Annotated in this window: 200 protein-coding genes, 1 tRNA gene, 3 rRNA genes, 1 pseudogene, 3 riboswitches and 1 other annotated feature (2 of these 209 cut by a window edge); of the genes and pseudogenes, 38 read left to right on the top strand and 167 right to left on the bottom strand. The window is 31.6% G+C overall.

Features of this window, described 5'->3' with window-relative positions; all coding sequences use genetic code 11:
• Both DY249_RS09085 and DY249_RS09080 read right to left on the bottom strand, forming a co-directional pair.
• On the bottom strand, positions 1-764 hold the 5' portion of the coding sequence (locus tag DY249_RS09085) for a PTS sugar transporter subunit IIB (RefSeq protein WP_115595951.1). The gene continues 259 nt to the left of window position 1, outside the view; only the first 764 of its 1,023 coding nucleotides appear in the window; it begins with the start codon at positions 762-764; its stop codon lies beyond the left edge, outside the window.
• A gap of 77 nt (positions 765-841) precedes the next feature.
• Positions 842-1,834, bottom strand: coding sequence for a Gfo/Idh/MocA family protein (locus DY249_RS09080; RefSeq protein ID WP_115595950.1), 993 nt, complete (start codon positions 1,832-1,834; stop codon positions 842-844).
• Between the two features lie 85 nt (positions 1,835-1,919).
• Here DY249_RS09080 and DY249_RS09075 point away from each other — a divergent pair, with 85 nt between their 5' ends.
• The 7 genes from DY249_RS09075 to DY249_RS09045 all read left to right on the top strand — a co-directional run bounded on the left by DY249_RS09075 (position 1,920) and on the right by DY249_RS09045 (position 11,146).
• Positions 1,920-4,769: an insulinase family protein gene (locus DY249_RS09075; protein WP_172540091.1), complete on the top strand. Its 2,850-nt coding sequence runs from the start codon at positions 1,920-1,922 to the stop codon at positions 4,767-4,769.
• Positions 4,770-4,842: 73 nt separating this feature from the next.
• Positions 4,843-5,934, top strand: coding sequence for a 5-bromo-4-chloroindolyl phosphate hydrolysis family protein (locus tag DY249_RS09070; RefSeq protein ID WP_115595948.1), 1,092 nt, complete (start codon positions 4,843-4,845; stop codon positions 5,932-5,934).
• Entirely contained in the window at positions 5,931-7,049 is a 1,119-nt protein-coding gene (locus tag DY249_RS09065; RefSeq protein ID WP_115595947.1) for a toxic anion resistance protein, read from the top strand. Before DY249_RS09070 ends, DY249_RS09065 begins: the two co-directional genes overlap by 4 nt.
• Positions 7,050-7,058: 9 nt before the next feature.
• On the top strand, positions 7,059-7,319 hold the full coding sequence (locus DY249_RS09060; protein WP_115595946.1) for a kinase to dihydroxyacetone kinase: 261 nt from the start codon (positions 7,059-7,061) through the stop codon (positions 7,317-7,319).
• 102 nt (positions 7,320-7,421) lie between these two features.
• Positions 7,422-8,846, top strand: coding sequence for a hypothetical protein (locus DY249_RS09055; protein ID WP_115595945.1), 1,425 nt, complete (start codon positions 7,422-7,424; stop codon positions 8,844-8,846).
• Positions 8,847-8,930: 84 nt separating this feature from the next.
• Entirely contained in the window at positions 8,931-10,694 is a 1,764-nt protein-coding gene (locus DY249_RS09050) for a hypothetical protein (RefSeq protein WP_115595944.1), read from the top strand.
• Positions 10,695-10,861: 167 nt separating this feature from the next.
• Positions 10,862-11,146 carry a hypothetical protein gene (locus tag DY249_RS09045; protein ID WP_115595943.1) on the top strand — a complete coding sequence of 95 codons (285 nt, stop codon included), beginning with the start codon at positions 10,862-10,864 and terminating at the stop codon, positions 11,144-11,146.
• A 91-nt stretch (positions 11,147-11,237) separates the two neighbouring features.
• On the opposite strand, the gene DY249_RS09040 is transcribed toward DY249_RS09045, so the two are convergent.
• The 24 genes from DY249_RS09040 to pbp4b form a co-directional block, all read right to left on the bottom strand.
• Entirely contained in the window at positions 11,238-12,641 is a 1,404-nt protein-coding gene (locus DY249_RS09040) for a S41 family peptidase (RefSeq protein WP_115595942.1), read from the bottom strand.
• A complete protein-coding gene (locus tag DY249_RS09035; RefSeq protein ID WP_115595941.1) occupies positions 12,631-12,984 on the bottom strand; it encodes a hypothetical protein in 354 nt (117 codons plus the stop codon). Before DY249_RS09035 ends, DY249_RS09040 begins: the two co-directional genes overlap by 11 nt.
• Positions 12,985-12,999: 15 nt before the next feature.
• Positions 13,000-14,010, bottom strand: a complete 1,011-nt coding sequence (tsaD, locus tag DY249_RS09030) for a tRNA (adenosine(37)-N6)-threonylcarbamoyltransferase complex transferase subunit TsaD (RefSeq protein WP_115595940.1) — start codon at positions 14,008-14,010, stop codon at positions 13,000-13,002.
• Positions 14,010-14,444, bottom strand: a complete 435-nt coding sequence (gene rimI, locus DY249_RS09025) for a ribosomal protein S18-alanine N-acetyltransferase (RefSeq protein WP_101540745.1) — start codon at positions 14,442-14,444, stop codon at positions 14,010-14,012. Before rimI ends, tsaD begins: the two co-directional genes overlap by 1 nt.
• Positions 14,422-15,099 (bottom strand): tRNA (adenosine(37)-N6)-threonylcarbamoyltransferase complex dimerization subunit type 1 TsaB, encoded by a 678-nt coding sequence (gene tsaB, locus DY249_RS09020; RefSeq protein ID WP_115595939.1) that lies wholly within the window; start codon positions 15,097-15,099, stop codon positions 14,422-14,424. The genes rimI and tsaB overlap by 23 nt, the downstream gene beginning before the upstream one ends.
• Positions 15,080-15,526 (bottom strand): tRNA (adenosine(37)-N6)-threonylcarbamoyltransferase complex ATPase subunit type 1 TsaE, encoded by a 447-nt coding sequence (tsaE, locus tag DY249_RS09015; protein ID WP_115595938.1) that lies wholly within the window; start codon positions 15,524-15,526, stop codon positions 15,080-15,082. Before tsaE ends, tsaB begins: the two co-directional genes overlap by 20 nt.
• Positions 15,527-16,242: 716 nt before the next feature.
• On the bottom strand, positions 16,243-16,839 hold the full coding sequence (locus tag DY249_RS09010; protein WP_115595937.1) for an ECF transporter S component: 597 nt from the start codon (positions 16,837-16,839) through the stop codon (positions 16,243-16,245).
• A 131-nt stretch (positions 16,840-16,970) separates the two neighbouring features.
• A riboswitch (FMN riboswitch) is annotated at positions 16,971-17,090 on the bottom strand.
• Between the two features lie 244 nt (positions 17,091-17,334).
• A complete protein-coding gene (locus DY249_RS09005; protein WP_115595936.1) occupies positions 17,335-17,997 on the bottom strand; it encodes a winged helix-turn-helix domain-containing protein in 663 nt (220 codons plus the stop codon).
• 154 nt (positions 17,998-18,151) lie between these two features.
• Positions 18,152-18,841, bottom strand: a complete 690-nt coding sequence (gpmA, locus tag DY249_RS09000; RefSeq protein WP_115595935.1) for a 2,3-diphosphoglycerate-dependent phosphoglycerate mutase — start codon at positions 18,839-18,841, stop codon at positions 18,152-18,154.
• Positions 18,841-19,890 carry a rod shape-determining protein gene (gene mreB, locus DY249_RS08995; protein WP_101540739.1) on the bottom strand — a complete coding sequence of 350 codons (1,050 nt, stop codon included), beginning with the start codon at positions 19,888-19,890 and terminating at the stop codon, positions 18,841-18,843. Before mreB ends, gpmA begins: the two co-directional genes overlap by 1 nt.
• An 8-nt stretch (positions 19,891-19,898) precedes the next feature.
• Positions 19,899-21,068, bottom strand: coding sequence for a methionine adenosyltransferase (gene metK, locus DY249_RS08990; protein ID WP_101540738.1), 1,170 nt, complete (start codon positions 21,066-21,068; stop codon positions 19,899-19,901).
• A complete protein-coding gene (gene ispF, locus DY249_RS08985) occupies positions 21,068-21,541 on the bottom strand; it encodes a 2-C-methyl-D-erythritol 2,4-cyclodiphosphate synthase (protein ID WP_115595934.1) in 474 nt (157 codons plus the stop codon). The genes metK and ispF overlap by 1 nt, the downstream gene beginning before the upstream one ends.
• Complete coding sequence (ispD, locus tag DY249_RS08980) at positions 21,538-22,260, bottom strand: 2-C-methyl-D-erythritol 4-phosphate cytidylyltransferase (RefSeq protein ID WP_115595933.1); 723 nt, start codon at positions 22,258-22,260, stop codon at positions 21,538-21,540. Before ispD ends, ispF begins: the two co-directional genes overlap by 4 nt.
• Positions 22,261-23,373 (bottom strand): PIN/TRAM domain-containing protein, encoded by a 1,113-nt coding sequence (locus tag DY249_RS08975; RefSeq protein WP_115595932.1) that lies wholly within the window; start codon positions 23,371-23,373, stop codon positions 22,261-22,263. It abuts the gene before it with no gap.
• Positions 23,374-23,387: 14 nt separating this feature from the next.
• A complete protein-coding gene (locus DY249_RS08970) occupies positions 23,388-23,867 on the bottom strand; it encodes a CarD family transcriptional regulator (protein ID WP_101540734.1) in 480 nt (159 codons plus the stop codon).
• Positions 23,868-23,946: 79 nt separating this feature from the next.
• Positions 23,947-24,852, bottom strand: a complete 906-nt coding sequence (locus tag DY249_RS08965; RefSeq protein WP_115595931.1) for a diacylglycerol/lipid kinase family protein — start codon at positions 24,850-24,852, stop codon at positions 23,947-23,949.
• A gap of 86 nt (positions 24,853-24,938) precedes the next feature.
• On the bottom strand, positions 24,939-25,727 hold the full coding sequence (locus DY249_RS08960; RefSeq protein ID WP_101540732.1) for a hypothetical protein: 789 nt from the start codon (positions 25,725-25,727) through the stop codon (positions 24,939-24,941).
• The gene (locus tag DY249_RS08955) at positions 25,727-26,410 is read right to left on the bottom strand and encodes an ABC transporter ATP-binding protein (protein WP_101540731.1); all 684 of its coding nucleotides are present in this window, start codon (positions 26,408-26,410) and stop codon (positions 25,727-25,729) included. The genes DY249_RS08960 and DY249_RS08955 overlap by 1 nt, the downstream gene beginning before the upstream one ends.
• A complete protein-coding gene (locus DY249_RS08950; protein WP_115595930.1) occupies positions 26,403-26,768 on the bottom strand; it encodes a GntR family transcriptional regulator in 366 nt (121 codons plus the stop codon). Before DY249_RS08950 ends, DY249_RS08955 begins: the two co-directional genes overlap by 8 nt.
• 159 nt (positions 26,769-26,927) lie before the next feature.
• Positions 26,928-27,488, bottom strand: coding sequence for an energy-coupled thiamine transporter ThiT (gene thiT, locus DY249_RS08945; RefSeq protein WP_101540729.1), 561 nt, complete (start codon positions 27,486-27,488; stop codon positions 26,928-26,930).
• Positions 27,489-27,517: 29 nt separating this feature from the next.
• Positions 27,518-27,604, bottom strand: a riboswitch (TPP riboswitch).
• A 49-nt stretch (positions 27,605-27,653) separates the two neighbouring features.
• Complete coding sequence (locus tag DY249_RS08940; RefSeq protein ID WP_115595929.1) at positions 27,654-27,941, bottom strand: hypothetical protein; 288 nt, start codon at positions 27,939-27,941, stop codon at positions 27,654-27,656.
• A gap of 22 nt (positions 27,942-27,963) precedes the next feature.
• Positions 27,964-28,983 (bottom strand): YveK family protein, encoded by a 1,020-nt coding sequence (locus DY249_RS08935; protein ID WP_115595928.1) that lies wholly within the window; start codon positions 28,981-28,983, stop codon positions 27,964-27,966.
• Positions 28,984-28,991: 8 nt separating this feature from the next.
• Positions 28,992-30,110, bottom strand: a complete 1,119-nt coding sequence (locus tag DY249_RS08930) for an EpsG family protein (protein ID WP_101540726.1) — start codon at positions 30,108-30,110, stop codon at positions 28,992-28,994.
• Between the two features lie 125 nt (positions 30,111-30,235).
• Positions 30,236-32,869 (bottom strand): penicillin binding protein PBP4B, encoded by a 2,634-nt coding sequence (gene pbp4b, locus DY249_RS08925; protein WP_115595927.1) that lies wholly within the window; start codon positions 32,867-32,869, stop codon positions 30,236-30,238.
• A gap of 489 nt (positions 32,870-33,358) precedes the next feature.
• Here pbp4b and DY249_RS08920 point away from each other — a divergent pair, with 489 nt between their 5' ends.
• The gene (locus DY249_RS08920; protein WP_115595926.1) at positions 33,359-33,772 is read left to right on the top strand and encodes a DUF1893 domain-containing protein; all 414 of its coding nucleotides are present in this window, start codon (positions 33,359-33,361) and stop codon (positions 33,770-33,772) included.
• Complete coding sequence (locus DY249_RS08915) at positions 33,772-34,284, top strand: ECF transporter S component (RefSeq protein WP_115595925.1); 513 nt, start codon at positions 33,772-33,774, stop codon at positions 34,282-34,284. Before DY249_RS08920 ends, DY249_RS08915 begins: the two co-directional genes overlap by 1 nt.
• Before the next feature lie 40 nt (positions 34,285-34,324).
• Here DY249_RS08915 and DY249_RS08910 read toward each other — a convergent pair whose 3' ends face one another.
• From DY249_RS08910 to DY249_RS08885, 6 genes are all read right to left on the bottom strand, one after another.
• Entirely contained in the window at positions 34,325-35,386 is a 1,062-nt protein-coding gene (locus DY249_RS08910) for an SHOCT-like domain-containing protein (RefSeq protein ID WP_115595924.1), read from the bottom strand.
• Complete coding sequence (locus DY249_RS08905) at positions 35,379-35,735, bottom strand: DUF2089 domain-containing protein (RefSeq protein ID WP_101540721.1); 357 nt, start codon at positions 35,733-35,735, stop codon at positions 35,379-35,381. The genes DY249_RS08910 and DY249_RS08905 overlap by 8 nt, the downstream gene beginning before the upstream one ends.
• A 308-nt stretch (positions 35,736-36,043) precedes the next feature.
• Positions 36,044-37,606: an IS1182 family transposase gene (locus DY249_RS08900; RefSeq protein ID WP_115594829.1), complete on the bottom strand. Its 1,563-nt coding sequence runs from the start codon at positions 37,604-37,606 to the stop codon at positions 36,044-36,046.
• A 78-nt stretch (positions 37,607-37,684) separates the two neighbouring features.
• Positions 37,685-38,401 (bottom strand): hypothetical protein, encoded by a 717-nt coding sequence (locus DY249_RS08895; protein WP_147291910.1) that lies wholly within the window; start codon positions 38,399-38,401, stop codon positions 37,685-37,687.
• Positions 38,374-39,375, bottom strand: a complete 1,002-nt coding sequence (locus tag DY249_RS08890; RefSeq protein WP_115595922.1) for an LTA glycolipid anchor biosynthesis glycosyltransferase, IagA/BgsA family — start codon at positions 39,373-39,375, stop codon at positions 38,374-38,376. The genes DY249_RS08895 and DY249_RS08890 overlap by 28 nt, the downstream gene beginning before the upstream one ends.
• On the bottom strand, positions 39,344-40,504 hold the full coding sequence (locus DY249_RS08885; RefSeq protein ID WP_101540718.1) for a glycosyltransferase: 1,161 nt from the start codon (positions 40,502-40,504) through the stop codon (positions 39,344-39,346). The genes DY249_RS08890 and DY249_RS08885 overlap by 32 nt, the downstream gene beginning before the upstream one ends.
• A gap of 101 nt (positions 40,505-40,605) precedes the next feature.
• On the opposite strand from DY249_RS08885, the gene DY249_RS08880 reads away from it, so the two are divergent.
• The gene (locus DY249_RS08880) at positions 40,606-40,956 is read left to right on the top strand and encodes an SdpI family protein (RefSeq protein ID WP_101540717.1); all 351 of its coding nucleotides are present in this window, start codon (positions 40,606-40,608) and stop codon (positions 40,954-40,956) included.
• 46 nt (positions 40,957-41,002) lie between these two features.
• On the opposite strand, the gene DY249_RS08875 is transcribed toward DY249_RS08880, so the two are convergent.
• The 3 genes from DY249_RS08875 to DY249_RS08865 all read right to left on the bottom strand — a co-directional run bounded on the left by DY249_RS08875 (position 41,003) and on the right by DY249_RS08865 (position 44,071).
• Positions 41,003-42,601, bottom strand: a complete 1,599-nt coding sequence (locus DY249_RS08875; RefSeq protein ID WP_115595921.1) for a hypothetical protein — start codon at positions 42,599-42,601, stop codon at positions 41,003-41,005.
• Between the two features lies 1 nt (position 42,602).
• Positions 42,603-43,304 (bottom strand): ABC transporter ATP-binding protein, encoded by a 702-nt coding sequence (locus DY249_RS08870; protein WP_115595920.1) that lies wholly within the window; start codon positions 43,302-43,304, stop codon positions 42,603-42,605.
• Positions 43,305-43,420: 116 nt separating this feature from the next.
• Positions 43,421-44,071: an HAD family hydrolase gene (locus DY249_RS08865; protein ID WP_115595919.1), complete on the bottom strand. Its 651-nt coding sequence runs from the start codon at positions 44,069-44,071 to the stop codon at positions 43,421-43,423.
• A 183-nt stretch (positions 44,072-44,254) separates the two neighbouring features.
• Between DY249_RS08865 and DY249_RS08860 the strand changes: the two genes are divergently transcribed.
• Complete coding sequence (locus DY249_RS08860) at positions 44,255-45,700, top strand: nicotinate phosphoribosyltransferase (protein ID WP_101540713.1); 1,446 nt, start codon at positions 44,255-44,257, stop codon at positions 45,698-45,700.
• A 32-nt stretch (positions 45,701-45,732) separates the two neighbouring features.
• On the opposite strand, the gene DY249_RS08855 is transcribed toward DY249_RS08860, so the two are convergent.
• Genes DY249_RS08855 through DY249_RS08840 form a run of 4 tightly spaced genes read right to left on the bottom strand, consistent with a single transcriptional unit; the run spans position 45,733 to position 51,002 of the window.
• Complete coding sequence (locus DY249_RS08855) at positions 45,733-46,602, bottom strand: ROK family protein (RefSeq protein ID WP_115595918.1); 870 nt, start codon at positions 46,600-46,602, stop codon at positions 45,733-45,735.
• 1 nt (position 46,603) lies between these two features.
• A complete protein-coding gene (locus DY249_RS08850) occupies positions 46,604-48,715 on the bottom strand; it encodes a GH92 family glycosyl hydrolase (protein ID WP_115595917.1) in 2,112 nt (703 codons plus the stop codon).
• Positions 48,716-48,730: 15 nt separating this feature from the next.
• A complete protein-coding gene (locus DY249_RS08845) occupies positions 48,731-50,113 on the bottom strand; it encodes a glycoside hydrolase family 1 protein (RefSeq protein ID WP_115595916.1) in 1,383 nt (460 codons plus the stop codon).
• Positions 50,114-50,123: 10 nt separating this feature from the next.
• Positions 50,124-51,002, bottom strand: a complete 879-nt coding sequence (locus DY249_RS08840) for an ROK family protein (protein ID WP_115595915.1) — start codon at positions 51,000-51,002, stop codon at positions 50,124-50,126.
• 44 nt (positions 51,003-51,046) lie between these two features.
• Here DY249_RS08840 and DY249_RS08835 point away from each other — a divergent pair, with 44 nt between their 5' ends.
• Positions 51,047-51,781: a MurR/RpiR family transcriptional regulator gene (locus DY249_RS08835; RefSeq protein WP_101540708.1), complete on the top strand. Its 735-nt coding sequence runs from the start codon at positions 51,047-51,049 to the stop codon at positions 51,779-51,781.
• On the opposite strand, the gene DY249_RS08830 is transcribed toward DY249_RS08835, so the two are convergent.
• From DY249_RS08830 to DY249_RS08760, 15 genes are all read right to left on the bottom strand, one after another.
• Positions 51,778-53,055 (bottom strand): glycoside hydrolase family 125 protein, encoded by a 1,278-nt coding sequence (locus tag DY249_RS08830; RefSeq protein WP_115595914.1) that lies wholly within the window; start codon positions 53,053-53,055, stop codon positions 51,778-51,780. The two genes, DY249_RS08835 and DY249_RS08830, sit on opposite strands and share 4 nt — an antisense overlap.
• 15 nt (positions 53,056-53,070) lie before the next feature.
• Entirely contained in the window at positions 53,071-55,701 is a 2,631-nt protein-coding gene (locus tag DY249_RS08825) for a glycoside hydrolase family 38 N-terminal domain-containing protein (RefSeq protein WP_115595913.1), read from the bottom strand.
• A complete protein-coding gene (locus tag DY249_RS08820) occupies positions 55,698-56,999 on the bottom strand; it encodes a beta-N-acetylglucosaminidase domain-containing protein (protein ID WP_115595912.1) in 1,302 nt (433 codons plus the stop codon). Before DY249_RS08820 ends, DY249_RS08825 begins: the two co-directional genes overlap by 4 nt.
• Positions 57,000-57,120: 121 nt before the next feature.
• Positions 57,121-58,656, bottom strand: coding sequence for an ABC transporter substrate-binding protein (locus DY249_RS08815; RefSeq protein WP_115595911.1), 1,536 nt, complete (start codon positions 58,654-58,656; stop codon positions 57,121-57,123).
• Positions 58,657-58,728: 72 nt separating this feature from the next.
• Positions 58,729-60,225, bottom strand: a complete 1,497-nt coding sequence (locus DY249_RS08810; RefSeq protein ID WP_115595910.1) for an ABC transporter substrate-binding protein — start codon at positions 60,223-60,225, stop codon at positions 58,729-58,731.
• A gap of 22 nt (positions 60,226-60,247) precedes the next feature.
• Positions 60,248-61,174, bottom strand: coding sequence for a carbohydrate ABC transporter permease (locus DY249_RS08805; RefSeq protein WP_115595909.1), 927 nt, complete (start codon positions 61,172-61,174; stop codon positions 60,248-60,250).
• 8 nt (positions 61,175-61,182) lie between these two features.
• Positions 61,183-62,196, bottom strand: a complete 1,014-nt coding sequence (locus DY249_RS08800) for an ABC transporter permease (protein WP_245943564.1) — start codon at positions 62,194-62,196, stop codon at positions 61,183-61,185.
• A gap of 11 nt (positions 62,197-62,207) precedes the next feature.
• Positions 62,208-62,849, bottom strand: coding sequence for a hypothetical protein (locus DY249_RS08795; RefSeq protein ID WP_115595908.1), 642 nt, complete (start codon positions 62,847-62,849; stop codon positions 62,208-62,210).
• A complete protein-coding gene (locus tag DY249_RS08790) occupies positions 62,849-63,970 on the bottom strand; it encodes an ABC transporter ATP-binding protein (RefSeq protein ID WP_115595907.1) in 1,122 nt (373 codons plus the stop codon). Before DY249_RS08790 ends, DY249_RS08795 begins: the two co-directional genes overlap by 1 nt.
• Positions 63,971-64,187: 217 nt before the next feature.
• The gene (locus tag DY249_RS08785) at positions 64,188-65,126 is read right to left on the bottom strand and encodes a type I phosphomannose isomerase catalytic subunit (RefSeq protein WP_115595906.1); all 939 of its coding nucleotides are present in this window, start codon (positions 65,124-65,126) and stop codon (positions 64,188-64,190) included.
• A 9-nt stretch (positions 65,127-65,135) separates the two neighbouring features.
• Positions 65,136-65,996, bottom strand: a complete 861-nt coding sequence (locus DY249_RS08780; protein WP_115595905.1) for a D-alanyl-D-alanine carboxypeptidase family protein — start codon at positions 65,994-65,996, stop codon at positions 65,136-65,138.
• 97 nt (positions 65,997-66,093) lie between these two features.
• On the bottom strand, positions 66,094-66,471 hold the full coding sequence (locus tag DY249_RS08775) for an FMN-binding protein (RefSeq protein WP_115595904.1): 378 nt from the start codon (positions 66,469-66,471) through the stop codon (positions 66,094-66,096).
• A 577-nt stretch (positions 66,472-67,048) separates the two neighbouring features.
• The gene (locus DY249_RS08770; protein ID WP_115595903.1) at positions 67,049-67,489 is read right to left on the bottom strand and encodes a hypothetical protein; all 441 of its coding nucleotides are present in this window, start codon (positions 67,487-67,489) and stop codon (positions 67,049-67,051) included.
• Positions 67,490-67,506: 17 nt separating this feature from the next.
• Positions 67,507-68,871: a DNA repair protein RadA gene (radA, locus tag DY249_RS08765; RefSeq protein WP_115595902.1), complete on the bottom strand. Its 1,365-nt coding sequence runs from the start codon at positions 68,869-68,871 to the stop codon at positions 67,507-67,509.
• Complete coding sequence (locus tag DY249_RS08760) at positions 68,871-70,157, bottom strand: glutamate-cysteine ligase family protein (RefSeq protein ID WP_115595901.1); 1,287 nt, start codon at positions 70,155-70,157, stop codon at positions 68,871-68,873. Before DY249_RS08760 ends, radA begins: the two co-directional genes overlap by 1 nt.
• A gap of 87 nt (positions 70,158-70,244) precedes the next feature.
• Between DY249_RS08760 and DY249_RS08755 the strand changes: the two genes are divergently transcribed.
• Both DY249_RS08755 and DY249_RS08750 read left to right on the top strand, forming a co-directional pair.
• Entirely contained in the window at positions 70,245-70,700 is a 456-nt protein-coding gene (locus DY249_RS08755) for a methylated-DNA--[protein]-cysteine S-methyltransferase (RefSeq protein ID WP_115595900.1), read from the top strand.
• Positions 70,701-70,736: 36 nt separating this feature from the next.
• The gene (locus tag DY249_RS08750) at positions 70,737-71,975 is read left to right on the top strand and encodes an ArgE/DapE family deacylase (protein ID WP_115595899.1); all 1,239 of its coding nucleotides are present in this window, start codon (positions 70,737-70,739) and stop codon (positions 71,973-71,975) included.
• Positions 71,976-72,064: 89 nt separating this feature from the next.
• Here DY249_RS08750 and DY249_RS08745 read toward each other — a convergent pair whose 3' ends face one another.
• From DY249_RS08745 to DY249_RS08710, 8 genes are all read right to left on the bottom strand, one after another.
• A complete protein-coding gene (locus DY249_RS08745) occupies positions 72,065-72,496 on the bottom strand; it encodes a hypothetical protein (RefSeq protein WP_115595898.1) in 432 nt (143 codons plus the stop codon).
• A gap of 101 nt (positions 72,497-72,597) precedes the next feature.
• On the bottom strand, positions 72,598-75,030 hold the full coding sequence (locus DY249_RS08740) for an ATP-dependent Clp protease ATP-binding subunit (protein WP_115595897.1): 2,433 nt from the start codon (positions 75,028-75,030) through the stop codon (positions 72,598-72,600).
• Positions 75,012-75,998 (bottom strand): ATP--guanido phosphotransferase, encoded by a 987-nt coding sequence (locus tag DY249_RS08735; RefSeq protein WP_101540688.1) that lies wholly within the window; start codon positions 75,996-75,998, stop codon positions 75,012-75,014. The genes DY249_RS08740 and DY249_RS08735 overlap by 19 nt, the downstream gene beginning before the upstream one ends.
• On the bottom strand, positions 75,995-76,582 hold the full coding sequence (locus tag DY249_RS08730; protein WP_115595896.1) for a UvrB/UvrC motif-containing protein: 588 nt from the start codon (positions 76,580-76,582) through the stop codon (positions 75,995-75,997). Before DY249_RS08730 ends, DY249_RS08735 begins: the two co-directional genes overlap by 4 nt.
• Before the next feature lie 2 nt (positions 76,583-76,584).
• A complete protein-coding gene (locus tag DY249_RS08725) occupies positions 76,585-77,046 on the bottom strand; it encodes a CtsR family transcriptional regulator (protein ID WP_101540686.1) in 462 nt (153 codons plus the stop codon).
• Positions 77,047-77,788: 742 nt separating this feature from the next.
• Positions 77,789-78,484, bottom strand: a complete 696-nt coding sequence (locus DY249_RS08720; RefSeq protein WP_101540685.1) for a zinc metallopeptidase — start codon at positions 78,482-78,484, stop codon at positions 77,789-77,791.
• 391 nt (positions 78,485-78,875) lie between these two features.
• A complete protein-coding gene (locus tag DY249_RS08715; RefSeq protein WP_115595895.1) occupies positions 78,876-79,529 on the bottom strand; it encodes a potassium channel family protein in 654 nt (217 codons plus the stop codon).
• Positions 79,530-79,537: 8 nt separating this feature from the next.
• Positions 79,538-80,887 carry a TrkH family potassium uptake protein gene (locus DY249_RS08710; RefSeq protein WP_115595991.1) on the bottom strand — a complete coding sequence of 450 codons (1,350 nt, stop codon included), beginning with the start codon at positions 80,885-80,887 and terminating at the stop codon, positions 79,538-79,540.
• Between the two features lie 173 nt (positions 80,888-81,060).
• Here DY249_RS08710 and DY249_RS08705 point away from each other — a divergent pair, with 173 nt between their 5' ends.
• On the top strand, positions 81,061-82,776 hold the full coding sequence (locus DY249_RS08705) for a DUF2207 family protein (protein WP_115595894.1): 1,716 nt from the start codon (positions 81,061-81,063) through the stop codon (positions 82,774-82,776).
• A gap of 49 nt (positions 82,777-82,825) precedes the next feature.
• Here the strand turns inward: DY249_RS08705 and DY249_RS08700 are convergent, their stop codons facing one another.
• Entirely contained in the window at positions 82,826-83,281 is a 456-nt protein-coding gene (locus DY249_RS08700; RefSeq protein WP_115595893.1) for a hypothetical protein, read from the bottom strand.
• Between the two features lie 74 nt (positions 83,282-83,355).
• Between DY249_RS08700 and DY249_RS08695 the strand changes: the two genes are divergently transcribed.
• Both DY249_RS08695 and DY249_RS08690 read left to right on the top strand, forming a co-directional pair.
• Complete coding sequence (locus tag DY249_RS08695; protein WP_115595892.1) at positions 83,356-83,862, top strand: LURP-one-related/scramblase family protein; 507 nt, start codon at positions 83,356-83,358, stop codon at positions 83,860-83,862.
• 19 nt (positions 83,863-83,881) lie between these two features.
• Entirely contained in the window at positions 83,882-84,901 is a 1,020-nt protein-coding gene (locus tag DY249_RS08690; protein WP_115595891.1) for a M42 family metallopeptidase, read from the top strand.
• Positions 84,902-85,232: 331 nt separating this feature from the next.
• Here the strand turns inward: DY249_RS08690 and DY249_RS08680 are convergent, their stop codons facing one another.
• The 5 genes from DY249_RS08680 to DY249_RS08660 all read right to left on the bottom strand — a co-directional run bounded on the left by DY249_RS08680 (position 85,233) and on the right by DY249_RS08660 (position 91,136).
• A complete protein-coding gene (locus DY249_RS08680) occupies positions 85,233-85,529 on the bottom strand; it encodes a GIY-YIG nuclease family protein (RefSeq protein WP_172540089.1) in 297 nt (98 codons plus the stop codon).
• A 681-nt stretch (positions 85,530-86,210) separates the two neighbouring features.
• On the bottom strand, positions 86,211-87,212 hold the full coding sequence (locus tag DY249_RS08675) for an NAD-dependent epimerase/dehydratase family protein (protein ID WP_115595889.1): 1,002 nt from the start codon (positions 87,210-87,212) through the stop codon (positions 86,211-86,213).
• 3 nt (positions 87,213-87,215) lie between these two features.
• Positions 87,216-87,821: a DJ-1 family glyoxalase III gene (locus DY249_RS08670; RefSeq protein ID WP_115595888.1), complete on the bottom strand. Its 606-nt coding sequence runs from the start codon at positions 87,819-87,821 to the stop codon at positions 87,216-87,218.
• 963 nt (positions 87,822-88,784) lie between these two features.
• Complete coding sequence (locus DY249_RS08665; RefSeq protein ID WP_115595887.1) at positions 88,785-90,209, bottom strand: hypothetical protein; 1,425 nt, start codon at positions 90,207-90,209, stop codon at positions 88,785-88,787.
• A gap of 390 nt (positions 90,210-90,599) precedes the next feature.
• The gene (locus DY249_RS08660) at positions 90,600-91,136 is read right to left on the bottom strand and encodes a hypothetical protein (RefSeq protein ID WP_115595886.1); all 537 of its coding nucleotides are present in this window, start codon (positions 91,134-91,136) and stop codon (positions 90,600-90,602) included.
• Between the two features lie 714 nt (positions 91,137-91,850).
• Here DY249_RS08660 and DY249_RS08655 point away from each other — a divergent pair.
• Positions 91,851-92,570 (top strand): hypothetical protein, encoded by a 720-nt coding sequence (locus DY249_RS08655; protein WP_115595885.1) that lies wholly within the window; start codon positions 91,851-91,853, stop codon positions 92,568-92,570.
• Between the two features lie 1,144 nt (positions 92,571-93,714).
• Here the strand turns inward: DY249_RS08655 and DY249_RS08645 are convergent.
• From DY249_RS08645 to DY249_RS08630, 4 genes are all read right to left on the bottom strand, one after another.
• Positions 93,715-94,461: a hypothetical protein gene (locus tag DY249_RS08645; RefSeq protein WP_115595883.1), complete on the bottom strand. Its 747-nt coding sequence runs from the start codon at positions 94,459-94,461 to the stop codon at positions 93,715-93,717.
• Between the two features lie 81 nt (positions 94,462-94,542).
• Positions 94,543-96,354: a coiled-coil domain-containing protein gene (locus DY249_RS08640; RefSeq protein WP_115595882.1), complete on the bottom strand. Its 1,812-nt coding sequence runs from the start codon at positions 96,352-96,354 to the stop codon at positions 94,543-94,545.
• A gap of 160 nt (positions 96,355-96,514) precedes the next feature.
• A complete protein-coding gene (locus DY249_RS08635) occupies positions 96,515-97,198 on the bottom strand; it encodes a peptidoglycan amidohydrolase family protein (RefSeq protein ID WP_101540757.1) in 684 nt (227 codons plus the stop codon).
• 9 nt (positions 97,199-97,207) lie between these two features.
• Positions 97,208-97,336, bottom strand: coding sequence for a YvrJ family protein (locus DY249_RS08630; RefSeq protein WP_172540088.1), 129 nt, complete (start codon positions 97,334-97,336; stop codon positions 97,208-97,210).
• A 1,001-nt stretch (positions 97,337-98,337) separates the two neighbouring features.
• Between DY249_RS08630 and DY249_RS09210 the strand changes: the two genes are divergently transcribed.
• Positions 98,338-98,432, top strand: a tRNA-Sec gene (locus DY249_RS09210).
• On the opposite strand, the gene selB is transcribed toward DY249_RS09210, so the two are convergent.
• The 19 genes from selB to prdC form a co-directional block, all read right to left on the bottom strand.
• The gene (gene selB / locus DY249_RS08625; RefSeq protein ID WP_115595881.1) at positions 98,433-100,292 is read right to left on the bottom strand and encodes a selenocysteine-specific translation elongation factor; all 1,860 of its coding nucleotides are present in this window, start codon (positions 100,290-100,292) and stop codon (positions 98,433-98,435) included.
• Positions 100,282-101,634, bottom strand: coding sequence for an L-seryl-tRNA(Sec) selenium transferase (gene selA, locus DY249_RS08620; RefSeq protein ID WP_101540760.1), 1,353 nt, complete (start codon positions 101,632-101,634; stop codon positions 100,282-100,284). The genes selB and selA overlap by 11 nt, the downstream gene beginning before the upstream one ends.
• Positions 101,635-102,346: 712 nt before the next feature.
• Positions 102,347-103,594 carry a glycine/sarcosine/betaine reductase component B subunit gene (locus tag DY249_RS08615; RefSeq protein WP_115595880.1) on the bottom strand — a complete coding sequence of 416 codons (1,248 nt, stop codon included), beginning with the start codon at positions 103,592-103,594 and terminating at the stop codon, positions 102,347-102,349.
• 111 nt (positions 103,595-103,705) lie between these two features.
• A complete protein-coding gene (locus DY249_RS08610; protein WP_115595879.1) occupies positions 103,706-104,947 on the bottom strand; it encodes a glycine/sarcosine/betaine reductase component B subunit in 1,242 nt (413 codons plus the stop codon).
• Between the two features lie 63 nt (positions 104,948-105,010).
• Complete coding sequence (locus tag DY249_RS08605; protein ID WP_115595878.1) at positions 105,011-106,153, bottom strand: aminotransferase class V-fold PLP-dependent enzyme; 1,143 nt, start codon at positions 106,151-106,153, stop codon at positions 105,011-105,013.
• Complete coding sequence (locus DY249_RS08600; RefSeq protein ID WP_115595877.1) at positions 106,143-106,418, bottom strand: putative Se/S carrier protein; 276 nt, start codon at positions 106,416-106,418, stop codon at positions 106,143-106,145. The genes DY249_RS08605 and DY249_RS08600 overlap by 11 nt, the downstream gene beginning before the upstream one ends.
• Complete coding sequence (gene yedF / locus DY249_RS08595) at positions 106,399-107,007, bottom strand: sulfurtransferase-like selenium metabolism protein YedF (protein ID WP_115595876.1); 609 nt, start codon at positions 107,005-107,007, stop codon at positions 106,399-106,401. Before yedF ends, DY249_RS08600 begins: the two co-directional genes overlap by 20 nt.
• Positions 107,008-107,021: 14 nt before the next feature.
• Positions 107,022-108,035 carry a selenide, water dikinase SelD gene (gene selD / locus DY249_RS08590; protein WP_115595875.1) on the bottom strand — a complete coding sequence of 338 codons (1,014 nt, stop codon included), beginning with the start codon at positions 108,033-108,035 and terminating at the stop codon, positions 107,022-107,024.
• A 13-nt stretch (positions 108,036-108,048) separates the two neighbouring features.
• Entirely contained in the window at positions 108,049-109,200 is a 1,152-nt protein-coding gene (locus DY249_RS08585; protein WP_101540767.1) for a double-cubane-cluster-containing anaerobic reductase, read from the bottom strand.
• Entirely contained in the window at positions 109,197-109,970 is a 774-nt protein-coding gene (locus tag DY249_RS08580; RefSeq protein ID WP_101540768.1) for an acyl-CoA dehydratase activase, read from the bottom strand. Before DY249_RS08580 ends, DY249_RS08585 begins: the two co-directional genes overlap by 4 nt.
• A 233-nt stretch (positions 109,971-110,203) precedes the next feature.
• Positions 110,204-111,148, bottom strand: coding sequence for a sulfite exporter TauE/SafE family protein (locus DY249_RS08575; protein WP_101540769.1), 945 nt, complete (start codon positions 111,146-111,148; stop codon positions 110,204-110,206).
• A 485-nt stretch (positions 111,149-111,633) separates the two neighbouring features.
• Positions 111,634-112,581 carry a sulfite exporter TauE/SafE family protein gene (locus DY249_RS08570; protein WP_101540770.1) on the bottom strand — a complete coding sequence of 316 codons (948 nt, stop codon included), beginning with the start codon at positions 112,579-112,581 and terminating at the stop codon, positions 111,634-111,636.
• Positions 112,582-112,591: 10 nt separating this feature from the next.
• Positions 112,592-113,599: a proline racemase gene (locus DY249_RS08565; protein WP_101540771.1), complete on the bottom strand. Its 1,008-nt coding sequence runs from the start codon at positions 113,597-113,599 to the stop codon at positions 112,592-112,594.
• A 251-nt stretch (positions 113,600-113,850) separates the two neighbouring features.
• Positions 113,851-114,096 carry a hypothetical protein gene (locus tag DY249_RS09555; protein ID WP_218565054.1) on the bottom strand — a complete coding sequence of 82 codons (246 nt, stop codon included), beginning with the start codon at positions 114,094-114,096 and terminating at the stop codon, positions 113,851-113,853.
• Between the two features lie 27 nt (positions 114,097-114,123).
• Positions 114,124-114,567, bottom strand: coding sequence for a glycine/sarcosine/betaine reductase selenoprotein B family protein (locus DY249_RS09550; RefSeq protein ID WP_218565053.1), 444 nt, complete (start codon positions 114,565-114,567; stop codon positions 114,124-114,126).
• Positions 114,567-114,773, bottom strand: coding sequence for a CBO2463/CBO2479 domain-containing protein (locus tag DY249_RS08555; protein ID WP_101540773.1), 207 nt, complete (start codon positions 114,771-114,773; stop codon positions 114,567-114,569). Before DY249_RS08555 ends, DY249_RS09550 begins: the two co-directional genes overlap by 1 nt.
• A gap of 22 nt (positions 114,774-114,795) precedes the next feature.
• Positions 114,796-116,727 carry a D-proline reductase (dithiol) proprotein PrdA gene (gene prdA / locus DY249_RS08550; RefSeq protein WP_115595873.1) on the bottom strand — a complete coding sequence of 644 codons (1,932 nt, stop codon included), beginning with the start codon at positions 116,725-116,727 and terminating at the stop codon, positions 114,796-114,798.
• 132 nt (positions 116,728-116,859) lie between these two features.
• Positions 116,860-117,282 carry a hypothetical protein gene (locus DY249_RS08545; RefSeq protein WP_101540775.1) on the bottom strand — a complete coding sequence of 141 codons (423 nt, stop codon included), beginning with the start codon at positions 117,280-117,282 and terminating at the stop codon, positions 116,860-116,862.
• A gap of 11 nt (positions 117,283-117,293) precedes the next feature.
• A complete protein-coding gene (gene prdC / locus DY249_RS08540) occupies positions 117,294-118,598 on the bottom strand; it encodes a proline reductase-associated electron transfer protein PrdC (protein WP_101540776.1) in 1,305 nt (434 codons plus the stop codon).
• Between the two features lie 457 nt (positions 118,599-119,055).
• Here prdC and DY249_RS08535 point away from each other — a divergent pair, with 457 nt between their 5' ends.
• Complete coding sequence (locus DY249_RS08535; RefSeq protein WP_115595872.1) at positions 119,056-121,728, top strand: cation-translocating P-type ATPase; 2,673 nt, start codon at positions 119,056-119,058, stop codon at positions 121,726-121,728.
• A 44-nt stretch (positions 121,729-121,772) separates the two neighbouring features.
• Here the strand turns inward: DY249_RS08535 and DY249_RS08530 are convergent, their stop codons facing one another.
• Positions 121,773-122,189 (bottom strand): YjdF family protein, encoded by a 417-nt coding sequence (locus DY249_RS08530; RefSeq protein WP_115595871.1) that lies wholly within the window; start codon positions 122,187-122,189, stop codon positions 121,773-121,775.
• Between the two features lie 447 nt (positions 122,190-122,636).
• On the opposite strand from DY249_RS08530, the gene panD reads away from it, so the two are divergent.
• Genes panD through DY249_RS08515 form a run of 3 tightly spaced genes read left to right on the top strand, consistent with a single transcriptional unit; the run spans position 122,637 to position 124,871 of the window.
• Positions 122,637-123,020 (top strand): aspartate 1-decarboxylase, encoded by a 384-nt coding sequence (panD, locus tag DY249_RS08525; RefSeq protein ID WP_101540778.1) that lies wholly within the window; start codon positions 122,637-122,639, stop codon positions 123,018-123,020.
• Between the two features lie 59 nt (positions 123,021-123,079).
• Positions 123,080-123,919, top strand: a complete 840-nt coding sequence (gene panC, locus DY249_RS08520; RefSeq protein WP_115595870.1) for a pantoate--beta-alanine ligase — start codon at positions 123,080-123,082, stop codon at positions 123,917-123,919.
• 1 nt (position 123,920) lies between these two features.
• Positions 123,921-124,871: a bile acid:sodium symporter family protein gene (locus DY249_RS08515; RefSeq protein WP_115595869.1), complete on the top strand. Its 951-nt coding sequence runs from the start codon at positions 123,921-123,923 to the stop codon at positions 124,869-124,871.
• Positions 124,872-125,288: 417 nt separating this feature from the next.
• Here DY249_RS08515 and DY249_RS08510 read toward each other — a convergent pair whose 3' ends face one another.
• The 3 genes from DY249_RS08510 to DY249_RS08500 all read right to left on the bottom strand — a co-directional run bounded on the left by DY249_RS08510 (position 125,289) and on the right by DY249_RS08500 (position 127,459).
• Positions 125,289-126,209, bottom strand: a complete 921-nt coding sequence (locus tag DY249_RS08510; protein WP_115595868.1) for a nucleoside hydrolase — start codon at positions 126,207-126,209, stop codon at positions 125,289-125,291.
• Positions 126,210-126,366: 157 nt separating this feature from the next.
• Positions 126,367-126,927: a chromate transporter gene (locus DY249_RS08505; RefSeq protein ID WP_115595867.1), complete on the bottom strand. Its 561-nt coding sequence runs from the start codon at positions 126,925-126,927 to the stop codon at positions 126,367-126,369.
• Complete coding sequence (locus DY249_RS08500) at positions 126,920-127,459, bottom strand: chromate transporter (RefSeq protein WP_115595866.1); 540 nt, start codon at positions 127,457-127,459, stop codon at positions 126,920-126,922. Before DY249_RS08500 ends, DY249_RS08505 begins: the two co-directional genes overlap by 8 nt.
• A 137-nt stretch (positions 127,460-127,596) precedes the next feature.
• Between DY249_RS08500 and DY249_RS08495 the strand changes: the two genes are divergently transcribed.
• The 3 genes from DY249_RS08495 to DY249_RS08485 are packed head-to-tail and all read left to right on the top strand — an operon-like array spanning position 127,597 to position 129,686.
• Positions 127,597-128,049, top strand: coding sequence for a hypothetical protein (locus DY249_RS08495; protein WP_115595865.1), 453 nt, complete (start codon positions 127,597-127,599; stop codon positions 128,047-128,049).
• Complete coding sequence (locus DY249_RS08490; protein WP_115595864.1) at positions 128,042-129,016, top strand: CehA/McbA family metallohydrolase; 975 nt, start codon at positions 128,042-128,044, stop codon at positions 129,014-129,016. Before DY249_RS08495 ends, DY249_RS08490 begins: the two co-directional genes overlap by 8 nt.
• A gap of 10 nt (positions 129,017-129,026) precedes the next feature.
• Positions 129,027-129,686, top strand: coding sequence for an HAD family hydrolase (locus DY249_RS08485; RefSeq protein WP_115595863.1), 660 nt, complete (start codon positions 129,027-129,029; stop codon positions 129,684-129,686).
• Between the two features lie 274 nt (positions 129,687-129,960).
• On the opposite strand, the gene DY249_RS08480 is transcribed toward DY249_RS08485, so the two are convergent.
• The 12 genes from DY249_RS08480 to DY249_RS08430 all read right to left on the bottom strand — a co-directional run bounded on the left by DY249_RS08480 (position 129,961) and on the right by DY249_RS08430 (position 149,813).
• Positions 129,961-131,322: a class II fumarate hydratase gene (locus tag DY249_RS08480; protein WP_115595862.1), complete on the bottom strand. Its 1,362-nt coding sequence runs from the start codon at positions 131,320-131,322 to the stop codon at positions 129,961-129,963.
• A gap of 9 nt (positions 131,323-131,331) precedes the next feature.
• Entirely contained in the window at positions 131,332-132,744 is a 1,413-nt protein-coding gene (locus DY249_RS08475; RefSeq protein WP_101540788.1) for an aspartate ammonia-lyase, read from the bottom strand.
• A gap of 344 nt (positions 132,745-133,088) precedes the next feature.
• On the bottom strand, positions 133,089-139,832 hold the full coding sequence (locus DY249_RS08470; RefSeq protein WP_172540087.1) for a Cna B-type domain-containing protein: 6,744 nt from the start codon (positions 139,830-139,832) through the stop codon (positions 133,089-133,091).
• A complete protein-coding gene (locus DY249_RS09445) occupies positions 139,786-139,917 on the bottom strand; it encodes a hypothetical protein (RefSeq protein ID WP_281269045.1) in 132 nt (43 codons plus the stop codon). Before DY249_RS09445 ends, DY249_RS08470 begins: the two co-directional genes overlap by 47 nt.
• Before the next feature lie 454 nt (positions 139,918-140,371).
• Entirely contained in the window at positions 140,372-141,019 is a 648-nt protein-coding gene (locus tag DY249_RS08465) for a hypothetical protein (protein WP_115595860.1), read from the bottom strand.
• The gene (locus DY249_RS08460; protein ID WP_115595859.1) at positions 141,006-142,343 is read right to left on the bottom strand and encodes an MATE family efflux transporter; all 1,338 of its coding nucleotides are present in this window, start codon (positions 142,341-142,343) and stop codon (positions 141,006-141,008) included. The genes DY249_RS08465 and DY249_RS08460 overlap by 14 nt, the downstream gene beginning before the upstream one ends.
• Positions 142,330-143,208, bottom strand: a complete 879-nt coding sequence (locus DY249_RS08455; protein WP_101540792.1) for a metallophosphoesterase family protein — start codon at positions 143,206-143,208, stop codon at positions 142,330-142,332. Before DY249_RS08455 ends, DY249_RS08460 begins: the two co-directional genes overlap by 14 nt.
• A gap of 1 nt (position 143,209) precedes the next feature.
• Positions 143,210-144,115, bottom strand: a complete 906-nt coding sequence (locus DY249_RS08450; protein WP_101540793.1) for a carbohydrate ABC transporter permease — start codon at positions 144,113-144,115, stop codon at positions 143,210-143,212.
• A gap of 66 nt (positions 144,116-144,181) precedes the next feature.
• Positions 144,182-145,954: an extracellular solute-binding protein gene (locus DY249_RS08445; RefSeq protein WP_218565052.1), complete on the bottom strand. Its 1,773-nt coding sequence runs from the start codon at positions 145,952-145,954 to the stop codon at positions 144,182-144,184.
• A gap of 11 nt (positions 145,955-145,965) precedes the next feature.
• On the bottom strand, positions 145,966-146,994 hold the full coding sequence (locus DY249_RS08440) for an ABC transporter permease (RefSeq protein ID WP_218565051.1): 1,029 nt from the start codon (positions 146,992-146,994) through the stop codon (positions 145,966-145,968).
• A complete protein-coding gene (locus DY249_RS08435; RefSeq protein WP_115595858.1) occupies positions 146,921-148,144 on the bottom strand; it encodes an ABC transporter ATP-binding protein in 1,224 nt (407 codons plus the stop codon). Before DY249_RS08435 ends, DY249_RS08440 begins: the two co-directional genes overlap by 74 nt.
• Before the next feature lie 331 nt (positions 148,145-148,475).
• Complete coding sequence (locus DY249_RS08430; protein WP_101540795.1) at positions 148,476-149,813, bottom strand: MATE family efflux transporter; 1,338 nt, start codon at positions 149,811-149,813, stop codon at positions 148,476-148,478.
• 48 nt (positions 149,814-149,861) lie between these two features.
• Between DY249_RS08430 and DY249_RS08425 the strand changes: the two are divergent.
• Positions 149,862-150,503: pseudogene (locus DY249_RS08425) on the top strand (sugar O-acetyltransferase); the annotation flags it as partial.
• Positions 150,504-151,098: 595 nt separating this feature from the next.
• On the opposite strand, the gene sdaAA reads toward DY249_RS08425, so the two are convergent.
• The 17 genes from sdaAA to DY249_RS08345 form a co-directional block, all read right to left on the bottom strand.
• A complete protein-coding gene (gene sdaAA, locus DY249_RS08420) occupies positions 151,099-151,977 on the bottom strand; it encodes an L-serine ammonia-lyase, iron-sulfur-dependent, subunit alpha (protein ID WP_101540797.1) in 879 nt (292 codons plus the stop codon).
• Between the two features lie 10 nt (positions 151,978-151,987).
• Positions 151,988-152,650, bottom strand: coding sequence for an L-serine ammonia-lyase, iron-sulfur-dependent subunit beta (gene sdaAB, locus DY249_RS08415; RefSeq protein ID WP_101540798.1), 663 nt, complete (start codon positions 152,648-152,650; stop codon positions 151,988-151,990).
• Positions 152,651-152,724: 74 nt separating this feature from the next.
• Positions 152,725-153,963 carry a dicarboxylate/amino acid:cation symporter gene (locus DY249_RS08410; RefSeq protein WP_115595856.1) on the bottom strand — a complete coding sequence of 413 codons (1,239 nt, stop codon included), beginning with the start codon at positions 153,961-153,963 and terminating at the stop codon, positions 152,725-152,727.
• A gap of 242 nt (positions 153,964-154,205) precedes the next feature.
• Positions 154,206-154,826 carry a superoxide dismutase gene (locus DY249_RS08405; RefSeq protein WP_115595855.1) on the bottom strand — a complete coding sequence of 207 codons (621 nt, stop codon included), beginning with the start codon at positions 154,824-154,826 and terminating at the stop codon, positions 154,206-154,208.
• A 90-nt stretch (positions 154,827-154,916) separates the two neighbouring features.
• A complete protein-coding gene (locus DY249_RS08400; RefSeq protein WP_115595854.1) occupies positions 154,917-155,375 on the bottom strand; it encodes a MaoC/PaaZ C-terminal domain-containing protein in 459 nt (152 codons plus the stop codon).
• Positions 155,376-155,456: 81 nt separating this feature from the next.
• Positions 155,457-156,125, bottom strand: a complete 669-nt coding sequence (locus tag DY249_RS08395; protein WP_115595853.1) for a TlpA family protein disulfide reductase — start codon at positions 156,123-156,125, stop codon at positions 155,457-155,459.
• Entirely contained in the window at positions 156,122-156,976 is an 855-nt protein-coding gene (locus tag DY249_RS08390) for a 4Fe-4S binding protein (RefSeq protein ID WP_115595852.1), read from the bottom strand. The genes DY249_RS08395 and DY249_RS08390 overlap by 4 nt, the downstream gene beginning before the upstream one ends.
• Complete coding sequence (locus DY249_RS09440; protein ID WP_257877108.1) at positions 156,969-157,115, bottom strand: CD1871A family CXXC motif-containing protein; 147 nt, start codon at positions 157,113-157,115, stop codon at positions 156,969-156,971. Before DY249_RS09440 ends, DY249_RS08390 begins: the two co-directional genes overlap by 8 nt.
• Before the next feature lie 36 nt (positions 157,116-157,151).
• Positions 157,152-158,267: a sensor histidine kinase gene (locus tag DY249_RS08385; RefSeq protein ID WP_115595851.1), complete on the bottom strand. Its 1,116-nt coding sequence runs from the start codon at positions 158,265-158,267 to the stop codon at positions 157,152-157,154.
• On the bottom strand, positions 158,257-158,928 hold the full coding sequence (locus tag DY249_RS08380) for a response regulator transcription factor (protein WP_101540803.1): 672 nt from the start codon (positions 158,926-158,928) through the stop codon (positions 158,257-158,259). The genes DY249_RS08385 and DY249_RS08380 overlap by 11 nt, the downstream gene beginning before the upstream one ends.
• A 1,019-nt stretch (positions 158,929-159,947) precedes the next feature.
• Positions 159,948-160,667 carry a TIGR03915 family putative DNA repair protein gene (locus DY249_RS08375; RefSeq protein ID WP_101540804.1) on the bottom strand — a complete coding sequence of 240 codons (720 nt, stop codon included), beginning with the start codon at positions 160,665-160,667 and terminating at the stop codon, positions 159,948-159,950.
• Between the two features lies 1 nt (position 160,668).
• Positions 160,669-161,910, bottom strand: coding sequence for a putative DNA modification/repair radical SAM protein (locus tag DY249_RS08370; protein ID WP_115595850.1), 1,242 nt, complete (start codon positions 161,908-161,910; stop codon positions 160,669-160,671).
• Between the two features lie 159 nt (positions 161,911-162,069).
• On the bottom strand, positions 162,070-162,840 hold the full coding sequence (locus DY249_RS08365; protein WP_101540806.1) for a sugar phosphate isomerase/epimerase family protein: 771 nt from the start codon (positions 162,838-162,840) through the stop codon (positions 162,070-162,072).
• Position 162,841: 1 nt separating this feature from the next.
• Complete coding sequence (locus DY249_RS08360) at positions 162,842-163,924, bottom strand: ABC transporter ATP-binding protein (RefSeq protein WP_115595849.1); 1,083 nt, start codon at positions 163,922-163,924, stop codon at positions 162,842-162,844.
• Between the two features lies 1 nt (position 163,925).
• Positions 163,926-164,744, bottom strand: a complete 819-nt coding sequence (locus tag DY249_RS08355) for a carbohydrate ABC transporter permease (protein ID WP_101540808.1) — start codon at positions 164,742-164,744, stop codon at positions 163,926-163,928.
• On the bottom strand, positions 164,734-165,606 hold the full coding sequence (locus tag DY249_RS08350) for a carbohydrate ABC transporter permease (RefSeq protein WP_115595848.1): 873 nt from the start codon (positions 165,604-165,606) through the stop codon (positions 164,734-164,736). The genes DY249_RS08355 and DY249_RS08350 overlap by 11 nt, the downstream gene beginning before the upstream one ends.
• A gap of 3 nt (positions 165,607-165,609) precedes the next feature.
• Entirely contained in the window at positions 165,610-167,037 is a 1,428-nt protein-coding gene (locus DY249_RS08345) for an ABC transporter substrate-binding protein (RefSeq protein WP_245943563.1), read from the bottom strand.
• Between the two features lie 367 nt (positions 167,038-167,404).
• Here DY249_RS08345 and DY249_RS08340 point away from each other — a divergent pair, with 367 nt between their 5' ends.
• Positions 167,405-168,157, top strand: coding sequence for a hypothetical protein (locus tag DY249_RS08340; protein ID WP_115595847.1), 753 nt, complete (start codon positions 167,405-167,407; stop codon positions 168,155-168,157).
• Positions 168,158-168,352: 195 nt separating this feature from the next.
• On the opposite strand, the gene DY249_RS08335 is transcribed toward DY249_RS08340, so the two are convergent.
• The 19 genes from DY249_RS08335 to DY249_RS08240 all read right to left on the bottom strand — a co-directional run bounded on the left by DY249_RS08335 (position 168,353) and on the right by DY249_RS08240 (position 191,193).
• Complete coding sequence (locus tag DY249_RS08335; protein WP_115595846.1) at positions 168,353-168,811, bottom strand: DDE-type integrase/transposase/recombinase; 459 nt, start codon at positions 168,809-168,811, stop codon at positions 168,353-168,355.
• A 664-nt stretch (positions 168,812-169,475) separates the two neighbouring features.
• A complete protein-coding gene (locus tag DY249_RS08330; protein ID WP_115595845.1) occupies positions 169,476-170,843 on the bottom strand; it encodes a Na+/H+ antiporter NhaC family protein in 1,368 nt (455 codons plus the stop codon).
• An 8-nt stretch (positions 170,844-170,851) separates the two neighbouring features.
• Positions 170,852-171,964, bottom strand: coding sequence for a uroporphyrinogen decarboxylase family protein (locus DY249_RS08325; protein ID WP_101540812.1), 1,113 nt, complete (start codon positions 171,962-171,964; stop codon positions 170,852-170,854).
• Between the two features lie 15 nt (positions 171,965-171,979).
• The gene (locus DY249_RS08320; protein ID WP_245943562.1) at positions 171,980-173,092 is read right to left on the bottom strand and encodes a uroporphyrinogen decarboxylase family protein; all 1,113 of its coding nucleotides are present in this window, start codon (positions 173,090-173,092) and stop codon (positions 171,980-171,982) included.
• A 9-nt stretch (positions 173,093-173,101) separates the two neighbouring features.
• Positions 173,102-173,620, bottom strand: coding sequence for a hypothetical protein (locus DY249_RS08315; RefSeq protein WP_101540813.1), 519 nt, complete (start codon positions 173,618-173,620; stop codon positions 173,102-173,104).
• On the bottom strand, positions 173,621-174,037 hold the full coding sequence (locus tag DY249_RS08310) for a DUF4430 domain-containing protein (RefSeq protein ID WP_115595844.1): 417 nt from the start codon (positions 174,035-174,037) through the stop codon (positions 173,621-173,623).
• A gap of 11 nt (positions 174,038-174,048) precedes the next feature.
• On the bottom strand, positions 174,049-175,623 hold the full coding sequence (locus DY249_RS08305; RefSeq protein WP_115595843.1) for an ASKHA domain-containing protein: 1,575 nt from the start codon (positions 175,621-175,623) through the stop codon (positions 174,049-174,051).
• The gene (locus DY249_RS08300; protein ID WP_115595842.1) at positions 175,614-176,270 is read right to left on the bottom strand and encodes a corrinoid protein; all 657 of its coding nucleotides are present in this window, start codon (positions 176,268-176,270) and stop codon (positions 175,614-175,616) included. The genes DY249_RS08305 and DY249_RS08300 overlap by 10 nt, the downstream gene beginning before the upstream one ends.
• On the bottom strand, positions 176,270-177,052 hold the full coding sequence (locus DY249_RS08295) for a uroporphyrinogen decarboxylase family protein (RefSeq protein WP_115595841.1): 783 nt from the start codon (positions 177,050-177,052) through the stop codon (positions 176,270-176,272). Before DY249_RS08295 ends, DY249_RS08300 begins: the two co-directional genes overlap by 1 nt.
• A 1,193-nt stretch (positions 177,053-178,245) precedes the next feature.
• Positions 178,246-178,362, bottom strand: a 5S ribosomal RNA gene (rrf, locus tag DY249_RS08290).
• A gap of 163 nt (positions 178,363-178,525) precedes the next feature.
• Positions 178,526-181,696, bottom strand: a 23S ribosomal RNA gene (locus DY249_RS08285).
• 267 nt (positions 181,697-181,963) lie between these two features.
• Positions 181,964-183,490, bottom strand: a 16S ribosomal RNA gene (locus tag DY249_RS08280).
• Together the 16S, 23S and 5S rRNA genes form the textbook arrangement of a ribosomal RNA operon.
• Before the next feature lie 596 nt (positions 183,491-184,086).
• A complete protein-coding gene (locus DY249_RS08275; protein ID WP_115595840.1) occupies positions 184,087-185,355 on the bottom strand; it encodes an alkaline phosphatase family protein in 1,269 nt (422 codons plus the stop codon).
• Between the two features lie 8 nt (positions 185,356-185,363).
• Entirely contained in the window at positions 185,364-186,191 is an 828-nt protein-coding gene (locus DY249_RS08270; protein ID WP_115595839.1) for a carbohydrate ABC transporter permease, read from the bottom strand.
• Positions 186,192-186,200: 9 nt separating this feature from the next.
• A complete protein-coding gene (locus tag DY249_RS08265) occupies positions 186,201-187,118 on the bottom strand; it encodes a carbohydrate ABC transporter permease (RefSeq protein ID WP_218565050.1) in 918 nt (305 codons plus the stop codon).
• On the bottom strand, positions 187,063-188,214 hold the full coding sequence (locus DY249_RS08260) for an ABC transporter ATP-binding protein (protein ID WP_115595838.1): 1,152 nt from the start codon (positions 188,212-188,214) through the stop codon (positions 187,063-187,065). Before DY249_RS08260 ends, DY249_RS08265 begins: the two co-directional genes overlap by 56 nt.
• Positions 188,215-188,226: 12 nt before the next feature.
• Positions 188,227-189,615 (bottom strand): ABC transporter substrate-binding protein, encoded by a 1,389-nt coding sequence (locus tag DY249_RS08255; RefSeq protein WP_101539801.1) that lies wholly within the window; start codon positions 189,613-189,615, stop codon positions 188,227-188,229.
• Between the two features lie 217 nt (positions 189,616-189,832).
• Positions 189,833-190,546 (bottom strand): glycerophosphodiester phosphodiesterase, encoded by a 714-nt coding sequence (locus DY249_RS08250; protein WP_115595837.1) that lies wholly within the window; start codon positions 190,544-190,546, stop codon positions 189,833-189,835.
• Between the two features lie 356 nt (positions 190,547-190,902).
• Positions 190,903-191,193 carry a hypothetical protein gene (locus DY249_RS08240; protein WP_218565049.1) on the bottom strand — a complete coding sequence of 97 codons (291 nt, stop codon included), beginning with the start codon at positions 191,191-191,193 and terminating at the stop codon, positions 190,903-190,905.
• A gap of 206 nt (positions 191,194-191,399) precedes the next feature.
• Here DY249_RS08240 and DY249_RS08235 point away from each other — a divergent pair, with 206 nt between their 5' ends.
• Entirely contained in the window at positions 191,400-192,737 is a 1,338-nt protein-coding gene (locus DY249_RS08235) for a sodium-dependent transporter (RefSeq protein ID WP_218565065.1), read from the top strand.
• A gap of 56 nt (positions 192,738-192,793) precedes the next feature.
• Here DY249_RS08235 and pepF read toward each other — a convergent pair whose 3' ends face one another.
• Genes pepF through DY249_RS08215 form a run of 4 tightly spaced genes read right to left on the bottom strand, consistent with a single transcriptional unit; the run spans position 192,794 to position 197,254 of the window.
• Positions 192,794-194,575 (bottom strand): oligoendopeptidase F, encoded by a 1,782-nt coding sequence (gene pepF, locus DY249_RS08230; RefSeq protein ID WP_115595835.1) that lies wholly within the window; start codon positions 194,573-194,575, stop codon positions 192,794-192,796.
• Between the two features lie 9 nt (positions 194,576-194,584).
• Complete coding sequence (locus DY249_RS08225; protein ID WP_115595834.1) at positions 194,585-195,457, bottom strand: hypothetical protein; 873 nt, start codon at positions 195,455-195,457, stop codon at positions 194,585-194,587.
• 3 nt (positions 195,458-195,460) lie between these two features.
• Complete coding sequence (locus tag DY249_RS08220; RefSeq protein ID WP_101539795.1) at positions 195,461-196,135, bottom strand: rhomboid family intramembrane serine protease; 675 nt, start codon at positions 196,133-196,135, stop codon at positions 195,461-195,463.
• 27 nt (positions 196,136-196,162) lie between these two features.
• The gene (locus DY249_RS08215; protein WP_115595833.1) at positions 196,163-197,254 is read right to left on the bottom strand and encodes a glycerate kinase; all 1,092 of its coding nucleotides are present in this window, start codon (positions 197,252-197,254) and stop codon (positions 196,163-196,165) included.
• 234 nt (positions 197,255-197,488) lie between these two features.
• Positions 197,489-197,578: riboswitch (TPP riboswitch) on the top strand.
• 23 nt (positions 197,579-197,601) lie between these two features.
• Here DY249_RS08215 and thiW point away from each other — a divergent pair.
• The 4 genes from thiW (at position 197,602) to DY249_RS09205 (ending at position 199,889) form a co-directional block, all read left to right on the top strand.
• Positions 197,602-198,108 carry an energy coupling factor transporter S component ThiW gene (gene thiW, locus DY249_RS08210; RefSeq protein ID WP_115595832.1) on the top strand — a complete coding sequence of 169 codons (507 nt, stop codon included), beginning with the start codon at positions 197,602-197,604 and terminating at the stop codon, positions 198,106-198,108.
• The gene (gene thiM, locus DY249_RS08205; protein WP_115595831.1) at positions 198,101-198,892 is read left to right on the top strand and encodes a hydroxyethylthiazole kinase; all 792 of its coding nucleotides are present in this window, start codon (positions 198,101-198,103) and stop codon (positions 198,890-198,892) included. Before thiW ends, thiM begins: the two co-directional genes overlap by 8 nt.
• The gene (gene thiE, locus DY249_RS08200; protein WP_115595830.1) at positions 198,879-199,517 is read left to right on the top strand and encodes a thiamine phosphate synthase; all 639 of its coding nucleotides are present in this window, start codon (positions 198,879-198,881) and stop codon (positions 199,515-199,517) included. Before thiM ends, thiE begins: the two co-directional genes overlap by 14 nt.
• Before the next feature lie 198 nt (positions 199,518-199,715).
• Positions 199,716-199,889, top strand: coding sequence for a hypothetical protein (locus tag DY249_RS09205; protein ID WP_172540086.1), 174 nt, complete (start codon positions 199,716-199,718; stop codon positions 199,887-199,889).
• 208 nt (positions 199,890-200,097) lie between these two features.
• Here the strand turns inward: DY249_RS09205 and DY249_RS08195 are convergent, their stop codons facing one another.
• The 4 genes from DY249_RS08195 to DY249_RS08185 all read right to left on the bottom strand — a co-directional run bounded on the left by DY249_RS08195 (position 200,098) and on the right by DY249_RS08185 (position 205,202).
• Positions 200,098-201,675, bottom strand: a complete 1,578-nt coding sequence (locus tag DY249_RS08195) for a hypothetical protein (RefSeq protein ID WP_147291909.1) — start codon at positions 201,673-201,675, stop codon at positions 200,098-200,100.
• Between the two features lie 379 nt (positions 201,676-202,054).
• Complete coding sequence (locus tag DY249_RS09200) at positions 202,055-202,216, bottom strand: hypothetical protein (protein WP_172540085.1); 162 nt, start codon at positions 202,214-202,216, stop codon at positions 202,055-202,057.
• Positions 202,217-202,976: 760 nt separating this feature from the next.
• Positions 202,977-204,659 (bottom strand): hypothetical protein, encoded by a 1,683-nt coding sequence (locus DY249_RS08190; protein ID WP_115595828.1) that lies wholly within the window; start codon positions 204,657-204,659, stop codon positions 202,977-202,979.
• A 9-nt stretch (positions 204,660-204,668) separates the two neighbouring features.
• On the bottom strand, positions 204,669-205,202 hold the full coding sequence (locus DY249_RS08185) for a hypothetical protein (RefSeq protein ID WP_101539788.1): 534 nt from the start codon (positions 205,200-205,202) through the stop codon (positions 204,669-204,671).
• Positions 205,203-205,565: 363 nt separating this feature from the next.
• Here DY249_RS08185 and ahpC point away from each other — a divergent pair, with 363 nt between their 5' ends.
• Entirely contained in the window at positions 205,566-206,135 is a 570-nt protein-coding gene (gene ahpC / locus DY249_RS08180; RefSeq protein WP_101539787.1) for an alkyl hydroperoxide reductase subunit C, read from the top strand.
• A 22-nt stretch (positions 206,136-206,157) separates the two neighbouring features.
• On the top strand, positions 206,158-207,705 hold the full coding sequence (ahpF, locus tag DY249_RS08175) for an alkyl hydroperoxide reductase subunit F (protein ID WP_115595827.1): 1,548 nt from the start codon (positions 206,158-206,160) through the stop codon (positions 207,703-207,705).
• 39 nt (positions 207,706-207,744) lie between these two features.
• Here ahpF and DY249_RS08170 read toward each other — a convergent pair whose 3' ends face one another.
• On the bottom strand, positions 207,745-208,125 hold the full coding sequence (locus DY249_RS08170) for an SdpI family protein (protein ID WP_115595826.1): 381 nt from the start codon (positions 208,123-208,125) through the stop codon (positions 207,745-207,747).
• Between the two features lie 199 nt (positions 208,126-208,324).
• Positions 208,325-208,559 (top strand) — a binding site (T-box leader).
• A 71-nt stretch (positions 208,560-208,630) separates the two neighbouring features.
• On the opposite strand from DY249_RS08170, the gene DY249_RS08165 reads away from it, so the two are divergent.
• Positions 208,631-209,788 (top strand): cobalamin-independent methionine synthase II family protein, encoded by a 1,158-nt coding sequence (locus tag DY249_RS08165; protein WP_115595825.1) that lies wholly within the window; start codon positions 208,631-208,633, stop codon positions 209,786-209,788.
• A gap of 336 nt (positions 209,789-210,124) precedes the next feature.
• On the opposite strand, the gene arsB is transcribed toward DY249_RS08165, so the two are convergent.
• From arsB to DY249_RS08095, 14 genes are all read right to left on the bottom strand, one after another.
• Positions 210,125-211,165, bottom strand: a complete 1,041-nt coding sequence (gene arsB, locus DY249_RS08160) for an ACR3 family arsenite efflux transporter (RefSeq protein WP_115595824.1) — start codon at positions 211,163-211,165, stop codon at positions 210,125-210,127.
• Positions 211,162-211,578: an arsenate reductase ArsC gene (locus DY249_RS08155; RefSeq protein WP_115595823.1), complete on the bottom strand. Its 417-nt coding sequence runs from the start codon at positions 211,576-211,578 to the stop codon at positions 211,162-211,164. Before DY249_RS08155 ends, arsB begins: the two co-directional genes overlap by 4 nt.
• A 6-nt stretch (positions 211,579-211,584) precedes the next feature.
• A complete protein-coding gene (arsA, locus tag DY249_RS08150; RefSeq protein WP_115595822.1) occupies positions 211,585-213,327 on the bottom strand; it encodes an arsenical pump-driving ATPase in 1,743 nt (580 codons plus the stop codon).
• A gap of 30 nt (positions 213,328-213,357) precedes the next feature.
• Complete coding sequence (gene arsD / locus DY249_RS08145; protein WP_115595821.1) at positions 213,358-213,726, bottom strand: arsenite efflux transporter metallochaperone ArsD; 369 nt, start codon at positions 213,724-213,726, stop codon at positions 213,358-213,360.
• Between the two features lie 100 nt (positions 213,727-213,826).
• Positions 213,827-214,129 carry an ArsR/SmtB family transcription factor gene (locus tag DY249_RS08140; protein ID WP_115595820.1) on the bottom strand — a complete coding sequence of 101 codons (303 nt, stop codon included), beginning with the start codon at positions 214,127-214,129 and terminating at the stop codon, positions 213,827-213,829.
• A gap of 103 nt (positions 214,130-214,232) precedes the next feature.
• Complete coding sequence (locus tag DY249_RS08135; RefSeq protein WP_115595819.1) at positions 214,233-214,907, bottom strand: DUF4357 domain-containing protein; 675 nt, start codon at positions 214,905-214,907, stop codon at positions 214,233-214,235.
• A 70-nt stretch (positions 214,908-214,977) separates the two neighbouring features.
• A complete protein-coding gene (locus DY249_RS08130; RefSeq protein WP_115595818.1) occupies positions 214,978-217,986 on the bottom strand; it encodes a type III restriction-modification system endonuclease in 3,009 nt (1,002 codons plus the stop codon).
• Complete coding sequence (locus DY249_RS08125; RefSeq protein WP_115595817.1) at positions 217,987-219,903, bottom strand: site-specific DNA-methyltransferase; 1,917 nt, start codon at positions 219,901-219,903, stop codon at positions 217,987-217,989. It abuts the gene before it with no gap.
• Between the two features lie 287 nt (positions 219,904-220,190).
• Positions 220,191-220,700 carry a helix-turn-helix domain-containing protein gene (locus DY249_RS08120; RefSeq protein ID WP_115595816.1) on the bottom strand — a complete coding sequence of 170 codons (510 nt, stop codon included), beginning with the start codon at positions 220,698-220,700 and terminating at the stop codon, positions 220,191-220,193.
• Positions 220,701-220,928: 228 nt separating this feature from the next.
• Positions 220,929-222,032, bottom strand: coding sequence for a YkvI family membrane protein (locus DY249_RS08115; RefSeq protein ID WP_115595815.1), 1,104 nt, complete (start codon positions 222,030-222,032; stop codon positions 220,929-220,931).
• A gap of 289 nt (positions 222,033-222,321) precedes the next feature.
• The gene (locus tag DY249_RS08110; RefSeq protein WP_115595814.1) at positions 222,322-224,769 is read right to left on the bottom strand and encodes a lamin tail domain-containing protein; all 2,448 of its coding nucleotides are present in this window, start codon (positions 224,767-224,769) and stop codon (positions 222,322-222,324) included.
• Positions 224,770-224,924: 155 nt separating this feature from the next.
• Positions 224,925-225,929, bottom strand: coding sequence for an ornithine carbamoyltransferase (argF, locus tag DY249_RS08105; protein WP_115595813.1), 1,005 nt, complete (start codon positions 225,927-225,929; stop codon positions 224,925-224,927).
• Positions 225,930-226,060: 131 nt separating this feature from the next.
• Entirely contained in the window at positions 226,061-226,996 is a 936-nt protein-coding gene (gene arcC, locus DY249_RS08100; protein ID WP_115595812.1) for a carbamate kinase, read from the bottom strand.
• 44 nt (positions 226,997-227,040) lie between these two features.
• The gene (locus DY249_RS08095; RefSeq protein WP_115595811.1) at positions 227,041-228,582 is read right to left on the bottom strand and encodes an alanine/glycine:cation symporter family protein; all 1,542 of its coding nucleotides are present in this window, start codon (positions 228,580-228,582) and stop codon (positions 227,041-227,043) included.
• A 481-nt stretch (positions 228,583-229,063) separates the two neighbouring features.
• On the opposite strand from DY249_RS08095, the gene DY249_RS08090 reads away from it, so the two are divergent.
• Complete coding sequence (locus DY249_RS08090; protein WP_115595810.1) at positions 229,064-229,429, top strand: hypothetical protein; 366 nt, start codon at positions 229,064-229,066, stop codon at positions 229,427-229,429.
• The gene (locus DY249_RS08085; RefSeq protein ID WP_342767210.1) at positions 229,408-230,094 is read left to right on the top strand and encodes a helix-turn-helix transcriptional regulator; all 687 of its coding nucleotides are present in this window, start codon (positions 229,408-229,410) and stop codon (positions 230,092-230,094) included. Before DY249_RS08090 ends, DY249_RS08085 begins: the two co-directional genes overlap by 22 nt.
• Positions 230,095-230,120: 26 nt before the next feature.
• Here DY249_RS08085 and DY249_RS08080 read toward each other — a convergent pair whose 3' ends face one another.
• Positions 230,121-230,686 carry the 3' portion of a MurR/RpiR family transcriptional regulator gene (locus tag DY249_RS08080; RefSeq protein ID WP_115595808.1) on the bottom strand. It continues 262 nt past the right edge of the window, so the window shows 566 of its 828 coding nt (coding positions 263-828); the start codon falls outside the window, past its right edge; its stop codon occupies positions 230,121-230,123.

Genomic DNA, 230,686 nt, shown 5'->3' with positions numbered 1-230,686 from the left:
AAAAGCATAGCACGAGTTGCACCAAATCTTGAGTCTTCTAAAATCTCTTTCATTTTCCAAACTGGTACTACGTGTGCTTTTACTCCTGGTGGTTCTGCTTCCATTACCATTGATTTACGAAGCTCATCTTTACTTACTGCATCAGATACTACTATGATGCGGTCAGGTTTAGTAGCTTTGGTCCAACTAGTTGCCACTTGACCGTGCAAAAGTCTAGTGTCAATACGAGCTAGGACTATATCGATTTTTCCATCTCCAATTACTGCTCCTTTTGGTATGGAACCATCAGAAGCTTTTTTTGCATCTACTAAAGCTTGGGCATCATCGTCATCGCTTGCTTTAGTTTCAACTTTTTCGCTAGCTTCGTTTAAGTTTTCTGGTTTGATCTTTACTCCTTCTTTAGCTGAGCCTACAATTGCTTTTGCAATATCGTGTGAAGATTCGCTTGTAAATCTTTCTGATAGGGCTTCTATAACCATTGGTAGATTCATGCCAGCAACAATCGCCCATTTATCTTCATGACCTTCAAGTAGGTTTGAAGTTTGGTTAAATGGAGTACCTCCCCAAAGATCAACTAGAAATAAAATCTCATCGCAATCTATTTTTTTGATAGCAGCTTCAAGATCACTTCTTAAGTCATCTGGTCCCATGCTTGGTAAAAGAATTGCTGATTCAAATTTTTCTTGTTCACCAAAAATCATTTGGGCAGATTCTTTGATACCTTCAGCAAAGTGCCCATGACTTGCAAGTATTATTCCTACCATCTTCTCTCCTTTCCTTAAAATAAATATTTCTATAAATTCATATAAGAATGATTTTACATACTTATTATATCATAAATTTAACGAATTTTGTCAGCTGGGTAATATATATTTGCATCATATCTTGCTTTTGTTATAACATCCATATAATTTCTGGTTTTTTCTAACAAACTATGAACTTTATTTTTATCATGAGTTCTTAAAATCTCTTCTATCTCAACAAATTCATAATATAATCTACTTTTACTTTCTTGATTATAATTAAATTCAGAAACTTTATCTTCATGAGTTTTTGTTAATCTAAATTCTCCAAAATTATTTAAAGCACCAGGGATTTCTATAGTTGCATTTTCTCCTTGAATGGTATTTATAATTGGAGCAGCTGAATCTTTTGAACCTATACATGAAACTATAAAGTCCTCATAATCCAAAATAACAATTCCAGATGTATCTATATCTTTACTTATATTTGCAAAATATTTTACATTTTTTGGCAGACCAAATGTATCAACAGCAAAGGCAACATTATATAAATTTAAGTCTATTAATGCCCCACCTGAATTTTCTAGTAAAAACACTGGTTCAATAATATCTTCTTTAAAATTGTCATATCTTGATGAATATTGAGAATAATTAAAGGAAACTATCTTTATTTTTCCCAAGTCTTTAATCATTTTTTTAGCTTCAACAGCATTTGGAATAAACCTGTGGCTTATAGCTTCTATAATCATAACATCTTTTTGCTTTGCTTTTTCTATAATCATTTCTGTTTCATAGGCATTTGATGTAAATGGTTTTTCACAAATTATATTTTTTCCTTTATCTATAGCCTTATTCATAGCTTCAAAATGCAAATTATTTGGCAAAGCTACATAGACAGTATCGATTTGTTTATCATCTAACAAATCATCTACGCTTGTATAATATTTTTTTATAGCAAAGTCTTTAGATAATTTTTGCAATTTTTCTTCATTTCTTGCTGCTATTGCATGTACTTCTATATTTTCTATCTCTTCTAATACTGGCAAAACTTCTTTTACAATTTTACCAGAACCAAGTATTCCTAATTTCATATATCCTCCTATAGTCAGTATACTTAAAATTTTTACCCAAAACACTCTAATAAACTTGGAGTATAGTTAAAAAAACGGAGGGATTATGACTTACACTTTAAAAGAAAAAGAAATTTATGAAAAAATTGGTATTGAAGTTTTTTTGTATGAACATGATAAAACTAAAGCCCAAGTTGTATATGTAAAAAACGATGATAAAAATAAAACTTTTGGCATAGGATTTAAAACTCCACCTACAAATTCTAAGGGCATGTCCCATATTATGGAACACTCAGTTTTAAATGGATCAAAAAAATATAAAACTCGTGAACCTTTTATGGATATGGCATCTAGTTCACTACAAACTTTCTTAAATGCTATGACCTATCCAGACAAGACTGTATATCCAGTTTCTAGTGAAAACGACAAGGATTTTTATAATCTAACCGATGTGTATTTGGATGCAGTTTTTAATCCAGCTGTCCGCCACAAAAGAGAAATATTAGACCAAGAAGGCTGGCATTATGAAATAGAAAATGACAAAATTACAGGTGTTTCAGGTGTAGTTTACAATGAGATGAAAGGCGCTCTTACAGATCCTGATGAACTTGTTTATAATGATTTTGTTTCCTATTTATATAAAAATAGTCCTTATGAATACGAATCCGGCGGAGATCCTTATGAAATTTATAAACTTTCCTATGATGAATTTGTAGACTTTTATGATAACCACTACCACCCATCCAATGCCTATATTTATTTTTATGGTGATTTGGATATTGATTTTTACCTTGATCACCTAGATAAGGAATACTTATCAAAGTATGAATACATGGACTTAGATTTTTCAATAGATGTGCCAGATAACTATTATAAGCAAGTTATTAAATCAAGTTATCCTGCCCTTTTAAAAGAAGTGAATAAGGATTATTTATTATATGGTTTTTTAACTAAGAAAAATCAAGATACAAAATATTATTTGACTCTTCTAATTTTAATAAGCGCCTTATTTCACATGGACTCATCACAAATCAAAAATCAAATATATAAAGAAATTAATCCAGAAGATTTTACTGCTAGATTGGGTTATGGAGTACGAAGCTCTATAATTTTACAAGCTCAAAAAGCTGATGATAAAAAATTAGATAGATATGTAGAAATTATCGAAAATGGTTTTAAAGAAGCTAGCAAAGGAATAAATAAGGAAAGTTTAAAAGCTGCTTTTTCTATTTTTGAATATGCACAAAGGGAACAGCTAATCTCTGTAATGCGTGGTTTAACTTACTTTCTAATGTGGCAATTTGATAAACCAATCTTTGAAACCTTTAAAATAATTGACTATCTAGATGAGCTAAGAGAATTGATAGATACAGATTATTATGAAAATTTTATAAAAGAAAATTTTATAGATAATCCAACAAAATTAATCTACATTGCTAAGCCAAGTAGCACCTACATGGTAGAAAAACAAAAAGAATTAGATGACTATATAGAAAAAATTAATAATAAAGTTAATGACTATGACTTGGTTAATATTAAGGATAATTTAAAAAAATTAGAAAATCATCAAAACAAGGTTGATAGCTCAGAAGAAAAAGCCACTATTCCTGTTTTAAATATAGAAGATGTACCGGTAAGTTTAGAAAAAACTCCTCGTCAAATTCTCAATGATAAGTTTACCTATATCTACCATGATATAGATACTGCAGGATTGATTTATACTTCCTTATATTTTGATATAAGTCATTTGAATTTAGAAGAAATAAGATATCTAAGCTTAATAAATGATTTTATGGGATCTGTTGATACAAAAAATATCCCATATACACAAATAGATGATGTACTTTTCCAATATTTAACAAGCCCAAACTTTTCTAATAGCTTTATAAATATAAATGATGACAAACTTGCGATACTAGAAAAAGCATCATTTACATCAACCATAGATACCGCTCAGGATGGCTTAAACTTGATGGCTGATTTTATGTTTAACTCTATATTTGATGATAAAAAAAGAATTTTAGAATTACTTCATATGAAAAAATCATATTTTGAATCTACGATGTATGACCAAGGACATATACTTGCTATGAATAGAGCAAATAGTCATATAAATAAAGGCATGATGATTAAAGAAGAAACTAGTGGCATTGGATCATATCTATTTTTAAAAACTGTAATTAAAGAAGTAAAAAATGATTTTGATAGTTTTGTAAAAAAATTAAATGACACTTATAAAAAAATATTTACAAGTAGTCTAGAAATAAATATAACAGCTAGTCCTTATGATTTTAATCAAATGAAAGATTTTATAAATAAAAAGTTCGCTAATTTAGCTAGCCAAGCTCCAAAAGCAACCATAGAATTTACTCCAGAGTATTATAAAGAAGCTATCCTTTCAAATGCAAATGTAAATTATATTTCCAAAACAGCTAATATAAAAGAGTTTGATAAAGCTTTTGACGGCAAACTAATGCTTGCTACATCAATACTATCAAATCCTTACCTTTATGAATTAATTCGTGCCAAAGGTGGAGCTTATGGAGCTGGCATCACTGCAAATAGGACAGGACTTTTATCAACATACTCTTATAGAGACCCAAATATTTTAAAAACTATAGACAGTTTTGATAGTATTGGCGAGCTTACAAAAAATATTGACCTTACAGACAGAGATTTTGAAAACCAACAAATCTCATCAATGGGATCTATTTTAAGACCAAAATCTCCTCAAGCTTTGGCAGACGAAGACTTTGGCAGATATAAAAAAGAAAGTCCAAGCGACCCAGAAGAGTTTTTATGGCAAATAAAAAATGCCAAACTTGCTGATATAAAAGCCTATGCAGATTTATTTGAAAAGTCTATGAAAAAAAATAATCTAACTGCTTTTGGAAATAGAGATATGCTAATAGAAGTTAAAGATCATTTTGATAAGATAATCGATTTAGATAAGTAAGTTAATATATATTAAAATCAGTTTTAATTTTATTTATGCTTAGGGTATGATGTTATAAAGATAAGGAGCAGCTATGAGTAATGATAAAAACAATTTTAACCCTTTTGATATAGATTTTTATGAGATTGGCGAAACAATTAAAAATTCAGTTAACAATACCCTAAGAAAGCTTACAGAAGCAAGTGATAAAAACGAAAATCTACCTCAAACTAGAAATAAGGAAGTTTGTGAGCAAAAACCACCAGAACTTAATAAAGCAAAAAGTTATAAGGCAACTTCTATAACATCAGGAGTTATTTTAATTATTGTAACGATCAGTCTTTTCTCTGAATTTATTAATTTTGGAGGATTTGGCGAATTTGTAATAACACTTTTGTTTGCGATTTTAAGTATTGCTATCCCATATATTACTTGGAAGGCATCCAAAGAATATTTTAGACTTACAAATAATTATGTAAGATTTTTAAGAGAGCTAGGTAATAATACAGTAATTTCTATTAAAGATCTAGCAAGTGCAGTTGCTCAAAGCGAAGAAAAAACCGTATCAGACCTTACAAAAATGATGAAACGAGGATATTTTCACCAAGCAAGAATTGTAGAGGATGATTCATTATTTATCCTTGATATACCTACCTTTAGATTATATAAAGATAAGAAAAAAGAAATTCCAGAGGCAAAAGTAAAAACAAGTGATGAAGACGAAGTTTTAGTTGAAGACTTAAGCAGTGAAAGAGCAAAAGAAATCCTAGCTTTGGGTAAAAACTCTATAGAAGAAATAAAGAAAAATCAAGTAAGAATTACTAATCTTGATTTTAGAAATAATGTAGATAAGATTTTAAAAAATTCAAACGATATTTTAAATATTGTAGAAAAATATCCTGACAAATCCTATGCCCTAAATAAGTTTTCTGACTATTATTTACCTACAACTGCAAAACTTGTTGAAACTTATGGTGACTTTGAGATGATGCGTACAGACGATAGTAAAATATTAAATTCAATGAAACAAATCAACAAATCAATTATTACCATAGGTGAAGCCTTTGACAAAATAAAAGTCGAACTATTATCAGATAGAGCCATGGATATAAAAACAGATATTGATACAATAAACTTACTTTTAAACCAAGAAGGTTACACAGAAGATGATTGGAGCAAGGAATGAGTGATATAAAATTAACCCTAGATGGGGCTGATGAAAATGACAGCAAATTAGATAATATAACTAATGAAACTCCTGATTTGGTAGAGAATAATGTAAAATTTTCTCCAGAAGAAGAAAAAATGATAGATGATTTCTCTAAAAAAATAAAACTTGATGATACAAATATTATCTTACAATACGGGTCTGGAGCTCAAAAAAAAATTTCCAATTTTAGCGAAAAAACTCTAGACACAGTTCGTAATAAGGATCTTGGGGAAATCGGTGGATTACTAGATTCTGTGGTTATGGATATTCGTGATATGGAGCGTGAAGAAGCTTCCGGTCCACTTGGATTTTTCAAAAAACAAGCAAACAAGATAGATGATTTAAAAGTACGCTACCAATCAGCAGAAAAAAATATAGATGAAGTAGCAAAAACTTTAGAAAATCATCAAATAACTTTGATGAAAGATATATCTATGCTTGATCAAATGTATGATCTAAATGAAGAATACTACAAAGAAATCACTATGTATATAGAAGCTGGCAATAGAAAACTTCAAGAAACTTACGCTAAAGAAATACCTGCCCTAGAAGCTCAAGCAAAAGAATCTAATCTACCCCTTGATGCTCAAAAAGTAAATGATATGAAAGCTCAAGCAAATAGATTTGAAAAAAAACTTCACGACTTAGACTTAACCCGCATGGTCAGTATTCAAATGGCTCCACAAATTAGGATGGTCCAATCATCTAACTCTATAATGGCAGAAAAAATTCAAACCACAATTGTAAATACCATTCCCCTATGGAAAAACCAAATGGTTTTAGCTCTAGGAATGAACCATACCAACCAAGCTATTGCCACTCAACAAAGAGTAACTGATTTAACCAATGAGCTTTTAAGAAAAAATGCAGATACTCTAAAACAAAATACTATAGAAACAGCAAAGGCTACAGAACGTGGAATTATAGATCTTGATACAATAAAACATACCAACGAGCAACTTATTTCTACAATAGAAGAAGTTAGAAATATCCAAATCGAGGGTAAGAAAAATAGAACCTTGGCCCAAGCAGAAATTGCTAGGCTAGAAGATGAACTTAAAAGAAATTTAACAAAAGGAAATAATAATTAGGAGGAAATTATGGTAGATATAGGAGATTTTAAATTTGATACTCAACTGCTAATAGCAGGAGAGGACCTAGATGAAGATGAAATTTTTGATCATATTACAGAAAACTTTGAAGGCGATAGCCTACTTGCAGTAGGTGATGAAGAATTAATCAAAATCCACTTTCATACAAACAAGCCTTGGGAAATTTTAGAATATGCAGCAAGTCTTGGGGAAATCCATGACATAGTTGTAGAAAATATGCTAAGACAAGCAGAAGGATTAAAGGGATAAATTTTTTAAAAGCTAGAAGACTTACTTCTAGCTTTTTTGATTGAAAAATACTTATTTTTTAATATAATAATAGGAAAGAAATGCATAAAGAAAGAGTTTATTATGAAAATTAAAAAATACAGTAAAATACTAGCTCTCTCCCTTGCTATTGGACTAATTGCACCAACTACAAAATCCTTTGCAAGTGAAAGTGCTAAAAAAATAGAAGAAATAAATACTCTAGAAAATTTTGATAAAGCATCTAAAAGCGAAATAGAAGCCTACCAAAATTTATTAGAAGAAAAAAATAATAATATAAATGAAGATCCTAACCTAGACCAGGGTTTAGGAAATATTGCAAAAAACTTTGGTGAAGAGTATAAGCTTCGCTATGACCTAAAGGTAAATATCGAACTGATTAAAAAACTTGATAAGCAAAACTTTGCAGAAGTTATCAAAGATAGCGAAAAAATTTTAAACAGTGATGACCTAGAAAAAGTCAAAGCACAAAGCGATTATCTACAATTATTAATTAGCCACAAACAAGCTGATAATCAAGTAGCCTTAACCGATCAAGAAATACAAAGTATAGGAGAAGCTACGACTGCTTTTATAGAAGAAGGAAGACTTTTCTTAGATGAAGATAATAACAATAACGAAGACATCGACCAAGCTATAAAGGCTATTCAAAATTCAAAAAACTATTATCTAGCTGATGAAAAGCAACAAGCAAAATACGATAAGCTTTTAAAAGTAGCCAGCGAAAATAAGGAAAATCCAAAAGCTAATGAGCTTTTAAAAGAGTTTTTAGCTAGCCCAGATAAGGAAAATTTTAAAATCCCAGACTCCTTAGACAGTGAAGAAGAAAGCGAAATAGCAAACCAAAACTTCACAGCAGGCAATACTGGTTCATCAGAAGATAAATTAGAAGAAGAAAGTCAAACCATAGAAAATCCTAGCCAAGCAACTGGAAATACAGCTAACCAAAGCGAATCAGCTTTTATAAAAAATGATAAAACAAGTAGTAAATACAAAGAATTATCTGATGCTCAAAAAAGAGAACTTGATGCCATAGATACAAACAAAGATGGTAAATTATCAAACGAAGAGCTAGATGCATCTGCAAACTATACATCCAACCTAGGATCTGACTCATGGCTATATCCATTCACTGAAAAAGCATTAAGTGAGTCAAATACTGATGGTAGTCAAACAGATAACGGGGCAGAAAATACTAATGATGAAGTAAGTAAAGATTCAGAAAATCCAAGACAAGAAAAAGAAGTACCAAAAACCGTAACCATAGATAAAGAAACTAAATCTCCAGAACTTGCTGATGAAGATAAGGCAAAAAAAAATAGCGAAGAAAACAAAGAAGAAAATTTTAACGAAACAGAAGCCAACCAAACAGTAGCTCCAAGAGAAAATACCAATGCAGCAAGCGTTGTAAAAACAGGTATAAAAAGTCTTGGATATGTAGTAGGTATATTAATTATAGCACTAGGCGCTTACTATTTCTTAAGTAAAAATCAAAAAAATAAAAAATAATTTTGATAAGCTAGGTTTAAAACCTAGCTTTTTTAATTGCAAAAAATATATCTTTAAGTTAACATTGAAGCAGAGAGGTAAACTATGAAAAAAATAAATACTTTTGCAAGCGCATTACTTATTTCAATTATATTTACTGGAAATATTTCTTTTGCAACCAATGAGATGAACTCAACTATATATAGCAATCACGAACTAAATTCGTCTCTAAACAAAAAAGAAATATATAACTCCGATGACTTAAAGGCAATTATTCAACAAACTATCGATTCTTCTAATTATCAAAATAGTGACAGTTACTTTAGAGGTTTATATGATATTTCAATAGAAAATGCTAATAAGCATATAAGTTTTAATGAAGAAGATAATCATGCTACAAGCTTCGCTTACAATAACTTTCTAAAGGAAATAGAAAAAATTGAACAACTTAAAAATCAGGACCCTGATATCCTAAAGGATATAAATACCGAGTCTATTTTTTATAATAATCCAAAATATACTATAGCCTATCTTAACCTAGACAAAAGCTTACAAGATGAGCTTGATAATATGAAAATAGATAGTAAAAATAAATTTTTAACTCTATCTGAGCTAGAGGATTCTTTAAAATATTCATTACCAATCTTTTATTATGAATTCCCCTACCAGTTTATGCAAGATAGAGATATAGACGGTATGGTTGGTGAATGGAATAGTGATGTTAATAAACTTTTTAAAACAAAATCACTGAAAGAAGCTTATAGAGAATCTAGCCAGGATCAAAGAAATTATATTAGAACTTTGGATACTAACAAAAATGGCTTTATAGATTTAGTTGAGATTGAAGAAGAAAAGCTCTCATATAATGATGATTCGGCATGGATAGTAGATTTTATACCTGATAAAGATAAGGATAGCTTTAAAAATAAAAATGAGCATACCAATCAAGAAGAATATCAACCAGAAATTAACTATCCAGCTACAAAGTTAATAACAGATACACCAGATATTTCTAACGATAAAGAATTTAGTGATGATGAAAAATTTAGTAACTACAAATATGATTCAATATTTTATATTAAAAATCGAACTAGATCTTATTATGAAAATCTAAGCGAGGAGCAAAGACTAGAACTTGATGTCTTAAATCTAAACGGCGATGAATATTTATCTATTGAAGAATTAGAAGCTAGTGATAAATATAATCTTCCAATCAATAGCGATAATTGGTTATATCCATTTATGCATGATAAAAATAGTGATGGTAAGATAGACGAAGATGATAGAAATCACTATGATTATCCAGAAAAAGAATATATTTTAGACGAAAATAGCAAATCAAATTTAAACGATGATTTGTACCAATCTCCCTTTTATAAAAACACCAAAACTCGCCAAGCTTATTTAGATTTAACTGATGAACAAAGAAATGAACTTGATAATATGAATACTGACGGGAAATATCCCTTAACAGTCGAAGAAGTTATTTCCACAGATAAATTTGATATCCCTATAAAAAAAGATAGAGATTGGATATATCCTTTTATGATTGATAAAAATGGCGACGGTGAGATTGGAGAATCCTATGAATATTATAAGGAGAATGAGCCAGTAGCTAGCAATTATCAAAATACAAGCTACGAAGAAATAAACACTCCAACACAAAATAAAACAGTTACAACAACTACACCAATTGTTGGAGATACTACAGCCACTGTAATTAAGCAGCCAAAATCTTCTTCAAATCAAAGTGAAAAAAGTGTGAAAGCTGCAAATAACGCTAAAACTGGAATATCAGGTTTGAAAACTATTTCTAAAGTGCTTTTAATTGCAGGAATTAGCTTATTTATAATGAAAAAATACAATTGAAACCCGAATCAATTGAGCTAGCTTTTTAAATTGTATAATTTTCAAAATTGAATAGTATATAACGGGAAGTAAGATTATATTAAATATTCGAATAAGTTAAAAGAAAAGAGACTAATGTTATTAAAACCCATTTATATGTTAATTATTTTTTGAGGAGGAACAAACAAATGGATGATGACAAAAAAAGCAAGTCAATGCTATTAAAGTTAATGTGCTTAGACTTTATATTTGGGCTAATAGGGATTATTATAGCTCGTAATATAACTTCAAATAATATTTCAGACCTCATTTTAAGTAGGACCGGAGGGAATGTCTTTACGAAGGATGTAAACTATTATACGTATTTCTTAATTAAGCCACCTTTACTTATATACTCTATTCATAGAATATATACTGGCTTTAAAAAGCTAATAATTTATAGTCCAAATTTAGCTAAGAAATCTGGTAAGTAAATTTTAAATATAAAATTTCTAATAAAAAATATGAGAATTTGATAAATTCTCATATTTTTTTATTTTTCTAATTATAATATTAAATTTATTTTTAAAAATTGCCATCTTCAATTTCTTCAATTGTTTCAATAGAGTTCTTAAACGATTCTGATTCTATATCTGGAACTGTGCGCTTTTCTGCGTTTATCGATCCATCTGGAGCGTAGCCTAAGGTATTTGTATAGGTAAATACTAAGCCAGAATTTGGCATTACATCATTTATTACTCCAAGAGTTATCCCATCTCCTCCAGTTGTTTCTCCAACTAGCTGGGCAGCATCTGAGTGTTTCATAAAACTTGCCATCCCTTCTGCTGCAGAAAATACTGCCTTATCTACCATTAGATAAATATTGCCATCAAAACCATATTCTTTTTCACTTTCATCTGGATTTATTGTTATGGTATCTTTTATATAATAATCAAAGTCTTTTAAATCGCTAGAATGATTTAGTTTTACTCCTGAAATATCTACGTCTTTTAATTTTTGAACATTTAAAGTATCATCAGCTAGGATTAGTTTGGCCCTATCTGAGTTTTTAAAAAATAAATGATTGGTTACGGATTTTGGACTTTTTAATATTTTTGGCAAGAGAAATTTTTGCCAGTAATCCATATTACCTCCATAATTTTGGCGAATATCTATAATAAGGACCTTATAGAGGTGTTTATTTCTTAAAAACTCATTTAAAACATCCTCATCTTCACTAAATTTTTCCGGATCTACCATAGCATTTACCTTTAATAAAGCTATGCCTTCTGCCGGCATTTCTAAGCTTAAATTTGATGCTTTGTTTTTATTTATAAATGGCATAGATCTTTTTTGAACTTTTTCTCCATCAGAAGATGTTTGCTCACCTTGTAAATTATAGCGATTTCTAACAACTTGCTTATTCATTTTTAAAAATTCATAATAAATTGATGGAGTGTTCCAGTTCTTAGAATAATATTTCAATGTATTTTCTACATAGGCAGTATCTGCTATACGAGCGTGATAATTGTTAAGCTCACCCATTATACCAGTCATTTCGTCTATAAATTCTTGGTCAGTTTTTGCACTTTCTATTCTTTTTAGATATTTATCATAAGAGCCTAAAAAGTCTATATTATAGTCTCTTTTTAAAACTTTAAAGAAAGGATAATTTGACTTTAATTCATTAAATACATAGTTAAAGTCCTCTACCATTTCTTTATTAGTTAAGGGTTTTGGACTTTCTGGATTTGGTAGTTGTAATTTGGGTGGGTTTTGTAAGTCTTTATACCACTTTAAATAAGTTTCTACATTGTATTTATCTATATTATCTGGATAAAACACATCATCTGTTCCATTGTATCCACCATCGCTAGCTATTGTTTGTGTACGCCTAGTTTCTAATTGGTCCAATCTTCTTTTTGCACAAGAAGTATTTATAAGCATAAAAACAAGGATTAGACAAAAAATCTTGACTTTATTTTTCATCAAATCCTCCTCTTATGACATAATCTCTTTTGTATAAGTCATAAATCACCGGTATATTTCCTATTGGATTTACTAGTGAAAATACCACAATAGCAAGAACTAAAAAATTGAGCCTTTTCTTTTCCCTTCTTGCAATTGCATTTAGACTTACATTTCTATTTTTTAGAACCGCTATGCCATATATAGTTGTAAGTGCTCCAAAAATAATTTCAAAAATTTCTTTATAATACACTCCAAATGCTAAAATACCAACTCCTGCTAGTATCCAAATAACTGAGCTTGTAGTTTGCATTTTATTAAATTTTCTTAATAAGTCTAAATCTTCACTTCTGCGTTTTCTCATATTTTATATTATATCTTATATTTCTAAGTTTGGGTAAACTTTCATAAATTTATCACTAATTTCGCCATCTTGGTAGTTTAAGTAACCTGCCATAGCTATCATTGCTGCATTATCTGTACAAAGTTCTATTGATGGATAGTAGAATTTTATATTTTCTTTTTTACATTCTTCACGCATTCTATCTTGCAATCTACTATTTGCAGCAACTCCCCCACTTAGGGCGAATTTATCATAACCTGTTTCCTTTAAAAGTCTCATAGACTTTTCTACTAAAACATCAACTACTGCTTCCTGGAAACTTGCAGCAAGATCTGCCTTATTAATCTCATGACACTTTTGTTCTTCTTGGTTTATATAATTTAAAACCGCTGTTTTTAAGCCCGAAAATGAAAAATCGTAAGAATTTTTTTCCAGCCTTACCCTTGGAAAATCTATAGCTTCTTTATTGCCTTCTTTGGCAAGTTTATCAATTTTGGGACCTCCTGGATAGCCAAGTCCCATTTTGCGAGCTACTTTGTCAAAAGATTCTCCTGCTGCATCATCGCGAGTTTTGCCTACAACTTCATAATTTGTATATGAATTTACTTTTACAAGATAAGTATGTCCTCCACTTACAACTAGGGTGACAAACGGCGGTTGTAAATCTTTGTGAGCTATATAATTTGCACAAATATGTCCTTGCATATGGTTTGCACCAATCATGGGAGTATTTGTAGCAAGTGATAAGGCCTTAGCAGCAGAAATCCCTACTAAAAGTGATCCCATAAGACCTGGACCCTTGGTAACTGAAATTAAATCTATATCATCGTAGGTCAAGTTTGCATCATCTAGGGCTTTTTTTATCAAAGGATTTATAGCTTCTAGATGTTTTCTACTGGCAATCTCTGGAACTACTCCACCAAAAAGTGTATGAATATCAATTTGTGAAGATATTAAATTTACTAAAAGTTCTCTATCATTTTTTATAATTGCTACACAGCTATCATCGCAGCTGGTTTCAATTCCCATAGTATAAAAATCTGTCATTACAATTCCTTTTTCATATTGTAGGCATCTTCACCAAGTTTTTGGTAGTAATTTTTTCTAATGCCCATTACTTCAAAACCAAATTTTTTGTATAAATTTATAGCAGGAGTATTTTTTGTAGATACTTCTAACCAGATTTCTTTCATATTATTACTTAGGCTAGTTTCTACTAAATGATTAAGTAAGCTAGTAGCTATACCCATTTTTTTAAAACCATGATCAACCGCTATAGTAAATATCTCTACTTGATCTAGAACATGGCTTGATATATAAAAGCCTACTATCTTGCCATCTATTTCTGCTACATAGTGATTTAAAAATGTATTAGATTTTAAGTCTTTGATAAGATTTTTCTTTGACCAAGGTTCGAAAAAAGCTTGATTTTCTATATCATAAACCTCATTTGCATCACTAATTTCCATTTTTCTGATCATTTCTTAAAAGCTCTCTTTCAGCTTGAGATTTTCTTAAATAATTTGGTACTAGTTGGTATAGGTCATAGTCATTTTTATTTTCTAAAGCTAGTTTTATCAAAGACTTACCTATAGTATTTCTAAAATTAATTGGCAAAACTTTTGCTTTTTCAAATAAATCTTCATATTTTAAAGAAATATCTCCTATAAGTTCATTTTCTTCATCCAAATCATTTACCATTTCTGAAAAGTCTTCTATGGTGTATAAATCTTCTTTTATAATTTCATTGAAATCTTTATCATAAACTGCACCGTAGACCCTATTTCCTCTAGCATCTAGCATAGGGACTTTTAGATTATCGCTTGAAGAATTATTTGCAAGGGCTAAAAGAGTACTAATTGGTATTAATTTTTTATCATTAACTTGGGCTAAAGTTTTTGCAATAGTCATACCTATTCTAAGACCAGTAAAAGAACCAGGACCTTCTGCAATTACAAACTCATCAATATCTTTAAATTCCATTCCTAAAAGTTCTAGCAATGTTTCTATCATAGGTACCAAAGATTCGCTGTGAGTTTTTTGTTGATTTACATTAAAATCTCCCAAAATTTCACTATCGTTGGCAATTGTTACTGTGGAAATCATTGTTGAGGTATCAATTGCTAAAATATTCATCTATCTCTCGCCCCCTTTTTGTATCATCTAGGATTTTTATTTCACGAGTATTTGTACCTAGCTTTGATATTTTAACATTTATCATATCATCTGGCAAAAAGCATCCTCCATTTTCTGCCCATTCTATAAAAGTAATAGCATCTTCTGGATAAAAATAACTTTCATAATCAAGTTCCAAAAGTTCATCTGGATCTTCCAGCCTATATAAATCAAGATGGTAAATAGTATTATCTCCATCATAGATATTTACAATAGCAAAAGTTGGAGATGAACTATCATTTATGCCAAAGTACTCACAAATAAATTTTGTAAGGGTGGTTTTACCAGCACCCATATCTCCTATTAAATTTATAACATCATTTTCTTTTAAAAGGGATGCAAATTTATATGCAAAATCCCTCATTTCATTTAATTCATTAATAATCATAATTCCTCTTTATCTTAAGTATTATACTATTTTTGTAATAAAAAAAAATGAACTAATACAGCTAACTACTTTATGTACTAGTTCATACAATATTTTTAAAATAGTAATAAAATTAGAAATTATCTTATGCTTTAACCAATTGTCTTAATATCTTACTTAATCAGTAAATATACTCTACAAAGTGGTATTTATAAAAAATCTAGAATTAAATTGAAGAGAGTCATATTACATAAGCATGTTAAAATTATATACTTTTTTTCTTTCTCCAATATAGATTTTATAAGTAAGTATGGTGTAATAAAAGCTAAAATTAATATAGAAAGTATCCTCAAATCATTAATCATTAAATCCTCCAAGCTATAATAATAAAAGTTAATAAGACTTACAAATTAAAGTTCTAGTCAAATATACGACTAGAATAACTATATATAATCTTCATCTATCAAGATATGACTTTATTTTTTATACTATCATAATAACTTCTCTAGAAGCCAGTTAAACATTTTATCTAACTAATCTTTCCCTATACACTATTGTCTATTAAATCAGTAATTTTACAATATGGTCATTAAAATTTATATTGTAGAGAATATTGATACCGTATAAGGATAAGCTTGAATCCTTTACCTTTACATTACTCATTGTTACTATTATTTTCTTATCTTATAAAGAATTATAACAAAAAAATCCCTAGAATTTCTAGGGACAAGCTATATTTAAAATTTTAATATAGGTGATATACGCTTATAAATTAGCTGAGTTATTATAGCCTCTATAGCACCTTTTATAAGGTTAAATGGAGCTATTGAAAAAAGCATTAGTGTAAAATAATTTGAAACTAATCCATTACCTGGAATCATCTCAGCAAAGGCTTGAAGATCCATATTCATTACTTTTCCATAAATTGGAAAAACTACAAAAGCATTGGATAAAGTAGCTATAGCACTCATTGCAAAGATTCCTAAAACAAGGGCTAAAATAGAGTTTTTACGAGTTTTTTTATTTTGATAAATTAGAGAAGATACCAAAACAAAGGTAGAACCAACTACAAAATTTGATAATTCTCCAACTCCGCCTGTCATAGTTTTTGATAAGTTCAATACGTTTTTAATAAGCTGAATTAAAACTCCATACCAAGGTCCCATGGCAAAACCACCAATTAAAGCTGGCACATCAGCTAAGTCCACTTTCATAAAAGGTGGAGCTATTGGAATAGGCATTTGCACAAACATCAGTAAATAAGAAATACTAGCAAGTATCCCAACTTTTACCAATCTGTCTAAACTAAAAGATTTGCTTCTACTACGATTCATATAATTACCTCCTAATTTGGGCAATAAAAAATGCCCTACATTGGGGCAAAACATCTAGCTACTAAGGCTAGGGGAGGATTAGCTTTTAAAAGCCAAATACCAGTGATGCCAAAGCATCAAGGATTTTATTTTTTTAATTTCTCCCATCCAGACTATAACTGTCGGTTTTGGAATCTCACCAAATCAGCCAAAAAATGGCTCGCAGACTATGACTGCCGGTTTAGGAATTTCACCTTACCCCGAAAAACAAGCCCGTCCGGCTAAGGGAGGACCCTCCATGGAATGGCCGCAGGGCGGCACGCCCGAGGAATCCTGTCCGGCGTATAGAGGACCCGTGCCCAATAGGCACGGAATTACCGCAGACGCCAAAGGCGTCGAGGACAAAATTTGTTCCCTAAAACTTCGGATAGACGTAATATATTATTTACTTCTTGATAAGATTATATCACAATAAAAATCCATTATCAACTAATATTGAAAACAATTTCACAAATACTACTCTTTTGGCTTACAACTATCTAAAACCCACTTATAACCCTTTCTATTAATAGTTTCTATAGGGTTTAGATCAGCTTTTTTAAATTCTAATCTTATTTTTCTAATATGCTCTCTGACTGATCTTTCTGTAGTTTTTAAGCCTTTTTTATTCATAGCTTCTACTATGTCATCTTTACTTAGTACCTTACCCATATTTGAAATTAAAACTGAGCATATGCTTATTTCAAATTTAGTAAGATCTAAAATATCGTTTCCTATCCTAAAAATACCATTATCTTCTTCCATAGTACAAAAGCCTAGACGTACAATATTGGTATCATTAATTTCTTCTACTTTTTCAAAAACAGAGTTTATAAACTCTTCGCGAGTGTTAGAATGAATTACAAAGTCCTTATCATCCAGTTCCTGCTCATATGGGTTATCCGCATTTCTCTCTGTTAGATAAATAACTGGTGTAGTTGTTGTTTGTTTTATGTATTGTATTACCTGCAGACATTTATTATAGGTCATATCTACCAAAATCAGATCATACTCGCTAAGATCTAGTCCTATAAGATCTTCCATTTGCTCAAATTTATGTATAACTACTTCGTTTTTATCAAATTGGGAGTTCAAGAGAGATGAGACACCATTTTCGTATTCAACTGATGCTATTTTCATTGCCCCTCCTTTTCTTTTCTTAATTATAGCTCTTTACAAAAAAAATGTAAATATATTTTTATATAAATTTTCTATATCGGTATATAAATTACAAATTTAACTGAAATTTGTCAAGAAAAAAGAGCTTGCAGCTAGCAAGCTCAGCAAATATTTTTTACAAATAGTATTTTTTAACCATTTTTAAATCATCATCTAGTTCATATACTAGAGGCTGTCCTGTTGGGATTTCTAAGTCCATTATATCTTCATCAGATATACCTTCGATGTGTTTTGCAAGAGCTCTTAGACTGTTACCGTGAGCTGCTACAAGTACTGTTTCATCTTTTAATAATTGTGGTGCGATATTATCAAAGAAATATGGTAAAGCTCTCTCTAAGGTAATTTTTAAGTTTTCTGCTGTTGGGATTACATCTTTTGGAAGATTTTTAAACTGTCTCATATTTAATTGTTCTTCTTGAGCTTCTTCTGAAAGTGTTGGAGGAAGTGTATCATAAGATCTTCTCCATATATGAACTTGTTCATCACCATATTTTTCTGCTGTTTCTGCTTTATTTAGACCTTGTAAAGCACCGTAGTGACGCTCGTTTAGTCTCCATGTTTTTTCTACTGGTACAAATAATTGTTCAGAATATTCTAGGACATAGTTACAAGTTTTGATTGCTCTTTTTAAAATAGATGTATGAGCATGGTCAAAAACTATGCCTGCTTCTTTTATTTTCTTACCAGCTTCTATCGCTTCTTTTTCACCTTTTTCTGATAAATCTACATCTACCCATCCAGTAAATTTATTTGCTAGATTCCATTCACTTTGTCCATGTCTAACCATTACTAAAGTTTTTGTCATTATCTTCTCCTTAGTTTTTCATTACTTTCTAACTCTTTTTGCTTTGCTTTTACAGATTCTTCTGTACTTTGATCTATTTCATCAAGCCAAGTTAAAGCACGTCCAGTACCTATTATTACACATTGATCTGCATTATCTGCTATATTTACATCTATTTGAAATTTTTCAGATAGTCTTTGGCGTAGACCTATTGTATAGGCACCACCACCTGTTAGTATCATTTGTTTATCATAAATATCTGCAGCTAGCTCTGGAGGTGTTACCTCTAATACTTTTTTTACCCCATCTACAATCAAATCAACATATGGTTTTATTGCAAGTTCTATTTCTCCAATTGGAACGTAAACTTTTTGTGGCATTCCTGTTGATATTTCACGTCCTGTTACTTCTATAGATTCGTTTACTTCAGCATTTCCTGCTGCAATTTTAATCTCTTCCGCCTTGTTATCTCCTAAAAGTAAACCATATCTTTTTCTAATATAGTCTTTAATTGCTGTATCAAAAGTAAGACCAGCAACTGGTACAGATTGACTTGCTATAATTTGTCCCATAGAGATTACAGCTATGTCGGTAGTTCCTCCACCAATATCAATTATAAGTTCTCCACCAGCATCTGTTATATCTATTCCTGCCCCAATGGCAGCTGCTAGTGGTTCTTCTATTAGATATGTCCTGTGGGCTCCAGCATTTTCACTTGCTTGTAAAACTGCCCTTTTTTCTACTTGTGTCGCCCTACTTGGCACGCAAATTAATAAATCTGGTTTTAAAAGGGCCTTGTTTACTGACTTATCTAAAAAATATTTTAGCATACGCTCAGTTGAGGGAAAATCAGCAATGACTCCATCTTTTAAAGGCATAATAGCTTTTACATTTCCTGGAGTTCTACCAACTAGTTTTTTTGCCTCATCTCCAACAGCAAGTATTTCATCTTTTAAGACATCAACGGCAATTACTGATGGTTCGCTTAGGACAACTCCTTTGTTATTTACAAAAACTAAAACTTTGGCTGTACCAAGGTCTATAGCTACACTTCTTCTAACTCTTGCCATTTTTTCTCCTAATATTTTTTAAGCTTATCAAGCTTATCAAGGGCTTCCCAAGTAAATTCCGGATTATTTCTTCCAAAATGTCCATAGCTTGCGGTATTTTTATAAATCGGTCTTAATAAATCCAAATTATCTATAATAGCTTGTGGTCTAAAGTCAAAGTTTTCTTTAACAATTTCAAGTAATCTTTCATCCTCATACTTGCCTGTTCCAAAACTATCGACATATATTGAAAGTGGGTGGGCAACACCTATTGCATAGGAAATACCTATTTCAAGTTTATCACAAAGGCCTGCTGCAACCATATTTTTTGCAGCATATCTTGCCATATATGCTGCTGATCTATCCACTTTTGTAGGGTCTTTTCCAGAAAATGCTCCACCACCTGATTTTGAATATCCACCATAGGTATCTACAATTATTTTTCTACCAGTTAGACCACTATCTCCTTTTGGTCCTCCTACTACAAATTTTCCCGTAGGATTTACATAGATTTTAGTTTCCTCATCGATTAAAGCTGGATCTATTACTTTTTTTATGACTTCATTTATAATGTCTTCCCTAATTTTATCTAGAGAAACATCTTCAGTGTGTTGGGTTGATATTACTATATTATCAATACGCACTAATTTGTCATCGTCATATTCTACAGTTACTTGAGTTTTGCCATCTGGTCTAAGATAGTCTAGAACTTTGTTTTTACGAACTTCTGTAAGCCTATACGCGAGTTTGTGTGCATAATTAATGGAAACTGGTAAATATTCTTCTGTTTCATTATCAGCATAGCCAAAAACTATCCCCTGATCCCCTGCTCCGATTTGATCGTATTTATCGTTGGTTGATTTATATTCTTGGGAGCTATTTACTCCTTGAGCAATGTCTGGTGATTGTTCTATAAGTGATGTTAAAACAGCTACATTTGAATAATCAAAGCCAAGATTTGGGTCATCATAGCCAATTTCTTTTATAGTTTGACGAGCAATTTGCTCTACTGGTGCATAAGCTGTAGTAGATATCTCTCCCACTACTAGGACTAGACCAGTTGATGTTACAGTTTCACAAGCTACTCTACTATTTTTATCTTGTTTTAAACATTCATCTAAAATCGCATCAGAAATCCTATCGCAGACTTTATCTGGATGTCCTTCCGTTACCGATTCGCTTGTTATAAATTTTTTCATTATTTCTCCTCTAATATTACAACAGCACGAGCTTCTATACCTAGACCCTCTCCTGTAAAAGCAAGTCCTTCACTAGTAGAAGCCTTGATAGAAACATTTGTTGGATCAGTTTTTAAATGCTCTGCCAATAAGCTTTTAATTTCATCTCTCCTAGGACTTATTTTTGGCATCTCACAAATAGTTACTGTATCAAGATTTCCTATTCTATAGCCTTTTTCTTCCATAATATTTACCACGTGATCAAGTAATTTTAATGAAGAAATGTCTTTATATTTTGGATCTGTATCAGGAAATAATTTCCCAATGTCATCTAAGGCTAAGGCTCCCAAAATCGCATCCATTATAGCATGGATTAAAACATCTGCATCAGAATGCCCTAAAAGTCCTTTTTCATAATCAAACTTAATTCCACCCAGGATTAAATCTCTACCTTTTACTAGCCTATGGACATCATAGCCTATACCTATTTTCATTTTTTCGCCTCATTTTCTCTTTGACTTTTTATATAAGCTCTTGCGAAAAGAATATCCTCATTTGTAGTTATTTTTATATTAGAATATTCTCCTTCAACAACTTTTACTGGAGTAGTCCTATTGAAAAATTCAAATAATTGACTATCATCAGTTATTTTAAACTCACTTTTTACATATTTTTCGTACATAGAAAAAATTGTTTCTTTATCAAAAGCCTGGGGAGTCTGGACATTATAAACAAAAGCACGATTTGGTGTAAAATCCACAGTCATATTTTCATTTAATATTTTTACTGTATCTTTGGTTTTTGTTGCAGCAATAACTGCCTTATATTTTTTTAACTCCTCTAGAGTTTTATAAAAAAGTTTTTTACTTGCAAAAGGTCTTACCCCATCATGGGTTAAGACCAATTCACAATCTTTATTTAAGGCTTTTAGACCTTCAAATGTCGATAATTCTCGAGTACTACTACCGAAAACATAAGTAACTTTTTTAGAAAATTTAGGATTTTCTAAAATAGCTTTGATTATGTCCTCATCATCTCTTCTAATCACTAGAATGATTTCATCAAATTCTTCTATACTAGTTACTGTATCTAGTGTACGCTCGATTATTTTTTTATTATCGATATTTAAAAACGGTTTATTTATATTGCTATTCATACGTCTGCCCGATCCTGCAGAGGTAATTATAGCTGATAAAAATTTGCCATCAAGCATTTATTCCTCTTCACTTCTTACAAATATCATACGTCCTGCAGAAGTTTGCAAGACGCTAGTTACAATAGCATTTATAGTTTGATCGATATATTTATCTCCATCTTCTACTACTACCATTGTACCATCGTCAAGATAACCTACACCCTGATTTTTGCCCTTTCCTTCTTTTATAACATCAATTCTCATATGTTCACCAGGAATCACGACTGGCTTTAGGGCATTGGCAAGGTCATTGATATTTAAAACCGGGATGCCTTGTACATCTGCAACCTTATTTAAATTATAATCGTTAGTAAAAACTTTTCCGCCCAAATCTAGAGCAAGCTTGAGTAATTTACTATCTACTTCCTTAATATTTGGGTAGTCTTGATCTGTAATTTTTAGGTTTATTTTATCTGATTTTTTTATTTCACTTACTATATCTAGACCACGACGACCTCTTTCGCGTTTTAAATCATCTGGACTATCTGCTATATGTTGGAGTTCTTCTAAAACAAATTCAGATATAATTAACTCGCCTTCAATAAAATCTGTTTGTATAATATCTACTATCCTACCATCAATTATCACTGATGTATCAAGTATTTTAGGACTTGCTGGGTTTTTACTCCTATCAAATTTAAAAGTAGCCTTTAAGTCTTTATTTTCTTTATTATCTTTGTTGTTGGATTTAAACAAGTTTACAAAGTCATCGCTATTTTTAGTTGCTACTCTCCAACCTAAAAAACCTAAACCAATATATAATAAAATAGATAATAGCACAAAAATAAAATTGCCTACAGTTGGTAATTGTAGACTAGTTAAAGGTCTTGAGATCAAAGTTGCAATTAAAATACCAAGTATCGCTCCAATTGTTCCAACAATAAGTTTACTTGCCGGTATTGCACTTATTTTTAATTCTATATTTGAAAAATTTGATATAAGCTTATCCGAAACGAGGGAAGATATCAAATAAAACACTATCCCACCAATTAATCCAGCTAGTATATTTGCAATAATAAATATAATGCCGCTTTTGTCTATTAACAAAGTTGCGGCATTTACTGCATTTAAAATTACTATTCCAAGTGCTAGACCAATAAGTGTGATAAGAATTTGAAAAATTCTTTTCATTTACACTCCTTATTTCATAGTCCGATAGACTCATCTATCATTTGTTCAGCCTTTTCTTTATCTAGAGAACCTGCCATAACTAGTTCACTAGCCATGATTCTTCTTGCTCTGTTTAACAATTTCTTTTCTGTGGTTGATAAACCTTTTTCTTTATCCAAAATTGAAAGATTGCGAACCATCTTTGCAATTTCGAATATGTCTCCTGTTTTTATAATTTCTTGATTTTCTCTATATCTCACATTCCAATTGCTAGGCATTTCTGTAGGATCCTCATCAAGTATTGTAAGTACTTGATCTCCTTCATCTTTGCTTATGACATCTCTAATATTCATCTTGTCAATATTTGATAGTGGAATAGAAATATCCATAGAACCAATTGGCATTTTTAGGATATAATAATCTTTTTCTTCACCCAAAAATTCCTTTTTTTCAATAGAATCAATAGTACCCGCCCCATGGTTTGGATATACGATTTTATCGCCGATTTTAAACATTTATACCTCCTAGGTTCTCATAGTTATTATATCAAATTTGAACCTTTTAGTAAATATAATTAAAATCTCATTTTAATTTCTATATTTTATCCCTCAAGCCAGTTCTGATTTTAATTTTTTCTTTTAAAACTTTAATATCAGCAAGAGTAGTAGTTCCTCCATATTCTCCATCTAATGACCAAGCAACTTTTTGGTCTGTTTTTACTATAAATTCACTTCCTTGGCGAAGAATAAGCATATCATTTTCTTTTCTATTGGTAAGTCCAAATATTATTTTATTGACATCGGCAAGTGATTGGGGGCGCTTAACCATAGTTAATTCAAAAATACCGTCAGATAAACCAACATTTTGTCCGGTTATGCCTACAAAGCCTCCAACCGAAACAGAATTTGTCACCATAAAGTGAATAAATTCTCCAGCTATAGTTTCACCATCTATAGCTACCTCCATTTTATATGTTGGGATGTTAACTAGAGGTAAAGTTTGCTTTAAACCTTCAAAAATATAGGCAGATCTACCAAAAATATTTTTCACATCTTGACCTGTGTTATAGGAAACTTCTGCAATAGTTCCAAAGGCAGCTACATATACAAAGTATTTTCCATCGATATTTCCTATATCAATGTCTTTTTTATAACCACGAGTTGCAACTTTTGTAGCCTTTTCTACATCAGCTGGTATATTTAATGATTTAGAAAAATCATTGGTAGATCCTGTTGGTATATAACCAACTAAGGGGTTTATTTTTACTTTACATACTGCAGATATAACTTCATCTAAAGTTCCATCTCCACCACCAACTATAATTTCATCAAAACGATAGCCTAGATTGCTCACTATTTCTGATGCATCTCTAGGGCTTTGGGTGGCATAAATACTTGTTAAATACTCTCTTTCACTAAGATAATCTACTATCCGAGGCAGGTGTTCGTTTATTATTTTCTGCCCGCTATTAGGATTGTATACAAAAAGGGCATCTTTCATGGTATCTCCTTTATTTCTTTATTTAAGAAAAATATACACTTTATCGGATTTTTGTAAATAAAAAAGATGCCAATTTGGCATCTAATTTACGCTACGGATAGCTTGTCTTTATGGATTTTAAAAGTTGATATATAAAATATTGCTGTGATAATTAGGTTAAATAAACTTGGCAGAATCACTGTTTTCAAATATGGTGCATTTTCTGCTACTTCAACCGTCAGCCTTCCTGAAGTGTCACTTGTCATATAGTCAGATACAATCCATCCTTGGAATTTAGAAAAAGTATAACCCACAATTATAAATATAATTGAAAATACAATTGCTGAAGCAGACTTTGAAGCTCCAAATATTCTAAGATGTCCTGCTGTGTTTGCAAAAGTAATCATAGCTGTAAACGCAAGCCCAATCATAAATAAATTTAGAACGACTCCAAAAAATATTTTGCTATCCATCTGGCTAATAGTAGTTAATATATCTCTAAATATTTGCCAAATGCTAATTGCTTCAGTTGATTGAGTTCTCATCAGCAATATAAAATTTATAAACATAGAAACAATAATTACCAAGCCTAAAAGTATATAATTTATATATCTTGCTCCCGTTACTTGACTAGCATCAAATGGCAATGCTGAGTAAAATGATGCATTATCAGAATAAAATCTCTTGTCATCATTTTTAGTCATAATTACCAGAGCAATAAGTGGTCCCATTACTAAAAGTATCCCAGAAAGTACCAATCCAATACCAACTAATGCCGAGTTATTAAAAATATTGATTAACTGAGAAAAAATCATAACTGCAGCTAAGGGTAAAAATAACCACAAAATTATAGATTTAATATCTTCCTTAAAAATTTGTCCGAGTAATTTTCCCATTACATAACCTCCGTAAAGTAATCTTCTACACCCATTTGATGTTTTAATCTTATATCGTCTACAGTTTCATTTATAATTATTTGTCCATTTTTTACAAAAACAGCCCTATCCAAAATTTTTTCAATTTCAGCAATCAAATGAGTAGATATTAGCAAAATTCCATTATAATCAAAATTTTCAATAATAGTATTTATTACCATCTTCCTTGATTTTGGATCAACACCGCTTATTGGCTCATCTAATAAATAAATTTTTGCTTGTCGGCTAAGTGTTAGGGCAATTTGGATTTTTTCTCGCATACCCTTTGAACATTCCCCAAGTTTTAATTCACTTGAGATATCAAAACCCTTTATCAATTCATAAAATTTGTTGCTATCAAAATCATCATAAAATTTCTCATATATGCTAACCACTTCATCTATTTTTGTTTTTTTATCCAAAGGCAAGTGGTCTGGTTGATAAGAAACTATAGTATTTGTACGACCTCCTGGTTTAGAGCCATTTATTTTGACAGAACCCATATAGTCTCTTTCAAGTCCTGCAAGTATTCTAAGTAAAGTTGTTTTACCAGATCCATTTTCTCCGACAAGACCAATTATTTGCCCATCTTCTAAAGTTAAATTTACATTATCAAGGGCTGCCTTACCGCCATAAACCTTGGTTAAATTTTTTATCTCAATCATTTTTCTCCTCCCAATATATTTTTAATTGGTTAATCGCATCATCTTTTTTTAAATTCAAACTTTCTACTCCACTTATAAAATCATCTGCAATCTTATAAAATGAATTGTCTTCTAATTTTGAAATCAAATTCTCATTATCAGTAACAAATCTTCCTGCTGTTCTCCTAGTTTCTGTAAGCCCTTCTCTTTCTAACTCTGCTAAGGCTTTTTGAACTGTATTTGGATTTACTTCATATTTGCTAGCTAAGTTTCTAACAGAGTCTATTTTTGCTCCAGGTCCCCATTCTCCGGTAGATATCTTTAGCTTAAATTCCTCTAGAAGTTGCAGATAGATAGGTCTAGAATTATCAAAGTCCATCCACCCCTCCTCAATCTGTATTATTAATTTGTATTATTGTATTACTATCTTAGTACAATAATATTATATCATCTAATAAAATAAATTCAAGGATTTTTTTAAATTAATTTTAGCTATGAAAAAAGCAGCCTATAAGAGCTGCTAAATTATCCATCCTATTTACATATTTGGCAAATCATTAGTTAGGAAATTTTTTAGTAAGAATAGTATTACAAGAGCAATTGCATATTCGACAGCTAAATACGAACCATTATAAACTAGTGAGTACGCCAATGCTCCTTGTCCTTCTGGAGCATATGATGAGAAGAATACTACTCCTGATACTACGTGAGTTACAAATCTTGCCAAAATCGCAATAAGCGTTCCTTTTAAAATTGGAGCAAATTGATGTGTTCTTTTAAATTCTTCCGAAAATAAACCTGATAGTCCTATTAATCCATAAGGAAGTGGATAATCAAGGATAGCTTGGATTGGATGAATGATATATCCACCAAACATCATATCTACAATTCCATACAAAGCACCTATTAAAAATCCCTTGCCAGCTCCATATCTTATAGAAAAAATAATTAAAGGAATCATTTGTCCAGGTGTAATCTCTCCACCTTGTGGCATTTTAAAAAATGTAATACGGGCAAGTACAAAGGATAAGGCAATAGCAAGTGCGCCTTCAACTAACATTTTTGTCGTCCAACTTGATTTTGTTTTATTATTTTGCATAAAAAAATACCTCCTTTTGCACATACTTAAAGAGGTTTATACACTTTCCTCCGCAAGCATTACCTTGACCAGGTTAAGGGTATAATCTCAGCCGATTGGCACCCCTAAGTGCATATTTATTATATTATACAAATAAAAAAATGTAAAATAAAAGGGCTATAAGCCCTATATTTCTTTTAAATATTTAGTTTTTATATAAAAACTATCTCCATCTAACTCTACTCTTACAAAACCATTTTCACTTTCACTTTCAATTTTTACAAAACTTCCTTTTTCCAGCTTATCAAAGGCAGTTTCTTCATCCATGTCAGCATAAATATCAGCATCGTCAGTAACTTCATATAGGCCATCTATTTGTAGACTATCATCACTCTTTTCTTCTTTTTGATTTTCATAGATAGTTATCTCTTGTGGCTGATAGTCATCTTCCTTTTGGCAGGAGCTTAGAATCATAAGGCAGATTATTATTAAAATTTTATCTATAATAAATCACCCCTAATAGTCTGATACCAAGTCTATCTAGCTCTTTAATTGCATTTAGCAAAGTGTTTTTTGAAGTATTTTCACCAACTAAAAGTATTTTATAATCCTCATAATCAGCTAAGTTTATGGATATGGGACTATTAAAATTATCCTCCTCTATTAAAATGTAAGGATTGTCCGCTTTTAGTTTGTTAATCTTATTTAAAATATCTTTTTCATTTTTTTCTTTAATCTCTATGCCATTTAATAAATAGGAAAGATCTGTAGCTACATCTATATTTTGAGCATGCTTATTTAAGTGTGAAAGTCCTACAACCGCACTTGGGCTAGTAGTATTTATTTTTCTTTTTATTTTTGAAAGTTCAGTCTCTTTTTCTTTTGTAAGGTCTGCTAAAACTTCATAGTCTAATTCTCGAATATCATCTGCACATTCAATCTTATCTGAAATAATATCTTTAATAATAATAATCAAAATTCCTAGCAAAGCACCCACAATTAGACCTATAACAGCAAAAATTATGCCACGAACCTTAGAAGCCTCGCTTACAGTTACATTTTGCAAGTATTCTATGTTTTCCATATGCAAATAATCTCTTGCATAAGATCTAAATTCCTCAGAAATGAGTTTTAGAGTATCCTCAGCACGTTTTTCATTAGAATCTTTGTAGGTTAGACTAATTACTCCACCCTGAGGATTGACATCATAGTCAAAATTTTTAGAAACCATACTAGACTTCCAGTCAGGATCTATCTTTTCACTTACTGTCTCAAATAAGTCTTCTGATTCCAAAAATTGTGAATAAACACTAGCAAGCTTTTCGTTTAAAACTAATTTATTGTAGGTAATAGGTTCATCATCATTGCTTGTCACTATCAATACAGCCTCAGCTTCATAGTCTCCTGGCAAGATATTTTGGGTAAAATAAGCTAAAAATCCTATTAATAGTGCTGGCAAAATAATTAACCACTTATTATTTTTTATTGAATTTCTAATTTGTTGTGTTGTTAACATAATTTCTCCTATTTTAATGAATGGATTGCATTTAAATTTGTAAAGAAAAAGTCATAGCTTGGTGCCTTGACCATTAGGAATATAGCATAGGGTATCAAATATATCAAAACAGATGCTCCTATTAAAAAACCACCAAGCTTATCAATATTTTTTATTTTTTCTAAAACTAAAGGTATATAGATAATTTCTAGAATAGTAAAAAATGTTGAAAACCTAAAGGCTATGGCTATCGATGATCTAAATACCAAAAGCACTACTAGGCTAAACCAAATAGCCTTTATACTAGATTCTTCCATAGAAAATTTATTATAGTCTTTTTTCTTAAAATACATAAGACTTGTAATAAACAATGCAGCCGCAAAAATAATCCTTGGATCATAAAATTTCATTGCACCTGCAAATTTACCGGTAAATGTATAATTTAAAACTTTTGTAGCCATACGTCCAAGGCCTATTGCCGATAAAATTTTGGACAAGATTCTAAACATCAGTCTAGAAAAAACCGATGCTACTAAAGCAATGCCTGCAGTTAAAATTTTAAAAACCCTGCCCATATCAAATAACATAAAAAACAAAAATGGTAAAAGTATCACACTTGCCCTATGAAAAGTCATTGCAAATATAAAAAACAATAGGCTTTTCAAAAACTTTTTTTCACTAAAATAATTTATACTTATTAGCCCCAAACCAACTGCAGTTGCAGTTCTTGCCGTTTGCATATCAAACTGAATAAATATCGGCAAAAATATAATAGCTGATAAAAAAGGATTCTTACTTTTTTTGATGCTTATGTAGGCTACAGGGATAATAGATAAGGTATTCATAATCACAATAATCCACTGCCTAGATATGCCGATAATATTTATTAGATAAGAAAATAGTCTAAAGGCAAACTCTACTGGATAGGAAAAATTTAAAACTTTAGAAAAATCTCGTCCAATATCTTTTGCAAACCACAAATAATTATAATAATCAGCATCACCAGACCCACGCAAAGCCGCAAATAAAAACATTATAAAAAACATTAGCCCTGCAGCTAGATTTTTCTTGTTTTTATCCTTGAATTTTATGAAATTGTTAATTAAAAATAAGCTTAGCTGGCTAAGCGTAAATAAAGTAAATCCCATACTTTCCCCTTGATACCGATTATTATATCATTTACATGCACTTTTAAAAAGAACTTAATGATAAAAAATGCAATAAAAAACAGGTCAAATAATAATAAATTTATCAGACCTGTCTTTAAATTATTTTATTCTAGGGATTCATTTACCCACTTGTAAAAATCATATGCAATATTTTTCCAGTAATTCCAGTTGTGTTCATTGTCTTTAGAATCTTTTATAAAAATCGTATTGATATTATGAGATTTTAAAGCTTCTACAAATTTATTTACATCATTAAATGGTACGGTTGAGTCTCCTAAGGAAGTTCTTACATAAAAGTCAACATTTAAATTATTTTTTATATAAGTTTCTGGATGCATCTTTTTATAAAAATCATCAGACCATTCCTTGTCTGTTTCTTTAAAGGCGTGATTATTTTTTCTTATATTATTTTCTTCATCAAGATTATACCAAACAGCTGGAGATATCAAAGTCGCTTTTGAAAATTTATCAGGATATTTAAGGGCAAATCTTGCTGCACCATATCCACCCATAGATATACCAGCAATAGCACGAGAGTTTCTAGATTTTCTAGTATTATAAGTTTTATCAATATATGGAATTAGATCTTCCATGATGGCTTTCTCCATTTGCATACCATCGTTTTGATCAATATAAAAACTATTAAATCCATCTGGAAATACTACTATCATATCTTTGCCAGTTTTTTTAATAACTTTATCCAAGATAGTTTTAGAGTCAAATCTCTCCAATAAATTTGTATGATTACCTCCCAAGCCGTGTAACATGTATAAAACTGGATATCCACCAGCTTTCTTAGGATCATAATTCTTTGGTAGGTATACATTGTAATTCCAATCAAGTTTTAAATTTGAAGAATAAAGCGTGCTAGTTACTCTTTGACTTGGTTTTTCTTCTTTTAAAATTTTATCAGCATTTTTAAATTCTTCTAAAATATTATTTACTTCTATTAAAGTCTTATATTTTTCTTTATAATAGTCATTTACATTTTTTAAAGCAATATAGTCATTAATTTGACCAATATTAAAGTAGTCATCACTTTCTCTTATTAATCTTTCCTTGCCTCTAACTAATTCATCTGATAAGGCAATAATTTGTTCTGGGGAAGACTCTTGTAATGATTTATAAAGCAAAGTTGTAATTGCTCCATATCCTGCCGATAAGGATTGGTCTGAATAAAATACATTTGGATTGTTTTCCTTGTTTAAAACTGGAGAGTTTTTCTTATTTGTAAGTAAAGTTATAACCATATTTTCTACTGGATCTATGACCGTTAGTGTACCAGTCCAACCAGTATGCCCATATGTTTTTGAGCTGGCAAGATTTGAAAATGCCCATGCATACTTGCCATTTCCCATAAGCCTCCAACCTAAACCATAAGATGGATCTGTTTGTTTTGGAGAAGTAAATAAATCTTGAGTTTTTTTATCCCAGAAAATAGTATCCTCGTATCTACCATTATTTAACATAATATTAGCAAGTTTTGACAAATCACTGGCATTTGAAAACAAACCCGCATGACCACTTATCCCATTCATAGAGTAATATGCTTTTTCGTCGTGAACTTGACCCCAAATCGTATCTCTTCTAATATTGTTAAAATCAACTTCGCCATCTCTCGTATTTCCATTTAGTTCAGTAGCTGCAGTGTCGTACTTTTCAAATCCGTTTTCCAAAGGATTAAATGTAGTTCTAGTAAGCCCAAGAGGTTTTACAAAACTTTCATTGAAATATTCATCTAATTGCATCCCTGTAACTTTTTCAATAATAAAACCTAAAAGCATATAATCTACATCAGAATATATTGTATCTTTTCCAGGTTCATATTTAAGAGGTGTTTTAAAAATCATATTCAAAGTATTATTTCTATCTTGAGAATACAAGTCATTTTTCCCGTTTTCTATACCATCATCTTTATCATATTTTTCATTGTGGTACTGAGGATCTGCTGGAAAACCTGCTTGGTGCATTAATATATCTCTTATAGTTATGTTATTCTTTCCCTTAATTACATCAGCATCAGAATCTTTGAATTTGTCAAAATATTTATTTACCTTATCATCTAGATTAATTTTGCCTTCATAAGCTAATTTTTGTAGAGAATAATTAGTAACATACATCTTTGTGTTACTAGCCAAATCAAACATGGTTGAATCATCAACTCTATCTCTTTTTTCTATTTTGATTGGTTTTCCATCTTTATAATAATTATTTTTATATCCAAAATTATGATTATAAATTTCTTTGTTATCTTTCATTACAGAGATTTGACCACCAGCAAAATCTTTTTTTACTTCTTCATCCAAAATTTTTTCAAGCAAATCAGTAGTTCCTTTATCCAACGTTTCCCTTTTTGTTTCTAATGCTTTTTCTTCCTTGCTTGCTTTAATACTTACATTAGTATCATCTTTAGAATCTAGAACATCTAAGTAATTTTTACCATCAGCTATATTCCCATCAATTTCTTTTTTATCTGCTACTTTCTTTCCATTTAAATAAACTTCGCTAGCATCAAGATTATCAATTTCCACTTGGCTTTCTCCCTTTTTTGCATTAAAAGCGAAAGAAGTATTTTGTAAAACCGAATCATCATAATCATTAATATCGTATGGAAACGTATAATCATAATAAATAACGTTTTCATTTATGGTGTTTTCATTCACCGCCATATCATCAGAAGCAAAAGAAATACTAGGAAACACTAATGCTATCGATAATAAAAAAGCACTCTTTTTCATAACTACCCCCTTTTTACGAAAAGCTTTTCATAATTATTTTATACTAATTGAAATATTTTTTCAATTAACATTTATAAAAATTAAATAATTTATTCACTATATTACTTATAAATAGCTAAAAAATTTAACATTAACTTTACAATTTTTTTATATACACCAAACATATATCCCTTAACATAAGAATCAAGGAAACAGTTTAAAAATGACTGATTAATTTTCATCGCAAAATGCGTACTCTTCCTTAATAATAAATTTGAGTCAACTGTTTACCTTCACTGTACAAAGGTCTTTAACCCTCAAACTTTTGTGCTTCTCTCACAAAACTAAAACTCTTCTTAGCATAAACTTTGCAAACTTAAGTGAGAGCCTTCAACAGTCAACCCACCCAGTTGACTGTTTATTCATGTTATTAAAATTTTAAAACGCACCTTAGGGTGCTTTTTATTTGCATAATTTTATAATAAACAATTTATGTGTTAATATAAGTATATGGAAAATTTAGAAATCGCAAAAACTACACTTTTAGAGAATGATTACTCTATTGTCCTAGTAAAAGAAAATGAAATAGTTAATACATCTAGAAAAAATGGTCTCTTGCCTATTTTAGATCTATATAATAATGATAAAAGTATTTTAGAAAGTGCTATAGTTGCAGATAAAGTTATAGGAAAGGCAGCTGCCCTTATTTTAAAAGAGGCAAATATAAAAGAACTTTATGCTGAACTTATTTCAGAAAATGCTATAGAACTTCTTGATAAGACAAATATCAAGTATAAATACAATAAAAAGGTAAGAGAAATAAGAAATAGGGATAATACTGCCATATGCCCTATGGAAGAGCTAGCCTTAGAAAGTAATAACGCTGATGAACTTATAGAAAAAATTAAGGAGAAATTTAATTAATGACCACAAAAAAATTAGTATATACAGCTGTATTCTTAGCTTTAGGCATATTATTTCCCATGCTATTTCATCTGCTAGGATTGCCTGGCCAAGTACTTTTACCAATGCATATACCTATTTTTCTAGGAGCTTTAACTTTAGGTCCCATATCCGGATTTATCGTTGGAATATTAACTCCAATCTTATCAAGTTTATTAACTGGTATGCCACCTATGATCCCAATGGTACCAATAATGGTATTTGAACTTGCTGCTTATGGATTTTTCGCAGGTTTTTTATACGAAAAATATCCAAAAAATGTTTTTATTCCATTAATTACAGCTATGATCATAGGAAGAATTGTTGCAGGAATCGCAGCTTGGTCAGTATTTAATATTTTTAATATGGATGAAATTAATATATTAGCCTATATTTCAAGTTCATTTGTTAAGGGTCTGCCTGGTATAATAATGAGTCTTGTTTTAGTGCCTTTATTATATAAACGGATGCCAGTAGAGGTTAAAAATAGTTAAACCCTAAACACAAAAAAAGCACCAAAAGGTGCTTTTTTTATTATCTAAGATTTATTTTACCATATACTGCTGATGCAAATATTTGAACATCTTCTTTTTCTACATTTGTAGAAACTTCATATCCTTTTTCTTTTTGCATTTTATTTTTAAATTTGTCAGATAAATTTAATCCTTGACTATAAACATCTGCTTTTATATCTCCTGCATAGGATTCGCTATCGATAACGATATTTCCAAAACCTGAATTTAGATCCATTTTTTCGCTATCTTTAATATTATACACTCTAATATTTCCAGAATCTGTGTCTGCTAATAATGTTTTAGTATTTAAGCCATCTACTCTGATATTTCCACTAACAGCATCTATTTCCGCTTTATCTCCACTAATATTTGCAAGATAAATAGATCCATTTACATTATCAACTGTCAAATCACCGTTGGTATTTTTTATATCTATTTTCCCATTTGTATTTTGAACTTTGATATTGCCTTGTGAGTTAATTACATTTACTTTTGCATTTATAGAATTAATTGTTGTTTCTGTAAAGTCTACATCTTCTATACCAATGTTGCCATTTACTAAGTTAATATTTAGACTTTCATATAAATTTTTACCTAAACCAAGTTTAATAATTGATGTCGCTTCAAGATTATGATATTTTTCGTTGATGCTGATGTTTAAATCATCTTCAATAATTTCTATATCTAAATAATCTAAAAGTTCACCTTTTTTTGCCCAAGTATCTTGGTTAATTGTAATAGCTGAATCGCTTGCTCTTTCAATTAAAATTTTACCACTTGGTATATCTATATTTATTGAATTAATTTCATCATCAATTCTCATTTCTTTACTTGTATTTACTTGTCCTTTGATAGTGTATTGATTAATATCAATATTGTCTAAGTCTATATTTGAGATTGATTCAAAGGCATCTGTTGTTTTTTTAATAACACTTTCTATAGATTGGTTGATTTTAGCCATAAAGTCATTGTCATTGCGGCTTTTTTTATTTCCAATAGCATTTAATAATTCATTTGCTTCTTCAACAGTAATTTTACCTTCTTTTAGCATTTGTAAAATAAGTTGTTTTTCATCATTCATCTTTTAATTCCTCCAATAATTCACGGGCTTGCTCAGCTGTAATTTCGCCATTATCAAGCATATTAAGGATATCTAGACGGCTTTCTTTTTTATCAACTTTACCACCTAATTTTGCTACTAACTTATCTATTCTATTTCTAACTGTTGGATAGGAAATGCCTATTTCTTCTCCAACATCTTTGATAGATCCTCTTTTTTGTAAAAATAATTCTATAAATTCTTTATCTTCTTTATCTAATCTGGCAAAGTTATCTATTTCAAACTCACCGCTTACTTCTGTATAACAATTGTTGCATCTGTATGATGTAATTATCATTTCATCACCACAGTTTGGACATTTATTAATCATTGCTAGCCTCCCTTTGATTGTAGTATACCATGATTTTAATTTTTGTAAAGTTAATTTTAATAAATTTAATTTTTTTATAGTTTTTTATTAACTTATCTATTTCATTCTACGCTATTAATAACTTTTAGCAAATAAAAAAAGGTGATGTTGCAGAATAGTTAAATCTATCCTGCGCATCATCTTTTTTATTAACTATCTATATTTAGCTAGTTGAGAATACGATTATTTCTTAAACTGTTTTTGTTTTATAAATAGTTTGCTTAAAAGTGGGCTCAATTAATAGAGCTAGCTATTTCGATCTTTTTTTCTTAAGCAGCTTTGTATTTTATGATTTCTAATTGCTTATTTTCTATTTTTGTTGCTAATTTATTTAAGTTTAAAGCCATTGATAAAAGGCAAATCTCACTTATTATATTTTCTTTTCCTCTATGGTGGAATCTATTGTAGTTTAGTCCTGACTTTATTTTTGAAAAAGCTCCTTCAGCTTGGATTGACCTATTTATTCTTTCTTCTATTCCTTGCTCTGATCTTATGTTTTCTAAGGATTCTTTCCTATATTTTTGGAATATTTCTGATATGTAGATTCCTTTGGTCTTTTGTCCATCTTTGTTCCAATCAAAACATCTATAGACTTTTGTAGTAGTTGTGTATCCACTTTTTCTTTCTCTGTACCTATCTGTGCACCTTATGAATTCCTTACCTTCTTCTGATATGTATTTGTCTGATGTTTTATCATATCTAAGGCTCTTTCTGAATTCGTCTTCTTTTTTATACTTTCTAGTTTTTAATTGTTCGTAGTTTGATGGTTTTATATATGATGTTAGCTTGTTTTCTGCAAGGTATACATAGTTTTCTTCACTTTCATATCCTGCATCTGCTACTATTTTGTTTAGTTTGTTTGGATAGTTTTTTAGTAGTTTATTTAGAAATGGTTTTAGGGTGTACATGTCGGATGGATGGTGGGATACATTTTCTCCTATGATGAAGCCTGATGCACTTGCTAGCTGAATGTTGTATGCTGGTTTTAATTGACCATTTCTCATGTGGTCTTCTTTCATTCTCATGAAGGTTGCATCATGGTCTGTTTTTGAGTAGGAGTTTCTATGATATCCCATTGTTTCTAGGTGTTTTTGGTAGCTTTCTAGTTTGCTTTTCCACTCTTTGAGTTTTTCATAGTCTCGTTGGAGTTGGTGTTTTCTTTTGCCTTGGCCAAACAAAAAGTTGATTTTCTTGTCTATGCATTCTTGACTAACTTGATCAAATACTATTTTTACTACTTCTAATACTTGGATCGGAGTTAGGTCTTTGTTTAAATTGAAGTGTTTTATTATTTTTATTCTTAGTTTCTCTTGCCATTTTTCAATGCTTCCTCGCCACACAAAGCTGTATCTATTTGCATATGCTTCTATTTTTGTTCCGTCTATGTATATACTGGATAGGTCTATTTGTTTTTCTTCTATTAGTATTTGCAACATTTGATTTAGTAAATCTGGAGCTAATTCTACTATTTTTTGTCTAAACCTATTGATTGTACTATGGTCTGGAGGGGTCTGTTCATCTAAAAGATATCTTATTCTTAAATCATATGAGCATGATTTTTCTATTGCTCTTGATGAGAATATTCCTTCTGAGTAGCAGAATATTATTATCTGAAGCATTGTTACTGGGTTTACTGTTGGTTTTCTTCCTAATGATGAGTAGACTTTTTTTAGTTCTGTTAGGTCTATCCTTTCGATTATATTTTTTACAAGCCTTAACTTAACATCATCGTAAACGTATATTTCTGTGTTAAAATTCAGTTTTAATTGAACTGTATCATCAACTAGTGTAAAATTAGTTAATGATGATGTATTGTTTTTAACGTTTATCATAAATACATTCTATCAGAAAAAGACGAGGATTTCAGTTTCCTCGTCTTTTTTCTATCTTAGGACTTTTGCAACAGCCCCTTATAAGTAGTCTTTTGCCCAGTAGGATTTTAATGTACGAACTATCCACAATATTGTATTTACCATCACTACAGCTAAAAATAACATACCCAAAAGCATAATCGCTGCCATTGTAGCATCATTTTTAATTATTCTAGCTGGTATAAAATTATATAAAAATGCTGAAGCAAAGAAAAATATGATCCATTTTCCACTTACTTTTAAGTTTTCATTAAAATCCGGAAATATAAATTGCTTTTTACCATAGCGTTTTTCAAAATAGTCTCTTTTTTCCCTTAGCTCATTCCTATAATTTTTATCAGCATTATTTATAAGGGATGAGTAGTAATGTTCAATATCTTCATTTGTAGTTGTATATTTTAATAAATTGCTAGCTTCCTCTTTGCTATAAGCTTGGCTTAGTATTTTACTAGTAATAGCAGCTTTTGACTTATAGGTTTTGCGATCTTTTCGTAGAGTTTTTAATTTTTCTATATCATTTATACCAGCTAGCATATTTTCAGTTTCTTTTTCATATTTTCTTTGGTATTTTAGCAAGCTAGTAAAAATAAATACAAATACTAAGATAACAAGCATTTGTGAGATCAATACTCCCATATCAGAAAAATTTAGTATGGTTGCTAGTCCCATAAAAAGGGCTGGAATTAGTATTGTAATTATTGTTATTGCTAAAAATTTTATAATAGATCTCATAAGTTCATTACCTTTTCGTAACATTCTACTAGACGTTTTCCAGTATTTTTTATAGATTTTTGTAAGGCTTTTTTATAGCCTTCTTCTTTTAGTGAAGGCAATTGTTCATTTAAAATCGCCTTTATTTTTCTTTCAAAATCATCATTTGTAAGACCCTTATAAATATTTTGCCCATCTATATAATCATTTGCAAAAATCTCTATATCACGGATTAAAATGTCTGTTTTTGTAGCCAAGGCTTCTAAAAGTACTATGCCTTCTGTTTCTTCGTGAGTTAAAAACACATATAAATCTGATCCACTATAAGCTTCTCTTAAATCATCACTTGAAATATATCCTGGAAAATGTAAGTTTGTTGGAGCATTATCAATTAATTTTTTTATTTCAGCTGGCATTACAGCTGGACTTAGTTTGCCAAACCATGCAAATTCGTATTCAGGCATTTTTTTTGAAAGATTAATAAAATCATCTATGCCTTTTCTTTTTATAGGTAGACCTACAGATATAACTGATTTTTTATTTTTATCTAGACCATATTTTTCATAAAAATTTGTCCTATCATTTGGTTTTTCTTGCCAAAAATCCAGGTCAATTCCATTTGAAACTACTTCTATTTCGGGTTTTAGCTTGTAGCTTTCAAGGATTTTTTTAGAATAATCTGTCGGTGTTAAGATTAAATCTCCTTTGTTATAACAATGCTCTAGCCATTTTTTAAAGGCTGGAGCCATTTGATTGGAAAATATAAAGGAATTTTTAAAATCTTCTTTGGTGGAATGACCATGGTAGATAACTTTTTTTCCATTTCTCCTTGCTTTATCAGCAAAAGATGCTGATTTTGGAAAAACTGTATTTATATGTACAATATCAAAATCATCTTTCTCATCTAAAGTAAAATCACAACCAACTAAAGACAAGGCTTTGATTTGATGGTCAATAGCCTTGCCCACCCCACTTTCTTTTACTGTATCATAATCTTTTGTATATAAAAGGACTTTCATATGTATACTCGTTTACTGCTTTTTTATATAATTGTTCACATTTGCTACCAAAACTTTCTACAGAAAAGTTTTCTAAGGCATAGCTTCTTGCATTTTTTTCTAATTTTTTTTGGTAATCTGGCTTGTCTAATACTTTATAAATATAGGTCTTAAATTCATCAAAATCATTAAATCTAAAACCATTAAATCCATCTTCTAAAACTCCATCTAGGGAATCATCATCACGGCATATAGCTACTAGACCATTTGAAAGAGCCTCATAATAAGTAAGCCCCTGCGTTTCAGATGTAGAAGATGTGGTAAATATATCTGCTGCTTGATAATATTTATTAACCTGACTAGGATCAACCATGCCTACAAAATGTGCATTAGCATTTTGTTTTTTATTATAAGCTACTAATTTGTCATAATGAGGACCGCCACCCACTATAAAAAATTCAATATTAGAATCATCTAGTCTTTTGTGAAAGTCTATTATCTCTTCAATATTTTTTTCTTCAGCTAATCTGCCTAGGTACAATAATATTTTTTTATCACAGGGAAGATTTATCTCAGATCTTAAATCTTCATTATATAAATCTGGAATATGCACTCCCGTTGGAATAATAGCAATTTTATCTCTAGCTATTTTGTAAGATTCTAAAATATTAGCAGTTTTTTCTGTAGGTGCAATTATATAATCACACATATCAGAAAAATTTTTACTAAAGCTTGCTACAATTTTTACCCCAGCACTTTTATTTCTTATAAAATAATGAGTGTAGTCCTCATAAACTGTGTGGTAGGTATGAACTAGAGGGATATTTAAAACTTTTGCTAAAGTTTTTGCCATTACAAAAGTGGAAAACTCACATTGGCTATGGATAATATCTGGCTCCCACTTTCTAATATTTCTCAAATGAGTTTTTGCCAAAATATTTGTAATACGAGCTTGGGGATAGATTCTTTTTGCAGATAAAGATCCTATGTAGTACACTTGCTTTGTTTTATAACTAGAAATAGTATTTGATAGTGTTAGAACCCTTACCTCATGTCCTTGACTTTCTAAATATTCTTTTAAATTTAATACTGATCGTACCACCCCATTTACAACAGGGTAGTACCAATCGCTTGTTATAAGTATTTTCATATAATTCCTCTAGTAATACTATAGTGGCTAAAAATCATTTTTACAATTTATCTTTAATATTCTATATATTTTAGTATAGTTAAAGAAAAACGAGGTGAAAAATGGGTCCTTTAATAGCAACTGATATTATGCTTTTTGTATTTAGCATTTATATAGGTATATTTTTTAAACATTTTCATAGTAGCTACCCAGAAATGCAAGTGGGTTTTCACTTATGGGAAGTTTGCTACAATAAAGATACTTGGGAATATGGCAATAAATTTGCTGGCAACCTTTCAATTATTCTAGGTATTATTTTATTTGCAATTATTTATCCAATTTGCCTATACCTAGAACTAAAAAGATCCTATATGACAGGTTTAATAATTCTTTTAACTATTCTTTTTCTTTTACTTTTATTTCTTATAGTAAAGATAAGAATGCGTAAAAAATTTAATATTAAGGACGAATGATTACAAAAATCACAGAAGATAATAAATAAGGCAGCAATTTGCTGTCTTATTTTTTTATTTTAAAAGTGTTTTTACCAAGTACTTTTACTAGGATGTGAAATATTATTACTAAAAAAAGTAAGATAATACTTAATATTTCAAGGATAAAGAGCGAATCTTTATCTATCTTTACCATAATTAGGGGAAGTAAAAGTATATTTAAATATCCTAATAATGAAGTCCAAAACTGGTACATGTAACCAACTAGGGCTGCTTCTTGGTTAAAGGGTTGGAATAAATAATATATAGATAGGTTGTAGGCTACATAAAATAAGTAGGTCACTAAAATAAACATCCCACATACAACTAGGCTTTTAATGCCGACACTTTCAAATAAGAAAAATGCTAAGAATAGGTAAATAAGACCTACTAAAAGTCCTAAAATATTTATCTTAAGCAAGGACTTATACCTTAACTTGTAAAGGTCATATACTGCTTCTTTTTCCTTATAAAAGCCATATTGGAGTAATGGCCTATCACAATTTAAAAACAAGGCCCTATTAGTATTTGTGCTATTAAATAAGATGCTAGCAAATATTGGCAAGGTATATATGATAATGTTATTCATGCCAAAGTTACTATCAAAGTCTTTATAGGCAAATCTAATCCCTATTAAAGCTACTAAGACAAGGGCAAATAAAATCCCCGCTTTTTTGTAAAGAGGTTTTATAAGTAGTCTTTTGTGTCTTGCAAAAAATAGTTTATTTAAAAGATCATAGCCATGAGCATTTTTAGTCGCCCTAGTATCCACATCACTATCCTTTAGAGCTAAACTATCATTGGCTATTTGCTCAAAATCCATATTTCTATCTAAATCTTCTGTTCTAGCCACTTCTAATAACTTGCCATAGTCATCAAATCTTAAGAGGTATTTGATTGCAAAAATAGATATGCTAAGACTAAGTACAAAAAATATCAATAAAATATTTGTATCAAAACTCTTAATTCTCATAAGTATAGCAAATAGTACTATAGATAGACCTAGGTTTACCCACCACTTATCTGCATATATTTTTTCTTTTTTTTGTGAAAGCGTGAGTGTTATGGCATTTGAGATAATCCTTACAAAAGCAAAGCCAAGGCTTATTAAGAAACTATTTTTTAGGCCAAAAAATATGGCAAAGGCAACAGCTCTTCCAATCCCTATCCTAAGGGGATTAAACACCGCTTGAATAAGGCCACTTTCCTTAGCTAGCATCCTATATTGCCTATTTAACTCGTGGATTTCCGCCTTACTACCACTAACATCCTTTGCAAGCATTGAAATACTCAAATAAAAACTTAAAAATGCTAAATTTGATCTGCCCAATTCTACAAACTCTGTATACATATTTTCTGGAAACTGCCAGGTCATTTGCACTAGCCATAAAAAGGCACCTGCCCAAAATAAAGCTAAAAAAAATGAAACTATACACTTTAAAATTTGCCCAATAATACTAAATAAAGGTCCTAGGGCAAAAACAAATTTTTTAAAACCATAGGCCTTATACTTATCTCCCGCATATTTGCCCACTAAAGGCAATTTATGAAAAAAGTGGATGATGTGGTTAACATTACTGGCAAGCTTAGTATTCTCTATAATCCTATATTTCTTATAATAATCCATCCTAGGCCTCCGCTTGTAATAGACTTATAATTCTATCTTCAAAGTCTGGATTATTTTTGATTTCCCTATCCACTTCTTCTATCTGACCCTTATGTAATAAAACTATCTCATCTGATATATCTTTTGCTAAGTCCAAAATGTGGGTTGAAAAAATTATAATGTGGTCGTTTTTTATAGATTTTATTAAGTCTTTCATTTCTTTTTGCACTACTACATCAAGAGAATTTAGCGGTTCATCCATTAAAATAACCCTTGGTTTTAAAATAAGAAACATCATCATCTGAATTTTATTTCTCATACCTGTAGAGTAGCCTTGGATTAACCTATCCTTATCTTCTTCATCAAATTTCACTAGGTCAAAGTAATAGTCAGTGTCATGGAGGTCTGCTATTCTCTCCTTATTTACATCTATAAAAAATTTTATAAATTCTCTGGCTGTTAGAAACCTTGGTAGTTCTGGCTCAGCTAGCATAAAAAATACATACTTACTTTCAAGATTTATTTTTTCGCCATTTTCTAGTAAATAAACTTCCCCACTATCTTTTTTAAGTTCTTTTGCAATTAAAGAAAAAAGAGTAGTCTTTCCTGCACCATTTCTTCCCAAAAGGGCGTAGATAATCCCTTGGTCAAATCTGGCATCTAGTTCATTTAAGACACTCTTTTCTTCAAATTTTTTTGATAAACTTTCTATAACTAGTTGCATTTTTCCTTCCAATCCTTAAGTAATTTACAATAAGGATATCAAAGGATTAAAATTTTAACTAGCTTGATTAATATTTTTTAATATTATATAAAATATGTTTAATAAATTCTTATAATCTATATTCTTTTTATGCTTGTTATCTCCCTAGGACTATCAATGATTACATCAGGATTTTCTTTCTCCAGTACTTCTCTTTTTCTAAAGCCCCAAGAGCATCCTACGGTAAAGATACTTGCATTTCTCCCACACTTCATATCTACTTCGCTATCGCCAAAATATAAAATATCTGAAAATGGCACATCAAAATGATTTGCAATTATCATAATCCCCTCTGGAGATGGCTTTCTCTTATAGTCTTCTCTGTAGCCTAGGATATAATCAAAATATTTTTCTCCAAATATAGCCTTTAAAACTCTATTGCTAGTCTCATCAGGTTTGTTGGAAAAAGCTGCAATTATCTCCCCATTTTCTTTTAGTTTATCTAAAGATTCTTTTATGCCCTCAAAAGGTTTTGTTAAATATAAAGGATCATTATCGTAAGCTTCATTATACCTATTATAAATTTCTTCTTTTAATTGATCATCTCCTGTAAATCCTACATAGTCTAAGGTTTTTGTTAGTAAAACTCTAGGCCCATTGCCAACAAATTCCCTTACTTTTTGCTTGGGTATAGCTTTTAATTCATATTTTCTCAATGTTTCATTTAAGTGAAAACTTATAGATTCAATAGTATTTAAAAGCGTCCCATCTATGTCAAATATATACATTTTACCTCCTTTTCTTAATTATCTCCTTAATTAATCTTTACCCTAAAATAAATAATTAATGTAAATTTGCATAAAAATGGAATAAAAGGGCATAATTATTTGTAAGAAGGTATTACAAATGTTTGCAATTTTGTCCCTTTGTATATACAATAGACTAAGAAAATATTTTGAAAAGAGGGTTTTATGAGTAATATTAGAAATTTATCTATGCTCAGTGATTTTTATGAGTTTACTATGGCAAATGGTTACTTTAACCATGGAATGAAAGATACAATAGCAGTCTTTGACGCATTTTATAGGACAAATCCAGATGAGGGGGGTTATTCTATTTTTGCTGGTCTAAATGATGTTATAGATTTTATAGAAAATCTACATTTTACAGATGAAGACATAGCTTACTTAAAAGAAGCAGGTGATTTTTCAGAGGAATTTTTAGATTATCTACGTGATTTCAAATTTACAGGAGATGTATGGGCCTTTCCTGAAGGATCAGTTATGTTTCCAAATGAACCTATTATAACTGTAAGAGCTCCAATTATTGAATGCTCAATTGTAGAAACTTACTTGCTTTTATCAATGAACTTTAATTCATTAATTGCTACAAAAACTAGCAGAATTGTAAAAGCAGCTGGTGATAGACTTGTAATGGAATTTGGAGCTCGCCGTGCTCAAGGTGCAGATGCATCATTAACTGGTGCAAGAGCAGCCTTTATTGCCGGAGCTCCTGTATCAAGCAATACACTTTCTGCAAAAACTTATGGTTTTAATCCATCTGGAACTATGGCTCATGCATGGATCCAAGCTTTTGATAGCGAATATGAAGCCTTTAAAATTTACGCTGAAACTTATCCAGAAAATTGCATACTTTTAATAGATACTTACGATACAATAAATAGTGGTTTGCCAAACGCTATGCGTGTGTTTAAAGAAGTTTTAGAGCCAAAGGGACTTACAGGTGGAGTTAGAATAGATTCTGGAGACCTTGCTTATTTATCTAAAGAAGTAAGAAAAATATTAGATGAAAATGGATATAAAGAAGCAAAAATAGTTGCATCTAACTCACTTGATGAATTTAAAATAAATTCACTAACTGCCCAAGGAGCAAAAATAGATTCTTTCGGTATAGGAGAAAGACTTATAACAAGCAAATCCGATCCAGTATTTGGAGGAGTTTATAAACTTGTAGGAATATACGAAGATGAAGAGCTAAAAGCAAGAATAAAAGTTTCTGAAAACGTAGAAAAAATTACAACTCCAGGTTTTAAAAAAGTTTATAGGTTATATGATAAAGAAACAGGAAAAGCAGAAGCAGATTACATTACCCTTCGCGAAGAAGAAGTTGATGAAAGTAAACCACTTGTAATCTTTGATCCATTATTTACATGGAAGATGAAAAAAATGGATAACTACGAAGCCCGCCTCATGCAAGTACCAATTTTTGAAAATGGAAAACTTGTATACGAACAACCAGATATACACGAAATCCATGATTATTGTAAAAAAGAACTTGATAGCGTTTGGGAAGAAGTAAAAAGATTCGACCAACCACATAATTACTATGTAGACCTATCCCAAGACCTATGGAATTTAAAACAAAATCTAATTTTGGAAGCTAAAAGAGGATTGTAGATAAATATTTTTTATAGAAAAAAGGAGACTAGCTAAAAGTCTCCTTTTTCATATTCTTCTTTAGCGAGTATATAGCCCCCTATAAGTCCTGCTTCATTACCCAAATCTGGAAATACTATATATTCTTCACTACTCGGTAAAATCAAATATTCCCCCTTGATTTTATCAAATTCCTCTCTAATTTTTTCTATCATGCCTTCTTTGTTTGCAACTCCCCCACCTATGATTATTATATGAGGTCTTAAAATTGCAGTATAGGTATATAAAGCTTTGACAATATATCTTGCAGTAATTAAAAATGCAGGATCATCAATATCTAATTCCTCACCTTTGCTACCTGCTCGTTTTTCAATAGCAGGTCCTGAGCAGAGTCCTTCAAAGCAGGAATTGTGATAGTCACAAACACTTTTAAAATTATCATCAATTTCTCTTGATATTTCAATATGTCCCATTTCTGGATGAGAAAAGCCTTCGACTATCTTTCCATCAACTATAAACGATCCACCTATGCCTGTTCCAATTGTTAAATACAAAGAACTCTTCTTATTTTTAGCAGCTCCTAAGAAAAATTCTCCTATACCAGATGCTCCAACATCTGTAGTAAGTTTGATTGGGATATCCAAATTATTCTTTAAAGTTCCTACTAAGTCAAAGTTTCTCCAAAGTTTTTTGGGTGTTGATAAAATGTAACCATAACTTTTAGAATCTTTATCCAAATCAATAGGTCCAAAAGCTCCTACTCCTATAGATTTTATCTTTTCTGTTTTGAAAAAATCACTTATTTTTTCTAAATTTTTATTTGGATCTTCTGTTTTTATCCTTATTTCTTTTATTATTTTTCCATTCTCATCAAATATGGCGCACCTAATTTTTGTACCACCTAATTCTATTGAACCATACATATTATTCTCCTGTTTCTGGCACTAGGCCTAAAGTAAATTTAATTTCACTTGCATTTATAAATTCTCTATGAGACATTTTTCTTTGCTTGTAAACTTTGCCATTAACCTTCATTGTCTTGATAAATTTCTTTTGATGGTAATTCTCTTCTGTAGTTATTTTTAAAATATTTTTATTTGCAAGTTTTACATTTATTTCATCAAAAAATGGCATACCTATTATATATTCTTCTTTTCCTGGTGCAACGGGATATATACCAAGGCTAGATAGGATAAACCAAGAACTAAGTGAGCCGTTATCTTCATCACCTGGATATCCCTTAAAATCATAGGAAAAATAATTTAATAAAAGTTCCTTTACTAAAAGTTGTGTTTTATAAGGCTTATCTACATAATAATATAAATAAGGCAAGTGAAATGAAGGCTGGTTTGATATTGCTATCTGACCAAAGTGTGCAGTTTCTAATTCTTTCATTTCATGGATTACTTCTCCATACGATCCAACTTTGAAATCAGATGTCTCGTTTGTTATTTCATCAAGTTTATTTTCAAAGGCCTTTTTTGATCCAAATAAACTAACAATACCTTCAATGTCATGGTAGGCATTAAAACTATTTTGAAAAGCAGATCCTTCTGTATAAGGCGAGCCCCAACTAAATTTATCAAAGTCTTTAGTAAAGTTACCATTTCTATCCTTGGACCTAAACCATCCTATATCTTTGTCAAAAAGATTTTGATAAGCTTTAGATTTTTTATAGTAAGTATTTGCTAATTCATCTTTAGTTAAGATTTCAGCTACTTTTCCTATAGAAAAGTCTGACAGACTATTATCTAAAGTTTGGTTTACTGATTCGTGTAAATCAGCTGGTACATATCCTAATTCATCCATCAGATTGGCACCAAATCTGCCATACTTACTCTTATTATTTTCTGGATTTGCGGACTTTATCATTGATTCTAGCAGTATTTCTGACTTATCATTTCCTATTTTTTTTGATAAAAGATCAGCTATAGTATTATCAACTAAAGTTCCTGGCATCATTGATCTCTCATCTGGCGATAGCCACTTTGGTAAAAATCCGGTATCTATATAAGTATTTATAATTCCTTCTAAAAGATCTTCTAAAAATTCGGTGTCAATTAAACTAAGAAGGGGAAATAAAGTTTTTTGCCCATCCCAAAAACCTATATTTGTAAACAACATTCCATTTTTTATTGTTTTATTAAAAGTATCATAGTGGATTTCTTTACCATCTTTATCAATTTCAAAAAATCTCATAGGAAATAAGTATGCTCTATATAAGCAGTGGTAGAAAAATTTCCTTTGTTTTTCCTTGCTGTATGGATTGTATTTTTGGTATAAAGCATCTTCTTTTCTTATATTTATTTCAAATCTATCAAAAACTTTTTCCCATTCTTTACTTGTAGAAGCAACTAATTTTTCAAAATCTTTTTCTAATCGTTGATGATTTATAATAGCTTGGTCGATTGAAATAAATGAAGTGCTTATATATAAATTTGTATTTTTACTATCAGTTATTATTTTATAATCAGATTCTGTATTTTTTAAGTCAAAATCATTATCTAAGTCAATTACAATATACATTGTAAAATCTTCATCTTCGCTATCATAGCAATTTTTTACGGTCCCTAAAATTAGCTTATCTTTTTTTTCAAGAAAAAGACCATCTGCATATATTAAAAAATTTGCTTTTGTATTTGCCTTATAGCTAATAATTCCAGAATAAATATCATTAGTAACTTCTGCTATTGATCCATCTCCGTAAATTATTTTATTATAATTAGGTCTAAAAATAGAGCTAATGGTATCATATTTAATATTTTTTTCTAAATCAAAAGGAAGTATTGTAAGATATGAATAATCCCCCATCCAAGGGCTAGGTTGATGGGTTAATCTAAAACCTTTAAAATCATCTTCATTTGGGTTAAACCACCATTCATTTTTATCAACATTACTTTGCACTGCAAAATAATTTGTTCCATGAGGCACACCTACTAATGGTAAGGTATTTCCATTAGAAAATTCTCTTTTAGAGTCTGTTCCAATTCTAGTATCAGTAAATCTAAAATCATTTAAAATTTCTTTTATAGACATATTATTTTTTCCTATTTAAAGTTCAAAACCATTATTTTCACTTAATTTTTTAAACCATTGACCTGACTTCTTTATTTTTCTTTGGCCAGTATTTAAATCTAATTCTACAAGACCATATCTATTTTTATAGGCATTTAGCCAGCTCCAGCAATCTATAAAAGTCCAAAGTTGATAACCCTTACAGTTTGCTCCCTCATTGATAGCCTTACTTAGCCAGTATAGGTGTTCTTTTATAAAATCAATCCTATAATCATCTTTTATCTGCCCATTTTCTCTAAATCTTTCTTCATTTTCAACACCCATACCATTTTCCGAAACTATCCACTCTATATTTTTATAATTGTCACGAATATTTATTGCAATATCATAAAGGGCTTTTGGATATATTTCCCAACCTCTATATGGATTCATACGTTTACCTGGCATATCATAAGTTAAATAATATTTGCTAGGCATAAAAAGTGCATCCTCTTTATATTGATAAGGATTTTCCCTCACTCTTAGGGGCTGATAATAGTTTACTCCTAGAAAATCAATAGTATTTTCTTTTATAATTTCAAGCTCTTCTTGGCTATATTCCGGAGTGAGTTTTTCATTTTTTATTAATTTAATAAGTTTTTCTGGATATTTTCCAAAGACTGAAGGATCTAAAAATGAGGATTTATTGATTAATTCTACCATTTCCGCTGCTTTTAAATCACCATCATTGTTGCTTCTTGGATAAGCTGGTGTTAAATTTAAAATTATTCCGATTTTTTTATTAAATTCCATTTCTTTATAACTTTTAATAGCTAAGGCCGAGGCAAGCTGGGTGTTAAATGCTGCTTGTACTGCTTTTTTAGGATCTATTTCTGCTGGGTAATGATAACCATACAGATATTGACATTCTACTTGGACTATTGGCTCATTAAAGGTAAACCAACCATCTACTAAATCATCAAAAAGTTCAAAGCATTTTCTAGCATAATCCTTATAAGCTTCTACAGTTTTTTTGTTAGTCCAGCCACCTATATCCATAAGGTACATTGGCAAGTCAAAGTGAAATAAGTTTATATAAAGAGTAATATTTTTTTTGCGAATCCTAGAAAAATAATCTCTATAAAAACTAACAGCTTTTTGATTTATCTTTCCATCTATATCTGGTATAAGCCTAGCCCAGTTTATAGATGTCCTATAAACATTTTGCCCAGTTTCTTCTAACAAGTCTACATCAGTTTTATAATTATTATAAATATCTGTCGTTTTACCTGGTCCTACTTGCTTATAAAATTTATACGGATCTATTTTATACCAATAATCCCATATATTCTCAGATTTATTGTCTATATTCCCTGCACCTTCTGACTGAGTGGCTGATGTAGCCGTTCCATATAAAAAACCTTTAGGAAATTTAATCATAACTCCTCCTTTACTTTAATAATCTTTTTTCTTCTATAGATTGTTTTAAATTTGCGTAGGCTCCGTATAAGTTATTATCATTAAAAAATGATACAGAGCTGATATCTATATCTATAGATCTGAAAACCCCTGTATTTAATTTGTTTTTAATCTCTCTTACAAATCTCTCATCACTAGAAATAGCCCCTCCTAAATAAATTTTTTCTGGATTTACAGTATAAAAAATATTGTATATTCCCATGGCTAAGTAAGTAAACATCTGGTCTACTTCTGTAAAATAGGGTTCTTTTTTTTGCATGTATTTATCAAAAATTAAATACGTACTTTCATCTATGCCATATTTTTTTATCATTTTTCGCCTGATATTTGGTAGCGTTGCTAGTTTAGAAAAATTATCAAAATTACCATCTTCATTTTTTAAAAGCATATAGCCAAATTCTCCAGCTTCTAAGCTTTTACCTTTTATAATTTTGCCATTTTTTGTTATAGATCCTCCTATACCAGAGCCTATAATTAAAAAAGCTAGATAATTTTTATCAACTTTCCCATAAAAAATCTCTGCTAATGCAGCACAATTTGCATCATTCTCAATGGCTACTGGGAGATTAAATTTATTTTTTATTTCCAGGGCAAAATTATATTCTGTAATAAACTCAACTGCGGACTTTCCATAAATATTGCCTGTAGAAGAATCAACAGTTCCTGGAGAAGAAAATCCTATGCCATCAATCTTGTGACTTTTAGCAAAAAAATTAATTTTATCTTCAAAAAACTTTAAAAGATCCTCCATATTTTTCTCTTGTTTTGAAGAAAATTTTTCAACTATTTTATCATTTTCTATCAAAGCATATTTATTGCTTGAACCGCCTATATCAAATACTAAATACAATTTTTATCTCCTGTGTTATAATTTACTTGTAGAAAGGAGCTACAATGACTGTTAGTTCTTATGAATTTATCATGGATATCATAAGTTCCAATGATATTAACCTTTCAAAATCTGAAGAAAGCATTTTAAATACCCTAAAAATAAATAACTACGATATTACAAATTTTGATATAGCAGATTTTGCTAAAACTTTTTTTGTTTCAAACGCTACTGTAACTCGCTTTTCTCAAAAGCTTGGTTTTTCTGGATATCAAGAACTAAGATATGCCATTAGTGAATCAAAAGAAGTTTCTATATACAAAAGCCAAGATATATATCTAGATATGGTTAGTTCTTTTGAAGAATTGCCAGAAAGAACTATTAAGCTTATAAAAAATTTAAATAATTTTCCAAAAATAGCTATAATTGGCATAGGTTCATCTGGGCTTTGCTCAAATGAATTTGTCTATAAGCTAAGAGAGCTTGATTTATTTACTTCAGATTATGCCAAAGAACCATATTCGATAAATCTTTTAACCAAAAATTTAAGCTATAATGATCTTTTGATTGCTATCTCCCTAAGTGGGGAAAATCACACAATATTAGAAGGCGTAAATAACGCTATTGATAGAGGAGCCCCAGTTTTTTCCATAACTAGAAACTACGATTCCAGTTTAGGAAAAAAATCCGATTACATAATACGCACTCCTGCCTACCCTAATCATAGTTATGAAATATCAAAAATGGCACCTATTCTCATTACTATGGATATAATTTGTGAGATTTATCAAAACAATTAGTTCTTAATCAATTCTAGACCTAGATAATTTAAAATAGCCTCACAAAACATAGAATTTGACCAAGAAAACCAATCTCTTGTGTATTTATTAGGATCATCTTTGTCAAATCCTTCATGCATAAGATAGGTATTTGCATGTGTATTTTCAAAATATTTTAGTATTTTATTTTTCTCCCCTTCATTTGTACTTGTCATCATTTGTATACTTAAAGCTATATGCCAGATATAATCTTCTGGCGTATGGTCTGATCCTATCCCATCTGTTGCTTTTCCCATAAAATAATTTTTATTTTTATTTGATAAAATGGCTCTTCTAGTATTTTTATAAAGAGAATTATCCCTATCTATATATTGCAAATATGGTAAAGATAATAAAGATGGTACATTTGCATCATCCATAAATAAATAGTTTCCTAATCCATCTACTTCATAAGCAAATATTTCTCCAAAATCTGGATCATTTATTATCCCATAGTCTTTTATTCCTTGATTGATTTCTGTTGCAAGATTTCGCATTTTTTCCGCTAATTGCTTATCTTTTTTTGCATCAATAAGACAATTAGCTAATTTGTTTAAAGTAACTACTGCAAAGGCATTTGCAGGGATCAAATATTGGTAAAGACAGGAATCATCACTTGGTCTAAAAGCTGTCCAGCTCATACCAGTATAAGAGACTTCCGTTCCTCTTTTTCCAGTTCTTAAAGAATCTGTCTCTTTCCATGGATTTGGTCTTTCAAACTCGTAGTTAGATCTGCTATGGTCTTGTTCTAAGGCAATTAAATTTACTATATTTTTTAATATCCTAATAAATTCACCATCAAAAATAGAATCATCCTTAGTTTTTTCATAGTAAAGATAAGCAGTTTGCATTACATAGCATAAGGAATCAAGTTCGTATTTTCTCTCCCAAACCCAATCAGACTCAAAATCTGTTATATCTTCCTTGCTCCAAGAACGTCCATCAGCCTTTATATTAAAAGCATTGGCATAATAGTCCTTATCCACAGAAAAAATTTGCCTTTTTAATACTTTTTTTATTAAATCATCAGCCTCTTTACTATCTATATAAAAAAGTGGTCTGATTTGTCCGCTTGAATCTCTTAACCACATGGCATCAATATCGCCTGTGATTACAAAAGCATCATTTCTATCTGTAAGCTTTATAGTTGTTGTAAAGGTATTTTTTATAGCTTTAGCAAATATTTTTTTTATTTCATCACTTAACTTATCAGAATTATTTACATATTCTATAAGGGGATTTACTATATTTTCCATATATTAGCCTCCTAATTATATATCTAACTTAATGGTTCTAATTTCAAAGGCATCTAGGGTATTTTTATCTACTGTTTTTTCTTCTTTTTTATCGCCCAAAATATTATATATTACACCATCTGCATTTATATTTTTTTCTTTATCGTCTGGATTATAAGCTCTAAAAATTGCTTCTTTCTTATCATTTCTGTAAAGGACTGAATATAGGTTTTCTCCAAGATCTACATTTGGGATTATATTTTCTTTTTGATTTGCAATATTTTTACCTAGCTTAACATCAAAAAATGGCACTCTCTCAGCCAAGGCTCTTTGAATAGATGTATTAGCTTTTTCAGAAAATATATCTACATATAAATCAAATTCCATTTCTCCCTTATCTCCTAAAAGTTGAGCTTCTGGTGTTGGAAAATATCCCCAATCTCCTAATTCCCCAATAGATCTAAATAAGGTTAGATACAAGCCTTCATTTTTTACCTGCTCATATTCAGCTATACCTAAGCTAGAAATAGTAAATCCTTTGTCTTTTTCGTCTTTTACTTGAACATATCTATTTAGATTTTGAGAATAATCAGGATTTACCCATGTTTTTGGTGGATACATATCTCTTTTTACAGTTTCAAAAATAGATTCTGCATGAATAACTGAAGTATCTAAACTATGACCAAAAAGTATCCTCACCCTATGGTCTTTAGCAACATTCTTTAGCTTTATATGGCAAGCAATAGTTCTTTTTTTATCATAAATACTTATAGTTTTTTCAACTATCATATCAACATATTCTTCTGATCTGTTAGACTTTCTGTTAGTGATATCTACAAGGGTTATTTGTTCTTCTTTTAAGCTAGCTGCCGCTGATTTTGGAATGGATATCTTCTCTTTTAATTTTATAGTAAATTTATCTGAACTTTTGTGAATATCTTTACTTATCAGTTTGCCACCTAAGATTCTTTTTTTATCATAAGACTGCCTATAAATATATTCGTTGCCTATATCTCCACTATCTTCTATCATAAAAATATTTTTGTATACATTACCTGTATTTTTATCAGTAATATCTAAAGAAGCATTATCATTTATCTTAATCTCAAAATAATCATTTGCAACTACATCTTTTTTTACTTTTAAATCTTTAAATTTGCCATCTCCTTTTACTAGCCTAAAGATTTTTTTCTCATAAGAATCTATATCTGCTAAAAATGTTACATTTACCTGCCTTGTAAAATATGGTTTTCTAAATGAATCCTCCGGCAGTTCATAGGAAAAATTAGTTCCCATATCTCTTATCTCGGCTGCTATTTCACATCCCTTTTCATCTATCAATTTTAGCTCTGGTAAGCTTATAGCCTTTAATTCATTGACAACTTTTCTAAAGTTTTCTCCAAAATATTCTTTTTTAAAATCCAAATTAACACTAACTAGTCTGCTTCTTTTATAAGGAAGGGTATTTATTATAGCAAAACTTATATCGTCAGAATCATTATAAGTATTATCTGCAATGAATTCCCTTGCCTTATCATCCAAATAGTCTAAGGCCTCACCAGCATCTTTAAATCTTCTTTCGTTTCCATCATGTACTGAATCTATTGAGCAGCCACATATGCTATCGTGAGGATGGTTTGAAATTAATCTTTCATAGATATAATCAAAACTATCATTAGGATATAGTTCCTTATTTACAAAAATTGTATATAAAGGTTGGCTAATTTCTTCAAGTCTCATCTCTAAAGTTTTATTAGCTTTTTTCAAATAGTACCTAGATGATGAAGTGCCTTGTAAGGTATACCAGCCATCGGTAGCTTGAGAACGCAATTCTCCTTTGATTGTAGCAAGTTTATTTGGATCAATTTCTTTTTTTACGGCTTCATAATACTTATCTAAATTCGAGTGTATAAATTCATAGTCATCATATAGGCTATTTGCTTTTTCAATTATTTTTCCTATATTTTTTTGAACTGGCGAATGGTCACAGCCATTCATTAAAAGAAGTTGGTTAGTGGATGCATATTTTTCCATATCTGCTATTTTTTGATCCATATATTTTTTGAGCCTAGCAGTTGCCATTGGTATATCTACTCCATTGCAATACCAATTAGCAAAAAGAATGCCTAAAACTTGCGAGCCATCTGGAGCTTGCCAAAATAATTCCGAATTTTTGGATGTAAAATCTTCTACAACTACATTGTTTAACCCAGTAGCTTTTACTCCCCTGCCAAAATATGCAACATCTATATTTGCTTTATTAAGTATCTGAGCAGCTTGGCCAATATTTCCAAAAGTATCTGGGAAATATCCAATTTGCGCAGGCTTTCCTAATTTTTTAGACTTTTTAAGACCTAGTTGTAAATCTTTTATATTAGACTCAGCAGAAGTCAAAAATGCATCTTGCAAAATATACCAAGGACCTATAATTATTTTTCCATCTTTTATTAGTTTATAGAGGATTTCTTTATTTTCTGGTTTTACTTTTAAATAATCTTCTATGGGTAAGTATTGACCATCAAATTGAAAGTACTTAAAGCTTTCATCTTCACAAGCCTCTATTACATCATCAACAAGATCTACTAATCTCATAGTATGATTTTCTAAAGGCATATACCATTCTCGATCCCAATGAGTATGGGATATTATATGAACTGTTTTTTTCATAAGTCCTCTTTGCTTTCCATTAGTTTTTTATAAATTTCTTCTAAAACGCTAGATGTTTTAACTACTCTATCTTCTATTTCATCTAAGCTAAACTCTTTGTAAATTCTTACCTTACATTCTTTAGATTTATTATAAAAGTCAGCAGCTTTATAATAATCTTTATTTATAGCACATTTAGCAGCTTTTAATAAGTATTTTAAACTTGTGAAAAATGAAATTACTTCATTATAAAGATTTTTGTTGCTATAATTACTTTCATAATTATCAATTGCTTCTAATTTTTGGTCTATCAAGTAAATTATTTTTTCATAATCTCTTGCTTTGAAAGCAGCTGCTATCCTACTATCTTCTAAGTACTTTTTATTTTCTTCTCTATTATAGATATCTGATCCAAAGAAAGAATCTGCTATTAAATATAAATCATCTGCTACATCTTTATCTAAATAGCTAAGTCCTTTTTTAAAGACTTCTATTGCCTTATAATTACTCGGATTTATTAAATATTCATTTATCTGAAAAATGGATAGTTTGGAAAGTTCTGCTTGATTCATAGGATTTATTAAAAATGAATCAAAATTTAATGATCTGCTATCAAAAAATTCAAATACTTCCATAAATATTTGATCTCTTTTATAATCATTTACCGGCCAATTAAACCATATATTTGGTTTTTGGTTAGCAAGTTTTATAAATTCTTCATTTGCATCATATCTTAAAGGAGCTACTACATCATAACCTGTCCACATTATTTTTAAGTTTTTAATATTTTTAAATAAGTCAAAATATGAGCATGCCTTATCATCAATCCAGCTTTGGTTGTACCATGGATGGACAAAGAGTAATTCTCTATTTTCAAAATCAGAGATAAAATTTAATATATTTTTTACTAATTGCAGATGATATTCTCTTTGCTCATAAGCCTTATTTTGATCAACATCATCCATACAAAGGGCAAAAGATTTTATTCCTATATTATGTAATTGTTCATATTTTTTATATATACGCTCTATTTCGTTTTTATAATCAGAAAAATCAATTAAGTTTTGACCTGGATGTATGGCCCAGACAAAGTTTATATTTTTTCTTTGAGCAAGTTTTGCTAATTTTTCTAGTTCATTAAGCTTATTATCTGGATATAAATCTCTCCATTTTACATTGTGGTAAGGGTCATCTTTAGGTGCATATATATATTGGTTCATGTTTATATCCGATAAGAAATTGATCATAGAATATCTTTGTTCAAAAGTCCATGGTATTCCATAAAAACCTTCAATGACACCTTTTTTAATTTCTGTCATAGAAACTCCTTTTAATATTGAAAATATTTTTTAATTATCTTTAATCCTAATTTAAAAATGAAAATAAGTTCATTTTGCTATTTATAATTAAAGACTTACACAAAAGTGTAAGTCTTTAATATTAGTTATTTTCACTGCTGAAAGTGTCAAGTTGATTTTGGATTTCTTCTATTGCTTTATCAATGCCTGCTGTGTCCAGTTGGTCTAAAAACTCTTGATAGTAAGCATCATCAAATGCTCCAGTTTTAAGATTGTTGTAATATCTTTCAATTGTAGCTTGAACATTTTCTAATTCACCTTGGATATTTGTTTTATCGACTCTAAATCCTAGAGTTGGTGAAGCTACTAACTTATCTTCAAATTCTTTTACTTCTTCATCAAATTCAGGATCTCCAATTCCTACACCATCTGCCATAGGAGTTCTATTAAACATTGATAAGTATTGGAAGCTTGCTACATCGTATACTTCATCTTTTGTTCCAAGCTTTTTAACTTTTCCATCTTTTAATTCATAATCTACACCTTCAATACCGTATGATAATAGGTCTTGAAGTTTTTTATCTGTAAACATTCTTTCAACAAAGTCTAAAGCTTGATCTTTATACTCAGATTGGCTATTGATTCCAACTAATTTTCCTGTAGCTTTCTCATTATCTACAATGATAGATTCTCCTATTATAGAAGCTACTTTTGGTTCTTCTTCAGTTGACCAAATAGCCTCTGATCCAGGTTCTCCTTCGTATTCTCCTACAAGGGATGCTTCATAGGCCCCTTTTGCTTCATCGGCTTGGATTTGTGGTGCATCTGGATTTATTAATCCATCGTCATAAAGTTTTTTCATTTGATCAATCTCTGCCTTAAAGTCAGGATCTTTATAAAGGTTGTAGGCTATTAATTTGCCATTTTCTTCTTTTACTCCTATACCTTTTTCAACTTCAAAAGCAGGATTTTCTCTTGCTAGTAAAAAGTCACTTGCAACATTGAATGGGTATTCAACTTGATCTTCATTATCTTTTACTTCTTTTAAATATTCTTCTAGTTGTGTAGTATTTTGTATATCTTGGTATGGTATATCATACTTTTCTACATATTCTTTGTTCCATACAAATTGATTAGCTGCAACTACTCCAGGATATGCTGCTGGTAATGCATATAAAGGTCCATTTATCTTTGTACCTTCAATCATCCTATCATCTATTAATTCTTTAGCGCCTTTAAGTTCATTATCTAAATAGTCAGTCAAGTCTAAAAAAGCGTTTTGGTCTGCTAGAGTTTTATAAGGTCCTGCCCAACTAGATGTAAAAGCTAAATCCCAATCTTCTCCAGAGTTTACAGCTAGTTGTAATTTTTGTTGGTAATCGCCCCAGTCATAAAATACCGTATTTATATGATATCCTGCATCTAAGCTATCTAGGTATTCATTTGTTGCATCTACTACCTCTTGGTGATTAACTGGTTCTTCTCCTATATTAAAATATGTTAATGTAGGTATATCACCACTATCACTTGTTGTTAGATCATCAGCTTTTTCTGAGCTTGTAGTTTCTTTTTCACCGCTATCAGCATTTTTATTCTCAGCGTTATTTCCACAACCTGTAACTCCAAGTGCTAATGCTAAAATCAAAGCAAATTTTCTTTTCAAATCAAATGTTTTCATACTCTTCTCCTTATGAAAATATATTATTTTAATAAGATATAAATATATACCTTAATTAAAATCTAATTAAATTTATTTATCTTCCCACTTATCTAATTGTTCTTGAACATCTTTTACTAATTTATCTATGCCTGCAATGTCAAGTTTTTCTAAAAACTCTTGGTAGTATTCTTCGCTAAAGGCTCCAGTTTTTATATCTCTTTCGTATTGCTCAATGACTTCTTCTACATTTTCTGCTTCTTTTTCATTGCCAGTCTTATCAAAGTTAAATCCTAAAATTGGTGAAGCTTCTACTCTGTCTAAGTATGTATCAAGCATTTGTTTTTTATCTTTTTCATCTGTGTTAGCATCTACAGTTGGTGTCATCATTTCAGATGCTAAAAATGTAAATCCAGGTACTTCGTAGCCGCTATCTTCTATAATATCAACTTTATCATCAACTAAATTATAGTGTCTGCCTTCTATACCATAAACTAAATATCTCATTAGTTCTGGATCACTATACATTCTATTTAAAAAGTCCATAGATTCTTTGGCATGTTCACTTTGAGAATTTATTGCTGCAAGCGATCCAGTTGCTTTTTCATTTGTAACTAAGGCTTTATCTTCTGCAAATGAAGAAACTACTTCAGTATCATAGCTTCTGGACCATATATTATCAGGATTTACTCCACCTTCACCTTTTGCTACAAGAAAAGTATCCCCTGATTGGGCATTGGCAGCTTCTAGCTGTGGAGCTGACGGATCTATATAACCTTTGTCCATATAATCTTTCATAGTAAAGGCTAAGTCTTTTACTTCTTGGTTTGCCCATTTGTTATATGCAATAAGCTTTCCATTTTCATTTTTTACTGCTACACCTGGAGTTGCCTCAGACTGTGGATTCTCTGTTTGGAATATATAGTCGCTAAGTACAACAAATGGATATTCTACATTAGCTTCTTTTTCTTTAACTTCCTTTAAATATGGTTCTAAGTCAGCTTCTGTTTTTATATCATCAATAGGAATATTGTATTTATCCACATACTCTTTATTCCAAATAAAATAATCAGCCGGTACTATATTTTCTGCTGTAGCTGGCACTCCATAAAGTCTGCCATTTATACTAGCTCCTTTTATAACTTCATCAGAAGCAGAATCTAAAATAGCCTTCCCATCTTCCTTTATAAGATCTGTTATGTCTAAAAACGCACCATTTTCTGCCATATTCTTATAAGGTCCTGCCCAACTAGCAGTAAATGCTATATCCCAATCGTCTCCAGCATTGGATGCTAATTGCAATTTTTGCTGATAATCTCCCCAGTCAAAATATTGGAAACTTATATGATATCCTGCATCCTTGTTATCTAAGTATTGATTTATACTTTCTGCTACCTCATCTGTGTCTGCTTGTGGTGGTCCAACATTGTAATAAACTAATGTAGGCACTTCATTTGAATTATTTTCTTGCTGCTTTACTTGATTTTTAGAGTTACTTTCATCATTTTCTGCATGATTACTACAAGCTCCTAATGATACTAACAAGGCTAGCAAGATAGCAACTTTCCCACTTTTTGAAAAAACTCTCATATACCCCTCCTATATATAAAATTTATTCTTTAACAGCCCCTAAAGTTAATCCACTTATAAAATATCTTTGGAAAAATGGATATGCAATAAGGATTGGTGCTGTAGTAATTACTACTATCGCCATCTTTAAAGATTCTTGAGGCAGGGTTTTTCTAATCTCACCTGCTAGTCCTCCCAAGGCATCTTTTCTAAGTGTCAAAAAGTTTGTTGAGTTTTGAATTCTCATAAGCATATATTGAACAGGTATCTTATCTTCACTATCAATATATAACATAGCTTGATACCAGTCATTCCAATAAGCTAAAGTTAAAAATAGTCCAACTGTGGCAATTATCGGTAATGAAAGCGGCAAAATAATCTTAAAGAATATTTGCATCTCATTTGCCCCATCAATTGTTGCAGCTTCTACGAGCGCATGAGGTATGCTTGTTTGAAAATATGTTCTCATTAAAATAATATTATATGAACCAACAAGTCCTGGTAAAATCAAAGCCCACATAGAATCTTTAAGCCCCAAAAACTGGGTCATAATTAAATAATTTGCTACAAGTCCTCCACTAAATAACATAGGAATTGTAGATACTTTGGTAAAAAACCCTTTATATTCATAATCTTCTCTGGATAAGGAATATGCATACATGGTGGTAAGAATTAGGGCAAGTATTACACCTACTACTGTAATAATAATTGAATTTTTGTATGATCTTGCTATTTGCCCACCACTTTTAAATATGAACTTATAAGCTTCTAAGGAAAATTTTTCAGGTATTAAGGAATAACCATTTGATTTTATGGTGGCTTCATCTGTTATAGATATCATTACCACAAATAAAAATGGTAGTATAGCAGATATAGTAAGAAGTATTAATACAATATTTAATACTACATTAGAAGTTTTACTTATTTTTAAAGGATCATATACTTTTTTTTGTGTCTTTTCTTTTTGCATATAAGCTCCTAAAATAATGATCTTTGAGGATCATAACGTTTTACAATTTTATTAGAAAATAGAATTAAAATAGTACCAACAACTGATTGTAGTAGCGAAACTGCTGAAGATAATCCTATATCTCCTGTTTGTAAAAGCGCTCTAAATACATATGTATCAATTACATTTGTGACGTTATATAAAGGACCAGAGTTTCTAGGCACTTGGAAAAACAATCCAAAGTCTGCCCTAAATATATTCGCCAGTGATGTTACAAAAATTATTATAATGACAGGTTTTAAAAGTGGTATGGTGATTTTTTTTGTTTGCTGCCACTTAGTTGCACCATCCATTGCTGCTGCTTCATAATAAGTCCTATCTATACCCGAAAGAGCTGATAAGTAAACTACTGTATTATATCCTAGACCCTTCCACGAATTAATAAGTACTAAAAAAAATGGCCAAAACTTTGTATTGGTATACCAGTTAATCTTATCCCCACCAAGACTAACTAAAAGTCTATTTAATAATCCCTTATCAGGAGATAAAAATGCAAAAACTGCATAGCTTATTACAACCCATGATAAAAAGTGAGGTAAAAACATAGACGTTTGATAAAATTTGGCAGCCTTTTTGTTTAAAATCTCATATAAGGCAATGGCAGTAAACATAGCTAAAACTATATTTAAAATTATAAAAATAAAATTATATCCAATAGTATTTCTAATAATTATCCATGCATCCTTACTTCTAAAGAAAAACTTAAAGTTATCTAGACCTACCCAATCACTTTTGTAGAGATTATAAAAGAAATTTTTAGAAAAAATCTTATATCTTTTAAATGGTATAATCAAGCCAAACATTGGCAAATAGGCAAATATTATGAACCATATAAAAGCCGGCAAGGAAAATACTAAAAGTGGCAAATTTGTTTTAAATCTTTGCTTAAAAGGTTTCTTTTTTGCTTCTCTTTTATTTTCTATTCCAGGTTGGTTAGAAATAGCTGCTTCTTTCATCTGTTCTTTTGGTTGTCTATCTTCCATCACAGCCTCCTCTATAATTTCCTAATAGCATATTCATTGATAGTATTTACCATAGCTGCAAATATTAAGATAAAGATAAGCAGCCAAAAATTATTATTTATTATAAGTCTTTCAAAAAGCTCCCATACAAGATAAACTATTATAGAATAGAAAAAATATCTGTATGTAAGTATGAGAGAATTTTTAATAGTTTGAATAATACCTATATATTTTCTATGAGAGATTTGAAGTATTGTATAAAATATAATCCCCCTATAAAAATACAAAAGTATTATCGTTAGTATTCCAACAAAACCATTTGTGAATGAAATTATTCTTAAAGAAGAATCCGCATAAAAATATAAGGAAAAAAGTAACACATAAAGCAAGTATTTAGAAAGCATATCATCATCAAAAGTTTCTTTAAAGTAAGTTGAGAAAGCTTTTTTGTCATTTACAAAAGTAGCCGTAAAAGAATTTGCCTGTCTTTCTAAAGCAAATCCTAAAAGTCCACTTAGAGGAATAAAAAAAACTAAATACTTGCTAATATTTTCCGTTAAAAATAAATTTAGTAAAAATATGGGCAAAAGTATGATCATACTATAAAACATACTTACAATAGCATATAAAATTACTTCACCCAATTTATACATGCCCTTAGCAAATGATTCCATTAATTTATTCTCTTTTGTGTTTTGCTATCAAATAAGTGGATATCATTAAAGTTTACAAATAATTTTATACTATCACCAACATTTCTATCCTTAAACTTACCAGAAACTTTTACCGCAATCTTATTACTGCCATCTTCTTCAATAGTAACTGAAGATTTTTTATCTTCTGCATAAATAATAGTTTCATCTCCTAGCATTTCTATATTTACAATCTGAGCTTTTATATAATTTTCTCTCCCATCTAAATCATTTAGAGAAAACGCTTCTGGTCGTATACCTACAATTAAATCTTTATCTAGGTCTTTAAAGGTTTTTAGTGCATTTTTATTTTTTTCAGAAAGATCAATACTATCATTGCCAACTATAAGTTTTCCTTGATCTATTTCTCCTTTAAAAAAATTCATAGGAGGTGAGCCTATAAAGTTTGCTACGAATACGTTTTCAGGATAATCATATATTTCTTCTGGGCTGCCTATTTGCTGAATATATCCATCTTTCATAACTACAATTCTGCTAGCCATTGACATAGCTTCAGTTTGATCATGGGTTACGTATATAGTGGTAGTATTTAAGCTATCATGGATTCTAGAAATTTCTGTTCTCATTTGGCTACGAAGTTTGGCATCTAAGTTACTCAATGGCTCATCCATTAAAAATATATCTGCTTGGCGAACAATAGCCCTACCTAAGGCTACCCTTTGCCTTTGACCTCCTGATAAAGCAGCTGGCTTTCTATCTAAATAAGGCAATAATTCTAGCATTTCTGCTGCTCTTTTTACTTTTTCTTCAATCTCTTTTTTATCTTTTTTTTGAATTTGTAATCCAAAGGCCATATTGTCATATACACTCATATGTGGATATAGGGCATAGTTTTGAAAAACCATAGCTATATTTCTATCTTTTGGATTTACATCATTCATCAACTTATCATTTATGTAAAGCTCTCCACTGCTTATCTCTTCAAGACCTGCTATCATTCTTAAAGTAGTCGATTTGCCACATCCAGATGGACCAACAAAAACTATAAATTCCTTATCAGCTATATCTAAATTGAAATCATATACAGCTTGTACACCGTTTGGATATATTTTATCAATATTTCTTAAACTTAATGTTGCCAACTTACCCTCCTCATTATAAAGAAACTTGCTTATTGTCATTTTTATAAGAGTAAGTTAATATTTTTGTCAATTTTTTACTCTTTCTTATATAATTCTAAATTATCACCATATTTTTATCAACGATTTATTAAATATAGATTAAATTTTCATAAATTTTTAAAGTTTAAAAGTTTTATGAAATGATTTTCATAAAAAAAAGAACCTTAAGGCTCTTTTCTTATGCTATATTTGATTCTATTATTGTAAGTTCTCCATCAAGCTCGTAAGTGGAAACTTCATTAGTTAGTATAAAGAAGTCTCCTTTTTTGATATTGTATTCTTCTCCATCTACTCTTAAAACGCCAACTCCGTCTACAACTGATTCTAACAAGTAATCAGCATTTTTATTTATCTCTGTGTGATTATTTATCTCTAATTTTCTTACTTGAAAAAAATCATTGCTGGTAAGAGTTGTTGTTGTCAGATTGCCATTTTTTTCAGATTCTTGTTCGTTTTTTATATCATTTAGCTTTATAGCTTGCATAGATTTTTCTATGTGTAGCTTACGTAAGTTACCTTCTTTATCTGGTCTATCGTAATCGTATAGTCTATATGTCACATCACTCGCTTGTTGGATTTCTAAAATTAGGCAGCCCTTTTTGATTGCATGGACTGTTCCTGCAGGTACAAAGAAAAAATCTCCTTTTTTTGCTGGTACTTCTTTTAAAACTTCATTCCATTTTTTATTTTTGATTTTTTCTACAGCTTCTTCTTTTGAATTAGCATTGAGTCCATAAATAATTGAAGAAGGATTGTCATTTAGTATATACCAGCACTCAGTTTTACCTCTGGAGTTTTCAAGTTTTTTGCCCATTTCATCATCCGGGTGAACTTGGATAGATAAGTCATCTGTCGCATCTATTATTTTTACTAAAAGTGGAAATGTTCCTTGATTATTTCCTCCAAATAATTCTTTGTTATTTTTATAAATATCTTTTAAAGATTGACCAGCTAGCTCTCCATTTATTACAACAGAACTTAACTTATCCATGCCAGATATAGCCCAATATTCTCCAACACTATTAGAATCTATATCATAGTTAAATTCATCTTTTAATCTGGAACCACCCCAAAGTTTGTCTACAAATTTTCCTTGTAAAATCAATACTTTTTGCATACTCACTCCTTAAAGTTTTTTTAAAATCTCTAATGTATCTCTTACTTGCCCATCACCTGGATTATCTATATCATCGTATGGGGCACCTAGGGTTATTATAATATATTCTTTACCATTTTTTACTGAAAGTGTTGCCCAACACAAACCTGCATTATCAGTGGTACCGCTTTTTCCTCCAATTATTTCAAAACCATTTTGTTCATAATCTTTAAGCTTGTCATAAACTGTGCTAGTCATATATAAGCCTTGTGGGTGATTGTCGGTAGAATGACTTACAAAATCTTTTTTTGTAAATATAGCTCTAAAGTTACCATCATCTAGGGCATATTTTAAAAGCATAGCCAAATCTTTGGCTGATGAATAATGCCCTACATCATCCATGCCATCTACATTTTGAAAATGAGTATTTTTTAGACCTAATTCTTCTGCCTTATCATTCATTAATTCTACAAATCTTAATTGTGATCCAGAAATGTTTATAGCTATAGAATCTGCAGCCTCTCCTCCAGATGGAAGCATTGCTCCATAAAATAAATCACGGTATGTAGTCAGCTCCCCACCAAAAAAACCAGCCATTGATGCATTTTCTCCTACTAATTTTTGGTAACTTTCTGTATCAACAGGAGCTATATCTGATAAATTATTTACTTTTTCAAGTCCAACTAAAACAGTCATCATTTTTGTAAGAGAGGCCATGGGTAGTTTTTCATCTTCGTTTTTACTAGTTACTTTTCTATCATCAGTCAAATTGTATACATAAATAGCTTTTGAATTATACTCATATACTTCTTTACTTCGATTTCTTTGAATTATAATTAAAGCAATTATTAAAACAGGAATAGCCAATAAGCCACATGCTTTCTTTTTCATAAAAACCCCTATAATGTTTATTCATAGTTACTATACATCGCTAAATTTTTTTAACAAAAAAAACCATCCAATAAGGATGGTCAAAATTCTGTATTAATTATTTTGCATTTACTATTGCTTCATCAACAGCTGATTTAAATGCTTCTGATGAAACTGTTGCTCCAGATACGTTATCTACACCTTCTGTACCATTTTTTTCTACTATAGCTTCTTTAAGTTCTTCTATAGCTGGTGCTCCAACGTCTTCTGTTTCTGTGTTTTCTGTATCGATTTTTTCGATTACTCCATCTTTACCAAAATGAACTGTTACTTTGATATCTCCGTTGTAACCTGCAACTGTTGCCTCACCAACTTTTGGTGTAGCTTCGTCTGCTGGAACTGTTTCTGTATCTGCTGTTTTGTCGGCATCGTTCCCACAAGCTGAAAATGCAAATGCCATTACTGCTACTAGAGCAAATTTATTTAAGTTTTTCATAAAACTTCTCCTTATAATATGTACGCCAAGATCTGGCAGTATTTTTTTGCAATTTAGATCGCATATGTTATTTATAATATAAATTATAGCATATATTTTGATAAATTCAAGATTAACGATGTTTTTTAGTCAGAATTAATAATATTGATATTTCCTTTTCTATATCCTACAAACTAAAAGCTTAGTATAAAGTGAATATCCTATTGTGATATCGAACGTAGCGAAGTGGAGTGGAGAGATCTACACAAAAGTCAGGCATCCTCAACCGCAGCTATAAAAAAAAATAAAACTAAAGTTCAGCAACTCCATATCTATTAAAAAAATTTCTCCACTGCTTTCTCCGGTCGAAATGACAATAGTGTGAAACATTATTCCGATTAAGCTAAGTCCTACAAAGCAAAAAAGCTACATGATAAATAAGAAAGCCAACTAAAAACAAAGCAACCCACATTGCCATCTCGAGCGTAGCCGAGAGATCTACATAAAAGTCAGGCATCCCAAACCATAGTAATAAAAACATAAAAATAACAATAATTCAGATTCAAACACTTCAGACCGTAGCTATTTTTTTTTAAAATCATTCTATATCTACTTTTGTTTCCTTAACCTGTCCTGTCCTAGCATTAAATAAATATTCTTTATCATCAGCATTTAAAAATGTATAATATATTTCCTTACTAAAAGGATTAAAAGATTTTGTCTGATCAACCGTATAAGTTAGTAAGTATATATCTTTGCCATAATTATTTTCCATAAACTTTTCAGCATAGCTAGTGCTATATTTAGGCATGGAAAACATGTATAAGACAGTGATTAGGATGGTTAGCAAATATTTAGGATATTTAGGAGGACTTTTAAAAGTATATTCAATTAAATCCATTATTAAAATTGGCAGTATAAATAAAATAATATTTATATGCTTATCAAAATAGATCTGATTTACGTAAATTATTAAAAAAATGGCAAGCCAGAAAAAAAGATGATCTCCTGTGAATCTTTTTTTAATATCCTTCCACATGTGCCCTCCTAAATTTTTTATCTAAAACAATCGTCAATTACTTGTCTAATATTTGCTCTTTGTATGACCTTTATACCAGCAAATTCGCTTTCATCAACAGAATTTCTAGCTACAAAACATTTTTTATAGCCAAGCCTTTCGAGTTCCTTGATGCGTTGTTTTATTTGCGGAACTTTTTTTAGTTCTCCAGTAAGGCCTACTTCTGCAATAAAAACCGTCTTATCATCTATTGGTTTTTTAAAAAAAGAAGATGCAATCGACATCATTATGGCAAGGTTCACTGATGGTTCAGATAATCTTAGCCCACCAGTTGTTTTTATAATAACGTTGTATTCAAAAAGATTTAATCCTGCTCGCTCTTGTAAAATTGAAATTAGTGTATTTAAATCATCTTTTCTTAGAGAGTCACCTATTCTTTGCGGATATGGCAAAAATGATTTGCTTACCAAAGATTCGATTTCTACTTCAAGTAGTCTTGATCCTTCCTTGGTTACAGATATGGCTGATCCTTCAATTTCATTTTCACGAGCTGTAATAAAATATTCGCTTGGATTAGAAATTTCGATTAAGCCATCTTCGCTCATAGAAAATAAACCTATTTCTCCAGTACGACCAAATCTATTTTTTGTAGAAGTTAAAACTCTAAGGTCTTCATCACTTTTTCCATCCAAAAGTAAAACTGTATCTACTAAATGCTCTAAAGTGCGCAGTCCTGCCATTTCATTTGCCTTTGTCATATGGCCAATCATGATTATGGCACGCTTTTTGCGCTCCTCTTTGGCAATCTCTACAGCTTTATTTGCTACTTCTATAGTTTGAGTTGGACTTCCTGCCTTATTATCAAATTCAGCTAAGGAAAAAGTTTGAATAGAATCTAAAAATATCACATCCGGATCAATATTTTTAATTTCATTAACAGCTGTATCCATAGAGTTTGTAGAAAGTATCCAGACATTTTCAGGTAAGGATTCCATAATACGATCAGCACGAGACTTGATTTGACTTTCTGATTCCTCTCCAGACACATAAAGTATTTTCAGTCCTTCATCAGCATAGGCTTTGGATAGTTGGAGCAAAAGTGTAGATTTGCCTGCACCTGGACGGGCAGTTAAAATACTTACACTATCTCTAACTAGTCCTCCACCAACAGCTCTATCAAATTCTTCAAAATTTGACTTTATCCTCTCAGATTCGTTTATTTTTATACTGTTTAGTTTTTTTGCGACCTTTTCATCTACTATAACTTTTGCTTTACTTTTATTTTCTTTAACTGTTACTTCAACCAAAGAACCCCACTTGCCACACTCTGGGCATTTGCCAGCCCAAAGTGGCTGAGTATGACCACAATTTGTGCATTCATAGGCTTTTTTTATTTTTGCCACTAGTTTTCCTTTATAAATTTATTTGCAGAATACTGATAAATTGCATTCTTTGAATCTTGCTTATATAAGCTTTCGTAAATATCTTTTGGAGTTTGATCTTTTTTAAGAAGCTCTTCTAAAGGTCTTACATATTTGTAATCCTCTTTAATCATTTCGATAATTTCTAACATCCATTCAGATATTTTCTTATCTTTGTAGATTGTATCTATGCCTTGCATAACAGTTTTTTCTTTTAAAATTTGTAATTTTTCATAGGTCATATCAGCAAATAATTCATATAAAAAGTCTAAAATATCTTCATCATAGAACATATTTTTAATAAGAGCAACTGCAGCAAAATTGTATGGATATGGTACATTATCAGGCATTCTTACTTCTATATATTTTTTAAGTCTAACATCAGGAAATACAATAGAAAGAGCATGATAAATCATATCATCACTACTATCCTCATCAAAAATTTCTTCAAATGGAGTAGGACCTGTATAAATATCTTCACCGTTTTTATGAATAAATATACTATCAGTCGCTAAGATTTTTTCTGCATATTTTTTGTAAGATAAATCTTTATCAAAGGCAAAAGGATATACTCCAGTACGTCCTTTATCACAGTTTTCCCAAATAGTTTGGCGGAGATTATGTTTTGGATAAACTTCACCTTCAAAAATATAAGCATTGTCAAAAATGCTATATAAAAATGCAGAGATAGCATTGGAGACAAAGAATTTTTTCTTAAAATCTCCTTCATCTTTAAAATCTATTGCAACTTGCAAAGACCCAGAGCCTTTCATCATATTAATAGGATGAGTACCTGCATATTCTTTAAAGTATTTTGCCATATATTTGTAACGTTTTTTAGGAATGAATGGCAAATCATCTATTTTTGATTTTGGTTGGTAGCCAACTTCTGCTAATAATTGATTTTTTTTATCAAAAACTGGTACAATTTTACCCATAACTTCTTTATAATTATCAAAAAGTTCATCCATAGTTTTTTTAGCTGCAAAAGCTACTTCAAATTGGGCAGCAGGCTCTATAGATATGGCAAATTCATCTGCTGAAAGCCCCATAATATTTTCCCCTTCATATGAAGCTTCATATCCCATTTCTTCTATTTCCATTAGAGATTGGCGAACTCCATTTTCATCATCATAATGAACTGTTTCCATACTTTCAAAATTTATTATAAAATGCTCAACTTCAAAGCCTACTTTGAAATTATCCACACTTTTTTCTCCAGATTTTATATAATTTACTATTGCATCAATTTTTTTATCGTAGTTCATAACATCCTCGATTCATATTTTCATTCATAATCATTATACATTAAATCCAAAGTTTTTTAATTAATAAATATATATTAAAATATAAATATGAAAACAGCATACTATAAAACAAAAATCGGAATAATAAAGTTAACTTACCAAGAGAAAATATACAAAATCGAATTAGTAGAAGAAGTAAATTCTATTAATGAAAAAACAAGTCAAACAGATAAAGTTATAAAAGAAATAAATCAATACTTATCAAAATATAGAAAAGAGTTTAGCATTTATGATCTTGTAAGATTAGAAGGCACAAGATTTCAAAAAGAAGTTTGGCATGAATTACAAAATATTCCCTATGGTGAAACTAAATCTTATAAAGAAATAGCAAAAAATATAGGAAATGAAAACGCAGTTAGAGCTGTCGCAAGTGCCATAGGCAAAAATCCCTTGATGATAATAATCCCTTGCCATAGAGTAATTGGCAGCGATGGAAAGATGCATGGTTATGCTTATGGGATTAATTTAAAAAAATATTTGCTAGATTTAGAGTCTAAAATCTAATAAAGAGGGTAAACTTACCTATGAAAGGTGGTAATTATGAGTGAATTAACAAATGAAGAAAAAATCAAAATTTTATCTGATATTGTAGCAATTAAAACTGTAAATGACAATGAAATAGAAGTCGCTAAATATTTCCAAGAACTTTTTGACAAATACGATATTGATTCACACTTAGATGAGCTTTCAAAAACTCGCGCCAATTTAATTGCAAGTATAGGTTCTGGAAAACCTGTAATCGGTGTATCAGGACATATGGATGTTGTTGATGAAGGCAATCACAATGACTGGACACATGATCCTTTTACATTAACTGAAGATAATGGCTACCTATATGGACGAGGTGCAGCAGATATGAAATCTGGACTAGCTGCTTTAGCTATTGCTTTAATAGAGATTAAAAAAAGTAATAGTCTAAAAAAGGGAACAATTAAATTTATGGCTACTGTTGGAGAAGAAATAGAACAAGCTGGGTCAAAACAACTTTATGATAAGGCATATACGAAAGATCTGGATGCCTTACTTATTGCAGAGCCATCTTATCCAAGTTTAGTTTATGCTCACAAAGGCTCTATGGATTTTAGAATCACTTCTAGAGGTAAATCAGCACACAGTTCCATACCATTTTTAGGAAAAAACGCTATTACTCCTTTAATTACTTTTATTGATAATATTAATAAAGAATATGAACAATTAAAAGAAACTACAAAAAGTAATTCATTAGACTACAGTAACATGATCGAAGGATTAGAAGATCAATTGCCCGATAATATTAATAAAGAAGATTTTAAAGATGCTATCGAAAGTCTAGTTATTACAAATAGTGTTATTAGCGGTGGCAATCAAGTTAATTCAGTTCCTGAATATGCTATTGCAGAATTTAATGTACGCACTATACCAGAATATAACAATGAAAAAGTTAAAAAATTGTTTGAAAAATATTTAAAAGATGCCAATAAGAATGGTGCAGATTTAAGCCAAGAAATTTACTTGGACTTAGATCCAGTTGTAACTACAGGTCAAAATAACTTAGTTAATCTAGGTGTAAAAAAAGCTAAAGAACATTTTAAATATGAAAAAACTTTTATTACTTCACCCACAGTTGCAGTTACAGATGCTTCAAACTTATTACGTGATAAAGACGAAAGTTTTCCATTTTTGATGTTCGGTCCAGGTGAAGGTCCTCACCAAGTAGACGAACGAGTAAACAAAGAAATTTACTTACAGTTTATAGATTACTATATCGATCTATTAACTTCATACACTAATGAATACTAATTTTTTATAAAACAATAACCAAAAAGATCAGCCTGCTATCATCTTTTAACAGGTTGACTTTTTATATTGCTAAATTTTTTCAAAAAAATCTAAGCTCTTTTATCAGACTCTTTTCGTGTCCTCATTATAATAAGAGCAAATAAGATTACAAATAGTAAAAGCATCAAATTGCTATATATTGTGTGGGGAACAAATGACATCCAAGTCATTGATTGTAAAGAAAAGCATACATAACAATTTATAATTTTATATATTAAACCGAATTCTTTTTGATTAAAGCTATAAATCGTATATATAATTAGCATTACAGGATAAACCATTATAGAGTTTCTATAGGAGTCGATATTTGCTAAATAGCTAGAGTAATCTACTCTATAATAATTTTTTAAGTAATCTTCAAAAGCTTCTTTATTTGAAATAGCACTTGCATGAGCGATTGCAAATATTATAATTAGAACAGAAATTAATAATATGTAAAAGTTCAATTTCTTTTCTTTATCAAGATTTTTAAATTTCTCCATATAATATTATACTTTCTATTATTTTTACTATTAAAACTTACCCTTTTTAACGAAAAAAATCACTCCAAAAGAGTGATTTTTAAGTAGCTATTTCCTCATGATTATTCTGCTGTATCTGTAACTAAGGTTTCCTTCCTTTTCCCTTTTACATTTTCAAATTTTAGTTCATCATCTTTTACTGATAGGTGAATAATTGCATCTCTATTTAGTTTATTATCTAAAATATCTTCGGCAAGTCTATCATCTATCATTTTTGTAATATGTCTTTCGAGTGGTCTTGCTCCATACTCTTCATTAAATCCTTCTTTTGCTAGAACTTTTACAACTTCAGCATCATAAGTGATATCAATATCAATATTATTTAGTCTTTCTCTTGTTTTTTCTAGCATCAATTTTGTGATTTCTTCTATGTTTGCTTCACTTAGTGGATTAAACATAATCACTTCATCAAGTCTATTTAAAAACTCTGGAGCAAAGGCATTTTTTACTTCACGTTCTATGATTTCACGAGTGCGCTCGGCATTTTTTTCTTCCACATTGCCTGTTTCAAAACCTATGGATTGTTTTTCATTTAAGCTTGATACACCAACGTTACTTGTCATTATTATGATTGTATTTTTAAAGTCTACTGTACGTCCTTGACCATCTGTTAGACGTCCATCATCTAGAATTTGTAATAACAAATTGAATATATCCGGATGAGCTTTTTCTATTTCATCAAATAAGATTACAGAATATGGATGATTTCTAACTTGTTCTGTAAGTTGCCCCCCTTCTTCGTATCCTACATATCCTGGAGGGGAACCAACTAAACGTGAGACTGCAAATTTTTCCATATATTCACTCATATCCATGCGGATAAGGTGTTCTTCTGATCCAAATATATTTTCTGCTAGTGATTTTGCAAGATAAGTTTTACCAACTCCTGTTGGACCGACAAATATAAATGATCCTATTGGTTTTGATGGATCTTTTAGCCCTACTCTAGCTCGTTTTATAGCATGAGCTACTGATTTTATAGCTTCTTGTTGACCAATTACTGTTCCTTCTAGGTCGTGATCCAAATTTGCATATTTTTCTTTTTCATCTTCTGTTAATTTTGTAACTGGTACTTTTGACCAAGAAGCTACAATACTTGCTATATCATCAAATCCAATAAATAAATTTGATTTTTCTTTATTTTTCTTTTCAATTTCAGCTTCCATGTCAAATCTAGCTTGGTTAATGCGATCACGAAGTTCTGCAGCTTTTTCAAAGTCCTGATCTTTAACCGCCTGTTCTTTTTCAACTACTAATTCTTGGATTTTTTCTTGTGGGTTAGTGCTAGTCTCTTCTTCTTGGTAGGCTTTTATACGCACCTTACTCATAGCTTCATCTATGACATCTATGGCTTTATCTGGTAAATATCTATCGTTAATGTATCTATCTGTAAGCTCAACTGCAGCATTTATGGCATCATCGGTAATTTCTACTCCATGGTGAGCTTCATATTTATCTTTTATGCCGTAAATTATTTTTCTACTATCTGATAAAGATGGTTCTTCTACTTGGATAGGTTGCATACGGCGAGTTAAGGCACTATCTTTTTCTATATATTTTCTGTACTCTTCTATAGTTGTTGCACCTATTATTTGTATATCACCTTTGGCAAGGATGGGTTTTAGGATATTTGCAGCATCCATTGATCCTTCTGCTGCTCCAGCACCAAGTACCATATGAAATTCATCTATAAATAGTATTATTTCATCATGAGTTGCAAGTTCGTCAAAAAGTTTTTTTAGCCTCTCTTCAAAGTCTCCGCGATATTTGGTTCCTGCAATCATACTTGCTAGATCAAGGCTTAGGATAGTTTTATCTTCAATTATTTTTGGCACTTCGCCTTCAACTATTCTTTGGGCAAGACCTTCTGAAATAGCAGTTTTACCTACACCAGGTTCACCGATTAGGATAGGATTATTTTTTGTCCTACGCATTAATATTTGTATAACACGTTCTATTTCATCATCACGACCGATTACAGGATCAATTTTGCCAGATTCGGCTTCTTCATTTAAATCTCTTGCATAGTTTGATACATTTTCTGAAAGATCTTTGATAGAAGCAACTTCTGGATTTTGGTCTTGTAAAAGTTCCTTTAGATTTCTCTTTACAACTTCTTTTTCGACTCCTGATAGTAAAAACATAATGTTTGTTAGGGAGTCATCATCAGCAAGAATTGCAAATAGTACATCTTCTTCCCCAGCTGAGGAATTGCCAAATTTATTTGCATTTAGTCTTGCTAATTCTAAAATTTGTCTTACTTTTTTACTATATTCTGTTGCAGGACGCATAGCTTGACCCTTGCCAATATTATTTATTACAACTTGGCGAAGCAAATCATAGTTAGCACCTGCTGCTTCAAGTGCTTTTGTTGCAACAGAATCTGTTTTCATTAAAGCAAGGAGCAAATGCTCTGATCCAATGTAATCATGGTTTAGAGAGTAGCTTTCACGCCTTGCTTGTTGGGTTAATTTATTTAATCTGTTAGCTTCCATTGCCTCTCCTTCATATAAGAGTTTAAAAACTCTGATCTTTGTGGGTCTTTTTTGCCCTTGTACTTATTTTTTGTCATATTAAAGATTAAATAATCTAGTTCATTGCTGGTCAAATCAGTATTAAATCCAAGTTTACTATATTTTTTAAGCTTAAAAAGCTCACTTGCTATTGTATTTAAGCTAGTTAATTTGCCAGAATTAAGATTATTTAAACTTATAGCTATCTCTTCAATAATATCATCATCTGTTATATTATTTAGTATCTGATAATCTCTTCTAAATCTTCTTTCATTTCTTACTAAGGAATCAATATTTGCACTCATTTCCAAAATATATTCATCCATATTTTCGCGATAGTTACCGAAATTTTTTACAAGGTAAATATCATTTACATACTTATCATAGTATGCTGGTATATATCTTGTTCCATACATACCATGGCTAAGTAAGCCTTGCTTAAATCCATAATAAGATTCTTCAGCATCTACTAGGGCAAATAAAAACATTTTTAGTCTAATTTCTAGCCCTGCTCCACTATTTCTTGCATCACTAGTCAGATACCCAAATTCTGGACTAAATGCAAAATCTATTTTTTGATCTAGTTCTTTTTCAATTTCATTGACTCTTTTATAAGCTTTTTTGACATCCATTTCAAAATTTCTGTAGTTTATAGCAATATGATCTCTATCATTTACTGTGATTATATAATCATCAGCAAAAATCACTGCTATTTCTGCAAGTTTGCTAGTACAGTCTTCTGATAAAACCATATCATTTATTAGCTTATTTAAAATATTTTCGTCAAGATCACCTAGCAAAATAAAATCGTCTGGATAAATATCTCTAATAATTTCCACAATCTTTTCGCTATCTTCATAGGTCATAGTTGTTGGAAAATCAAAGCCATTTATATTTCTCCTTAAAGAAAGATTTGAATTTAGAATTATATCTTTTGCATAGTCTATCAATTTTTCACCTTCATATTTAAGTCATCTATTTGTTCTTTTAAATCAGCAGCTTGCTCATAATCCTCCGTTGCTATTGATAGATCTAGTTTTTCTTGGAGGTTTTTTATTTCTAAAGCCACTTGTTTAAATTCACGATCTTTTTTAGGAAACTTACCTGTATATTTATCGTAGTTGTTATATGTTTTTAAAACTTTACGACTTAGATTATCACTGAGCTTGTAACATTCTTTACAGCCAAATATTCCATTTCTGATATTTGACTCTAAATTGCCACAATTTGGGCAAGCCTTTTGGTTAAGACCTTCCATATATGAATATGGATGATTATTTTGATTATATTTATATTCATAATATCCATCAATCATATCATCAAGAGATGGTACAAATTTTTGGATTAAACTTTCTAATTTTTTGTTATTTAAATTAATTTTATGAAATCCTTCTTCATTTGGAATGCCATTTTCTTCACTCATATCTGTGTATTTTTTTAAGCAATCATTGCACAAATAAAAGTCATGTTCATATCCATTTACTATAGCTTTGACACTTACTGAGGCGTCCTTGCCGCATCTTTCACATTTCATAATTAACTCCTTGCTAAAACACTTAAAAGAATATTTTTTATAATGTCCGAGCGTACGCTATTACGATTTTTGCTATCTACTGCACATAAAGCTTTGTCACTTGTAGCGTATTTAGCCATTAAAAATTCATTCTTATTAAAGTATTTTTTACTATATAAATCCTTAAACAAGCTATCAGCATTTGCTTCTGTCATTTGCTTATTCAGGTTTTTTATTAAATATGATAAATAATTATCCTCTTCTACTATAGTGATAATCTTTATAAAACCATTACCACCTCGTTTGCTTTCTATAAGGTACCCATTATGTGGAGTAAATCTTGTCGAAAGCACATAATTTATTTGACTGGGAGCACAATCAAATTGCATAGCCAAATCATTGCGTCCGATTTCAAGCATCCCATCAGTTGATTCCTCAAGCATAGCCTTTAAAAATCTTTCTATATCTGATGTAAGACCTGCCATATACTCACCCACTTTCTTAAGTGTCTTTTTATTTTACAACTATATTAGCAAAGGTCAAGAAAAAATTCTGACCTTCTGACCATCTCTGACCTATATTGTTAAAAAATAAGAATCTTGATATTTGATTCTAAATAAATCATACTATTTTACTAATACATTTCAAGAATCATATAGGCTAGCAATAAAATAGTAAGATCTTTAATATTATAATGTTCACATATATATCAGCAAAATATTGAGTTTCACATAATACTTTTAAATAAGTAAGAAAGTAAAACAAAAAATTTGTCAATACATTTATTATCATCTCGAGCGTAGTCGAGAGAGCTACCTAAGATTCAGACTTCCAAAAACCGATAGACATTAGAAGAATATAATCATTACTAAATAATGTAAAACTAAAGTTTGGTAAAGGCATGACTTAAAAAAGATTTCTCCACTCCAGGACTAAAGTCCTTCCGGTCGAAATGACAATATTGGAAAGTTCTTTTGTTTTAAAAAATGGTCTTATAAACTTTTACTAATATTTTGTAAAAAGGAAAGTAAAACAAAAACCTTGTCAATGTATCCATTGTCATCTCGAGCGTAGCCGAGAAATCTACCTAAGAGTCAGATATTCCTAAACTTAGATACTCTCCTAATACAACTACTAACATAAAAACAAGAGCAAAATCTAAAGTTTGTAAAGCGCATAAAGCAAAAAAGACCTAGGATTTGATTTAAATCATAGGTCAATTATTATTTAGTCCCTGTTTCTATTGCCAAATAATAATAATATTCTTAAAAATTGCAAAGCTGTAGCTAGTGTTGCTGCTACATAAGTATAAGCTGCAGCCTTTAGCATATTTGCTGCGTAGGTATTTTCTTCTCCAACTAGCATTCCTGATTCTTCTAAAATATCTAATGCTCGTCTACTAGCATTAAATTCTACTGGTAGAGTAACTATTTGAAAAATAAGGGTCAATGAAAATAAAACCAATCCCACATCTATAAGATTTTGACTGGTTAAGAACATACCTAATAGCAATATAGGAAAGCTAAGTTTTGACCCGAAATTTACAGCTGGTACTAACCAAGATTTTATTTGTAAGGGTTTATAGCCTTCTTTGTATTGGATAACGTGTCCCAATTCGTGAGCAGCTACTGCTACAGATGCAATTGAGGTATCACTTATAGATTCAGGAGATAGTGCCACTTCCTTAGTAGCTGGATTAAAATAATCTCCCATAGCATTATTTATTTTCTTTATTTTTATATCATCATAATTCCTAGTATCTAGGATATAATCGGCAGTTTGCTTACCTGTAATATGTTTTTTGGTTGGAATCTTGCTATACTTTGCAAAGGCCTTTTGTACATTTGCTTGAGCTATCATTGTAATAATTATCCCAATTATTACTAAAATATATGTGCTATCAAATCCATAATAGTAAGGCATAAAAAATCCTCCTCATCTTTTTAATTATTATACCCTCCCTATTTAATCATTTAAAATTTGACTTTAACTTATGAAATCATTCATCTTATAATAATCTTAAATAATTATGATTTGGTTAATTTTAGACTTATTAAAGGAAATATCTAGGATCATTTCAGATAGTATAGATATAAAAAAATAAGCAATAGAAAAAAGGCTAGTAATCTAGCCCTTTTTCCTTTTAGAAAAGAATAAGTTAGTCCTAGTTTTCTATAGGGAAAACTTTTAAGGAATTAATAATGAAAAACCTAGCTATGTAATAGCTATATATATTATAACATAACTTTTTATTTATGCAAACATTTTCTTTAGTTAATTTTTAAACTTGCGCTCTTTCTCTGTATTTAGCCATTTATATTGATTTTTCTATATGCCTAGCGTTTTCTTTTGACCCAATCAATATTAAAATATCGTCTTTTTCTATGGGAGTATCGGAGTTAATGTCCATTAATATTTGCCCATTTCTTAAAAATCCCACGACATTCATTTGGAATTTATTTCTAAAATTAAGCTCACTTAGACTATGGTTTACCCACTTATCTTTTACAGGAATTTCTATAACAGAAATATTATTTGAAAAGTCCAATAGTTCTATGCTGTTTGGATCTGCAATAGACCTTGCTAATCTCGCACCCATATCTTGCTCAGGAAAAACTGTGAAGTCTGCACCAATTTTTTCCAAAATTCTAGCATGGGAACTACTGGTTGCTTTTGCAATTACTTCACCAACTCCACTATCTTTACAAATCAAAGTCGCTTCTATAGATGCTTCTAAATCTGCACCCGTAGCAATAATTGCCACATCATAATTGCTTATGCCAAGAGATTTCATAGCATCTTCTTCTGTAATATCCGCTTGGATAGCAGTAGAGACATAGTTAGCTATTTTTTCTATTTTGCTATAATCAGCATCTACCGCCGTAACATAAGCACCTTTTTCAAATAATTTAGTAGCCACAGCTTGACCAAATCTACCAATTCCTAAAACAATAATATTTCTTTTCATAATTTCTCCTAACCCAAACTTATAAATGTTTCTGGATATTTTATCATCTTATCTTCTGCCTTTAGACCAAAAGCATAAGCCATAGTCATAGGGCCTATTCTACCTAAATACATACAAAATCCTAGTAAAATTTTTGCAATTCTTGACAGATCTGCTGTAATTCCTCTGCTTGCTCCAACAGTAGCTAGTGCTGAAACCGTTTCATATAGTATATCTATAAAGTTAAAATCATCTGTAATAGAGATTGTAAAACTAACCAAAAGTACTATTGTTAGAGATATCATAAATATAGATAAGGCTTTTTTTATACTTTCGTCAGATATACTTCTACCAAAAATCACTGGTTCTTTCTCATTTTTTATTACAGAAATAGTTGATATTAGCAAAACTCCAAATGTAGTTGTTTTTACACCACCAGCAGTCGATCCTGGACAACCACCAATAAACATTAATCCAATAAGCAAAATAGACGTTGAAACCTTTATTTTAGAAAGGTCCACAGAATAAAACCCTGCCGTCCTTGCTACAACCGATTGAAAAAATGATTCTAACATACTAGCTCCAAAGCTTTCAGTATTTAAAACTCCACCGCCAGCGGTTTCTAGTAAATAAAAACCAAACGCTCCTACTAGGATCAAAATACCAGTAATAAGTAAAACTAGTTTGGAATTTGTAGAAATCTTTTTAAAATCTCTTTTATAAAAAATCTCACTGGTAACCATAAAGCCCAATCCGCCTATGATTATAAGTAGCATAATAGTAATATTTACCAAATAATCATCTCGCAAAGGATAAATAGAATCTCCCAAAATATCAAACCCAGCATTACAAAAAGCAGAAATAGAATGGAAAACTCCATACCAAATTCCCTTGCCCAGACCATACATTGGTACAAATCTAAGGCTTAGGAAAAATGCTCCAATTGCTTCAACTGTAACTGTAAAAATCAATACATATTTAAAAAGATTGATCATGCCAGCCATGCTTTCGATATTAAATTGTTCCCTTAAAATTTGCCTAGACTTTAGACCGATTTTTCTTCTTAAAATCAAAGGTATGAGTGATGCTATAGACATAACACCAAGCCCACCTATTTGTATCAAAATAATAATTATTACATGACCTAAAGTATTCCAATAAAGTCCGGTATTTACAGGAGTAAGCCCAGTTACACAAGTAGCACTTGATGCTACAAAAAATGCATTCACTACGCCAGTGCTTTTACCACTTTGGGTTACGAAAGGAGTCGTCAAAAGTAGACCTCCCAAAGTAATTATAATTAAAAATCCAATGGTAAACACACGGGCTGGACTTTCTGTAATACTGTCAAAAGTTTTTTTCACAATATTTGTTTGCATATAATTGCCTTTCTTAATCATTAAAAGCCCGTCAAAATAAGTTTTTTGAGGGCTTAATCTAATGCAATTTTACATTCTAAATATAAAGCTGTCAACATATAAATAATAATTTTTTTAATAATATTAAACGGGTATAAAGATGGTAAAAAGACGTGACTTTGTAAGGAGGTTTAATGAAAAACTTACATAAATTAGGCAAAATATTTTTTCTAAGTTTATTAATATTTCTACCAAAAACTGCTTTTGCAGATGGCTTTGACCATATAAATATCGATGTAGATATCGATAAAAATGGTATAGGAAATATTAGAGAAGAGTGGCAAATTGATGAAAGAGATAATGATTTTACCGAAAGATACAAAAATATCCAGAATCTAAAGGGACTTAAAGTCGAAGATTTTTCCGTATCCATGGACGGCAAAAATTTTAGTCCAAAAGATCAATGGGATATAGATGAAAATTTTGACCAAAAAGCTTACAAATATGGTCGCATAGACTATAGTGATGATGATGTAGATCTTTGCTGGGGCATATCCGAACGTAATGAAAATAACACCTATGAACTAAAATATAAAATTAATCCAATAATAATCGGACTAAATGATAGTGATATGCTATTTTTCGAATTTGTAGGAGCATATCTAGATCCAGAGCCAGATAATTTTACCATAAAAATAAATTCCTATAAGCCTATAGATGAAGCTACAAAAATGTGGGCTTTTGGTTATGAGGGAGATATTAATAACAAAAATGGATCTATTGTTGCAAAATCTACCGGAGACATTAACAAAGGAAGAGTATTACTTAAATTTCCAAAAGGTACTTTTAAAACTAGCTACACAGAAGATAAATCTTTTGATGACTACAAAGATCTAGCCTTTGAAGGAGCAAGTTTTGAAGATAGCGAAGGTACAGCCCAGCTTACAGATGATGATTCGGATTTTCCTGCTTTGTTAGTAGCCATTGTCACTATATTTGGTGTGGGTCTTGGAGCATTTGGTATAAAAAAAGCTGTAGATGCAGCAAATACTTATAAACTTGCCAATATAAAAGAAATACCAGACGTAAAAAATATAAAACAGCATACTTATGATCAAATCCCATATGACGGTAACTTAGAGGATTTATATCTAATAGCTACAAATGCTTATCCAAATAAAACTAATTTTGATAATCTTATAAATGCATTTTTCTTAAAATGGATAAATGAAGGTGCCATTGATTTTATAGAAGATAAAAAAGACCATGGATTGTTTAAAAAATCCTTAGACCAAATAAAAATCAATCATAAACCAGCAAATATGGGAGAAATCGAAGAAGACTTATTCGCATACCTACTGGGCGCTGCAAATGAAAGAAGCAATGGATATATAACAGAATCAGCCTTTGAAAAATATATGAGAAAAAATCATAAATCTTTAGAAAATCTCGCTCAAAGAATAGATAAAGTTAGCCTAAAAAATCTACTATCAAAAGGCTATGTAGAAAAAATAAGTAAGCCAAAAATGAGAGGAAGAACAAAAGAAGAAATCTACCTTACAACAAAAGGCATGGACTTATACAAAAAATTTGTAGGATTCAAAAATTACCTAGATGATTACGAAAGTATAGATACAAGAAAAATAAATGACGTAAGTATCTTAGATAAGTATATGATATATGCAGCACTATTTGGCATTAGTGAAGAAGCCTATGATAGATTTGTAAATGTGTATCCAGATTATGAATATTATGGTTTTTATAACTACTATATGCTCCACCATATAAGTAATTACTCTAACACTACAAGCACTGCAGGAAATAGTTCGTCCTTTACAGGAGCAGGTGGTTCAGCATCCTTTGGTGGAGGAGCTGGAGGATTTGGCGGTGGCGGAGGTGGCGGCCGTTAAAAATAAAATAAAAAAAAGTCTAATAGCAAAAACGCTCTTAGACTTTTATCTATTTATATATAACTTGCACCTTATTATCCTTAAAAGTTTTAAGAATTTCATCCTTTTTTTCGATAGGAAAACGCCAAGTGTCAATAGAATTTGAATTAACTACAAGGGTAAATACAGCTTGATTATTCTCACTAGTAAAGTTGACCTGTTTTAGATCAGAAAATTTGTGTTTTTGATTAATAAAGGAAATATTGCCTTGAAAAATAAAACCATCAGGCAAAAATCCTCTATTAAATCTAGCCGCTAAGAAATATACTGTCATAACCATGCACATAAGAAAAGTTTCACCAGTATTAAATTTTACAAAATAACCAAAGGCAATAAAAATAATCCATACAAATAAAAGAGATAGAATATCCATCTTATTAATAGCAGGTCTAATCACAATATCCTTGCCCTTATAAAAAGTAATACCAGCAAGTATTAGAAAAATAGCAGTAATTAAATAAATCATAAGTCCCCCATATTTGTTAATTTATACAAATATTATATAATAGAAAAAAGCTTAAAGGAAGTAAAGAATAAATTATGAAAAAATTATATTTTAAAGAAAAATTCTTCAAAATAACAGATCACTATCCTATCTTAGATGAAAATGGGAGAGAAGCCTATTATCTAGACCAAGACTTTACCTTTATAGGTTACAGGTCAAAGGTAACAGATAAAGATGGCAGGCAAATTTTTAAAATCGATCGAGAATTAATAGCCTTTTTTCCAAGGTACAATGTATCATTTGAAGATGCTAATAGCATGGTCGTCCAACAAAAATTCGAATTTTTTAGACACAAAGTCCATGTTTATATGAATGATGAAACATTAGAGCTAAAAGGAGATGTTTTCCATTACGATTTTGGTATTAAAAATGGAGAGGGCAAAAATATAGGAACAGTAAATAGAAAAATATTGACCCTAACAGATACCTACGAGCTAGTAATCTTTGATGAAAAATATACAGAAGAACTAATAGCTCTAGTAATCTGCCTAAATAATATGATAGATAGAGAACGTGCTAACGCATCTGCATCTAACGGTTAAAAAATAAAACGGAGAAAATATGACAGAACAAATTTTAAAATATATAAAAGAGCTTTGCAACACTCCATCCCCAACAGGGTATACAAAAAGAGCCGAAAAATATTTGATAGAGGAATTTAGAAAAATGGGATATGAACCTTACCAAACAGTAAAAGGTAATGTAATAGTACCAATCAACCCAGGAACTGAAAACGGACTTTTGATGTCAGCCCACGTTGATACCCTAGGACTTATGGTGCGTTCCATAAAAGCAAACGGCAGACTAAGAGTGACAACCCTTGGAGGATTCCCTTTATCATATGTCGAACAAGAAAATGTAACCATAATTACAAGAAGTGGTAAGGAATATACTGGAGTTATGAGAATAAATAATCCAGCAGTCCACGGATCAAATGACCCAAGAGAAGTAAAACGTGATGATATTAATATGGAAGTAGTTATAGACGAAATCACAAACTCAGCGGAAGAAACAGAAAAACTAGAAATAGCAGCAGGTGATTTTATAGCACTTGATCCTAGATACAGAGTAGACAATGGCTTTGTAAAATCTCGCCACCTAGACGATAAAGCCTCAGCTGGAGTTCTGATGGCACTAGCAAAAGAAATCAAAGAAAAAGATATAAAAATAAATCGCCCACTATACTTCGCCTTCACAATCTATGAGGAAGTAGGACATGGAGCAGCAAGCGGTCATCCACAAGCTATAAAAGATATGATAGCAGTAGATATGGGAGTAGTTTATGATGATCTAAAAACAGATGAAACAAAAGTATCCATCTGTGCAAAAGACTCATCCGGACCATATAACTATGACCTAACAAATGAGCTAATAGAAATAGCAAAAGAAAACGAAATAGACTACGCCATAGACATCTACCCACAATACGGATCAGATGCATCAGCAGCAGTAGCAAGTGCAAATGACTTTAGACACGCCCTAGTAGGAAGTGGAGTAGCAGCCAGCCATGGTTACGAAAGAACACATATAAACGGCCTAAAGGGACTTTATAAACTACTATTAAACTTTATAAAAAGATAAAAAGAAAATCAGGATATATACCTGATTTTTTTGTGGTTTTAAACTTTTTGTTAATGATTTTATTTTCTTAATAACTGTGGTTTGGGATGTTTGACTCTTATGTAGATCTCTCCACTCCGCTTCGCTACGGTCGAGATGACAATTTGTGAATTTACTTTGTTTTAGGATTGCTTTCTTATTTATTTTATCTAGAATTTTTAGTTTGTAGGATTGTGTTTTATAGGAATTATGTTCCCCCACATTGTCATTTCGACCGGAGGAAGCCTTTGCTTCCGCAGTGGAGAAATCTTTCTTATAGATATGTGTTTGTCGGTTTTTTTACATTTATTATCTAATTCTTATTCCATTCAATCATCAAATCTTTCCATTCCGGGTTTTGTGAGTTTACCAATTTGTCTTTTTTAGTCCTGCTCCAACGCTTCAATTGTTTTTCTCTTGCTATTGCAGCATAAATATCTGGAGTACTTTCTACATATACTAGTTTATAAACGTTATAATGGGCAGTAAATCCATTGGTTTTCTTTTTCTTGTGTTCATCTAAGCGACGGTATAAATTATTTGTTACACCGATGTATAAGGTTGAGTTAGTGTAATTTGTAATCATATAAACATAGTATAGTTTTTCCATTATTGCTCCTAGTTTTCTTTTATATACTTATAGCCTTAAATAACATATTTTACACATATATAATATATGATTCTTTGCTTTTATATTAATAAAACTTCTTTTCTTAATAGCTGCGGTTGTGGGATATCTGGACTGTATAAAGATCTCCCGACTTCACTCGAGATGACTATGTGGGTGGTTACTTTGTTTTTTGGTGAGCTTTCTTATATACGGAATATAGATTTCTTGGTTTGGAAGACTATTTTTCTACTTTTGCGATGATTCCCCCTCATTGTCATTTCGACCGGAAGAAGCTTTTGCTTCTGGAGTGGAGAAATCTTTTTTAGAGTTATGTGTTTGTTGAACTTCAGGATTTAATTTTGTTATTTCTTTTATTTTTTATAAACTACGGTTAGAAATGCCTGACTCTTAGGTAGATCTCTCGACTGCGCTCGAGAGGACAATATGGGGTGTTTTTCCTTTATTAAACGTTGCTTTTTTATTTGCAGAATATAATATCAAAAACTTTTATATAATTATTTTTAGTTCCAGAACTGTTTGTTTGTAAGAATTATTTTTAATTTATTCTTGATTCCCGTCATTGTTATTTCGACCGTAGCGAAGAAATCTTTTCCTACTTTGTGTTTTCCCAAACAAAAAAGAGGCTTTTGCCTCCTTTTTCATTTCCTTATAACAAAGTTTCTAATTCCTAGTATTAGATGCCTTTATTGTTTCGTCTATTATTTTTTCTGTATCTTCTTTATTTACTCTTAATCTTTCATATGCATCATCTGTTGGCAATTTTAATTCCATGCTGTTTGCTCTTAGCATATTTACTTGCCTTATACCATGCTCTATGCCTTGGGTATCTGTTAGTTTCTCATCTTCTTTGTATGCCTCTTCTAGTTCATCAAATGTCATCACTTGCAATTTTGTTGTTTCTGTTTGTCCTAGTTCTTTTAAAATTTTTTTGTAGAAGTCTTCATAGCTGATATACCCAGTTGCCGGAGCATATGTTTTTCTGTGTTCCCCATTTTCTAAGGCACTGATTGCAGATTCTCCCACTTGATTTGCTGTTATAGTTGCAAATCCTCCTGTGGTTACCGGCATAAATTCTTGACCTCTTAGCATATCTACATACATACTAGTTGTTGGTACTTTGCCTTGCATGGTACCAAAAATATAAGGAAGTCTTAGAACAGAAACATTCATTGACCCTTCTCCAGCATACATTGCTGCTTTTTCTTGTAGAAGTCTTGTTTCTACATAAGCTTCTTGTTGGTAATTATTTTCTCTTAGATAGTCATTTTCTTCTGCAAATTCTGATGTATAAGATCCAAATAATACAAAATTACGCACTCCTGCTTCCTTAGCTAATCTTGCTATCCTTGCAGTTGCTAATACATTTGTATCGTAGAAAAATTTCCTAGCAGGTTTTTTAGGAACTATCCTATCGTCTACTCCACCCGCATATACAAAACCATCACAACCACGGATTAAATCAACTATTTCCTTATCAGCAAGAGCAAAAAAGTTTTGGACAATAAACTCTACTTTTCCTTCATCATTAAATTTTAAATCATCGGACAAAGCTACTATATCTACTGTTTTGACCGCATAATCACGCTTTATCGCTTCTTTAATAGTATGGTAACCAAAAAATCCTGCTCCACCCAGGATGAAAATCTTATTTATTTCGCTCATATTCTAATTTTCCTCTTTAGATAAATAATCATAGGATATGCCATAGTAATCCTCTACACACTCTAATTGTGTGCCATGTTCTAATTTCTCGATAGCTTCAGGTCCTTTTATAATTTCTACCAAACGCATAGCAAGATATACAGTTACAGCAGCACCACGACTAGTAGTAATATTACCATCAGTTACAAGCATTTGATCATCTATATATTCTTTTACATTATCAATTTGATCTTTTAAATCTGGAAAAGAAGTTGCACGTTTATTAGCAAGTACACCAGCACGATTTAAAACAATAGGACCTGCACAAATAGCAGCTATCAATTTATTCTCATCATTAAATTTCTTGACAATATCAATAACGCGATCATCATCGCGTAAAGCCTCAGCACCCTTAGTGCCACCTGGTATATAAAGACCGTCAAAATCATCAGCATCGATGTCAGTAAGATTTGCATCAGCACTTATAACTACATTTGATTTACTAGTAATATCCTTAGTATTGTGGATAGAAACAGTCGTCACATCAATATCAGCACGGCGAAGATAATCAACAACCGTAAGTGCTTCCACATCTTCACATCCGTTAGCTAAAAAGACTAAAAATTTCATATATTTTCCTTTCTCTTATTTTTTCTAATCATAAATTTAAAAATAATGGTTCTTTTTATGTAATTATACCCATTTACCTAGGAATTGGCGGCTAATAAGATTGTTTTTCTGGTTTAGTAATGATTTCTCATTTACTTTATACGAAGTTTTTGCTTTATAGGATTATGGTTTGTCGGAGTTATGTTTCCCCATATTGTCATTTCGACCGGAGGAAGATTTTGCTTCCGCAGTGGAGAAATCTTTCTTAAAGCTATGTGATTCTTAGAATTTGTTTTTTTAATGGTTTTATTTTTTTTATGGCTACGGTAGGGGATGTCTGACTCTTATGTAGATCTCTCCACTCCGCTTCGCTACGGTCGAGATGACAATTTGTGAATTTACTTTGTTTTAGGATTGCTTTCTTTTTTACTTTATACGAAATTTTTGCTTTATAGGATATGTTTTATCGGAGTTATGTTCCCCTCATTGTCATTTCGACCGGAGGAAGATTTTGCTTCCGCAGTGGAGAAATCTTTCTTAAAGCTATGTGATTCTTAGGATTTGTTTTTTTAATGGTTTTATTTTTTTTATGGCTGCGGTTAGGGATGTCTGACTCTTATGCAGATCTCTCCGCTCCGCTTCGCTACGGTCGTGATGACAATTTGTGAATTTACTTTGTTTTAGGATTGCTTTTTTTTACTTTATACGAAGTTTTTGCTTTATAGGATATGTTTTATCGGAGTTATGTTTCCCTACATTGTCATTTCGACCGGAGGGGCTTTAGACCCGGAGTGGAGAAATCTTTTTTTATTAATTTATATTATTACTACGAATCTATTAATCCACAAAAAAACACTCCCACCTAAGTGGTGGGAGCATTTTCAAGTGAGTACCGCGGTTACTATTATTTAGTTTCGAGTCTTATCGAGTGCACTCTTTTATAGGACTCTAATTATTTGTTGTAAAAATTACTAATATTTAAAATTAGTTATTTTTTTTGCTTGCTGCGTAAGCAACTGAAGCTGCTGCTAATACACCTGCAACGCCAGCTACACCAGCGATACCTGTTTTAGCGTTTGAGCCAGCTGCTTTGTTAGCTGATTTTTCTACAACTGTTGTTTTTTCAACTTTTTTATCTTCTTTTTTATCTTCGTCTTTTTTATCTTCTTTATCAGCTGGTTTTTCTTCGTCTTTTTTATCTTTGTCTTTATCAGCTGGTTTTTCTTCGTCTTCGTCTTTTACTTGTTTATCAAGATTTTCCATTTCTTTGTTGATAGCATCTGTGTTGTCGTCTAATTCTTTGATTAGTGCGTCAACGTCTTCAGAAGTTACTTCTTCTTTAGAATCTTCTTTAGATTCTTCAGCTGCGAAAGCTGTAGAGATTAGAGCAACTTTTTTGTCAGCTCCTTTGATGATAGCTTCTGCTTTAGCGATTGTTGCTTTTTGTTCAGCTACTAATGCATCTAATTTAGCTGTGTTTAATTTAGCTGTGTTTGGAGCGAATTGTTTTAATAAATCAACTGCTTTTAATGTTTCGTTAGCTTTGTCAATTGATTTTTGAAGTTTAGCTAATTGTTCAGCAGAAATTTCTTTATCAGATGGTTTTTGATCTTTATCAACAACTGCGATTCCGTTGTTTGTTGCTTCTACAATAACATTGTAAGCTTGAGCAATTGCATTTAAAGCTTTGAAGCTTGCATCGCTTTTAGCTTTAGCTTTATCTGCTTTAGCTTTAGCTGCATCGTATTGTTGTTGAAGTCTATCTTTTTCATATGATGCTGCTGTATATTCTCTGTATTTTTCAGAATCTGTTGCTGGTTTATCAGCATTTTTTTCAGCTTCTTTTAATTCTTTGTAAGCTTCTCTAGCTCTATCAACAGCTTCGTCAAATTCGCCTGTTGCAAGACCATCTTTTCCATTAACTTCTTTTTCTTTTAAATCTTCAGATTTAGCTGTATTATCTTCAACTATAGATACACTTTTTCCATCATAGTAGAAGTTTTCCTTTTTTAATTCTTCTTTAGCCTTGTTGTTAAGATTTTCTAAAGCAATATCAAAGTTTGTTTGTTTTTCTTTTACAACTTTTTTGCCATCTTCTGTTTTAAGATCTTCAGCTTTATAAGCTTCATAAGCTTTGTTATATCTATCTTTAGCAACTTTTAATGATTCTTCTAAGTTATCAGCTTCTGCTTTAGCTGCTAGGTATTCATTGTAGTCTTTGTTAGCTTGTTTTAAAGCTTCTTGGAATTGAGCTTTTGTATAAGTTTTTCCATCAACAACTACTTTGTCTGTAACTGCTTTTGGAAGTGTTGTTGTAACATATGTTGTATCTTCTGCAGCGTTTGCTACTACTGGAGTAACTAATGCTAGTGCTAATGCACCTGATGCAATTCTTTTGTTTAATTTCATTGTAAAATTCTCCTTGTTAGTTTTTAACTACTATTTTATTTGCGTAATAAATAGTACTCACTTTACACTATCTATATTACACCAGCTCCTACACTTTTGCAACACATTTGGTAAAAATATCAATATTTCTAAAAAATATACTTACAAATATCTCCATATTTACCACAAGTTTACAGTGAATATGTGATTTTTACTGATTGTAATATTGATGAGTGTTTTGATAAGCTTTATTTATGTAGTCAATATTTCTAAATTATTTGCAATTCTAGAAAATATCAACCTACATATTTGCTTATTTTGGTTTATAACTATCGATATTTTGCACTCATGTTTGTGGTTATCACCCATAAAGATATTGATAGTTATATTTATTTTAGCAGATTTTGCTAGTTAGTCAAGTAAACTTTGTCTTACTTCTGTCAGCCTTGGACCAGTTTCTCTCATAACTGTATTTCTAATCTGATCTAGTGTCTCGGCCCAGTCGTAGGAAGCTATAAGCTGCTGGCGGTAGAGCATGGTTTTGGCGTTATTCTTATTAGTATTTAGGGTGTCAAAGGTATTGAGGGTGGCAATGCTCTCGCCAGTAGTTAGGATAATCTCACTATTTTCTATTTTTTCGACAAAGCTAACATTAGCAAAGCCTCTCCTTTCCCTGTCATATACAGCGTTTCTGTATTTGAATCCGAAAAATACGTGGCTGGTATCGATGATGTAGGGCATATTTTTGCTAATTTGTAGGGTATATTTGATGATTTGATCCATCTCTTTTTTGTTTTTTCCTCGTTTTTTATACATTTTGTTGAGGAAAAGGGTGGGCGTTTCTTCTATAAGATGGGTGGTGGTTGGTGTATATACACGCGATCCTATGCCAAATGATTTGATTTCTTCTGGAAGGATGGCTATGATTTGGATATCAGTTGTTGGCATATATTGCTCCTTTCTGTGAGGTGTGGATCTGGGTCTGATTTATTATTTTTATGTGTTTTATTGCTACGGTTTGGGATATCTGACTCTTATGTAGATCTCTCGGCTACGCTCGAGATGACAAGCGTGGTGTTACTTTGTTTTTGGGGTTGGTTTCTTATTTATGGAATGTAGGTTTCTTGTTTGTAAGATTATTCTCCTACTTTTATAATGACTCCCCTATTGTCATTTCGACTGGAGGAAGCTTTTGCTTGCGTAGTGGAGAAATCTTTTTTAAAGCTATGTGATTCTTAGGATTTTTTTTATTAGTGGTTTTATTTTTTTAATGGCTACATTTATGGATATCTCACTCTTATGTAGATCTCTCGGCTACGCTCGAGATGACAATTGGAGAATTGCTTTGTTTTTAGAATTACTTTCTTTTTTACTTTATACGAAGTTTTTAGTTTATAAGATTTAGTCTTATTGGAGTAATGTTTCACCTAATTGTCATTTCCACTATAGCAATTCATTTTCTGCCGCTATTAATTATTTTCAGCAAGTCTTTAATAGTCTTATACGACATTAAGTGTACTGCAATTGTGATTAAATGTCTATGTTTACAAAAATTTATCATAGTGGCATATCTAGACATTTATTGGGTATAAGTTTCATATATATATTAAAGTAGAGCAAGATTTTACTAATATTTTCTAAACTATTTGAGGAGGAAGTGTGATGGCTGATTTAGATAATAAGCAAAAGGGAGCTAGTTCTGTTGACCAAAGCAAAGATATTGATGAACTTGACGAGACTCCTAAGGCAAATGATAGACCTTTAAATGATGCAAAGGATAAAGATCTTGAACGTGGTCAAGAGCTTTATACTGGTTTTGGTTTTGGTGGTGTAGATGATGACGTAGATGTCAAAGAAATTAGAACCAGTGTGCCTACAGCTAAGGTAAGCGAAAGTGAAAAAAGTGCTGTGGTTGAAGAGCATCCTAAAAAAACTGTACCAAGTAAAAAAGCTGTTATAGAAAGTCGCCGTGTTGTACCTGAGGATACAAAGGTGGTTATCAAAGCTGACAATGGAGATGTGGTTTATAAAGAATCTAGCATTGAAAGAACTATTGAAAACCCAGAGTCAATTGTTGAAGAAAGGCAAAAGTTAGTTGATACTGATCATTCTATATTAGAAAGAGATCTAAACAAAGAAAGTAGCGGAGATATAACTACTGATTATCAATTGGATGGTGTATATTATGGAAATGATTTTAGAGATAATAAACTTTATCTAACAAGACCTTATCAAACAGATATTTATAGTATAAAAAGACATTATAAAAATCAAGCGAGAGACAGAAAAAATGCTTTGCCTATCAAAAAAATAGCCTTGGGTATAGCCGCTATCGCTGGTGCAGTGTGGTTGATAAGAGATGATGAAAAGGGATTTTGGTAATATTGAGTTTGGATAATAGATTTAAAACTAGGTTAGTAACCTAGTTTTTTTGTGATTTTTTTATAAGGTTGTTTTCTACTTTTATAATGACTCCCCCATTGTCATTTCGACTGGAGGAAGCTTTTGCTTGCGTAGTGGAGAAATCTTTCTTATAGATATGTGATTGTTAGGATTTATTTTTTTATTAATGGTTTTATTTTTTTTATGGCTACGTTTATGAATATCTGACTCTTATGTAGATCTCTCGGCTACGCTCGAGATGACAAGCGTGGTGTTGCTTTGTTTTTAGTTGGTTTTCTTATTAGCAGAATTTAGAATTAAAATATTTTGTAGTTTCTTTTTTTCTTATATTTCTATTTTTATTTATATACGTTTTACCTACAATATTATTCTCCTACTTTTATAATGACTCCCCCTATTGTCATTTCGACTGGAGGAAGTTTTTGCTTGCGTAGTGGAGAAATCTTTCTTATAGATATGTGATTGTTAGGTTTCTTTTTTTATTAATGGTCTTATTTTTTATGGCTATGTTTATAGATATCTGACTCTTAGGTAGATCTCTCGGCTACGCTCGAGATGGCAAGCGTGGTGTTTGCTTTGTTTTTAGTTGGTTTTCTTATTAGCAGAATGTAGAATTAAAATATTTTGTAGTTTCTTTTTTCTTATTTTTCTATTTTTTATTTATATAAGTTTTACCTACAATATTATTCTCCTACTTTTATAATGATCCCCCTATTGTCATTTCGACTGGAGGAAGCTTTTGCTTGCGTAGTGGAGAAATCTTTTTTAAAGCTATGGGATTGTTAGGATTTATTTTTTTATTAATGGTTTTATTTTTTTTATGGCTACGTTTATGGATATCTCATTCTTATGTAGATCTCTCGGATATGCTCGAGATGACAAGCGTGGTGTTTGCTTTGTTTTTAGTTGGTTTTCTTATTAGCAGAATGTAGGATGATGCGATTTTTTTATTGCTACGGTTGGGAATATCTGACTCTTAGGTATACCTCTCGACTACGGTCAAGATTACAAATGAAAAAACTTTCTTTTTCTTGTGCAGTCCTTATTGTTTATCCATCTCCTTAATTATATACCTACACAAAAAAAGAGAGGTTTTAAAGTAACCCCCTCTTTTATTACAATATTATTTATTTCTTTTTTTTGTAACAGCATATCCTGCTGATGCTAATGAAGCTGTCGCTGCTAGTACTCCTGCTGTTGCTATACCTGTTTTTGGATTTTCTCCAGCGTTTTTGTCTTCTTTTTTATCGTCTTTCTTGTCTTCTTTTTTGCCTTTTGCTGGGAAGACTTTTACTTTATCGTTTGGTTTGTTATTTTTATCGTCGTTTTTCTTGTCTTCTTTTTGTCCTGGGAAGATCTTTTTGCCACCATTTGCTGGTTTTTTTTCTTTGGTATTTTCTTTTTCCGCTGGGAAGACTTTCTTGCCGCCGTTTGCTGGTTCATTTTTTTTGTTATCTTTATTGTCTTTGTTATCTTTGTTATTATCTGTGTTTTCTTTTGCTGGATACTCTTTTTTGCCAGTATCTGCTGGTTTTTTTTCTTTGTTGTCTTTATTATCTTTATTATTTTCTTTATCTTGTGGAGCTTGATCTTTGTTGTCTTTTTTGTTGGTTTCTTCTTTTTCACCTTTTGATGGATTTTCTTTTGTATCGCCATCTTCTGGTGTTGCATTTGGATCAAGGGTGCTTGATGTTTTTATTTTTTCATTTTCTACTGATTCTGTGTTTGCCACTCCACCTGTTGTTGTATTTACTGTTTGCTTATCTTCTGGTGCTGTTGGGATAGTTACTTCATCAGCATGTACATTTTGTACACCTGCACCAAGTACTAATGTAGCTGATAAAGCTGCAGTTAATAATTTTTTATTCATCGGTTTTCTCCTTTTTGTATTTTAAGATTATCTTTATATCTATTTTATTGATAATTACCCATTTTTGCAATTTATAAATCTTTATTTACTTAATAGGTAGTTATACTCGTCTAAAGCATAGCTTGCTTCTTTGAGTAATCTTTGAGACTCTTTTAGCAATTTATCAACTTTACTGCGATTTTTGGCAACTGTTCTTGGTGCTAATTCTTCTAATAATTGTATGGCTCTAACCGTTGCCTTGTTAGCATCTATTGATTTTTCTAATCTATCACGTTTAGCTTTTAGGTCAGATACTTTGTAACTACCTTTTTTAATATATCTAAAAGATTGTGCAACTATTATAGTATCTTCTTTACTTGTAGTATTTTCTTTTATAGGGTCTAAGGATTTTATTGCTGGCTTACTTGTCTTTTCTTCTTTATTATCTAATTTAGAACTATCTTTATTATTCTTATCAGTTTTACCTTGTTTTTTACTAGCTGCGTTGATTTGTTCTTCTATATTTTTTAAGATTTCAAGATTTGAAGCTTGGTCAATTTTTTTAGCAAATGATTCTTTATCATCTTGGTCTAAATTATTATTGTTTAATTTATCTTTTATCTCTTTTTTAGATTTTTCTAAAGTTTTTTCTTCTTTTTCTTTTTGAGATTTCTTATCTGCTGCTCCAACTTTATCTAATATTTCATTTATTTTTTCAACACTTTCTGCAGAATCCACTTGATTTTTAAATTCTTTTATTTGTTCTGGAGTAAGATGGTCTTTGCTTTCTATATTTTGCTTGGCAGATTCTTTAGATGACTCTAACTTTTTAGCTACTTCTGAATTATCTTTTTCTTCTTTTGTTTTTTTATCTGCTAAATCAGCTTCTTTTAAGATTGCTTCAATTTTTTCTAATGTTTCTGCCGATTCAATTTGATCTAACAATTCTTTTTTATTTTCTTGGCTTAAATATTCTTTTTTTTCTATATTTCTTTTAGAAGATTCTTTAAATGCTTTGAGCTTTTCAGCATCTTTCTTAGCTTTTGCATCCGCTTCTGCTTTTTCTACTTCTTTATTTATAGTTTTTAAGTCTTCAATGTTTTCTACTGATTCGATTTTTACTTTGAAATCTTCTTTTTGTTCTTGGCTTAGATTTTCTTTTTCATTGAGTTTTGAGAGAGCATCTTCTTTTGTTTTATTTAACACTTCTTTTTCTTTTTCTGGAGTGCTTTCTCCAGCTATGCCTATTTTACCTTTAATTTCTGCTAATTTGGCTTCTAGTTCTTCCTTATTTTGTGTGACATTTACTTCATTAATGTAAGTATTTCTTTCATATTCATTAATCAAGCCTTGTATTTCATATCCTCTGATGTCATATCTTGCTTCTGCTTTATCTAATAGAAATGGATCTCCATTTGTAGCGTGGCTGTAGTCATCTGATAGTCTATGTATTCTAAATTTTTCTTTATCAAGTAAATTAACTTTATCATCTTTTTCTTTTATAGATTGATTTAACAAGGTAATTTCTTCATTTTTTTGATTAATATCATTGTTTATTTGATCAAGCTCATTTTGAAGTTTATTAATCACCTCTTCCGAGTCATTATTTTCTTTTGATTGATCAAGTTGATTTTCCTTTTCTATTTTTGCTTTTTCTAAATTACCTAGCTCTTCTTCTTTTTTGCTTAAATTATCTTTTTCTGATTCAAGCTCTTTTTGAGCTGCTAACAGATTAGCAGCTGCATCTTTATCTTTTGCTTTTAGCTGAGCCAATACTTCGTCCGTTTTTCTTCTATGAAATTCATCTTTTTGCTCTTGGGTAATTTCGTTAGCTGATGCATATGTAGGGGTATTTGCTATTCCAAATATTAAACCAAGTGATAAGCTGGCGATTAAGATACTTTTCTTTTTCATAGTTTTCCTCTCTGTTATTTATTATTTATAACTTTATTGTATTGTATTTAATAATTTAAAACTAGCCAAGAAATTTTGTTGTATTAGGAAAATTGGGATTATACTATATTTATTTATATATATAATGTAATTTATATTTGTCAATAAAAAAATGGACGGATTATATATCCATCCATTGATTGCCTTTGCTATCTTTATAGGCTACATACCTACGCCTACCACTATTATTTCCAATATAGGAAAGCCAGTGGTAGCCATTTGCAATTATTATTTGATCGTATTTTATTTTTTGGCCTCTATGATAGCTTGCAACTATTTGAGCCTTTGTACTGGGATATGCTCTTACATAAGTAGTGGCATAAACTATTGCCGTTCCTGATTTGTGTTTATTATATGTTTTATTTTTTATAACTGGTCTAAAGTATCTTTCATGTGGACTTCTTTTGCAATCTAAAAAATACCTTAAAAAGTTTGATTCTCCATTTATACTTACTGTTGCATTTACTGCGTTGCAATGGATAATTTCACCTTTTTTTAGGAAAATACCTGTATGGCCATTTGCTCCATAGGTCCTGCCTTCTATGCCTCTTATAAAAATATCTCCAGGAATTATTTGCTCATAAGAGTATATCTCTTCTAAAACTGTTCCTTTTAATTTAAAAAGACTTTCAGTATTTCCAATCACAGTAGCCTGGGGCAAAAAGCCCCCAGCTATCAGTGCAAAATATACAAATGATGAGCAGTCAAGATAACTTGGACCCAACCTTGCTGGATAAGCCATAGAATATCCAACTTTTCTATGTTGACTTTTTGCATAAGCTAACATATTTTCAATTGATTGCATAAATCTCCTTTATTTTTCATTTTTTATTTCTCTAATTTCTTTTAGAATTTGATCAAGTTTATAATCTAATCTGTATATTAGTATAAGGCTAACCACTATAGGAAAGCCAAGGTCGCCGATTAGTTTGGTAATATCCATAATTTTTTGTGGCGGTTTATAAGATATGGAAAGATTAGATAAGCTTGCATGCTTATTTTTTTAATCCATAAAGTTTGGAGTTGTTGTGGTAAGGAAGTTGATTTTGGATATTGTTTTTATTGTTGCTAATAGCTGCGGTTAGGAATATCTGGCTCTTAGGTAGATTTCTCCACTCCGCTTTGCTACGGTCGAAATGACAATAGAGGATATTCTTCGTATTTAGATTATGGTCTTAGTTATTGATTTCCAAGTGTTGGGTTGGTAAAATTGTTTTTTTAATAAGGCTACAATCCCCCATTGTCATTTCGACTAGAATAGACTTTGGGCTTTGGAGTGGAGAAATCTTTTTGTAGTTTATGATTTGATAAACGTAGTTTTTATTTTATTAATATTATTTGAATAGCTACGGTTAGGAATGTCTGACTCTGGGGTAGATCTCTCGGCTGAGCTCGAGATGACAATAAAGGGGCATTCTTCATATTTAGATTATGATCTTAGTTATTGATTTCCAAGTGTTGTGTGTGTATGATTTTAAACTTGATTGTTTAAAGCCCTACCTATTGTCATTTCGACTGGAGTGGTAACGGAATGGAGAAATCTTTCTTTGGTTTATGATTTTACTAGCCCTTAGCTATTAACTTGATAAAACTCACATCCTTTAAAATCCATTAAATATCCTTACCAGCAAAATTTCTTTGCCTCCTCCTTTCTTTACTTACAATCTTTATCATCTTTTTTATCTTTTTCATCTGTTTTTTCTTCTTTATAGATTAAGATTTTTGTCATTTCATCACCTCCTACTTATATATAGAAATCCGCTATGATTTTTCCCGAATTTTTTACATAAAAAAAGCTCACTTTTGGCTAAGTATTGGTTTATTAGCTTTTGTGAGCTTTTGATTTTATTAAATTTTCTGTCTATATCATCTTATTATTTTACTGCAAGTGATAAATTTTGTTGATTTCTTAGCAACTTGTGTTATAATATAAGGTGCACGTATGGGAGCGGATGAGTGTCTGGTGTGCTCTGCGGTCTTCAAAACCGTTGTGAGAAGTGTACTTCTCGGGTAGGTTCGATTCCTACACGCTCTCGCCACTAAAGTAATATTCTATAATCATCTACTCTTTTTGTAATATTTTTCCTATCTAAGTATTCTAATATCACTATAGCTTGATTACGACTTAGTCCTGATATATCTCTAAATTCCTTGGCTTCTAGCTTATCATTATCCTTAAAATATTCTTTTACCGTATCTACTAATTTTGTATAATATTCATTTCTTATTACAAATTCATCGATTTTTACCAAATCATTTTTTAGTAAAAAGGCTAATAGATCTTTATCTTTTTCATAAAATACATCTGATTCTTTGGATAGTTTTGGCTCATTTGCCTTAATTTGTTCTATTAGTTCATTGATTCTATTTTGGTCTTTGGCAAGGCTTATGGCAAAGTTTTTATCCTTTACATAACCTTTTTGGAGCATGATATGCTTGGTTAATATTTTATTTTTTAGCATAGCTTCAAAATCTTTGCTATCTAGTTTTAAATCTAGTTTTTGCCTTAGCTCTTCTTTTGAGATTCCCTCATCTAAAGGATTTTCTTTATGGTAGTCTTTGACTATTTGGCTAATATCTGTCGCTATTTTTTCTAGGCTTTGACTAGCTATATATGATTCTCCCAGTATTTGAATATCATTATTGGCTACCATTTGCTTTAAATCTTCTTCTAAGGCTGACTTTTCGATGCCCATGTGGGTGTAGATTTCTTCTTCAGTTTTAAATGTATCTAAAAAGTCTATTATCTCATCGATTTCTGTAAATTCTTCCTTATTTTTTAGGTAAGACACATAGTCTGTGGAGTTTACTGTGTGATTTTGGCTATTTGTATCGATTATTTCTCCACCACCAATAGTTTTTACCGGTGAATATGATCTGATGACAAATTTATCGCCTCTTTTTACAAAAATATTTTCTTCTAAACGAAATTCGCAAAGGGCAGTTTGATTTGCTTTTATCTCTTTTTGGTCAAGTGGCACCGCTCTTGCTAGGACTTCTTTTGTTCCATGGAAAAACCTTACTCTAGTCCAATGTTCAATTTCTATATCATCAAATTTGGATAGGGAAAGTTTAGTTTGTACATTTTTGACTCTTATAAGGGAATCATTTTGGGCAATAATATCTCCACGTTCGATTTCATTTGAAGAAATGTTTGATAGATTTAGGGCAATTCTTTGACCTTTGTGGGCAACTTCTATTGGCACATCATGATTTTCTATTGACCTTATTTTTACTTTTTTACCAGATGGGTAGAGCATATATTCATGATCTTTATAGATTTCTCCCTCGGTAAGAGTTCCTGTTATAATTGTTCCTATACCTTTAAGGGTAAAGGACCTATCTATATTCATCCTCATGGATTTGCTATCTTCTTTTTTCTCTGTTGTTAAAATTTTTTCTTCTATAAGAGTTTTTAGTTGATCTATATTTTCTCCAGAAACTGAGTCAACGGCTATAATTGGAGCATCTTCTAATATGGTATCTTTAAAAGACATTTCTATATCAGCTTTTACAAGGTCTAGCATATCTTCTGTCACCATATTTTTTTTGCTAATTACAATTATTGCATTATCTACTCCCATATAATGGAGAATTTGAGCATGCTCTATAGTTTGTGGCATTACTCCATCATCTGCAGCTATTACTAGCAAAATAATATCTATACCAACTACTCCTGCCATCATATTTTTTATAAAATTTTCGTGCCCTGGTACATCAATAATACCAGCTCTTTCGCCATTTGATAGGTCTAGTGCGGTAAAACCCAAATTTATGGATATACCACGTTCTTTTTCCTCTTTTAACTTGTCAGTTTCATTGCCAGTAAGAGCCTTGATCAAGGTTGTTTTACCATGATCTATATGACCTGCTGTACCTATTATATAATTATTTTTCATAGTATTCCTTTAAAGTTTCGTAAATATCATCTATTTGCTTATCAAAAATAGTTAGAGCATTTAAATAAAGATTACCATCATGAACTGTTGAAATTATATGATAGTCTGATAATCTTAGCTGTCTTTCTAGTTTTGTAATATTAGGATCACTTATTTTTATGGAATAAGTTTTCTTTATATCTAGCGGATATGAACCACCTCCGATTTTTCCTTCACTTTCAATTATCTCTGCATCTACGTCCTTTATTTTTTGAATTTTTCTTAGAAGTTTTTGACATCTTTTTTTAGTAGTATCCTCATCTTCTGTAATCATTCTAATAGTTGGATTTTCTTCTTTCATAGTTTCAAAATCTAAATATTCTATAAGAGTCGCTTCAACTGAAGCAAGGGTAAGTTTATCTACTCTAAAGGCTCTTAGAAGTTGATTTTTTTTCATTTCTGCTATGTATTCTTTTTTACCCACTATAATCCCTGCTTGGGAGCCACCGATTAATTTATCACAAGAAAAGCTTACTAAATCTATCCCATCATTTAGACAATCACCCACTGTTTTTTCGTAGGAATAGCCATAAGGAGTAAGGTCGATTAAAGATCCACTTCCTAGGTCTTCGTAAAGAAGGATATCACGATCTGCAATTAATTCTTTAAGGTCTTTAGTATCTACAGATTCGTTATAACCCACCATCTGGAAGTTTGATTTGTGGACTTTTACGATTGCAGATAAGTTTTCATCATCGATTTCATTTTCATAATCATAAAGATGAGTTCTATTTGTAGCACCCACTTCAATAATATTGGCACCTGATTTTTTCATAATTTCTGAAATACGGAATGAACCACCTATTTCAACAAGTTCTCCACGAGAAATAAGGGCATTTTTACCTTGGCAAAAGGTATTTAAAACCAAAAAAACTGCCGCAGCATTGTTATTTACAATAAGGGCATCCTCTGCTCCAGTAAGTTTTTTAACAATATCGACCAAGTGAGTGTAGCGAGATCCACGGGCACCTTTTTTTACATCGTATTCCAAATTTGAATAGCTAGACCCGATTTTTTCTATACGTTCAAGGGATTTTCGGGATAAAACCGCACGACCTAAATTAGTATGCAAAATAACACCAGTTGCATTTATCACATTATAAAGTGAATAAGGAGTGTAAGAATTTATCATACTATCTATATCAGAGTATATATCCTCAGTTTCAAAATCTACTTTATTAGCAATTTTAGCTCGATAATCATCCAAAACGCTATTTGCAATATCTTTTACAATTACAGGATTTTCATCATATCTATTTAAAATCTCATTCATTTGAGGTAATTTTTTATATAAATTTTCCATACTGCCTCCATATATGGTTATTATACAATATTTTACTAAATTTGTAACAAAGTAACGGGGAGTTTTTGGTAAAAGTTTATAAATATATTTAGATATTGTCTGCGGTATGGGATGTATGATTTTTAGGTAGATCTCTCGGCTACGCTCGAGATGACAAAGAGGTGGTGAGCTTTGTTTGAAGATATTGGTCTTATTTACTTATTGTCAATTCATTAGGTTTATAAGATTAGTATCATCATAAAACTATGCCTTCCCTATTGTCATTTCGACTGGAGTGATAACGGAATGGAGAAATCTTTCTTTGCTTTATGCGGCTTTTGAACACTAGTTTTAAAATTTATTAGTTTATTAATGATTTATAAATTATAATAACTACGGTTTAGAATGCCTGACTCATAGGTAGATCTCTCGGCTACGCTCGAGATGACAATAGTATAACTGCTTTGTTTTAAGACACTGGTCTTATATACTTATTGTAAATTCATTAGGTTTATAAGATTAGTATCATCATAAAACTATGCCTTCCCTATTGTCATTTCGACTGGAGCGCTAGCGGAATGGAGAAATCTTTTTTGGAGGCATGTGTTTAATAAACTTTGATTGTTAATCTATCTTAAAAATACAGCACTATTATAGTTTTATATTATATTGACTAGCTTAATCCATAAAAAAAGCACTTGCTTTACGCAAATGCTTAAAATTTTCATTTATTTTAATAGAGTGAATGTATACCCCCATCGCGCGCCTCATTTGGTGTTAAAAATACTGGGCTATTTTTTCCAAGTCTTATATTATCTCCACCGATTATTCCTGCTGGTTCATCTGCTTTTGTAAATGTATCGTACATACATCCTACACCTGAGACTACTTTTACTATGCCTATCTTGTATTTTCCTGGTCTTTTTATATTGTAAAAGTCTTTTACTTGGTCATATTTTCCATCATAGGATTTTAAAACTTCTCTTATTTTCCCTATTATTTGGTCGGCTATTTTATGGGCAGTGATTATACCATCTGCTGTCCTGCCTTCGCCTTCTTTGAAGGTAAAATCTATATGGAATATATAATCATCTACAGATGGGGTACCTGGTTTGTCAAAGCTTATTTTTTCTTCTAGAGTGCCATCACATGATCCCATATTAGCAGGTTGGAGGTCGTAGGCTTCTTCTACTCCTGTTATCATGGCTACTACGCCCCTTAGTTCGACTGTTTCACCTTCACCAAGTTTGCCTGATTTTTTGCCTGCTATTGGCATAATATCTAGGTTGGTGTTGGCTTCTTTTTTGTAATCACCTGGTTTTATAATGTCTACACTCATGTCGATGATTCTCTCTTGTCCTTCTAGGGCATCTATTGCTATATTTTCATCTATGATTAGTGTATGGCCGTCTATTTTGTTTTCTTCACCAAATTTTACTTCTTTTATATTTATGTAGTCTTTTGTAAGCTTGACTTCTTTCTTCTCATTTGGATCTTTTTTCTTATCCCATTTTTTGCCACGTTTAGCCATTTTCTTTCTAAGTTCAACCATAGCTTTCATAGCATCTATTTCTGCTAGAGAGTTTTCTCCCAAAACTTGGGTTTCAACACCTGCTTCCGTTTTGTTGTAGTCTATTACTAAATCTACATATTCATTTGTAGAAACAAAGGTTGCTTGTTGGCCTATGAAAGATAAACCCGCTGTTGCTATACCATTTTTTTCTAGCTCACCTATTACAGTTGTAAAATCTATGTGGTGGTTGCCCCAGCCGTCTAGGGCTACTATGGCGGCGTCAAGTCCTAATTCTTTGGCCATTTTGGCTGTTTCTACTGATGTTCTTTCCTTATCAACTTGCTTATCAGCTACTCCCTTGGCAATTACTCCTACAAATTCTAATCCATCATAAGATGAAACTACATTTACTATTGGACACCTATAATGATGCATGGTTGTCATTTTTGTACTAGGGCCAAATCCCATTTTTGCCTCCTATATATAAATAAGTGTTAATCTTTATACAAACGTTTTACCTACTAATATTATATCATCTACAATATTATTGACAAGATTTCTACAATTAACTAGTAAATATTATTGCAAGGGTTTAATAGCTCCATCCATAACTTCATTTGCTGTTAGTAAAAAAGGCATATTATCCATTTGTCTAATATTTGTTGCCCCTATGATTCCACAAGGTTCTGTAGCTTTTAAAAATGTATCATACATACATCCATAGCCTGACACTACTTTTATAATCGCTAATTTTAAGGCTGAATCTTTTTTAAAATTATAAAATGTTTTTGCATTTAGCCTTGATGTATCTATATTTTTTAGTAAATTTTGAATTTTCTGGCTTATTTTATCTGAAATTTTATAAGCTTCTATGATGCCATCTGCTTTCATAGCCCGGCCTTCTTTGATAATCACTTCTATATTTATTATGTAATCTGTATTTTGGGGTGTTCCTATTTTATCAAAAACTACTTTTTGCTTTAAAATGCCTTCGGATGATCCCATATTACAAGGTTCGTAGCCAGTATTTTCTTCAAATGCTGTAAACATTGTGCAAATTCCATTTAATTCTATAGTTTCACCTGTACCTAATATGCCAGATTTTTTCGTTGCTATAGGAAAAAAGTCTAGCTTTGTGTGGGTAAAGATATTTTTTTGATCTGGATTTATAATTTTAATATTAACTTTGCTTACTATATCTTCATTATAACTTATATCTAAAAGCTCCTCGATATTTAATATTAAATTATCAGCAATAATTTGATTTTTATTTCCTAGCTTTATTTCTGATATATCTTTAGAGTATCTTATTAATTTTTCTAAAGATTTTATTTTTGTAAGATTATTGTTAAGCTTATAGTTTCTACTTTTTAATTTTTTACTTAAAAGAGCAAATGCTTTTTTGACATCTGCAGTAGATAGGTCGTTTTCTCCGACAATTGTTGATTCTAGTCCTGATTTATTTTTTACAAAATCTACTATGGAATCTACGTTATCATATTTAATAACTAGGGGAGCCATATTGCCCATAAATGTTATTCCGGAACACGGAATATTTCTATTTTCCAGTTCATGCATAACTGTTGTAAAATCTATATGATGATTTCCCCAAGAGTCCATAGCTACTATTGCACAATCTATCCCAAGTTGCTGGCACATTTGTGCTGTTTTTTCGCTAGTATATAATTTTCTTTCTATTTTATCGCTCACTCCTTTTACAATAACCGCAGATAACTCAAAAGCATTTATTGAATTTGCAATATTTACTAAGGGATCATTGTAGTGGTAAAGTGAGGTCATCTTTATACTTGGTGCGCTCATATTTTATATCCTTCTTAAAAATTTTTAAAAAAATAACCCATATTTAAGTATGGGTTATTATAGCTATTTATTCATATAGTTTTCAGCTATTTCTTTTACTGCATCTGTAGCAGCATCTATTTCTTCTTCACTATTAAAATATGAAAAAGAAAATCTAACTATACCTTGATCTTCTGTAGCAAAATGCTTATGAATAAGTGGAGCACAATGGGCACCTGGTCTAGTTTGGATATTGTAGTTCTCATCTAAAATTAGTGAAAGTTCTGCACTATCCATATCATATATATTAAAGGAAACAATGCCTGTAAAATCTCCTTCAGGTTTTTTGGAATAAAATTTGACAGCTTTTATATCTTTTATTCCATTATAAAATCTTTTTGTAAGATTTTTTATTTTCTCATTTATATTATCAATTCCTGTATCTAACAAAAATTTCAAACTAGCATCCATAGCTATTTGAGATAAAAAATTGCTAGTTCCTACTTCAAAAATAGCTGGGAAATCTTTAGGGTGACATTTGTCAAAGGAATTTATACCTGATCCTCCAGCAAATACATTTGAAAAATCAAAATCTCCTACTTTTATAATCCCACCTGTTCCTGATGGCCCATAAAGGGACTTATGACCAGTAAATACAAATATACTATTTGAATATCTGGATAAGTCTACATCCACACAACCTGCGGTTTGAGCCATATCAATAATCATAATCAATTTATATTTTTGTGCTAATTGATGGATTTTATCTAAATCATTGACATTACCAAGCAAATTGGAAGCATGATTAGTTACTATAAATTTTGTATTCTCTTTAATTAATTCTGGTAATTTATCAAATTCCACTTTATAATCTTCATCAAAGTCTAGAAAATCAAGATCTGCTCCAGATTGATAAAGGGGTCTTAGGACAGAATTATGCTCCGTTGTAGTGGTTATTACATGGTCATTTTCTTTTACTAATGATTTGATGATCATATTTAGACCGAAACTAGCATTTTCTGTTAGAGCTATGTCATTTGGATCTGCTATATGAAATATTTTTGCTAAATCCATCTTTGTTCTAAAAATGCCCATCATTGAATTTTGAGAAAGGGCATGGCCTGACCTAGATGGATTGCCGTATTTTTCACTATCCAAAAGCTCTACATATTTTTCTTTAAGTGCTGCCGGTTTATGAAGTGTTGTGGCAGAGTTATCAAAGTACATATTCTTCTATCACTCTCTTTTTGCCCTCATGGTAGAGGGTATATACCTTATGGTAGTCAGTTTCATCTAATATATTTAAGGCATTTTCTAATTCACTTTTATCTACACGTAAGCAAAACCCACATCCAGCACCTATTTCGGTGGGAAGTGGGATAAGTCTTGCACCTTTTAAGTACTCCGTTTTATCAAGAGCTGCCATGGCAGCTGATGTAGTATCAAATGAAAATAGTATATGCTCTATTTCCTTAGCAAGGATAGATGGCATGGTTAGATCTCATGGCTTCTACAATTTTGTACATATTGGTAATTTCACCAACTGCTAGATCGTCTTTTTTGCCATAGTGGTCTAGGCAAAGGCCGCAAGAATAGATTCTTACTCCACGCTTTTCTAGATTTTTTAAATCTTCTATTGTTTTTTCATTTTCTGATGTAAGGAATACTCCTCTATTATAGAAAATCATTTCTACTGGCAAGTGATCTTGTTCTGTGACTGAGTAGATAAATCCTTCTAGTAATTGTTTGGAGAATTCAGGATCTCCATCACCAATTTTATCTGAATTTACTATTACTACATAGTTTTCGCTTGTAGCTTGATTTACAGAATAATCTTCAATTTCTTTGTGATCTCTTGATTGGTCAGTTTTTTCTAAAGTAACTTTGTATTTTCTTTCTTCTAATTTTTCTACTTTTGAATCAATTCTTAATTCATTTGCCATTTTTCTTAAATTTTCTGTAGCAACTTCATTGTCTACTAGAATTTCAAATTCTTTTTCATCTGGATTTTCTCTTAGAGCTTTTTTTGTTTCAATAACTGGAATTGGACAAGCTTTGCCTAGTACGTCTATTTCTCTCATTTTTCTCTCCTTTTTTATTTTACAATGATAGGGTAAGATCTTTTTTTCATTACTTCCCCTATTTCATATATATCCATATTTTGTTTTTTAAACTCTTCAATTATCTGATCAGCAGTATCTCTATCAACTGCAACTAGAAGTCCACCACTAGTTTGTGGATCAAAAAGTACTTCACTTAGAGCAAAGTCATCTTTGTGAAACTCTACTACATTTTTTAGGTAGTTTCTGTTATTTTGCCCACCTGATGTGAATAAAAATTCATTAGCCAAATCCAAAGCCGGATTAAGTATTGGTACTTTTTTGCTATCAACTATTACAGAGTAATCTTCCCCAGCCATCTCTGATAAGTGGCCTAAAAGTCCAAATCCTGTTACATCAGTTGCCGCATGAATATCATAGTTTACAAAAATATCTCTTGCATATTTATTTAATAACTTCATTTGGTCTGTGCAGGTCTTAAAATCCTCATCACTTACCAATCCTTGGTTGTATGATCCTGTTATAAGTCCTGTTCCAAGTTTCTTTGTAAGCAAGATTACATCTTTATCACAAGGTGTGTTATTTTGCCAAATTTTATCTATATCCACTTTTCCTGTTACTGATAAGCCATATTTAGTTAGATTATCATGAATAGAGTGACCTCCAACTAGGGAAGCCTCCGCTTCACTTACTTTATCATTGCCCCCACGAAGGATTTCTCTTAAAATATCAAAATCTTCTTCTAATGGGAACATTGCAATATTTAGGGCACTTACTACTTCCCCACCCATGGCATATATATCACTGAGGGAGTTTGCAGCAGCAATCTGCCCAAAGAGATATGGGTCTTCTACCATAGCTGGGAAAAAGTCTAGCGTTTGAATTATAGCTGTTTTATCATCTATATTTATAACTGCAGCATCATCTTTGCCATCAAAACCTACAAGGACATCTTCACGTCTATATGGTTTTATATCTTTTAGTAAAGAATCTAAGTTCCCTGCGGCTATTTTGGCATTGCATCCGCCACAAACATCTAATTTACTCATTAATTCCCTTTTCCTATAACATTTCTATAAAGGCAGCCATTCTTGTATTTAGCTGACCTATATCTGCTTTAGAAAAGTCAGTTTCTACAAACATATATGGGATGCCTTTTTCTTTAGTAACAAATCTTTTTATTTTTTCTCGCTCAACTATATATGGGTGACAGGCAACTAAATCCATTTCTATAACCCCATCTGCATCGTATTTATCGATCAATCTGCTAAGTAAGTCTAGGCGATTAGTATCTGGTGTCATAACTGAACAGCCTATATCTAAATATCTACGAGCAATAGCTTCATTAATATCATCAGTTTCCAAATCGATATTATTATCAAAATTTTTCTCACCTGAGCAGTTTTCAAAGCTTACTACAACTGCACCATTATCCTCAATAGCTTTTATAACTTTTTCTGTAGCTCCACCCATTGGGCAACCTGTAATAATTATCCTTGGTTTTTTTTCTAATTTTTCCGGATCATATTCTTGGCGAATTTTTTCTGCTATAGCATTTATTTCATCTGCTACTACCGTCTTATCCATTTTAAATTGTGATCCATAAGTTACATGGAAAAAGTCAAGACCACTCATTGGTGCTGGATCAAGCTGCATAGTATCTGCCAAGTTTTTTTGAGCATCTCTTATATCATTGCCAACCTTTGCCCATTTTATAAGCTCATCATCAGTGATACTTGTATCTAATTTATTTTCTAGATATGATCTAAAATCTATAACTTCGTCTTTCCAGTAGCGTAGGGCTTTTTCATTTTGTGTTTGAGGTAGGTGCATGATATATACAGGTTTTATATCATTCATCAGCTCGTACATTTTCTTTTTGCCATCACAAGTTGTTTCTCCAACTACTATATCTGAAAAATAAAAAAATGGGCATTTGTCAGTCTTTGCAAAACCATAGGATGATTTTATAAGTGGGCATAGGTTTGATGGCAAATCTTTTTCTGCTTCTGGAATAGTTTCATCACTAGTTGAGCAAAGTCCAACTGTACTTGCTCCGGCTGCCCAAGCTACTTCCTCGGGAAAATATGTGCAGTATGCACCGACCAATGGAATTCCCTTATCTTTTAACTCTTTTACTTCCAAAAACGCATTTTTTCTTTGATCTGCAAATTTTTCAAAAACTTCCGGTAAATCTTTTACTATATCTGTCATCTTTTCTTCTTCTCCTTTGCAAGTAAGGCTGCACCGTAGGATCCGGCAAATTTACCATTTTCTGTAGTATGAACTGGTGTATTTAATTTTTCGCTTAAAACTTTTGCAAAATATGCTACATTTGATAGGCCACCTGTAAGGATCACCTCATCTTTTATCTTTGCACGACCTGCTAGCTGGCTTACTTTTTTAGCAACAGAATCTATGACTCCTGCTGCTATATCTTCCTTATTTCTGCCTTCACCTATATAATTTATTACTTCTGATTCTGCAAAAACTGTACACATGGCACTTATTTCTATAGGATCTCCCTGGGCTGCTAGATCAAAAAGCTCTTCTAAGGTGAGATTCAGTTTATTTGCCATGATTTCTATAAATCTACCTGTGCCGGCTGAGCATTTATCATTCATCAAAAAATCAGCTACAAATCCATTTTCTAAGCTGATTACTTTAGTGTCTTGACCACCCACATCTATAATGGTAGTTGTTTTTGCTCTGGAAAGTTCACGACCTCCTCTAGCATGGCAGGTAATTTCTGTTATTTCAAAATCTGCATATTCTACAGATATACGTCCATATCCTGTGGCCACGGTTCGACAATTTTCACTTTCGGGATTTACATCATAGTCTTCTATAAGTTTTTGTTTAATGAGTCTAGCAGTTTCCTTGCTAGACCAGCCAGTTGGCATTACAAAATTTGTTATATCCTCATTTTTTATAAGAGTTATTTTTGCAGCAGTAGACCCTATGTCTATTCCTACATAATCCATTCTTCCTCCAATAAAAATATATTTTAAAAAAGAAAAATAGTGTACTAGCATATCGCTTATTTTTCTTTAAATTTTTCATTATTTAACTTATTATTAGCTAAGTGTACTTATTGAAAAAACTCAATTTAGCCTTATATTCACTAAACTTTTTATTGCATTATTGTCAATTTATTGCTTAGATCTTTTAGCATAAAAAAAGACAGGATTTAACCTGCCTTTTCTATAAATTTCAATTAATTTTCTTCACTTGATCCAAATACTTCTTGACTTACTTCTGGATCTATAATATATGAATCATCTTCGTGGTTAGATTTACTTTTTTTAATCATTGATATGGCTGTGTAATAGATTACAAGGATAATGACTATTTTAAGTGCATCAATATTTGCATTTTTTACTCCGAGGTATGCACAAACAACACCCAAAAGTCCAAATAAATTGATAAATACGGCTGATGTCCTATCATAAGCTTCCTCTTTTATAAATCTAATGCCAGCTGTTGGCATTAGTATAGCACAAGATCCCATCATAATTGGAAAAGCCGATTTGATATTCATGCCTAAAAGTGAAACCATAGCCATGCATGGTGCGTATAGGCCAACTCCTGCACACATTAAAACTCCTAGGATAAAGTTTCCTATAACTGCCACTACAAGTTTTATTCCAGATAGCCCTATGGCTGTATTGTTCATTTCAAACAAGCCTAGGTATGGATGAGTAATAAGCATAACTGTTGCAGCAATAAAAAGGGCAACTCCCATTATAAGCTGAACTTTTTTCTCATCCATTTTTGCTATTATCCCAGCTCCTATATAAGAACCTATAGTAGCTGATACTATCATCAAAACCAGGGTAAGAGGATCTATCTGTATAGCTGCTGTAAATAAAATAGCCTCAAGCAGTGTTGGTAGTGAGCAAGAAGCATTGAGGGTACCAGGTATTAGTTTATCATTTACCTTTACTTTTAGAGCAGAAAATAAGGCTACAATGTTACCAAAAGCACCTATACCTAAAGAATCTCCAAAATTTACTAAAAAACCTATAAATGATTCCTTAACTTTATCTATTGTGGAAACCCTTTTTAAATCTTTTTTGTTTTTTGCTACATCCATACCCAAATATCCTGCATATCCTATAAAATATGCATAATATAATCCTTTTAATATATTTATTATCATTGCTATCTCCTTAAAATTTATTTTTATTTTTTATTTTAGATTTATAAAAAGCTTAATAATAGCTTATAAATATTATTTTAAGGAAAATACTACCGGTACCTTTGCTATGCCATTTCCCACACGTCTTACACTTTTATTAGCAGTAAAACTGTAGTCAGCATTGTTGTATTCATGGAATCTCATAATAATAACTCCTAATAAAAAAATAAATTTGCAGCCATTATAATGTACTGGAACTAAAAATTGTTTACATAAAAAATACACCATATATTGGTGTTATGTAAACGATATATTCTACAACAACATTAACATTTTAAATTTACTTTGTCAATAATTTTTAAAGACTTTTCTCAATACTATATTTTTTGCTAAAATTTGGTTAATTTTTCTATAAAGAAATATTTCAAGATAACACAATAAACAACAATTATTAAATTTCTAAATAAAAAAGACAAGGTCTAAACCTTGCCTAAAATATGCTTATTTTATTTAGATTCAAAAACTTCTTTACTATCTTCATCTACTTTTGTTGTAGTAGTTTCTGAAGTTTTTTCTACTTTTGAAACTTTGCTTTTCTTAAGCATTGAATATCCTGTGTAGTAAATAACTGCTATAATAACGAACTTAAGTATATCGATATTTGCATTTTTTACTCCCCAGTAAGCTGCAACTACACCAAGTAATCCAAATAAGTTAATAAATATTGCAGCAGTTCTATCATAAGCTTGCTCTTTAATAAATTTAATTGAACCAGCTGGCATTAATAAAGCACAAGAACCCATCATAATTGGGAAGGCTAATTTTAAGTTCATTCCTAAAAGTGAAACCATAGCCATGCATGGTGCGTAAAGTCCAACACCTGCACTCATTAAAGCACCAAAGATAAAGTTTCCAATAATACCTACAATTAGTTTCCATCCTGTAAGGCCTGTAGCATTATTTTCCATTTCAAATAATCCTAGATATGGGTGAGTGATAAGCATTGTAGTAGCTGCTAATATAAGAGCTATACCCATAACTTTTTGGATTTTTCTTTCATCCATTTGGGCAATTTTTCCAGCACCAATATATGATCCTATTACTGCTGCTGCAATCATTAATGCTAATGTTAGCGGATCCATATCTACTGCAGATGTAAAAAGAATAGCTTCAAATAATACTGGTAATGTACAAGAAACATTTAGTGTTCCTGGTATAAGCCTATCTGAAATATTTACTTTAAGTGCATTAAATAAAGCTACTATAGGTCCAAAAGAACCAATTCCTAATGTATCACCAAAGTTTGTAATAAATCCAATAGCAGAATATTTTGCTTTATCTTTTCCTGTGGAAGCTTTTAAATCTTCATTATGCTTTGATACATCAAATCCTAAAAGACCAGCAAAGCCCACAAAGGCGATGTAAAATAAGCTCTTTAATACTGTTAAAATCATTTATGACTCCTTATGAAAGGACAAAGCCGTGATTTAATGGGTCTTCTTCATTGAAAATAAAGTTATTAAATCCTGTAATATAAGCAGAACCTGTGATTTGTGGAATTATAGCGTCATATTCTCCAATTTTTGTTTCTTCTACAATTTCACCTTCGAAAATTGTTCCAAGAATTGATTCATAGTAGAATTTTTCACCTATTTCTAGTTCACCTTTTGCGTGTAAAGTAGCTAGTTTTGCAGATGTACCTGTACCGCATGGAGATCTATCTACTTGTCCTTGACCAAATACTACACAGTTTTTAAGTGTTGCATTTGGGTTATCTGTTTCTGACCACCATTCAACAAGATCCACTGTTTTAATATGTTCTAGAGTTGGGTGTTTGATTTCAATTTCTTCGTTTATAATATCTCTTAATTGGATACCAAGATCTCTTAATTTTGCTGCGTTTTCTGGAACGATTTCAATTCCTATTTGATCAACTTTAGCTATAGCAAAGAATGATCCACCAAATGAGATATCAAATTTGATTTTGCCATATCCTGGTAATTCTACTTCTTGGTCTTCTTTGTATAGGAAAGATGGTACGTTTTTAAATGAAACTTTTTTAGCCATTCCATCTTCTACGCTAACATCTCCGCGGATAATACCAGCTGGAGCTTCTTGAACTACGTGAGTTACTGGCTCAACTGCTTCAACAATTCCTGTTTCAACAGCAATAGTCATAGCACCAATTGTTCCGTGGCCACACATATTTAAGTATCCACCACCGTCCATGAAAATAATTCCATAGTCAGCTTCCGGGTCAACTGGATCTACTAGCATAGAACCAAACATTTCATTATGTCCTCTCGGTTCAAGCATAATACCAGTTCTTACCCAATCCATGTTATCTTCTAGCCATTGTTTTTTTTCTGGTAGTGTAGCACCAGGAACTTTTGGGAATCCACTAACTACTGTTCTTACTGCTTCACCTGCTGTGTGTCCATCTACAGCATTGATATTTTTTTGAAACTTCATAAATAACTCCTTATAAATATATAAAATAAAATATGTAATGCAAAAGCTTGTTGATTGTAGGAAAAGCTCATTAATTTATCAACAAGCTTTGTACATAGGTAAACGATTTACTCTACATTGAAATTAACACTTAGCGTATTTTTTGTCAATCTATAGTAAAATTTTTTAGTTTTTAGGTTATACATGTGAAAGCAAAGGGAGATAAGATAATCTCCCTTATGTTCACTTCTTATTAGATTTATAAAATAAACCTAGATTGATGCCTCATATTCGTAAGGTAGTGGAACTATATGTCCTGGACTTTCTAGTGTTTCTAGAAGCTCTAAACTATCTTTTACGATATGTGTTTGCATTTCTACATTGTGTGGTTCTCCAGCGTTTGCTCCCATTGGAACTCTTGGTGCAGATACTCTTGGTGCACCATTTTGTCTTGCTACTGGTGGTAAAGCTGCGATTAATACTGTTGGTATACCAGCCTCTTCAATTGCTCTCTGCAAAATCACGGCAGAGCGGTGGCAAGTACCTCAGCCAGCAGTTAATATAGCAGCATCAACTTTTTCATCTAAAAGTCTTTTAGCGATTTCTGGGCCTACTTCTTCTGTGAAGACTTGTACGTTTCCACCGCCACCCATTGTACCAAAGTTTTCTGGTGCGATAGCTCCGATAAATCCTTCATCTACTAATTCTCTAATTCTATCAATAGGGAACATACAGTTGATATCACGGTTAACGTCTGAGTTATCGTATCCACCGTGTGATACCATCAAATCTTCTGATTTTGCATCTCCAGGAATTATTCTGTAAGATGTATCACCAGCTAAGTTAAATCTTTTATCACTTTTTAAGTGTACACCAGCACAAGTTACAAGTGCTACTGTCATATCTTTAAGATCTTTGTTAACTTCAGCCCAAACTGGATCTGGAGTAATAGGTACAAAGATTTCTGATTTTAAACCTTTTACAGCCATTAGATATTCTCCTTTTCTTCGTATTCTTCTATAACTTCTGGATAAGTTAACATTATTCCTACAATGTCGCCTACTTTTGCAGGCTTTTCACTAATTATCATTCTTTTTGGTATGTGTAGTTCCCCAAGTCTACCAAAAAATGATATATGAACTCCCCCATCGGAGATGCCTTTTATAGTGCCTTGTAGATAATTTAAATTACCCATTGGGTCATCATAGTTGTTGTTATTATGCATCTTTCTTTGGATCGAAATCGTCTGCTTCGTAGATTTCTTTACGTTTTTTACTCATTTTTAGAGAAGTTTCGTTTGGAACTAATTCGATTTTTTGACCAGTTTGTTCTTCGATAGCTTTTACGTTAGCTTCTTTTACATCTGGTGTCCATTTTCTGTTTGGCTCTTCGATTTCTTCTCCTTCAATCTTAGCTCTTAACATTTCTAATGCTCTGATAGCATCTTCTTCTGCAAGACAGTTGTTTTCTAAGATTTCGTTTTCGATACCTTGACGAGATTTGTTGTTATCAACCATTGCATTCATGTGTTCATTACCAACTACTAATTGTCCTTGAACAGCTGAATATGTCATACCTACTACTGGTACTCCACGTTTACCAATTTGGTCAATGTGGCTTGCAAAGTCGATGTGATTGTTACCAAATCCTTCTGTTGTAACAATTGCACCTTCTAAGTCCATTGTATCAATTGCGTTTCCTAAAAATCTTGATACATATGATTTATCTGTGTTTGCTTGAGGTGAACCTACAAACATTACACCACATACGTCATAGTCAGGATCTGCTAAAGCTTTTAATACAAGTGGTTCTCTAAAGTAGTGTCTAGATGTTTCTTTTGATGCCGGTCCTATACATGTTAATGCGTGGATAACACCATCTAGTACTTGAAGTGGGTTTACAATTACTGGTACGTTTCCTAAGTCTACGTTAGCTTTTGCTCCTTCAGTACCTACTGGTTCTGTTGGCCAGATATAGTTATCGTGCATAGCACCTTGACCCATGATTTCTTTTACAATTAAGATTTTGTGTTTACCTGGGTGACGAACGTGTTCAAATTCATCTACTCTTTCAACAGCTGATTCATCAAGATCTTTTAATGCATTTCTGATTTCTTGAGTAATTACATCTGTTGCTCTATGAGCTGCCATTGGACCTGGTCTTTCCATGTTTGTTCCAGCTTTGATTGTAACATCAGTTTTGATTAGGATGTCTCCATCATCTGGTGAACCTGGTCTGTTAAATAGGATGTTTCTATCCATTTCACCTTCTGATGAACCGAATTCTCCGATTTGTACTCCGTTTTCATCTGTACCTGTTACTACAATTACAGCACCTTCAACAAGTCTTGTTGTTCCTTCACCAATTTCTGCACCTTCTAATTTTGTTGCAATTGGTTGAACATCCATGATTGTATTTGAGTATTCATCGTATTTATCTGGTGTAATGATATCAAGTTTCATATCCATTACTAGTTTTTCAGAACCAATAGCTTTTTTTATTAAGCTTTCATCGATTGTGATTACACCATCTTCAACTTTAGTTTCATCACCTAGTTTAACTTCTTTAATTTTAACTATTTCTCTTTTTAATACATTTTTTTTGATGTCTGCTTCGCTAACAGCATCAGCTGCATTTCCGTCAACTTCTGATGGATTTGCTACTAAAAGATCGTTATCGTTTGAAGAAACTTGGCTTGCTCCATTTTGAGCTGCTGATAATGGAATTTCAAGGTTGATGTTTTTACCTTCTCCAATGTGGATTTTAACTACACCATTACCTAATTTTGGTGCTACAGCATTTCCTGCTTGTGTATTTAAAGCAGCGTTTGCTTGGTTTGCAGATGCTGTTTCAGTTTCTGCACTTTCTGCTTCTTCGCTTTCTTCTTCAACAACTTCGCTATAATCATCAGTGTTTGCTGGTGTTAAAGCTGTTAATGAATCTGCAGTTGTGTTAAGTGTAGCTCCTATTACTTGACCAATTTTTAATGTGTCTTCTGGGATTTCAAGAATACCCATATCAACCATTTCATCAAATAATGATGGATCTTCTAAGTTATGTTCTGAAAGCACTGTTCCTGCTTCTGCTCTACAGCAAAGAACAGCAACGTCATCTTTATGCTTTTCAGCCATTTCTTTTGATAGTGACATATGTCCTCCTTAAAAAGATATTTATAAATAAATACCATTGCTAGTATCTACTTATATTTATTATAATTATACTATTTATTGAGTATATTAACAATATTTTAACTATATTTTGTAATTATTGAAATTAGTGAATTAGAATTCAAATTCTAATTTTATATCTTTTCCTTCTTCAATATAAATTACAAATCCGTTATTTTCTGTTTCGCTAAAATCAAAGCTAATATCAACATCTTCGCTTGTTGTTGCAGCTTCAATAGCTTGTTCATTTGTTATTTGATCGCTAGATTCTTTAGCGCTAACAACATTTGAAGTATCAACTAAGTCTGCTGTTATAGCTGTAAGTCCTTCTACAAGATCTTTTGTTTGTGCACCAAGCACTTGTCCAATTGTTAATGTATCTTTAGGAATTTCGATTAGTCCTAAGTCTTCTAATTGGTCAAACATTGCTGGATCTTCCAAAAGATTTTCTGTAATTTCAGTTCCCTTTACTGATCTTAGAGCTAAAACAGCTTTTTTATCAAGATTTGCTTGCGCTTGTTCATGTGTTAATGCCATCATTCGCTCCTTTATTTCATTGCTCTTGTTCTTTCAAGACCCATTGAGTCTTTTGCATGGTCTGTAGCATGATGCATTTCCACTGGAATTTTTGCAACGTTTGCTGCTACTGTGTTTGAACAATCTGTGCAGTGACCGATTAGGATATCAGTTGCACCATTTTTGTAAAGATTTAATACTTTTTCTGCTTGTCCTGGACAAATACCTGGGTTTTGGCATTTAAATACGCCTGGTTTTACTTCTTTAGCGTTTTTACATGTTTCATAGCCAACTAAGTCTTCTTCTTTTACGCCCATCATTTCTGCAATATGAAGTAATCTATCTTTGTTTGGTCCACAAGCACAACGGATAATTCCAAGATTTGTAACTTGTTCACATGGATCAGCTACGATGATACCACCAACTGTTTTTGATAAAATTTCTTCTTCAAGCATTGTATGACCTGTGTATGGTCCACCGATGATGATTTCTCCAGAGTTTTCACGAACTCCACCAAATTCTTCGATAATATCAGAAAGAATTGTACCTATTGGATAAGTTCTTACTGCATATTCATTTTTACCTAAATCATTTAGGTTGCCTGCAACTGTCATCATTTTATCGATAAGCGGCTTGCCATCTGTATAAGCGTCATAAATAGCAATTGTTGTTTCTGAGTTCATTACAACTGCATCAGCTGCATTTGGTAGATCAGTTACACTTAGTAATTGGTTTAAAACATCTCTTATGATAGCACGTTCTTCACCAACTGGATACATATTTTTAAGTGGGAATACTCTTATATCTGTAATGTTGTTTTCTTTAAGAAGTTTTGTTAATGCTTTGATTTCTTCTGTGTGAATTATTTTCATAGCAATAAATGCCATTTTTGCATTAATATTTTCTTTAACAAGTTTTACAGCATCAATGAATTTTTGTGGATTTTCTCTAATTTGTGTAATGTTGTGTTCAAGAATTGGTTCACATTCTGATGCATTGATTAAAAGATAACCTTCACCTTTTAAATCCGTATTTAATTTTACATAAGTTGGGAAACCTGCCCCACCAAGACCAATAATACCAGCTTCTCTTGCTACATCTGCAAGATTATCTTTTTTATCTATTTTTAGATATTCTTTATTATCATCTGTTTTTTCTATGTAGATGGCTTCATCAGTTACTTCTTTGACTTTACCATTTACAGATGAATAGATTGGTACTGATAATTGTTCTGGGTCAAAGTCAGCAATTTTTTGGCCTCTTTTAACCTCATCACCATCTTTTACGATAGGTGAAGCAGGAGCACCAATACCCATTCTTAGGTTAAATTTTAACATATATACTCCTTTTATTTTTATAACAATAAGTTATAACACATTCATGATTGCGTCAGTTAATAGACAAGGACGTCTCCTTGTCTATACTAATAGTATGTTTTTTCAATCAAAAAGTCAAGACTTTGAATACGTTTGCTTTATTAAAAATTAGGGGTATTTTTGCAAAAAAAAGTTTTTAAAAATTGTTCCAGTTATTATTTTTAATATTTTTTTAACAATATATTTAGTTTTATATTTAATATCTATAAAACATCTTATTATTTTTAATTTCATTATTGTATTTTCGATAAAACTAGCATATAATTATACTAGCAAAAGGGAGTAGCCCAATTATTTAATCGTCAGAACGAATTTATATTCCGGTTAAATAAACCCTCACACGGTGGCAAGACTTTTGGCAGTTTTTGCCAAAAGTCTTTTTTATTACCATTTTTGCAAAATTTTTATAGGAGGAAATATGGACTACCAAGGTTCTAAAAAAGAATTATTAAAAAAATTAAATTCTGACCCTAAAACTGGTCTATCTTCTAGCGAAGCTAATAATCGCTTGGAAAAATACGGTCCTAACAAAATCGAATCTTCAAATAAAAGATCCTTGTTAGATAAACTTAAAGACCAAATTTTAGATCCAATGGTTATTTTACTTATAGCAGCATCTATTGTTTCAGCTTTTACAGGTGATAAGATAGAAGCTATCATTATTATTGCAATTGTAATTATAAATGCTATTATGAGTATCTACCAAGAAGGTCAGGCAGAAGACAGTGTGGCAGCCTTACAAAAAATGTCTAGCCCAGAAGCAACTGTCTTGCGTGATGGAAAAAGGACAAAGGTAAAAGCTGAAGAGCTTGTACCAGGAGATATAGTTATTCTTGAAACAGGAGATATTATCCCAGCAGATATGAGACTTTTAGATTCAAGAAACTTACAAATTGACGAATCATCATTAACCGGTGAATCAGTTGCTGTCGAAAAAGATGCCGAAGCCCAATATGATAAAGAAGTTGGTATTGGCGATCGTAGTAACTCAGCATTTTCTTCATCAATTGTAACTTATGGTCATGGCGAAGGTGTGATCACTACAACAGGTCATGATACAGAAATCGGTCATATTGCAACAAGTCTTGATTCTGTAGAAGATAAGGAAACACCACTTCAAAGACAGTTAAAAGATTTATCCAAAAAACTTGCAATTCTTGTAATTGTAGTTTGTGCCTTAGTTTTTATTGTAGGCTACTTTAGAAGTAATATGTCAATACTTGAAAACTTTATGGTTGCAGTTTCTCTTGCAGTTGCTGCTATTCCAGAAGGTTTAACAGCGGTAGTAACTATTGTTTTATCAATTGGTATGAACCGTATGGTTGAAAGAAAAGCAATTGTAAAAAATCTAGTATCTGTAGAAACTCTAGGTTCTACAACAGCTATTTGTTCAGATAAAACTGGTACACTTACACAAAATGAGATGACCATTACAAAAGTTTTCACAGATTTTAAAGAATTTGATGTAGAAGGCTCTGGTTATACTCCTAAAGGTGATATAAAACTTGATGGTGAAACTATTGAAGATCACGATCAAATCAAACTTTTAATGACTGTGGCTTCACTTTCAAACGATGCAAATCTAATCGAAAAAAATGGCAATTTTGAAATTACAGGCGATCCAACAGAAGCAGCTATGCTTACACTTTCTGAAAAATGGAATATTGTCCAAGAAGATTTAAATGAAGCTCACCCAAGAATTGATGAAATACCATTTGATTCTGAACGTAAAATGATGACAACCTTCCACGAATTAGAAGGTAGTTACTATGCAATGACCAAAGGAGCGCCAGATATTATGATTAATAATTCAAGCAAAATCATGATCGATGGCAAGCTCGAGGACTTTACAGATGATTTAAAACAAAAGGTTTTAGAGGAAAATACAAAACTTGCCAAACAAGCTCTACGTGTAATGGCTTATGCCTTTAAACCATATCAAAGCTTAGAAAATGAAGAACTAACAACAGAAAATATCGAACGTGAGATGGTATTTGTAGGGCTAACAGGAATGATAGACCCACCAAGACCAGAAGCAAAAGCTGCAGTTGAAGAATGCCACAACTCAGGTATTGATGTATTTATGATAACTGGTGATTATTTCGAAACTGCCCTTGCTATTGCCAAAGAACTTGGCATTGCAGAACGCGAAGACCAAGCTATGCAAGGAAGTGATTTAAATAATAAATCAGAAGAAGAAATAAGAGAAATTGTAAAAACAAAAAGAATATTTGCCAGAGTTTCCCCACAAAATAAGGTACAACTTGTAAATGCCCTCCAAGCAAATGGCAATATAGTTGCCATGACTGGAGATGGAGTAAATGATGCTCCAGCAATTAAAAATGCTGATATTGGTATATCAATGGGTATTACGGGAACTGATGTTGCAAAAGATACTGCAGATATGATTTTAGTTGAAGATAACTTTGCAACAATTGTAAATGCAGTAGAAGAAGGAAGAGTAATTTTCTCAAACATCAAAAAATTTGTATCCTTCCTACTTTCATGTAACATTGCAGAAGTTGCCATAGTATTTTTATCAATACTCTTTGGCTTGCCAAGCCCACTTACACCAATCCAATTACTTTGGCTAAACCTAGTAACAGATGCTTTCCCAGCCCTAGCACTTGGTGTAGAACCAGCAGAAGCTGACATAATGGAGCGCGATCCACGTGATCCACATGATTCAATTTTAGCTGGAGAAACAGGAAAGGGAATCATTTTTCAATCAATCGCAATTACAATTTCAGTACTTGCAGCCTATATCATAGGATTAAAATACATCTTCCCTAATAATATAGAAGGTGCCCACACTATGGTATTTGCAACACTTATTACAAGTGAGCTTTTAAGAGCCTTCTCAGTAAGAAGCGAAAAATATACCTTAAAAGAACTAGGATGGTTCAGCAACAAAAATTTAGTAAAAGCAAATCTATTATCATTTGCCCTATTACTATTAGTAATGTATGTACCACCACTTAGAATTCTTTTCGAACTTCAATTTATAAGCTGGCAATGGTGGATAATAATACTATTATCATTCCTACCATTATTAATTGGAGAAATTAGAAAAAGAACTAGAAGAAAATAAAAAAATAAACCCTAAGCCAAATGGCTTAGGGTTTTTATTAACGACTATCTCCCTTTATGCTTTTGTTTGCGTTTTTTCTGTTTAATATCAAATTTTCTTTGTTCTTTCAAAATTTTTTTCTGCTTTTTTGTAACTTTTCTTTCTAATTTATTTTTTTTCAGCTGTTTTTGTATGAGTAATTGTGACTTAGTTTCAATACCTTTTTTCTTATTTTGCTTGCCTATCTCTCTTTGCATTCTTTTGGGGTTAATGCTTTTATTTTTTATTTCAATTTCTTCTTTCTCAGTAAATTCTAACTTACTGTAGTTCTTTAATATAAAATTATACACTTCTGGATTTGTAGGTTCAGATCCAAATACAACTCTACATATTGCTAAAGTATTGCCTTCTACTTTTTCAAAAACTCCTACCCAAAATGGATATTCAAAATAAATTGTCAATTTTACTGCTACTTTTTTCATAACAGACCCTCCTTATTAATTTTTCAAAGAATGGACAACCCGGAGGGGAAGGTTACTTACCTAAATAAATAATATTTAGACGACTGGGCTACCTACCAGTTCTAGAATATCATCTGATATTCATTGCGTTTCTATCTTTGACTAGTTCATACTATACTACAAATATATACTTAACTAAAACTTTACTTAATACAATTAATTTACATAACATAAGTTAGCACTAGTATAAAATTACTCTTGTTAATATTTTGTTAAATAATATAGTAGCAGTGGAGATGGTATTTCTAGTGAAAACTATACTCTTTTACACCATTATATTTTATTTTAAAAAATGAGCTTATATAAGTAATGAGACTCAAAATATTAATTAGTTACTTAGACAAGGCCATTGATTTTTTATCGTTAAAAAATAGATTATTAATAGCCTTGTTTTTTTAAGGAGATTTTATGAATATTGAAATGTTAGAGGGAAAAATACATAGAGCGACAGTTACAGAGGCTAATCTTAATTATGTTGGCTCTATCACTGTAGATGAAGATTTACTTGAAAAGTCAGGTATAAGAGAATATCAAAAAGTACAGGTTGTAGATATTGATAGTGGAGCAAGACTTGTAACTTATACAATAGCTGGTAAAAGAAATAGCGGTGTAATTTGCCTAAATGGTGCTGCTGCAAGACTCGCCTGTCCTGGAGATAAGGTAATAATTATGGCTTATGCAAGCTATAATAAGGAAGAATTAGAAAATTATAGTCCCAAAGTAGTCTTTGTGGATGATGAAAATAAAGTTAAGAAAGTATCAAATTACGAAAAACATGGAACTTTATCTTAAGTAAAATATAAATTTAGTGGTGTATGAGGCTATCTCTAATATATTTAGAGGAGATTTTTATGAAAATTGTTAAAGACATTGATGAACTAAGGAGAGACCTAAAAGGATACAAATTAGAAGGCAAAAGTATAGGACTCGTTCCTACTATGGGATATTTACATGAGGGGCATGCTAGCCTTATAAGAAAAGCTCGTGCAGAAAATGATATTGTAGTTGTATCCGACTTCGTAAACCCTATACAATTTGGTCCAAAGGAAGATCTTAAAACTTACCCTAGAGATTTAGAATCTGATAGTAAGCTATGTGAGAATATAGGTGTAGATTTTATTTTCGCACCAGAAGCTAGCGAAATGTATCATGATAGAAAAACTTTTGTAGATATAGAAGATATGTCTAATAACTTATGCGGAGCAAAACGACCTGGTCACTTTAGAGGCGTTTGTACAGTTTGTACCAAGTTATTTAACATCACTGGAGCCGATAGGGCTTACTTTGGTCAAAAGGATGCCCAACAAGTAGCTATTATCAAAAAGGTTGTTTTTGATTTAAATATTCCGATAGAGATTATCCCTTGCCCTATAGTAAGAGAGGATGACGGATTGGCTTTATCTTCTAGAAACACTTATCTATCAGGTAAAGAAAGAAAGGCTGCCCTTTGCCTATCAAAAGCTATCTTTAAAGGAGAAGATTTAGCTAAAAGTGGGTCTAGTGTTAGTGAAGTTTTAGAAAAAATGAAAAAAATTATATCTTCTGAAAAACTGGCTAAAATCGATTATATAAGTGCAGTAGACCTTACTACTATGGAAGATGCAAAAGACTTTGATGGAGATAGACTTGTTGCAATAGCGGTATTTATTGGAAAAACTAGACTAATAGATAACTTCATCTATAGGAGATAGTATGAATAGACTAGCTAACATTTCACAAAAGATAACCAAAAATATCGGGATTATAATAATAGTATTTTCATTAATAGCCTATTTCTCACCTCAATATTTTTCGTGGATGACCTCATACACTACTATATTTTTGGCCATAGCTATGTTTGGTATGGGAACAAGTATTGATACTAGAGATTTAAAAAAAATAATAAAAAATCCCAAAGAAGTGTTAATAGGATCTTTAACTCAATTTACAATAATGCCTTTATTAGCATGGTTATTAGCTATAACTTTTCATGTAAATAAGGATATAGCTTTAGGGATAATTCTAGTTGGATCTTGCCCTGGCGGTACAGCTTCCAATGTCATCACCCACATAGCAGGAGGGGACGTATCTATGTCAGTATCTATGACTATACTTTCCACACTTCTTGCACCTATAGTAACACCTGCCTTGGTATACTTATTAGCTGGAAGATGGGTTGATGTTTCAATAATTGCTATGTTTAAATCAGTAGTTAAAGTAATCCTTCTACCTGTACTTTTAGGAATTTCAATAAAGAAAATAAATCCTACAGCAGTTTCAAAGTCAAAAGATGTATTTCCTCTTATCTCCTCTTTAGCTATAATCCTAATAATATCAGGAATTATAGGAGCAAATGCAGATAAGATTGCTAAATCAGGACTTATAGTATTAGTAATAGTAGCAATTCACAACGCCCTAGGTCTTTTAGGTGGTCTACTAGTAGCAAAACTAGCCAAAATGGATTATGATAAGGTAACTGCCCTTGCAATAGAAGTTGGCATGCAAAATAGTGGGCTTGCCATACAACTTGCAAGTGTAAATTTTGCTTTAAATCCACTAGCAACGTTACCAGGAGCTATATTCTCTATTTGGCATAATATTGCAGGGTCTATATTTGCTTCTATTAGAAAAAACAAAGTGACTGAGCTTAAATTATCTTACTAAGAAAAAAATGAAGCTATTGCCTAATGAATAAACTGTCCCAAAATCATTAGAAGAAGCTCCACAGAAATTTTGCCTCCACACTGGCAGACTAAAATTGACCTATCTACCATGGGAGGCAAAATTTCCTAAGAGAACCTTCTAATGATGGGACGATAATTACTCATAGTTTTTCAAAAGTTCCTTTATTATATAACGTTTAACTTAGTAACCGTTTTATTCTATTTCAGCAAGATAATCTTTATATAACAACTATGGAAAAAAACTATTACTACTACTCCAACAATTATAAGCATAACTGCGACAGAATTTGAAGTTTGTTTATATAAGATAGAAATTCCGTGATGTAAGAACAACACTCCAAGTATTAAATTTATAATAAGTTAGGCAGTTCTTTCCTTTCATAATAATCCCCTTTTATTAAATCAGAGTTTTTATAAAAATCTCTTTAAATTTTTCTTTATCAATATCGCTAACAAAATTAATATTTTTACTAGCAGTAGAATTTATCCTCAAATCAGCTACTGTCATGCCTCTTGTAAATTCTCCTTTTGTTTCTACATCCATATGAAGCATTTGGCTTTTAAAAATTTCTGGATTTGTGTGATACATTACCGCTAGGGTATCGTGCATGTAAGTTGTGTAATTTTCCTCACTACCTGCTTGTTTTATTCTAATATCCATAATCTCTGATAATATTTTATTTATTTTTTTATCAGATTTTTTAAATTTTTCGTGCATATCTAGATTATAACTTGTCTTAGTCGTTACATTTAGACCTAGCATATTTATTTTTATCCCACTTTTAAATACTATGGATGCTGCTTCTGGATCTGCAAAAATGTTAAACTCTGCATTTGATGTCACATTTCCCATGCCAACAGCTCCACCCATTATTGTAATTTCACTTATTTTTTCTTTTAAGTCTGGCCTTGATAATATAAGACTTGCAATATTTGTAAGAGGACCCACTGCTATTATCAAAGTTTTTTTATTTTCTTCTAAAACTTTTTCCATAGCTTTTATTGCCGATTGATTTTTTAAATCAGCTAACTCTTTATCATTAAAAGTATAACCTAAAAGTCCATTTACTCCGTGAAATTCTTCTGCTAATATTTGCTTACCCAAAATAGCTTTATCAAGTCCTTTATAAATTGGGACTTGCCAATCCATAGCATAAGCTAAGCCTTGTAAATTTCTTGTAGTGTAAGCTAGTTTTACATTTCCAGCAACAGAAGAAAGCATTTTAACATCAAAAACATCACTTTTGTGTAAAAAACTTAAAGCAAAAGCATCATCTATACCTGGATCTGTATCAAATATTGTAGGTGTTTTATTCATAATTAATCTCCCTATTTTTAATTTCTAAAAAGAAAAGTCGGAAATTATTCCATCTTTATCTTTTTACTAAATCTTATCTGTCCTATTCAAATTAAGATATTTATAAAATCTTAAAACTATATCATAGCTAAAATTACTAATTTATTTAAATTTTCATTTATAACGAAAATACTACTCCAATAACTGCGCTAATGCCAATGATTGCAAGTGGATGTACTTTTTTAAATTTAATTAAGACAAAAAGATAGATTGCAAATAAAACAAAGGGAACCATTCTAATTAAATCTCCTAAATTTCCTGTTTGTTCAAATAAAGGAACATTAAAAAGTGTTAGAATAATCACCGAACTCATAGCACCTAAAATTAAACCAGCTGTAGCAGGGCGTATGGTTTCAAACATATCGTGAACTAATTTTGAAGATTTGAATTTTGCCATCATCCTAGCAATTATAAGAGTAATTATAATAGGTCCAGTAATTAGAGCTATAGTAGCTAATATAGCTCCAAAAACTCCATAGGATTTATATCCGGCAAAAGTAGAAATATTTATACCAATAGCTCCAGGAGTAGATTCAGAAACTGCTATCATATCTAATAAGTCTTCTTGGCTAAACCAGCCAAAGTGTTTGGACATCTCTTGCAAAAATGGAATAGTAGCCATACCTCCACCTATGGCAAAAAGTCCTGTTTTAAGAAATTCCCAAATAAATCTAAGCATTTTTTCCTGCCTTTCCTAGTAAAATACCAAAAATCCCAACAGAAACTACAATTATAACTGGAGAAATTTGCAAAAACCCTATAGCTACAAATGTTAGCAAAAATATGGCAAATTTTAATGGTGTTCTTGCATTTTTCTTTACCATCTTTAAAACCGAATAAAAAACTAAGGCAGAAACACCTATCCTAATACCAGCAAAAGCATGTTGAATCCAGACAATATGGCTGAAATTTTCCAAAAAATTTGCAATAATTAAGATAATAATTATAGATGGTGTTATAAAACCAAGGGAAGCTATTATCCCACCAAGATTTCCAGCTTGGGAATATCCACAAAAAGTTGCAGTATTTACAGCAATAATACCAGGTGTAGATTGGCCTATTGCATAATAATCCAAAATTTCATCGTGAGTTGCCCATTTTTTATTCTCTACCACTTCCCTTTCCAAAAGTGGCAGCATGGCATAGCCCCCACCAAAGGTAAATAAGCCGATTTTGGTAAAAGTTAAATATAAATCAAGTAAAATATTCAAAATAAACTCCTTATTTTCTCTCCATTTTAAGTATAGCACAAATACTTTATTAAATAATATTTTACAAAAAAATTACATAAGGCTAATAGAATTTTTTTATAATAAATTTTGACATATAAAAATAAAAAGGATTAAAAATGCTAATTATTGATGAAGATTTAAAGTTAAATAAAAAAGATAACCTAAGCCACAGACGATTTCCTTTTACTCTTGATCATAGTTTTGACAAATTGATTATAAAACTATCTTATGCACCAAGATTCGTACCAAGTGATGAAAAGGAAAATATACTGGCAGAAGCTGTCGAAAAATATTTGCAAGATGATATTTATAGCAACGAAGATCGAACTAGCACCCTAGATGCAAATATAGAAAATTTTATAACAACAAGTCTTTTTTATGAAAGAGAATTTGTAGGTGCCTACCACAATAAAATAGATGACCAGGAAATAATGATTAGCCACGAATTTTCTTCTCGTGGTTATAAAAAATTTGCAATAAAGCCAGGAGCTTATGAATTTGTCTTGTCCATGCACTCTTGCAATAGTAATGTTGATGCTAAAATTTCTGTGGAGGCAATAAATGACTAATTTAAAATACTATCCAGTTTTACTCCACTCACACACCCTCCATTCAGATGGTCATATGACTCCAGAAGAATTAGTCAGAAGTGCCAAAGACTTTGGATATAAGGCGATGTTTTTAACAGACCATAATACAGATGCAGGTTTAGATGAAATTTATGAAAAAAACTTTGATAAAGATATTTTACCAGTATTTCACGGAATAGAGTGGACAACTTTTTATGGCCATATGCTTATACTAGGCTCTCATGATGCAGGAAATTATACAAAAGCAACTCTTAGCAATATGGAAGAATGCATAGATGAAATCCAAAAAGAAAGTAAGGATGCAGTTTTTTCAATAAACCATCCTTTTGATATGGGCAATCCTATTTGTACTGGTTGTCATTTTGAATTTAATATAAAAGATTATTCAAATTTTGCCTATCTTGAACTAATAAATGGAGAAAATAGTGAAAACAGCAAATCAACTAAGCTTGCCTACAAATTTTGGAAAAAACTTTTAAATGAAGGCTATAAACTTGCAGCTCTCGGAGGTCGTGATTGGCATGTAAAATCAAAAGATGATGACACAGTTCCTATAAATATGCTTGGAATAAATGGCGATTTAAATGAAAAAAATATTTTAAAAGCTATCAGAAATACAAATACCTATCTTACTTATGGTCCTATATTTACTTATAATTTTAAAAATACTGAATTAGGTGAAGTTATAGATGACGGTGAATTTTATGGTGAAATTAAGCTTGGAAATGGAAATTTTAAAAATACTAAATATATAAATATAGTTCCTAAAAAATTAATAATCTATAATAACAATGAACTTATTTTCGAAGAAAAAATAAGTTATGAAAAAGACCTTAACTTTATTATAAATCCTAAAAAGGGGTATCTAAGATTTGAAGTCCTTGGGGATTTAAAAGATAAAAAAAATATTAGACTACTTATAACTTCCCCAATATTTGTAAAATAAAGGAGAACAGATGAAATTATTATTTGATTGTGACGGCACAATACTAGACTCTATGCATATTTGGGTAGATCCGATCAATGAAGTATTTGAAAAATACGGATTTAGACTAGACACTCTTCCAAAAGAGGAAAAAGGTAAAATCGAAGCTCTTCCACTCGATGGTATGTGCAAATTTATTGCAGATGAGCTTGCCAAAGACATGACAAAGGCAGAAGTGCGTGATTACTTTGATGAAATTATCTATGACGGTTATAAAAATTCTTTAATGCCAAAAGCTGGAGTTATCGAAAAATTAGAAGAACTTCATAAAAAAGGCTATGAAATGGCCATTGCTTCATCAACGGATTCAATTTATTTAAAACTAGCCTTTGAAAGATTAAATATAGATCAATACTTTAGCTTTTTAACCACTCCAGATATAACCAACTTAAAGAAATCAGATAAAGAATACTGGCAATATGCTATTGAAAAATTAGATGTCGATGCGAGTGAAATTATTTTATATGATGATGCCCTTTATGCAATAAAAGTAGCAAAGGATGTTGGTATCAATACCTGCGGAGTAAAAGACTTTCCATATAATGAAAATGAATGGGAAGATATAAGAGAAAATGCCACAATGTATTTAGACGGTATTTGGCAAATAGATGTTGATAATTTGTTGGTATAAAATAAAGATTTTTAATATATAATGTATTTCTTCGTTTAAGGGAAAACCCGGGGAGTTTGTCCTTTAGTCACCGGACGGACTAATTTCTCCCCATCAATTTTTCCTTTAACCCCTCTTTTCGTAACCTCATCGAAACGACCATTGCATGAAGCAGGCTAATTTGTTGTTGATTCGCAACCTGCATTTAAATATACATTACTCTAAACTTTTTATTAAAATATAAAGCTAAATTCAAATCTAACCATTTATACAAAAATAAATATTTTAAGACACCTTAAACCATCTTTGAAGGATCAATCAACTTATCAAATTCGCCTTCATCTAAAAATCCTAATTCATTATTGGCTTCTCTTAAAGTAAGTCCTTTATCAAAGGCGTGTTTTGCAAGCTTACTAGCCTTATCGTAACCTATTTTTGGAGATAAAGCTGTTACTAGCATTAGTGAGTTCTCCAGATTTTTTTCTATATTTTCTTTGTTAGGGCTAAGTCCTTCTATCAAATTTTCCCTAAAGCATTTAAGAGATTTGGATAAAAGAATTATGGATTGGTTCATGTTATAAATTATTAATGGCATATAGGTATTTAATTGTAATTGACCTTGGCTATTTGCCATTGATATTGCAAAATCATTTGCCATTACTTGGATAGCCACCATTGTTATTGACTCAACTTGTGTAGGATTCACTTTGCCCGGCATAATAGATGAACCTGGTTCATTTGCTGGAATATTTAACTCATTTATTCCAGACCTTGGTCCACAGGATAAAAATCTAATATCATTTGCAATTTTATATAGATCACTTGCCAATGTTTTTATTGCTCCATGAACTGATACCATAGATGATTTGCTGGATAATTGGTAGAATTTATTGTCATCTGAAATAAATTCTGTATCTAATAGTATGGACAATTCATCTGCGACATTTGCTCCAAAAGTTTTTGAAGCATTTAACCCAGTACCTACTGCAGTACCGCCAATGGCAAGTTTTTTTAAGGATTGGCTAGTTTCTTTTAATACTTTATAATCACGTTCTAACATCACTTTCCATGCTGAAATTTCATCCGAAAATTTGATAGGGGTAGCATCTTGTAAGTGGGTTCGACCAGTTTTTATAATATCAAATTCTTTTTCTTTTTTAGATAAGATTGCAATTGTTTCTTCTATTTGTGGCAATAAGTTTTCTCTAAGGCTTAAAAGACTTGAGATATGCATAGCTGTTGGAAAAACATCATTTGAAGATTGACTCATATTTACATGGTCATTTGGATGTATAATATTTTCTCCTGCTTTTTTATTGGCTAAATGAGCAATAACTTCGTTGACATTCATATTTGTTTGAGTACCAGAACCTGTTTGCCAGATAGTTAGAGGGAATTGATCATCATAATTGCCTAGTAAAATTTGATTGCAAGCATAATTAATCAAATCTTTTTTCTTATCACTAAGTTTGCCTTCATCATTATTTACCTTTGCTGCCGCTTTTTTTATATTTACTAGTGCCATTAGCAAAAATTTTGGCATAGTTTCTACATCTTGTGGAAAATTTTCCAAAGATCTTTGAGTTTGAGCTCCCCACAAAGCACTTTCTTCTACTTCTATTTCTCCTAGTGAATCTTTTTCAATTCTTTTTTTCATTTTTACCTCTTAAAATAAATCTTCTTCATCAAGGATACCTGGTTTTATCATCTTTTTAAAATCTAAAATCTTATCCAACTCTTCATTTGAAAGTAAATTCTCCTCAACAACTAAATCTCGGATACTGTCTCCAGTTTTTAATGCTTTTTTAGCAATTTTAGAAGATTTTTCATATCCTATATGTGGAGCAAGAGCGGTTATAAGTCCAACACTTTTTTCTACTTCCTTGCTTAATTCTTCTTTATTTGCAATTATATTATCTATACAGTTTACCCTAAGAGTATAGATTGCTCCTTTTAATGTCCTTAGGGATTCAAAAAGTTTATAAAAAATCACTGGTTCAAAGGCATTTAATTCTAATTGTCCAGCCTCAACTGCCATAGTTACAGAAACATCATTACCAATTACTAAAAATGCTACTTGATTTACAACTTCTGGAATAACCGGATTTACTTTGCCTGGCATTATTGATGATCCTGCTTGTCTAGCTGGCAATTTTATATCAAAAATACCAGTTTGTGGACCAGAACTCATTAGCCTTAAGTCATTTGATATTTTTGAAAGGCTAGCTGCAAAAGTTTTTAAAACTGATGATGCAAAAAGTATGCTATCAAGATTTTGAGTTCCATCTATCAAATCATCATTTTGCTTTAAATCAAGTCCTGTAACTTCTGCTAAAACTTCCACAACTTCCTCAACATATCTTTCGTCAGCATTTAATCCAGTTCCAATAGCAGTCCCACCAAGATTTACAAAAGATAAAGCTTCTATTGCATTTTTAAATCTATTTACATCACGACTAAGCACCTTACTATAAGCAGCAAATTCTTGACCCAAACTCATTGGAATAGCATCTTGTAGTTGAGTTCTGCCCATTTTATAAACATCAGCAAATTCTTCTGCCTTTTTATTTAAAGAATCAATTAGCTTATTTGCTTCATCAATTAATTGTTCAAAATATCTTATAAGCGCAATTTTTCCACTAGTTGGTATAACATCATTGGTAGATTGACCTTTATTGACATGGTCATTTGGGTGGATTAATTTATATTCTCCCAAATTACCTCCAAGATTTTGCTCAGCCATATTTGCAATTACTTCATTGGCATTCATATTAAAACTAGTCCCAGCTCCACCTTGGATAGGATCGACAATAAAACTATCCCTTTTTTTGCCATCAAGTAAATTTTCACAAGCTTTTATAATCGCTTCAGTTTTTTTATCAGATAAAAGTCCTATTTTTCCATTTTCTATAGCACAGGCCTTTTTAACTTCCAAAATAGCATCGATAAATTTATCATCCATACTATAGCCTGTTATATTAAAATTATCTTTAGCTCTCCAGCTATTGGCTCCATAAAGAGCGTTTTCATCAACTTTAATCTCTCCAAGAGAATCATGTTCAATTCTAAAATCAGTCATAAGTCCTCCTTTATAACTTTACAGTTATATTATAAATTCAAATAAATTTATGTAAAGCTTCTTACTAAAATAAACATCTAAATCATTGAAATGAATCCAAAAAATATAAATATAAACTTTTAAACTCACCTCTATTAAATCTTTTTTAAATTTTGAAAGTTCTCCTTTGCAAACTAAATAAAAAACCCAGTTTTAAACAAATAAGAAATTTTATATTAATATATCTATTATAAATAGAACAAAAGATTATATACTATACTTATTAAATTAAAGCATTAAAATATCAGGCATGAAATAATCTTATGCCTGATATTAAAATTACACTTATAATAATTTATTTACAATTAATCTTCTTTTTTGTTTCTACTTGCAAATAAAGCTATCGCTGCTGTGAATGCTGTTGCTAACACATTGCCTAATCCATTTATGCCAGTTTTTGGGCTATTAGATTTACCAAACTTATCTAACCCTTTAGATTTTATAGGAGTGTTTGGTTTATTAGGAACTCTTGGTGTAATAGGAATATTCGGCTTGCTTGGTTTACCTGGTTCCCCTGGCTTATCTGGTGTTTCTGGTACTTCTTTTTTGTTGGTTACTTTGAAGCCTTTTTCCATGCTTCCATCGTAACTTACTTGGTATTTATTTTTACCGATTGTTATTTTACCAGTTTCTTCTCCGACTTCTTTGACTGTGTATTCATAGGCTTTTTCTGAGTCTACTTTTTCTAATGTGTCTAAGTCTTTGAATTCTGCTTTCCAGTCGTTGTCTTTGTTTAGTTCTAGCTTTTTGCCTGTAGCTTTGCCATCTTGGTAAAGTTCTACTTCTATTTTTTCTTCTGGGGCAGTTATTTCTTTGCCATCTTTGTCTTGCCAGATCTTTTCAACCTTGATATCTGCTTTTGATGGTGTTAGTGGTGTCAATGGTTTATCTGGATCTTCTGGTTTATCTGGTGTTTCTGGTACTTCTTTTTTGTTGGTTACTTTGAAGCCTTTTTCCATGCTTCCATCGTAACTTACTTGGTATTTATTTTTACCGATTGTTATTTTACCAGTTTCTTCTCCGACTTCTTTGACTGTGTATTCGTAGGCTTTTTCTGAGTCTACTTTTTCTAATGTGTCTAAGTCTTTGAATTCTGCTTTCCAGTCGTTGTCTTTGTTTAGTTCTAGCTTTTTGCCTGTAGCTTTGCCATCTTGGTAAAGTTCTACTTCTATTTTTTCTTCTGGGGCAGTTATTTCTTTGCCATCTTTGTCTTGCCAGATCTTTTCAACCTTGATATCTGCTTTTGATGGTGTTAGTGGTGTCAATGGTTTATCTGGATCTTCTGGTTCATCTGGTGTTTCTGGTACTTCTTTTTTGTTGGTTACTTTGAAGCCTTTTTCCATGCTTCCATCGTAACTTACTTGGTATTTATTTTTACCGATTGTTATTTTACCAGTTTCTTCTCCGACTTCTTTGACTGTGTATTCATAGGCTTTTTCTGAGTCTACTTTTTCTAATGTGTCTAAGTCTTTGAATTCTGCTTTCCAGTCGTTGTCTTTGTTTAGTTCTAGCTTTTTGCCTGTAGCTTTGCCATCTTGGTAAAGTTCTACTTCTATTTTTTCTTCTGGGGCAGTTATTTCTTTGCCATCTTTGTCTTGCCAGATCTTTTCAACCTTGATATCTGCTTTTGATGGTGTTAGTGGTGTCAATGGTTTATCTGGATCTTCTGGTTTATCTGGTGTTTCTGGTACTTCTTTTTTGTTGGTTACTTTGAAGCCTTTTTCCATGCTTCCATCGTAACTTACTTGGTATTTATTTTTACCGATTGTTATTTTACCAGTTTCTTCTCCGACTTCTTTGACTGTGTATTCATAGGCTTTTTCTGAGTCTACTTTTTCTAATGTGTCTAAGTCTTTGAATTCTGCTTTCCAGTCGTTGTCTTTGTTTAGTTCTAGCTTTTTGCCTGTAGCTTTGCCATCTTGGTAAAGTTCTACTTCTATTTTTTCTTCTGGGGCAGTTATTTCTTTGCCATCTTTGTCTTGCCAGATCTTTTCAACCTTGATATCTGCTTTTGATGGTGTTAGTGGTGTCAATGGTTTATCTGGATCTTCTGGTTTATCTGGTGTTTCTGGTACTTCTTTTTTGTTGGTTACTTTGAAGCCTTTTTCCATGCTTCCATCGTAACTTACTTGGTATTTATTTTTACCGATTGTTATTTTACCAGTTTCTTCTCCGACTTCTTTGACTGTGTATTCATAGGCTTTTTCTGAGTCTACTTTTTCTAATGTGTCTAAGTCTTTGAATTCTGCTTTCCAGTCGTTGTCTTTGTTTAGTTCTAGCTTTTTGCCTGTAGCTTTGCCATCTTGGTAAAGTTCTACTTCTATTTTTTCTTCTGGGGCAGTTATTTCTTTGCCATCTTTGTCTTGCCAGATCTTTTCTACTTTTATGTCTGTCTTTGATGGTTCTATTGGTGTTGGCGGAATTGGTGATTTGATTTTATTGTAATAGCTAGACAATAAATTTAATCTAATATTGTCACGTGAACTATAGTTGTTGCTTTGTCCAATATATTCAAACCAAGTCTCACCTACGGCTTCTTTGAATAATTCTTCATAATCACCGTCTTCAAAATAGTTCTTGTTATTTCTGTCTAACTTATCATAGCTATTTGCAACATTCCAATATATATCAAGTTCACCGTTTTCATCTTTATATACTTTATAGTAATGGTATCTTTCGTTATTTTTATCGTCCGAAATATTAGCATAGTTAGACGGATTTTCTGTTACTCTAAAGATAGCTTCACCTTCACCATGAACATTTTGTTCTATTTTAATTTGATTATCTTCAGTTCCACGTACTCTTAAAAGTTTTTCTCTAGCTATATAATAAACAGTGTCTATTTCATCGTCACTCAATTGGTCAATAGATGAAATGTTTCTACCAATTTTTTGTGATACGTCTTGATAAAAGGCGCTCTTATCTTCCTTAATTATATTTGGAATTGTTATTGTGATTGGATCATATTCATGCTCAACAGTATCTTTATCTTTCAATTTTTCAATTTTATAAGTGAATTTCCACTCATCATCTGGACCATTTACTAGATATAAAAGATTTTCTCTTTTTTGCTCTGTTGTTCCTTTCGGTAAAATTATATGTTTACCAATTGGTACATATGCATTTTTTTCATTAATATATTTATTTTCAACGGTAAAGCCTTCTTCAACATTACCTGAATAGGTTACCAGAAAAGCATCGTTCGTTATTTCAATTCTTCCGTCTTTTTCCCCAATTTCTTTAACTGTATACTTACTTACGCTTGAATTTTCTGTATCTTCTATTTGTCCAAAGGAAGCGGTCCACTCATTAGCATCGTTAAGTGTAACTACCTTTCCAGTAGCTTTACCATCTTTGTATAATTCTACTTCCACTTTTTCTTCAACACTATCTATTTCAGTACCATCAGTATTTTTCCATACTTTTTTTACTTTTATATCTTGTTTTGATGGTGTTGGTTTTTCTAATTGTATTTTTACTGGATTAGAAATATTAAATGATGTTTTAGAATCTTCAATACCAGCTGATTTAATTGTTGATAAATATGCAGTACGGTTATATGCATAATCTTCTTTCCCCTTATCTTTAGGAGCTTGCATCTTTATTCCAACTTCAGCTATCTTTTGTCCTTTAAATACATAGTCGCTTCCATCTGGAGTTTTTCTTAGATCAAAAGCTACAGCTGTAACCTTACTCAAATCATCTGGGGCTTCATTACTCCAGATTCCAGGATTTTTATCTATAGATAGATTGTCTTCGTTGTTATATGATAAGTTTTCAGCAGTAGAATAGTAAACAACAGGCTTAACACCTAAGTATTGTAATTCAGTAGTGTTTATACCTTTAAATGCTCCATGCCATCCATGTTCTCCATTCTTATCTGTTGCATTTTCTAAAATATCATATAACACAACATTTGAAGTTTCAGAATCTGCATTTGTTACAAGTCGAAGTTTATAACTATAATCTTCTCCTTCTTTTGTCTTATCTTCTGTGCTATAATCCTTGCCTTCTCCTCTTACGTATTTATTAAAACCAGTTTCCACAGGTAGGAGTATATCTTCTTCAACCTTAACAGCTCCATAAAGTGTGTTCTTTAACTCTGGGTCGACTTTTCCATCCCCATCAGGGTCATATAGATAAGATTTCCCGCTTTCATCATAAGCATTTCCTACTTCAAATGTTGCTTCTTCTGAGAATCCCTCTCCTCCAACTATAGCCTTTTTATCAGAGCGCTGAAAAGCGACAATATTATAATTATTATCTACCTTATTGGCATCAGCATATTTTGCTGTGGCAGAATAAGCAACTTGGAACCCAGTAGTAGCATAATCATAACTTTTTATCCAATTGTTGTTCTTACCAGCTGTACTTCTTAATTTAAACTTTACAAGCTGTCTTCCACTATCTTTATAATTATTTGAAACCACTTCCGCTTTTACAGTAGCTTTTTGATAAATTTCAGTATATAAATCTTTGTTAGCATATGCAATTGCAGATCCTTCATCATATTTATAGCCAAGTGGAAGTAAATCATAAAAAATTCCACTTTCTTGGGTCACAGGCTCATAAATATTTTTTGGAATTTCATTGCCGAAAATTTTTTCGTATTCTCTAATTTGAAATTTTTTTGTAATGGTCTGATTTGAAACATCATTTTCACTATAGACTTCCCATTTATCTAATTCTGCTTCATATTTATAACTTTCCAAATTAAATGCGACAGAAGCCTTTTTATTAATATCTTCAAAACTCTCTGTAGCTATATTGTATATCTTTATTTTATTTGCTTTTTCTAATTTTTCTCTAAGAGATACTACAGTTGGAGAGTTCCCTTTAATAATAAGTGATGAATCAATATCTAAATATGTTAACCCTTCTAAGTTTTTAGGTGAAACTACTCTAAAGGCTACCAAGCCGTCCTTAGGAATTAGGCTAGATACATCCCAAATTGCTGATAGATCACTCTTATCTTCTGAAAAGTTTTTACGACCCAACTCTTTCCAATCATCATCGGTAGCTGTTTTCCCATATAAGACAAATTCTTCATTTGTTCTATTGTTCTTACGTTCTCCAGTCCTTTGGTCTATTTCAATTTGATTAAAAGAAATTTCATTAGGTAGCAGCCTATAGTCATCTTTTCCAAGTTTTATTGATTCATTATCATCAATTTTTAGTTCTAATTCTTCATCAACTATATCATAACCAAACGTATCTGGGGAATAGCCTTCTCTTCTTTCTGAAATATAAAAAGAAGATTTTATATCCTCTCCATTTAATAATAAATCAAGATCTCCTGGCTTAAAATCCCCATTACTTGAGATGCCTTTATTAAAATAATGATCTCTCAGCTCATGATGATAATCTTCCCATGTCAATTCATTTGAAGCAGAAGTCGTTATTATATCGTTTTTATCATTATCTAACTTATCTCCCTCATGAACATCTGTAGCTCTTTGTTCAAAAATAACTTCATTTTTATATTTTATACCATCAGAACTTTTGTCTTTCGGGCGAGGATAACGAACAATAACTCTATATTCTGTATAATCTTTATCTGATTTGCTCCTGGTTTTAGAACTTTCACGCACATAAGAGCCATCATTTTCTTTAATAAATTTCACTTCATTATGAGGATATTCGTTGGAGTAAACTCCAACGAGTTCTCCACCATCTTGTGGCTTTTCAATTATTTTCGTAATAAAAGGTTGATTTGCAGTATTGACAATCGCGACAACATATTGACAGTAATTATATTTATTAATATCAAAATCTTTAGGTTTATTTCCAAATGGCCAAGAATATACACGACCATTGTTACCTGATGCTGCTTTATAAGCTTCTTCTAATTCTATTCCAGTGTCCAAGCGATAGCTTATCTTATTACTTTCAAGTTCTTCCGGTATACCATCATGAGTTGCTTTACCTTTTGCTTGAAGTACTCCCTTTGAACAGTCAATAACTCTTTGAGGGTTAATACTATATTCTACAGTTATAGCAACATTCTGAGAACCATCCAAATCTTTATAATTATAAAATACGATTTCATCATCTTTAGTATCCTCTGTTCCCTTAGTATCTATTCTATAAGTATATGATACTCCAGAGGTAGGATTCTTCTCATCCCCTATGCTGAATCTTTTAGGAACAACGCCACTATAGGTTCTATTACGAACATCAAATAATTCACGAGGAATTCTTACTTCTAATTCACCGGCCTTATACACTTTTTGATTAGAAATAGTAAGGACATATTGTTGTATAAGGTAATCTTTAGATGTAGTAACTTTATTTATTTCGTATTTTTCTATAGGATCACTTGTATTCCATTCTAGGTTGATTTTATAATTCCAGTTGTCTTTATATACGTTATTTACTACAAATTCACTATGTGTTACATTACCATTTTCATCTTTTGTGTACTTTGGTTCTAAAGCCATTGAATTGTGATAGTTGGATTTTGTTACAAGCTCTGCTTTATAAATAAGAGTTTTTCCATCTTCATTTTTTGACGGAAGATTTTTCCACTCATAAACAGTAGTAACATCTTTTCCAGTTTCTAAAGTTGCTCTACCATCTTCATATTCTTGCCAAGTTTTTCCTTCATCTGATGATGAATATAATTTTATAGCTAATGTTTCAGGTCTATTTTTTACTTCTACAGCTGTTCCAGCTCCGTCGCCCTTCCAGTTTATTATAAGTTTTGCTGTTTGTGTAGCTTTAATACTTTCATCTACCTTATCATTTTCTTTACTATCAGGAGTATCTCCACCAGAATTTTTTTCATCTGTAGCATTAGTAATATTCGTTGCACTATTATCATCAGTACCACTTGTTACATCTTTCTTATTAATAGTGGCATCTTCAAAATTGCTATCACTTTTCTCATTAGTTCCATTTTCTTTTTTCTTATCTATAGGATTGCTATCAACATTATCATTTCCTGAACTTACACTTTTGTCTAATGATGTTGCGGTTGTTTTATTTGAAGCTTCAGTAGGTTCAGAGATTGTATGTTCTAATTTCCCCCCCCCCAGAATTTTCAGCACTTGCAATACTTATAGGTGCAAGAGCATTTAAAATCATTAGCAAAGATAGTAAGACAGAAGAAAACTTTCTTAAAATTTTAGACATTTAATTTCTCCTCTTATTTTGAAATTTCACTCAGTTTCTTTAAACAAAAATTTTTGAAAGCTTAAATATGTAAGCTTTGTGTACAATAAAGTGAATATTACAGATACTCGTTTTTCCTCCTTTAACAAATATTTTTCTATTATATTATATAACATTTTTGAAAAAATGTAAAAATTATGTCGATCTTAAAATTTAAAACTATATTATATTAAATATATATATTATAGATTTTTTAGCAAGTATTACATTCAATAATAGAACATCTACTATATTAACAACGATAAGAGAAAGTTAGTTTAATACTAGTTCTTTGAAAGTCATTTCTAGATACTTTACTATTATTAAAACTTAAAGACCTTAATATTTTCTTTATATCTTTTTATGTTGATGGGATAAGTGATTTTAAGTTTTCTAAAACAAAAGAGGTATTGGAGCCTCTTTTTGTTAGATAAGTCTAGTTAATATTGAAAAGCAAATAAGAAATAGATTTTTTTTCTAGTATTTTTTTGTAAACATAATATGTCAATTCTATATAAATTCCTGGAAAGACTAGGATTAGAAGTATGAAGGAAATTTTATTTAAGAAGTATGTGGTTATTCCAATTAAAATGTCTAATAATAAAATGTCTACTATGTTTACAACTATAAGTGAAATAGAATTTTGTATATTCTCTTTTAAATTTAAGGATGGATACATTATTTTTATAAAAAAGCTCATAATCATTGCATTTAAAATCACAAATATAAGTATAATAAATATATAAAACAAGGTCTTGTACAAAGTTCCATTTGCTGCACTAAAGTAAAATATATCCAGAGATATGATTATTAATAGTAGTATATATATCAAACTCATTTTATAATTTTCTTTAAGATTACTTAGTAAATTTTCTTTAAGAATTTTGAAAATTTTTACCTTTTCTTTGTATCTTTCATTAGCTAATTTATTATAAATATTAAAAGCCACTATGTGGCTTGTTGCAAAGCTAAATATTCCCAATCCACATAAGAATGATAGGTCAAAAACTACAGATATGGCTAGATAATAATAAAGCTTTTCAAAAGCTGTCCTTAGTAAATTTTTTAGTTTATTTTTCGTCATTGTAATCTACTTTCTTTATCCATCTCTTCGATTTGAATCTTTTTGTCAAAATAAATCTTCTAAGACTTTCATCTAAGATAAAAACTAACCAAACGTAGCTTATATCAAAGCCGAGTTTTTTTACAAATAAGTATGACAAGGGAATTACTAAAGCGTAAGTTGTTATTATTCCAACTATTACAGGGAATTTTACATCTTTTAAAACATTTAAAGAATTTACCAAAACTTCGTTAGCAACTCTCATTGGATCTAAAAGTATTTGGAAAAATAATAGCTCTCTTACAATTTTTATAATCTCAGGATTGTCTGTAAAAATCCTTACCAAAAACTGACCAAATAATGCTAAAATCAAGTTTACTGCGGCAGCTATCAGGCTAATCCTATTTGCATTTCTTACAGCAAAATATTTTATCTGATCATATTTTTTGTTTCTATATAAATTTCCAATCACAAGATTTCCAGCTACTCCTGCTGCAACACCTATTGAAAAAATAAATGAAGTTATAGTTTGTGTATAGATTTTAGAACTTACAGCGATAGTTCCTAGAGATGCTATAATGGCAGTTATAATTGTTTGGCTAAAGTTATAGGAAATTTGCTCCATAGCTGATGGAATACCTAATGACAAAATTTCTTTTTTAAGAGGAATTTTTCTTAATTCTTTTTTTAAATCAAATAATTCCGGAATATATTTTTTAAGGGTAAAAAGTGTCAAAAGCATCCCCAAAAGTCTTGAAATAAGAGTTGCAAGAGCTATATTAGAAATACCACCCAAATTAAATATAATTATTATAGAATTGCCTAAAATTACCAAAAGTGTATTTGTAACCGAAACTTTTACAGCAATTTTTACAAAACCAAAGGCACGAAGACATCCAAGTATAAGGGATGTCATTGCCAAAAATATTATAGAAATAGACACTATCTTTATATATATAGAAGTTTCTTCTAAAAGTTCTATTGGCGTTTGCATGAGCATAAGGAGATTTTTATTGAATAAAAATACAGCTATCACTATCAAAATTGCAAGTACTGCATTTAAGATTACAGATTCCTTAAGGATTGATTTTACATAAGTTAGTCGTGATTTTTCTGCATTTTGAATTATAAGTATGCTGGCGCCAAGGACTACAATATTGGTAATCATTGCAAAAATATTTAAAAGTTGATCAGATATACCAATTGCTGCTACCATTTGGTCATTAAATAGGGAGAATAAAAATACATTAAAATTTCCTATTAAGGTAAGAAAAATTTGCTCCACTAGTAAGGGCCAAAATAGATCTTTGTATTCTTTGGTAAAAAGTTTCTTATCTATCTGCATCAATCTGTATATTTCTAGTTTTTATTGCGAATGGTTCTTTTGTAATTTCAATTACTGTTGCGCCTTTTGGGACATCTCCATAAGCTTGGAATCCTGAAGAGTTTGCGTAGGCAAGGTGGATACCATATAAAGTACTATCAAAATTATTCTCATGGTCATGACCTACTATCATGCCCCAGGTTTCACCATTTAGTAGCATATTTGCAAATAAACCTGTATTTATTTTCGGTGCAGAAATTTCTTCGTTGGTTTCTTCCTGTACTCCTGATAGGATATTTTCCTTACTTTGCCAGTATTCTGGAAGTGGAATATGTTGGAAAACTATACCACGTTTTACACCATCATTTTTTTTATATTTATCAGATGTTTTTCTGAACCATTCCACTTGTTCTGGCAAAACCCACTCATAAGTTCCAAAACCTAATCTATCATCAGCACCTGAATCGATAAAGTATAAGTATGCAAGTTCTTTGCCATTCTCACTTAGAGGGATTACATAATTTTCCTTATCATCTATGATAAAGCTATCTTTTTTTTCTGGTTTATTTGTAATTATCTTATCATAAATTTCTCTTAGTTCTGAGCGAGTAATGCCTTCTTCGCTGTCATGATTTCCAAAAGTAATAGCAAGAGGAGTATTGTATTTATTAAAATATTCCATTACAATTTGAAAGACCTTATCAGAATCTTTGACTCCATCTGACCACATAATATCGCCTGTGTGAACTATTAAATCTGGTTTTTCATCTCTTAAAACTTTATCAATTAAGCTGAAAGTTTTAATATCATCCTCGTGATGAGGTAGATTTCCAAAGTGTGTATCTGTGAATTGTACTATTTTAAAAGTATTATTTTTAAATTCCATATTATTCCTTTACTGATCCTATGGTGATACCTTGAACAAAATATTTTTGTATAAATGGATACATTATTACAATTGGAAGTATTACTACTATTATAGTTGCCATTTGCAATGAATCTCCAGTTACTTGTACTCTATCAAGTTGTTGGTAGGCAGCACCTGAGTTTCTAGCCAAAATATCCGCAAGACCTTGTTGGCGGGTTAGCATATCTTGCAATATTGTAGCAAGTGGTTTTAATTTTTGATTTCTAACATAAAAACTTCCTGCAAACCAGTCATTCCAATGACCAACAGCTGTAAAAAGTGTAACTGTTGCAAGGGTTGGCTTGCTCATTGGTAGTACCATATCTGTAAATATCCTAAATTCTTTCATGCCATCTATTCTTGCTGCTTCAACAAGGCTCATAGGCACTTGAGAAAATGCAGATCTAAGTAGCAAAATATTTGTCACACTATAAAGGCTTGGTATAATATAAACCCAAACAGTATTTGTAAGTCCCAATTGGCTTAAAACCAAATAATAAGGAATAGTTCCTCCACCAAAAAGCATGGTGAAAAATATAAAAAATGTAATCTTGCCCCTACCTGGTAAATCTGGAATGGTAAGTGCCCATGCAGCCATAGACATTAAAAACACTCCTAGAACAGTACCTAGTACGGTTCTGAAAATAGAAATAAAAAATCCATTTATTAGATTATCTTGCTTAAAAACTTCTTTAAAGTTTTCTAAAGTAAATTTCCTTGGAAAAAAAGCAATTCCTCCACTAGCTGCATCTTGTCCAGAGTTAAAAGCAAGGGCTAGGATGTGCAAAAATGGCAAAATAATTGCAAGAGCCATGAGTATCAAAATAATATAAAATATAACTTGTGCCCATCTATTTGTTTGGATGGCTTTTTTTGAGCTTTCCATAATCCTCCCTAATTAAAAGAATTCTCCGAAAAATTCATTTCCGGAGAAACTTTTCTTTTTTTAATATTAATAGAATATTACATCTCCATCTTTTTCTTTATCTTCTAAGAATTTGCAGAAATCTTTTATCCCAGCATTTTCAAGATCCTTACTTGCTTGATCTAATAGTGCTTTTGCTTCATCATCACTTTTTGCATAATAAGCTTTTATTATTGTGTCGTCCCAGTCATCAAGTGCTTGTGATAGATTACCATCTTCACCTTCAAATTCGTAGAGATAAGCTCTTGGGTAGAGACCATCTATAACTTCCTTATTTTTGTATTTTTCATCGTAGTTATATTCTTCAATAATCTTTTCAGCTTCACTACCACCTTCATCTCTTACACTATCACCCCAGGATTCTTCACCAAAATCTTCATAATTATCCATATCTGTATAAGCAAAATGCTCACCCCAGAATGCTCTTACTCCTCTAAATCCTTCTTTAATAGCTTCATCTGGATTTTCTTCTGCTTCTTTAACTAACTCTTTTTTAGGAACTGGTTTTCCATCTACCATATCGTAATGTTTACCTTCCAATCCGTAGAAATAAAGTAATTTACCTTCCTTAGAAGCCATCCAATCAGCAAATTTTACAATTTCTTCAGGATTTTTTGTTGTTGATGGAATAGCCCAACCTGTATAACCGGATTTATATGGCATAATCATATTATCAGATCCATCAGCTCTATTTAAGTCTCCTAGTGGTATCCATTCACCATTTGCAATTTCTGGTCTGTAATTATGAGAATCAGCAACTATTGCAAATGATCCGTTTTGAATTCCTTCTTGAGCACGAGTTTCTTCCATTGTATAGAATTCTGGGTCCATAAGTCCATCAGCAAGCCATTTACGAACTTTTGCAACTCTCTTTTCTGCATAGTCTGTCATGCATTCGTGTTTTACTTTATCACCATCTTTTAGGAATTTTTGAGCTCCTTCACCTTCCCAAACCATATCTCTGTATGGCCAAGGTCTATCAGATCCACCCCAGCTTGTTGGTCCAAGTGGTATCACAGGGTTACCATTTTTATCTTTATAATTACCTTTTTTAATTTTTTCAAGAAGTTCTTGCATTTGTTCTGTAGTTTTAATATCGTCAGTTTTTACTCCAAGATCTTCAGCAATATCTTTTCTCATATACATACCACCGATTGTTTTACGACCTGCCTCTGCAGGATTTCTATTAATAGACATATGAACTAGATATGTTGCACCATCTTGATCATCTCTCATCATGATATTATCTTTGGTATCTGCTGGTAAGTATCCATCTTCAAAATATTTTCCGTATATTTTACTTTCTTTAAGCGGTTTAGAAATATCAGCAAACATTCCTTCATTACTTGCTTTTAATAATAATGGGAATTCTGGTCTACCAGAGTTATCTAAGTAAAATGCTACTGCATCTGGAAGATCTCCTGAAGAAAGTCCTGCAGCTAGCGCTTCATAAGAATCTTCGTTGGATACAGATTCGATTGTTAGTGTAATACCTGTTCTATCTTTGATGTATTGAGCAATTTCTGGACTCATTGTACCTTCACCAGTATCTCCAGCTGATTCAAATACTAAAAGTTTAATTTCACGATCAGCTATCCATGTATCTGGTTTGTCCTTTTTATTTTCAGCAGTATCTTTATTATCAGCTTTATCTTTATCTTCTGTTTTATTTTCTGCTGATTGTGTTGTTTCTGTCTTGTTATCACTTGTGGTGTTGTTTTCATTATTACCACAAGCTGTTAGGGCAACTAAGCTCATTGCCATTAGCAGTGCTTTGCTAAATGTTTTTTTAAGATTCATAATTTCTCCTCTTACCATAAAGAATTTTCACCGTATTTGTCGGCTAACTTGTTTACTCCAACTGTTAAACCAAGTCCTACAAGTCCTTGGATAAGACCAACAGCTGTTGCTGGACCATATCTGGCTTTTTCAAGCCCTGTTTTTACTACATATGTATCGATTATTTCCGATACTTGATAGTTACCTGGATTTTGCATCAAGTATACTTGATCAAATCCAGCTGATAATATTCCACCTAGAGAGATGATAAATAAGATCATAATTGTTTTCGAAATCCCTGGTAGGGTTACGTGACGAGTTTGCTTTAATCTATTTGCTCCATCTATGGCTGCTGCTTCGTAAAGGGATGGTGAGATGCCCATGATTGCAGCATAATAAATTATTGAGTCCCAACCAACATTCTTCCATAAATAGGCTCCAAATACCGCTGGATAGAAGAATTTGTTTTCCATCATATAAAATTTAGATCCATCACTAATTCCCATATTTCTTAATAGATTATTGATAAGTCCTGTATTTGGAGCAAAAAGTTTATTTAGCATACCAATTACTACCACCCAAGATATAAAATAAGGTAAATATGTAACTGATTGAAAAAATGATCTGTGCTTGGTATTTACTATTTCATTAAAAATTAAAGCTAAAATTATTGGGAAAGGTAAATAAACAAATAGTTTTATAGCTGAAATAATGAGGGTATTTCTAATATAAATAGGAGTTTGCCTATCAGTAAAAAACTCTCTAAAATATTGTAGTCCTACCCAGCCTTTACCATACATTCCAGAATTAAAAGAAAATTTTCTAAAAGCTAGAATATTTCCTGTCATTGGCCAATAAGAAAATACAATAAAAAACAAAATAGCAGGTGTAAGCATTAGATAAAAAGTTTTATATTTTGCAATTTTTTGCCATATAGTTTTTTCCACTGGCTTAAAGTATGGATCGTTCTCATTATTATTTGCTAGGCTAGAAACTGTGTGCTTTGCTATATGTGCTGTTTGGCTGATTTGATTTGTCAAATTGCTCGTCTGATTTTCCACTAGCTCTGCCTCCTTTCTTTTTTAGATTTTGATAATTTTTTTCATTATCAAGTACAATTCTATCTGTAGTATCTTTGTCAAAGAAATTTGCAAAGTCTAGGTCAAAGGCAAGGGTTAAATCTTGATTTCTAGTAAACTCATCAAGGGTATTTATTTTTGCAATAATATTTTGATTTTCAACTAAAAAGTGAATTAATGTTTCAGACCCTAACATTTCTGCCAAATGCACCTTGGTACTAAATGGCACATATCGATCATTCGATTCATTTAATTCGCGAGCTAATACAATATTTTCTGGACGTATACCAAAAATTAATTCCTTGTTCATATAACCTTTAAAGGTTAATTGAGTAAGGATACTTTCATTTAGTTTTATAATGCCATCACCAGTTTTTAGTCCATCTTCAGTTAGTGTTACCGAAATAAAATTCATAGCAGGCGAACCCATAAATCCTGCTACAAAAATATTATTTGGATATAAATAAATATCCTTTGGTCTAGATACTTGTTGGATAATGCCATCTCGCATTAAAACAATCCTATCTGCCATAGTCATAGCTTCTACTTGATCGTGAGTTACATATATTGTTGTGTTTCCAAATTCTTTAGAGATGTTAGAAATTTCTGATCTTGTTTGTACTCTTAATTTGGCATCAAGATTAGAAAGAGGTTCATCCATCAAAAATACTTTAGGATTTCTTGAAATCGCACGTCCTAGAGCAACCCTTTGGCGTTGACCACCAGATAATTCTTTTGGTAATCTGTCCAAATACTCAGTAAGACCTATAACGCCTGCTGTTTTTTCAACTGTTTTTCTTATTTCATCTTGACTTTTATTTTGCATTTTTAATCCAAATCCCATATTTTCAGCAACTGTCATATGTGGATATAGGGCATAGTTTTGAAAAACCATGGCTATATCGCGGTCTTTGGGATGCACATCATTCATAAGTTTATCTTCAAAATATAGCTTTCCTGAAGTAATATCTTCAAGTCCTGCTATCATCCTGAGTGTTGTAGATTTTCCACAACCACTAGGTCCAACAAGTACGATAAATTCTCCATCTTTAATATCAAGATTAAAATCTCTCACCACGTGTTGGCCTTCTGTATAATCTTTGTAGATATGCGCAAGTTGTATATTGCTCATGCATGCTCCTTCTAGTTTCTTAGTAATTTAATTTTTGATTTTTTCTTATTTTGAAATTTAGGCATATAAAAATATGCTTAATTAGATCAGCATTCATGTATAAGGATAATTTACTTTTATTAAATCTATATAAGATAAATGTAAAATTAGATATTAAAGAAAAATGTTAGAAATTAGTATTTATTGTCAATTTAGTTTATAAATTGTAAAAGTTTTTAATAAAAATTTTACAAAACTATACTATTTGTAAATTTCAGATATATTATAAGTAAGATTTTTTTGAAAATAAAGAACCTAGTAAAATAGTTGTTTTACTAGGTTCTTTATTTTATTATAGCTCTCTTTTTATTTTTTTAAGGATTAGACCGCTATTAAATAATCCTTTGAGTATAGAAGTAAAGGTCATGGCAATCCATACTCCTGCTACACCAAACATAGGCATAAATAATATTGAAAATGGTATTCTTAAAGTATTAAAAATTATTGCAATACGGGCAGGAGTTTTTGTATCCCCCATGCCGTTAAAAGCACCAGTAAGTCCAATTTCCACTGCCATAAATATTTGGGAAACTGATAAAATTGCTAAGTACAAGGCTCCAAGTTTTATTGTTTCTGTGTCATTTGGAACAAATATTTTTATTAGCGGATATCTGAAAAAATATAATACTAGCATTGAAATAGCACCAATTATAAAGACAATTTCAAAAGATTTTTTTATTACCTTCTTTACTCTTTCAAAAAGTTCCGCTCCATAATTTTGACCAACCATAGCTGCAATACCTATTTGTAAACCTTCGCTTGTATTCCAAGTTATGGACTCCAATTGGCTACCTACAGAATAAGCTGCCACTGCCGCCTCACCAAAGCCTGCCATAAATTTATTTAAAATTACACTTACAACTGCCATATAAACATTCATAAGGGCAGATGGAGTTCCCAATCTAAAAATTTGACCCATCCAATTTCTATGATAATCTAATCTATTTATAGAATTTTTAAGTAATTCATTATTATTAAAAATAACTATTACAAAGATAATTGTAACAACAACTTGAGCTAAAACAGTAGCAATAGCAGCTCCACGAACTTCCATTCTAGGAAATGGACCTAAACCAAATATCAAAAGTGGATCTAAAATAATATTTGCAATAAGTCCTATAGAATTGATTATAAAAGGAGTAAGAGAATTACCCAAGGACTGAAAGCTTTGTGACAAAACAGGATTTATAAGGAAAAATACAATTCCAATGGCCAAAATAAATATGTATTCACGTGCATAAGAACTGGCAACGTCAGATAACTTAAAAAAACCAACATATAATTTGCCAAAAATCAGCAAAATGATAGTGTAAATAATAGCCAAAATAAATGTTAGAATATATCCATTATTTAAAATCCTAATGGTTTCTTTTGTATTTTGCCTACCAAAAGCTTGAGAAGCCAAAACTCCCATACCAACCTTTGGAACCATAGTTATGGCATTTGCAATCCAGATTAAAAATCCGGCAAGGCCAACACCAGCAAGGGCATTTGATCCCAAACGACCTATAAAAAACATATCAACAAAACCATATGTAATTTGAATAAAGGCTGTAAGAGCCAGAGGTAAAGATAATTTTAAAAGAGATTTTGTAATATCGCCCTTAGTTAAGTTTACATTTTGATTCATAATTTGCTCCTTTGATGATAATATTTTACAACTTTAGATTAAAATTGTCATTTAAAGCTTAGAGGGTATGGTTTTGATATGAAAGAACAAAAACAAAGAATGATAAACGGCAAGCTTTATATGGGAGATAAAAAACTTCGCGAAGATATGTATGAAGCTCGCCGAAAAATGCAAGATTTTAACAATTCGATAACAGCAGAAGAAATTAGAGAAAAAGCTAAAAATATTTTTGGTAAATTTGGCAAAGATTCAATGGTAACCCCTCCATTTAGATTTGACTACGGTCACAATACTTATATAGGCGATCATTCATATCTAAATTTTAATGTATCAATCCTAGATTGTGCACCAGTTTACATAGGAGACAATGTGCTAATAGGTCCAGATTGCACATTTCTGACACCAAATCATCCAAAGGATCCGGAAATAAGAAGAACATTTATAGAATACGCAGAGCCTATAAAAATAGAAAATGACGTTTGGATAGGAGGAAATGTCACAATTATTGGAGGAGTAAGTATAGGTGAAGGATCTATAATAGGAGCAGGATCAGTAATTGTAAAAAATATTCCAAAAGGAGTAATAGCAGCAGGCAATCCTTGTAAAATTATTAGAAAAATAGATGAAAGCGACAAAGTATACTGGCAAGAAAAGTATAATGAGTATCAAAAAGAAATGGAAGAAGAGTAACTTTCTTTCCAACGATCATGTAAAATATTAAATGAAAATTTAGATTTAAGAGGCTAGAAATTCACAAAGATAATTAGTCTCTTTTTTTGTAATTACGCTTACAATTTAAGCAAATCAATAAAAATGTCAAAAATACACGAAAAGTTTTTTAGCTATACCCTTATTTAATTTTTTATTGTAATTAATATTTTATTCTTGTTAATAACTAGGTTTTATAATATCTGACTCATAGGTAGATCCCTCGACTTAGCTCGAGATGACAAGTATGTGTCAGTAAAAGTACTATGTAGATTTATTAGTTACTATTTGGGTAATAAGATTATTTACTAGTGTGAATCTTAGTTCTACTTATTGTCATTTCGACTAAAGAAACCGTTAGCTTTCATAATGGAGAAATCTTTCTTTGATTTATATTTTTATATTTTTTAGATGGTAGTCAATATTTTAATCTAATAAAATTCTAAGTTTTACAATACCTAGCTCATAGATAGAACTATTAACTTCACTTTTGCTTACAAATAAGGATAATAAAAAATCCCCAATACTAAAAGTATTGGGAAAATCATAATAAAAAATATTTTTTGTTTATTATTTTTTAATTTTTTCCATCAATATATTTTTCACGTAGTCTTAGAGCTGATGGGCAAACTGCTATGCCGCCTTCGCCTGTTTCTCTAAGTCCTGCAGGCAAGCTATCTCCAACTCTTTTTAAAGCATCTACGGCTTCATCAAATGTTACGAATACTTTTACTCCTGCCATTGCCATATCTGCACTTGCTAGGGCATTCATAACTCCGTTTGCATTTCTAATATTGCATGGGAATTCTACCATGCCTCCTATTGGATCACAGATTAGACCCATGATATTTAATAAGGCACATGTTGCTGCATTTTCTTGAGTTTGAATGTCGTATCCTCTTAAATAGCAAACAGCCGCTGCTGCCATTGCAGATGCTGCTCCTGTTTCTGCTTGGCATCCGCCTTCTGCGCCAGCAAATGTTGCATTATCAAAAATTACTTGGCCAACTTGTGTTGCTACTAGCATAGCTTCTTTTAACTTTTGATCATCATAATCATATTTATGATACATGGTCATAAGTGTTGCTGGAAGGATTCCTGAGCTTCCTGCTGTTGGAGCTGCTACGATTTGACCCATGGCTGCGTTTACTTCGCTTGTTGAAAGTGCCATTGCCATAGCTTTTGCAGCTGTATCTCCTAAAACTGTATCTCCACCTAGAAAATAATCATTCATCACTTTTGCATTGCCACCTGTCATTCCTGTTACTGAAACAACTGGTACTTCTAAGGCTGCATGTGATGAGTTTTTCATAACATCTAGAGTTCTTTGAAGTCTTTCAAATATTTCTTCTTCGCTTCTACCCGTGTTTTCTATCTCATCTTTTACAGATAGTTGCCAAAGGTTAGCGTTTTCTTTTTCACATCTTTCTTTTAATAATTCAAATTTAGTAAGCATAATCCCTTTCCTAATCTATATATTTTATAAAAGTAAAGTCTTTACCATTTTTAATTTTTTCAAGGGCTTCTGGTATAAGTGGTTCATCTAGTTCGCAAACTAGCATTACATTATCGCCATCTTTTATGGTTTTCATTTCGTGGATATTGTATCCATTACTATATAAAATATTTGAAACAAAGGCTATTACACCTTTTTGTTCGCCATAAGCCATAAATAAAGTTGGTCTTTTGGCATAATATTCTATAGGATTACCATATATTTTATTTATAACAATAGCACCACCACCTATGGATGAGCCTTGTATATCTATAGGATTTCTACCATCTGGATATTTAAATACCATTCTTACAGTATTGGGATGTACTTCTCCTAAATCCGTTTCTATAAATTTGTAATTAAGACCTGCTTCTTTTGCATATTCAAATGCATTTATTATTCTATCATCGTCTGGTCCATATCCCAAAACTCCGCCCACTAAGGCTCTATTTGTCCCATGTCCTTTATAAGTTTTGGCAAATGATCCATGCAAATAAAAATCTACTTCATTAAATCCTGGATCTACCATTCTCCTTGCAACATTTGCAATTTTTGCTGCACCAGCAGTATGGGAAGAGCTTGGACCAACCATAACAGGTCCTAGAATATCAAATATTGAAGCATTTACTGCCATAATTTCTCCTTATCTTTTCTTAAAATAAGCTAGCATAAAAACTATGCTAGCTTTATTTACTTTGCTTAAAATTTTCAGTCATTGTTAGGATTTTTAATAACTGGCATTGGTTTCCAATCTTTATTTTTTAAGATTACTTTATTGTAAATTTTATCAACTGCGTTTGCAATAGCAACATCACCTGAAATGTTTGCAGCTGTTCCAAAAGAATCTTGTGTCAAATAAAGGGAAATTAGTAAACTTGCCATTGCTGATTCTGGTGCTATACCAACCATTGGTAAAAATGGTAATGCACTCATTACAGCTCCACCTGGAGCACCGGGTGCTGCAACCATTGCTACACCTAAAGTTGCAATTAATGAAAGCATCAAGCCAAATGAATGTGGCAAGTTATACATATAAAGGATGGTGAAAACACATCCTGTAATAGTTATCATACTACCTGGCATGTGAACTGTCGCCCCTAAAGGCACAACAAATTCTGAAATTTCTTTACTAACACCATTATTAGCCGCACATTGTAAGTTAACTGGAATAGTTGCAGCTGATGATTGAGTACCTACAGCTGTCATATATCCTTTTACTTCATTTTTTATCATAGCAAAAGGATTTTTACCTGTATATGATCCTGAAATTGAGAACATAACTGTAACATAGATCAAATGTAAAATAATTATACAGATAAATATCTTCCAGAAGATGCTAAGTACAGCAAATACTGAACCAGTATAAGACATTTCTGCAAAGTTACCAAAGATGAAAAATGGTAAAACCGGTACTATTGCTGTTTCTAGTACTTTTACTATAACTGCATTAAATTCTGAAACTGCTTTGTATAATACTTCACCGCTTTTATTTTTTTTAAGCCAAGAAATAGAAATGCCCATCATAAATGCAAAAATTAATGCACTTGTTACATCAAAAAATGGTGTAATTGGTACTTCAAAATATGGTTTTAATCCATCTCCTTGAGCTGATACAATTGCATCAACTTGGCTAGATGAAATGAATTTTGGGAAAATGTTACTAGCCATCACATATGATAAGCTTCCACCTACAAGAGTTGATATGTAAGAAATCAAGACAGTAACTCCTAATAACTTTCCAGCACCTTCTCCCAAATCAGATATACCTTTTGTAACAAAGGCAAGTATCATAAGTGGAATAATAAATGATAAAAATGAACCAAATATTTTTGAAAATGTAACTGCAATTCTAGTAATTCCTACAGGTAAATAAGCTCCTGCTAAAATACCTAAGATAATTGCAATAATTAATTTTGGAACAAGTCCAATCTTTTTAAAACGCCCCATAATATTCTCCTAATAATATATTTTTGTATAAAGCTTTATATCAAGCTATATCATATCACGTTTTTTCATAAAAGAAAATGATTTCATAAAAAAAATTTAAAATTTTAAAACATTTAAGTATTTTATTAAAAAATAACTAGTGTTTAAAACAGAATATAGTATATAGATAATTTTATATCAAATTAGTGAATTTAAAACCGTTGGAAAAAACCAACGGTTAAATTATTGTATTTACTTGTTAATTATTTGCAAGTACCAGCTTTTTGGTATCTTTCTTCAATAACATCCCAGTTTACTAATTTCCACCATTCTTCTAAGTATTTTGCTCTGGCGTTTTGATAGTCTAAATAGTAAGCGTGTTCCCAAAGGTCATTTCCTAAAATAGCTTGTTTACCTTCTAGAATTGGGTTATCTTGATTTTTAGTAGAAATTACTTCAAGTTCTCCATCATTAATTACTAGCCATGCCCATCCTGAGCCAAATTGTCCTTTACCAGCTTCTTCGAATTCTTTTTTAAATTCTTCAAATGATCCAAATTTTTTATCTATAGCTTCTTTTAATTCACCAACTGGTTTACTTGACCCACCTGGTTGCATAGTATTCCAGAATAGATTGTGATTTAGTACTCCGCCTAGGTTATTGATAAGTTTTTGTTTTTTATCAGCATCATCTGTAATATCATCAATGGATTTTAGTAGGCATTTTGGACATTCTTTTTCTTCATACTCACTGCCTTCTAAAAGTTTATTTGCTGTATCTACATAAGTTTGATGGTGTTTATCATGGTGAAACGTCATTGTTTCTCTTGATATAACTGGCTGTAGAGCATCATATTCATATGGTAATTGCATTAATTTTAGCATATTATAAACTCCTTATGATTATTCTTATTAAAACTAGGCTCTATGCCTTAGTAATATTATTATACCCGTTATTGATAATAAATATCAATATCATTCATTTGTTTGTGTTTCTCCGCTAAAATTTACCAATGCTGTTACTGCATAGCTAAGGACAAGCTCCCCACAAGGATCATATGCCATAAGTTTCTGGCTAATAAAACCATCCTTACCTTCTCTTCTTACTTTTTTATCAACGGTTTCTACTTTTATATTATAAATAGTATCAGGATAAACTGGCTTTATCCACTTAGCTTCATCTACAGAAACTCCAGCCACCACACAATCAGCATCAATACCAGTTTTTACCCATTGAGCCCAAAAAGCCATATTAGCAAATGAACCAGATGCAATTATTCTTCCAAATCTAGATTTTTCTGCCGCTTTTTTATCTATATGAATAGGTCTTGGATCAAATTTTTTGGCATATTCGATAATCTCTTCTTCCGTAAAGGAAACAGATTCTATCTCTTCGTCAAAAACTTGTCCTACTTTATAATCTTCAAAATACATACTTACCTCATTTCTTATAACATTTTTTATACCCCTATCTTGATAATAAATAACAATATATTAATGCAAACTAAAAGCACCCTATTTGGATGCTTGCGAAGATTCTATTGCTTTTTTAATATTTTCTTTTAATTTTGCTTGTTGGTCTTCAGATACTAGACTTCCTTCTACTGGATCGCCTATTACATTACCATTTTTGTCTACTACTATTGTTGTTGGATATACGAATATATTTTCTAAATAATCTTTCATATCTCCCTCATAGTCTACTGCTAGTGCCTTGTAGGTTGGTTTTTTTTCTTTTATTATTCTTTGATAAGCTTCTTTTGTAGAGTCATCGTAATTTACATCTGTACACATTGATACAAAGTCTACGCCATCATCTTTTTTAAGTTCATCTGCTATATTATTTAATTCATCCATTTCTTCGACACACGCTGAGCAACCTGTAAACCAAAGGTTTATTACTGTCGCATCATTTTTTGCTATATCTTCATTAGTAAATGGATTACCGTCTTGGTCTTTTGCTGTAAAATTTGGAAGAGTATTTTTATCTGCCATTTTGGAAGAATCTTTTTCTTCCACAGTCATTTCTTTATTATCAGTTTTTTGATCTTCTTTTTCTGCTGGTATTTCAGCTTTTGTTTCATTTTTCATCTTTTCATCATTTGCCTGCTTATCATTATTTTGGCAAGCTGCCAGGAGAAGCCCTAGCATGATAATTGTGTAAATATTATTTACTTTTCTCATTTTTGCTCCTTTGTATAAAAAAAAGAGGAAGATATGGCTTTTGTTGGACAAGATTTTGTACATTCATGACACCTTATGCACTCTAAGTGGCCAGTATTTTTTCTAATATCTACATCCATTTTACAAACTCTTGCGCATTTTCCGCATTCGATGCACTTATCTTTATCTACATCCATTTGATAAAATGAATATTTATTAAAAAATGAATAAAAGGCACCTAGCGGGCAAATCCACTTACAAAACGGTCTATAAAATAAAATAGATAATATTATTGTTGCAACAAGTATGCCAAGTTTTAGGTTAAATAGATTTCCTAAAGCTAGCCTTAATGAAGGAGATTTAATCGCAAGAGGTATAGCTCCCTCGATTATTCCTTGGGGACAGATATATTTGCAAAAATATGGAGGAATCACTTCATATCTATCACCCGCTATAAAGGCTAAAGCTATAATAAGCGAGAACAATATTATATATTTTATATATCTTAGGGGTTTTAATTTTTTTGTGGAGAGTTTTTTGCTAGGTATTTTGTGAACTAAGTCTTGAAACCAACCCATGGGACAGAAGAAACCACAAATGAGTCTTCCAAACATTACTCCAAAAAATGCCATCATGCCAAAAACGTAATATGAAAACTTGTACTTTTTTGACCCCATAACTGCTTGCATAGATCCAATTGGACACGCTCCTGCTGCTCCTGGGCAGGAATAACAATTAAGTCCTGGCAAGCATAATTTTTTTGTAGGACCACTGTAAATTTTGCCCTTAAAAAAGTTTGGTATATGAAAATTATAGGCCAAGGCTGTTAGGGCTTGAATTTTATGTCGGCCAATGTTTTTTATCTTATCCAATGCCTATACACTCCAAGCACAGGTTGATTGCCTTGGTAAATACACTATTTACTTCACCTCTATAAGCACCATATACCACAAAGCTTATAGAAATTATTAATAATATTTTGCTAATTATTTTTTTGTCCTTTTCTATCATATCTTTACCTCATAATCAATGATAGCAAATAAAGAATTAATTTTCTGTTAAGAATGAAATAACAAATGTAGATCCTGAAGATTTATTATCCAAAACTGTTATTTTAGCACCTAGAGAATCTACAATTTCCTTAGAAAGTGCCAGTCCAATACCAAAACCTTCGCCAGATCTAGAATAATCCGCTTGATAGAAAAGATCAAAAATCCTTTCTTTTTGTTCATCTGTCATACCTATGCCAGTATCTGATATTTCGATGATAGTATTGCATTTTTCTTTTTTGGTAATAATTTCTATAGATCCATTTTCATTATTATATTTGATTGCATTTTCGATAATATTAAATAATAGTCTTTGAAGGAGTGTATCATCAGTTTGTAGGCATAAATCTTCATCTTTTATAAAGTTTACCGATAAATTTTTATTTGCAATCTTATCTTCTAAATCAAACAAAATTTCTTCAATCAAACTTCCTATACAAACCTTGCTAATGTTTGCTTCTTGATTTTTAGAAAACATTAAAACAGCTTCTATTAAATTTTTAAGTTTTTCAATATTTTCATCAATTTTTTCTACAAAAACTGCTTCTTCTTTACTTATATTTTTTCTTTTATAAACATCCACTTGAGCTTTCATAACAGCAACTGGCGTGCGCAGCTCATGGGCTACATTTGCCGAAAAATCCTTTTGTTTCTTATAATCCTTATAAATTCTTGCCATAAGTTGATTAAAACTTTTTGATAAATCAACTATTTCACTAGAACCATCCTCTACTAAAAGTTTTTCAGAAAAAGTTTCAGGCTTATTTATATCAATTCTGGCAATGTTTTTTTGTAAATTTTTAAGTGGTTCTAAGATTTTTGAAATAATCAAAGCAAATATCAAAGATCCTATTATAATAACAATACCTGTTACAAGAAAAGTATAGATTCTAAAGTCTGCTGTAGATTGCAAATGTGCATTATTTACAGTGACCACTACAGAATTGCTATAGGATGGCATATATCTTTCAATTTGCTTTAGCATTTGTTCAGTCATTTCTATTTGCTTTTGATTAACCATATAGTTTGTAATACTAATCATAGCTATAAAAATAATTACAACAGCAGAAATCAATTTAAATACAATAGATTTGTATAATTTATCAGCTTTCATAAATCCTGTAGCCTTTACCTATTACATTTTGAATTTTATTTTCTCCGCTAAGTTCTTTTATTTTTTTTCTCAAAGATGACATATGAACGCGTACCGAGTTTGAAAAACTATCAGCATTAGAATCCCAAACATGGTCTATTAATTCCTCACTAGATACAAAACGCTCTTTATTTAAGAATAAATATTCCAAAATACCAGTTTCTTTTTGTGTAAGATTTAATTTTTGATCACTAACAAATGCTTCACGAGTCATAGTGTCAAATTTCATATTACCAGCTTCTAGAATAGTTGATTCTGTAATAGATTTACGACGTAAAAGTGCACGCATACGAGCATCAAGTTCCTTTAAATCAAAAGGTTTTACCATATAATCATTAGCACCAAAATCAAGTCCTTTGACCCTATCATCTATGTCAGACCTTGCTGTAAGCATAATAATGTTTACTTCTTGGTTAAACTTCCTAACTTCATCTAAAACCTCAAACCCATCTTTTTTTGGCAAATTTATATCTAAAATAATTATGTCATAATTTTCTATATAAGCCATTTCTATAGCTTCTTCACCGTTTACAGCCTTATCAACTGCGTAGCCATAAGTACTAAGTCCTTCTTCTAATAAATTTAATAAATCTAAATCATCTTCTACAACTAAAACACGCATATTTACCTCCATTTTATTTTGATTATAGCATATTGACGGATTAAGTTGGGGTAAAGAGATTATTTAAATTACAATTATTATACTAAAATAATGCATTAGCTTTCTATTTTATTTCTCACTTTAAATACCAAGGAGCAGGTCTGTAGTGGCAGCAAAGACCCATTTGGTCCTTCCCCTCCACCACATCTTCACCTACGAATGGCAATGATTTGTATAAGTTCACTCCGCGAATTCTTTTTTTGTATATGTAACTTTTATTTTAAATTTTCTGAGATTCCGACATTGCCTCTTTTACTAGATAAAAACAAAATGAAATTTTACACAAATATTTCCCTTCTCCTATTTCTTAAGTTTATATACTATGACTAATCTCCTACATCTATAGACTCCCACCTCATTGTTATTTCGACCGTAAAAGCCAGAGGATTTGGAGTGGTGAAATCTTTCTTATAGGCTTGTAATTGATGGAATTTTATTTTCTAATAAATCTAGAACTACGTTTTACAAATATCTAACTCTTAAATAGATCTCTCGGATATGCTCGAGATGACAATGGGTGTGAATATTTCATATTAATTTAACTTTCTTATATACTGAGTTAAAATATCTATATTAATATAACTTAATTTTAAGATTGGGTGAATTTTCAATTGTTATTTCCCCTATATAAAATCAGAAGTAATCCCACAGAAATATATCTCCACTTTCATCTTTTAAAGATATGTACAATGCCAATCTTCTCAATCTCTAGTCAATTAATACATTGTAATTTCAGTCACCTAAAAATCTATTGACTTTGAGTTTTCGTAAATATTTGGAGTGAAGAAATCTTTTTTTGAGTCAGAACTTTCTAAATTTTGATGATGATTTATTAATAAATAAACAAAAAATTTTATTAAAAAAGACCAGCCTCGGCTAGTCTCTGTTTTGTAATTATAAAAAATAAATAACTACTATTAATAAAGCAAATATTGGATAAGAAAATTTACCCAATTATTAAAAATTTTACTACAGGTATTTTAATTCTTTTCAGGCAAATATTTCCAATATTTCTTTGGCATATTTGCTTGCATTAGTTTTTTGTTTTTTCGCTCATCTATACCAATTGCATCGTAAAATCCTCGCCAGGCATCTTTAAAAATCACTTCTTTTTGGCTTTCTACTGCATCCATTTCTAGAATTTCTAATTCTTCATAGCTTCCAAACTCACATACACTTGCTTTTTGTCGGTTTTTATCATAAATTATAAATTTTTCCGCTGGCATTCTTCTTAAAAAGTGCAGGGTAAGGTGAATCAAAATATCATTTTCCGGTGTGATTTCGGCTAATAAATATTCATCTTGGATTTCTCTAAATCTTGTAAATCCCTTGTAGGCGTGAGTTTCGTGATTAAAATTATGCACTATCCTATTAAATGTTACTGCTGATTTTTTAGCTGAAGTTAGGTAGGCATTTCCATAAATCAAAGAGCTTTTTATAGTAATAGCAATTATTTCCTCTTTTTTAGGGTGCTTTGATTTAAAAACTTTAAAAACATTTTCAAAAAAATCTTTGCCAACATTGTCTCTGACGCTTGTTATTACTCGCTCAGACTTTACTAGGTTAGTTTTTATAATTTCACTTTCTAAAAAATTCATCTGATCTGTTTTAGTTTTTATCTCACATTTGCCAATTTCCTTGTATTTTTCAAAAATAACTGTAAAAAGACCATCAATGCTTCCGTCATAATAATATATCATACTAAACCACATCAAACATTGATAGTTGCTTGTAATTACTATCATCTGGAGCGCTCAATAGATTTTTTAGTTCATTTTTATTTTTAAAGCTCAATCCCCTGTAGACTCCATTTACCGTTATAAAATGCTGAGCCCTTTTCGTTGAGATTTTTAATGCTTTTAGGCTATCATAGGTCAATTTTCTAAACTCACGCGCTCTAATGATGCGATTTGCATAGATTCTACCAAAGCCTGGTACTTTCATCAATTCATAATAAGAAGCTTTATTTATTTCAATAGGGAAACGTTCTATATTATTTATTGCCCAATTACTTTTTGGATCAATTGATAAATCAAAGTTTGCTTCACTTAAAGATAGCAAATCATCTGCCTTAAATCTGTAAGCACGCAACAAAAAATCTGCTTGATATAACCTGTGTTCCCTTAAAAGTGGTGTTTTATCGATACCTGCTGTATATTTTGATTTTACTACAGGAACAAAACCTGAATAATATACACGTTTTAAGGCATAAGTATTGTATAGTTTTTCACTTGTTTTTATTATTTCCAAATCAGATTCTCTATTTGCTCCAATAATCATTTGCGTAGTTTGCCCTGCTGGTAAAAATTTTGGTGTGTGGGCAAATTTTTGCCTATCAGCTCCATATACCATCATTTCATTTTTTACATTAGCCATAGGTTTTGTAATATCTACAATTTTTTTCTCTGGTGCCAGAAGTGACAAGGCTTTTTGAGTTGGTAGTTCTATATTTATCGACATCCTATCGACCAAAAGTCCCATTTTTTTGACCAAATCAGAACTTGCTCCAGGTATTGCTTTCATATGTATATATCCATTAAATTTGTATTTATATCGCAATAGTTCTGCAACTTTAACCAATCTCTCCATAGTATAATCTGGATTTTTTGCTATACCAGAGGACAAAAACAATCCTTCGATATAGTTTCTGCGGTAAAAATTCATAGTAAGATCTGCTATTTCCTCTGGAGTAAAAGTAGCTCTTATAGTGTCATTTTCCCTGCGATTTATACAATATTCACAACTATAAATGCAAGAATTTGTCATCAAAATTTTTAAAAGTGAAATACATCTACCATCTTCAGAATAAGAATGACATATCCCACCCATTGACCCATTACCAAGGCCTTTATTTTTATTTTTTCGATTAGATCCACTGGATGAACAAGATACATCATACTTTGCCGCATCTGCTAGAATCTCTAGTTTTTCTCTAATATCCATAGTAAGTCCTCAAAATAAATTTCACTAATATAATCTCTTGTATGCTAGTAAACATTATACTTTTAAGTCACTTACTGTCTATGTATTGATGATTATTGGTAAAGATATATAAAAAACAAGCCTAAGAATAAGCTTGTTTTTAAAAAATCTTTCATTTTTTTATTTTAGGTCTTCTAATAGTTCTTTTACATCTTCTACTACTAAACTTTCTTTTCCTTCATAAGTTGAGTTGTACTCAAGGACAAGATCTGCATTTGGTGTGTATTTTTTATATAATTTTACAAAGCTTTTTAATTCATCGTAATCTTCTGATACACTTAGATGTTGATCGTGCTTACCGTCATTGGTATGGATATGGTAGGAAACAATTTTGTCTTTTAAATTTTCGATTACATTTTCTAGATCCCAACCATTTGCTTTTACATGTCCAATATCGATTAATGTATTCTCTTCTCTGTTTTGAATAGCTTTAATAAATTCTTCTTCATCAAAAAGTGAATTTTTTCCAACACCAGCATTTTCAATTACAAGAGGGGTTTTTGACCATCCTTTAATCTCGTCAAGATTTTTAAAAGCATTTTTTATCATTTCTTGCTTTTCTTCAATAATTTTATTATTTGTATGAAAAACTATGTATTTTGGTTTTAAAGCTTTGTCAAATTCTAGAGATTGCTTATATAATTCGATTGTTCTATTGTATAAATCACTACCTTTTGGAGCACTGTGGTCTGTTTGTAGGTATGGTCCATGGAAAGTTATTGAATATTCTTTTAATCTATCTATATTTTCATTTACTTCTCTGATAAAATCTTCAGAATTGTTGAAAATAAATAATTCAATACCTACTTCATCTTTGCTAAAATGATCTAGGATTTTTGTTACACTCATTACACTTTCTGGCTTGTACATATTTGTACTAATATAAATCATCTTATCTCCTTGTAATATTTTCTTCGCTAACATAGTCAAATAAATTAATAAATTTATCTACCAATACAATATTTATATCATCTCCCACTTTTATCGAGTGGTTTTCTGAAGTTAGGCAAGCAGTTGTGTTTGCCAAATCAAAGTGATATGAAGTTACAGATCCTAAATTTTCTAGGTATCTAACCTTAACTTTAATTGAATTTGCAGTATTTTCATCAACCAATCTTATATTTTCTGGCCTGATGCCTAGATAATATTTATCACTCAGATTCTTGCTAATAGCATGTAGAATTGAACTTTCTGGAGCAAATCTTCTTTCATGGTCAAATATCAAATGATTTTCCTTATAGGAAACTAAAAATATATTCATAGGAGGAGATCCAATAAATTTTGCTGTAAATATATTTGCAGGATTGTTGTAAATTTCATCAGGACTTCCAACCATTTGAATTTTTCCTTCACTCATTAAAACAATTTTCTGAGCAACTGTCATAGCTTCTACTTGGTCGTGAGTAACATAGACAAAAGTCATATTAAAATTATTATGCAAACGAACAAGCTCACGGCGGGCTTGTAATCTTAATTGTGCATCTAGATTTGAAAGTGGCTCATCAAGTAGCAAATATGAAGATTTTTTTGCAAGAGAACGAGCTAAAGCTACCCTTTGTCTTTGTCCACCTGATAGTTGGTTTGGTTTTCTATCTTTATATTCATTTAAAGCTAGCATATCCAAAACATTTTTTAATCTATAATCTATTTCTCTTCTTTCAACTTTATTTGCCTTTAGTCCATATGTTATATTTTCTTCTACTGTCATATGAGGATAAAGAGCGTAGTTTTGAAAAACCATTGAAACATCACGATCGCCCGGAGCTACATCATTTACCAATCTTTCATTCATAATAAGATTCCCTGAAGATATTTCTTCAAGTCCTGCAATCATTCTAAGAGTGGTAGACTTGCCACAACCTGATGGTCCAAGTAATATTAACCTTTCGCCAGGTTCTACTTTTAAATTTAGTTGAGGAATTACAACATTTTCCCCATATCTTTTTTCGACATTATCAAAAATAATTTCTTTCATTCTATTTCACTCCTGATCCAGCATAGGTGCTTATAATATATCTTTGGAAGAATAGATATAAAATAATTGGTAAACTCATTGTAATAACTGAAACTGCCATAGCAATTGGAAAATCTGTTCCCCCTTCTGCTGACATAAACATTTGTAAGGCTAATGGCAAGGTAAAATGATCACGTGATTTTAAAATCAATGTAGGCCATACAAATTCATTCCAAGAGTTAATAAAAAACATAATCCCAGAAGAAACTACTGCTGGTAAAACAATTGGAAAAATAATATCTTTCATAATATGAAAATCAGATACATTATCCATTTTTGCAGCTTCAGTTAGTGATTTTGGAATAGTTCTCATAGATTGTCTAATTAAAAATATTCCTGCTACATCTGCAAACTGAGGCAAAGCCACTCCTATTAACTTATCAGCAAGACCCAGTTTCGAAATCAATAGATAATTTGGCACCATAGTTACTGTAAAAGGTATGAACATAGTCACTAGCATTAGAAAATAAATAACATTTTTACCCTTAAAATCAAAATAAACTAGACCATAGGCTGCAAGTACACTTGTAATTATCTTAAAAATTGTTACTGTTGTTGCTATAAAAAATGAATTAGCTATGATTTTTTTAATAGGTAATCTTTGAGCTACATATCTAAACGATTCTAAAGTTGGATTTTCTGGTATAAGTCCCATAATATTATTTGCACTTTCTTGCATAGTTTTAAATGAATTTGAAATTGCAAAGATTATCGGAAAAATCATGAGTACAACGAAAATTAGTAGGATAAGATGGGTTACCCATTCATGTTTAGTTTTCATAGTATACTCCTTTTTCAATATATTTATATTCTAAAAATAAAAGAATAGCAAAAATTAACATAGTAATCATTGATAAGGCTGCACTAACTCCTGTCCTATAATATACAAAAGCTTCGTGATATGATTGGTAAATTAAATTTGATGAAGCATAGTTTGGTCCACCTTGGGTTACTACCTTTATAGGAGTAAATATAAATTGTAAGCCCTGTACTATTGATGTTATTAAAACATAAATACCAGTTGCTGATGACATTGGTATCACAATATCTTTAAATAATTTGAAATTTCCAATCCCTTCAAGTTTTGCAGCTTCTATTACTGATTCATCTATTCCTAGTATCCCACCTAAAAGCACGATATAGTTATAACCAAAACTTTTCCAAGAAGCTATAAGCGATAAACCCGCAATTACCCAGCCTTCAGTTTTTGACCAATTCGGCATAGCTAATCCGATTTTTCTAAGAATAATTGCAACAGGTCCAGCCACTGGATTTAGAATCCAAACAAAAAGTATAGACCCTATTACAAGTGAAAGGATTGAGGGTAAGAAAAATGTTTTTTTGTAAAATTTTTGAAACTTACTTATCATGAACCTTGAAACAAAGGCTAAGATATAAGGAATTATAAAATTTAAAATTAGCATTATTAAAATATAAAAAAATGTATTTATAAAAATTTTTCGTAAAATTGGATCATTTACTAATAGGGCATAATTAGATAAACCTACAAATTTCTTTGTAGGTTTGATCATGTTCCAATCGAAAAAACTTAAATACAAGGTATATATAAATGGGACAAACACGAATATTGCAAAAGCAAGTAGTGCTGGAAACATTAATATATATGGCTTAAGTTTCTTCATTTTTTACTCCATTATTTGGTTAATTTCCTCTTGAGTTTGAGTCATAGCATCTTCTGCTGATTGTTGACCGCCAAATATTTTATCTCTCATATCAAGAAGCATTTGTTCAGCTTGAAGTCCTGCATCTCCTGGGAATGATGCCCATGGAACTACATATGGCATTTGTTCAATAGCTGGTTTCATTAATTCATTTTCTGCTAAAAAGTCTTTTAATCCCTTAGGATCTTCATCAACACCCTTTCTTGGAGGCACATAACCTGTTCCTTTTGTCCATTCAGCCATTGATTCTACACTATAAAGATATTTTTCAAATTCCCAAGCAGCTGCTATTTGTTTTGGATCTTTAGCTGTTATTGCAAGCATCGAACCACCTGCTGGTAATTTTCTTTCTTTATTACCAAATGTTGGGGAAAGTGTTGTTTCTACTTTAAATTGTGCGCCTTTTTCAACAGCTGCTCTTTTTGCAATTGTTGTATAATACATTGCAACTTCACCATTTGTAAATGCTTGAAGCCCTTCATCAAATCCTAAGTTTACAGCTGATTTATCTTCATTAAGCATATCTGCCATAAGTTGCATAGCTTCAAAACCTTCTTTTGTTGCAAAGCTAGCTTTTGGTTTTTGATCTTCTAATTCAATCATTTTCCCACCGTTAGATTCAATCATTGCTTGTTGGGCCCAAAAATCTGCCGGTTCCTGTTCATAGAAACCATACTTGCCAGTTTTTTCTGAAACTACTTTTGCATATTCTCTAACTTCTTGCCAAGTTTTTGGAGTTTTATCACCAAGTCCTGCTTCTTCCATCAAGTCTCTGTTTATGTATAAAATTGGGTTTGAAAGTGAATATGGAATGCCCACTTGATCACCATTATTATTTTTAGCAAGATCAAGTACATTTGGTAAGAAATTGTCTTTTAAGAACGTCTTATCCTCTGGATCATATTGGTCTATTGCATCTTGTGGAGATACATAATCAAAGTTATTTGAGAAATATTCAAGGAAAGCCCAACCCACTTGTACAATATCAGGTGTATTGCCTGTGGCTTCTTCCGCTTGTAAATTTTGCATTAGACCCTTATACATATCAGGATTAAATCTTGCAACTACTTTTATATCGTCATGTTCTTCATTAAATTTGTTAACTAATTCTTCAACAGTAGTCCCACCCTGAGTTTCAGCATTTACATGCCAATACTCAATGGTAGTAACATCACCACCATTATCCTTAGTTCCTTTCATATCATCTTTCGTATCTGTTTTTGCTACATTCGTTGCTTGCTTATTGCTACTAGGATCTTTATTTTCTACACTTTCAGCTTTTGTAGAATCAGTGGTATTATCATTTACGGACTGATTATTTCCACATGCACTAAGACTAGACATTATTACTAAACTTAATACAATATTTGAAATTTTTTTAAAATTAATCAAAATATACTCCTTTATACACACATTAATATAAATATATAATAAAAATTTATTATGAAAATATTCTTAATTATTTGTAATAATTTTGTAAAAGTTTTGATGGATATGAGGAATATACAAAAAATAAGATTCACACTTTTAAACTAACGGATCAAACTACATATACTGGTGTGGGAGCTAAAGGCGATTTTGATCTACCACAAAAGAAGATATGCTAGATGCTGTTGTACCAGCAAATACTATTACAGTTAAATATGGACTTGTAACAAATATTAGATTTGGATCATAGTTCATGGTAAAACTGGTTAATTTAGGGCTTTTTTATTTACTTATCTATTAAAGAAGGTAAAATAAATCAAGGAGGATAATCATGAAAATTAACAATCTAAATAAAACTCTGCTTGCAGCATTTATGGCAGTAACTCTTGCATCATGCTCAAATTCTAGTGCTCCTCAATCAGATGCAGCTGCAAATGAATCTGCAGATACAGAAGTTGTCGCTGAAAACTCTGATATTATAGATGAATCTATAAAAGAAGATAGCGAAAATAATAAACCTGCTGATAGTGAAGTAGTTGAAGATAAAGAAAGCACAAAAAACTCAGATAATAAAGAAATTTCCAGCGATAAAAAATCAACTATAGATGTTGAGAAAAAAGAAGATTCTTCTACTGAAAACAAAGAAGAAAATAATGATAAAAAAGATACTACAGCAGAAGATAAAGAAGAAAATAATAGCCAAGATAATATAAACTACCAAGAAAAAGATGGATCTTATATCTCAAATCTTGTATCATCAAAAAATGGTGATCGTGATCCACAAATGGGATTATCTAGTTTATCTGATCTAAACATAGAAAATAATTCCTTAATTCTAGAAGGTAGCATAGATTATTTACAAAATCCAGACAGCTATGACAACTCAGAAGATTATGATAAAGCAACTTATAACTTCAAAATAAATAGTGATACAAAATTCCAAGCTGTAGGTGGTTTAGCAGAGCCAAAAATATTTAGTCCAGAAGAGTTTGTAAAGTACTATAATGAAGTAAAAGACTCTGGACTAGCTTTAAAAATAGAAGTAAAAGACGGTGTAGCTACAACAGTTTCAATAGCTTCATAATTTTAATTTAAAAAGTAGAACTCATGTAAGTTCTACTTTTATATTGCAATTAAAAATTAAATCTCTATGGTATTTTTATATAACAATTTATTTCATCTATTAGCTTATTTGTAAAACCAGCTAAGTTGCTTATGAGCTGAACCCGTAAACACGGGATAACTTAATAATATTTTAAGAGGAATGTAATCTCTGTAATCAACAGGTGACATTCCGTTTAATTTTGTCTTTATCCTGTCTTCGTTGTACCTTTATATATATTTCTATTTCTTTTCTTAAATACTCATAATTCTTAAATTTTACACCATAGTACATTTCTTGTTTGAGTATACCAAAGAAGTTCTCCATTGGTGAATTGTCTAGACAATTGTCTTTTTTTAGCATTGTATTAGTTAGTTTAATTGTAGGATGGTGACTTATTGTATAGCTGATTATCTCACTGTTGTACACATCAAGGATCGGTGATAAATACAATCTTTGTTCATATTCTTTGATTTTAAATTCTGTTACATCTGTTAACCATATCTGCTTAGGTCTTTTAACTTTAAAGTTACGGTTCACTAGGCTAGGAGCAACTTTTCCTATCCTACCCTTGTATGATGAGTATTTTCTTGACCTAGTTTTAAATTTAGTAAATAAGAGTCCTTCTTGTTTCATTATTCTTAATAGTTTACTACTAAGCCTTTGTTTAAAGATGTTCTTCTAGAATCTGAAGTGTTATCTTTGTCTTTTACTTGCTTCTGCCTCTTTCAGTAGCAAGTCTTGAAACTTTTTTAAAATAGTATTTGCATCTTAAGATATTTGTTTTCTTCTCTAAGTCTAATTGGTTCTTCTCTTTCAAATTCTTCTATTGGTTTTTCGTTCTTAGATTTCTTATCTGATTTATACATATCTATCTTAGGTCTTCATCTATTATCTTCTAGCCTAGATAAAGCACGTTATCTATATGCTTTCTCCCATCTAGATACTTTAATCCATTAACAAGATTGAAGTACTTAGCAGTCTCTCTAAAGTATTATTGGTATGCCTATATCGGTATTACAGATAGTTTAAATTCACTAGTGTATTTATTGTTATTTTGCTCTTTTTAGTTAAGTTATCAAAGCCTGCAAATTTGTATTTAATTATCCAATTTTTTAATGCTGAATCAGGAATCTTATATTTTTATCAATCATTTCTCATCCACCAGATTCACCAGATAAGTATTCCAACATTAGTTTTATTTTAAATTCTTTTTTGTATTTTGGCATAAAAAAACCCCTCCATCCGTATTCCGGATTTTGGGGTACAGCTCATTATCTTAGCGGGTTTTATTTATATATTATTTTGCAAGTTCTGCAACTTGGCTTTCTGGCATATCGTACTCAAAATCCCAAGGATCTTTAGATTCTGCATATCTAGCAAATATAGAAATAATTGCAAAAGCTGCTAGTAAGTATTGGTAGAATAAGTATGGCATAATATCTACTGGAGCTAGCAATCCTTCAGTAAACTTCGCTGCGACAAGTAATTGGATTCCATAAGGAATGATTCCTTGGCCAATACATGCAAATATATCTAGTAATGAAGCTGATCTTCTAGGGTCTACTTTATAATCATTTGAAAGTCTTTTTGCAATTGGTCCTGCTATTACAATAGAAACTGTATTATTAGCAATAGCAATATCCATTAAAAATACTATTAGGCAAATGCCAACCTCTGCTGACTTTTTACTTTTTACAAATGATAATATTTTGTCGTTGATAAAATCTAAGCCACCTTCTTTATTTACCATATAAGAAAGTCCACCTATCATCATTGATAGTAAGAATATTTCATTCATAGATGCAAAACCATCATAGATCAATTTTGATAATGCTATAAAATCAAATCCATTTTGGAAAAGCATAATTAAGCTTGAAAAGATTATTCCACTAGTTAATACGACAAATACATTTACTCCTACAATGGCAGTTATTAAAACTAATAAGTAAGGCAATACTTTTATAATTTCAACTGGACCTGTTTCTATTGGAACTGTTGAATCAGGTCTACCTAAAACTATAAATAAAATAATAGCTACAATTGCTGCAGGTAGGGCAATCTTTAAGTTCATTCTAAACTTATCTTTCATGCTTACATTTTGTGTTTTTGTAGCTGCTATTGTAGTATCAGATATAATTGATAAGTTATCACCAAACATAGATCCGCTAACAAGGGCTGCAAGGCTCATTGCAACATTCAAACCTGCTCCTTGGGCTAAACCAATTGTTACTGTAGTAAGCGAGGATACTGTTCCAACTGAAGTACCTGTTGCTGTTGCCATAAATCCTGCTATTACAAAAATACCTGCTATTATTAAGCTTGGTGGTATAAATCTAAGTCCTAAATTTACTACTGCATCACGTCCCCCGCTTGCTTCTGCTACTGCTGAAAATGCACCAGCCAGTAAGTAAATCAAGCACATAGAAATAATATCTTCGTTTCCACATCCTTCAATAAAAGTTGCAAATTTCGTATTTAAATCTTCTTTAAAAATAATAAATGCTGAAATAACCGCTACAAAAGCTGCAACTGGTGCTGGCATTTGGTAAAAAGCCATATCCACACCTTGATTTTGTAAAATTATGCCTGTTACAAAGTAAATTACTATAAATACCAAAAACGGTATTAAGGCATATCCTCCAGATCTTTTCTTTTTATTTTCCATATTATATCCTATTCATTTATTGCTTCTGGCATTTCTCCTAATTTTGCATTCTTACCATATTTATTGATTGCATATATAAAAGCATCTAAATTTTCTATTGGTGTTCCTACTGGCGAACCACAACCTGTTGCTGCAATATATCCGCTTTTTGCATCTCCTGCTTTTTTTATGCAGTCTTTTACAGATGCTATTACATCATCAATAGTTCCGTAACGCATTACTTCAACTGGTGGTATATTTCCTACAACTATCAATTTATCTTCTATTTCTTTTTTACAAGCTTCTAGATCTTCACAATTGTCTACACTATAAAAATCTATGTCTAAATCTTTGTAATATTTCCATTGCTTGTTCGTATGCCCGCAAATATGTAGATTTGGTTTTACACCATTTAATTCATAATATAGGTTTAATTGTTTTTTTAGATATGGTAGGGCAAATTCTTTTACTTGCTTTGGGCTTAAAATATCATCGCAGCCAACTGGATCTACAACCATCACACTAGTTGGACCAAATTCATCTTTAAAAACTTTTGCCCAAGCCATATTTGCTTGAACGCAAAATTCTAAAAGTTCCTTTACCTTATCCGGTTGTTTTCTTAAATCTCTTAGAAGTTTTTCTATTGGTCTAATTGCTGCTGCTGTAGTAATCGGTCCTGGTATTTCTGTTTCTATGCTCATATCCGGAAATCTTTCTTTTTGAATATGAGCTCTTTCTAATTTTGGAGCTAAAACTTCGTTAGTATATGGGTTTGGTATTTCTACTAAATCCATATTAAGCTCATCTTCCATTAAAAATTCATCTATATAGTCTATATCATTTTCTGGAAAAAATAATTTTGATCCTAGAGCATGACCCATGGTTCTTAGGCTCAATTCTTCTGTTAAACCTACCATTTTATAATGATCGTATTTGTATTGGACTATATCTGACAATTTGTCTACATCATCCATATCTCTTATGGTATAACCAAGCTCATTGGCAATTATTCTATTAGTACTCATAATAGCAAATGGTATATGATCTACTCTCTCGCCACTTAAATAAGCTCCTGTTCTTTCTGATGAAGTCATTTCTGGTTTGTAGTCTTTCATTTTTTCATAAAGTTCTTCTTTATCCATAATTCCTCCTTAGCTTTATTGGTAAATTGCTTCTGGCATTTCTCCTAGTTTGGCATCTTTACTATATTTTCTAACTGCATAGACAAAGGCATCTATATTTTCTTTTGGTGTTCCTGGACCAGTTCCGCAACCAGTTGCACAAATGTAGCCATGCTTACAATCCGCCCCTTTTTTTATGCAAATTTTTACAGATTCTATTACATCATCTATGCTTCCATTCCTCATAACATCAACTGGTGGTACATTGCCCATAAGACTTAATTTATCTTCAATTTTATCCTTGCACTCAGCTAGATCATGGCAATTATCTACACTAAAAGATTCTATATCAAATTCTTTTAAATCTTCCCATTGTCTTTTTGTATGCCCACAAATGTGAAGATCTGGTTTTATACCATTTAGTTCATACAAGCTAGTTATTAAATTTTTTAAATATGGATATGAAAATTCTTTTATTTGCTTTGGGCTTAGAATATCATCGCAGCTTACTGGATCTGCAATCATTATTTTGACTGGTCCAAATTCTTTCTTAAAAGCCTTTGCCCAAGCCATATTCGCTTTTACACAAAAATCTATAAGCTCTTTTACTCCATCTGGATTTTTCCTAAGATCTCTTAGTAACTTACTAATAGGTCTAATAGCTACTGCAGTAGAAATAGGCCCGGCTACAAAAGTTGATATAGGATGGTCTGGGAAATGTTCCCTTAATTTTCTAGCTTTTTCCAATTTCTTTTTTAAAAGTTCGTTTGTATAAGGATCTGGAAGTTCTAGTAAATCCATATTAAGTTCATCTTCCATTAAATAATGGTCTACATGGTCTATATCATTTTCTGGAAATATTCCTGTTGATCCTAAGCAATAACCCATAGCACGAAGATTTAATCCTTCAGATATGCCATAAATTTTGTATTCTTTGCTTCTTCTTTCGATAATTTTTATAAGATTGTCTACATTATCTGTTTCTTTTAAGCTATAGCCCATATTCATTCCATATACAACATCTAGGCTCATAATATTAAATGGCAAGTGATCTACTCTTTCTCCATTAAAATAAGCCTTGGATCTTTCAGCAGATGTCATCTGAATTTCATAATTTTCAAGCTCTTTTTTCAATTCTTTTTTATCCACAGCCCCTCCTTAATCTATGTTTTTAAAACTCTTTTCTCCAGTAATATATTTTTCTAACTTTCTAATTAGAAGTAAATATATGGCAATATTTCCTATCATATGGTTAATATCAAAAGGAATAGATCCTGCATAAAGACCTAGAAAAGAAAATTTATTGCCACTTACTAAAAAAACTTCCATAAGAGTTATAATTAGTCCATATAAAAATCCTGAAATCCCTACAGCAAGAGACTTAGAAATATCATTTTTTACCAATCCTAACTTATTAAATAAAAAATAATTTATTATCCCCAAAAGTCCAAAATCTAGGACTTGAAATAAAACCCAATAGCCAAAACCTAGAAAAAAGCTGGTTACAGTCATAGTTATAGCATTTACTATTAAAGATTCATCAAGTCTAGCATCTATAGCAAGGATTAAAATTATATCAGATAAGATTTGAACATTTGGGATTATAGAAAAATTTATTCTAGTTACAACGCAAATAGCACAAAGACTAGCTAGTCTTGTTAATTTTTTTGTGTTCATCTACATTTTTTCAAATCTAAATTCTATCTCATCTCCAGCTTTTGGAACATAATCGCCAATTCCAACATCAGCCATTTCATCATTTACATAATACATCCAATACTGACCTTCTTTTTCATCTTGCTTGATGCCTTCTAGTTCAGTCATCATTCCATCTTCAAATACCGCCTTGTGATTTTTCTCTAAATAATCTTTTAGACCATTTTCATCTATTTTTGCATCTTCTGTTAAGATCTCTTTATCATTTACAATATCTTTTATACTTATTTCAACATCAGTAGTTTCTGGATTATTAGCTTCAGTTTGTTCTGTTGTTGTAGTATCCTTTTGTTCTGTTGTTGATTGATTACCACATCCTGTAAATGTTAAAGTTGTTACTGTTAATAAAGATAAAAAGTATTTGTTAATTTTTTTCATAATATTCTCCTTTAATTAAATTGCATTGATCTTGCAAATGTTTTGTCATAATTCTCACTTGTTGATAGGTCAATATATTCTATTTGACTGGACAAGTCTTGCATTTGATTTTTAATTTCATCATTCATTAAGGCTATATAGGCTCCTATTAATGATGAATTTCCTACGTAGCTTATCAAATTTTCTACTTCTTTTGGTAATATCCCCACTCCTGTTATATCTTCTTTTTTTAGATGGGAACCAAATCCTCCTGCTATTATTACAGAATTTAAATCTGTAAGTTCCATATTTTCTCTTTTTAAAAGAGTTATAAATCCTGATAAAATAGCTCCTTTTGCTAGCTGAACTTGCCTTATATCTTTTTGACTTAAAAACACATTATTCTGTTCGTCTAAAACTATGTATCTTTTGTCCTCTTTATTTTCTTTTATATATTTTTTCCTATAATCCGTATCCTCTAGCTTTTTAGGATCTATAATTCTTCCTCTTTTATTTACCAAATCATTATCCACAATTTGTGAAACTGCACTTAATAATCCACTACCGCATATGCCAAGTGGAGCATCATTTTCTATTGTTATTAAACTTATTTCATCTTTTCCTAAATTAATCGCTTCTATTGCTCCGCTTTCTGCTCTCATTCCACATTCGATATTCATCCCCTCTAGGGCTGGTCCTGCGGCTGTTGAACAGCAATAGAGTTTATCTTTAGCTTTTAAAACTATTTCGCCATTTGTTCCTATATCTATAAAGAGAGTATCTTTTTTATCCTTTAGTTCTGTAAGATAAACCCCAGCAACTATGTCACTTCCTACAAAGGCTGAAACGTTTGGCAAAGTGTATAAAATAGCATCAAGATTTAATCCTATATCTTTGCTATTTATTTTTAATCCTTGTAAAAATTCTGCCTTGTAAGGATATTTTCCAAGTGATCTAGCATCTTTACCTACTAACATGTGTAACATAGTAGTGTTGGCTGCTACTACAATTTCTTTTATCAAATCTTTTGGCATATTATTTTTATTACTTAAATCATATATCATTTGATTTAGGCTTTTTATGATTTCTTCTTGCAAAAGATCTTTTCCGTTTTCATTCTCGTATTCAAAGCTAATTCTAGTCATAACATCAAGGCCATATTTACTTTGAGAATTAATAGCAGAAATCTTATCTATTATTTCTCCATTAGATAAATCTACTAAATATGTTACTAATGTTGTGGTACCAATATCGACTGCTAAACCATATCCATTTTTATAAATCATTTCAAAATCGGATTTTATGCCTTGGTCTAAAACTTTTATATTGGACTTATTTTTGTATATTTCTATCTTTACATCAGTTTTTGCCTGTGACAGGCAAGCAAGCCTTATATTTTCTTTTAATTGCTCATCACTTAGTAAATTTTTTTCTGGCTTTGTTAGAGGATTTAGCTCACCTTCTAAAACTTTTATCTTGCATTTGCCACAAGTTCCCTTGCCATTACAAAAATTATTTATTTCTATATTATTTTCTAATAAACTAGATAAAATATTTTTTTCATTAGCAGTGATTTTTTTTCCTAAATTTACTATTTCTATTTGCATTTATTATCTAATAAGTGTTGGGCTACCTTTACAGCTTCATTTGCATTTTCACTATAAGCATCTGCACCAATATCATTTGCATAGCTTTCTGAAACAGGACCTCCACCTATCATTACTATAAATTGATCGCGAATTCCTCTTTCATTTAATATATCAATGACTTTTTTCATATTATCCATAGTTGTAGTCATTAATGTAGACATCATTATGAAATCTGCATCATTGGCAACTGCTTCGTCCACAAATTTTTCTACTGGAACATCTTTACCAAGGTCGATCATTTTATATCCTGCAATTTCAAACATAAGTTTTACAAGATTTTTACCAATATCGTGAGTATCACCTTCGATTACGCCTATTACTGCAGTAGCAACATTTTTTTCTTCGTGAGTTTCTATATTTTCTTTTAAAACATCTATACCGTTGTACATAGCATCTGAACAAATTAATAAGTCTGAAATATAGTATTCTTCTTCTTCAAAAAGTCTTCCTACTTCATTCATTCCTTTTATAAGTCCATTAAAAATCGCCTCTTGTGGATCATATCCTTCTGCTAAATAATCCCTACAAAGATCAGCTATTTCTTCATCTTCTTCCTCTATAACCATATTGGCCATTTTTTCAAAATATTCTTCTTTGCTTGCCACTATTTATCCTCCTTCAATACAATTTTGTTTACCTTGTTAAACTCCTCATCTGCTAGATTTATGCACCTATCACCCATCAATGTACTTGGATTGTCAAATAATATATCTATATATTTTCTTGGATTGTCAAAATCAATAGCTTTAAAATCTGCCTTATCTAAATCAACTATGGCAAGGGTAGACTTTGGGCATAGATGCAAGGTGAATTTATACTCACCAGCTAATTTTTCAACTTCTTTTAAAAAATTAAGCAAGAAGTCATCTACATAATTACCAACTTCACGAGGTCCCAAAACCTTAGGGTCCAAAATACTTTCTGTAAAGCTGAAAACTTTAACACCCTTATCAAGAAAATTTCTTATATAGTCAGTATATATATATGTAAGCTCCGCATAAAGATCTTTAAGTACATCTCGTCTTTTTCTCATAGCCTTCATTACTTTAGTTGCACCAAGAAGATTATCTAAGACGGAAATAGGCCCTCTAATCTCAATAACAGTCTTTTCTTCTCCTAAAATTTCTATGGCTTTTAGCATAGCCATATACTCATCTTTGCTATAATCCATATCAAGTTTTATATCACAAATATCATCATAAATAGGATAAGCTGTGCGACCATTTTCAAATTTGACTCCCAAACAAATCGGAATCATAGGAACAACTGGTAGAGAAACATACCTTCCATCTTTAGCATAATCTGCCATAAGTTTTGGATTAGTCAAAATTTCATTGTTTTTAATAGGTCTTTCCGGATTATCTATACATTCATAAGTGCGAATCATAAAAATCCTCCTTTCCTAAATAATTCTTAAATTTAGGCACAAAAAAATTAATGCTTATCATAGTGTAAATGTTAAAGGCATGCCAAAAACAATCCAAAAAGGTGTACTTTTAGGCAAAACCTAACTTTTTGAACTACAATAATCATTAATTACAAATTTTTATAAACTCATATAAATAAGTGTACTTTCCAAAATGGATTACCTACATGAGCATTTAAAACAAATATATCAAATATTTAAGTATTTGTCAATTTATTTTAGTAATCATAAGTAAATATGCATATTTTTTTATAAAATTGTATATATTATTATAAACTACTTTCTCTATCAAAAAGTTATTGATAAAAGTATTAAGTTATATAGTTACATTAAGAATGTATGTCATCTACAATAATAAATATTTTACTTAGGATCATATTAGAAAATACACGTTGATGTTAAATTATTATACTCTAGAAAACAAAACCTCTAAGTAAGTAAGGTATTTTAAAATAAAAGTAAAATAAAAAAAAGTAATAATAAATTAGTTATAACTTTGCTGAAAATTCTAAGTAGTTTTTCATTATCCAATTTTTATTTAATAATTCGACCCCAGAATAAACGGTGCTAATTAAATGGAATACAAAATCTAAACCATCCCGAAAATTCGACTTAATTTTCCTGTCCACAATACTTAAGCATGTATTACTTTAACATCATTTTATTGATAACTTAAATTAGACAGAAAATAAAAGTTTGAAAAAAATGAATTTTACACTAAAAAAGACTCAGTTAAATGACTAAGTCTCGCTTCGCTCCACCATTTCATGGGTCCCATTATGCAGGGACAAGCTATGTCTTCCACTGGCTGGACTGTGGTTTTCTTTTATTTAGCAACTTCCTACTCTACCGGGCTTAAATATGCCTTGATTTGGCATATTTAGGGCTAAAACTTAGTGTGATAGCACGAATGAGTTTGCAATGGCAAACGGGTTTTAGCGGATCATCCTCCGAGTGCCATTGGCGTAATGAGGATTAACTTCTGTGTTGGGTATACATAAACAACCATTGATTTCGGGTAAGAAGCACGGACACAATTGTTTATGCCGAAAACACAGATCGGTAGGGCTTAAGAGTTTGCTTAAGCAAACGGATTTTCCTGCCAAGTGTATATTTATACTAAAAAAGACTTAGCCAATGACTAAGTCTTAGTTATTTAGCAACTTCCTACTCTACCGGGAGGTCACCCTCCGAGTACCATCGGCGTAGTTGGGCTTAACTTCTATGTTCGGTATGGATATAGGTGTATCCCCAACGCTATCGTTACTATATTCTTGACCTAACCCGAAAACTTGTTTTCGTTGGTAGGTCAAATCTCGCGAAATAGAAAACATGATGTCCGCACGCTATAGGACTGATTTCGTTCTGAAGCCGACCTGCCAATTTTAAAGTTTAGGTTGGTATTTATGAACCTATAAATAGCAGACAATATTTCCAGTCAAGATTTAAAGTTTAGTATCCATTAGCTTAATGCATTACTGCACTTACACCTTGGACCTATCTAACGTATTTTCTTTACGTACTTTTAGAAATCTTATCTTGAGGGTTGTTTCGTACTTAGATGCTTTCAGTACTTATCAATTCCATACTTAGCTACCCAGCTATGCTCCTGGCGGAACAACTGGTACACCAGTGGTATGTCCATCCCGGTCCTCTCGTACTAAGGACAGGTCCTCGCAAATTTCTTACGCCCACGCTGGATAGGGACCGAACTGTCTCACGACGTTCTGAACCCAGCTCGCGTGCCTCTTTAATGGGCGAACAGCCCAACCCTTGGGACCTACTTCAGCCCCAGGATGAGACGAGCCGACATCGAGGTGCCAAACCTCCCCGTCGATGTGGACTCTTGGGGGAGATAAGCCTGTTATCCCCGGGGTAGCTTTTATCCGTTGAGCGATGGCCCTTCCATGCGGTGCCACCGGATCACTAAGTCCGTATTTCTACTCTGCTTGAGCTGTTTCTCTCGCAGTTAAGCTCGCTTATGCCTTTGTACTCTGCGAATGGTTTCCGTCCATTCTGAGCGAACCTTTGAACGCCTCCGTTACTTTTTGGGAGGCGACCGCCCCAGTCAAACTGCCCAACTGACAATGTCCTTTGCCCTGATTAAGGGTCAATGTTAGAATTTTGATATTAGAGGGTTGGTATCCCAAGCTTGGCTCCTCGCACACTGGCGTGCACGGATCAATGCCTCCCAACTATCCTGTACATCTAATCTCAAAATCCAATATCAGCCTACAGTAAAGCTCCACGGGGTCTTTCCGTCCTAGCGTGGGTAAGTCGCATCTTCACGACTACTACAATTTCACCGGATCCTTTGTTGAGACAGTGCCCAAATCGTTACACCTTTCGTGCGGGTCGGAACTTACCCGACAAGGAATTTCGCTACCTTAGGACCGTTATAGTTACGGCCGCCGTTTACTGGGGCTTAAGTTCTAGCCTTCGCGTTTGCTAAGCCTTCCCCTTAACCTTCCAGCACCGGGCAGGTGTCAGCTCCTATACTTCATCTTACGATTTTGCAGAAACTTGTGTTTTTGGTAAACAGTCGCTTGGGCCTGGTTTCTGTGGCCAGATCGCTCTGGCTCCCCTTCTCCCGAAGTTACGGGGACATTTTGCCGAGTTCCTTAACAAAGGTTCTTCCGCGCGTCTTGGTATTCTCTACCTCCCTACCTGTGTCGGTTTTGGTACGGGCGCTTTGGTCATTGATAGTGACTTTTCTTGGCAATTTGAAATCGGCTACTTCTCTACTCATGTTTTCGATACCTATCACACATCAGCTTTATGATTAGCGGATTTGCCTACTAATCGGCCTTTGTGCTTAGACTGCCTTCCATCGGGCAGCTTAGCTTATCCTCTTGCGTCATCACTTCTCTATAGCGACTTTAAGCGGTACAGGAATATAGACCTGTTATCCATCGGCTACGCCTTTTGGCCTCGCCTTAGGTCCCGACTTTCCCTGAGGGGACGAGCCTTGCTCAGGAGTCCTTAGGGTTTCGACGGGAGTGATTCCCACACTCCTTCTCGCTACTCATGCCAGCATTCTCTCTTGTATTAAGTCCACGCCTGCTTTCGCTTGGGCTTCTTCCCTAATACAATGCTCCTCTACCACTGATAGAGTATTTAAAATTGCTGGTAAATACTTTGACGTTTTCTTGACCTAACTCAAATCTTTGATTTGTTAGTAGGTCAAATGTCGCACTGTTTCAAATCTTAGATTTGTCAAAGTGCCGACTATATTTTAAACCAGTTACATATATTAATATATGCGATTGTTTTCGGTGATAATCGTAGTTATTTACAACTTACCTTTATCTTAGTGTTTGATATTTGCGTAAATTTTGAATAACTCGTTTTATCTTGATTGTATTGTAATATTTCCGTCTAAGTTTTACCTTTTCTTCTCTTTTTATGTTTGTTCTAGAGTTGATTGAGCAATTTTAAATTCTCTATCAATCCGAAGCTTCGGTACTGAATTTTAGCCCCGTTTATTTTCGGCGCAAACCCACTTGACCAGTGAGCTATTACGCATTCTTTAAATGTATGGCTGCTTCTAAGCCAACGTCCTGGTTGTCTTAGTAGGTTCACATCCTTTTCCACTTAATTCAGATTTTGGGACCTTAGCTGTCGGTCTGGGCTGTTTCCCTTTCGACTTAGGAGCTTATCCCTCTAAGTCTGACTCCATGACTTGATTTTTTGGCATTCGGAGTTTGATAGGCTTTGGTACGGTTAGCCGCCCTAGGCCAGTCAGTGCTCTACCTCCTTAAATCTTTGGTCATAGGCTAGCCCTAAAGCTATTTCGAGGAGAACCAGCTATCTCCGGGTTCGTTTGGTTTTTCGCCCCTATCCACAGTTCATCCGATGCGTTTTAAACCGCACCCGGTTCGAGCCTCCAGTGAATTTTACTTCACCTTCACTCTGACCATGGATAGATCACCCGGTTTCGGGTCTATCATATCTAACTTTCGCCCTATTAAGACTCGCTTTCGCTAAGGCTTCATCTCTTAAAGATTTAACCTTGCTATATATGATAACTCGCTGGCCCATTCTACAAAAGGTACGACATCAGGCTCTTGCCCTCTGTCTGCTTGTAGGCTCAAGGTTTCAGGTTCTTTTTCACTCCCCTTTCGGGGTTCTTTTCACCTTTCCCTCACGGTACTTGTTCGCTATCGGTCACATGTTAGTATTTAGCCTTAGGGGATGGTCCCCCTATCTTCACAGCAAATTTCTCGTGTTCACTGCTACTTGCCCCCACAATATATTTTCTTTTGTTTACAAGACTGTCACTTTCTTTGGTTCATCTTCCCAAATGATTTAACTAAAAAATATATTTCTTACTGGGTTGGGCTGTTTTCTGTTCGCTCGCCGCTACTTGGAAAATCGAGTTTTCTTTCTTTTCCTCCTGCTACTTAGATGTTTCAGTTCGCAGGGTCTTACTTCATAAAGCTATGTATTTACTTTATGATGACTGTGTCTTCCACAGCCGGGTTTCCCCATTCGGAGACCTAGGGGTCTTTGCTTTTTGTGAGCTTACCCTAGTTTTCGTTCACTTACGTCCTTCTTAGTCTTCATGTGCCAAGGCATCCACCTTGTGCCCTTTTCTTCTTGACTGGAAATATTGTTTGCTATTTAATTTTTTACTCACTTTTGTGAGTGGTTCATTTACAATAAACATAATTAAACTATTAATTTGAGTAACAAGTGTTTCTAAATGAAAGAGAATAACGTATCATTCTCTTTCCGTGCCTGATTGGTGTCTTTTTTACTTTAATAATGTAATGTTTGAGACGTCCGAGCCATTGTTTTGCTTTTGCAAAACTTCTGTCTCGGATGAAAAATACTTTCGTATTTTCCACCCACCAGGCCGGGCTTCCTTAGAAAGGAGGTGATCCAGCCGCACCTTCCGATACGGCTACCTTGTTACGACTTCACCCCAGTTACTGACCCTACCTTCGACTGCTGCTCCCAAAAGGTTAGCTCACAGGCTTCGGGTATTGCCAACTTCCATGGTGTGACGGGCGGTGTGTACAAGACCCGGGAACGCATTCACCGTGGCATTCTGATCCACGATTACTAGCAACTCCAACTTCATGCACTCGAGTTGCAGAGTGCAATCCGAACTGGGACAGGCTTTTTGAGTTTTGCTTAACATCGCTGTCTTGCTGCCCTCTGTACCTGCCATTGTAGCACGTGTGTAGCCCAAGTCATAAAGGGCATGATGATTTGACGTCATCCCCACCTTCCTCCGGTTTGTCACCGGCAGTATTGCTAGAGTCCCCAACTTAATGATGGTAACTAGCCATAGGGGTTGCGCTCGTTATGGGACTTAACCCAACATCTCACGACACGAGCTGACGACAACCATGCACCACCTGTATTTCAGTTATCCGAAGATATAGGCACTTATCTCTAAGTGCTTCCAAAATATGTCAAGACTTGGTAAGGTTCTTCGCGTTGCTTCGAATTAAACCACATGCTCCGCTGCTTGTGCGGGTCCCCGTCAATTCCTTTGAGTTTCACACTTGCGTGCGTACTCCCCAGGCGGAGTGTTTAATGCGTTAGCTGCGGCACCCAGATTTACTCCAGACACCTAACACTCATCGTTTACGGCGTGGACTACCAGGGTATCTAATCCTGTTTGCTACCCACGCTTTCGTACCTCAGCGTCAGTTAATGGCCAGAAAGTCGCCTTCGCCACCGGTATTCCTCCTAATATCTGCGCATTCCACCGCTACACTAGGAATTCCACTTTCCCTTCCATTACTCAAGGTCTCCAGTTTTAGAAGCTTACTATAGTTGAGCTATAGCCTTTGACTTCTAACTTAATGACCCGCCTACGTACCCTTTACGCCCAATGATTCCGGACAACGCTCGGTCCTTACGTATTACCGCGGCTGCTGGCACGTAATTAGCCGGACCTTATTCGTATAGTACTGTCATTTTCTTCCTATACAAAAGATTTTTACAACCCGAAGGCCTTCTAAATCACGCGGCGTCGCTGCATCAGGGTTTCCCCCATTGTGCAAAATTCCCCACTGCTGCCTCCCGTAGGAGTCTGGGCCGTGTCTCAGTCCCAATGTGGCCGTACACTCTCTCAAGCCGGCTACTGATCGTTGCCTTGGTGGGCTTTTTTCTCACCAACTAGCTAATCAGACGCAAGTCCATCTTACACCGCTAACACTTTGACTATCGCTTCATGCGAAGTGATAGTTTCATAGGGTATTATTCGTCGTTTCCAACGGCTATCCCCTTGTGTAAGGCAGGTTACTCACGCGTTACTCACCCGTCCGCCACTAATCCACTTAAGTTCATTCCGAAGAAATCATTTAAGTTTCATCGTTCGACTTGCATGTGTTATGCACGCCGCCAGCGTTAATCCTGAGCCAGGATCAAACTCTCATGAAAAATATTTTTCTACATTTTACTAATGTAGTTTATCTTTTGTTCATAAAAGCTTTTTGATTCAAGCTCTTTTCATTTACACTGATCTTAATAATCAATGCGTGATTTAAAGTATCCTATCTATATATAAATAGATTGGAATCATTTTAACTTTCATTATATTAATAAAAGTTGGTTTTGGTTACTCAAATTAATTGCTTTAAGTTTAATTACTATTTACTTGTAGATAAGGTTTAACTTATCTGGTTCATCGCGTCATTTCTCAACGACAATATATATAATACCATATCCAAAAATGCTTGTCAAATGTTTTTTGCATTTTTTTATTTTTTTTGCTATAAATCGACTTTATAGCAGATGTGGTATTTTTATATTATAGCACCATCAAAAGTTTATGTCAAACTTAATTTTCATTCGCTTTCGACGTGGTGATATTAATGATACTAGGAATTTTTATATCTGTCAAGGCTTATTTAAATTTTTTTATAATTTATGTTTACTTTTATTTCCTATCTATTTATAATACAAAAAGATTTGCACAAAAAAACTGACTTAATACATTTTATTTAAGTCAGCTTATATTATATGGAAACTATATTCTACTTCAAACAATCTTCTATAATTTTTCCGGTCATATTTTTCATATTTAAATTGTATATTTTATTTATTGTAGGTGCTATATCTATAATTTTTTCTTTTTCTATTATATAGTTTTCTTTAAAGGCTGGTCCTCTAAATATACCTATAGCCATATTTTTTTCTTTTGTCGGCAAAAATCCATGGTTTCCTCTTGGCCCTGCTACTTGGTCACGACTTACTATAAAATCTCTAGCATCTGCATCAAATACATAGCCTTCTTTTGCTTCTATCCATAACTTCGCCCTATTGCTAGCACCTAATTTTTCTATATCTTCTTTATCAAAGATTTTATCTATACCTTCTATATCTAGGCTGACTATTTTTTCTTTGATTTCATCTACCATTTCTGGATTATCTTCTTTGATATAAAGAGCGGTTGATCCTCCGCATGTTAAAAAATATGCTTGCCAATCTTCCCTTACCGTTCCGTCATCATTTACATTTACTAGGCCCATATCTGCCAAAAGCTTGTTTAATCTAATTGGATAAGCTGTATCTAGTTGAGAATGGTCACTTAACAGCATAATATTTATTTCATCTAAGTTTTTTACTTTAGAAATTTTCTCAAACATTTGTTTAAGCCTATCATCTAATTCTTTTATTGCATCTTTTGTTGCGAAATGATTTGAACCATAGACATGTTTTTGATGGTCTACGTCTATCAGGTGAAGAAAGCTAATATCTGGCTCATATTTTTCAAATGTATAGGCAGTAGCATTTGCCATCCACTCATCTTTTACCTTTTGACTAGCATCTCTATTAAATTTACCAAGCTTATTAAAAAGTTCTTCTACAAATTCCGCACTTCCTTTTTCTTTTAAATGTTCATAAAAGTCTTTTTCTTCATAAGTCCATACTTCTGGTACATTGTATTCTATTTCCATTTCTCCAGAAACAGGCCAAGAAAAGGATGCAATTGTATATCCTTTTTTGTGAGCATTTTTAAATATAGTATCTCCAGATATATAGTTGTGGTCCCAGTACCAATCCATTACTTCTCTTTGAGGTTGAAGTAAAAGATTATTATCAACTCCATGATCTATTGGATACCTACCAGTAACCACCGTTGAGTGAATGGGATAAGTAAGGGTTGGATATATAGATTCTATTTTTCTTATCCATGTACCTTTTTCTATCATCTCTTTTAAAAATGGTAAATTTGAATAAATGTCTTCATCACAATATCCAAGAGCATCTAAAGATATAACTATAAGGGGTGTTTTATTCATAATATCTCCTATTTGATTCCACTATAGGTAAAGGCTTTAATAATTTCTCTTTGAGCAAATATATAGATAATTACTATTGGTAATATCAAAATAACATTTCCTGCCATAACAGTATTCCAATGTACACCATCTAGGGTTGATTTTAACATAGAAACTCCTAGAGGAAGTGTCCTTACATTGTCATTGCTTGTCATAACTAAGGGCCAAAAATAATCATTCCATGTAGAAATAAAATTTAAAAGCGCAATTGTTACTACAGTTCCTTTTGCTTGGGGAAGCATAATTTTAAATATTATTTTCCAAGTTGGAGTATTGTCCAAAACTGCTGCTTCTATAATTTCATCTGGTATTTGCATAAATCTTTGACGAAGTAAAAATATCCCAAAAGCAGAACTAGCCCATGGCAATATAAGTGACCAGTAAGTATTAATTAAATTTACCTTAGAAAACATAAGATATACTGGTAAAAATATTAGTTGAGCTGGGATCATCATTGTTACAAGTATCAATGAGAATAATATATTCTTGCCCCTAAAATCCATTTTTGCAAAGGCATAGCTTGCAGGGATTATGGTTAGTAATTGTAAGGCTACCACTGATAAAGTAACTATGATAGAGTTTTTTGTATAATGTAAAAATGGTCCAGAATTCCAGGCATCTACATAATTTTGTGGCAGCCAAGTTTCTGGAAAAAAAGTTGGAGGCAATCTTAAAGCTTCAGCTAAAGGCTTAAAAGATGTAAAAACCATCCACAAAAACGGACCTAGAAAAATAACTGAAACTAATACTAAAGCTATAATTCTTAATATTTTTCTTAAAATACTTTCTTGTTGCATAAATTCTCCTTAGTTGTAGTACACTTTTTTAGCCATAAGCTTAAAGTAAATAAAAGTAAGAATAGCTATTACAACAAATAATATCACTCCTGCAGCTGACGAAAGCCCCATATTAAAGAACTTAAATCCTGTTTCATAAATATAGTAAACTATAGTATTTGAAGCATTCATTGGCCCACCTTGGGTCATTATACTTATTGTTTCAAAAACTTTAAAACTAGCTATAATACTTGTAATGCCTATAAAAAATACAGTAGGAGAAAGCATAGGTAAAGTGATCTTAAAAAGTTTTCTATGCCAAGGTGTATTATCTAAGGCAGCTGCTTCATAGATATCATCAGGGATTGCTTGTAAGCCTGATAAGAATATGAGTGAATAATAACCTACTCCCTTCCAAATACTAACGGCTGCTAGTGAATACATAACTATATCAGGATTTGTAAGAAAACTTACAGGACCCGCACCGATTTTTCCTAATAAATAATTAAAAAGACCATAATCATAATCCATTAACCATAACCAAAGCATAGATATAGATACTAAAGATATGATATGAGGAGCAAATACTACACTTTGCATAAAAGAGTGTACCTTGGTATTTTTATTTAAAGCTAGAGCAATTAGTAATCCTAAAATTATAAAACCTACTACTGTAAGAACAGTATAGAGAAAGGTATTTCTCATGGTTTGAGCAAATCTAGGATCTGCCAAAAGATGTTTAAAATTATTTAAACCTACAAAATTCATATCTGGTGATATGAAATTCCAATCATGAAATGAGAGATAAATCATATAAAGTATAGGAATAAAGGAAAATAAAATAAATACTACCATAGCAGGAGCAATCATCAAATAAGGATTAGCCTTTTTCCTAGTTTGAGCTATAGGTTCTTGCGTTGACTGCTTTTTCTTGATTGCTACGTTCAAACTTACTTCCCCCTTCTTTATCTTCTTTTATTTTATCTAAATCTTTTGATTTATTATCATTAATTAATAAATCTTGATTTTGATCAAAACATTTTATATATTCTTTTTTTACTTCTATGATTAATTCATCTTTATTGATAATCTCTTTTTTATAGGACTTTACTTGAAAAGTTCCCAAATTATTTTCTAAACTATATATAGTTTCTGATCCCAAAGCTTCTATATTTATTACTTTTGTAAGAAAACATAGAGAATCTTGATATTGCGGCTTTTCTACAATATTTGCATCCTCTGGTCTAAATCCTAAATATTTTATAGCAGAGTTAGTAGGCTCATAATATTTTTTGGTATCCTCGTTTAATTCTATAATGTTCATAGGTGGAGAGCCTATGAACTTAGCAGTAAATACGTTTGCGGGATTATTGTAAATATCGCTAGGTTTTGAATCCTGCATGACATGACCATTGCTCATAACAATAATTTGTGTTCCCATACTCATAGCTTCTACTTGGTCATGGGTTACATAAATGAAAGTTGTGCCAAGCTTTTCGTGAATTTTCTTAAGCTCTGTTCTCATTTGCACCCTAAGTTTTGCATCAAGGTTGCTTAAAGGCTCATCTAAGATAAATATATCTGGTTTTTTGACCATAGCACGTGCTAAAGCCACTCTTTGCCTTTGCCCACCAGAAAGATTTGATGGACGTCTATCCATATATTCATCTAAAGAAACTATTTGACTTATTTCGCTAATAAGTCTGTTTCTTTCTTCTTTTGGTACTTTGTTATTTATAAGTCCAAATTCTATATTTTCTCTAACTGTCATTGTAGGATAAAGAGCATAGTTTTGAAAAACCATAGCTACTCTTCTATCTCCAGGAGCTACATTATTTACCAGTCTATCTCCTATGTAAATATTTCCATCTGAAATATCTTCAAGTCCTGCTATCATTCTTAAAGTAGTGGACTTTCCACATCCGGATGGTCCTACAAAAACAGCAAAAGCTCCGTCAGGAATGTATATAGATACATCCTCGACAGAATACTTTTCATTGCCGTCGTATTTTTTATATATGTGTTCTAGTTTTACACTTGCCATTTTTTATCCTAACTAAAATGATAAGATTGATTGTGCTTGATTTTGAAGGTTATCATAAACTTGGTCTACATCTGCACCTTGAGTTGTAGTATTTGTTACACCTTCATAAAGCATTTTTTCCATTTCTGGCCAACCTTTTGCAATTGGTCTAGCCTCAGCATATTCAAGTTGGTCAAAGGCAACCTTATATTGTGGAGTTTCTTCATGAAGTTTTTTGATTTTGTCACTTTCTATTGAAGAATATCTTGTTGGTAGGTAGCCTGTATATTCTGAAGCAAATACGTTTTGTTCAGTTGCTGTCATAAATTTAAGGAATTCCCAAGTAGCTTCTTGTTTTTCTTTATCAAGACCACTTGTCATTACTATATTACATCCACCAGTTGGTACTGCGTAGTGTTTATTTCCTGGTACAAATGAAACATCTAAGTCAAAGCCATTTTCTTTTGCAAGTGGCATAAGTTCTGTTAAGTTAGCTGTTGATGTAAAGTAGAAAGCTGAGTTTTGGTTTACAAAGTCTTGCCTACATGTTTCACCAGCTTGTTCTCCTAGAGCAATTTTGATTAAATCTTCATCTGCTAATTCTTGTAAAAACCTTGCTGGAGCTTTTGTGCCTTCTTGGTCAAAGCCGATTTTTCCATCTTTAGCATAAAATCCATCAGATGAGTATACCCAAGCTTCTAAAAACCATGGGTCTAATTGGTAAGTAAGAGCGTATTTGCTCTTATCTTTATCTCTTAATTTTTCAGAATATTCTTTAAATTCTTTCCAATCTTTTGGTCCTTCTGGGTCAAGACCTGCTTCTTTAAGCATGCTTACATTCTTATACATAATTGGAGTTGATCTGTAGAAAGGTAATCCATAAAGATTATCATCTATGTATGCTTCGTGCATAAGACCTTCATTAAAGTCATCTATGTCTACTTCATCATCTACAAATGGTGATAAATTTTCAATCATACCACCCTTTGCCATTGTGTACATATTTGCAATTTCTACTTCAAATATTTCTGGAGCATTGTTAGCAGCTTTTGCAGCTTGAGTTTTGCTTGCAAGGTCATCGTATGAACCTTGGTATTCTGCATCCACTACAATTTTATCTTGAGATTCGTTAAATTGTTTTACCAATTCTTCTTTAGATTCACCGATTTTATCTTTCCATGCATACCAATAAGTAAGGTGAATTTTACCATCCTTTGTATTTTCTGATGTTTTTTCATCTTTTGCTTGATTGTTTGCTGGAGCATCACTGTTTTCTTCTGTTTTATTGTCTGAGTTTGAAGATTCTGTTTGAGCTGGTTGATTATCTGTTGTACTTTGATTGTTATTAGCACCACAAGCTGTAAAAGTTAGTAACATTGACATTGACAAAGCTAAGCCAAATATTTTTTTAGTATTGAACATACTTCCTCCTAAAATCTAATGTAAGTATATTTTATGAAGAATATATAAAATAAATTTATAAAATTTGTAATACTTTGGTAAATTTCAGAAAATATTTTTTTTGGATTTTTTTACAAAGTATGCCAATTTTCTAAAACAAATCTATAATCAAGCTATTTTTAAAATTTATATAAATTTTACATATATTTAACAAATAAAAAATCATAGCTAATATGTGCTATTTTAAAATTCCACAGATTTTATCAGGATAATCAGTTATAAAGCCTGTTGGTTTTAAGGATAGATATTTACTATAATCATAATCTGCCTTACCAAACCATATGTTGAGTCCTATATTATTTTCTGCAAATTTTTCTGCTATTTCTTCATTCACTACAAAATTCATTGGATGAAAATATTCCATGCCTAATTTTTTTACATAATCCCATGGTTTATAAAGTCTAGATGATTCTAAAACACCACATTTGATTTTTGCATCAATATTTTTAAATCTTACTAAAGAGTTATGGTTAAAAGATGATATTACAATATTTTCTGCTAAATCATATTCCTTTATAAGTTCATAAACTTTTTGCTCTATACATGGATAGTCTATTATAGAAGTTTTTAATTCTATATTTGTAATAATCTCTTTATCCTTTGCAAAGTCAAAGTATTCTTTTAAAGTGGGTATTTTTTGAATATCACAGGCTGGATATAGTTTTGATGCATTTAGTTTTTTTAGTTCTTTTAAAGTTTTTTCACTAACTAAGCCTTCACCATCGCTTGTTCTATCTAAAAATTCATCGTGAATTATTACAAGTTCACCATCTTTTGATAAATGAACATCAAATTCTATACCATCAGCACCAGCTTCTATTGCCTTTTTAAAAGCTAACATAGTATTTTCTGGATATTTTCCTTTAAACCCTCTGTGGGCAAAATTTATCATATTTTCCTCCTATTGTTGTTTACAATACTAAATAAATGTTTCAATTATATTTTTATTTTGTAAATTTTCTATATATAATTTCTCAAATAAAAAAGGAGCTATCTGCATAGCTCCTTATTAATTCTTATTTCATTATGTTTAATATTTTTTTGTAGCTTATGTAGTCTATCACATAAAATAAAACGGCAATAATAAAAAAGTAGTTGCGGTCAAAATATGTTCTAACCGATAAACTACCAGATAATTTAAAATCTAACAGATATTTTGCTATTAAAAAAATTATCCCTATTATTAATATTTTTGGTGAATATAAGGTCTCTTGTTTCATAAGATCTCCTTATTTTCATAAAAGCTAATTAGAAACAGTGATCTGCAGCTCCTTTGCTTCCTCCACCGATTACTCCAATAGCTCCACCAATAGCTGAACCAATTCCAGGGTGTCCAGTTGCTGTGCCTATTTTAAAACCTGTATATGTACCAGCAAGTCCACCAGCTGCGCCTTCTCCTACAACACCTGCTACACATTCACCTGTACTATGACCTCCATCTGCATAAGACGAATGACTTGGAAGTACCATTCCTATTCCTAATGCTAAAGATGCTAAGGCTATGTTAGCTTTTCCGACAACTTTTTTAAAATTTTTCACAATGCTTCCTTTCCTTATTGTATCTTCATTATTAGTTTCATTGTTTGCCTTGGCTAGCCATTAGTTTTATTACCCGGTGATTTTCATTATAAACAAAAACAAGGCTTATATTAAGGAAATTTTACAAATCTAATTAAGCTTTTGCTTTTTATCTGATATAATACCATAAAAAGCATTAAGGAAGTGTTATGGACTCAAATAATAAAATTAATGAAAAAATCAATAAAAATGACGGTTTTACCAGTAAATTAGGATTTACTTTAGCCTCCATTGGCTCAGCAGTAGGTATGGGCAATATATGGCGTTTTCCAGTTATGGTATCTCTTTTTGGAGGAATGAGTTTTTTATTGCCTTATTTTCTATTTGTAATTTTAATTGCTTCTACAGGAGTAATAGAAGAATTTTCCCTAGGCAGGCTAACTGGTTCTGGGCCAGTCCATGCTTTTGGCTTTGCTACTGCTAGAAAAGGAAATGAAAATATAGGAAAAAAACTGGGATTGATTCCTGTTTTAGGTTCGCTTGCCCTAGCTATAGGCTACACAGTAGTTATGGGTTGGATTTTTAGGTACAATTTCCTTGCCATAAATGGTACATTGACAGATCTTGCCGATGACTTTTATCTAATAGGTGCTACTTTTAACCAAACTGCCGGTAAATTTGCTAATAACTTTTGGATTATAGTTGCTGGACTTTGCTCTATGGTAATTATGTCTTTTGGCATTGCAAAAGGAATAGAAAGAGCAAATAAAATCCTCATGCCAATTTTATTTATTTTGCTACTAGGTCTTGCCATATACATAGCTATGGATCCAAAAGCATATTCTGGCTACAAATATATTTTTAGCCTAGATTCTTCATATTTATCTGATATAAAATTATGGATTTTCGCTTTTGGTCAAGCATTCTTTTCCCTATCTATAGCAGGCAATGGTTCTGTAATATATGGTTCATACTTGCCAAAAAATGAAGATATCCCATCTTCAGCAAAAAATATAGCTTTTTTTGATACCTTATCTGCTCTTTTAGCAAGTTTTGTAATAATTCCTGCTATGGCTATTGGCAATGCAGATCTTACAGAGGGTGGACCTGGACTGATGTTTATGTATCTAGTAAATGTTTTTAACCAGATAAAATCTGGACAAATACTAATGATATTCTTTTATATTGCAGTTCTTTTTGCTGGCTTTTCATCAATAATAAATTTATATGAAGCTCCAGTTGCTTATGTCAAAGAAAAATTTAATATTAGCCGTAAATTCTCAGCTTTTATTATAAATGGTATTGGCATTATAGTTGCTATTTTTATCCAAGCCATAGTTGGTCCATGGATGGATATTGTTTCTATAGTTATAGCTCCATTAGGTGCATTCTTAGCTGGTATTATGTTCTTTTGGGTTCTAGATAAAAATTTGGCTATTAACGAAGTAAATAAGGGGCGCAAAAAAGCTTTAGGATCCTGGTTTTACCCTATTGGAAAATATATTTATTGTTCCCTAAGCTTACTTGCTCTAATACTTGGCATAGTTTATGGTGGCATTGGTTAAAAAAATAAATTTCAAATAAAAAAAGAGTAGAAATTAATCTACTCTTTTTTATTTTGCTACATTATAGTTTTTCTTAAATCCTCTAGAGCTTCGCGTGCTACATCCATTGCCTTTTGCATAGCATCTTTATTTGTCATATCAACACCAGCTTTTTTAAGAACATCGATTGGATATTCACTTTCTCCTGCTTTTAGATAATTTATATAAGCTTTTCTATCTTCATCACTACCATTTAAGATTTTTTGGCTAAGTGCTACAGCTGACATAAATCCTGTTGCATATTGGAATACATAGTAGAACATATAAAAGTGTGGGATCCTTGACCATTCTACAGAAATATATTCGTCAACTTCTATATCCTCTCCAAAGTAATCACGGTTTAAATCTCCATAAATTTGATCAAGCCTAGCTGCAGGGATAGGCTCTCCTTCTGCAACTAATTTATTTACTTCGTGTTCAAATTCTGCAAACATTGTTTGTCTAAATACAGTTGATTTAAATTGATTTACAAAATAGTTTAATAAATATGCAGTTTCTGCATCACTCTCACTATTTTTTAGCATGTAATCTAAAAGTAGTAGCTCATTGGTTGTTGATGCAATTTCTGCAAGGAATATTGAATATGCACCGTAAATAAATGGTTGAGTTTTTCTTGTATAGTAGGAATGCATAGAGTGACCAAGCTCATGGGCGATTGTAAATACATCATCAATATTATTTGTGTGATTTAATAAAATATATGGTTGAGTATCATATGATCCTGATGAATAAGCACCTGATCTCTTACCTTCATTTGGCATTACATCAAACCATCTTTGCTCAAATCCTTTACGAGCTACCTCTACATATTCTTCACCAAGAGGCTTAATTGCTTCTAAAACTATATCACGAGCTTCTTCAAATCCGATTTTTCTTTCATAATCTTTTACAAGTGGAACATAAATATCATGGAAACCTAGATCATCTACACCTAAAAATTCTTTTCTAAGGGTGGTGTAATCCCTGTGTATATCCATATTATCATGGACTACTTCTAGGAGATTGTCATATATTTCTTCATCTAAATTATTGGAAGCAAGGCTCATTTGCCTAGCTGAGTCATATTTTCTAAGTTTCGCTTCTATATTATGGCTGGTGAATTCTCCATCAAGCAAAGATGCCGCTGTATTTTCAAATTGTTTATAAATTCCATAATAAGTTTCATAAACTCTTTTTCTAAAATCACGGTCTTTATCTTCTTCTAGACTTGTAAAATTAGCATCTGTGAGTTCTACTTCTTTGCCATCTTTTTCTACAGAGGGGAAATTAATATCAGCATTTGAGAAAATCATATAAGTAGAAACTGAATTTTGTGCTAATTTTGAATAACTTGCTAATATTTTTTCTTGATCTTCACTTAAAACATGGGTCTTGCTTCTAAATAGATCCTCAAAATAATGCTCATAAATCTTTAATTCTTCTTTTTCAGCTAGCATTTTTTTGATATCCTCATAGTCAGCAGATAATATTTCTGGTGTAATGAAAGATAATTTTTCAGAAACTTCTGCTCCAGCTATGGTTGAGGTTTGATTCATTTGTTGGTAGGTGCTATCAGATGTATCTTCATCTGATTTTAAGTGTCCATATACTGCAGCCTTAGAAAATTTTCTCATAAGTTTTTCATAATCTTTTAGGAAATTTAAAAGATTATCAGTATTTTCTGTTATTTTGCCCTTATATTTTGTAAGATCGTCAGCAAGTTTTTTTATTTCTTCTATTTCTTTATAGTACTCATCATCTTCTTTATATATTAAAGAGGTATCCCACTTTAAGTTTTCATCTATTTCACTTCTTTTCATTATTGCTCCTTACTTTTCCATATCTATATTCATGCCCATATTATCAGTGCTAGTTGTGGTTTTAGTTAGCAATATCCTATCTTTACCTGTTATATCTGGCAAATAGCCTATATCCATTTCTTTATTTTCATAAAGACTTTTTACCGATTTATAATTTATGCCATATACATCTAGTAAAGATGGTAGGTATCTATCCTCAGCTTCCATTCTATTTTTGATAGCTTTATTTAGATCACCTGGTATAGCTTGGTCAGTATATTCTACAATATCATCAAGTCTTTCTACAGTTGGTGTTGTGTCATTTGTAGATGTTCTAAATACCAGATAATCCATAAGGCTCATAAATTTATTAAAAATATAATAAGCACTATAAGTTTCTCCGTTATTTATTGTAACTTGGCTAACCAAAAGCATAGGACCAGAATCAGAACTGACTTTATCAAAAGTCACTACAGTATTTAAGCCATTTATACCTGCAATCGGTCCAAATTCCCTTTCTGTTAGTTCATTATTTCTTTTATATGACAAAATTGTAGAATATGCACCAGCTACTTGACTAGATGGGCGGAGTGAGATACCTATTTGGCTTTCACCAATACTTGTATCAATTATATTTCCTACGGCATCAGCTGGATTTAAATTTGTTCCAGCTTTACCAGATCCATACAAATTAGTTAAATCTAATTTTTCATCTGTTTTATTATCATTATTTGTGCTTGACTCTTCTCCTGCTTTTTCGTAGCTTATATCTGGCATTTTGAAGTCTTTATCAACTTTTTTTTCATCTGCTGCTAATTGCTTTTCAAATTCATCCCTAGCTTGAAAATCACAGGATGTTAATAACAGACCCAAACTTAGTATTAAAAAAAACTTTTTTTTCATAAGCTATACCACAGTTTTTAAGCCTATTCTTACAAAAAGAATAGCTAATATAATGTAGGCTGAAGCGCTTATTACTTGAGTACTAGTAGGCAGGCTACGATTTATTACTGGGAAAATACCAGCTAAGATCACTCCAGCTAGCAAACCTCCCAAGTGGCCAAGCAAACCAATACTTGGGTTAATCAATGAATATACAATGTTTATTGCAATCACAGATAAAAAGCTTGCACCAAAACTTGAGAGCATACTATCTCCCTTATAATTCAGCATTATGCCAATGGCCAAGCCAAAAAGTCCATAAAGGGAAGTAGAAGCTCCTGCACTAACTGTAGATGGACTACCAAAAGCAAAAGTAAGCAGATTTCCCATTATTCCTGCTAAAAGATATATAATTAGGAAATTGCGACTGCCATATAGCTTTTCAAAAACAGGCCCTATTTGATATAAAAAGTACATATTAAGTAAAATATGCATAAATCCTATATGGATAAAGCTAGCAGTAAAAAGTCTCCACCATTCTCCATATGCAATACGATCCTTAACCACAGCTCCAAATCTAACAAGATTTGAAATATTTTGGCTGCCTCCAGCCAAGGTCATAATTGCAAAAACTAAGATGTTTACAACAAGTAAGATACTTGTTACTCTGCTTGATCCTAAATTTCTTAAATTATTCATAAGCTTATTATACTTTCTTTTACATTTTTATCTGCTGAAGTAGTTTTGACCAATATCTTTAGCTAGAGCTCTTATAGCATCTTTCATCTGGTCACGGTCAAAATCATCTGATATATGGTAGCTATAAATCTTATCAAAACATTCTCTTTGTCCTATTTTTTTACCATCTCTATCTTCCAAAAAAATTATATTGAGATTTTCATTATAAGACTTAGCTACATTTGCTACATTTATAGAACTCATAGCATCAAATTGATCTACATTTTCTCCTAGGATAAGAACATCATAATTTTTTATCATCTGATCAAAGTTAAATTTTTCTAAAACCAAGTCCATTGATTTGGTAATTTTTGTTTTAAAGAAAGTATATAAGGCCCATGCAACACCTCCACCAGATCCTAAAGATGGCAAATCAACTGGATCTATGCCGAGAGTTTGTTCTATTTTTGCCTTGAAATTTTTAGAACCCTTATACAAAAAGGCAATATCTTCATCAGAAGCTCCTTTTCTATAAATCCTGCTTTCCAAGAAGGAATTATCCCCAAAAAGCGTTGTATCAGAGCTGGTTGCAATTACTATGTACTTTTTTAAAATCCTATGGTCTAGATTTGAAATATCAATATCTTCTACCTCTGCCATATTTTTGGCAACTGGGTTTAGTTCATTGCCATCTTTATCAAAAAACCTTACACCTAGAGCATAAAGCATGCCCATACCTAGGTCGTTTGTGGCAGTATCTCCAATGCCTATAAAAAATGAATTTGCTCCAGCATCCAGTCCATTTACTAGCATTTCTCCAAAGCCAAGTGATGATGAATTCATCACATCAAGGTCATCTCGGTATAATAAGCGAAGTCCTGATGATTGTGCCATTTCCATTACAGCATATTTTTCTTTTATAATATATCTTGCTGTAATCACCTCATTTTTTGGATTGTGGACATTTACATAATGATACTCTCCATCTAAAAGTCCTTGCATGGCCTCAACTGTACCTTCTCCCCCATCTAAAAATGGAATAATATCTGCATTTTTCCCCAACTCTTCTTTAAATATATTTCCAATTTCTATTGAATTCTCATAATTTTTTATTGAGTCTATTGCTACTAATATTTTCATCTTATTCCTTCTTTTTTTATTTCTCCTTATAAAATATTACCCGAAAATCGTTTAAAATAGCAGAAATTAAAGCTTTACAAAAGCTTAGCATATGTTATAATAAGTTAGAAAGTTTATACTTTCGCTGTTTAACTCATGGAATCTTAAAGGATTTCACCCATCAAAGACCATCACTAAGTTGTGGTGGTTTTTTATTTACTATTTTTTTGCTAATGTGTTATAGTATATTTAATAATATCGTTACTGGGGTGCTAAATTAGCTGAGATCATACCCACAAACCTGATCTGGATAATGCTAGCGTAGGGATTTTTTCTCACTTTTTAGCTTCGTTTTAAAGGAGTTTCTAATGCAAAATTCAAAAAAATTACGTAAATTTGTCTTACTTGCTATGCTTGTGGCAATCGGTGTAGTTATTTCCCCGATACTTAGGGTTCATGGTTTTGCTCCTATGCAGCATTTTATAAATGTAGTTTGCTCAGTTTTATTAGGTCCATATTATTCGCTCGCCTGTGCAACTATGATTGGTTTGATTCGTATGAGTCTAATGGGTATTTCTCCACTTGCCCTAACTGGAGCTGTTTTTGGTGCATTTTTATCTGGTATTTTATACAAAAAATACAATACTTTTATTGCGGCTTGTCTAGGTGAAGTTATAGGCACAGGGATAATTGGTTCTATGATTTCCTTTCCAGTTATGAAGTTTGTAGCAGGAGATAGCAAAGTTGCCTTATTTACATTTACACCAAGCTTTGTTATAGCAACAATAATTGGTTCATCTATTGCTTACATTTTATTAAAAGCTTTAGAAAAAAATGGAAGCCTCGCTAAAATGAAGGAGTCATTAAATGATTAACCTTGATTATATTTTTGATCAAATGAAAGAAAATACTCATACCATCCATGCCATTGTAAGTCCTTTAGCTTCAAATGATATGGCAAATGTGCTTTTAAGCCTTAATCAAGCTCCCTTTTTAGCAGAATATTACAAAGAAGTTTATGAAATAACAAAAAACTCCCACACCCTTTTAGTAAATCTTGGAACTATAAACGAAAATAAATTAATAAGTATAAGGGAAGCTTTAAAATCTGCGAAAGAGAATAATGTACCTATTATTCTAGATCCAGTAGGGGCATCTGCGAGTAAAGTTAGACTAGAAACTGTAAATTATTACCTGAAAAACTATCCTATCAGTGTTTTAAAAGGTAATTATAGTGAAATATATTCTATCTATCACAATAATTTATCCACTACTGGAGTCGATTCTAAAAATATAAATAAAGAAGAAATTATAAAAGTTTGTCAAAAACTTTCTACAATGTATAACATAATAGTTGTGGCTACTGGCAAAGAAGATATAATTTGCGATGAAAAAGAAACTTTACTTTTAAAAAATGGCAGCCCACTTTTACCAAAAGTCACTGGAACAGGGTGTATCCTAGGTGGCATCATAGCAGCAAGCTATTCTTTTGAAGAGAATTTAAGTGCCATAGTCCTTGCCATAAGTATATTAAATATAGCAGCAGAACTTGCCATAAAAGATAAGGGAATGGCTTCTTTTAAACTATCACTATTAGATCAAATTTCCCTTATAGATAGCAAAACAATTGAGGAGAGAATCATATATGAAAAACTTTGACCTAAGCTTATACCTAGTTACAAATAGAGATAAATTAACCGATGAAGAATTTTTTAAGACAGTAGAAGAGTCCTTAAATGGTGGAGTAAGCCTAGTCCAACTTAGAGAAAAAACCGCCCCAGCCCGTGAAGTCATAGAAATAGCAAAAAAACTAAAAGAACTATGCCACTCTTATAATGTGCCTCTTTTAGTAGATGATAGGGTAGACATAGCCCTTGCAGCTGACCTAGATGGCGTTCATCTGGGTAATGAGGATATGGATGTAGCCGATGCAAGAAGGATATTAGGAACTGATAAAATAGTAGGATCAACTGCCAAAAATCTAGACTGGGCAATCGCTGAAGAAAAAAAAGGAGCTGATTATCTAGGAGTAGGAGCTATCTTTGAAACCAAAACCCATGTCAAGACAACTAGGACAAGTGTAGAAACCCTAAAAGAAATAAATGACAATATAAAAATCCCAACAGTAGCTATAGGTGGCCTTAATTATGATAATATAGATATCCTAAAAAATTCCGGCGCATCTGGTGTATCAGTGGTAAGAGCTATTATGGATAGTGAAAATCCTTTTGAAGATAGTAAGAAATTAAAAGAAAAAATTGTAGATGTATTAGATTTACAATAAACATTATCTTTGTATATTAAAATTTAATTCATTAATGCAGAGGCTAAGCTAAGTCCTCTGCTTTTTTATACTCCTTTGAAAACCTAAATAACCTATTTTATCTTTTTTATATTACATATAATCAATATATATCCACAAAAATGCGGGTTTTAACCATCCATAAATTTTAATATAATTAAATTAAATAAAGGAGATAGTATGGATAAAGTAAAAAAGTTTTTTTTAGCTTATATAATAGTAACTTTATTAATTCTAATTTATTTCTTTATTAGAGATAAGCAAATAAATTATGATTATCTAAAATCAGTGCTTGTACAACTGATTGTTATGGTTATTGTTTTTTATTTTTCTAAAAAAAACTTAGATAAGTAAAAGTATAGAATAAAGGTTGCTTTGTATAATTATTATACTAACTAACTAGCTTTTACTTATATAAATCAGCTATCTTATACTTTTTAATAATGAGTTTATTTAGATATATTAATCTATTTTCTGGATTTTAAGCAAACAAAAAGCCCCAAGATGGGGCAAACAAAAACATATATTCAATATTAAAGGGGTTTGATTTATTTATTAATTATTATCTTATTGACATGTAGTTGATTGTGTATTCTACTGGATAATCTTGTCCGTTTTTTGTAACGCCTGTTACTTTTACTTGTAATTTTGTACCAGCTTGGTAGTTCATGCCATATCCAAATGTAATTGCTTTAACATTTCCTTTAAAGCTTTCATCTACGTGTGATTCTTTATTTACTTCTCCTGTCTCAAGATCTTTTACTTCAACTTGAGCGTTTGTTAGGTCAAAGTTTTCACCAAACATTAGTGATAAGCTTGATCCTTCTGAGTAAAATTCGCTGATTGCTGTTTCGCCTGGATAAGCGTAAACTGTATTTGCGTTTTCTCCAGCGTAGTTGTCATTGTTTACAAACATTGCATTAAATTCATCTGCTTGACCTAATCCAACTTGGCTTACTTGTGGATTTAGTACCCATCTTCTGTGTCCAACTTCTGCTTGATTTTCATCTCCTAGATCATCTTTTAAGTATTCTAATACTGAATCAAGTAGGTTAAAACCTGATGATAAGTTTGAATTAGCTGCTCCAATTGTAGCATTATCATATTTTACTAGGTCAGAATTAGCTCCTGCTGGTAGTCCTGGGAAGTGGTCAACTTGTAGATTTAATCTGTTTACCATTGAGGCTGCTTGAGCAAATTGTGCTTGTTTTTTGCCTACTGTTAGTTCGTTTTTGATGCCTGATGCAAATCTTGCTGTATTTACAATATGAAGAGCATCTTCTTGAGCTGTATTTGAAACTGCTCCAAGATTAAATTTGTTTAAGTCAGCATTTGGCATGCTTGCAAAAGCTTCTTTACTTTCTGGATTGATAAGATTAAGTCCGTAGTAATCTATAGTGTCTGTTGCTTTTGATTCATAGTTTGACCAGTAAGCTTTTACTTCTTCTGCTGATGGACTAGTAATTGTTAGTCCGTTTGATACATTGTCAGCTTCTACTATATTTTCTTCTACATCTTCTTCTTTTGGAGAAGCTACTGCCACTTCTTTTTTTGCTGCAGGAGCTGATACTACAGCATTTTCATAAGTTGCTGCTTCTGCTAGTTCAATTTGTTCTTCAACTTCTTCTATCGGTTGTTCTATCTCTTCTTGAACTTCTTGTTCAATTGTTTGCTCTATTTCTTCTTGTGGGGCTTGTTGGACTTCTTGTTCAATTGCTTGTTCTATTTCTTCTTGTGGAGCTTGTTGAACTTCTTGTTCGATTGCCTGTTCAACTTCTTCTTGTGGAACTTGTTGAATAGCTGTTTCTTTTGCTAGTACAACTTCTTTATTTGCTTCATCTTCTATTTCTTCAGCCACTTCTTCTTTTTTGTTATCTTCTTTTTTATCTTGTTCTTTTAGTTCAAGTGTTTGTGGTATAAGGTAATTTCTATTATCTTTTTCTTCAACTTTTATTGCACCTGATTTTGGTGTAGATACATTTGCTACTTTTGTTTCTTTTGTTTCTTTTGTTTCTTTTGTTTGAACAACTTCAGCTTGTCCAGCTTTTGTTTCTTTTGATACTTTTGCTTGGTCTGATCCGCATCCTGTTGTTGCTAATATTGCTAGTACTAATGCTAAGGCTTTAAATTGTTTTTTCATCGTAATCCCCTTTCAATAAAATTTTTGTTTATGTTTTTGTTTTGTTTTTTTGTTCTTTATTATGTCTATATTATAGGTGGCAATTTGTAGCTCAATTTTTTTTGAAATTCACTTTTTTATTTCTTAGCTTATGCTATAATTCCTATCACCTTTATCTTAATTACATTATAAAAGGGGACTAAGAGCTTAGTTTTTTTTGAAATTCACTTATTATTTTTTACTAATAAATACCTTAAATACTTTGTTTTAGACAAAAAAACACCAGACTAAGAAGTAAGATTTTTCTTAATCTGGTTAAATTATTTTGTTAAGTTTTATTGACTTAGGATAGGTTATCATTTATTGCAAAAAATGCTAGAAAAATCTATCTGACATTGTTTTAGAAATTTTCATGCTTATATATGAATTTATTAATATTTTCTTTGTTGTTTTTATAATCTATGGCTTGAGCTGTTTTTACAGTTAGGTATAGGTACTCTTTTGCTTTTTCTTCCTTACCCCATAACCTATAGAGCTCTGCTAGATTATTGTATGTTATCATAAGTCTTTCTTTATTTTATACTGAATTGTGGTAATTTATAACCCATCTAGTTAGATCTATAGATTTTAAATATCAATCTTCGCATAAGGCATAATTTTTATTTTTAATCAAATATAGATTGGCTAAATTATTGTAGATTATAGCAGTTTTCTTGTGCTTTTTATAAGGATCTTTTAAAATTTTGATTAATTCTATAACTTCCAAATATAAGTCTTCTGTTTTTCTAAGCTATAGTTTAAGTCTACTTGCTGGCAGGCTAAGTTATTAAAAATAATTAATAATTTCTCAATATTATCATCATCGTTATATTTTTTTATCAATTCCTTATGCATATTTATAGCATAAAATAGAGATTAGCTAAATTTGTATAACAAGTAGCTAAGTTTTCACCATAGCTTTATTATAAAATTCATAGACCTGGTCTATTTTCCAATCTGCATATAAATTGCCTATATTATCAAATGTAAGTTTATAGGATTATTATTGTCTCTTGTTCCTGTTATTTCCTCTTGTTTATAATTTGGGAAAAATTCTTTTAAAATCATATTTTTCTTTGGAGGATAAAAGTCATCTACTATAACTTCATAGGCTAAGCAGGATGCACCAGCCCCAACAAGTTTTCCAACTTCTATCTGGTATTTTAGCTCTCCTCTATCATTTTTTATTTGTATTTTTCTTCTGATAGGGAGGATCTTTTGTGATCATTTTCTTTTATATAACTGATATATTCTTCTTGAGTCTTGAAATTTTTCATTTCTTTTTAATCTCCTATATTTAGTAGATACTTGGCCCACAGGTCACGAAAAGCATCTATTGGTTCATCGTAAACTACTAGTTTTAATAAGGTTTCTTCATAAGGATTTGAAATGTTGTATTCATAGAGCCTAGAATTTCTCAATTTATAGTCCATAAAAATCAAATAATTTCTCTTTCTTTTGACTGGAGTAGACAATTTATCAAACCATATGTCCTCATTTTCTAAAACGAAGTCTAAAAAATATAAGGTAATTAATCTAGATCTAGTAATTTGTGATATTTTATTCTTTTCTATAATAGCATTTAAATTTTCATGCTTAATTTTTGTTTCTTTTAATAAGTCGTCCAAGGCCTTAATTTGTTCTTCTGGCAAGGTCACATCTTCGTTTGAAATTATAGCATCTTCATTGTAAAGATATGATAATACTGAAGATATTTTCTTTTCTGAAATATAAATAGAATCTTGCTCTATTTTTTCAATGCCAGCTATATCATTTTGGTAGACAAAGTCACTATATTCTTCTCCAGATCCTAGGATTGGCACTTCATCTTTGTAGGTGTAATCATCACTTCTTAGGACAATTTCTTTTTGGTCACCTTGAGGATTTTTTTCTAATGTATAGGTTTTTTCTGGATAATAGATTTTACTTTCTCCCGATTTTTCGGACTTAAATACAAAAGCCTTGTCTCTGTCTATAACTATATCCTCATCAGACTTATAAAATATTTTTACCGGTCCCCTAGAAAAATAATCTGCATTTTGTGTCATATCATCAGTATTGCCATATTTTACATTAGAAAATCCAGCTATCTCATAGTCTAGCTTTTCTTCTACATCATAAAAAGTAGAAATAAACTCGCTTTTTATAGTTCTATTGGTATTTTCGCTAACCAAGTCCTTGTGGTAGGAAATTATATTCTGAATAACTTCATCATCTACTTCTTGCATATTGCGATATTCATTTAGATAGTCATCCAAAGAATTCTGCAAGATAGTTGTATTTAGATTTGTATCTTTTTTTTCTATTTTTGCTAAAGGTATCTCACCTGTTTGGTAAATATGATGAGCTTTTATAAAAAAATTGATAGGATTATCTGGAAAGTGTTTTAAGGCAATATAAATTAAGGCTTCTTTTTTATCCCAAATATTAAGCCCTGTTTCTTCTAAAGCCTTCATCAGAAAAACCTCTAGCTCTGATAAATTCATACCTAGACCAAAACCATATATAAACATCTTATCTCTACTAATTATAGATGCTTTGAGATCTTTTCTAATTTGAGTTTTTTTCCAAATTTTCCTATCATCTTTATCATATTCTAAAGAACCATATACCTCACTTTTACTTCCATGAGGATATAAATTTTTCTGCCTAAAAAGTTCTACTACAAGATCTACTATTTTTTCAAAATCTTGATTTTTGTCTTCATTTTCTATAGCTGTAAATATTTCTGCTGCCTTATCACCTATTTTATCTTGGCTAAAGTCAAGTTCTTTGTAGTAGCTAATGAGCAAATAGTTTAATATATACTTATAAAAAGGAATTTTTTTTCTTAGAGCAATAGTGTTATTTACACCAATTTCTATAGATTCAATATCAAGATATTCACCTGAACTGATATTTTTTTGCCATTCAAACTCATTAGTTTCAATAATGATGGTTTCTCCAGAAACTATTGTATTTTCCATATATGCCCCTTAATTAATGTATTCGTAAGTTTGGTCAAACTCGATTTTATCGATAAAGTTAAAATCGACATCTATAATTTCTTTTCCTGCTCTTTTGACATTATATATTAGTATAATGTCATTTTTCTTGGCCCTCAGGGTTGTTTCCCATAATTCTGCCTTATAAAAGGCAACATCAGAATCTGGATTTATTGTAAGCTTGCCATTATCTAGCAAATATTTTATAACATCATCCTCATCATCTCCATACTGCCAGCTCCATAAAATAAGTGGAAACTGCTCATAATTATAACCATCCCGGTGCCTGTGATAGTTTAAAAATCTTTGACGAGAGTTTGGATAAGGATTATTTGCCTTATCAATTTTTACAAAATCTCCATCCTTTGCGATCTCTCCAAAAGTCGACGTTTCTGCCGAGTAGACTTCATAATAGCCATCGTGCTTTACAATTAATCCTATTTTAATAAGATCTTTTTCAAGATCACTGCATTTTCCTAGCTCAATGGCTTTTACACATACATTGGTCTTTTTAACTTTTTTCATAATTCCTCATTTGTTTAATCAATGTTTTTTAATCAATTTAGCAATTTATCAAAATAAACTATAGGCTTTTACTAGGTAATATTTTATCATAATTATTCGAAATATTTAATACTCTTATTCAACTATAATTAAGATATATACTTATATTAAGTATATATTTTTTAAAATCTTTTGTACAGATCTTTCGCTAAAAACAAGGATTTATATTTATCAATAGTTTTCTAGTATTTGGGTAATATATCTACTGAAAGCAAATTACAATTACCAATAAATTTATGTTGACTTTTATATTAGAATGATTATAATATTCATATAAAGGTTAGTAACTTTATAGTAAATAGCATTTAAAAAGGAGAATCATTTATGGCATTTATAGGTAAAACACTACCAGAATTTGAACTTGAAGCATACAACCCAGCAAAAGACGAATTTACAACAGTTTCTAGCGAAAATCTAAAAGGAAACTGGAAAGTACTTATCTTCTACCCAGCAGACTTTACCTTTGTTTGCCCAACAGAACTAGAAGATATGCAAGATAACTACGAAGCTTTAAAAGACCTAGGTGCAGAAGTTTACTCAGTATCAGTTGATACACACTTTGTCCACAAAGCTTGGCATGATAATTCAGAAAGAATTAGCAAATTACAATACACAATGATTTCTGACTCAAATAAAGAATTGGCAAGAGAATTAGATATCCTTGATGATTCAGGAAAAGCATTAAGAGCAACATTTGTGGTAGATCCAGATAATATTATCCAAACAGTAGAAATCAACGCTGATGGTATAGGTCGTAAAGCAGCTGTAAATATTGATAAAATCAAAGCTGCTAAATATGTTGCAGAACACCCAGGTGAAGCTTGTCCTGCAAAATGGCAAGAAGAAGGCGATGAAGTACTAACTCCAGGTCTTGACCTTGTAGGTAAACTATAAGATAAAAAGGAAAACTAAATAGATGCTAGAAAATAATTTAAAGCAACAGTTAGCCCAATATCTTGACATGTTAAAAACAGAAGTCACTATTGGGCTTTCTGTTAGCCAAGATGAAAATTCTAATAAAGTAAGAGAATTTGTAGAAGAAGTAGCAGAATTATCAGATAAGATAAAAGTAGAAGAAAAAGAATTGACCTACACACCTTCATTTGAAATAAAAGGTGACTTTGACCACGGTAGGATTGTCTTTGCAGGAGTGCCACTAGGCCACGAATTTGCATCATTTGCCCTAGCTATGCTTCAAGCAGGTGGTATAGAACCAAAGGTAGATGAGGCTACTAAAAAAAGAATAGAGTCAATCGATGGCGGAGATTTTGAAACAATCGTTTCACTTTCTTGCCACAACTGCCCAGAAGTAGTTCAATCATTCAACATTATGGCAGTATTAAATCCAAATATCAACCACACTATGATAGAAGGATCTATGTTCCAAGATGTAGCTGAAAGCCGTGATGTACTAGCAGTTCCAGCTATCTTTAAGGAAGGAGAATTCCTTGAAGGTGGCAAACAAACTATGGATTCCCTTCTTGAACTAATAGGATCAAAGAAAACATCTGATGACTTTTCTGATAAGGCAGCTTACGATGTCCTAATCATAGGTGGTGGTCCAGCAGCAGCTACAGCATCTATCTATGCAGCTCGTAAGGGTATAAGCACAGGACTTGTTGCAAGCGAATTTGGTGGACAAGTAGTAGAAACTCTTGGTATAGAAAATATCCCAGGATTCAAATACACAGAAGGTCCAGACTTCATGGCAAACATGAATGAACAAGTTACAGCACTTGGAGTAGATGTGATGACAGGAGCACTAGCAAGTGATGTTCGTGAAGCAGAAAACTCTTCAAATGACCTAAGACTAGTAGAAGTAGAACTTGACAATGGTGCAGTTCTTAAAGCTCGTACAGTTGTAATAGCAACAGGTGCTAGATGGAGACTAATTGGTATCCCTGGTGAGACAGAATTTAGAAACAAGGGTGTAGCATACTGTACCCACTGTGATGGACCATTATTTAAGGGCAAACCAGTAGCAGTAATCGGTGGAGGAAACTCAGGAATCGAAGCTGCAATTGACCTTGCTGGAATGGTAGACCATGTTACAGTTCTAGAATTCTTACCAGAACTTAAGGCAGACCAAGTCCTTCAAGATAAGCTAAACAGCTTAGATAATGTAACAGTTATCAAAAACGCACAAACAACAGGACTCTATGGAGATAGTAAACTAGAAAGACTAGAATACACAGATAGAGAAACAAACGAAGAACACAGCATAGATGTTGCTGGTTGCTTCATCCAAGTAGGTCTAGTGCCAAATACAGAATGGCTAGAAGAAAGTGATGTAGAACTAACAGATAGGGGAGAAATAAAAGTAAACCCAGACGGATCTACAAGTCTAGAAGGTGTATATGCTGCAGGAGATGCAACAACAAGCCTCTTTAAACAAATAGTAATAGCAGCAGGAAGCGGTGCAACAGCAGCCCTTGGTGCCTTTAACTATCTAATGAGAAACTAAAAATACCCTCACAAAAACCGGAAGCAAGATTTCCGGTTTTTATTTGTAATTATTTTTAATAAATTTATCCCTGTGAGCATTTTCCGCTACAAACTTTTGTAGCTTACGATTAGTAAGGAAAGTCACCAAGGCAAGAGCCATCAGTTCAATGAGGACAACCAATAGCACAGTAGCATCACTCAAAGCCTCAAAATCAAGTTTTAAGTCAGCAATGATAGTAATAAGCAAAAGGATAGCCCCAAATATAATAGAAAGCTTGCCAGAATAAGAATTGGCAAACTCCCAATTTTCAGGACTTGCCATAGACAAATCAGTCCTAAAACCCATAAATCTAATAGACTTCTTAGCCAGCACAAGCTCCATCAAGCCAATGAACAACATAGTCACAGGCAATATATACATCAAAATAGTAAAAAACACAAAAACCCCCTGATAATCTGATTGATTAGATTATATCATAAAAAATCAACTATTGACCCCAATACCCATAACTATTCTAGCTTAGGAAATTGGCTTTTGCTTTGCTAGAGCATGTTGTAAAATTCTTTTCCAAAGCTAAAGAAGAACAAAAAATTATATTTGACAAATCCAAAACTACCCCCTATAATGAAAATAAGAAATAAAAATGTTGATGAGAAAAGTAAGTTTTTTGGAGCAGCCCAGAGAGACTATGGTTGGTGAGAATAGTCGTGTAAAGAAAAACTGAAAATGGCCTCTAAGTTGGTTGTCCGAATATTTAAGACAATCCGTGTGCGCACGTTACAGCGATAGGGTATAAATTTGTACCTGATGAGTTATTAATTGTGAGATTGATATAAAATTAAGGTGGTAACACGAGAGACCTCGTCCTTTATAAGGACGGGGTCTTTTTTAATTTTGCCATAGGCGTTTTATTTCTAAAAATACAAAAATAAAGGAGCAAACCATGAGCAAAAGATTTTTAACAGTAGGATCGTTACTAAGACCAAAGGAACTATTAGAATTTAAAGACGAAATAAGAAAAAGAGAAGACATCACCTATCCATTTTATGAAGATCTCGATGGATACAAAGAAACAGAAGATGAAGCAGTAAAAGAAGTAGTAGAAGCACAAAAAGACCATGATCTTGTAGAAATCACTGATGGAGAATTTTCAAAATCCCTATGGCACCTAGACTTTGTGTGGGGACTAAATGGTGCAGAAAGATATATTGCAGATAATGGATATTTCTTTAGAGATAAGGATGGCAAAGAAGAAAAATACGAAACTAGAAAAGATATCGGTATCAAAATAGTAGATAAGCTAAACGGTAAAAACCACCCATTCATAGACCACTTCAAAAGACTAAAAGAACTTGCAGGGGATACACAAACTAAGCTAACTATCCCATCTCCATCCCATATCTATGGAGAGCTAACACTGTTTATAGGCATAGATGATGGATATTATACTGGTAAAGAAGAAGAATTTGCCAAAGACCTAGTAGCTTCATACAAGGACTTTATCAAAGAATACAAGGAAGCAGGCGGAGAAATCATTCAACTTGATGACTGCCTATGGGAGCTATTCTCTGATGATAACAACGACTTCTCATTTACTTCAGACAAACAAAAGCAAGAACACCACGAAGAACTAGCCCACAAATTCATAGACTTAAACAACGAAGTTATAGACTACGGCCACGATCTGGGACTAAAAGTTTACGCCCACAACTGCCGTGGTAACTACGAATCAAGGTCAATGAGTGATGGAAGCTACGAATCCATAGCCCACCTATTCCTAGATAAGCAACATTACGACAGGTTCTACCTAGAATGGGATGACGAAAGAGCAGGATCTATCGAGGCTTTAGAAGTATTCAAAGACAAAGACAACGAAATAGTCCTAGGACTTTTATCAAGTAAGACAAACACCCTAGATGATGAAAAAAGAGTCCTAGATCTCCTAGAAAAAGCAAGCGAGGTAATAGACAAAGATAGACTCTACTTATCCCACCAATGCGGCTTTGCATCATGTGATGAAGGAAATGAACTTACAGTAGATGAGCAATGGGCAAAAATTGACCAAGGCCAAGAAATAGCTAAAGAATTTTGGGGAGAATAAGATAGTAGAATCTGGCAAGTATTTATAAAACAATCATGTACTTTAAGAAAAACTTCAATCAACTAATAATTACTCTTAGCATTTGCTTGCTATTATATATAAAAAATTGCTAGTACATATGCCACATAAATTATAAAAAACCTTTCTACTATATGCTAATAAGTCAAAGATAAAGCAGGATTACTTCTTAAAAAATCCCAGCCCTAGGGGTGGAAAAGAACAAAAAAATAGCAGAGTAAGCTTTAACACTAACTCTGCTATTAGATTAAACTTTATGGGGTCATCTTAATATATAGGCTGATTTTTTATTATAATTTTTAAAAAATACTTATACAATTATCTGTTAAACTTATATTCCATTGAGTTTGCAATTCTTACTAAGAGTAGCATGACTGGTACCTCTACCAAAACTCCTACCACTGTTGCAAGTGTTGCACCAGATGATAGTCCAAATAGTGAGATAGCAACAGCTACAGCTAATTCAAAGAAGTTAGATGCTCCTATCATGCCGCATGGAGCAGCTATAGAATAAGGTAGCTTTGCAAGATATGCCATGCCAAAGGTTATAGCAAATATAAGAAAGGTTTGAAGTATAAGTGGTACTGCTATAAGAGCAATATCTAGAGGTTGGTCGATAATTTTCATCCCTTGGAATGAAAATATAATTATTAAAGTTAGTAATAATCCAACCATAGTATACTTATCAAATGATGGGATAAATACATTATTTAAGTAATCTTCACCCTTATTTTTTATCACATACCTTCTAGTAATGATACTTAGGATAAGAGGAACTACTATAAACAATAGTATGGATAAAAGTAGGGTTCCCCAAGGTATATTGATATTGCCCCTCTTTAATAAAAAGCTTACTATTGGTATATAGGCCAATAGCAAGATCAAATCATTACTAGCCACTTGAACTAGGGTATAGGCACTATCCCCTCTTGTTAGCTTACTCCAAACAAAAACCATGGCTGTACATGGGGCAGCACCTAATAATACTGCACCTGCTAGATATTCTGATGCTAGATTTTCGTTAATAATATTTTTATAAATTCCAAAGAAAAATAGCTTAGCTATAAGGTACATAGTAAAGGGTTTGATAATCCAGTTGGCAATCCATGTTATAAATAAACCCTTAGGATTATTCTTAATATTTTTTATACTGTTAAAGTCAATCTTTAGCATCATTGGATAAATCATAATCCAAAGAAGTATGGTTGTTGGGATAGATACATTGTAAAACTCAAACTCTCCCAAAGCCTCTGGAATAGCAGGTATGAAGCGTCCGATTAAAACACCTATAGCCATGCATATCAAGACCCAGAACGTAAGGTTTCGCTCAAAAAAGCTTATATCTTGTTGTTTTTTCATCTAGCAAACTCCTCATCTATTTCACTGATTAAGTCCTTTAATTTTCCTTCGATTTCATCTATTACTTTGATAAACTCTTCATCAGACTTACCAGTAGGGTCTTCTATCCCCCAGTCATACTTTTTGTGCTTGAAAGGAAGTATTGGGCATACCACATTGCAACCCATAGAGATGACATAGTCTACCTCTGGCAGGTCATCTATAAGTTTGGAATACTGGCTTTCTTCCATATCAATCCCGTGCATTTCTTTCATAAGTCTTACTGCATCTTGGTTTATCTGATCTACAAGCTCAGTTCCTGCAGAGTAAAAATCTATTTTTTCTCCTGCAAACTTCTTGCCAAGGGCCTCAGCTATCTGAGACCTGCAAGAATTGTGTACGCATATAAATGCAACTTTTGTTTTTTCTGTCATATATACCTACTTAATTAATTTATCTAAATTAGATCCTTTGATTTGGTCACTAGACCATGGGATTATTGTGAAGTTACCATCTGTGCGCTCGTCAACCTTATTTATCCATTCTAGCTCACTATTAGCCTTAGCTTCTAGGGTCTTGTTAGTAGAACCAGTTTTGTATATGGATGAGTTTATAATCCACCACTTACTATAAATTCCCGCTCTTTTTAGGTCTTCTTCAAGTCTTACAGACTCATAGAAAGGAGTAGGCTCTGCAAGTGTTACAATTAGCACTTCTGTTTCATCACTATTTTTTAATCTAGGTAGAAGTTTCTTTGCTGATTCTGGAACATTACCTTGGTTTTTTTCTATCTCTTGGTTGTAGCTTTCTGTAGAGTCTAGGAGCAGAAGTGTGTGGCCTGTTGGGGCTGTATCTATAACAACAACTTCACTATCAGCCTTATCCACCACATCTGCAAAGGCTCTAAATACAGCAATCTCTTGAGTACATGGTGATCTTAAATCTTCTTTTACATATTCCAAGTCATCATCAGACATAGTTTTTTTAGCATTTTCTAAAACTTCTTCTTGGTATTTTTTAAGCTCTTCTTCTTCATCTATATGGCTTATAGTTAATAAGTCATCTTCTTCAATCATACCAGTCAAATGGTTGGCAGGATCGGTTGTAGTTAGATGGACCTTCTCTCCCTTATCTCGAAGTCCCTTAGCAATAGCAGATGCTAATGTGGTCTTACCTACACCACCTTTTCCCATGGTAAAGATAACTTTTTTCTCATTCTTATATAAGTCATCTACTACATCTTTTAGGCTTGTGCTTTCATTTATATTAATATCCACATCACTAGTATATTCCTTATCTTCAATCAGAAGTGATCTTAGATTTTCGATACTATTTAAGTTGTATCCCCTAAGTGGGATAAAGTATGTTTCAAGATCCTTAATACCTTCTGGCATCTTGTCTAGGGACTCTTCTTGTTTTTTATAGAAAGCTTCAGAAACTTCATCATCATGGCCACTTAAAAGACCGTTTATGATAAGAATTTGATTGTTAATACCTAGTTCTGATAGTTCAGCAGAGGCTCTATTTGCTTCAAGAAGAGGAGTTTCCTCAGGTCTTGCAACTAATATTAAGCTTGTAAGCTTACCATCAGCTAAGGTATCTACAGCAAACTTGTATGTTTCTTTCTCATCTTCTAGACCTGATAATTGACCTAGGCATGAAGCTCCGTGAGTACTTTCGCTGATAAAGCTCGTCCAAGCAGAAGGAAGTTGGAGCATCCTTAAGGTATGGCCAGTTGGCGCAGTATCAAATATTATATAATCATATTTATCTTTAAGGTCTGAAGCAGTTATAAACTTAGAAAATTCATTAAAGGCAGCTATCTCAACAGTACAAGATCCGGATAATTGCTCCTCCATATTTTCTATTACACTATCAGGTAGCTGTCCTCTGTAAGGACCAACTACACTTTCCTTGTACTCATTAGCAGCTTCTATAGGGTCTAGGTTTACAACAGTAAGCCCATCCACACCTTCTATCCTTACACCCTTATTATCAAGCTCAGTCTCAAAGACATCTTGAAGGTTTGAGGCAGGGTCAGTACTGATTAATAGAACTTCATTGCCCTCATCAGCTAGGCTAATTGCACTAGCACAGGCAGTAGAAGTCTTACCAACTCCTCCCTTTCCTGTGAAAAATAAGTATTTGGTTAAGTCAATTTCCTTAATATCAAATTGTTTCATTTAGAATCACTCCCTTTTCTTTTATTGCTATTAGCAGCATCCACCGCGAGAACAGCAAGATCCACCATCACTATTTGTTTCTTCCTTGGCTTCATCAGCTATAAATAACATTTCATAAAATTCTTCATTGCTAGGATACTTACCTGTCATAACAATTTCATCATCAATCATTACAACTGGTAGGATATCTCTACCTTTTTCCCCTAAAAGATTGTTAATAGTTTTGTTTTCTACAAAATTTTTAGTATTGTTAGTTAGATTATATCTATCAATGCTAGCTCCACTTTTTGTAAGCTTATCTATCAAAGTAGATACTCTCATCAACTCTTCATCTGGACTTGGTCCACATACACCTGTTGAGCAGCACATAGCATCTTCATATATATACATCTTTTTCATAAAATCCTCCTTAATTTAAAATTATAATCTATGTAACAAAATACATATAGACACATTCAAATATTTCTATATGTTTTAGAAAAAATATTTGCCTAGGATTTTACACCTTGCAAATACAGTCATCTTGGATATGAAATATGAGCTTTAAACCATCCTCAATCTCATCTAAACGATCCTTATTTAAAGAGTAGTAAGTATTCTTACCCTCTCTTCTGCTAGAAACAAGTCCAACCTCTTCTAGCTTTCTCATATCATGAGATAATGTAGGTTGGCTTATATCAAATTTTTCAAGTATCTCACAAGCACAAAGCTCATCACAAGATAACATATCTATAATCTTAAGCCTCTTAGGATCAGATATTACCTTAAGCTTCTTAGCTATATTTTCATAATCAACACTCATAATCCACCTCATATAGAAATATTTCTATATGTTATGATACCGGTGGATTTGGTGGTGTCAAATGAAGTGAGTAATAAATAGAAAAAAGTGAGAAACTTAATTCTCACCTTTTATTTCTATAAATATCTATAACTTCTCCAGTTTTATTCTTCCAATCAGTCCATCCGTTAGTATTCTTTCCCACAACTAGGTATGCTGCTGTAGATGGAGATGTAAATACATAGTCTTCTTGTAAAACATTATTAATAACATTGGCCCTTAGTACATCTTTAGGAGGATTTTCTCTTACTAAAGGTGCACATTTCGCACCTGACTTTAAAGTAAGAATCCCATTCTCAACTACCATTTCAGCATATACTTTACCATAACCCCTAATACTTCTATTAAGAGTATAAGTACCATCAGGTATTAGATTTACATCTTGCTTTGATTTAAATTCGTTTTTAGATTTATTGTATACTTCTTCCTTTGTCTCTAGCTCAGGATAAACTTGTCTACCTTCAAAGGATGATAATAAATGAGTTACTAAATCTACATCCAAAGCAAAGAGCTCAGTATTTGGAACACGACTCTTATAAAATATCTCATGCAAGAGCTTCTCTTTTTCATCATAATCATCAAGCTCAATAGCAAACTCACGACTAAGACCTGTTACATTAGCATAACCATGGCGTTCTAGTCCATACATTCTATTGTTAAAGTTATTAACATCAGTCTTACCAATCTTTATTAGACCTGGAACTACTGTTGTCATTACATAAATTATTCCTCTTGCCAAAGAAAATCCTTTCTTTAAAGTATATTATAATTATTTATTAAATTCATAACCTAATCTAGGTCTCAACAATTTATATATTGTCCTTAAATAGTCCCTCTATCATAGTATATACTTGATCGCGCTTAAACTGTTTTTTAAAATCTACATTTATACCATCAGCTTTCATAGTTTCAAAGAACTTTTTGGCTGCCGAAATTTTATGTTTTTCAACGCCCCTTAAATCCTCATCCTTATCTACATCTTTTGTCTCAATTATGAGACCTAGTCTATAATCGTCACCATCTTTTAACAAATACATGAAATCTGGGCTAGTTGTTCCTCCAAAGTATAGAGGGACTTGTATACTCTGGCGAGGTATTTTTCCAAAAGCTATAACTGCATCAGATAAATTGCTATCTCCAGAACTTACAATAGTTTGTTTTTCTTTTGGACTATCAAATATTACTGTATCATATAAAAAAGATTCTGGTGTTTTTAAACTCTCATCTTTGTATATACCTAGATTTCCTTGAATTATATAGTCTTTTACCTGACCATTTACATCTGTAAGGGCTGTTTCTTTCCTATCTATATTTAATCTCTCATATGAATAATGACTGTTATATGCGTGGATATACCAATCCTTAAATTTATTTATAAAATTATCAGCAACTTTGTTATTCAAAAAATTTTTTGGTAGTGTATCTTTTCTAGAAAAATTTACTATGCCTTGATGGATAATAGGCAGTGGTAAACCTGTGTTTTTATTAATTCTTTTTAAAAACTCATTGTATGGTATGCTCTCATAGATCTCATAGGAATCAGTGATTCCTTTATCTAAAACCACTTCTCCTACTGGATTATTCCTAGTCCTTGATTCCCAAACATTCACCCTATTAGTTTCAAAAATACTATCTTCATCATTAGAAAATATATCTTCTATAACTTTTATAAGCTCCTCGTCTGGTGTATCTTCTAACTTTAAATAATATTTATGATTTATAGTTTCCCATAATAATTTAATCATTTGGAATCTATCTTTTCTGATGTTTACTACTTCTTTTTTAGAGGTACTATCTATAATAATGCCTGGTTTAATACCTTGGTTAAACTCTGGATATTCCGAGTAAAATTTATCTATATTTTCTAAATAAATATTTTTATCAGTATCAATATAGCCGTCTTTCATCAACTTCATCGCTAATTCGTCAGGATTAATATTTCTCTTTTCAGCCACGTCTAATATTAACTCTCTAACATTTAAATTACTACCTTCAGCGTCGTTGATTTCATTGACTAAATTCTTTGCAAAATCAACTTCGGAGAAATCTATCAAATAAGTCAGGTAAAACTGCTCATCACTTATTCTGTTACCATATTCGTCGACTGGCAATCTTAACCCTCTACCAACTTCTTGTAGCTTACTTGTCTCACTTCCTGAAGAGCGTAATTTCACAATTTGAAATACATTTGGATTATCCCATCCTTCTTTTAAAGTCCATTTTGAGAAAATAAATCTTCTTATATTCCAACTTCCATCATCATTTTTAAAAGATAGTAATTTCTGCTTATCTCTAAGAATTTCTTCTACTTCTTCTTTTATATCTTCATCTTTTGTAGAATTATCTTCTGCAAAATAACCACCAGATGCATACTCAATATTATTTTTTGTAGCATATAAATATGATAAATATTCTTCTTCTCTTTTTGTTTTAGTTTTCTTATTTACTAATTTATCTATTATTTTATCAAGATCAATTAAAAGGTATTTTTCAAATTTTAATCTTAATGAACCTGGTTTGCTATCTTCAGCTCTAAAAGAATAAATACTATCTATAAAAAATAAAGATAAAGTTTTAATTTTTTCGTTTCTATTAAAATTCTGCCACTCAATTATAAAATGATTTTTTATGGCCTGTTGTATCATCATATCTTGGTATGTTTCTGAGTAAACGGATGAGTATATAATATCTTTAGGAGTTAATATCATACCGTTGGATAAAGTAACTCCTGAGGAGATATTTTCATCATCAGTTTTACCAATTTTATCTATAGTTATACCTGAAAAACTAGGACTTATAATTCCTAAATCATCATTGATTTTTAATTTTTGAGCTTTACTTGTCTTTTCATCCCTAAAGGTAAGAATTTTTTTACTACCTCTACCTTCCCAAGATGTAAACTTAATCTTACCATCATCTTCATTTATATTCTCAATTGTTTGATGTGCTACGCCTTTTACAAGGCCTTCATTAAATGCTCTAGCAGCCCCTAAGTTATAAACTAAGTTATTATAATCTTTGCCTTGATTTTTAGGTAAATCTGGAAAAGTTGCTCCAAATCTAAAAATTATCTGTGGGTCTAGTTCTTCTATAATTGTTTTATAAGCTACATTTTCTCTCTTAAATCTGTGTGGTTCATCTATTATTACAATAGGCTTTGTATTTCTTAGAGCTTCGTAAGGCTGAGTAAATTCACCTAAAAGTGTCTGGTCGTAGTCATCCTTAGCCATAGTTGCCTTACTCATTAGCATAGAACTTGTTGTAAGAAGAGTATTAATTTTATTATTTTCAAGTCTACTTCCTCTAGCAAAATTAGAAATTGCTGTAGGGACCATTTTTCGACCTTTTTTATTTTTTTGAGGATCTAGAACATTTAAATCCAAATTTAAGTCTGGAAATAAATCCTTGAAATGTGATTTAGAATAATCAGACTCTATAAAATTACGAGTTCCTTCTTTAATAGGGGTAGATGGTACCAAAATAATAAATTTAAAAAATCCGAGATTATGCAACTCGTACATTAATCTGGTATAAACGTAAGTTTTACCAGTACCTGTTTCCATCTTTATGTCTATTCCTAGTGGATTATCATCTTTGTATGTTTTTCTCATAATTTGAGGGATTTTAGGAAGTCCTGTAAGCTCATATGATTGATTCCATATATTTTTTATATTTTTTTCTATCTGAGGATCTTTTGTATTTATAGTAGGGTTTTCATATAAATTTGTGTTATAAGATATTTTTGTATCGTATAATACAGATTTTATTGTATCTAGTGCATCTCCTTGATGCGGCAATATTTCTAACCTTATACTCATTTAGTATCTCTCTATTAAGCTTACAGATTGATTATTCTTTAGATTTTTCAAATTATTTCTTAACTCATTTGCTGTATTAAAATTTAATGAGTATCCATAGGCTACTACCCTATTTATATCAAGTTGATTTTTTTCAAGTAATTTTATAAGTTCCATAATATCATCGCTCTTTATCCCTGGTTCTATGAGGTATAGACTATTTTTATATTTATCTGCTTCATAATTCCCAATTTTTAAAGATTCAACTTTCGCCAATAACCCATATCCATCTTCATTTAACCAAGTAGTTAGAATAGTATCCTTTCCCTTTTCACCGTTAAAATCAAAATTTGAAACATAATCATTTTCATTAAAGTTTATATCATTTGGATCAAAGTCAATAAGTTTATCAACGGTCTGAACTGTGGGTTCATTTAATCTATATAATTTAAATCCATAATCAATATCTGCACCTGTTTCTTCTTTTATTTTAGAAGCAGCACGCTTGATTCTTTCTCGACCTATCTCGTCAATCGTTCTATATCCAGCTTTATAAGGCGATTTATTTTTTTCAATTTTTTCTGAAATTTGAACAAGAATATACTTTCTATTCCCACCATCTTCTGCATTTAATTGCATTATTGAATCTGCCGTTGTAGCGGAACCCGAGAAAAAATCAAGTGCATAATCATCTTTGTTAAGACCAGATAACATAAATTTCTTTATAAGTTTTGTAGGTTTTGGAAATTCAAAAATATCAATCTCAAATAAATCTTTTATTTCTTTTGATGAGTCTTGAGAAGTAGGAGCACCTGATAAATCTAAATCATAATTAAAATAACTATCTTCAATAAGAGTAGGCAGGGTAGCTCCATTTCTTACTTCACTCAAAAATTTCTTTTTATAAGGTTTTCCATTATGACCTCGGAATACTATTCGATTATCTCTTTGTAAAGTTTTCATTGTTTGCTCATTATATAACCAGCACTTATTTTTAGGAGGAAAATGTTTCTCTCCAGTATTTGGATTTACTATAGGATAAATACAGCTAGGTACTAACCTTCCACCTTTACCATTACCAGACAAATCAGAATAACTCCGCGGACCTCTGGGATCATTGTCTGGATTACTATATTGAGAATTCATTTTTTTAGTTCTTCTTTGTAAGTTTAATTGTATAGATGCATTATTTTTGCTGTATAATGCAATATATTCATGATTTTTTCCTATTATCCTATCGTTTGGTGGTGTTGCTCTCCTTTTCCAAACTAAATTCTCTACTATATTTTCTTCTCCAAATATTTCATCACAAATCAATCTTAAATTAGCCTGTTCATTATCGTCAATGGATATAAAAATAACTCCATCATCAGAAAGTAAATCTCTGGCTAAAAGAAGTCTAGGATACATAAATGTAAGCCAAGCAGAATGAGTAGATTTTCCTTGCAGCGAAAGAATTCTATCTGCCTCCTCCTCACTTACACCCATTTTGTTTGACAAAGTATCTTTATCAAATTTGAAATTATCCGGATAAACAAATCCATCTGATCCTGTATTATAAGGAGGATCTATGTATATACACTTGACTTTTCCAGAATAGGATTTTAGCAAGTGTTTTAATGCATCAATATTATCACCCACAATATACATATTTTCACTATCTTTATTTATTTCTTCGTTATTATGTTTGGTATCAGGTGTAATAACCGTTTCCGTTTCTAAGGCACTCTCAAATCTTGCATAAGACTTGCCAAGAAAGTCTAGTCTATATCCTTCTTTATCAAAATTAACTTCATCATCTTCTAACATTTTTTTAAATTCATCTATTTTAAAATCCCCATCCTTATTAAAATATTGAGGAAAATTTTCTTTAAGTTTATCTATTTCTCGTGAATTAACTTTTTTATTTTCATTTTCATTATATATATCTTTTAACATTTTATATCCTTTAGTAATGCTTATAATTAATTCTGAGCATACAACTTAATTATATATCAAAAAACTTTTAAAACAAAAGATTTTCTTATGACATATTAATTAATACTATGTAAATATAATTCATAGGTTCTACATATAGAACTTTGATTATTAAACCCCGTACAATTTTTCTATAAAATTTAGCCTATTTAAAGGTTTAATGGATAAATTTGATAATCTATACTTATATAACATAAAATCGACTAGGTAAATTTACTTTTAAATAGTATACTTTCCTAGTCGATTTTTTATCTTTCTTTCTTAAAAATATAATAAAAAACTATAAAAGGTGAGATTATAAAAACTATAGGCAATATTAATTTTGAAAATGTGAAATAATCTGTATCTTCTAATTTATTCCCCATATTTTTCACTGCTTGTGGAAAAGCTATTACTGATATAGCTAGAAAAACTGTAAGTGTTAAAAAAGGCATTTGTTTTGGATCTTTGTTTAAGGCTCCCTCTACTATACCAAAGTAATATATTAAATAGAAAACTATTCCTATAGCAGCGTACAAAATATCCCAAAATATTCTTGAACCAAGGGACTTATCCTCTTCTATCTCATTGTCTTTTTTAAAGTAGTCTATATCAACTCCAAATATTTCAGATAGTTTAACCAAATTATCCATAGATGGCTCGCTAAGTCCTTTTTCCCACTTTGATACAGCTTGTCTTGAAATATTTAATTCTTTTGCTAAATATTCCTGGGTAAAGTTCAATTCTTTTCTTTTGTTTTTAATTTTTTCTCCAATCATAAAATCTCCTTTTTTCTATTGTAAGGAAATTTTTCAAAAAAGCTAGCAACTATAGGGCAACTTAGGCACTTTTTCATATGTTTTTTAGCTTTTTCTTCATATTTAGTTAATTTATGAGATCTATCCACTCATTTCACACAATCGAGATAGGTGTATGGTTTTCAAATAAATTATTATTGTTGTTAAATCTTTCCTATCATTGTTTCACAATTTGACTAAAAAAAGTAGTCATATATTTCTAACTATTTTATACTTTCTCTTAAAAAACTTATAAAGCATAATTCCCAAAAGCACTATTCCCAAGTATCCATTAATCACATAGACGTATTTAACCAAAACATTAAAGTCAAATAGTAGTCCTACTACTATACCTGCTGCACCTATTAGAACTGTGACTATTTTAAAATCTTTTGTTCCTTCTTTAAAGAATCTAGCAACTGGAGTCCATAATAATGGAACTGCTGATGTATAAATTCCTAAAATAATTGTAATGGAAAATATTATTCCGAGTTTTGGACTAATATCCACTGCTAGAATTAATGCCGGGATTTGGGAATCATATAGTTTTCCTATTGATAAGATTATAGCAAATGCCATAATTAAAACTGCAACAGAAAAACCAATTGCTCCTGCTATTTGCCCTTTTTTAGCTTCTTTGAAATTCTCTGCTTCCTTACCTACTGTGGCAGAAAATGCACCTAACCATATCATATTGAAACCAACGTATGTGAGTGATGCCATAAGAAATCCTAGGTCTGAAGCATGGGTGATTTGATGATTTGTATTTAAAGTATTTAAAATTTCTAAAGACTGACTTAAATTTGAGGCATTTTTAAAAATTGATATGCCTCCTATAAGAATAGATAAAACTACAATGACTGGTCCTATTCTACCGATAACATCAACTATATTATTTAAACCAAAGGCTACTGTGATTATAGCCAATACACCAAGCAAGATCCCGCCAATATATTTTGGTGCGTTATACTGTTGTACAACAGTGGCTTGAGCTCCTGCTATCATTACTGTATATGATAAAAATAGAAAAAATACAGAAAAATAATCATAGAAGCTACCAATCTTGCTACCTGCTATAGCTTTATACACGTCATTTGGATTCTTAAGACTCCTACTATGACCATATGTTACAAACTCCACCCCAACAAAGGTGAATAAAACAAAACATATTAATACACCTATTAGCCCTTTTAAGCCATATGAAGCAAAAAATTGCATGAGTTCTTGGCCGGTTGCAAATCCTGAACCTATCAAAATAGCCATAAAAGCTCCAGCATAGATTAAGACTTTTGACATTCTAACTTTTTTATTCATAATTCTTCCTTAAAGTTTTTCTTACCTACTTATTTATAAGTAATAATATACTTTAACGAGTTAAAAAGTCATAGGATATATATTCTAAAAGTCTCAATAAGATTTAATAATTATTTTAATGTAGCCATTTGATGGATAAAACTCTTTATTAAATATTTATATTACATCTTTATTGGAAAATTTTTTAGAAGATTAAAACAAGAAATTTATTATAGAAAAATTATAAACAAAACACCAGATATAGATATAAATCTATATCTGATGTCAATCCAAACTTTATGAGTTTAGCTTATTTTCCTGCTAGGATTAGATCTATTTCTTGTAAGGTTTTTTGTCCTTTTTCTTGTAATTTTAGAGATATTTCTAGAAGTTTTGCTATTTTCTCTTTGTTTTTTGCTGCTATATTTGGTGTTAAGCCTTTTAGAATTTCTATTGCTTTCGCTGTTATGCGATTTTTTTCTACTGATTTTTTTAGCTTATTAGATTTTGCTACCAGGTCTTTTTTATAATAGTAACCTTCTTTTATTGTGTTGTAGCCTTTTGATACGTAGATTATTTCTTCTGTGATTTTCTCTGCATATGGTTCTTTTCTTGATGAACTTATTTTCGGAAATTCTTTGCTATGATGATTTTCTATTTCTTCTTTATCTGTAATCGTTGTAAATGGTGGTATTAGTATTTGTTCATCTTCTGTAGCCGGTTTTTTACTTTCTTTATTTATTGGACTTTCTTTTCCGGACAATTTTGTAAGTCCTAACTCTTTCAAGTAATCAGCTTTAATTGCACTTTTTCTAAAAGCTTTGCTATTTTTTCCGTCCATAAACCAATATGTTGCTCTTAGACCATCTTCTGATACTTCTGGATCTATCATAAATCCTTCGTTGTTTAGGTCTATATTCATATCTTTTGGTGCAGTTACATGTACAATTTTTGGTATTTTGCTTCCATTAAATTGAATTATATTATGAATATTGTTGTAATCATTGTCTGCATTTGCCCAAAGTACGTTGTTTGCTAGATCAAAGTCCATGCTCATTACTCCACCTAGTCCTGTTTCTATTTCTGAAATGACTTCTGCTTTGCCATCTTCTTCAAGTACTAGGGCGTATACATGACCATTTGCTTCTAGTCCTACAAAAAATATTCCGTTTGCGTATGCATTTGGATAATCATTTTTGTCTAAAGCTTTGTTATTTTTTTGATCGTATAGTAAACCGTTTATATTATCAAAACTTACCCATTCTATGGTTTCTATTCCTAGATTTGCACCTACATCTGGAAGTAAATTTGTAATGTTCCATTCTTTATCCGCTAACATTTCTTTTTTATCTTTAAATGGATCCGCTACTTGGAGAATCATGTTTTTGTTTATATTTTTTTCTCCATTATCACGTTCTATCGCTAGATATACTCTTCCTTTACTATCTACTGTTATACCTTCTGAGTCTGGTCCTATCGCTTTTGGATTGTTGGCATCTTTTATAAATTTGACAGCTTTTCCTTTATTATCAAATCCTGGGGCAAATATTACTTGATCATTTACTACTTTAAAGATTACAAATCTGCCCTCTTTGTTATTTACTCCATATGTCCAACCATCATGACTATCTAGCCCTGATAGATCTTTTAAATCAAAGATTGATGTTTCATCTAATACTTTTACCTCATCAATGCCTGGCCAATTTATTGTTTCTACATTTATTTCTTTTTCAGCTTGTTCTTGTATAGCATTAGATTTGCCTTTTGTTGCTTTGCCATCTACAAAATCTCCTCTGCCATCTGGTATCCTAGCGTAAGTACCATTTGCATGGCTTTTCCAAGCAAATTTGTCTACTAATTTGTCATCTTTATCGTAAAGATTAACTTCATCGTCACCACCTAAGCCAAAGTTAAAGTCTACATTTTCTTCGAAAACAAAAAATCCTTTGGCTGGAACGCTTGTTCCTTCTTTTACAAGATATGCTGGATCTTTTTTGTGTTTTGGGTCATTATCTAGGATATACCATCCAGAAATATCTATAGCTTTATCAGTATTGTTATAAATTTCTGCATAATCATTTCCACCACTAGGATCTTTTGATTCTACTTCGTTTATTACTACATTATCTTTGTATGGTGACTGGCTAGATTCACTATTTTCTTCCTTTGGAGATTCTTCTTTTTTAGATACTGGATTTATCTTTCCTTTAGAAGCTTTCGCCTCTTCCATTTGCCTTGTTAAAGGATTTCTAGCGAAAACTTCTTTTGGATGACTGCCACTCCATACATAACTATCTATTAAGTCCCCATTTGCATTAAATAACCTAACTTGATCATCTTTTCCAAGTCCAAAAGCAAAATGATTATTTTCTTCTAATACAAATACTTCTCCTGGATTTAGTACGACTTCATCTAGTTTTATTACTTTATCTGACCTATCCTCATCATCAAATATATACCAGCCTGTTAAATCTACTACTTCGTTTCCTTTATTAAAAAGTTCTACATAATCAGGACCTTTATTAGGATCCTTTGTCATTATTTCATTAATAACAATATTAGTATCGTATTGATTTGTATTTGATTCATTACCTGCAAGCAGCCTTGCATTTTCTAAATCGGTAGCTGATTCTTCTAAATTTTCTGCTATTTGTTGAATCTCATTTGTATTTTCTTTTTCTATTTCTTCACTGGCAAAGCTTTCATTTGCTCCAAATATTAAACTTGTAGCTAAAATCGCTGCTAATAGTTTGTTCATAAAATCCCCTTTACACTTTTTTAATAATTTTATTACAATGAAGTAAATTATATGTAAAACACATGTAAATTTTTATAAACATTTACTTTTACACAAAAAAAGACCTCCAAGCTTATAATACTTGGAGAATCTTTTAAATATTTTATCTTAATTAATTATTTAAGTGTAGCATACATGATTGCTTTGATTGTATGCATTCTGTTTTCTGCTTCATCAAATACTTTTGATTGATGTGATAAGAATACTTCTTCGCTTACTTCTTGGCCGTTTAGGTCATATTTGTCGCCGAATTTGTCGTATACTTCTTTACCCATTGTTGTATTTAAGTCGTGGAATGATGGTAAGCAGTGCATGAAGATTGCTGTATCTTTTGCGTTTGCCATTACTTCTTTGTTTACTTGGTATGGGTGAAGTTGTTCAATTCTTTTCTCCCAAACGTCTTCTGGTTCTCCCATTGATACCCAGATATCTGTGTAGATTACATCAGCATCTGTTGTAGCTTCTTTTACATCTTCTGTAAATTCTACTTTTGATCCGTGTACTTGTGCAAATTCTTTTGCTAGTTCTTGTACGTCTTCTTCTGGCCATAATTCTTTTGGACCGCATCCTACGAAGTTTACACCTAGTTTGGCACATGTTACTGCTAATGAGTTACCCATGTTGTTTCTGCAGTCGCCCATGTATACAAAGTTGATTCCTCTTAATTTACCAAAGTTTTCTTTGATTGTAAGCATATCAGCGATCATTTGTGTTGGGTGCCATTTATCTGTAAGACCATTCCATACTGGTACTCCAGCGTTTGCTCCAAGTTCTTCTACTAAGTCTTGGTCAAATCCTCTGTATTCAATACCATCGTAGAATCTACCTAATACTTTTGCTGTATCTGCGATTGATTCTTTTTTACCCATTTGGCTTGAACCTGGATCTAAGTATGTTACTCCCATTCCTAGGTCATATCCAGCTACTTCGAATGAACATCTTGTTCTTGTTGATGTTTTTTCGAATAATAGTGCGATATTTTTACCTTCTAGGTATTTGTGTGGTGTTCCTGCTAATTTTAATCTTTTGAATTGTTCTGAAAGATTGATTAAATAAAGTACTTCATCTTCTGTGAAGTCTTTGATTGCCATTAAATTACGTCCTCTTAAGTTAACTCCCATTGTAATCTCCTTTATTTTTTCTAAATACTTCTAATATATATTACAAAATGCATTTTATAGCATTTTATAAGCATGTTATCGTGTTGCCTTTATTTTGTTACCCATGTATTTGTCTTTTAATCAAGGGTGGCTTAGCCGTTTATGATCTTTGTTCCTACTTCTCCGCTTAAAGCATATGCTGCTTTTTCTAGAGATGTAATTATAGCTGTTCCTTCTGGATTTTCTTCGATAAATTTGATGCATGCTTCTACTTTTGGTAGCATTGATCCAGCGTGAAATTGCTTGTCTTCGATGTGTTTTTTAGCTTCGCTTACTGTAATTTCACGTAGTTCTTCTTGGTTTTCTTTACCAAAGTTGATATATACTGAATCTACGGCTGTTAGTATTAATAATGTATCTGCACCGATGTCTGATGAGATTCTGCTTGCTACAAAGTCTTTATCGATTACTGCATCTACCCCTTTTAGTTCTCCATTTTCATTTAGAACTGGGATTCCGCCACCACCACCAGTAACTACTACACCGTCATTGTCTAAATGATTTGTAACTGTGTCTAGTTCTACAATTCTTTGTGGTTTTGGACTTGCAACTACTCTTCTAAATCCACGTCCTGCATCTTCTTTAAAGGTATATCCATCTTTTTTAGCAATTTTGTCTGCTTCTTCTTGTGTATAGAAGTTACCGATTGGTTTTGTTGGATTTTCAAATGCTGGATCTTGTGAGTCTACTTCAACTTGTGTTACTACTGTTGCTACTTTTTTATCTATATTACGAGATGCTAATTCATTTTCGATAGCTTGTTGTAAATGATATCCTATATAGCCTTGGCTCATTGCTACACATTCCACTAGTGGAAATTCTGGTATAGTTGAGTCTTCTTTTGCTGCAAGTGATAGAGCAAGATTAATTACTCCTACTTGTGGTCCATTTCCATGAACTACAGCAACTTTATCATATGTTTCTATAATATCTGCAATAGATTTTGATGAACCTTTTACAGCTTCAAGTTGTTCTTTTGGGCTATTTCCTAGGGCATTTCCACCTAGTGCTACTACTATTGATTTCATATTGCCTCCTACAGTTTTCGATGATTTGTAAATATTTTTATTTATTAATCATTCTTTTCTTTTAAATCTTTATCAGATTCAAAAGTCATTGTTTCACTTTCTACATTCTTTTCTTTGTTTTTATCTACATTTGTTGTATTTGTATTCATGTTTACTTTTGAAACTGTCTTCGCTTTATCAGTTTTTCCAGTATCTAATAGATAATAATCTGGACCTTTAAAGAATTCATCAGTAATTTCTTTTATTTCTCCGCTCATCTTTATCAGTCCTATCATATTAGGTATTACTACAAGACCTAATGTTAAGTCAAGGAATACTCCTGCTTTATCAAATGAAACAAATAAAGCTAAAAGAATCATAAGAGAAGCAACGACCCTCATTATCTTACCCACTTTTGTACCAAATAAATACTCAGCTTGTTTTTCACAGTAAAATACGATTACTATGATTGTTGAAAGTACAAATAAGAATAGGCAAATAGAGATAATTACTGATCCTAATTGACCAAATAATGTATTGAATGATCTTTCTACAGCAATTGATCTTACTGCTGACATTTCAGATTCACTCATACCTGGCTTCCATGTTCCTGTTAAGATTACTATTAAGGCAGAAATTGTACAAACTACTATAGTATCAGCAAATACTTCAAATACTCCCCATAGACCTTGTCTAGCTGGGTGGTCTGTTGTTGCTGCAGCGTGTCCATAACCTGCAGAACCCATACCAGATTCATTAGAATAAACACCACGGGCAACACCTTGAGAAATTACTTTACTAATTGTAACTCCTCCAACACCACCCATGATAGCTTTAGGGTTAAATGCACCTTTGAATATATAACCAAAAGCTGTTGGAATATCACCAATATGTATAATTACTATGATAATTCCGAATATAATGTATATTGCTGCCATTATAGGAACAAGTTTTTCAGTTACTTTACCAATTTGTTTTACACCACCAAAGACAACCACAGATACAAGAATAAATATAGCGATAATAGCGATTTTTTTAGCAATATCTTCGTTTACATTAAGTGGTCTAAATACACTTTGAATTGGATTTACAGCTGATAATGTTTGAAGAGTGATTGATGGTAAAATTTCCATCATAAAGAAAAATGCTGCAAGGGAACCTAATACCTTACCTATATTACCTTTCAAACCATTTTTAAGCATGTATGAACATCCACCTACGTATTCTCCATCAGCATTTAGTTCTCTATATTTAATAGAAAGAGCAACTTCTGAGAATTTTGTAGCCTGTCCAATTATTGCAGCAATCCACATCCAAAATATAGAACCAGGACCTGCCACAAAAATTATTGTAGGTGCAACTACTATATTTGCAGCACCAATTGATGAAGCAAGGGCTGTTGTCATAGCTTGGAAAGCTGAAACAGTTCCATCTCCTTGGTTGTCTTTGGAAAATATCTTTCCAGCAGTTTGACTTAAAATATAATGGAAATGTCTTAATTGGAAAAATCCTGTTCTAATACTAATTAATAGACCACCACCAATTAGTAAAACTAATAAAGGCCATCCCCATAACCACTCTGTGAAATGTGATAATGTTTCTATCATAATTTTCTCCTTTTTATTAGTAATATTACTAATAAATACTTACAAACCATCGTTTTGATAAAATTATATCATATAGATATTTGAATAAAGGACATATAGACTAGCAAAAATTGTAAAGTTATGGCAAATGTTTTCATATAGTTATTTTTTTTAGTAAGATAATAAATCAGAATTTGTATATAAAACTTGTAAATTTAGAGCTTTTTTGCTTGATTTTCTGCCTTAAAATAAAAAATTATGTTATAATAATAATAGACCTTATTTAAAAGGGGGGATTTATATTAAAGAAACCACCAATATTCAAGATGAATCAACATATTTCCAATCTGACTTTAACCAATCAGTTTTAATAGATATAGGCAATGAAATTTGCTCAAAATCCACAGATCCACTACTGCATACCAATTCTAGATTTTGGTATTTTAAAAAAGGAGAAGCTTTATTTAATATTCAAGGAGCAAACTATACCCTAAAAGAAGGTATGCTAGTTGGTATACTTCCTTGGTATTATACACAAATAATCGAAGTAAAAGAGCCTTGCGAACTTGAGGTTGTCGTATTTAATTTAGAACTTATAAATATCTTACTAAAGCGCACCAACGAAGTATTTGGTTCTGCTACCCAAATAACAAATGCTATAGAAAATACAGCCTATGTTAGCTTAGATGATGCTGAGAGAAAGTCTGTAGAGTCTATAATAGATAATTTAAAACACGAATTAGTTTCCTTTAAAAATGGCAATGACTACGCCAAACAAATGATCTATATAAAACTAATGGAACTTGCCGTAATTTTTGAAAAATCTAGTGGTAAAGATAAAAAAAAATTAAAAATAAGCACAAAATAGAAATATTTCACTATATATGGGAACATTTAGATGAAAAACTTACTTTAAAAAGTCTAGCAAATATATTTTATATTTCCGAATCAAATATTTCCAAGTACATTAAAGAAGAAACAGGTCTTTCTTTTACAAATCTCACTTCTTTGATGAAGCTAACAAAGCTAATGGGTTATTTAAACTTTTCCGAAAAAAATTTGGAAGAATTATCGGTTATACTTGGATTTAAGGATGCTTCCCACCTTGCCAAGTTTTTCAAAGCAAAAACAGGACTTAATTCTAAGGATTACAAAAACTCCTACCACACTATAGACTTAGCAGACCAAGTAATATCTTATGATAAAATGGAAGATATTGTTGATTATTTAGTTAATAATTACTATATAGATTTTAAAATAGATGATATTTGTAAAAAGTTTGAAATCAGTCCCATCCAACTAAATAAATCTTTAAAATTTTATATGGATAAGAGTTTTGAAGATTATATTAACTATATTAGAGTTATAAATTCAGCTAAACTTTTGTTGCAAACTGATGACTTGGTTTCTGTAATAGCCTACAAAGTAGGTTTTAATACAACCAAAACTTTTTATAGGAATTTTAAGAAAATTTATGAAATAAATCCCAATGATTTTAGAAAAAAAATCACCTATCAAAAATATATTTTTTAAAAATAAACCACCTCAATGGTGGTTTTTTAATGTTTTATTTCTCCTTTTCCCAAAGCTTTTAAAGTATCATCATGCATTTTTTCTTTTTTATTTTTATCTTCATCCACAAAAAACGAATACAATAAATCGACCATTATGGATAAGGGGAATTGTGGGCTGATTACATTGCCATGGTTTAAATGTTTTAGGGAAGGTACTAGGACAATTTCATCGCAATATTCCTTTAAGTCCTCCTTATTCTGTGAAGTAACTAAAACAGTTCTTGCATTCTTATTATGCGCTTCTTTTAAAAAATATAAAACTTCTGTGGTTTCCCCACTTATGCTAAGTCCTACTACCAAGCTATTTTCACTATGGAATACTGCACGCATTTTCATCTGATCTGTATCTGTTATTGAGTCTATGTTTACTCCTATTCTCATAAACCTAGTTTCCATTTCATTTGCAGCAAGTCCTGATGAACCCTTGCCACATACAAAAACTTTTTGAGCAACATTTAAGTATTCTATGACTCTTTTTATCTGATTTTCATCTATTAGGGAATATGTTTTATTTAAAAGTTCTTGGTAGGTTTCCAGAACTTTACTGACAT

Origin of the sequence: Anaerococcus octavius (assembly GCF_900445265.1) — a bacterium.
GTDB classification, from domain to species: Bacteria; Bacillota; Clostridia; order Tissierellales; family Peptoniphilaceae; genus Anaerococcus; species Anaerococcus octavius.
This window is presented reverse-complemented; position numbering and strand designations above follow the sequence as displayed.

What these genes read in the sequence shown, in the direction of transcription:
- DY249_RS08585 (WP_101540767.1), bottom strand. Translation starts at nt 109,200, where the DNA reads ATGACAGATATAGTAAAAGATTTACCGGAAGTTTTTGAAAAATTTGCA.
- DY249_RS08640 (WP_115595882.1), bottom strand. Translation starts at nt 96,354, where the DNA reads ATGAAAAAGAAAAGTATCTTAATCGCCAGCTTATCACTTGGTTTAATA.
- prdC (WP_101540776.1), bottom strand. Translation starts at nt 118,598, where the DNA reads ATGTTAAAATTTAACCTAAGAATGGGTATTGGTGCTCCTGCTTCACCT.
- DY249_RS08325 (WP_101540812.1), bottom strand. Translation starts at nt 171,964, where the DNA reads ATGGATAAAGAAGAACTTTATGAAAAAATGAAAGACTACAAACCAGAA.
- DY249_RS08900 (WP_115594829.1), bottom strand. Translation starts at nt 37,606, where the DNA reads ATGATAAACGTTAAAAACAATACATCATCATTAACTAATTTTACACTA.
- DY249_RS08485 (WP_115595863.1), top strand. Translation starts at nt 129,027, where the DNA reads ATGAAATTATTATTTGATTGTGACGGCACAATACTAGACTCTATGCAT.
- DY249_RS08710 (WP_115595991.1), bottom strand. Translation starts at nt 80,887, where the DNA reads ATGCAAACAAATATTGTGAAAAAAACTTTTGACAGTATTACAGAAAGT.
- DY249_RS08505 (WP_115595867.1), bottom strand. Translation starts at nt 126,927, where the DNA reads ATGCTTAGATTTATTTGGGAATTTCTTAAAACAGGACTTTTTGCCATA.
- DY249_RS08220 (WP_101539795.1), bottom strand. Translation starts at nt 196,135, where the DNA reads ATGAATAATTTAAGAAATTTAGGATCAAGCAGAGTAACAAGTATCTTA.
- DY249_RS08475 (WP_101540788.1), bottom strand. Translation starts at nt 132,744, where the DNA reads ATGACTGATTTTAGAATTGAACATGATTCTCTTGGAGAGATTAAAGTT.
- DY249_RS08545 (WP_101540775.1), bottom strand. Translation starts at nt 117,282, where the DNA reads ATGGCATTAACACATGAACAAGCGCAAGCAAATCTTGATAAAAAAGCT.
- gpmA (WP_115595935.1), bottom strand. Translation starts at nt 18,841, where the DNA reads ATGACAAAAACTTTAGTAATGGTTAGACATGGACAAAGTGAATGGAAT.
- DY249_RS08410 (WP_115595856.1), bottom strand. Translation starts at nt 153,963, where the DNA reads ATGGGGCGTTTTAAAAAGATTGGACTTGTTCCAAAATTAATTATTGCA.
- DY249_RS09045 (WP_115595943.1), top strand. Translation starts at nt 10,862, where the DNA reads ATGGATGATGACAAAAAAAGCAAGTCAATGCTATTAAAGTTAATGTGC.
- thiE (WP_115595830.1), top strand. Translation starts at nt 198,879, where the DNA reads ATGAAAAACTTTGACCTAAGCTTATACCTAGTTACAAATAGAGATAAA.
- DY249_RS08575 (WP_101540769.1), bottom strand. Translation starts at nt 111,148, where the DNA reads ATGATAATAAATATATTAAAAGGATTATATTATGCATATTTTATAGGA.
- DY249_RS09065 (WP_115595947.1), top strand. Translation starts at nt 5,931, where the DNA reads ATGAGTGATATAAAATTAACCCTAGATGGGGCTGATGAAAATGACAGC.
- DY249_RS08315 (WP_101540813.1), bottom strand. Translation starts at nt 173,620, where the DNA reads ATGAACACAAAAAAATTAACAAGACTAGCTAGTCTTTGTGCTATTTGC.
- DY249_RS08960 (WP_101540732.1), bottom strand. Translation starts at nt 25,727, where the DNA reads ATGGGAAAATTACTCGGACAAATTTTTAAGGAAGATATTAAATCTATA.
- argF (WP_115595813.1), bottom strand. Translation starts at nt 225,929, where the DNA reads ATGGGAGTTAACTTAAGAGGACGTAATTTAATGGCAATCAAAGACTTC.
- DY249_RS08530 (WP_115595871.1), bottom strand. Translation starts at nt 122,189, where the DNA reads ATGAAAAAAGTAGCAGTAAAATTGACAATTTATTTTGAATATCCATTT.
- DY249_RS08805 (WP_115595909.1), bottom strand. Translation starts at nt 61,174, where the DNA reads ATGCAAAAAGAAAAGACACAAAAAAAAGTATATGATCCTTTAAAAATA.
- DY249_RS08095 (WP_115595811.1), bottom strand. Translation starts at nt 228,582, where the DNA reads ATGATAGAAACATTATCACATTTCACAGAGTGGTTATGGGGATGGCCT.
- DY249_RS08880 (WP_101540717.1), top strand. Translation starts at nt 40,606, where the DNA reads ATGGGTCCTTTAATAGCAACTGATATTATGCTTTTTGTATTTAGCATT.
- DY249_RS09005 (WP_115595936.1), bottom strand. Translation starts at nt 17,997, where the DNA reads ATGAAAATAGCATCAGTTGAATACGAAAATGGTGTCTCATCTCTCTTG.
- DY249_RS08565 (WP_101540771.1), bottom strand. Translation starts at nt 113,599, where the DNA reads ATGAAGTTTCAAAAAAATATCAATGCTGTAGATGGACACACAGCAGGT.
- DY249_RS08615 (WP_115595880.1), bottom strand. Translation starts at nt 103,594, where the DNA reads ATGGGATTTGGCCCTAGTACAAAAATGACAACCATGCATCATTATAGG.
- arsD (WP_115595821.1), bottom strand. Translation starts at nt 213,726, where the DNA reads ATGAAAAAGATGTATATATATGAAGATGCTATGTGCTGCTCAACAGGT.
- DY249_RS08885 (WP_101540718.1), bottom strand. Translation starts at nt 40,504, where the DNA reads ATGAAAATACTTATAACAAGCGATTGGTACTACCCTGTTGTAAATGGG.
- DY249_RS08905 (WP_101540721.1), bottom strand. Translation starts at nt 35,735, where the DNA reads ATGATTAATAAATGTCCAAACTGTGGTGATGAAATGATAATTACATCA.
- DY249_RS09080 (WP_115595950.1), bottom strand. Translation starts at nt 1,834, where the DNA reads ATGAAATTAGGAATACTTGGTTCTGGTAAAATTGTAAAAGAAGTTTTG.
- DY249_RS09075 (WP_172540091.1), top strand. Translation starts at nt 1,920, where the DNA reads ATGACTTACACTTTAAAAGAAAAAGAAATTTATGAAAAAATTGGTATT.
- DY249_RS08310 (WP_115595844.1), bottom strand. Translation starts at nt 174,037, where the DNA reads ATGAAAAAAATTAACAAATACTTTTTATCTTTATTAACAGTAACAACT.
- DY249_RS09035 (WP_115595941.1), bottom strand. Translation starts at nt 12,984, where the DNA reads ATGAGAAAACGCAGAAGTGAAGATTTAGACTTATTAAGAAAATTTAAT.
- DY249_RS08510 (WP_115595868.1), bottom strand. Translation starts at nt 126,209, where the DNA reads ATGAATAAAACACCTACAATATTTGATACAGATCCAGGTATAGATGAT.
- DY249_RS08330 (WP_115595845.1), bottom strand. Translation starts at nt 170,843, where the DNA reads ATGGAAAATAAAAAGAAAAGATCTGGAGGATATGCCTTAATACCGTTT.
- thiW (WP_115595832.1), top strand. Translation starts at nt 197,602, where the DNA reads ATGCAAAATTCAAAAAAATTACGTAAATTTGTCTTACTTGCTATGCTT.
- DY249_RS08090 (WP_115595810.1), top strand. Translation starts at nt 229,064, where the DNA reads ATGCTAGTTGGTATACTTCCTTGGTATTATACACAAATAATCGAAGTA.
- mreB (WP_101540739.1), bottom strand. Translation starts at nt 19,890, where the DNA reads ATGGCAAGAGTTAGAAGAAGTGTAGCTATAGACCTTGGTACAGCCAAA.
- DY249_RS08935 (WP_115595928.1), bottom strand. Translation starts at nt 28,983, where the DNA reads ATGTTAACAACACAACAAATTAGAAATTCAATAAAAAATAATAAGTGG.
- ispD (WP_115595933.1), bottom strand. Translation starts at nt 22,260, where the DNA reads ATGCTTGATGGCAAATTTTTATCAGCTATAATTACCTCTGCAGGATCG.
- DY249_RS08185 (WP_101539788.1), bottom strand. Translation starts at nt 205,202, where the DNA reads ATGAAAAAAGTTAAAAAGACCAATGTATGTGTAAAAGCCATTGAGCTA.
- DY249_RS08715 (WP_115595895.1), bottom strand. Translation starts at nt 79,529, where the DNA reads ATGAAAAGAAATATTATTGTTTTAGGAATTGGTAGATTTGGTCAAGCT.
- DY249_RS08120 (WP_115595816.1), bottom strand. Translation starts at nt 220,700, where the DNA reads ATGATTGGAGAAAAAATTAAAAACAAAAGAAAAGAATTGAACTTTACC.
- DY249_RS08795 (WP_115595908.1), bottom strand. Translation starts at nt 62,849, where the DNA reads ATGGAATCATTTGCTAAGGGCATGTATAAATTGGGTGAAGTAATTTTA.
- DY249_RS09050 (WP_115595944.1), top strand. Translation starts at nt 8,931, where the DNA reads ATGAAAAAAATAAATACTTTTGCAAGCGCATTACTTATTTCAATTATA.
- DY249_RS08825 (WP_115595913.1), bottom strand. Translation starts at nt 55,701, where the DNA reads ATGAAAAAAACAGTTCATATAATATCCCATACTCATTGGGATCGAGAA.
- ahpC (WP_101539787.1), top strand. Translation starts at nt 205,566, where the DNA reads ATGGCATTTATAGGTAAAACACTACCAGAATTTGAACTTGAAGCATAC.
- DY249_RS08140 (WP_115595820.1), bottom strand. Translation starts at nt 214,129, where the DNA reads ATGAGTGTTGATTATGAAAATATAGCTAAGAAGCTTAAGGTAATATCT.
- DY249_RS09055 (WP_115595945.1), top strand. Translation starts at nt 7,422, where the DNA reads ATGAAAATTAAAAAATACAGTAAAATACTAGCTCTCTCCCTTGCTATT.
- DY249_RS08125 (WP_115595817.1), bottom strand. Translation starts at nt 219,903, where the DNA reads ATGTTAAAAGATATATATAATGAAAATGAAAATAAAAAAGTTAATTCA.
- tsaB (WP_115595939.1), bottom strand. Translation starts at nt 15,099, where the DNA reads ATGAATATTTTAGCAATTGATACCTCAACAATGATTTCCACAGTAACA.
- DY249_RS08630 (WP_172540088.1), bottom strand. Translation starts at nt 97,336, where the DNA reads ATGGATATTACCAAACTAATCGGCGACCTTGGCTTTCCTATAGTGGTT.
- selB (WP_115595881.1), bottom strand. Translation starts at nt 100,292, where the DNA reads ATGAAAAATAATTATATAATAGGTACAGCAGGTCATATAGATCATGGT.
- DY249_RS08955 (WP_101540731.1), bottom strand. Translation starts at nt 26,410, where the DNA reads ATGATTGAGATAAAAAATTTAACCAAGGTTTATGGCGGTAAGGCAGCC.
- DY249_RS08890 (WP_115595922.1), bottom strand. Translation starts at nt 39,375, where the DNA reads ATGAAAGTCCTTTTATATACAAAAGATTATGATACAGTAAAAGAAAGT.
- panD (WP_101540778.1), top strand. Translation starts at nt 122,637, where the DNA reads ATGAATATTGAAATGTTAGAGGGAAAAATACATAGAGCGACAGTTACA.
- DY249_RS08375 (WP_101540804.1), bottom strand. Translation starts at nt 160,667, where the DNA reads ATGATATATTATTATGACGGAAGCATTGATGGTCTTTTTACAGTTATT.
- DY249_RS08865 (WP_115595919.1), bottom strand. Translation starts at nt 44,071, where the DNA reads ATGTATATATTTGACATAGATGGGACGCTTTTAAATACTATTGAATCT.
- DY249_RS09550 (WP_218565053.1), bottom strand. Translation starts at nt 114,567, where the DNA reads ATGGCTGTAAAAGGTTTAAAATCAGAAATCTTTGTACCTATTACTCCA.
- DY249_RS08255 (WP_101539801.1), bottom strand. Translation starts at nt 189,615, where the DNA reads ATGTTCAATACTAAAAAAATATTTGGCTTAGCTTTGTCAATGTCAATG.
- pbp4b (WP_115595927.1), bottom strand. Translation starts at nt 32,869, where the DNA reads ATGAAAAAGAGTGCTTTTTTATTATCGATAGCATTAGTGTTTCCTAGT.
- DY249_RS08580 (WP_101540768.1), bottom strand. Translation starts at nt 109,970, where the DNA reads ATGGATTATGTAGGAATAGACATAGGGTCTACTGCTGCAAAAATAACT.
- arsB (WP_115595824.1), bottom strand. Translation starts at nt 211,165, where the DNA reads ATGAAAAAACAACAAGATATAAGCTTTTTTGAGCGAAACCTTACGTTC.
- DY249_RS08380 (WP_101540803.1), bottom strand. Translation starts at nt 158,928, where the DNA reads ATGCGTGTTTTAGTTGTAGAAGATGATTTAGATTTATTAAATTTATTA.
- thiM (WP_115595831.1), top strand. Translation starts at nt 198,101, where the DNA reads ATGATTAACCTTGATTATATTTTTGATCAAATGAAAGAAAATACTCAT.
- DY249_RS09205 (WP_172540086.1), top strand. Translation starts at nt 199,716, where the DNA reads ATGGATAAAGTAAAAAAGTTTTTTTTAGCTTATATAATAGTAACTTTA.
- DY249_RS08655 (WP_115595885.1), top strand. Translation starts at nt 91,851, where the DNA reads ATGGCTGATTTAGATAATAAGCAAAAGGGAGCTAGTTCTGTTGACCAA.
- DY249_RS08915 (WP_115595925.1), top strand. Translation starts at nt 33,772, where the DNA reads ATGACCACAAAAAAATTAGTATATACAGCTGTATTCTTAGCTTTAGGC.
- DY249_RS08555 (WP_101540773.1), bottom strand. Translation starts at nt 114,773, where the DNA reads ATGGGTAATTTAAATTATCTACAAGGCACTATAAAAGGCATCTCCGAT.
- rimI (WP_101540745.1), bottom strand. Translation starts at nt 14,444, where the DNA reads ATGATCAGAAAAATGGAAATTAGTGATGCAAATGAGGTTTATGATATA.
- DY249_RS08855 (WP_115595918.1), bottom strand. Translation starts at nt 46,602, where the DNA reads ATGTATGGTTCAATAGAATTAGGTGGTACAAAAATTAGGTGCGCCATA.
- sdaAA (WP_101540797.1), bottom strand. Translation starts at nt 151,977, where the DNA reads ATGCTTACTAAATTTGAATTATTAAAAGAAAGATGTGAAAAAGAAAAC.
- DY249_RS08725 (WP_101540686.1), bottom strand. Translation starts at nt 77,046, where the DNA reads ATGGCAGGTCTTACATCAGATATAGAAAGATTTTTAAAGGCTATGCTT.
- DY249_RS09200 (WP_172540085.1), bottom strand. Translation starts at nt 202,216, where the DNA reads ATGATAACATACAATAATCTAGCAGAGCTCTATAGGTTATGGGGTAAG.
- DY249_RS08570 (WP_101540770.1), bottom strand. Translation starts at nt 112,581, where the DNA reads ATGATTTTAACAGTATTAAAGAGCTTATTTTACATCGCCTTTGTGGGC.
- DY249_RS08800 (WP_245943564.1), bottom strand. Translation starts at nt 62,196, where the DNA reads ATGGAAGATAGACAACCAAAAGAACAGATGAAAGAAGCAGCTATTTCT.
- DY249_RS09440 (WP_257877108.1), bottom strand. Translation starts at nt 157,115, where the DNA reads ATGATAGAAAAGGACAAAAAAATAATTAGCAAAATATTATTAATAATT.
- DY249_RS08225 (WP_115595834.1), bottom strand. Translation starts at nt 195,457, where the DNA reads ATGAAAAAAAAGTTTTTTTTAATACTAAGTTTGGGTCTGTTATTAACA.
- DY249_RS08445 (WP_218565052.1), bottom strand. Translation starts at nt 145,954, where the DNA reads ATGAATCTTAAAAAAACATTTAGCAAAGCACTGCTAATGGCAATGAGC.
- arcC (WP_115595812.1), bottom strand. Translation starts at nt 226,996, where the DNA reads ATGAAATCAATAGTAGTAGCACTAGGTGGAAATGCCCTAGGAAATAGC.
- DY249_RS08635 (WP_101540757.1), bottom strand. Translation starts at nt 97,198, where the DNA reads ATGCAATCAATTGAAAATATGTTAGCTTATGCAAAAAGTCAACATAGA.
- DY249_RS08605 (WP_115595878.1), bottom strand. Translation starts at nt 106,153, where the DNA reads ATGTACTTTGATAACTCTGCCACAACACTTCATAAACCGGCAGCACTT.
- DY249_RS08660 (WP_115595886.1), bottom strand. Translation starts at nt 91,136, where the DNA reads ATGCCAACAACTGATATCCAAATCATAGCCATCCTTCCAGAAGAAATC.
- ahpF (WP_115595827.1), top strand. Translation starts at nt 206,158, where the DNA reads ATGCTAGAAAATAATTTAAAGCAACAGTTAGCCCAATATCTTGACATG.
- DY249_RS08365 (WP_101540806.1), bottom strand. Translation starts at nt 162,840, where the DNA reads ATGATTTATATTAGTACAAATATGTACAAGCCAGAAAGTGTAATGAGT.
- DY249_RS08250 (WP_115595837.1), bottom strand. Translation starts at nt 190,546, where the DNA reads ATGATAAATTTTGCCCACAGAGGGTTTAAAGGAAAATATCCAGAAAAT.
- DY249_RS08460 (WP_115595859.1), bottom strand. Translation starts at nt 142,343, where the DNA reads ATGCAGATAGATAAGAAACTTTTTACCAAAGAATACAAAGATCTATTT.
- DY249_RS08455 (WP_101540792.1), bottom strand. Translation starts at nt 143,208, where the DNA reads ATGGAATTTAAAAATAATACTTTTAAAATAGTACAATTCACAGATACA.
- DY249_RS08860 (WP_101540713.1), top strand. Translation starts at nt 44,255, where the DNA reads ATGAGTAATATTAGAAATTTATCTATGCTCAGTGATTTTTATGAGTTT.
- DY249_RS09070 (WP_115595948.1), top strand. Translation starts at nt 4,843, where the DNA reads ATGAGTAATGATAAAAACAATTTTAACCCTTTTGATATAGATTTTTAT.
- DY249_RS08335 (WP_115595846.1), bottom strand. Translation starts at nt 168,811, where the DNA reads ATGAAACAAGAAGGACTCTTATTTACTAAATTTAAAACTAGGTCAAGA.
- DY249_RS09060 (WP_115595946.1), top strand. Translation starts at nt 7,059, where the DNA reads ATGGTAGATATAGGAGATTTTAAATTTGATACTCAACTGCTAATAGCA.
- DY249_RS08975 (WP_115595932.1), bottom strand. Translation starts at nt 23,373, where the DNA reads ATGAAAAGAATTTTTCAAATTCTTATCACACTTATTGGTCTAGCACTT.
- pepF (WP_115595835.1), bottom strand. Translation starts at nt 194,575, where the DNA reads ATGAAAAGAAGTGAAATAGATGAAAACTTAAAGTGGGATACCTCTTTA.
- selD (WP_115595875.1), bottom strand. Translation starts at nt 108,035, where the DNA reads ATGAGTAAATTAGATGTTTGTGGCGGATGCAATGCCAAAATAGCCGCA.
- DY249_RS08875 (WP_115595921.1), bottom strand. Translation starts at nt 42,601, where the DNA reads ATGGATTATTATAAGAAATATAGGATTATAGAGAATACTAAGCTTGCC.
- DY249_RS08930 (WP_101540726.1), bottom strand. Translation starts at nt 30,110, where the DNA reads ATGGGATTTACTTTATTTACGCTTAGCCAGCTAAGCTTATTTTTAATT.
- DY249_RS08355 (WP_101540808.1), bottom strand. Translation starts at nt 164,744, where the DNA reads ATGAAAACTAAACATGAATGGGTAACCCATCTTATCCTACTAATTTTC.
- DY249_RS09445 (WP_281269045.1), bottom strand. Translation starts at nt 139,917, where the DNA reads ATGTCTAAAATTTTAAGAAAGTTTTCTTCTGTCTTACTATCTTTGCTA.
- DY249_RS08690 (WP_115595891.1), top strand. Translation starts at nt 83,882, where the DNA reads ATGACAGAACAAATTTTAAAATATATAAAAGAGCTTTGCAACACTCCA.
- DY249_RS08950 (WP_115595930.1), bottom strand. Translation starts at nt 26,768, where the DNA reads ATGGACTTTGATAATTCTAGACCTATCTATCTGCAACTTCTAGAGGAA.
- DY249_RS08835 (WP_101540708.1), top strand. Translation starts at nt 51,047, where the DNA reads ATGACTGTTAGTTCTTATGAATTTATCATGGATATCATAAGTTCCAAT.
- DY249_RS08810 (WP_115595910.1), bottom strand. Translation starts at nt 60,225, where the DNA reads ATGAGAGTTTTTTCAAAAAGTGGGAAAGTTGCTATCTTGCTAGCCTTG.
- sdaAB (WP_101540798.1), bottom strand. Translation starts at nt 152,650, where the DNA reads ATGGCAGTAAATGCTTCAATATTTGATATTCTAGGACCTGTTATGGTT.
- DY249_RS08385 (WP_115595851.1), bottom strand. Translation starts at nt 158,267, where the DNA reads ATGAAAGCTGATAAATTATACAAATCTATTGTATTTAAATTGATTTCT.
- DY249_RS08360 (WP_115595849.1), bottom strand. Translation starts at nt 163,924, where the DNA reads ATGAAAGAAATTATTTTTGATAATGTCGAAAAAAGATATGGGGAAAAT.
- panC (WP_115595870.1), top strand. Translation starts at nt 123,080, where the DNA reads ATGAAAATTGTTAAAGACATTGATGAACTAAGGAGAGACCTAAAAGGA.
- DY249_RS08665 (WP_115595887.1), bottom strand. Translation starts at nt 90,209, where the DNA reads ATGAAATTAAACAAAAGAATTGCATCAGGTGCATTAGCACTAGCATTA.
- DY249_RS08535 (WP_115595872.1), top strand. Translation starts at nt 119,056, where the DNA reads ATGGACTACCAAGGTTCTAAAAAAGAATTATTAAAAAAATTAAATTCT.
- DY249_RS08495 (WP_115595865.1), top strand. Translation starts at nt 127,597, where the DNA reads ATGCTAATTATTGATGAAGATTTAAAGTTAAATAAAAAAGATAACCTA.
- DY249_RS08195 (WP_147291909.1), bottom strand. Translation starts at nt 201,675, where the DNA reads ATGAAAAAACAATTTAAAGCCTTAGCATTAGTACTAGCAATATTAGCA.
- DY249_RS08165 (WP_115595825.1), top strand. Translation starts at nt 208,631, where the DNA reads ATGAGCAAAAGATTTTTAACAGTAGGATCGTTACTAAGACCAAAGGAA.
- DY249_RS08480 (WP_115595862.1), bottom strand. Translation starts at nt 131,322, where the DNA reads ATGAAAAAAAGAATTGAAAAAGATTCACTAGGAGAAATAGAAGTAGAA.
- DY249_RS08965 (WP_115595931.1), bottom strand. Translation starts at nt 24,852, where the DNA reads ATGAAAGATGCCCTTTTTGTATACAATCCTAATAGCGGGCAGAAAATA.
- DY249_RS08680 (WP_172540089.1), bottom strand. Translation starts at nt 85,529, where the DNA reads ATGGAAAAACTATACTATGTTTATATGATTACAAATTACACTAACTCA.
- prdA (WP_115595873.1), bottom strand. Translation starts at nt 116,727, where the DNA reads ATGTCACTATCAAAAGAAATGGCTGAAAAGCATAAAGATGACGTTGCT.
- tsaD (WP_115595940.1), bottom strand. Translation starts at nt 14,010, where the DNA reads ATGACAGATTTTTATACTATGGGAATTGAAACCAGCTGCGATGATAGC.
- arsA (WP_115595822.1), bottom strand. Translation starts at nt 213,327, where the DNA reads ATGAAACAATTTGATATTAAGGAAATTGACTTAACCAAATACTTATTT.
- tsaE (WP_115595938.1), bottom strand. Translation starts at nt 15,526, where the DNA reads ATGATTATTAATGAATTAAATGAAATGAGGGATTTTGCATATAAATTT.
- DY249_RS09010 (WP_115595937.1), bottom strand. Translation starts at nt 16,839, where the DNA reads ATGAATCGTAGTAGAAGCAAATCTTTTAGTTTAGACAGATTGGTAAAA.
- DY249_RS08215 (WP_115595833.1), bottom strand. Translation starts at nt 197,254, where the DNA reads ATGAAAATATTAGTAGCAATAGACTCAATAAAAAATTATGAGAATTCA.
- DY249_RS08350 (WP_115595848.1), bottom strand. Translation starts at nt 165,606, where the DNA reads ATGAAGAAACTTAAGCCATATATATTAATGTTTCCAGCACTACTTGCT.
- ispF (WP_115595934.1), bottom strand. Translation starts at nt 21,541, where the DNA reads ATGAAAATAGGTATAGGCTATGATGTCCATAGGCTAGTAAAAGGTAGA.
- DY249_RS08750 (WP_115595899.1), top strand. Translation starts at nt 70,737, where the DNA reads ATGAGTGAATTAACAAATGAAGAAAAAATCAAAATTTTATCTGATATT.
- DY249_RS08850 (WP_115595917.1), bottom strand. Translation starts at nt 48,715, where the DNA reads ATGTCTATAAAAGAAATTTTAAATGATTTTAGATTTACTGATACTAGA.
- DY249_RS08670 (WP_115595888.1), bottom strand. Translation starts at nt 87,821, where the DNA reads ATGAAATTTTTAGTCTTTTTAGCTAACGGATGTGAAGATGTGGAAGCA.
- DY249_RS08370 (WP_115595850.1), bottom strand. Translation starts at nt 161,910, where the DNA reads ATGGATATTAGAGAAAAACTAGAGATTCTAGCAGATGCGGCAAAGTAT.
- DY249_RS08705 (WP_115595894.1), top strand. Translation starts at nt 81,061, where the DNA reads ATGAAAAACTTACATAAATTAGGCAAAATATTTTTTCTAAGTTTATTA.
- DY249_RS08115 (WP_115595815.1), bottom strand. Translation starts at nt 222,032, where the DNA reads ATGAATAAAAAAGTTAGAATGTCAAAAGTCTTAATCTATGCTGGAGCT.
- DY249_RS08305 (WP_115595843.1), bottom strand. Translation starts at nt 175,623, where the DNA reads ATGCAAATAGAAATAGTAAATTTAGGAAAAAAAATCACTGCTAATGAA.
- DY249_RS08815 (WP_115595911.1), bottom strand. Translation starts at nt 58,656, where the DNA reads ATGAAAACATTTGATTTGAAAAGAAAATTTGCTTTGATTTTAGCATTA.
- DY249_RS08870 (WP_115595920.1), bottom strand. Translation starts at nt 43,304, where the DNA reads ATGCAACTAGTTATAGAAAGTTTATCAAAAAAATTTGAAGAAAAGAGT.
- DY249_RS08845 (WP_115595916.1), bottom strand. Translation starts at nt 50,113, where the DNA reads ATGATTAAATTTCCTAAAGGTTTTTTATATGGAACGGCTACATCAGCC.
- DY249_RS08450 (WP_101540793.1), bottom strand. Translation starts at nt 144,115, where the DNA reads ATGGAAAGCTCAAAAAAAGCCATCCAAACAAATAGATGGGCACAAGTT.
- DY249_RS08400 (WP_115595854.1), bottom strand. Translation starts at nt 155,375, where the DNA reads ATGTATTTTGAAGATTATAAAGTAGGACAAGTTTTTGACGAAGAGATA.
- metK (WP_101540738.1), bottom strand. Translation starts at nt 21,068, where the DNA reads ATGAAAAAATTTATAACAAGCGAATCGGTAACGGAAGGACATCCAGAT.
- DY249_RS08740 (WP_115595897.1), bottom strand. Translation starts at nt 75,030, where the DNA reads ATGGAAGCTAACAGATTAAATAAATTAACCCAACAAGCAAGGCGTGAA.
- DY249_RS08675 (WP_115595889.1), bottom strand. Translation starts at nt 87,212, where the DNA reads ATGAGCGAAATAAATAAGATTTTCATCCTGGGTGGAGCAGGATTTTTT.
- DY249_RS08270 (WP_115595839.1), bottom strand. Translation starts at nt 186,191, where the DNA reads ATGCAACAAGAAAGTATTTTAAGAAAAATATTAAGAATTATAGCTTTA.
- DY249_RS08775 (WP_115595904.1), bottom strand. Translation starts at nt 66,471, where the DNA reads ATGAAAAACTTAAATAAATTTGCTCTAGTAGCAGTAATGGCATTTGCA.
- DY249_RS08405 (WP_115595855.1), bottom strand. Translation starts at nt 154,826, where the DNA reads ATGCTAAAATTAATGCAATTACCATATGAATATGATGCTCTACAGCCA.
- DY249_RS08275 (WP_115595840.1), bottom strand. Translation starts at nt 185,355, where the DNA reads ATGAATAAAACACCCCTTATAGTTATATCTTTAGATGCTCTTGGATAT.
- DY249_RS08745 (WP_115595898.1), bottom strand. Translation starts at nt 72,496, where the DNA reads ATGGAGAAATTTAAAAATCTTGATAAAGAAAAGAAATTGAACTTTTAC.
- DY249_RS08110 (WP_115595814.1), bottom strand. Translation starts at nt 224,769, where the DNA reads ATGAACAAACTATTAGCAGCGATTTTAGCTACAAGTTTAATATTTGGA.
- DY249_RS08820 (WP_115595912.1), bottom strand. Translation starts at nt 56,999, where the DNA reads ATGACAGAAATTAAAAAAGGTGTCATTGAAGGTTTTTATGGAATACCA.
- DY249_RS08695 (WP_115595892.1), top strand. Translation starts at nt 83,356, where the DNA reads ATGAAAAAATTATATTTTAAAGAAAAATTCTTCAAAATAACAGATCAC.
- DY249_RS08785 (WP_115595906.1), bottom strand. Translation starts at nt 65,126, where the DNA reads ATGCAAAAAGTATTGATTTTACAAGGAAAATTTGTAGACAAACTTTGG.
- DY249_RS08490 (WP_115595864.1), top strand. Translation starts at nt 128,042, where the DNA reads ATGACTAATTTAAAATACTATCCAGTTTTACTCCACTCACACACCCTC.
- DY249_RS08755 (WP_115595900.1), top strand. Translation starts at nt 70,245, where the DNA reads ATGAAAACAGCATACTATAAAACAAAAATCGGAATAATAAAGTTAACT.
- DY249_RS08515 (WP_115595869.1), top strand. Translation starts at nt 123,921, where the DNA reads ATGAATAGACTAGCTAACATTTCACAAAAGATAACCAAAAATATCGGG.
- DY249_RS09040 (WP_115595942.1), bottom strand. Translation starts at nt 12,641, where the DNA reads ATGAAAAATAAAGTCAAGATTTTTTGTCTAATCCTTGTTTTTATGCTT.
- DY249_RS08970 (WP_101540734.1), bottom strand. Translation starts at nt 23,867, where the DNA reads ATGTTTAAAATCGGCGATAAAATCGTATATCCAAACCATGGGGCGGGT.
- DY249_RS08780 (WP_115595905.1), bottom strand. Translation starts at nt 65,996, where the DNA reads ATGAAAAAGAAAGCATGTGGCTTATTGGCTATTCCTGTTTTAATAATT.
- DY249_RS08130 (WP_115595818.1), bottom strand. Translation starts at nt 217,986, where the DNA reads ATGAGTATAAGGTTAGAAATATTGCCGCATCAAGGAGATGCACTAGAT.
- DY249_RS08600 (WP_115595877.1), bottom strand. Translation starts at nt 106,418, where the DNA reads ATGCCATCTATCCTTGCTAAGGAAATAGAGCATATACTATTTTCATTT.
- DY249_RS08700 (WP_115595893.1), bottom strand. Translation starts at nt 83,281, where the DNA reads ATGATTTATTTAATTACTGCTATTTTTCTAATACTTGCTGGTATTACT.
- DY249_RS08760 (WP_115595901.1), bottom strand. Translation starts at nt 70,157, where the DNA reads ATGAACTACGATAAAAAAATTGATGCAATAGTAAATTATATAAAATCT.
- DY249_RS08720 (WP_101540685.1), bottom strand. Translation starts at nt 78,484, where the DNA reads ATGCCTTACTATTATGGATTTGATAGCACATATATTTTAGTAATAATT.
- thiT (WP_101540729.1), bottom strand. Translation starts at nt 27,488, where the DNA reads ATGCAAAATAATAAAACAAAATCAAGTTGGACGACAAAAATGTTAGTT.
- DY249_RS08895 (WP_147291910.1), bottom strand. Translation starts at nt 38,401, where the DNA reads ATGTTACGAAAAGGTAATGAACTTATGAGATCTATTATAAAATTTTTA.
- DY249_RS08610 (WP_115595879.1), bottom strand. Translation starts at nt 104,947, where the DNA reads ATGAGCGCACCAAGTATAAAGATGACCTCACTTTACCACTACAATGAT.
- yedF (WP_115595876.1), bottom strand. Translation starts at nt 107,007, where the DNA reads ATGAGAGAAATAGACGTACTAGGCAAAGCTTGTCCAATTCCAGTTATT.
- DY249_RS08920 (WP_115595926.1), top strand. Translation starts at nt 33,359, where the DNA reads ATGGAAAATTTAGAAATCGCAAAAACTACACTTTTAGAGAATGATTAC.
- DY249_RS08770 (WP_115595903.1), bottom strand. Translation starts at nt 67,489, where the DNA reads ATGTGGAAGGATATTAAAAAAAGATTCACAGGAGATCATCTTTTTTTC.
- DY249_RS08730 (WP_115595896.1), bottom strand. Translation starts at nt 76,582, where the DNA reads ATGAAATGTGAAAGATGCGGCAAGGACGCCTCAGTAAGTGTCAAAGCT.
- DY249_RS08155 (WP_115595823.1), bottom strand. Translation starts at nt 211,578, where the DNA reads ATGACAGAAAAAACAAAAGTTGCATTTATATGCGTACACAATTCTTGC.
- DY249_RS08830 (WP_115595914.1), bottom strand. Translation starts at nt 53,055, where the DNA reads ATGGAAAATATAGTAAATCCCCTTATAGAATATGTAAATAATTCTGAT.
- DY249_RS08190 (WP_115595828.1), bottom strand. Translation starts at nt 204,659, where the DNA reads ATGGAAAATACAATAGTTTCTGGAGAAACCATCATTATTGAAACTAAT.
- DY249_RS08645 (WP_115595883.1), bottom strand. Translation starts at nt 94,461, where the DNA reads ATGAATAAAAAATTATTAACTGCAGCTTTATCAGCTACATTAGTACTT.
- selA (WP_101540760.1), bottom strand. Translation starts at nt 101,634, where the DNA reads ATGGAAAATTTATATAAAAAATTACCTCAAATGAATGAGATTTTAAAT.
- DY249_RS08940 (WP_115595929.1), bottom strand. Translation starts at nt 27,941, where the DNA reads ATGATTCTAAGCTCCTGCCAAAAGGAAGATGACTATCAGCCACAAGAG.
- DY249_RS08430 (WP_101540795.1), bottom strand. Translation starts at nt 149,813, where the DNA reads ATGAATCAAAATGTAAACTTAACTAAGGGCGATATTACAAAATCTCTT.
- DY249_RS08340 (WP_115595847.1), top strand. Translation starts at nt 167,405, where the DNA reads ATGAAAATTAACAATCTAAATAAAACTCTGCTTGCAGCATTTATGGCA.
- DY249_RS08910 (WP_115595924.1), bottom strand. Translation starts at nt 35,386, where the DNA reads ATGAATGATGAAAAACAACTTATTTTACAAATGCTAAAAGAAGGTAAA.
- DY249_RS08465 (WP_115595860.1), bottom strand. Translation starts at nt 141,019, where the DNA reads ATGACGAAAAATAAACTAAAAAATTTACTAAGGACAGCTTTTGAAAAG.
- DY249_RS08395 (WP_115595853.1), bottom strand. Translation starts at nt 156,125, where the DNA reads ATGAGAAAAGTAAATAATATTTACACAATTATCATGCTAGGGCTTCTC.
- DY249_RS08435 (WP_115595858.1), bottom strand. Translation starts at nt 148,144, where the DNA reads ATGAGCAATATACAACTTGCGCATATCTACAAAGATTATACAGAAGGC.
- DY249_RS08260 (WP_115595838.1), bottom strand. Translation starts at nt 188,214, where the DNA reads ATGGCAAGTGTAAAACTAGAACACATATATAAAAAATACGACGGCAAT.
- DY249_RS08295 (WP_115595841.1), bottom strand. Translation starts at nt 177,052, where the DNA reads ATGATTCGCACTTATGAATGTATAGATAATCCGGAAAGACCTATTAAA.